General features: G+C 67.5%; 184 protein-coding genes, 1 tRNA gene and 1 CRISPR repeat array. Of the genes, 90 read left to right on the top strand and 95 right to left on the bottom strand.

Annotated elements, in window-relative coordinates:
- Nucleotides 1-210 precede the first annotated feature (210 nt).
- From AC5I49_RS24425 to cysS, 6 genes are all read right to left on the bottom strand, one after another.
- Nucleotides 211-303: transfer RNA gene (locus AC5I49_RS24425), tRNA-Ser, on the bottom strand.
- A gap of 53 nt (nucleotides 304-356) precedes the next feature.
- Entirely contained in the window at nucleotides 357-1,622 is a 1,266-nt protein-coding gene (locus AC5I49_RS24420; RefSeq protein WP_016450530.1) for an aspartate kinase, read from the bottom strand.
- Nucleotides 1,623-1,798: 176 nt separating this feature from the next.
- Nucleotides 1,799-2,830 (bottom strand): tRNA lysidine(34) synthetase TilS, encoded by a 1,032-nt coding sequence (tilS, locus tag AC5I49_RS24415; protein ID WP_133073305.1) that lies wholly within the window; start codon nucleotides 2,828-2,830, stop codon nucleotides 1,799-1,801.
- A 109-nt stretch (nucleotides 2,831-2,939) separates the two neighbouring features.
- Nucleotides 2,940-3,917, bottom strand: a complete 978-nt coding sequence (locus tag AC5I49_RS24410) for an acetyl-CoA carboxylase carboxyltransferase subunit alpha (protein WP_016450532.1) — start codon at nucleotides 3,915-3,917, stop codon at nucleotides 2,940-2,942.
- Nucleotides 3,918-4,000: 83 nt separating this feature from the next.
- The gene (locus tag AC5I49_RS24405) at nucleotides 4,001-4,810 is read right to left on the bottom strand and encodes a DNA-3-methyladenine glycosylase family protein (RefSeq protein WP_016453875.1); all 810 of its coding nucleotides are present in this window, start codon (nucleotides 4,808-4,810) and stop codon (nucleotides 4,001-4,003) included.
- A 49-nt stretch (nucleotides 4,811-4,859) separates the two neighbouring features.
- The gene (gene cysS, locus AC5I49_RS24400; RefSeq protein WP_495790023.1) at nucleotides 4,860-6,245 is read right to left on the bottom strand and encodes a cysteine--tRNA ligase; all 1,386 of its coding nucleotides are present in this window, start codon (nucleotides 6,243-6,245) and stop codon (nucleotides 4,860-4,862) included.
- Between the two features lie 204 nt (nucleotides 6,246-6,449).
- Between cysS and AC5I49_RS24395 the strand changes: the two genes are divergently transcribed.
- The 5 genes from AC5I49_RS24395 to AC5I49_RS24375 all read left to right on the top strand — a co-directional run bounded on the left by AC5I49_RS24395 (nucleotide 6,450) and on the right by AC5I49_RS24375 (nucleotide 10,181).
- Complete coding sequence (locus AC5I49_RS24395) at nucleotides 6,450-6,983, top strand: tetratricopeptide repeat protein (RefSeq protein WP_495790022.1); 534 nt, start codon at nucleotides 6,450-6,452, stop codon at nucleotides 6,981-6,983.
- Nucleotides 6,984-7,130: 147 nt separating this feature from the next.
- The gene (locus tag AC5I49_RS24390) at nucleotides 7,131-7,718 is read left to right on the top strand and encodes a peptidylprolyl isomerase (protein WP_047325718.1); all 588 of its coding nucleotides are present in this window, start codon (nucleotides 7,131-7,133) and stop codon (nucleotides 7,716-7,718) included.
- Nucleotides 7,719-7,775: 57 nt separating this feature from the next.
- Complete coding sequence (locus tag AC5I49_RS24385; protein ID WP_016450537.1) at nucleotides 7,776-8,282, top strand: peptidylprolyl isomerase; 507 nt, start codon at nucleotides 7,776-7,778, stop codon at nucleotides 8,280-8,282.
- 157 nt (nucleotides 8,283-8,439) lie between these two features.
- Nucleotides 8,440-9,315, top strand: coding sequence for a UDP-2,3-diacylglucosamine diphosphatase (locus AC5I49_RS24380; protein WP_016450538.1), 876 nt, complete (start codon nucleotides 8,440-8,442; stop codon nucleotides 9,313-9,315).
- Entirely contained in the window at nucleotides 9,312-10,181 is an 870-nt protein-coding gene (locus AC5I49_RS24375; protein ID WP_495790021.1) for a M90 family metallopeptidase, read from the top strand. Before AC5I49_RS24380 ends, AC5I49_RS24375 begins: the two co-directional genes overlap by 4 nt.
- Here AC5I49_RS24375 and AC5I49_RS24370 read toward each other — a convergent pair.
- Entirely contained in the window at nucleotides 10,172-11,140 is a 969-nt protein-coding gene (locus tag AC5I49_RS24370) for a LysR family transcriptional regulator (protein WP_043791874.1), read from the bottom strand. The two genes, AC5I49_RS24375 and AC5I49_RS24370, sit on opposite strands and share 10 nt — an antisense overlap.
- Nucleotides 11,141-11,266: 126 nt before the next feature.
- Between AC5I49_RS24370 and AC5I49_RS24365 the strand changes: the two genes are divergently transcribed.
- On the top strand, nucleotides 11,267-12,022 hold the full coding sequence (locus AC5I49_RS24365) for a sulfite exporter TauE/SafE family protein (RefSeq protein WP_223275229.1): 756 nt from the start codon (nucleotides 11,267-11,269) through the stop codon (nucleotides 12,020-12,022).
- Between the two features lie 13 nt (nucleotides 12,023-12,035).
- Here AC5I49_RS24365 and AC5I49_RS24360 read toward each other — a convergent pair whose 3' ends face one another.
- The gene (locus tag AC5I49_RS24360; RefSeq protein WP_133073308.1) at nucleotides 12,036-12,722 is read right to left on the bottom strand and encodes an HAD family hydrolase; all 687 of its coding nucleotides are present in this window, start codon (nucleotides 12,720-12,722) and stop codon (nucleotides 12,036-12,038) included.
- 167 nt (nucleotides 12,723-12,889) lie between these two features.
- Between AC5I49_RS24360 and AC5I49_RS24355 the strand changes: the two genes are divergently transcribed.
- Entirely contained in the window at nucleotides 12,890-14,224 is a 1,335-nt protein-coding gene (locus AC5I49_RS24355) for a DUF2325 domain-containing protein (RefSeq protein ID WP_189354178.1), read from the top strand.
- 57 nt (nucleotides 14,225-14,281) lie between these two features.
- Nucleotides 14,282-14,494, top strand: coding sequence for a TOBE domain-containing protein (locus tag AC5I49_RS24350; protein WP_133073310.1), 213 nt, complete (start codon nucleotides 14,282-14,284; stop codon nucleotides 14,492-14,494).
- Between the two features lie 152 nt (nucleotides 14,495-14,646).
- On the opposite strand, the gene AC5I49_RS24345 is transcribed toward AC5I49_RS24350, so the two are convergent.
- Both AC5I49_RS24345 and mdeB read right to left on the bottom strand, forming a co-directional pair.
- Nucleotides 14,647-16,827, bottom strand: a complete 2,181-nt coding sequence (locus tag AC5I49_RS24345; RefSeq protein ID WP_133073311.1) for a c-type cytochrome — start codon at nucleotides 16,825-16,827, stop codon at nucleotides 14,647-14,649.
- A 322-nt stretch (nucleotides 16,828-17,149) separates the two neighbouring features.
- Complete coding sequence (gene mdeB / locus AC5I49_RS24340; RefSeq protein WP_133073312.1) at nucleotides 17,150-19,780, bottom strand: alpha-ketoglutarate dehydrogenase; 2,631 nt, start codon at nucleotides 19,778-19,780, stop codon at nucleotides 17,150-17,152.
- 104 nt (nucleotides 19,781-19,884) lie between these two features.
- Between mdeB and AC5I49_RS24335 the strand changes: the two genes are divergently transcribed.
- The gene (locus tag AC5I49_RS24335; RefSeq protein WP_012204416.1) at nucleotides 19,885-20,355 is read left to right on the top strand and encodes an Lrp/AsnC family transcriptional regulator; all 471 of its coding nucleotides are present in this window, start codon (nucleotides 19,885-19,887) and stop codon (nucleotides 20,353-20,355) included.
- A gap of 18 nt (nucleotides 20,356-20,373) precedes the next feature.
- Here AC5I49_RS24335 and AC5I49_RS24330 read toward each other — a convergent pair whose 3' ends face one another.
- The 7 genes from AC5I49_RS24330 to AC5I49_RS24300 form a co-directional block, all read right to left on the bottom strand.
- Entirely contained in the window at nucleotides 20,374-21,285 is a 912-nt protein-coding gene (locus AC5I49_RS24330; protein WP_133073313.1) for a DUF3014 domain-containing protein, read from the bottom strand.
- A gap of 222 nt (nucleotides 21,286-21,507) precedes the next feature.
- Nucleotides 21,508-22,173: an alpha/beta hydrolase gene (locus tag AC5I49_RS24325; protein ID WP_016450545.1), complete on the bottom strand. Its 666-nt coding sequence runs from the start codon at nucleotides 22,171-22,173 to the stop codon at nucleotides 21,508-21,510.
- 95 nt (nucleotides 22,174-22,268) lie between these two features.
- The gene (locus AC5I49_RS24320; RefSeq protein ID WP_244386525.1) at nucleotides 22,269-23,216 is read right to left on the bottom strand and encodes a dioxygenase family protein; all 948 of its coding nucleotides are present in this window, start codon (nucleotides 23,214-23,216) and stop codon (nucleotides 22,269-22,271) included.
- Between the two features lie 72 nt (nucleotides 23,217-23,288).
- Nucleotides 23,289-23,699, bottom strand: a complete 411-nt coding sequence (gene arfB / locus AC5I49_RS24315) for an alternative ribosome rescue aminoacyl-tRNA hydrolase ArfB (RefSeq protein WP_016450547.1) — start codon at nucleotides 23,697-23,699, stop codon at nucleotides 23,289-23,291.
- Nucleotides 23,692-24,576, bottom strand: a complete 885-nt coding sequence (locus AC5I49_RS24310) for an alpha/beta fold hydrolase (protein ID WP_495790020.1) — start codon at nucleotides 24,574-24,576, stop codon at nucleotides 23,692-23,694. Before AC5I49_RS24310 ends, arfB begins: the two co-directional genes overlap by 8 nt.
- Nucleotides 24,573-25,016: a type II 3-dehydroquinate dehydratase gene (gene aroQ / locus AC5I49_RS24305; protein WP_016450549.1), complete on the bottom strand. Its 444-nt coding sequence runs from the start codon at nucleotides 25,014-25,016 to the stop codon at nucleotides 24,573-24,575. The genes AC5I49_RS24310 and aroQ overlap by 4 nt, the downstream gene beginning before the upstream one ends.
- 125 nt (nucleotides 25,017-25,141) lie before the next feature.
- Nucleotides 25,142-25,495, bottom strand: a complete 354-nt coding sequence (locus tag AC5I49_RS24300; protein WP_016453885.1) for a hypothetical protein — start codon at nucleotides 25,493-25,495, stop codon at nucleotides 25,142-25,144.
- Nucleotides 25,496-25,724: 229 nt separating this feature from the next.
- On the opposite strand from AC5I49_RS24300, the gene AC5I49_RS24295 reads away from it, so the two are divergent.
- From AC5I49_RS24295 to AC5I49_RS24275, 5 genes are all read left to right on the top strand, one after another.
- Nucleotides 25,725-27,533 carry a glutamine--tRNA ligase/YqeY domain fusion protein gene (locus AC5I49_RS24295; RefSeq protein WP_047468446.1) on the top strand — a complete coding sequence of 603 codons (1,809 nt, stop codon included), beginning with the start codon at nucleotides 25,725-25,727 and terminating at the stop codon, nucleotides 27,531-27,533.
- A 127-nt stretch (nucleotides 27,534-27,660) separates the two neighbouring features.
- A complete protein-coding gene (locus AC5I49_RS24290) occupies nucleotides 27,661-28,377 on the top strand; it encodes a class I SAM-dependent methyltransferase (RefSeq protein WP_047325724.1) in 717 nt (238 codons plus the stop codon).
- 56 nt (nucleotides 28,378-28,433) lie between these two features.
- Nucleotides 28,434-28,751 carry a DUF2322 family protein gene (locus AC5I49_RS24285; RefSeq protein ID WP_016453887.1) on the top strand — a complete coding sequence of 106 codons (318 nt, stop codon included), beginning with the start codon at nucleotides 28,434-28,436 and terminating at the stop codon, nucleotides 28,749-28,751.
- Between the two features lie 161 nt (nucleotides 28,752-28,912).
- Nucleotides 28,913-31,039, top strand: a complete 2,127-nt coding sequence (locus tag AC5I49_RS24280; RefSeq protein ID WP_495790019.1) for a DUF3300 domain-containing protein — start codon at nucleotides 28,913-28,915, stop codon at nucleotides 31,037-31,039.
- A 94-nt stretch (nucleotides 31,040-31,133) separates the two neighbouring features.
- Complete coding sequence (locus AC5I49_RS24275) at nucleotides 31,134-32,015, top strand: peptidoglycan DD-metalloendopeptidase family protein (RefSeq protein ID WP_016450475.1); 882 nt, start codon at nucleotides 31,134-31,136, stop codon at nucleotides 32,013-32,015.
- 24 nt (nucleotides 32,016-32,039) lie between these two features.
- Here the strand turns inward: AC5I49_RS24275 and AC5I49_RS24270 are convergent, their stop codons facing one another.
- A complete protein-coding gene (locus AC5I49_RS24270; RefSeq protein WP_016450474.1) occupies nucleotides 32,040-32,618 on the bottom strand; it encodes a DUF2242 domain-containing protein in 579 nt (192 codons plus the stop codon).
- A gap of 330 nt (nucleotides 32,619-32,948) precedes the next feature.
- On the opposite strand from AC5I49_RS24270, the gene AC5I49_RS24265 reads away from it, so the two are divergent.
- A complete protein-coding gene (locus tag AC5I49_RS24265; RefSeq protein ID WP_016450473.1) occupies nucleotides 32,949-33,791 on the top strand; it encodes an META and DUF4377 domain-containing protein in 843 nt (280 codons plus the stop codon).
- A 64-nt stretch (nucleotides 33,792-33,855) separates the two neighbouring features.
- Here AC5I49_RS24265 and cls read toward each other — a convergent pair whose 3' ends face one another.
- Nucleotides 33,856-35,307, bottom strand: a complete 1,452-nt coding sequence (gene cls, locus AC5I49_RS24260) for a cardiolipin synthase (protein ID WP_016450472.1) — start codon at nucleotides 35,305-35,307, stop codon at nucleotides 33,856-33,858.
- Between the two features lie 357 nt (nucleotides 35,308-35,664).
- The gene (locus AC5I49_RS24255; RefSeq protein ID WP_012204400.1) at nucleotides 35,665-36,012 is read right to left on the bottom strand and encodes a MoaF-related domain-containing protein; all 348 of its coding nucleotides are present in this window, start codon (nucleotides 36,010-36,012) and stop codon (nucleotides 35,665-35,667) included.
- A gap of 90 nt (nucleotides 36,013-36,102) precedes the next feature.
- Here AC5I49_RS24255 and AC5I49_RS24250 point away from each other — a divergent pair, with 90 nt between their 5' ends.
- A complete protein-coding gene (locus AC5I49_RS24250; RefSeq protein WP_016450471.1) occupies nucleotides 36,103-37,476 on the top strand; it encodes an MFS transporter in 1,374 nt (457 codons plus the stop codon).
- Here AC5I49_RS24250 and AC5I49_RS24245 read toward each other — a convergent pair.
- Nucleotides 37,473-38,471: a diaminopimelate dehydrogenase gene (locus AC5I49_RS24245; protein WP_495790018.1), complete on the bottom strand. Its 999-nt coding sequence runs from the start codon at nucleotides 38,469-38,471 to the stop codon at nucleotides 37,473-37,475. The two genes, AC5I49_RS24250 and AC5I49_RS24245, sit on opposite strands and share 4 nt — an antisense overlap.
- A 228-nt stretch (nucleotides 38,472-38,699) precedes the next feature.
- Here AC5I49_RS24245 and AC5I49_RS24240 point away from each other — a divergent pair, with 228 nt between their 5' ends.
- A complete protein-coding gene (locus tag AC5I49_RS24240; protein WP_227472521.1) occupies nucleotides 38,700-39,569 on the top strand; it encodes a pseudouridine synthase in 870 nt (289 codons plus the stop codon).
- Here the strand turns inward: AC5I49_RS24240 and AC5I49_RS24235 are convergent.
- The gene (locus AC5I49_RS24235) at nucleotides 39,509-40,501 is read right to left on the bottom strand and encodes a DHH family phosphoesterase (protein ID WP_017405579.1); all 993 of its coding nucleotides are present in this window, start codon (nucleotides 40,499-40,501) and stop codon (nucleotides 39,509-39,511) included. The genes AC5I49_RS24240 and AC5I49_RS24235 overlap by 61 nt on opposite strands.
- A gap of 233 nt (nucleotides 40,502-40,734) precedes the next feature.
- Here AC5I49_RS24235 and AC5I49_RS24230 point away from each other — a divergent pair, with 233 nt between their 5' ends.
- On the top strand, nucleotides 40,735-41,943 hold the full coding sequence (locus tag AC5I49_RS24230) for a M20 aminoacylase family protein (protein WP_034367124.1): 1,209 nt from the start codon (nucleotides 40,735-40,737) through the stop codon (nucleotides 41,941-41,943).
- Between the two features lie 42 nt (nucleotides 41,944-41,985).
- Here AC5I49_RS24230 and AC5I49_RS24225 read toward each other — a convergent pair whose 3' ends face one another.
- Entirely contained in the window at nucleotides 41,986-44,274 is a 2,289-nt protein-coding gene (locus AC5I49_RS24225; RefSeq protein WP_026062425.1) for a putative bifunctional diguanylate cyclase/phosphodiesterase, read from the bottom strand.
- Between the two features lie 126 nt (nucleotides 44,275-44,400).
- Nucleotides 44,401-45,354, bottom strand: coding sequence for a ribosome biogenesis GTPase YlqF (ylqF, locus tag AC5I49_RS24220; protein ID WP_016453899.1), 954 nt, complete (start codon nucleotides 45,352-45,354; stop codon nucleotides 44,401-44,403).
- A gap of 168 nt (nucleotides 45,355-45,522) precedes the next feature.
- Here ylqF and AC5I49_RS24215 point away from each other — a divergent pair, with 168 nt between their 5' ends.
- Nucleotides 45,523-45,765 carry a hypothetical protein gene (locus AC5I49_RS24215; protein WP_013803403.1) on the top strand — a complete coding sequence of 81 codons (243 nt, stop codon included), beginning with the start codon at nucleotides 45,523-45,525 and terminating at the stop codon, nucleotides 45,763-45,765.
- Nucleotides 45,766-45,767: 2 nt separating this feature from the next.
- Nucleotides 45,768-45,980, top strand: a complete 213-nt coding sequence (locus AC5I49_RS24210) for an oxidoreductase-like domain-containing protein (protein WP_016450464.1) — start codon at nucleotides 45,768-45,770, stop codon at nucleotides 45,978-45,980.
- A gap of 7 nt (nucleotides 45,981-45,987) precedes the next feature.
- Here AC5I49_RS24210 and gshA read toward each other — a convergent pair whose 3' ends face one another.
- From gshA to AC5I49_RS24195, 3 genes are all read right to left on the bottom strand, one after another.
- Nucleotides 45,988-47,517, bottom strand: a complete 1,530-nt coding sequence (gshA, locus tag AC5I49_RS24205; protein WP_310037473.1) for a glutamate--cysteine ligase — start codon at nucleotides 47,515-47,517, stop codon at nucleotides 45,988-45,990.
- Between the two features lie 270 nt (nucleotides 47,518-47,787).
- Nucleotides 47,788-48,696, bottom strand: a complete 909-nt coding sequence (locus tag AC5I49_RS24200; RefSeq protein ID WP_016450462.1) for an SDR family NAD(P)-dependent oxidoreductase — start codon at nucleotides 48,694-48,696, stop codon at nucleotides 47,788-47,790.
- A 575-nt stretch (nucleotides 48,697-49,271) separates the two neighbouring features.
- Nucleotides 49,272-49,697 carry a hypothetical protein gene (locus AC5I49_RS24195; protein ID WP_046986599.1) on the bottom strand — a complete coding sequence of 142 codons (426 nt, stop codon included), beginning with the start codon at nucleotides 49,695-49,697 and terminating at the stop codon, nucleotides 49,272-49,274.
- A gap of 160 nt (nucleotides 49,698-49,857) precedes the next feature.
- Between AC5I49_RS24195 and AC5I49_RS24190 the strand changes: the two genes are divergently transcribed.
- The 11 genes from AC5I49_RS24190 (at nucleotide 49,858) to prfH (ending at nucleotide 58,905) form a co-directional block, all read left to right on the top strand.
- Nucleotides 49,858-50,172, top strand: coding sequence for a 2Fe-2S iron-sulfur cluster-binding protein (locus AC5I49_RS24190; protein WP_016450460.1), 315 nt, complete (start codon nucleotides 49,858-49,860; stop codon nucleotides 50,170-50,172).
- A gap of 212 nt (nucleotides 50,173-50,384) precedes the next feature.
- Nucleotides 50,385-51,506 carry a bifunctional 3,4-dihydroxy-2-butanone-4-phosphate synthase/GTP cyclohydrolase II gene (gene ribBA, locus AC5I49_RS24185; RefSeq protein ID WP_016450459.1) on the top strand — a complete coding sequence of 374 codons (1,122 nt, stop codon included), beginning with the start codon at nucleotides 50,385-50,387 and terminating at the stop codon, nucleotides 51,504-51,506.
- Between the two features lie 3 nt (nucleotides 51,507-51,509).
- Nucleotides 51,510-51,980, top strand: coding sequence for a 6,7-dimethyl-8-ribityllumazine synthase (gene ribH / locus AC5I49_RS24180; RefSeq protein ID WP_016450458.1), 471 nt, complete (start codon nucleotides 51,510-51,512; stop codon nucleotides 51,978-51,980).
- On the top strand, nucleotides 51,977-52,567 hold the full coding sequence (nusB, locus tag AC5I49_RS24175) for a transcription antitermination factor NusB (RefSeq protein WP_016453904.1): 591 nt from the start codon (nucleotides 51,977-51,979) through the stop codon (nucleotides 52,565-52,567). The genes ribH and nusB overlap by 4 nt, the downstream gene beginning before the upstream one ends.
- Nucleotides 52,568-52,682: 115 nt before the next feature.
- Nucleotides 52,683-53,867, top strand: a complete 1,185-nt coding sequence (locus tag AC5I49_RS24170) for a pyridoxal phosphate-dependent aminotransferase (RefSeq protein ID WP_495790017.1) — start codon at nucleotides 52,683-52,685, stop codon at nucleotides 53,865-53,867.
- 12 nt (nucleotides 53,868-53,879) lie between these two features.
- Nucleotides 53,880-54,296: a tol-pal system-associated acyl-CoA thioesterase gene (ybgC, locus tag AC5I49_RS24165; RefSeq protein ID WP_016450455.1), complete on the top strand. Its 417-nt coding sequence runs from the start codon at nucleotides 53,880-53,882 to the stop codon at nucleotides 54,294-54,296.
- On the top strand, nucleotides 54,293-54,997 hold the full coding sequence (tolQ, locus tag AC5I49_RS24160; protein ID WP_016450454.1) for a protein TolQ: 705 nt from the start codon (nucleotides 54,293-54,295) through the stop codon (nucleotides 54,995-54,997). Before ybgC ends, tolQ begins: the two co-directional genes overlap by 4 nt.
- A gap of 30 nt (nucleotides 54,998-55,027) precedes the next feature.
- A complete protein-coding gene (locus AC5I49_RS24155) occupies nucleotides 55,028-55,453 on the top strand; it encodes a biopolymer transporter ExbD (RefSeq protein ID WP_016453907.1) in 426 nt (141 codons plus the stop codon).
- Between the two features lie 24 nt (nucleotides 55,454-55,477).
- Nucleotides 55,478-56,629, top strand: coding sequence for a cell envelope integrity protein TolA (tolA, locus tag AC5I49_RS24150; protein WP_495790016.1), 1,152 nt, complete (start codon nucleotides 55,478-55,480; stop codon nucleotides 56,627-56,629).
- A 399-nt stretch (nucleotides 56,630-57,028) separates the two neighbouring features.
- Entirely contained in the window at nucleotides 57,029-58,315 is a 1,287-nt protein-coding gene (locus AC5I49_RS24145) for an RNA ligase RtcB family protein (protein WP_495790015.1), read from the top strand.
- Nucleotides 58,306-58,905 (top strand): peptide chain release factor H, encoded by a 600-nt coding sequence (prfH, locus tag AC5I49_RS24140; protein ID WP_043792355.1) that lies wholly within the window; start codon nucleotides 58,306-58,308, stop codon nucleotides 58,903-58,905. Before AC5I49_RS24145 ends, prfH begins: the two co-directional genes overlap by 10 nt.
- Nucleotides 58,906-58,915: 10 nt before the next feature.
- Here prfH and AC5I49_RS24135 read toward each other — a convergent pair whose 3' ends face one another.
- Nucleotides 58,916-59,686 (bottom strand): sulfite exporter TauE/SafE family protein, encoded by a 771-nt coding sequence (locus AC5I49_RS24135; RefSeq protein WP_495790027.1) that lies wholly within the window; start codon nucleotides 59,684-59,686, stop codon nucleotides 58,916-58,918.
- A 145-nt stretch (nucleotides 59,687-59,831) separates the two neighbouring features.
- Between AC5I49_RS24135 and AC5I49_RS24130 the strand changes: the two genes are divergently transcribed.
- The 5 genes from AC5I49_RS24130 (at nucleotide 59,832) to AC5I49_RS24110 (ending at nucleotide 67,020) form a co-directional block, all read left to right on the top strand.
- Nucleotides 59,832-60,743, top strand: coding sequence for a LysR family transcriptional regulator (locus AC5I49_RS24130; RefSeq protein ID WP_043792357.1), 912 nt, complete (start codon nucleotides 59,832-59,834; stop codon nucleotides 60,741-60,743).
- A 21-nt stretch (nucleotides 60,744-60,764) separates the two neighbouring features.
- Entirely contained in the window at nucleotides 60,765-62,153 is a 1,389-nt protein-coding gene (gene trhP / locus AC5I49_RS24125; protein WP_016453913.1) for a prephenate-dependent tRNA uridine(34) hydroxylase TrhP, read from the top strand.
- A gap of 112 nt (nucleotides 62,154-62,265) precedes the next feature.
- On the top strand, nucleotides 62,266-63,138 hold the full coding sequence (locus tag AC5I49_RS24120; RefSeq protein WP_016450446.1) for a hypothetical protein: 873 nt from the start codon (nucleotides 62,266-62,268) through the stop codon (nucleotides 63,136-63,138).
- 25 nt (nucleotides 63,139-63,163) lie between these two features.
- On the top strand, nucleotides 63,164-64,609 hold the full coding sequence (locus AC5I49_RS24115; protein ID WP_495790014.1) for an aminotransferase-like domain-containing protein: 1,446 nt from the start codon (nucleotides 63,164-63,166) through the stop codon (nucleotides 64,607-64,609).
- A gap of 248 nt (nucleotides 64,610-64,857) precedes the next feature.
- The gene (locus AC5I49_RS24110; RefSeq protein ID WP_495790013.1) at nucleotides 64,858-67,020 is read left to right on the top strand and encodes a TonB-dependent receptor family protein; all 2,163 of its coding nucleotides are present in this window, start codon (nucleotides 64,858-64,860) and stop codon (nucleotides 67,018-67,020) included.
- A gap of 235 nt (nucleotides 67,021-67,255) precedes the next feature.
- On the opposite strand, the gene AC5I49_RS24105 is transcribed toward AC5I49_RS24110, so the two are convergent.
- From AC5I49_RS24105 to AC5I49_RS24080, 6 genes are all read right to left on the bottom strand, one after another.
- A complete protein-coding gene (locus AC5I49_RS24105; RefSeq protein WP_012204371.1) occupies nucleotides 67,256-68,248 on the bottom strand; it encodes a Bug family tripartite tricarboxylate transporter substrate binding protein in 993 nt (330 codons plus the stop codon).
- Between the two features lie 79 nt (nucleotides 68,249-68,327).
- Nucleotides 68,328-70,181, bottom strand: a complete 1,854-nt coding sequence (gene ilvD / locus AC5I49_RS24100; RefSeq protein WP_495790012.1) for a dihydroxy-acid dehydratase — start codon at nucleotides 70,179-70,181, stop codon at nucleotides 68,328-68,330.
- Nucleotides 70,182-70,298: 117 nt separating this feature from the next.
- The gene (locus AC5I49_RS24095) at nucleotides 70,299-70,601 is read right to left on the bottom strand and encodes a helix-turn-helix domain-containing protein (RefSeq protein WP_016450218.1); all 303 of its coding nucleotides are present in this window, start codon (nucleotides 70,599-70,601) and stop codon (nucleotides 70,299-70,301) included.
- Nucleotides 70,585-70,968, bottom strand: a complete 384-nt coding sequence (locus AC5I49_RS24090; RefSeq protein ID WP_495790011.1) for a type II toxin-antitoxin system RelE/ParE family toxin — start codon at nucleotides 70,966-70,968, stop codon at nucleotides 70,585-70,587. Before AC5I49_RS24090 ends, AC5I49_RS24095 begins: the two co-directional genes overlap by 17 nt.
- Before the next feature lie 297 nt (nucleotides 70,969-71,265).
- A complete protein-coding gene (gene ccoG / locus AC5I49_RS24085; RefSeq protein ID WP_495790010.1) occupies nucleotides 71,266-72,735 on the bottom strand; it encodes a cytochrome c oxidase accessory protein CcoG in 1,470 nt (489 codons plus the stop codon).
- A 136-nt stretch (nucleotides 72,736-72,871) separates the two neighbouring features.
- Nucleotides 72,872-73,447: a hypothetical protein gene (locus AC5I49_RS24080; RefSeq protein ID WP_495790009.1), complete on the bottom strand. Its 576-nt coding sequence runs from the start codon at nucleotides 73,445-73,447 to the stop codon at nucleotides 72,872-72,874.
- Between the two features lie 192 nt (nucleotides 73,448-73,639).
- On the opposite strand from AC5I49_RS24080, the gene AC5I49_RS24075 reads away from it, so the two are divergent.
- Together AC5I49_RS24075 and AC5I49_RS24070 are read left to right on the top strand one after the other, a co-directional pair.
- Nucleotides 73,640-74,611 (top strand): DUF2157 domain-containing protein, encoded by a 972-nt coding sequence (locus AC5I49_RS24075; RefSeq protein WP_016453918.1) that lies wholly within the window; start codon nucleotides 73,640-73,642, stop codon nucleotides 74,609-74,611.
- The gene (locus tag AC5I49_RS24070) at nucleotides 74,608-76,263 is read left to right on the top strand and encodes a GDYXXLXY domain-containing protein (RefSeq protein ID WP_495790008.1); all 1,656 of its coding nucleotides are present in this window, start codon (nucleotides 74,608-74,610) and stop codon (nucleotides 76,261-76,263) included. Before AC5I49_RS24075 ends, AC5I49_RS24070 begins: the two co-directional genes overlap by 4 nt.
- Nucleotides 76,264-76,277: 14 nt before the next feature.
- On the opposite strand, the gene AC5I49_RS24065 is transcribed toward AC5I49_RS24070, so the two are convergent.
- The 3 genes from AC5I49_RS24065 to AC5I49_RS24055 form a co-directional block, all read right to left on the bottom strand.
- Nucleotides 76,278-77,399 carry a CaiB/BaiF CoA transferase family protein gene (locus AC5I49_RS24065; RefSeq protein WP_473210622.1) on the bottom strand — a complete coding sequence of 374 codons (1,122 nt, stop codon included), beginning with the start codon at nucleotides 77,397-77,399 and terminating at the stop codon, nucleotides 76,278-76,280.
- Between the two features lie 13 nt (nucleotides 77,400-77,412).
- Nucleotides 77,413-78,417 (bottom strand): Bug family tripartite tricarboxylate transporter substrate binding protein, encoded by a 1,005-nt coding sequence (locus tag AC5I49_RS24060; RefSeq protein ID WP_495790007.1) that lies wholly within the window; start codon nucleotides 78,415-78,417, stop codon nucleotides 77,413-77,415.
- 75 nt (nucleotides 78,418-78,492) lie between these two features.
- Nucleotides 78,493-80,196, bottom strand: coding sequence for an acyl-CoA dehydrogenase family protein (locus AC5I49_RS24055; protein ID WP_445610310.1), 1,704 nt, complete (start codon nucleotides 80,194-80,196; stop codon nucleotides 78,493-78,495).
- Between the two features lie 136 nt (nucleotides 80,197-80,332).
- On the opposite strand from AC5I49_RS24055, the gene AC5I49_RS24050 reads away from it, so the two are divergent.
- Nucleotides 80,333-81,232, top strand: coding sequence for a LysR substrate-binding domain-containing protein (locus AC5I49_RS24050; RefSeq protein WP_495790006.1), 900 nt, complete (start codon nucleotides 80,333-80,335; stop codon nucleotides 81,230-81,232).
- A 140-nt stretch (nucleotides 81,233-81,372) separates the two neighbouring features.
- On the opposite strand, the gene AC5I49_RS24045 is transcribed toward AC5I49_RS24050, so the two are convergent.
- Together AC5I49_RS24045 and AC5I49_RS24040 are read right to left on the bottom strand one after the other, a co-directional pair.
- Nucleotides 81,373-84,258: an aconitate hydratase gene (locus tag AC5I49_RS24045; protein ID WP_495790005.1), complete on the bottom strand. Its 2,886-nt coding sequence runs from the start codon at nucleotides 84,256-84,258 to the stop codon at nucleotides 81,373-81,375.
- A gap of 177 nt (nucleotides 84,259-84,435) precedes the next feature.
- Nucleotides 84,436-84,855, bottom strand: coding sequence for a hypothetical protein (locus tag AC5I49_RS24040; RefSeq protein WP_495790004.1), 420 nt, complete (start codon nucleotides 84,853-84,855; stop codon nucleotides 84,436-84,438).
- Between the two features lie 455 nt (nucleotides 84,856-85,310).
- Here AC5I49_RS24040 and AC5I49_RS24035 point away from each other — a divergent pair, with 455 nt between their 5' ends.
- Nucleotides 85,311-85,583: a hypothetical protein gene (locus tag AC5I49_RS24035; protein WP_495790003.1), complete on the top strand. Its 273-nt coding sequence runs from the start codon at nucleotides 85,311-85,313 to the stop codon at nucleotides 85,581-85,583.
- Nucleotides 85,584-85,763: 180 nt separating this feature from the next.
- Here the strand turns inward: AC5I49_RS24035 and AC5I49_RS24030 are convergent, their stop codons facing one another.
- Nucleotides 85,764-86,186: a hypothetical protein gene (locus tag AC5I49_RS24030; RefSeq protein ID WP_250439135.1), complete on the bottom strand. Its 423-nt coding sequence runs from the start codon at nucleotides 86,184-86,186 to the stop codon at nucleotides 85,764-85,766.
- Between the two features lie 131 nt (nucleotides 86,187-86,317).
- Here AC5I49_RS24030 and AC5I49_RS24025 point away from each other — a divergent pair, with 131 nt between their 5' ends.
- Entirely contained in the window at nucleotides 86,318-87,136 is an 819-nt protein-coding gene (locus tag AC5I49_RS24025; RefSeq protein WP_047218608.1) for a helix-turn-helix domain-containing protein, read from the top strand.
- A 76-nt stretch (nucleotides 87,137-87,212) separates the two neighbouring features.
- Here the strand turns inward: AC5I49_RS24025 and acnB are convergent, their stop codons facing one another.
- From acnB to AC5I49_RS24000, 5 genes are all read right to left on the bottom strand, one after another.
- Nucleotides 87,213-89,804 carry a bifunctional aconitate hydratase 2/2-methylisocitrate dehydratase gene (gene acnB / locus AC5I49_RS24020; RefSeq protein ID WP_016450204.1) on the bottom strand — a complete coding sequence of 864 codons (2,592 nt, stop codon included), beginning with the start codon at nucleotides 89,802-89,804 and terminating at the stop codon, nucleotides 87,213-87,215.
- A 63-nt stretch (nucleotides 89,805-89,867) separates the two neighbouring features.
- Nucleotides 89,868-90,449 carry a hypothetical protein gene (locus tag AC5I49_RS24015; RefSeq protein WP_016450203.1) on the bottom strand — a complete coding sequence of 194 codons (582 nt, stop codon included), beginning with the start codon at nucleotides 90,447-90,449 and terminating at the stop codon, nucleotides 89,868-89,870.
- A gap of 31 nt (nucleotides 90,450-90,480) precedes the next feature.
- A complete protein-coding gene (locus AC5I49_RS24010; protein ID WP_495790002.1) occupies nucleotides 90,481-91,500 on the bottom strand; it encodes an HpcH/HpaI aldolase/citrate lyase family protein in 1,020 nt (339 codons plus the stop codon).
- Nucleotides 91,497-92,303: a trans-aconitate 2-methyltransferase gene (gene tam, locus AC5I49_RS24005; protein WP_013803434.1), complete on the bottom strand. Its 807-nt coding sequence runs from the start codon at nucleotides 92,301-92,303 to the stop codon at nucleotides 91,497-91,499. Before tam ends, AC5I49_RS24010 begins: the two co-directional genes overlap by 4 nt.
- A gap of 14 nt (nucleotides 92,304-92,317) precedes the next feature.
- Complete coding sequence (locus AC5I49_RS24000; protein WP_495790001.1) at nucleotides 92,318-93,304, bottom strand: malate dehydrogenase; 987 nt, start codon at nucleotides 93,302-93,304, stop codon at nucleotides 92,318-92,320.
- A gap of 218 nt (nucleotides 93,305-93,522) precedes the next feature.
- Here AC5I49_RS24000 and AC5I49_RS23995 point away from each other — a divergent pair, with 218 nt between their 5' ends.
- The 10 genes from AC5I49_RS23995 to AC5I49_RS23950 all read left to right on the top strand — a co-directional run bounded on the left by AC5I49_RS23995 (nucleotide 93,523) and on the right by AC5I49_RS23950 (nucleotide 102,446).
- Nucleotides 93,523-94,311 (top strand): GntR family transcriptional regulator, encoded by a 789-nt coding sequence (locus AC5I49_RS23995; RefSeq protein ID WP_016450201.1) that lies wholly within the window; start codon nucleotides 93,523-93,525, stop codon nucleotides 94,309-94,311.
- Between the two features lie 134 nt (nucleotides 94,312-94,445).
- Nucleotides 94,446-94,868, top strand: a complete 423-nt coding sequence (gene sdhC / locus AC5I49_RS23990) for a succinate dehydrogenase, cytochrome b556 subunit (protein ID WP_016450200.1) — start codon at nucleotides 94,446-94,448, stop codon at nucleotides 94,866-94,868.
- A 35-nt stretch (nucleotides 94,869-94,903) separates the two neighbouring features.
- Nucleotides 94,904-95,269, top strand: a complete 366-nt coding sequence (gene sdhD, locus AC5I49_RS23985) for a succinate dehydrogenase, hydrophobic membrane anchor protein (RefSeq protein WP_012204346.1) — start codon at nucleotides 94,904-94,906, stop codon at nucleotides 95,267-95,269.
- 33 nt (nucleotides 95,270-95,302) lie between these two features.
- Nucleotides 95,303-97,108 (top strand): succinate dehydrogenase flavoprotein subunit, encoded by a 1,806-nt coding sequence (gene sdhA, locus AC5I49_RS23980; protein ID WP_016450199.1) that lies wholly within the window; start codon nucleotides 95,303-95,305, stop codon nucleotides 97,106-97,108.
- A 27-nt stretch (nucleotides 97,109-97,135) separates the two neighbouring features.
- Nucleotides 97,136-97,840, top strand: a complete 705-nt coding sequence (locus AC5I49_RS23975) for a succinate dehydrogenase iron-sulfur subunit (RefSeq protein WP_012204344.1) — start codon at nucleotides 97,136-97,138, stop codon at nucleotides 97,838-97,840.
- Nucleotides 97,840-98,139, top strand: a complete 300-nt coding sequence (locus AC5I49_RS23970; protein WP_012204343.1) for an FAD assembly factor SdhE — start codon at nucleotides 97,840-97,842, stop codon at nucleotides 98,137-98,139. The genes AC5I49_RS23975 and AC5I49_RS23970 overlap by 1 nt, the downstream gene beginning before the upstream one ends.
- 25 nt (nucleotides 98,140-98,164) lie before the next feature.
- Nucleotides 98,165-99,475 carry a citrate synthase gene (locus tag AC5I49_RS23965; protein ID WP_016450198.1) on the top strand — a complete coding sequence of 437 codons (1,311 nt, stop codon included), beginning with the start codon at nucleotides 98,165-98,167 and terminating at the stop codon, nucleotides 99,473-99,475.
- Nucleotides 99,476-99,715: 240 nt separating this feature from the next.
- A complete protein-coding gene (locus AC5I49_RS23960) occupies nucleotides 99,716-100,369 on the top strand; it encodes a peptidoglycan recognition protein family protein (protein ID WP_244386556.1) in 654 nt (217 codons plus the stop codon).
- Entirely contained in the window at nucleotides 100,366-100,875 is a 510-nt protein-coding gene (locus tag AC5I49_RS23955; RefSeq protein WP_016450196.1) for a hypothetical protein, read from the top strand. The genes AC5I49_RS23960 and AC5I49_RS23955 overlap by 4 nt, the downstream gene beginning before the upstream one ends.
- A 254-nt stretch (nucleotides 100,876-101,129) precedes the next feature.
- Entirely contained in the window at nucleotides 101,130-102,446 is a 1,317-nt protein-coding gene (locus AC5I49_RS23950; RefSeq protein WP_047325746.1) for a DEAD/DEAH box helicase, read from the top strand.
- A gap of 11 nt (nucleotides 102,447-102,457) precedes the next feature.
- Here AC5I49_RS23950 and AC5I49_RS23945 read toward each other — a convergent pair whose 3' ends face one another.
- Nucleotides 102,458-103,495 (bottom strand): GlxA family transcriptional regulator, encoded by a 1,038-nt coding sequence (locus AC5I49_RS23945; RefSeq protein ID WP_495790000.1) that lies wholly within the window; start codon nucleotides 103,493-103,495, stop codon nucleotides 102,458-102,460.
- Nucleotides 103,496-103,733: 238 nt separating this feature from the next.
- On the opposite strand from AC5I49_RS23945, the gene AC5I49_RS23940 reads away from it, so the two are divergent.
- Nucleotides 103,734-104,843 (top strand): S-(hydroxymethyl)glutathione dehydrogenase/class III alcohol dehydrogenase, encoded by a 1,110-nt coding sequence (locus AC5I49_RS23940; protein ID WP_012204334.1) that lies wholly within the window; start codon nucleotides 103,734-103,736, stop codon nucleotides 104,841-104,843.
- Between the two features lie 248 nt (nucleotides 104,844-105,091).
- Nucleotides 105,092-105,964 (top strand): S-formylglutathione hydrolase, encoded by an 873-nt coding sequence (fghA, locus tag AC5I49_RS23935; protein ID WP_046240405.1) that lies wholly within the window; start codon nucleotides 105,092-105,094, stop codon nucleotides 105,962-105,964.
- Between the two features lie 146 nt (nucleotides 105,965-106,110).
- Here fghA and phnX read toward each other — a convergent pair whose 3' ends face one another.
- The 5 genes from phnX to phnD are packed head-to-tail and all read right to left on the bottom strand — an operon-like array spanning nucleotide 106,111 to nucleotide 110,748.
- Entirely contained in the window at nucleotides 106,111-106,959 is an 849-nt protein-coding gene (gene phnX, locus AC5I49_RS23930) for a phosphonoacetaldehyde hydrolase (RefSeq protein WP_495789999.1), read from the bottom strand.
- A gap of 54 nt (nucleotides 106,960-107,013) precedes the next feature.
- Nucleotides 107,014-108,102: an iron-containing alcohol dehydrogenase PsrA gene (gene psrA / locus AC5I49_RS23925; protein WP_252653243.1), complete on the bottom strand. Its 1,089-nt coding sequence runs from the start codon at nucleotides 108,100-108,102 to the stop codon at nucleotides 107,014-107,016.
- A gap of 47 nt (nucleotides 108,103-108,149) precedes the next feature.
- Nucleotides 108,150-108,995, bottom strand: coding sequence for a phosphonate ABC transporter, permease protein PhnE (gene phnE / locus AC5I49_RS23920; protein ID WP_495789998.1), 846 nt, complete (start codon nucleotides 108,993-108,995; stop codon nucleotides 108,150-108,152).
- Nucleotides 108,995-109,873, bottom strand: a complete 879-nt coding sequence (gene phnC / locus AC5I49_RS23915; protein WP_017406122.1) for a phosphonate ABC transporter ATP-binding protein — start codon at nucleotides 109,871-109,873, stop codon at nucleotides 108,995-108,997. The genes phnE and phnC overlap by 1 nt, the downstream gene beginning before the upstream one ends.
- The gene (phnD, locus tag AC5I49_RS23910; RefSeq protein WP_495789997.1) at nucleotides 109,870-110,748 is read right to left on the bottom strand and encodes a phosphonate ABC transporter substrate-binding protein; all 879 of its coding nucleotides are present in this window, start codon (nucleotides 110,746-110,748) and stop codon (nucleotides 109,870-109,872) included. The genes phnC and phnD overlap by 4 nt, the downstream gene beginning before the upstream one ends.
- Nucleotides 110,749-110,929: 181 nt before the next feature.
- Between phnD and AC5I49_RS23905 the strand changes: the two genes are divergently transcribed.
- Nucleotides 110,930-111,781, top strand: coding sequence for a LysR substrate-binding domain-containing protein (locus AC5I49_RS23905; RefSeq protein WP_016450187.1), 852 nt, complete (start codon nucleotides 110,930-110,932; stop codon nucleotides 111,779-111,781).
- A 16-nt stretch (nucleotides 111,782-111,797) separates the two neighbouring features.
- On the opposite strand, the gene AC5I49_RS23900 is transcribed toward AC5I49_RS23905, so the two are convergent.
- Nucleotides 111,798-112,940: a PA0069 family radical SAM protein gene (locus tag AC5I49_RS23900; RefSeq protein ID WP_495789996.1), complete on the bottom strand. Its 1,143-nt coding sequence runs from the start codon at nucleotides 112,938-112,940 to the stop codon at nucleotides 111,798-111,800.
- Between the two features lie 294 nt (nucleotides 112,941-113,234).
- Here AC5I49_RS23900 and rnk point away from each other — a divergent pair, with 294 nt between their 5' ends.
- Nucleotides 113,235-113,639 carry a nucleoside diphosphate kinase regulator gene (gene rnk / locus AC5I49_RS23895; protein WP_026062607.1) on the top strand — a complete coding sequence of 135 codons (405 nt, stop codon included), beginning with the start codon at nucleotides 113,235-113,237 and terminating at the stop codon, nucleotides 113,637-113,639.
- A 73-nt stretch (nucleotides 113,640-113,712) separates the two neighbouring features.
- Here the strand turns inward: rnk and AC5I49_RS23890 are convergent, their stop codons facing one another.
- On the bottom strand, nucleotides 113,713-114,870 hold the full coding sequence (locus AC5I49_RS23890) for an acyltransferase family protein (RefSeq protein WP_310037586.1): 1,158 nt from the start codon (nucleotides 114,868-114,870) through the stop codon (nucleotides 113,713-113,715).
- Between the two features lie 167 nt (nucleotides 114,871-115,037).
- Between AC5I49_RS23890 and AC5I49_RS23885 the strand changes: the two genes are divergently transcribed.
- Nucleotides 115,038-115,634 carry a GbsR/MarR family transcriptional regulator gene (locus AC5I49_RS23885; RefSeq protein WP_026062606.1) on the top strand — a complete coding sequence of 199 codons (597 nt, stop codon included), beginning with the start codon at nucleotides 115,038-115,040 and terminating at the stop codon, nucleotides 115,632-115,634.
- 198 nt (nucleotides 115,635-115,832) lie between these two features.
- Here AC5I49_RS23885 and cydX read toward each other — a convergent pair whose 3' ends face one another.
- From cydX to AC5I49_RS23820, 13 genes are all read right to left on the bottom strand, one after another.
- Nucleotides 115,833-115,958, bottom strand: a complete 126-nt coding sequence (cydX, locus tag AC5I49_RS23880; protein WP_012204319.1) for a cytochrome bd-I oxidase subunit CydX — start codon at nucleotides 115,956-115,958, stop codon at nucleotides 115,833-115,835.
- A gap of 49 nt (nucleotides 115,959-116,007) precedes the next feature.
- Complete coding sequence (gene cydB, locus AC5I49_RS23875; protein WP_016450182.1) at nucleotides 116,008-117,159, bottom strand: cytochrome d ubiquinol oxidase subunit II; 1,152 nt, start codon at nucleotides 117,157-117,159, stop codon at nucleotides 116,008-116,010.
- 18 nt (nucleotides 117,160-117,177) lie between these two features.
- A complete protein-coding gene (locus AC5I49_RS23870) occupies nucleotides 117,178-118,764 on the bottom strand; it encodes a cytochrome ubiquinol oxidase subunit I (RefSeq protein ID WP_016450181.1) in 1,587 nt (528 codons plus the stop codon).
- A gap of 42 nt (nucleotides 118,765-118,806) precedes the next feature.
- Nucleotides 118,807-120,492 carry an amino acid ABC transporter ATP-binding/permease protein gene (locus AC5I49_RS23865; RefSeq protein WP_017406271.1) on the bottom strand — a complete coding sequence of 562 codons (1,686 nt, stop codon included), beginning with the start codon at nucleotides 120,490-120,492 and terminating at the stop codon, nucleotides 118,807-118,809.
- Nucleotides 120,489-122,141: a thiol reductant ABC exporter subunit CydD gene (gene cydD, locus AC5I49_RS23860; RefSeq protein WP_495790026.1), complete on the bottom strand. Its 1,653-nt coding sequence runs from the start codon at nucleotides 122,139-122,141 to the stop codon at nucleotides 120,489-120,491. The genes AC5I49_RS23865 and cydD overlap by 4 nt, the downstream gene beginning before the upstream one ends.
- A 292-nt stretch (nucleotides 122,142-122,433) precedes the next feature.
- Nucleotides 122,434-123,393 carry an NAD(P)H-dependent flavin oxidoreductase gene (locus AC5I49_RS23855; RefSeq protein ID WP_012204314.1) on the bottom strand — a complete coding sequence of 320 codons (960 nt, stop codon included), beginning with the start codon at nucleotides 123,391-123,393 and terminating at the stop codon, nucleotides 122,434-122,436.
- Between the two features lie 60 nt (nucleotides 123,394-123,453).
- The gene (locus AC5I49_RS23850) at nucleotides 123,454-125,244 is read right to left on the bottom strand and encodes an acyl-CoA dehydrogenase (RefSeq protein ID WP_272207132.1); all 1,791 of its coding nucleotides are present in this window, start codon (nucleotides 125,242-125,244) and stop codon (nucleotides 123,454-123,456) included.
- Between the two features lie 97 nt (nucleotides 125,245-125,341).
- Nucleotides 125,342-126,484: an ABC transporter substrate-binding protein gene (locus tag AC5I49_RS23845; RefSeq protein WP_016450177.1), complete on the bottom strand. Its 1,143-nt coding sequence runs from the start codon at nucleotides 126,482-126,484 to the stop codon at nucleotides 125,342-125,344.
- A gap of 155 nt (nucleotides 126,485-126,639) precedes the next feature.
- Nucleotides 126,640-127,572, bottom strand: a complete 933-nt coding sequence (locus tag AC5I49_RS23840; RefSeq protein WP_313283705.1) for an electron transfer flavoprotein subunit alpha/FixB family protein — start codon at nucleotides 127,570-127,572, stop codon at nucleotides 126,640-126,642.
- Between the two features lie 14 nt (nucleotides 127,573-127,586).
- Nucleotides 127,587-128,336, bottom strand: coding sequence for an electron transfer flavoprotein subunit beta/FixA family protein (locus AC5I49_RS23835; RefSeq protein WP_046239651.1), 750 nt, complete (start codon nucleotides 128,334-128,336; stop codon nucleotides 127,587-127,589).
- A gap of 209 nt (nucleotides 128,337-128,545) precedes the next feature.
- The gene (locus tag AC5I49_RS23830) at nucleotides 128,546-129,835 is read right to left on the bottom strand and encodes a mechanosensitive ion channel family protein (RefSeq protein ID WP_016449703.1); all 1,290 of its coding nucleotides are present in this window, start codon (nucleotides 129,833-129,835) and stop codon (nucleotides 128,546-128,548) included.
- A gap of 92 nt (nucleotides 129,836-129,927) precedes the next feature.
- On the bottom strand, nucleotides 129,928-130,737 hold the full coding sequence (locus AC5I49_RS23825) for an enoyl-CoA hydratase (protein ID WP_016449704.1): 810 nt from the start codon (nucleotides 130,735-130,737) through the stop codon (nucleotides 129,928-129,930).
- Nucleotides 130,738-130,754: 17 nt separating this feature from the next.
- On the bottom strand, nucleotides 130,755-131,660 hold the full coding sequence (locus AC5I49_RS23820; RefSeq protein WP_017406772.1) for a histone deacetylase family protein: 906 nt from the start codon (nucleotides 131,658-131,660) through the stop codon (nucleotides 130,755-130,757).
- A gap of 90 nt (nucleotides 131,661-131,750) precedes the next feature.
- Here AC5I49_RS23820 and AC5I49_RS23815 point away from each other — a divergent pair, with 90 nt between their 5' ends.
- The 4 genes from AC5I49_RS23815 to mltB are packed head-to-tail and all read left to right on the top strand — an operon-like array spanning nucleotide 131,751 to nucleotide 137,048.
- Nucleotides 131,751-132,671 carry an AAA family ATPase gene (locus AC5I49_RS23815; protein ID WP_203399759.1) on the top strand — a complete coding sequence of 307 codons (921 nt, stop codon included), beginning with the start codon at nucleotides 131,751-131,753 and terminating at the stop codon, nucleotides 132,669-132,671.
- The gene (locus tag AC5I49_RS23810; protein WP_016449707.1) at nucleotides 132,671-133,705 is read left to right on the top strand and encodes a DUF58 domain-containing protein; all 1,035 of its coding nucleotides are present in this window, start codon (nucleotides 132,671-132,673) and stop codon (nucleotides 133,703-133,705) included. Before AC5I49_RS23815 ends, AC5I49_RS23810 begins: the two co-directional genes overlap by 1 nt.
- Nucleotides 133,702-135,852, top strand: a complete 2,151-nt coding sequence (locus AC5I49_RS23805) for a transglutaminase TgpA family protein (protein ID WP_495789995.1) — start codon at nucleotides 133,702-133,704, stop codon at nucleotides 135,850-135,852. The genes AC5I49_RS23810 and AC5I49_RS23805 overlap by 4 nt, the downstream gene beginning before the upstream one ends.
- Nucleotides 135,849-137,048, top strand: a complete 1,200-nt coding sequence (mltB, locus tag AC5I49_RS23800) for a lytic murein transglycosylase B (protein ID WP_495789994.1) — start codon at nucleotides 135,849-135,851, stop codon at nucleotides 137,046-137,048. The genes AC5I49_RS23805 and mltB overlap by 4 nt, the downstream gene beginning before the upstream one ends.
- A gap of 27 nt (nucleotides 137,049-137,075) precedes the next feature.
- Here the strand turns inward: mltB and AC5I49_RS23795 are convergent, their stop codons facing one another.
- On the bottom strand, nucleotides 137,076-138,386 hold the full coding sequence (locus AC5I49_RS23795) for a branched-chain amino acid ABC transporter substrate-binding protein (RefSeq protein WP_495789993.1): 1,311 nt from the start codon (nucleotides 138,384-138,386) through the stop codon (nucleotides 137,076-137,078).
- A gap of 97 nt (nucleotides 138,387-138,483) precedes the next feature.
- On the opposite strand from AC5I49_RS23795, the gene AC5I49_RS23790 reads away from it, so the two are divergent.
- Nucleotides 138,484-138,864: an Hsp20/alpha crystallin family protein gene (locus AC5I49_RS23790; protein ID WP_016449711.1), complete on the top strand. Its 381-nt coding sequence runs from the start codon at nucleotides 138,484-138,486 to the stop codon at nucleotides 138,862-138,864.
- A gap of 151 nt (nucleotides 138,865-139,015) precedes the next feature.
- Here the strand turns inward: AC5I49_RS23790 and tsaD are convergent, their stop codons facing one another.
- Entirely contained in the window at nucleotides 139,016-140,056 is a 1,041-nt protein-coding gene (gene tsaD, locus AC5I49_RS23785) for a tRNA (adenosine(37)-N6)-threonylcarbamoyltransferase complex transferase subunit TsaD (RefSeq protein WP_016449712.1), read from the bottom strand.
- 90 nt (nucleotides 140,057-140,146) lie between these two features.
- A complete protein-coding gene (locus AC5I49_RS23780; RefSeq protein WP_016449713.1) occupies nucleotides 140,147-141,841 on the bottom strand; it encodes a putative bifunctional diguanylate cyclase/phosphodiesterase in 1,695 nt (564 codons plus the stop codon).
- 295 nt (nucleotides 141,842-142,136) lie between these two features.
- On the opposite strand from AC5I49_RS23780, the gene AC5I49_RS23775 reads away from it, so the two are divergent.
- From AC5I49_RS23775 to AC5I49_RS23760, 4 genes are all read left to right on the top strand, one after another.
- The gene (locus tag AC5I49_RS23775) at nucleotides 142,137-143,402 is read left to right on the top strand and encodes a nitrate regulatory protein (RefSeq protein WP_017407366.1); all 1,266 of its coding nucleotides are present in this window, start codon (nucleotides 142,137-142,139) and stop codon (nucleotides 143,400-143,402) included.
- Between the two features lie 317 nt (nucleotides 143,403-143,719).
- The gene (locus AC5I49_RS23770; protein ID WP_034367671.1) at nucleotides 143,720-145,000 is read left to right on the top strand and encodes a CmpA/NrtA family ABC transporter substrate-binding protein; all 1,281 of its coding nucleotides are present in this window, start codon (nucleotides 143,720-143,722) and stop codon (nucleotides 144,998-145,000) included.
- A 40-nt stretch (nucleotides 145,001-145,040) separates the two neighbouring features.
- A complete protein-coding gene (gene ntrB, locus AC5I49_RS23765; protein ID WP_250439166.1) occupies nucleotides 145,041-145,976 on the top strand; it encodes a nitrate ABC transporter permease in 936 nt (311 codons plus the stop codon).
- A complete protein-coding gene (locus AC5I49_RS23760) occupies nucleotides 145,973-146,779 on the top strand; it encodes an ABC transporter ATP-binding protein (protein WP_126311720.1) in 807 nt (268 codons plus the stop codon). Before ntrB ends, AC5I49_RS23760 begins: the two co-directional genes overlap by 4 nt.
- 60 nt (nucleotides 146,780-146,839) lie before the next feature.
- Here the strand turns inward: AC5I49_RS23760 and AC5I49_RS23755 are convergent, their stop codons facing one another.
- The 3 genes from AC5I49_RS23755 to AC5I49_RS23745 form a co-directional block, all read right to left on the bottom strand.
- Nucleotides 146,840-147,280, bottom strand: a complete 441-nt coding sequence (locus AC5I49_RS23755) for a CBS domain-containing protein (RefSeq protein WP_016449718.1) — start codon at nucleotides 147,278-147,280, stop codon at nucleotides 146,840-146,842.
- Nucleotides 147,281-147,402: 122 nt separating this feature from the next.
- Nucleotides 147,403-148,053: a DUF937 domain-containing protein gene (locus AC5I49_RS23750; protein WP_016449719.1), complete on the bottom strand. Its 651-nt coding sequence runs from the start codon at nucleotides 148,051-148,053 to the stop codon at nucleotides 147,403-147,405.
- A gap of 122 nt (nucleotides 148,054-148,175) precedes the next feature.
- Nucleotides 148,176-149,864 (bottom strand): methyl-accepting chemotaxis protein, encoded by a 1,689-nt coding sequence (locus AC5I49_RS23745; protein WP_016449720.1) that lies wholly within the window; start codon nucleotides 149,862-149,864, stop codon nucleotides 148,176-148,178.
- A gap of 414 nt (nucleotides 149,865-150,278) precedes the next feature.
- Here AC5I49_RS23745 and AC5I49_RS23740 point away from each other — a divergent pair, with 414 nt between their 5' ends.
- The 5 genes from AC5I49_RS23740 to AC5I49_RS23720 all read left to right on the top strand — a co-directional run bounded on the left by AC5I49_RS23740 (nucleotide 150,279) and on the right by AC5I49_RS23720 (nucleotide 159,498).
- The gene (locus AC5I49_RS23740; protein ID WP_495789992.1) at nucleotides 150,279-151,541 is read left to right on the top strand and encodes an NAD(P)/FAD-dependent oxidoreductase; all 1,263 of its coding nucleotides are present in this window, start codon (nucleotides 150,279-150,281) and stop codon (nucleotides 151,539-151,541) included.
- Nucleotides 151,542-151,591: 50 nt separating this feature from the next.
- Entirely contained in the window at nucleotides 151,592-154,474 is a 2,883-nt protein-coding gene (locus AC5I49_RS23735) for a nitrate reductase (protein WP_495789991.1), read from the top strand.
- 54 nt (nucleotides 154,475-154,528) lie between these two features.
- A complete protein-coding gene (gene ybiB / locus AC5I49_RS23730; RefSeq protein ID WP_495789990.1) occupies nucleotides 154,529-155,443 on the top strand; it encodes a DNA-binding protein YbiB in 915 nt (304 codons plus the stop codon).
- 26 nt (nucleotides 155,444-155,469) lie between these two features.
- Entirely contained in the window at nucleotides 155,470-156,282 is an 813-nt protein-coding gene (gene cobA, locus AC5I49_RS23725; RefSeq protein ID WP_495789989.1) for a uroporphyrinogen-III C-methyltransferase, read from the top strand.
- 252 nt (nucleotides 156,283-156,534) lie between these two features.
- Nucleotides 156,535-159,498 (top strand): ATP-binding protein, encoded by a 2,964-nt coding sequence (locus AC5I49_RS23720; protein ID WP_016453801.1) that lies wholly within the window; start codon nucleotides 156,535-156,537, stop codon nucleotides 159,496-159,498.
- On the opposite strand, the gene AC5I49_RS23715 is transcribed toward AC5I49_RS23720, so the two are convergent.
- On the bottom strand, nucleotides 159,485-159,988 hold the full coding sequence (locus AC5I49_RS23715; protein ID WP_034347993.1) for an acyl-CoA thioesterase: 504 nt from the start codon (nucleotides 159,986-159,988) through the stop codon (nucleotides 159,485-159,487). The genes AC5I49_RS23720 and AC5I49_RS23715 overlap by 14 nt on opposite strands.
- A gap of 69 nt (nucleotides 159,989-160,057) precedes the next feature.
- On the opposite strand from AC5I49_RS23715, the gene AC5I49_RS23710 reads away from it, so the two are divergent.
- From AC5I49_RS23710 to AC5I49_RS23700, 3 genes are all read left to right on the top strand, one after another.
- Nucleotides 160,058-161,359 carry a BaiN/RdsA family NAD(P)/FAD-dependent oxidoreductase gene (locus AC5I49_RS23710; protein WP_495789988.1) on the top strand — a complete coding sequence of 434 codons (1,302 nt, stop codon included), beginning with the start codon at nucleotides 160,058-160,060 and terminating at the stop codon, nucleotides 161,357-161,359.
- Nucleotides 161,360-161,524: 165 nt separating this feature from the next.
- Complete coding sequence (gene rpsU / locus AC5I49_RS23705; RefSeq protein WP_003052999.1) at nucleotides 161,525-161,737, top strand: 30S ribosomal protein S21; 213 nt, start codon at nucleotides 161,525-161,527, stop codon at nucleotides 161,735-161,737.
- A 116-nt stretch (nucleotides 161,738-161,853) separates the two neighbouring features.
- Nucleotides 161,854-162,300, top strand: coding sequence for a GatB/YqeY domain-containing protein (locus AC5I49_RS23700; protein WP_016449728.1), 447 nt, complete (start codon nucleotides 161,854-161,856; stop codon nucleotides 162,298-162,300).
- Nucleotides 162,301-162,333: 33 nt separating this feature from the next.
- On the opposite strand, the gene AC5I49_RS23695 is transcribed toward AC5I49_RS23700, so the two are convergent.
- Nucleotides 162,334-163,248, bottom strand: a complete 915-nt coding sequence (locus AC5I49_RS23695; RefSeq protein WP_017406911.1) for a LysR substrate-binding domain-containing protein — start codon at nucleotides 163,246-163,248, stop codon at nucleotides 162,334-162,336.
- 130 nt (nucleotides 163,249-163,378) lie between these two features.
- On the opposite strand from AC5I49_RS23695, the gene AC5I49_RS23690 reads away from it, so the two are divergent.
- Nucleotides 163,379-164,467: a tartrate dehydrogenase gene (locus tag AC5I49_RS23690; protein ID WP_017406912.1), complete on the top strand. Its 1,089-nt coding sequence runs from the start codon at nucleotides 163,379-163,381 to the stop codon at nucleotides 164,465-164,467.
- A gap of 38 nt (nucleotides 164,468-164,505) precedes the next feature.
- On the opposite strand, the gene AC5I49_RS23685 is transcribed toward AC5I49_RS23690, so the two are convergent.
- On the bottom strand, nucleotides 164,506-166,542 hold the full coding sequence (locus tag AC5I49_RS23685) for an Ig-like domain-containing protein (RefSeq protein ID WP_495789987.1): 2,037 nt from the start codon (nucleotides 166,540-166,542) through the stop codon (nucleotides 164,506-164,508).
- Nucleotides 166,543-166,930: 388 nt separating this feature from the next.
- Between AC5I49_RS23685 and gorA the strand changes: the two genes are divergently transcribed.
- From gorA to AC5I49_RS23665, 4 genes are all read left to right on the top strand, one after another.
- Entirely contained in the window at nucleotides 166,931-168,280 is a 1,350-nt protein-coding gene (gorA, locus tag AC5I49_RS23680; RefSeq protein WP_043791040.1) for a glutathione-disulfide reductase, read from the top strand.
- A gap of 1,022 nt (nucleotides 168,281-169,302) precedes the next feature.
- Nucleotides 169,303-170,355 carry a xylose isomerase gene (locus AC5I49_RS23675; protein WP_495789986.1) on the top strand — a complete coding sequence of 351 codons (1,053 nt, stop codon included), beginning with the start codon at nucleotides 169,303-169,305 and terminating at the stop codon, nucleotides 170,353-170,355.
- Nucleotides 170,352-171,587, top strand: coding sequence for an NAD(P)/FAD-dependent oxidoreductase (locus AC5I49_RS23670; protein WP_133073261.1), 1,236 nt, complete (start codon nucleotides 170,352-170,354; stop codon nucleotides 171,585-171,587). Before AC5I49_RS23675 ends, AC5I49_RS23670 begins: the two co-directional genes overlap by 4 nt.
- Nucleotides 171,584-171,904 carry a 2Fe-2S iron-sulfur cluster-binding protein gene (locus tag AC5I49_RS23665; RefSeq protein ID WP_277849631.1) on the top strand — a complete coding sequence of 107 codons (321 nt, stop codon included), beginning with the start codon at nucleotides 171,584-171,586 and terminating at the stop codon, nucleotides 171,902-171,904. Before AC5I49_RS23670 ends, AC5I49_RS23665 begins: the two co-directional genes overlap by 4 nt.
- A 176-nt stretch (nucleotides 171,905-172,080) precedes the next feature.
- Here the strand turns inward: AC5I49_RS23665 and AC5I49_RS23660 are convergent, their stop codons facing one another.
- From AC5I49_RS23660 to AC5I49_RS23640, 5 genes are read right to left on the bottom strand one after another with little or no spacing between them, the layout of a single operon-like run.
- Entirely contained in the window at nucleotides 172,081-172,548 is a 468-nt protein-coding gene (locus AC5I49_RS23660; RefSeq protein ID WP_277849630.1) for a hypothetical protein, read from the bottom strand.
- A 4-nt stretch (nucleotides 172,549-172,552) separates the two neighbouring features.
- Nucleotides 172,553-172,960 carry a hypothetical protein gene (locus tag AC5I49_RS23655; RefSeq protein WP_277849629.1) on the bottom strand — a complete coding sequence of 136 codons (408 nt, stop codon included), beginning with the start codon at nucleotides 172,958-172,960 and terminating at the stop codon, nucleotides 172,553-172,555.
- Between the two features lie 18 nt (nucleotides 172,961-172,978).
- Complete coding sequence (locus AC5I49_RS23650; protein WP_277849628.1) at nucleotides 172,979-173,377, bottom strand: hypothetical protein; 399 nt, start codon at nucleotides 173,375-173,377, stop codon at nucleotides 172,979-172,981.
- 8 nt (nucleotides 173,378-173,385) lie between these two features.
- Nucleotides 173,386-173,700 carry a hypothetical protein gene (locus AC5I49_RS23645; RefSeq protein WP_277849627.1) on the bottom strand — a complete coding sequence of 105 codons (315 nt, stop codon included), beginning with the start codon at nucleotides 173,698-173,700 and terminating at the stop codon, nucleotides 173,386-173,388.
- A 12-nt stretch (nucleotides 173,701-173,712) separates the two neighbouring features.
- Entirely contained in the window at nucleotides 173,713-174,684 is a 972-nt protein-coding gene (locus tag AC5I49_RS23640; RefSeq protein ID WP_277849626.1) for a LysR substrate-binding domain-containing protein, read from the bottom strand.
- Between the two features lie 137 nt (nucleotides 174,685-174,821).
- On the opposite strand from AC5I49_RS23640, the gene AC5I49_RS23635 reads away from it, so the two are divergent.
- The 4 genes from AC5I49_RS23635 to hpaI are packed head-to-tail and all read left to right on the top strand — an operon-like array spanning nucleotide 174,822 to nucleotide 179,730.
- Nucleotides 174,822-175,817 carry a Bug family tripartite tricarboxylate transporter substrate binding protein gene (locus tag AC5I49_RS23635; protein ID WP_495789985.1) on the top strand — a complete coding sequence of 332 codons (996 nt, stop codon included), beginning with the start codon at nucleotides 174,822-174,824 and terminating at the stop codon, nucleotides 175,815-175,817.
- Between the two features lie 42 nt (nucleotides 175,818-175,859).
- Nucleotides 175,860-177,389 (top strand): UxaA family hydrolase, encoded by a 1,530-nt coding sequence (locus AC5I49_RS23630; protein WP_016453813.1) that lies wholly within the window; start codon nucleotides 175,860-175,862, stop codon nucleotides 177,387-177,389.
- Nucleotides 177,390-177,423: 34 nt separating this feature from the next.
- Nucleotides 177,424-178,893 (top strand): NAD-dependent succinate-semialdehyde dehydrogenase, encoded by a 1,470-nt coding sequence (locus tag AC5I49_RS23625; protein ID WP_495789984.1) that lies wholly within the window; start codon nucleotides 177,424-177,426, stop codon nucleotides 178,891-178,893.
- 30 nt (nucleotides 178,894-178,923) lie between these two features.
- The gene (gene hpaI / locus AC5I49_RS23620) at nucleotides 178,924-179,730 is read left to right on the top strand and encodes a 4-hydroxy-2-oxoheptanedioate aldolase (RefSeq protein WP_495789983.1); all 807 of its coding nucleotides are present in this window, start codon (nucleotides 178,924-178,926) and stop codon (nucleotides 179,728-179,730) included.
- A gap of 25 nt (nucleotides 179,731-179,755) precedes the next feature.
- On the opposite strand, the gene AC5I49_RS23615 is transcribed toward hpaI, so the two are convergent.
- The 10 genes from AC5I49_RS23615 to AC5I49_RS23570 all read right to left on the bottom strand — a co-directional run bounded on the left by AC5I49_RS23615 (nucleotide 179,756) and on the right by AC5I49_RS23570 (nucleotide 188,658).
- On the bottom strand, nucleotides 179,756-180,082 hold the full coding sequence (locus tag AC5I49_RS23615; protein ID WP_495789982.1) for an EF-hand domain-containing protein: 327 nt from the start codon (nucleotides 180,080-180,082) through the stop codon (nucleotides 179,756-179,758).
- Between the two features lie 43 nt (nucleotides 180,083-180,125).
- Nucleotides 180,126-181,256, bottom strand: a complete 1,131-nt coding sequence (locus AC5I49_RS23610) for an HAF repeat-containing protein (protein WP_392458861.1) — start codon at nucleotides 181,254-181,256, stop codon at nucleotides 180,126-180,128.
- 346 nt (nucleotides 181,257-181,602) lie between these two features.
- On the bottom strand, nucleotides 181,603-181,935 hold the full coding sequence (locus tag AC5I49_RS23605) for a DUF3325 family protein (protein ID WP_495789981.1): 333 nt from the start codon (nucleotides 181,933-181,935) through the stop codon (nucleotides 181,603-181,605).
- On the bottom strand, nucleotides 181,932-183,584 hold the full coding sequence (locus tag AC5I49_RS23600; protein ID WP_495789980.1) for a PepSY-associated TM helix domain-containing protein: 1,653 nt from the start codon (nucleotides 183,582-183,584) through the stop codon (nucleotides 181,932-181,934). Before AC5I49_RS23600 ends, AC5I49_RS23605 begins: the two co-directional genes overlap by 4 nt.
- The gene (locus AC5I49_RS23595; protein ID WP_016449744.1) at nucleotides 183,581-183,907 is read right to left on the bottom strand and encodes a DUF3649 domain-containing protein; all 327 of its coding nucleotides are present in this window, start codon (nucleotides 183,905-183,907) and stop codon (nucleotides 183,581-183,583) included. The genes AC5I49_RS23600 and AC5I49_RS23595 overlap by 4 nt, the downstream gene beginning before the upstream one ends.
- Before the next feature lie 255 nt (nucleotides 183,908-184,162).
- Complete coding sequence (locus AC5I49_RS23590; RefSeq protein WP_013803501.1) at nucleotides 184,163-185,074, bottom strand: O-acetylserine/cysteine exporter; 912 nt, start codon at nucleotides 185,072-185,074, stop codon at nucleotides 184,163-184,165.
- 184 nt (nucleotides 185,075-185,258) lie between these two features.
- On the bottom strand, nucleotides 185,259-185,687 hold the full coding sequence (locus tag AC5I49_RS23585; RefSeq protein ID WP_016453818.1) for a helical membrane plugin domain-containing protein: 429 nt from the start codon (nucleotides 185,685-185,687) through the stop codon (nucleotides 185,259-185,261).
- Between the two features lie 51 nt (nucleotides 185,688-185,738).
- Nucleotides 185,739-186,929 (bottom strand): NAD(P)/FAD-dependent oxidoreductase, encoded by a 1,191-nt coding sequence (locus AC5I49_RS23580; protein WP_043791050.1) that lies wholly within the window; start codon nucleotides 186,927-186,929, stop codon nucleotides 185,739-185,741.
- Between the two features lie 78 nt (nucleotides 186,930-187,007).
- Entirely contained in the window at nucleotides 187,008-187,607 is a 600-nt protein-coding gene (locus AC5I49_RS23575) for a TetR/AcrR family transcriptional regulator (RefSeq protein WP_012204257.1), read from the bottom strand.
- A gap of 82 nt (nucleotides 187,608-187,689) precedes the next feature.
- A complete protein-coding gene (locus AC5I49_RS23570) occupies nucleotides 187,690-188,658 on the bottom strand; it encodes a helix-turn-helix transcriptional regulator (protein ID WP_016449747.1) in 969 nt (322 codons plus the stop codon).
- A 176-nt stretch (nucleotides 188,659-188,834) separates the two neighbouring features.
- Between AC5I49_RS23570 and AC5I49_RS23565 the strand changes: the two genes are divergently transcribed.
- The 3 genes from AC5I49_RS23565 (at nucleotide 188,835) to AC5I49_RS23555 (ending at nucleotide 192,283) form a co-directional block, all read left to right on the top strand.
- Entirely contained in the window at nucleotides 188,835-190,499 is a 1,665-nt protein-coding gene (locus tag AC5I49_RS23565; RefSeq protein WP_074923151.1) for a hypothetical protein, read from the top strand.
- 201 nt (nucleotides 190,500-190,700) lie between these two features.
- Nucleotides 190,701-191,504, top strand: a complete 804-nt coding sequence (locus tag AC5I49_RS23560) for a PhzF family phenazine biosynthesis protein (protein ID WP_495789979.1) — start codon at nucleotides 190,701-190,703, stop codon at nucleotides 191,502-191,504.
- 38 nt (nucleotides 191,505-191,542) lie between these two features.
- Nucleotides 191,543-192,283: an SOS response-associated peptidase gene (locus AC5I49_RS23555; protein WP_495789978.1), complete on the top strand. Its 741-nt coding sequence runs from the start codon at nucleotides 191,543-191,545 to the stop codon at nucleotides 192,281-192,283.
- A gap of 30 nt (nucleotides 192,284-192,313) precedes the next feature.
- Here the strand turns inward: AC5I49_RS23555 and blaOXA are convergent, their stop codons facing one another.
- Nucleotides 192,314-193,114: a class D beta-lactamase gene (gene blaOXA, locus AC5I49_RS23550; protein ID WP_343740831.1), complete on the bottom strand. Its 801-nt coding sequence runs from the start codon at nucleotides 193,112-193,114 to the stop codon at nucleotides 192,314-192,316.
- 229 nt (nucleotides 193,115-193,343) lie between these two features.
- Here blaOXA and AC5I49_RS23545 point away from each other — a divergent pair, with 229 nt between their 5' ends.
- Entirely contained in the window at nucleotides 193,344-194,684 is a 1,341-nt protein-coding gene (locus AC5I49_RS23545; RefSeq protein ID WP_277849618.1) for an ammonium transporter, read from the top strand.
- 61 nt (nucleotides 194,685-194,745) lie between these two features.
- Entirely contained in the window at nucleotides 194,746-195,054 is a 309-nt protein-coding gene (locus AC5I49_RS23540; protein ID WP_016449753.1) for a hypothetical protein, read from the top strand.
- A gap of 25 nt (nucleotides 195,055-195,079) precedes the next feature.
- Here AC5I49_RS23540 and AC5I49_RS23535 read toward each other — a convergent pair whose 3' ends face one another.
- The 3 genes from AC5I49_RS23535 to AC5I49_RS23525 are packed head-to-tail and all read right to left on the bottom strand — an operon-like array spanning nucleotide 195,080 to nucleotide 199,942.
- Nucleotides 195,080-196,708, bottom strand: coding sequence for a SpoVR family protein (locus AC5I49_RS23535; RefSeq protein WP_016449754.1), 1,629 nt, complete (start codon nucleotides 196,706-196,708; stop codon nucleotides 195,080-195,082).
- A complete protein-coding gene (locus tag AC5I49_RS23530) occupies nucleotides 196,705-197,973 on the bottom strand; it encodes a YeaH/YhbH family protein (RefSeq protein WP_016449755.1) in 1,269 nt (422 codons plus the stop codon). Before AC5I49_RS23530 ends, AC5I49_RS23535 begins: the two co-directional genes overlap by 4 nt.
- A gap of 46 nt (nucleotides 197,974-198,019) precedes the next feature.
- A complete protein-coding gene (locus AC5I49_RS23525) occupies nucleotides 198,020-199,942 on the bottom strand; it encodes a PrkA family serine protein kinase (protein ID WP_016449756.1) in 1,923 nt (640 codons plus the stop codon).
- A 372-nt stretch (nucleotides 199,943-200,314) separates the two neighbouring features.
- Here AC5I49_RS23525 and AC5I49_RS23520 point away from each other — a divergent pair, with 372 nt between their 5' ends.
- The 3 genes from AC5I49_RS23520 (at nucleotide 200,315) to AC5I49_RS23510 (ending at nucleotide 204,966) form a co-directional block, all read left to right on the top strand.
- Nucleotides 200,315-203,668 (top strand): mechanosensitive ion channel domain-containing protein, encoded by a 3,354-nt coding sequence (locus AC5I49_RS23520; protein ID WP_310037773.1) that lies wholly within the window; start codon nucleotides 200,315-200,317, stop codon nucleotides 203,666-203,668.
- Between the two features lie 208 nt (nucleotides 203,669-203,876).
- Nucleotides 203,877-204,458 (top strand): hypothetical protein, encoded by a 582-nt coding sequence (locus tag AC5I49_RS23515; protein ID WP_154834971.1) that lies wholly within the window; start codon nucleotides 203,877-203,879, stop codon nucleotides 204,456-204,458.
- Nucleotides 204,421-204,966 (top strand): hypothetical protein, encoded by a 546-nt coding sequence (locus tag AC5I49_RS23510; protein ID WP_016453827.1) that lies wholly within the window; start codon nucleotides 204,421-204,423, stop codon nucleotides 204,964-204,966. Before AC5I49_RS23515 ends, AC5I49_RS23510 begins: the two co-directional genes overlap by 38 nt.
- Before the next feature lie 8 nt (nucleotides 204,967-204,974).
- On the opposite strand, the gene AC5I49_RS23505 is transcribed toward AC5I49_RS23510, so the two are convergent.
- Nucleotides 204,975-206,723: a methyl-accepting chemotaxis protein gene (locus AC5I49_RS23505; protein WP_495789977.1), complete on the bottom strand. Its 1,749-nt coding sequence runs from the start codon at nucleotides 206,721-206,723 to the stop codon at nucleotides 204,975-204,977.
- 219 nt (nucleotides 206,724-206,942) lie between these two features.
- Nucleotides 206,943-210,534: a CRISPR direct-repeat array (repeat unit 32 nt; unit sequence GTTTCAATCCACGCGCCCGCACGGGGCGCGAC).
- Between the last annotated feature and the right edge of the window lie 55 nt (nucleotides 210,535-210,589).

Genomic DNA, 210,589 nt, shown 5'->3' with positions numbered 1-210,589 from the left:
GTCGTTGCAATCAAATTTCTTCGATTTTTTCAACACCAGCGATCTGCATCGCTCTTTTCAGCAGAGCCTTGCATTGTAGCACGTTTTTTCAACAAGCCGACAAGAAGAACTTCGCCACCGCAACCAGAGCATCAGCCCCAGCCACTTGATCAGGCCACCGAAGCAACCCTCTCATAAAAAAAGCCACCCTTGCGGGTGGCTTTTTGATTCTGGCGGAAACGGAGGGATTCGAACCCTCGATGAGGCTCTACACCCCATACTCCCTTAGCAGGGGAGCACCTTCGGCCACTCGGTCACGTTTCCGGAATGACGTTATTGTAACGTGCTTTTTTGCCGGTTTCGGCAAAACATCGATTTTATTCCGTCTTGTCGAGGCCGAAGGCGGTGTGCAGCGCGCGCACGGCCAGCTCCAGGTACTTCTCGTCGATGACGACGGAGGTCTTGATCTCGGAGGTGGAGATCATCTGGATGTTCACACCTTCCTGGCTCAGCGCACGGAACATGGTGGAGGCCACGCCCACATGGCTGCGCATGCCGATGCCGACGATGCTGACCTTGGCGATGTTGGGATTGCCGACGACTTCGGAGGCACCCAGGGCAGGCACGACCTTGTCACGCAGCAGTTCCATGGCGCGCTGGTAGTCGCCCTGGCTGACGGTGAAGCTGAAGTCGGTTTTGCCTTCCTTGCTGATGTTCTGGATGATCACATCGACTTCGATGTTGGCGTCGGCCACCGGGCCCAGGATGCCGTAGGCGATGCCGGGGGTGTCGGGCACGCCGAGAACGGAGATCTTGGCTTCGCCGCGGTTGAATGCGATGCCGGATACGACGGCCTTTTCCATTTTTTCGTCTTCCTCAAAAGTAATCAGCGTGCCGGAGGTGGACTCTTCCTCCAGGTCGATGTCCCAGGGCGTGAAGCTGGAGAGCACACGCATGGGCACCTTGTACTTGCCGGCAAATTCCACGGAGCGGATTTGCAGCACCTTGGAGCCGAGGCTGGCCATCTCCAGCATTTCCTCGAAGCTCACGGTGTTCAGGCGCTTGGCGGCCTGCACCACGCGCGGGTCGGTGGTGTAGACGCCGTCCACGTCGGTGTAGATCAGGCATTCGGCCGCCTTCAGCGCCGCAGCCACGGCCACGGCCGAGGTGTCGGAGCCGCCACGGCCGAGCGTGGTGACGTGACCGTTGGGATCAATACCCTGGAAGCCGGTGATGATGACCACGCGGCCAGCGTCGAGTTCGGCGCGAACGCGCTTGTCATCGATGGACTCGATGCGCGCCTTGGTGAAGCTGCTGTCCGTGCGCACGGGAACCTGCCAGCCCGAGAAGCTGATGGCTTCCAGGCCTTCGGCCTGCAGCGCAATGGCCAGCAGTGCCGACGACGCCTGCTCGCCCGTGGAGGCGAGCATGTCGAGTTCACGGTAGTACGCCGTTTTGGCCGAGCTGGGCGCCAGCTCGCTGGCCAGGCCCAGCAGACGGTTGGTTTCGCCACTCATGGCGCTGGGGACGACCACCATCTGGTGACCGGCCCTAGCCCACTTGGCCACGCGCTTGGCAACGTTGCGGATGCGCTCTGTCGAGCCCATCGAGGTGCCGCCGTATTTATGAACGATCAGTGCCATTGGATATCAGGGTGACGAAACTGCTAGGCACGGCGCTGTACGACAGGGGGTGCTTGTGCAAGCCAGGTGCTCAAGAGGACTGCGCATGTAGCGAAATGTCCGCCCAGACCCGTCTTGCGCAAGCCATTTGGTTTTGGCGCGCCGCCGGTTTTCGTGCAAAGTTGGACCAAAACCTGTCAATTGTACCAATCGAGCACTGACCCCAGGCGCCGCACAAAACCCCTGCCCATCTTGAGATGGATGCGGTGGCCTCGCGTACGGCAAACGCCGACCTGCGCGAGCAGTTGATCGAGCTGCGCGGCGCTCGGGGTGGTGGCATGCACGCTGCGCAGCCAGTGGCGCAGCACATTGGCCTGGCGCGCCGGGCTCAGCGCCTGCAATGCGGCGATGCGGGGCGGGTTGCCCACCGCACCCAGGTCGGCCTGGGCCATCTCCTGCAGGAGCTCGGCCGCTTCGGCGCAATGCCGGCTGCTGCGCGCAAAGGTGGCGCGAAACTGGGGGAAGGCCTGGTGCAACGCCGGCAGCAACTGGGCGCGGATGCGATTGCGGGTGTAGCGGGCATCGGCATTGGAAGGGTCTTCCACCCACTCCTGGCCGCGCGCAGCAAGCCAGTCCCGCAATACCTGGCCAGGCAGATCAAGCAGCGGTCGATACCACGCAAGTCCCGCCCTGCTCCACTGCGCCGGCATGGCGGCCAGCCCCGCAACGCCGGCGCCGCGCGACAGCGCCAGCAGCAGCGTCTCGACCTGGTCGTCGGCATGCTGCGCCAGAGCCAGGCTGCGAACGGCAGGCATGGGCACACCGCCCTGCGCAGGCCAGGGCTCGTTGGCCGCCTTGATCAACGTGGCGTAGCGCAACTGACGCGCCGCATCCTCAGGGCTTTGGCCCGGCGCGTGGCGCGCATCCACGCGGCAGATCTTCAAGGGGACGGCATGCTGCGCACAGGTTTTTTCACACTGGAGCACAAAGGCATCGGCGGCCGACTGCAAACCGTGGTGCACATGGATGGCGACGACCTGGCCCGGCCAGCGCTCGGCGCAGGCCAGCAGCAACGCAGTGGAGTCCGCTCCGCCGCTGAAGGCAACGGCCAGCGGCAGCGGTGGCGCAAAGCGCTGGATGGCAGCACCCAAGGCGGCGCCTGACGCGACGTCTGACGCGACGTCTGGCGAGGTGTCCGGCAGGTTCTGCGGCAGGTCGGTGATCGGCATTTCCACAGGCTTGGATCATGTATGCCAGGACTCAGGCCGAGTCCCGGCACAAAAAGAAAACGGCTCCCACAGGGGAGCCGTTCAGTGTGCCAGAGCGTGGCGCCGTCCTTCAGCGATTGTCTGCCTTGGTATCGGCGAAACGGCCGTAGCTTTGCAGGCGCTCGTAGCGGCGGTCCTGCAGTTCCTTGGGCTTGAGGTCGGCCAGCTGGCGGTAGGCATCGCCCAGCGCACGCTTGAGGAAGGCGGCCATTTGCTTGGGGTCGCGGTGGGCGCCGCCCACGGGCTCGTTGACGATCTTGTCCACCAGGCCCAGGGCCTTGAGGCGGTGGGCCGTGATGCCCATGGCATCGGCCGCGTCCTGGGCCTTCTCGCCGGTCTTCCAGAGGATGGAGGCGCAGCCTTCCGGGCTGATCACGGAGTAGACGGCGTATTGCAGCATCAGCACCTGGTCGGCAACGGCAATGGCCAGTGCGCCGCCCGAGCCGCCTTCACCGATGACGGTGGTGATGATGGGGGTCTGCAGCTGTGCCATTTCGTAGATGTTGCGGCCGATGGCTTCGGACTGGCCGCGCTCCTCGGCCTCGATGCCGGGGAAAGCGCCGGGCGTGTCCACGAAGGTGAAGACCGGCAGGCCGAACTTCTCGGCCGTCTTCATGAGACGCAGGGCCTTGCGGTAGCCCTCGGGGCGCGTCATGCCGAAGTTGCGCAGCGTGCGCTCCTTGGTGTCGCGGCCCTTCTGGTGGCCGATGACCATGCAGGACATGCCATTGAAGCGCGCCAGCCCGCCCACGATGGACTGGTCGTCGGCAAAGTGCCGGTCGCCGTGCATCTCGATGAAGTCGGTGAAGCAGTCGCGCACATAGTCCAGCGTGTAGGGGCGCTCGGTATGGCGCGCGATCTTGGTGATCTGCCAGGGCGAGAGGTCGCTGTAGATGTCCTTGGTCAGCTGCAGGCTCTTTTTGCTGAGCTGCTCGATCTCTTCCGAGATGTCGACTGCGCTTTCGGTCTGCACGTAGCGCAGTTCCTCGATTTTGGATTCGAGCTCGGCGATGGGCTGCTCAAAATCCAGAAAGTTCTTTTTCGCCAACTTGTTTCTCCTTGTCCCAGCCAGGCACGGTGCATGCGTTCCGGCCGGAAAACGGGGGTTGATCGGGTGTGATCGGTTTGTCTTCAGGCGGCAGGCTGCGTCTCGAGCGAGCGCCAAATATACCAAGTCGCCACGGTGCACCACGGCTTCCAGGCCTCGGCAACCTCGCGCGCCTCGCTGCGGCTGACGGGGTCGCCCGAAAAATAGTTCTGGCTGATGCCCGAGATCAGACCTGCATCGTCCAGCGGCAGCACATTGGGCCGCTGCAGGTAGAAGATGAGGAACATCTCGGCCGTCCACCGGCCCACGCCGCGGATGGACATGAGCTCGGCCACGATGGCTTCGTCGCTCATGCCCTGCCAGTCGTCCTGGTGCAGGCGGTGCTCGGTGAAATGCATGGCCAGATCCACCAGGTAGTCCACCTTGCGGGCGGACAGGCCCACGGCGCGCATGTCGTCCACCTTGAGCTTGAGCACCAGGTCAGGCGTCATCCGCGCAGGCAGGCGTGCGAACTTGTTCCACAGCGTCTGCGCGGCCTTCATCGAGATCTGCTGGCCCACGATGGAGCGCGCCAGCGTGGCAAAGGCATCGCCACCGGGCTGCAAGGCCAGGTGGGCAAAGCGCGGGATCAGGCGCTTCATCACGCGGTCGCGCCGCACGAGCTGGCGGCAGGCCTCGGCCCAGTAGGCAGGCGCGCCTTCGGGAGGCGCGGGCAGCGATATCTTGGCCTTGGGCGTGGCGGCAGCGGCCGCTGCGGCGGCAGGCGGCGAGCCTGCGCGCGCGCCCAGCGTCACCACCGGCAGCGGGGCCGGTTGCTGTTCGGGCACGGGCAGATCGGCCACCAGCGGCAACTGCTCGAAATCCATGGTGTCCAGGGGTTTGGCGGAGGCCATCAAAGCACCTCCCCGCACCTGGCGCGGCACGTCTGGCAAGGCATACGGATCAGCCCTTGGCGGCTGCCTCCCAGGTCGTGCCTGCAGGGGAGTCCTTGAGCACGATGCCCTGTTCCATCAGGGCCTTGCGGATGCGGTCGGCCTCGGCCCAGTCCTTGGCCGCCTTGGCGGCTGCGCGTGCGGCAATCTGCGCCTCGATGGCGGCGGCATCCACATCTGCCGCTCCTGCCTGCAGGAAGGCCTGGGGGTCGCCCTGCAGCAAGCCCAGGCATCCGGCCAGGGCCTTGAGCAGGCCCGCCGTCTCGGCGCTCTTGCTGCGATTGACTTCTGCAGCCAGCTCGAACAGCACGGCCACGGCCTCGGGCGTGCCGAAGTCCTCGTCCATGGCCGCCTTGAAGCGCGCGGCAGCGGGATGATTCCAGTCGATGGCGACCTCGGCAGGGGCCACCAGGCTCAGCGCCGTGTACAGGCGCTTGAGCGCGCCGCGCGCATCGTTCAGATGCACGTCGCTGTAGTTCAGCGGGCTGCGGTAGTGGCTGCGCACGACGAAGAAGCGAACGGTCTCTGCGTCGTATTCCTTGAGCACGTCGCGGATGGTGAAGAAGTTGCCCAGCGACTTGGACATCTTCTCGTTGTCCACGTTGATGAAGCCGTTGTGCATCCAGACCTGCGAGAAAGGCTTGCCGGTCGCGCCTTCGCTCTGGGCAATCTCGTTTTCGTGGTGCGGGAACTGCAGATCGGCACCGCCACCGTGGATGTCGAAGCTCTCGCCCAGCATCTCGCAGCCCATGGCCGAGCACTCGATGTGCCAGCCCGGCCGGCCCGCGCCCCAGGGGCTGGCCCACTTGACCTCATCGGGCTCGCTGGGCTTGGCGCTTTTCCACAGCACGAAGTCCAGCGGGTCCTGCTTGCCGTCCTGCACGGCCACGCGTTCGCCGGCCTGCAATTCGTCCAGCGACTTGCCCGACAGCTTGCCGTAGCCGGGGAACTTGCGCACGGCAAAGTTCACGTCGCCATCGCTGCCCTGGTAGGCCAGGCCCTTGTCCTGCAGGCGGCCGATCATGGACAGCATCTGCGGCACGTATTCGGTGGCGCGCGGCTCATGCGTGGGGCGTTCGATGCCCAGGGCGTCGGCGTCCTGGTGCAGCGCGTCGATCATGCGGTCGGTCAGCGAGCGAATGGTCTCGCCGTTCTCCACGGCACGACGGATGATCTTGTCGTCGATGTCGGTGATGTTGCGCACATAGGTCACGCGATTTCCGCTGGCCCGAAGCCAGCGCTGCACCACGTCGAAAGCGACCATGGAGCGCGCGTGTCCCAGGTGGCACAGGTCGTACACGGTCATGCCGCACACATACATGCGCACATGGCCCGGTTCGATTGGCGAAAACGCTTCCAATGCACGCGACAGCGTGTTGTAGATACGCAAACTCATGGATGTTCATCAGGGGAGAAAGGGCCGCTGCAGGGGGCGCGTCCCACGCGCCGCCGGACCCTTGGCGCCGATGCAGGCATGCTCAGCAGGGAGCAGGAGCGGCAGGCGCAGAGCCCGTGTGACCCAGCACACCCCTCAGCTACAATTCACAGCAGTATAAGCCCGCGCCGCGGGGCGTTTCCCCGAGGCCCCGAAAGCACCTACATGCCTCTACGCAACTCGTTTCGCTCCGCCCTGCGCCTCGCGGCACTGGCGGCCCTGCTCGCAACAGGCCACGCCCACGCCGACGACTATACGGAAGTGAACCAGTTGCTGCGCAACGGCAAAAGCACCCAGGCCCTGGCACGCGCCGAAGCCTATCTTGCCAAGAACGCACGCGACCCCCAGATGCGCTTTCTCAAGGCCGTGGCCCTGACCGACAGCGGCAAGACCGACGAGGCCATCGCCGCGCTGAACCAGCTCATCGAGGACTACCCCGAGCTGCCCGAGCCCTACAACAACCTGGCCGTCATCTACGCAGGCCAGAACCAGCTCGACAAGGCCCGCTCTGCCCTGGAGTCGGCCGTGCGCAACAACCCCAACTACGGCGTTGCCTACGAGAATCTGGGCGACATCCACGCCCGCCTGGCCTACGAGGCCTACGGCAAGGCACAAGGCCTGGACGGCCGTGCTGCCAGCGTGCGGCCCAAGCTCAAGCTGCTGCGCGAATTGCTGGCTCCAGTCACCGGCACCAGATAGAAGACACGGCCCACACGCGCACCCCGGCGCCCAGGCACGGCGGTCTGCACGCCATTTGGGTCTTGCCACGCCTGCGCGCACGCGCAGGAACCTGCCCCGGTTTTCCCACTCCATCCCCCAGCCCTTTGGCTTTCTCAGGAGATTTGCATGACCACACGCCGCATTGCGTCGCTTTCCCTGGCCGGCATGGCCCTGGCCGCTTCCCTTTGCACCACCCTGCCCGCCATGGCGCAGAACGCCACACCCAAGGTGCAGCTCAAGACCAGCATGGGCGACATCGTGCTGGAGCTGAACGAGGCCAAGGCCCCCAAGACCGTGGCCAACTTCATGCAGTACGTGCGCGACAAGCACTATGACGGCACGGTGTTCCACCGCGTGATGGACGGCTTCATGATCCAGGGCGGCGGCATGGACGCCAGCCTCAAGGAAAAGCCCACGCGCGCGCCGATTCCGCTGGAAGCGGACAACGGTCTCAAGAATGACCGGGGCACCATCGCCATGGCGCGCACGGGCAATCCCAACTCGGCCACCTCGCAGTTCTTCATCAACGTGGTGAACAACGACATGCTCAACGCACCCAAGCCTGACGGACACGGCTACGCCGTCTTCGGCCGCGTGGTCCAAGGCATGGATGTGGTGGACAAAATCCGCACGGTGGCCACGGGCAACCAGGGCATGCACCAGAATGTACCCACCAAGCCGGTGACCATCCTCTCGGCCACCGAAGTCAAGTAAACCGCGCGCCGCGCCCAGCGTGGCACGCCCCTGCCCTCCACCCAACAAGGAATCGCCATGAGCAATCCCCAAGTCGAACTCCACATCGCCGACCACGGCGTCATCACCCTCGAACTCGACGCCGCCAAGGCCCCCAAGAGCACCGAGAACTTCCTGGCCTATGTGAACAAGGGCCACTACGACAACACCATCTTCCATCGCATCATCGATGGCTTCATGATCCAGGGCGGCGGCTTCGAGCCCGGCATGAAGCAAAAGGGCACCGATGCGCCCATCGAGAACGAGGCCAAGAACGGCCTGAAGAACGACAAGTACACCATCGCCATGGCCCGTACCGGCGACCCGCACTCGGCCACCGCCCAGTTCTTCATCAACGTGGCCGACAACGGCTTCCTGAACCACACCTCGCCCAGCGCCCAGGGCTGGGGCTATGCCGTGTTCGGCAAGGTGGTCAAGGGCACCGAGATCGTGGACAAGCTGCGCGGCGTGAAGACCGGCCGCAACGGCGGCCACCAGGACGTGCCCAAGGATGACGTGATCATCGAAAAGGCCGTGGCCCTGTAATCAGGCGCCCTTCCGACAAGGCGGCTGCCCCCTTGGCGTGCAGCCGCCCTGTTGTCCATGCACATGGCCCGCCCCTGGCCGTGCCCATGGACAACAGCCCTGCTCCAGAGCCTTCCCCAGCCTTCATGCAGCGCCCTTGCCGGGCGCGCACCCGCCCATGGCCCAGACTGCCGCACCTCGCCCTCCCTGCGTGCCGCCCATTGCGGCCGAATGGACACTGCCCGCGGCCTGGCGCACGCTGGACTTCATCTCCGACCTGCACCTGCAGGCCTGCGAGCCCGCCACCGTGCAGGCCTTTCGCCGCTACCTGCACGCCACGCAGGCCGATGCCGTCTTTCTGCTCGGTGACCTGTTCGAAGTCTGGGTGGGCGACGACGCCTTGCTGGAGCCCGGCAGTTTCGAGGCCGATTGCGCCGCCACCCTGCGCGAGGCCGCCGCCCGCAGGCCGCTGTTCTTCATGCAGGGCAACCGCGACTTCCTGACCGGAGCGCAGTTCGATGCGCTGTGCGGCACGACCACGCTGGCCGACCCCACCGTGCTCGACTGCGGCGACCAGCGCATCCTGCTCAGCCATGGCGATGCCCTGTGCCTGGACGATACGGACTACCAGCGCTTTCGCGCCATGGCGCGCTCCGCCGCGTGGCAGGCGGCCTTCCTGGCGCAGCCGCTGCCGCTGCGCCGCGAGCAGGCACGCGGCATCCGGCAGGAGAGCGAATCGCGCAAACGTGAATCGGCCGGAGCGGACGCAGCCGCCCCCTCCGCCAGCCACACCGCCGCCATGCCCACCTATGCCGACCTGGATGCCGAGGCCACGCGCAGCTGGCTGCGCGCCGCACGCGCCGCCACCCTGGTCCACGGCCACACGCACCGCCCGGCCGACCATGAACTGGGCGATGGCCTGCGGCGTGTGGTGCTCAGCGACTGGGATTTGGCAGCCGCCGTGCCGCGCGCCGAAGTGCTGCGCTGGGAGCAGGGCCAGGGCCTGCGGCGCCTGCCGCTGTCCGAAGTACTTGAACAGGCGCCCCAACGATGAGCCTCTGGCGACAACTGGGCCACTGGGTCCGGCGGCTGGGCCGCCGCGCACGCTCCGCCGTCTCGCCGGTGCCCGAGATACCAGCGCCGCTGTGGCTGTCCACGCTGGCCGCCTACCCCTTTCTTTCCTCGCTGACGCTGGAGGAGCAATCGAAGCTGCGCGCACTGGCCGCCGTCTTCCTGCAGCGCAAGCGCTTCCACGGCGCGCACGGCCTGCAAGTGAGCGACGCCATGGCGCTGGAGATTGCCGCCCAGGCCTGCCTGCCACTGCTGCATTGGGGCGAGCCGCAGGGCGCGCTGTCCTGGTATGACGACTTTGTCGGCATCGTGGTGCACCCGGGCGATGCCGTGGCACGGCGCCAGAGCATGGACGAGGCCGGCGTCATCCACGACTACGACGAAGTGATCATGGGCGAGGCCATGCATGGCGGCCCCGTCATGCTGAGCTGGCAGGCCATCGGCGCAGGCCGCGGGCCGCATGCCAGCCACCACGGTCACGGCGGCCAGGCCGCCAACGTGGTGATCCATGAATTCGCCCACAAGATCGACATGCGCAACGGCGGCGCCGATGGCTGCCCGCCCCTGCCGCCCGGTTTCATGGGCAGCGGCTCCGCGCGCCAGGCCCGCGAGATATGGCAGGCCGCCTGGGCGCCGGCCTACGACGCCTTCCGTGAGCAGATCACCATCGCCGAACGCTTTGGCGGCGAATGGCCCTGGCTGGACGGCTATGGCGCCACGGCGCCCGCCGAATTTTTCGCCGTGGCCTGCGAAGCCTTCTTCGTGGACCGCGCCCGCTTTGCCCTGGAATTTCCCACGCTGGCGCCGCTGCTGGCTGCGCTCTTCAAGCCGGCCCCCCGTCACCCCTGATCGGAGCAAACCTCCTTCAGGGCCTGGGCGAACAGGCGCTGCTCCTCGTACTGCCCGCCCGCCTTGCGCTCGAACAGGGTGATGGGCGGCAGGGTCCAGCCGAAACGGTGGCGCACGATGCCCACGCCCGCGATGCGCACCAGTTCCTCGGCAATGTCGGCCGGCACGATGGACACGGCCCGCTCATTGGCCGCCACCAGCTCGCCGATCACCTTGGCCGAGAGCGTTTCCACAAACGGCGGCGGCGGCTCCACGCCTGCGCGCAGAAAAAAGTCGGTGATCTGCTCGCGCATGGGCGTGCGGCGCTGGCCCAGCACCCAGTCAAGCCCCGTGAGTTCGGCCCACTGCAGAGGCCGGCGCCCCAGCCGCGTGGCCAGGCTGCGGTGGGCGATCAGGCGAGGCTCCTGCTCATAAAGCACGCTGTGCCGTATGCCGCTCATGTCCAGCACGGCCGAGGCGCGGCCAATCACGCAGTCCAGCTCATGTGCGCGCAACTTTTGCAGCAGGCGGTCGCTGGTGTCCTCATGCAGCGTGACCGTGATGCGCCGGCCTTGCGGCCGCGTCCTGCCGATGGCCTCGGCCAGCATGCGCGCAGGCAGGAAGGGGATGACACCCACCTGCAGGTGCGCCGCACGCTGCTGCCCCACGGCCTCGATGTCGTGGGCCCAATGGTCCAGGTCGGCCAGCATGCCCCGGGCGCGCGCCAGCACCAGCGCGCCCAGCTCCGTAGGCTCCATGCCACGCGCAGAACGCAGGAACAGCGGCGCGCCGAACAACGACTCCAGCTCGGCCAGGGCCTGGGTCACGGCGGGCTGGCTGGTGGCCATGCGCTCGGCCACGCGGGTCAGCGTGCCCAGCTCGCTGATGGAGCGCAGCAGCAGCAAATGCTTCATCTTCAGGCGCGTGGCCATGCGGTGGGCCAGTTGGGCAGCGGTCGATGCAGTGGGGTGTTGCGGCATGGCTTCAGGCGTGGCGCGTCATAAGCAAAACCATATTGAACAATAAAAACAAACGAATTTCTGCTTATGCATGCGTCCCAGAATTCCGGCGTCTTGCACACCCAGTACGAAAGGACCAGGCAGACCATGGATGGCATGTTTTTCATCATCGCGCTGGGCGCAGCGGCGGCCGGATTCGTGCAGGGCCTGTCGGGCTTTGCCTTCGGCATGGTGGCCATGTCGTTCTGGGCCTGGGTGCTGGAACCGCGCGATGCAGCCGTGCTCACCGTCTTCGGCTCGCTGCTGGGCCAGGTGCTGTCGGCCATCACCGTGCGGCGCGGGTTTGCGCTGGCAAAGCTGCTGCCCTTCATCCTGGGCGGTCTTGCCGGCATACCCCTGGGTGTCTTGCTGCTGCCGCACCTGGACATGGCCTGGTTCAAGGCCTTGCTGGGCGGCATGCTGGTGCTGTGGTGCCCGGTGATGCTGCTGTCGGCCCGCCTGCCCAGGCTGGCGCGCGGCGGTCGGGTGGCAGACGGCGCCGTGGGCCTGGCGGGCGGCGTGATGGGCGGACTGGGCGGCTTCACGGGCACGCTGCCCACGCTGTGGTGCACGCTGCGCGGCTACCCCAAGGATGAGCAGCGCTCGGTCATCCAGAACTTCAACCTGTCCATGCTGGCCGTGACCATGGCCACCTACCTGGGCACCGGCATGGTCGCGCGCAGCATGCTGCCGCTGTTCGCCATCGTGGCGCCGGCCATGCTCATTCCATCGCTGCTGGGCTCCAGGCTCTATATCGGTATCAGCGAGGCACGGTTCCGGCAGATCGTGCTGGGCCTGCTGTGTCTGTCCGGCGTGGCCCTGCTGGCGTCTTCCGTGCCCGTACTTTTGCAGCGCGTGGCCTGAGGCCAAGCCCCCTTCAGACCATCAGCGCCCCGACCGTCTCGGGCACGGACAGCATGTGGACCAGGTGGCGGAAGTCCGTGGCGACCACCTCGGCTCCCGCGTTCTTCAGCAGTTCTGCCTTGGCACCCGCGCCCACACCCACGAATTGCAGCCGCAGTTGCCTTGCGGTGTGCAGATCCCAAAGCCCGTCGCCGAAGGACACGACCGATGTGATCTGCGATGCATCTCGGCCAGCGCTGGCGGCAGCGATGGCTGCGCTGACGATTTCCTCGCGCGTGGCGAATTCGCTGGCTGTCACCAGCAAGCGCTCGGGGCAGGCAATGCCCGCCGCCGCCAGCTTGGCTTGCGCCAAATGCCGATAGGAACCCGTGGCAAAGGCAAACCGTATCTGGCCGGACTCGGCCAGCTTGGCCATGAAGTCCGCGGCGCCGGCAATCTCCTGCACCTGGGCAGGAATCTTTTCCCATTCCCTGACCAGGGCGCTGACAAAGCGAGCCTCGTCCTCGACGGACGCTTCGCGGCCGTGGGCGCGCGCGAAGGCTTCGCGGAAGATGCCTGAATCCGTGTGGTGGCGGTAGCCGCCCCAGTTCTCGTCCACCTCCCGCATGCCAATGGCGCGAAAGGCTGCGCCAAAGCAGCGCTGGTGCGCGGCAACGCTGTCCGTGAGGGTTCCGTCTATGTCGAAGATGTAGATATGCATGGCAGGGAAAAATCCTGGATGACCGGCTCCGCGAATGCTGCGGTGCAGCCAGAGCATGCCGCGCACCCGGACCGAAGCCTCGGTCAACTTTGCCGTCTTCATGGACGCTGCGCTATGCTTCATCATATATTACGAACCGCACCAGCCCATCCATGAGAGGCCTTCCGATGTTGACGCCCCCCTTCAAACTCAGCGCAGGCGGCATGGCCGCCCTGGGCGCCGCCGTGTCGGCCGGCGCGTTGCAGTCCGGGGACGGCCAGTGCTGCGGGCACGACCGTGTCCACGAAGAGCATGGCGGCGCAGCGCACGCCCAGGCGCGCACCCGGCTCTATCAGCTGGACACGCATCTGCACTGCTCGGTGATAGGTACTTGCCTGAGCCCGGCCGAGCTGCGCAAGCTGATGGGCCGGCACATGGATATCAAGGGCAAGACCGACCTGGAACTGCACCACCAGGCCGTGGGCCTGGCGCATGAGAACGGCGACCTGTCCAAGGCCATCCACAAGGCGCTGGACCAGCGCCATGCCGCCGTGATCAAGGGCTTTGCCGCCGCCCAGGACGAGGCAGCACTGGAGGCCGCTTGGAAGCAGGCCTGGCAGCAGGGCGAGATTCCGGGCGCCTACTGGGCCCTGCTCACGCACAAGTGCACCAGCTTTGCGCTGCGGCAAATGGCCTTTGGCGAGGTGCACATGCTGTCGCACCTGATGGGATCGGCCAACCGGCATGAACTCAAGCGCTTCGTGGCACTGGAAAAGGAAAACCTGGAACTGCAGGACAAGCTGGAACGCGAACGCCAGCGCCACCACCAATCCCAGCTCGAACGTGATGCGCTGGCCGGCCAGCTGCGCCAGCAGTCCCTGGACTTCGAAGCCCGCCTGTCGCAACTCAGGACAGGGGCAGCCCCTGGAGGCGAGACCCGCCCCGCCGATGCCGGCGCCCTGGTCGGCATGCACACCGAACGGCGCGAGCGTGCAGAACGCGCTGCCGAACAGGCCTGGGCCGAGGCTGGCCGCCTGCAGCAGATGGCCGAGCAATTGCAGCAGCGCGTGCAATGGCTGGCCGAGGAACTGGCCGCCGCCGAAAAGGAACTGCATCGCGCCGCCACCCAGCCCCAGGCCCCCGATGCCGCGCAGCAGCAGGCGCTGCAGGGCCGCAAGCTGCTCTACGTGGGCGGGCGCCCCAGCTCCACACCCGCCATACGCGACCATGTACAGCGCCATGGCGGCGAGTTCCTGCACCACGACGGCGGACTGGAGACGCGCAAGGGCCTGCTGGCCGCACAGCTGCCGCGCGTCGATCTAGTGGTGTTCCCCGTGGACTGCGTGGACCATGATTCCGTGGTCAACCTCAAGCGCCTCAGCGAGCGGCACGGCGTGCCCTTCATCGCGCTGCGCACGGCCAGCCTGGCCAGCTTCGCGGCCACCGTGGCGCGCGAGTTGGCACCGCCCGACGCGGGAACCCGCACCACCAGCGCATCACACTTTTGCCTGCGCCACGGTTGATGGTGCCGCGTGGCGCGGGCTAACATCCGGTCTTTGCACATCCATCAGGAGTCCAGCATGAAGATCAGCGCGCGCAATGTGCTTTCGGGCACGGTCGTTTCCATCGTCCGGGGCCCGGTCAGCACGGAAGTGACGCTGGAGATCGCCCCCGGCATCCAGATCACTTCGAGCATCACCAGCAATTCGGCCGATGCGCTGAGCCTCAAGGAAGGCGCCAAGGCCTATGGCGTGATCAAGGCCTCGTCCGTGATGATCGGCGTGGACGACTGAAGCCCGGGAAACCAGGCGCGACACGTACGCAATAAGCACGCAAGACGTACGCAAGAAGCACAAGGCCCGGCGCGGGGAATCCAGCGCCGGGCCTTGTGTTTTCAGGATTCAATCAGTACCTCAGTACCTCAGTACCTCAGTACCTCTGCATCTCAGTACCGCGCATCGGCCGGCTTCTTGTCCTTGGGCCAGTCCTTGTGCTTGTTGGCAAAGTCCGGGCGCGGCTGGTGGCTGAAGTACTCGGCCACGTCCACGGCCTCCTGGTCGCTGAGGCCGCCCTGGCCCAGCGGGAAATTGCCATGGAAGGCGATGGGCATGTTGCGCTTGACGAAGGCCGCTGCCGTATAGGTGCGCGCCATGCCCGCACCGATGTTGAAGGACTGGTCACCCCACAGCGGCGGATAGACCCACTGTCCCTTGGCATTCTTCACGCCTTCGCCCTCGCCGCCATGGCAGACCGCGCACTGGGCCGCATAGACCTTCTTGCCGTTGTCCACGTTGGGCACGATGGACTGGCTGATCTTGCCCACGCCCCGGCCTTCGACCTTGTCCTCGGGCTTGGTTTCGCGGCGCATCCAGTCGAAGTAGGCGACCATGGCCTTGATCTCGTCGGACTCCAGCGGCAGCGGCTTGCCGTTCATGGAGCGCAGGAAGCAGCCATTGATGCGGTCCTCCAGCGTGATGACGCGGCCCGCGCGCGGCGCATAGCCGGGGAAGAAGGCCGAGACACCGATGTAGGGCGAACCATCGGCCACCGTGCCCGCGTTCAGATGGCAGCTGGCGCAATTCAGCGCATTGCCCACATTCCTGGGCAGCAGGTCACGCGTCTCTATGTTCAGGCGGGCGCCGTAGACCAGTTGCTTCGCGTTGGATTCGTCCAGCATGGCGGCCAGGCGCGGCGTCTCGAAGGGGCGTGCGCTTTCGCCCTTGGCATCGAGCTGCTTGCGCATGGATTGCACCTCCTTGGCATGGATCTCGCGCGCATCGGCACGGCCCCAGCTCCTGCGGGCGAAGTTGAGGATGTCGGCGATCTCCGCATCCTTGAGCTGTGCGAAGGCCGGCATGGTCAGCGGCCGTGCATGGCTTTGCGTGACGGGCGCCTTCCAGCCCGCCAGCATCAGATGGATCAGGGTGGACGGGTCCTGCGACTGCAGCGAGAAATTGCCGGCCAGCGGCGGGAACACATCCTTCACGCCACCGCCATCGGCACGGTGGCAGTCGGCGCAGAACTGCAGATAGCCCAGGCCACCCCGGCTGGCGTAGAGATCGGCAGGCACGTCGGAAGACACTGCCGAGGCGGCGGACGGTGCATGCACGGAGGCCTGCGACGCCGGATGCGGGGCGATGACCGGCCCCGGCCCCTGGGCCACCTGCATGGGCAGGTCGTTCTTGCCTGCGGGCAGCGACTTCAGATAGATGCCGATGGCCAGCAGGTCCTCGTCACTCATGTACTGGGTGCTGTGCTGCACCACATCGACCATGTTGCCGGAGACCGTGCCGTGGCTGTTGCGCCCGGTCTTGAGCAGTTGGGCGGTCTCCTCGGGTGTCCACAGGTCGCGCAGGCTCAGTGCGCGCCAGTTCTCCACGGTCTCGCCGGCCAGGAAGTACTCGCCCTTGCGGCCCTCGCCGGTCATGGTCTTTTCCTGGAAGCCCACGCCGCGCGGCGTATGGCAGGCGCCGCAGTGGCCCAGGCCCTGCACCAGGTAGGCGCCCCGGTTCCACTGGGCAGTTTGCTGCGGTTGGGGCTGGAAGGGCGCGTCATCCAGAAACACCCAGTTCCACAGCGCCAGGCCCCAGCGCTGGTTGAAGGGAAAGCCCAGGTCGGACTCCTTGTTGGCCGCCTTCACGGGCGCCACGCCCTGCATCAGGTAGGCGTACAGGGCCTGCATGTCCTCGGCCGTCATCTTGGCGTAGGAGGGATAGGGCATGGCCGGGTACATGTTGCGGCCATCGGCTGCCACGCCCTTGCGCATGGCGCGGTCGAACTGCTCGAAGCTGTATTTGCCCATGCCCGTATCGGCGTCGGGCGAGATATTGGTGGAATAGATCTTGCCGAATGGCGTCTCCAGCGCCAGGCCACCGCCCATGGGCTGTGTTTTATTTCCGGTATGGCAGGCCACGCAATCACCGAGTCGCGCGATATAACGGCCACGGTCTACCAGGGTTCTTTGCTCGGCGGTCAGGTCCGCCGCATAGTCGGCGGGCAGGTCATCGATGATCTGCGGCATTTGCGCATGATCCACCTCGGGCGCCGGCGCCGAGATGGCGAGCTGCCATGCGGCAGCCGACAGCACGGCCACGCACAGCAGGCCTTGCTTGAGCGAGAGTTTCATCGTCTTCTATCCCGTGAAATAAATTATTATTGAAAGAGAAAATCGGATATTGACGAGATATTCCACCCAACGCATGCAACCATTGCAGCAAATATCAATCTCTTTGCGCAATATCTTCTTATATATACAAATTCTAGTGGAATCACCCTATTTTTTGATGCAAGCCGACGAAAAAGATAAGCCACTTGCGCATTTAACGCGGGCTTAATCCATCCACAGGAAAAGTGGCGGCGCAAATGGGGGCGCAGCCATGCAAAGCGGCCCCGCGAAGGGGCCGCCATGTGTACATCCCGGGGATGCCGGGTGCGTGGACAGGCTCGGCTCAACCCGCGTGGATCATCCGGCGCGCGGCCTGCGCCACGCTGTGTGCATCCACCCCAAAGTAGCCGCGCAGCGCCGCACGCGTGTCGCTGCGGCCGAAGCCGTCCGTGCCCAGCGTGAGGAAACGGCGGCCTGCGGGCAGGAAGGCGCGCACGGTCTCGGGCACCGCGCGCACATAGTCGGTGGCGGCAATCACCGGGCCCTGCGTACCTTGCAGCAGCTGCGCGATCCAGGGCTGGCCAGGTGCCTCGCCCGCCAGCATGCGCTGCTCGCAGGCCACGCCATCGCGCGCCAGCTCGCTCCAGCTGGTCACGCTGACCACGGTGGCGGCCATGCCCTCGCTGGCCAATTGCTCGGCGGCCTTGAGCACTTCGGTGAGGATGGCGCCCGATCCCAGCAAGGTGACATGCTGCGTGGCACGGTCCGCATCGCCAAAGCGGCTGAACACATAGGCGCCGCGCAGCACGCCTTCGGCAGCGCCTGCGGGCAGGTCGGGCTGGGCATAGTTCTCGTTCATCAGCGTGATGTAGTAGAAAACGTCGCGCTGCTCGACCAGCATCTCGTGCATGCCGGCGTCCAGTATCACGGCCAGCTCGCCCGCATGCGCGGGGTCCCAGGCCTTGCAGTTGGGAATGGTGGCCGCCACCAGATGGCTGGAGCCGTCCTGGTGCTGCAGGCCTTCTCCGCCCAGCGTGGTGCGGCCCGAGGTGGCGCCCAGCAAAAAGCCGCGCGCCCGCTGGTCGGCCGCCGCCCAGATGGCGTCGCCCACGCGCTGGAAGCCGAACATGGAGTAGTAGATGTAGAACGGAAGCATGGCCAGGCCGTGCACGCTGTAGCTGGTGGCCGCCGCCGTCCAGCTGGCGACGGCGCCGGCCTCGCTGATGCCCTCCTCCAGGATCTGGCCGTCCAGCGCCTCGCGGTAGGACAGCACCGAGCCGATGTCCTCGGGCGCGTAGCGCTGGCCCAGGCTGCTGTAGATGCCCACCTGCTTGAACAGGTTGGCCATGCCGAAGGTGCGCGCCTCGTCGGCCACGATGGGCACGATGCGCGGACCCAGCTGCGCATCCTTGAGCAGGCTGCCCAGCATGCGCACAAAGGCCATGGTGGTGCTCATTTCCTTGCCGGCAGGCGCCAACGCGAACTGGGCATACTGCTCCAGCGCTGGAACGGGCACGCGGTCGCACACCGTTTCGCGGCGCGGCAGTGCGCCGCCCAGGGCCGTTCGGCGCTCGCGCAGGTACTGCATCTCGGCACTGTCATCGGCAGGCTTGTGGAAGGCCAGGCCCTTGGCCTGCTCGTCACTGAGCGGCAGGTTGAAGCGGTTGCGGAACTCGATCAGGTCGGTCTCGTCCAGCTTCTTCTGGCTGTGCGTGGTCATCTTGCCCTGCCCGGCCGATCCCATGCCGTAGCCCTTCTTGGTATGGGCCAGGATCACCGTGGGCTGGCCGCGATGGGCGGCAGCCGCTGCATAGGCCGCATGGATCTTCACCAGATCATGGCCGCCGCGCTTCAAGCGGTCGATCTGCTCGTCCGTCAGGCCCTGGGCCAGGGCGGCGAGCTCGGGGTTCTGTCCAAAGAAATGCTCGCGGTTGTAGCGGCCGTCCTTGGCGGCGAAGGTCTGCATCTGCCCGTCCACCGTGCCGCCCAGCGTGCGTGCCAGGGTGCCGGTGATGTCGCGAGCCAACAGCCCGTCCCAGTCGCTGCCCCACAGCAGCTTGACCACGTTCCAGCCCGCGCCGGCGAACAGCCGCTCCAGCTCATCGACGATGCGGCCGTTGCCGCGCACCGGGCCGTCCAGGCGCTGCAGATTGCAGTTGACCACCCACACCAGGTTGTCCAGCCCCTCGCGCGCGGCCAGCGTGAGGGCACTCATGCTTTCGGGCTCGTCCATCTCGCCGTCGCCGAACACGCCCCAGACCTTGCGCTCCTGGCAGTCCAGCAGGCGGCGGTGCGTGAGATAGCGCATGAAGCGCGCGTGGTAGATGCTGCTGATGGGGCCTATGCCCATGGAGCCCGTCGGGAACTGCCAGAAATCGGGCATCAGCCAGGGATGGGGATAGCTGGACAGGCCTTGCGCGCCAGCGGCCGGCGCGCTGATCTCCTGCCGATAGTGCTGCAGGTCCTGCTCGCTCAGCCGCCCTTCCAGGAAGGCGCGCGCATACACGCCGGGGGCGCTGTGCGGCTGGAAGAACACCAGGTCGCCCCGGTGCTGGCCCGGCGCCAGCCCCTCCCGGGCATGGAAGAAATGGTTGAACCCGGTCTCGAACAGGTCGGCCGCGCTGGCGTAGCTGGCGATGTGCCCGCCCAGCTCGCCATAGGCCTGGTTGGCGCGCACCACCATGGCCAGCGCATTCCAGCGCATGATGGACGCCAGCCGCTCCTCCATGGCCAGGTCGCCCGGAAACACCGGCTGCTGCTGCGCGGCCACGGTGTTCACATAGGGCGTATTCAGGTCGGGCTGCCAGCCCAGGCGCTGCTCGCGCGCCATGCGCGCCAGCTGTTCGAGCACGAAGCGCGCGCGCTGCGGCCCCTCGGTGGCGACCAGGGCCGCGAAGGCCTCCCGCCATTCAGTGGTTTCCTGGGGATCGGTATCGATATCGGCCAGCGTGGCCAGCGGCGTGGGTGCGTTCATGCCCGCCACTTTAGGACTGGCGGACCGGCATGAGCAGCCGTTCATGGATAAGGGAAACGCCATATTCCAGCATTTCATGCCGGCATCTACATAAAATCCGGCACATGAAACTGGACACCATCGACTTGCGCATTCTGGCCGAGCTGCAAACGGACGGCTCGCTGTCCAACGTGGAGCTGGCGCGGCGTGTGCACCTGTCGCCCTCGCCCTGCTTGGCGCGCGTCAAGGCGCTGGAGAAGGCCGGCGTGATCGCGCGCTATGTGGCGCTGGCCAATGCGTCGGCCCTGGGGCTGGGGCTGAACGTGTTCATCAACATCAGCCTCAAGTCCCAGGCCAAGGAATCGCTGGCCGACTTCGAGCGCCGCATTGCCGAGCACGACGAAGTCATGGAGTGCTACCTGATGAGCGGCGACGCCGACTACCTGATCCGCGTGGCCCTGGCCGACATCGGTGCGCTGGAGCGCTTCATCGTGGAGCAGCTCACGCCGATTCCGGGCATAGAGAAGATCCGCTCCAGCTTCACGCTCAAGCAGGTGCGGTACAAGACCGCCCTGCCCCTGCCGGCCGCAGGCTGAGGCGGATGGAGACTGGCCTCAGCCCGCAGGCTTGGCCATCTCGCCGGTGGCGATGCGGCGGCGCAGCTCGCCCAGCACGGCCTTGAGGCGGCGCTCGTTGTCCAGCCCCACGCGCACCAGCATCTTCTGGCCGCTGGACAGGGCCTGCAGCTCCGGGTCGGCGTATTCGTAGCGCACCCAGGGCTGGACGGAGGGCACCTCGCCCTCGACTTTGGTCAGCCTGACCTGCACCGGGCCCGCGGGCTCGGGCGCGGCGCGCAGATGGTCTATGACGGCAATGAGACGATCGTTGAAATAGCGGCTGGGATAGCCCAGGTCTTCATAGGCGGTCTGGAACAGGGGATACAGCCGGGCATAGAGCTTGACGGCCCCGTCCATGGGAATGGACTCGGCGAAGGCCACGAAGGCCTTGTAGCGTGCGGCGTTGGCGGGGGAGATGGCCTGTGCCTCCCCGGCCTCCGCCACGCCCTCCACCGTGAAACGCTGCGGCGCGGGGTGCACGGGCCAAAGCCGTGCAGGGGCCTGGGAGCGGGTCAGGTTGTCCACGGTGGCCACGGCGCGGCGCACAAAACCGTCCATCTGCAGAAAGCTGCCTGCCTTGTCACGGCCCAGCAGGCCGTTGAGGGCCTGGGCGACATGGGCGTCGGAGTCCTGCAGCGCGGGCAGGCCGGGCGCGGGTGGCTCCAGCGCATCGACAGGGTTCTGGGGCTCGGTCAGTTCGGGCGCGGGGACGGGTTCAGGCTCGGCAGGCTGGGCGGGTGCCTCTGCCACTTCGGGCGGCGCCTCGGGCACGTCGGCGGGACGCCACCAGTACCACCAGGCTGCGCCCCCCACGGCGGCAGCCGCCAGTACCGCTGCGGCGATGCCGAAAGCCGATGGGCCGGAGGATCTGGCGCGGGGGCGGAAGTCTTGGGGGTCGCGTTCTGGCATGGAGGGGTCCTTTGGCTTGGGCAGGGGGCTGGCAGCACAGTTGCCGCAGGACGTGCGACAGCAAAGCACAACCGGGGTTCCCGGGCTTTCCTGACACCAGCCCCTGACTGGTGTTTATAAGCCGCCCCGCTGCCCGCGCAGGCCCTTGTGCGCGCCAGGCAACAAGGCGTTACCCGGCTTACGCGGCCAGCCTGCGCACAAGAAGGGGGCGGTGCAGCAGGCTCAGCCCTGCGTGCCCAGATCCTGGAGCCAGGCCATGGCGGCCTGCAGCTCGTCGGGGCGGATCTCATGCATGCTCGGGTATTCGTGGTAGCTCAGTTGCAGCGGCAGGCGCTGCACGTGGCTGCGAATGGCGTGGGCGCTGGTCAGCGGAATGACGTTGTCGTAGGTGCCGTGGCTGACCCAGAGCGACTTGCCGTCGAAGGCCGCGTCAGGGGCCTGGTGCGGCAAGGCCTCGGGCAGCAGGCGGCTGTGCCAGCACATGGCGGCGCGCAGCAGCGCGGGCTGGGTCAGCAGCAGGCTGAGCGCCATGATGCCGCCCTGGCTGAAGCCGCCCGCCACGGTACGCTGGGCAGGAATGCCCAGCCTCGCGCCGGCCTGCTGCACGGTCTGGGCCACCAGGGCGCGGCTGTGCTCTTCTTGCGATGCGTGGATGTGGCGCGTGCCGTTGGCATCCACCGTGAACTGGAACCAGGCATGGGCACTGGGCCCCATGGAAAACGGGGCACGCAGGCTGAGCACGTGGAACTGCGGCGGCACGAACGATGCGAGGCCGAACAGGTCCTGTTCATTGCTGCCAACGCCATGCATGAGCACCAGCAGCCAGGGCTGCTGCCCCGGTGCGGGTTGTGCGGGGCGCTCCAGCGCCAGCAGGGGCAGGTCGATCATCACGGACTCCTTGGTTTTTAAGCGATTTCCGGGACCGGGGTGGTCCCGGGCAACGCGCCATTGTGGCGCCTCGCCAAGTCCGCGGGGGCAGGAGGTTATGCCGCCTGCGCGTCCTCGAAGGCCATCGCATCCATGGCCAGGATGGAGTACATGACTTCGCGGCTCAGATACCGAGGCCGCGCCGTGGCGCCGGCCGCGCCCAGGGCGAAGTACAGCGGCATGAAGTGCTCTTCGCTGGGATGGGCGCGCCGGGCCGAGGGAGCGCGTGCGCGGTAGTCCAGCAGCGCGGGCAGGTCCTGCGCCTGCAGGCGCGACTCGATCCAGCGGCTGAAATCCTGCACGTAGGGCGAGGAGGCGCTGGAGCCGCCGACGGCATGGTCGTCCTGCAGGCCATCCTGGCTGCGCAGGGCCTGCACGGCGTCGTCCACCCGCACCGTGGCCTCGCCCATACCGCCCCGGAATTCGGCCAGGTTGTGCGTCATGCTGCCGGAGCCGACGATGAGCACCCCTTCATCGCGCAGCGCCGCCAGGGCCGCGCCCAGCGCATGGGTTTCGGCCGGCCCGGCCGAGGCGGGAAGGGACAGCTGCACCACGGGCAGGTCGGCATCCGGCAGCAAATGCATCAGCGGCACCCAGGCGCCGTGGTCAAAGGGCCGCTGCGCGTTGGCGGTGGAGGCAATGCCTGCGGCCTGCAGGCGGTCCATGACTTCATGTGCCAGCTGGGGCGCGCCGGGGGCCGGGTACTGCAGTTCGTAGAGCGCGGGCGGGAAGCCGCCGAAGTCGTGCCAGGTGGAGGGCGTGGCTCCGGTCATGACTTCCACGCCATGCGACATCCAGTGCGGCGACATGACGACCACGCCGCGCAGCGGGCCGTGGGCCTGGCGCAGCGCCCTGCCCCATCGCGCGAGCACGGGGCCGGTTTCGCCCGGCTCCAGCGCGAACATGGGCGAGCCGTGGGAGACATAGAGCACGGGCAGCCGAGTGCCTGCCGAAGCGGCTATGGAGGAGGCGCCGGAATCGAGGGAAGCGTGGAAATCTTGCATTCCCCTAATGTAGGGACGCAAGCGGGCCGCGCCAAGCCGCCAAAGGCGGCACACATTGTTGCGCTGGCCGGCTCAATCGTCGCGCGGGCGGCCCCGCAGGGCCTTGGTGGCGCTGTGCCGGCTCTTGCTGTCCAGGCGCCGCCGCTGCGATCCCAGCGTGGGCCGGGTGGCCCGGCGAAGAATGGGTTCGGGATAGGCGGCGGCCACCAGCGCGTTGAGCCGCTGCAGCGCGGCGCGCAGGTTCTGCTCCTGCGTGCGGTACTGCTGGGCCTTGATGACGACCACGCCCTCGTTGGTGATGCGGCCGTCGCGCAGGGCCAGCAGGCGCTGCTGCACGGCCTCGGGCAGGCGCGAGGCGCGCACGTCGAAGCGCAGGTGTACGGCGCTGGAGACCTTGTTCACGTTCTGACCGCCCGCGCCCTGGGCGCGCATGGCGGTCCACTGCACCTCATGCAGCTCGATGGGGCGCATGCGCTCAGGCATCCAGCGCGGCGGTCAATGCCGCCACAAAGGCATCGGGACGCTCATGCATGACCCAGTGGCCCGCGCCGGGCACCAGGGCCAGCCCCCGGAAGTCGCGCGCATGGCGTGCAAAGGCCTGGGCCAGCTCCTGCATCATCGGTCCCGGGTAGAGCGCGTCGTGCTCGCCATAGATGGCCCATACGGGGCCATCCACGGCCTGCAGGGCGCGGGCCAGCACATCGGTGTGCGAGAGGCGGCGGCGCGGAAGGCGGTCGCGTTCCACATTGAGCACATGCAGGGCCAGCGTGTCCTCGTCGATGAGGCTGGCGTCATGCAGCATCAGCGCCTGCAGGTTGTAGCGGTGGGCCACGGCCTGCGCCTCGGGCGTGGCCAGGTGGCGCCAGCCCTTGAGCCGCACGGCCAGGCCCTTGCCCACGCCCATGCCGGGCGCCCCGGCCAGCACCAGGCGCCGGGCCAGCGTGCCGTCGGCAGCGGCCAGCATGCCGGCCGTCATGCCGCCAAAAGAGAAGCCGACCAGATCGCACAGCGGGGCGGCGGGCGCTCTGCCATCGGCCAGCAGTTGCGGCAGGCCCTGGCGCAGCGGCTCGACCAGGGTGTCGGCATCCTGGCCGCCCGGTACCCCATCGGAATCGCCAAAGCCCGGCAGGTCCGGTATCCACAGCTGGCGGCCCTGGGCCAGCAGAGCGTCCATGCAGCGCAGCCAGTGCGTCCAGCTGCCGCTGCCGCCGTGCAGCATGACCACCGGCAGCACGCCCGCGCGCGCCTCGCCCCAGACATGCCAGACCATGTGGCCGTCGTCGGGCCGCGCGGCAGACAGCGGCGTGGTCAGGCGCCGAGCACGGGCGCGCAGGCGCTCTATGGCGACAGGCGTGTTCACCACTGGGCCACGGCGTCGATGGCCAGGCCGTAGCCGGCCACGCCAAAGCCGCACATCACGGCGCGCGCGGCCGCCGACAGGTAGGAGTGGTGGCGGAAGCTCTCGCGCGCATGCACATTGCTGATGTGCAGCTCCACCAGCGGCACGCCCGTGCCCTTGACGGCATCCAGCAGGGCCACGCTGGTGTGGGTGTAGGCGGCGGCGTTGAAGATCAGGCCGGCCAGGCGGCCTTCGGCGTGCACGCGGCCGGCCTCGTGGATCCAGTCCACCAGCTCGCCTTCATGGTTGCTCTGGCGGAACTCCAGGGCCAGACCGTAGCGCGCACAGGCGGCTTCGCACAGCGCACGCACATCGGCCAAGGTCTGGGAGCCATAGATGGCGGGTTCACGCAGGCCCAGCAGGTTCAGGTTCGGGCCATTGAGGACATAGACGGTTTTCACGGCGGGGACACTCCAGGTTTCCAACGGGCTGGATTATGCGGGCCATCCCCGGCTCGGCCGCAACGCTGGCACCACGGAAAAAGCCGCCCCGGAGGGCGGCACAAGTCAATCCAGCCCGGTCCGGCTCAACGGCGCCAGTGACCGTGACCGTGGCCATGACCATGGCGGTATCCGCCACGGTAGCCGCCGCGATAGCCGTATCCATAGCCGGGAACGACCACGACGGGCGGCGCACGGTAGACGGCGCGCGGCGCGTAGTAGACCGGAGGCGGGGGAGCGTAGTAGATGGGCTGGGGCGGCGCCACATAGACGGGGGCCGGCGCCACATAAACGGGCGGGCCATACATGCCCGGCGAATTCAGGCTGATGGACCAGTGCACATCGCCCCGGGCCTGGGCGGCGCCCGAAGCCACCAGGGCGGCCAATGCGAGGCCGGCTGCTGCTGCTCTTGCAACCCACGGGGAAGCTGTCGTTGTCATGGTGTCTCTCCTCGAAGTTGGACAGGCGTGGCAGGCATTGCCGCTGGTGCCGCCTCCCTGCACTTTGGCACAGGGGACGGCACACGCCCTGCATTCTCAACGCGCGACAGGGGTCAACGGATGGCAGGCTTTCCTACAAGTTTGTTTCCAAATGCCTCAACCCTTGCCCGGCGCGGCTGTCCGAAAGCCGTCCGGAGCGGGTCGGCAGGCGCGCGCCTACAATGCTGCGATGAGCTCTGCTGACGCCTCCCCCATCTCCAAAGATCCGGTCAAACCGAGTAACTTTCTGCGCCAAATCATCGAGGCCGACCTGGCCAACGGTACCTACGCCCAGCGCCGCTGGGGTGGAAGCCCCGGTGATGGCGACCACCACAACCAGGGCCAGGTGGACGTGGCGAAGATCCGCACACGCTTCCCGCCCGAGCCCAACGGCTACCTGCACGTGGGCCACGCCAAGGCCATCTGCCTGAACTTCGGCCTGGCGCGCGACTACCAAGGCGCCTGCCACCTGCGCTTCGACGACACCAATCCCGAGAAGGAAGACCAGGAGTACGTGGACAGCATCATCGATGCCGTCCATTGGCTGGGCTTCGGCTGGAAGGAAGCCGACGGTCACGAGAACCTGTACTTCGCCAGCAACTACTTCGACTTCATGTACCGCGCGGCCGAGTACCTGATCGAGCAGGGCCTGGCCTATGTGGACGAGCAAAGCGCCGACGACATGAAGGCCAACCGCGGCGATTTCTCGCGCCCCGGCGTGGACAGCCCGTTCCGCAGCCGCACGGTGGCCGAGAACCTGGCGCGCTTTCGCGAAATGCGCGACGGCAAGCTGCCCGATGGCGCTGCCGTGCTGCGCGCAAAGATCGACATGGCATCGCCCAACATCAATCTGCGCGATCCCGCCATCTACCGCGTGCGCCATGCCGAGCACCACAACACCGGCAACCAGTGGTGCATCTACCCGATGTACACCTTCGCCCATCCCATCGAGGACGCGCTGGAGCACATCACCCACAGCATCTGCACGCTGGAGTTCGAGGACCAGCGCCCGTTCTACGACTGGCTGCTGGACCACCTGCGCGCAGGCGGCCTGATCGCTGCCCCGCAGCCGCGCCAGTACGAGTTCTCGCGCCTGCACCTGACCTATGTGATCACCAGCAAGCGCAAGCTCAAGCACCTGGTGGACAACGGCATCGTCAGCGGCTGGGACGATCCGCGCATGCCCACCATCGTCGGCCTGCGCCGCCGTGGCTACACGCCGCAGAGCATCCAGGCCTTCTGCGAGCGCATCGGCGTGACCAAGGACTACGCCTGGATCGACTACTCCACGCTGGAAGGCTGCCTGCGCGAAGACCTGGAGAACCAGGCCCATCGCGGCATGGTGGCCCTGGACCCGCTGAAGCTGGAGCTGACCAACTGGGCCGAGGTCTTCGGCAGCGCCGAGCACCTGGAAGCCTGCGAGCTGCCTGCCCTGCCCCACGCCGCCGAAGGCCAGCAGGTGCCGGTGCGCCGCTTCACGCTGGGCCGCGAGGTGTGGATCGAGCGCGAGGACTTCGCCGAAGTGCCGCCCAAGGGCTACAAGCGCCTTTTCCCCGGCAACAAGGTGCGCCTGAAGGGCGGCTACGTGATCGAGTGCACGGGCTGCGAGAAGGATGCCGAGGGCAACGTCACCAAGGTGCTGGCCACCGTGGTGCCCGACACCAAGAGCGGCACGCCGGGCGCCGACAGCGTCAAGGTCAAGGCCGCCATCACCTGGGTGGGCGCGGCCGACGGCGTGCAGGCCGAAGTGCGCCTGTACGACCGCCTGTTCACCGACCCGCAGCCCGATGCGGGCGGCAAGGACTTCCTGGCCCTGCTCAACCCGGACAGCCTCAAGGTCGTGACGGCCTACGTGGAGCCGTCGCTGGCCCAGGCACAGCCTGACGACAAGTTCCAGTTCGAGCGCTTCGGCTACTTCGTGGCCGACCGCAAGGACCACGCACCGGGCAAGCCCGTGTTCAACCGCGCAACGGGTCTCAAGGACTCCTGGGGCAAGTAGGCGCACGGCCCGCTGGCGGGCACCTGCACCGCTCCCCCGAAGATGGCCCACCATCCTGCTTTGCAGGGGTGGGCCATCGCACATCGGCGCTTTTGCAGTGACCATGGCCTCAGCACAATTCCAGGCCATGAACCAAGCCTTGCCACAGGCGGCTTCCGCCGCCAAGTTCGACACCTCCCGCGCGGCCGAGTACGAGACGCAAAGCCGCATCGCCCTGGCCGGCTACGACGCCTGCCACGAGCTGGCGGCCTGCCTGCTGGCAGCCAGCCTGGATGCCGGGCCGAAGTCCGTGCTGATTGGCGGCGCCGGTGGCACGGGCCAGGAAATCCTGGCCACGGCGCGGCTCAGGCCGCAGTGGACATTCACGGCCGCCGACCCTTCGGCCCCCATGCTGGACCAGACCATGGACCGCATCGCAGCCGCCGGCCTGTCGGCCCAGGTGCGTGCAGCACCCTGTGCGGTGGAAGACCTGCCCGCCGGCACGGTGTTCGACGCGGCCACGCTGATCGGCGTGCTGCACCACATTCCTGACGATGCGGACAAGCTCAGGCTGCTGCAGGCCCTGTCGGCCAGGCTGGCGCCGGGTGCGCCCTTCATCCTGGCCTGCAATCGCCATCGCTACGACAGCGAGCCGCTGTTTCTCGAAGCCTGGGCCATGCGCTGGCGCATGGCAGGCGCGGACGAGGCCGCCGTCCATGCGAAACTCGGCAAGATCCGGCAGGGCGCGGTTCCACCCGCCTCGGAAGAGGCAGTGGAGCAGATGCTGGCCCAGGCCGGCTTCGTTCAGGCCAAGCGCTTTTTCTCCAGCCTGTTCTGGTGTGCGTGGATTGCCGCCAAGGCCTGATCGTCCCGAGCCGATCGTTCTTTCTCCGCCTTCCTTTCTTTGATTTGCCTTTCAGCATGAACTTCTCCGCACGCCTTCAGCAACTGCCCACCGTCACCCACCTCGCCGCGCTGCAGCTGGCCGATGCCCAGGGCCAGGTCGTGGCCACCATCGAGAACAAGCCCGGCCAGACCGGCTCCCTGGCCGTGTACCACGCGCTGGCCGCCCTCTACGGCGGCAGCATCACGCCGGCCGCCGCCGAACTGGGCCTGGAGTGGTATGCCGAGCACACGCAGGACGCCATCGCCTTCCCCGGCAAGCACCCCAACATCGACCGCCTGCTGGCCTGGTCCAAGGGCGCCGAGAGCTACCAGGCCCGCCTGCTCGCGGCTTGATCGCAGCCTGATTCCGCCTGGGTAAACACCGCGTCACAGAAGTTGCGCGGACTGGGGGCATCGGCTGACACGCCGGTGTCAACGCAGCGTGCACTTTGGCGTTCAAATGACATGTGCCTTGCCGCTTCGGCGCGCAAGGCGTTCCTGCCCAGGAGAACGCAATGCCGCAATCCGCCGTGCCCAGAGCACGCACCATGGCCCCCTCAGCTTCCCACGCCGGCGCCCTGCGCCTGAGCGTGCTGGGCCTGGCCGCCGCCCTGGCGCTGAGCGCCTGCAACGAATCCCAGGACAAGCCCCCGCAGGCCGCCAGCGCGCCGCTGCCGCCTGCCACCGAAAGCGCCCAGCCCGTCGCCACGCCCGTGGCCTATGTGCCGCCGTCGGCCGAGACGCTCTACCAGATGGTGGCGCCCATTGCGCTGTACCCCGACAAGCTTGTGGCCCAGGTGCTGGCCGCCTCCACCTATCCCGACCAGGTCGGCGCCGCCGAGGTCTGGCTGGGGCAGAACCCGGGCCTCAAGCCCCAGGAGCTGCAGGACGCCGTCAACGGCCAGGACTGGGACCCGTCGGTCAAGTCCCTGGCCCAGTTTCCCAATGTGCTGGCGCAGCTGTCTTCCAACATTCCCTGGACTACGGCCCTGGGCAGGGCCTACTACAACGATCCGGCCGACGTGATGAACGCCATCCAGGTAATGCGCCAGCGCGCCTACAGGGCCGGTACGCTCAAGGACTCCAGCCGGCTCAAGGTGGCCGTGGCCGCGCCCGACGCCCCGCCGCGCGATCCCCAGCCAGCGCCCCAGGACATGGGCGAGCCCCTGTCGTCCATGCTGCCGGTGCCGGTGATCGATGCGCCCTCGCAGTTCATCGAGATCACTCCCGCCCAGCCCGACACCGTCTATGTGCCGCAGTACGACCCGGGTGTGGTGTATGGCGAGCCGCTGCCGGTGTATGGCGGCTACCGCCCCATCGTGGCGCCGCAGCCCGTCTACGTGGGCAGTTCGGCCGCGCCCGTGGTGGCGGGGCTGATCGGCTTTGGCGCAGGCGTGATCCTCGCCGAGTCCGTGGACCGTCGCCCCTGGGGCTGGAACTCCTGGGGCATGCGCTGGGGCGAGCCCGGCTACCGCTGGCACCGCAACGAGCCGCCGCCACCGCCCTCGCGCCGGCCAGCCGTGATCTACAACAACAACACCTATGTGACACGCTCGACCACGGTGGTGCAGAACATCCGCAACACGCAGATCAACAACGGTGGCAACGTCACCCACATCGCGAACAACCCGCACGTCGAGCCCCGCCCTGCCGGCAACCCGCCCAACCCGCCACAGGGCGGCGATCCGCGCCCGGGCGGCATGGCCGCGGCGGCCCTGGCCGGCGCCGCCGGCATGGCAGGCGCGGCCGCCGCCGCGCATGGCGGCATGCCGCAGCGGCTGGGCCTGAGGCCACCGCAGGGCGGCCCGCCGGCGTCTTCCCAAGGCATGCTGCCGCCCGGCGCCACGCAAGGATCTGCCCGGCATGACGGCGCCGATCGCGGCCGCCCGGGCCTGCGGCCCGATGACCGGCCGCAGGCAGCGTTGCAGCCCAGGATGAACCCGGTGCCGGCCTCGCAGCCGGGCCAGTTCGGCAAGTGGCCGCAGGCTCCGCATTCGACCCAGGCTGCAGGGGTGCAGCGCCCGCCAGCCGCCCTGCCCGCTGCCGCCATGCCGGGCGAGCGGGGCCGCGATTCCCGCGTGCCTTCGTGGTCGTCTGCCGCCGCGCAGCAGGGCATGCGGCAGCAGGACCGGCAGGACCGCGACCGTTCCATGGCCGATGCCGCGCGCATGCGCCAGCAGCAGCAACAGCAGATGGAGATGCAGACCGCCCGCCTGCGTGGCGAGGAGCAGTCGCGGCAGCAACAGCAACAGCAACAACGGCAGCAACAACAGGCCCAGCGCCAGGCACAGATGCAGATGCAGGCCAGGGACCAGGCCCGCGAACAGGCGCAGATGCAGGCCCGCCAGCAGCAGTTGCAGCAACAACAGCAACAGCAACAAGCCCGTGCGCAGGAACAGATGCAGGCCAGAATGCAGGCCCAACAACAGGCGCAGCAGCAAGCGCAACGACAGGCCCAGATGCAGGAGCGTCAGGCGCAGCAGCAACGCATGCAGCTCCAGCAGGCACAGCAGGCCCAGGCGCGCGCCCAGCAGCAGCAGGCCCGCGCGCAGCAGGAGCAGCGCCAACAGCAGCAGCGTATGGCCAACGCATCCCGCCCGCAGGAACGGCGCGGCGGACGTGACGAACGCCGGGACCGCTGAACGGCCCGGCAGAGGTTTGGCTTGGCGCACGCTTGGCGGACAATGGGGCGATCGATAACGGCCCCATGCCGGCGCCAAGCCCGCCGCTTCATCCATGCAGATACCGACGACGAATCCCCGCTCCCGCCGACTGTTCGTGCAATCCCTGTGCGCCTCGGGCGCGGGCCTGATCCTTCCCTCCTGGGCCGCCAAGGCCGCAGCGCCCTCCAGCGAATCCCCCTGGCCCCATGACAGCCGCGTGCCCGGCGGCGTGGCCCGCCTGTCGCTGGGGCCCGCATCCCAGCGGCCCCAGGTACTGGCCGGCGACGTGCCCGTGCTGGTGGTGGGCGACATGATCGAATGGACGGCCGTGGTCGGCATTGCGCTGTCGGCCGCACCTGGCACCCACAGCGTGACCGTGAAGGGCGAAGGCGCAGCGCGCTCCCTGGCCTACGAGGTGCGTGACAAGAAGTACACCGAGCAGCGCCTGAAGGTCTCGCCCAAGACCGTGGACCTGTCGCCCGAGGACGATGCGCGCTACCAGCGTGAGCGCGCCCACCAGCAGACCATCATGGCGCTGTTCACCGAGCCGCCCGCACGCCCCGGCGACCTGCGCATGCGCCAGCCCGTGCCGGGCCGGCGCAGCAGCAGCTTCGGCCTGCGCCGCGTGTTCAACGGCCAGCCGCGCAATCCGCACAGCGGCATGGACATCGCGGCAGCCACGGGCACCAACGTCGTCGCGCCGCTGCCGGGCAAGGTGGTGGACGTGGGCGACTATTTCTTCAACGGCGGCACCGTGTGGCTGGACCACGGCGGTGGCCTGCTGAGCATGTACTGCCACCTGAGCAGCGTGCAGTGCAAGCTGGGCGATCAGCTGGACACGGGAGAGGCCTTCTGCAAGGTCGGCGCCACGGGCCGCGTCACCGGCCCGCACCTGCACTGGGGCGTGATGCTCAACCGCAGCATGGTGGATCCGGCGCTGTTCCTGGCGGCGTGAACGGGGCTGTGGCGCCCGCCGGCGTCAGTGGTCGGCCGAGGGAATGGTGTTCTGCGGCGCCACCGGCGTGGGCACGGCGATGGAGTCGCGGTCCTGCGCCAGGTAGCGCGAGACCAGCTCGAAGAAGCTGTCGTAGAAGCCGCTCTTGGCAATCGTCTCGCTGCCCACCTTGACCATGGAGTCGCTGCCCGAGGAGAACGGCAGCGACACGGACCCCAGCGCACCCACGCCCAGGCTGGCCGAGTTGGCGCTCTTCTTCAGGGTATAGCGGTCCTGCAGCGCCGTGACAAAGCCGATGCTGACCTGGCCGTCGGCGGTCTCCGGCACGCAGACCACGCGGATGTTCATCTGCAGGTTCAGCTCCGGGTCGGGCTGGAAGCTCTTGCTGCCTTCTATGAGTTCGGCCGTGCGCGCCATGGCGATGTAGCCCTGGCTCAGCAGCGCGCGGCGCGCGGCCTCGCAGGTCTGGGCCGGCGAGGCATCGAACATGCGCGAGAAGGTCTCGGTGGAGCCGAAGCTCTCCTGCACCGGCACATGCTGGGGAATCGTCGAGCCGCAGCCCGCCAGCACCATGATGACGGCCAAAGCCCCTGCGCAGCGCATGCCACGCCCCCTGTTTGCTGCACTCCAACGTCGATACACGAACCTGCTCCTTGCTCCGGTGCCGCTGCCTGCGGATGGCATGGCGGCTGGCCGCCTATTCTCACCCGAGCGCAATGCAATGGCCGGCAACTTTGCAGCAATCGGTTTTTCCGTCTGCATCAAATAGATGCAAACGAATGTGAATAGCGCCCCGTTCTGACAAGCGCCGCCGCGCATCTGCGTTATGGTGCCCCGGTTCGGCCAGGGCCGGTGCGGCTCATGCCGCACCCGGGCTGCCCAAGCCTGCCGCCGCTGCGCCTGTACCTGTACCCATCAACCAAGGAACTCAACATGAAGCCAAGCTGGACCTGGTGCCTGCCCGTGATCGTCACCATGGGGCTCGGCGCCTGCAGCCATATCGACAAGGGCGGCAACGCCGAAGACGGCGCCAAGCCCCAGGTGTCGGCTCCTGCCGGCCCGCCCGGTGACGCCCAATCGCTGACCGCCTACCACTGGAGTCTTCGCCAGGCCTTCACGCCCCAGGGCACCGAGGACCAGAGCTGGTTCCTGACGGCCGCCTCGCGCAAGCGGCCCCTGCAACTGGAGTTCGCCGACCAGCGCCTGGCCGTCAAGAACCTGTGCAACGTGGTGACCACGGGCTACCGCACCGAAGGCAACCGCATCGCCACCCAGCGCGCCGCCAGCACGCTGATGGCCTGCGATGACGACCAATTGATGGCGCTGGAGCAAAAGGTGGCCCGCATCCTGCCCACGGCCAAGCAATGGTCCGTGCAACTGGGCGAAGGCAAGCAGCCTGCGCGCCTGACGCTCACCTTCATCGACGGCACGCGCTGGCAGCTCGACGGCTCGCCCACGGCCCAGACCCAGTACGGCAGCGCAGGCGAACGCATCTTCCTGGAAGTGGCGCCCCAGCGCACGGCCTGCAACCACCCGCTGATCAAGGACTTCCAGTGCCTGCGCGTGCGCGAGATCCGCTACGGCGACAACGGCGTGAAGACCTCCACCGGCGAGTGGGAGAACTTCTACAGCGAGATCGAGGGCTACAAGCACGAGCCCGGCATCCGCAACGTGCTGCGCATCCAGCGCTACAAGCGCCAGAACGTGCCGGCCGACGCATCGGCCTACGCCTATGTGCTGGACATGGTGGTCGAGAGCGAGCGCGTGGGCCGCTGAGCGCGCCTGCTGCCCCACAGCCCTGAAGGCCTGCACTGCGCAGGCCTTTTTTGTGGGCTGCGCCTCACAGCACCGGACTGAGCATCGCCAGCAGGTTGTTCCAGATGCGCCGGCCCCAGGGCCAGGCGTGGACCTGGGCGGCGGTGATGCGGTCGGACTGGCGGATGTAGTCGGCCTGGCGCCGGCGGATGGCCTGGGTCACGGCCTCGTCCTGCAGCAGCACATTGTTCTCGAAGTTCAGGTCGAAGCTGCGCAGGTCCAGGTTGGTGGAGCCCAGCAAAGCCACCTGCCCGTCCACGCACAGGGTCTTGGCATGCAGCAGGCCGGGGCGGAATTCATGGAGCATGACGCCGGCACGCAGCAGGTAGCGGTAGGTGCTGCGGCTGGCCGCGCCCACGATCCACGAATCGTTGCGCGCGGGCAGGATGAGACTGACCTGCACGCCGCGCCAGGCGGCGGCGCACAGGGCCTCGAGCACCGTGGCGTCGGGAATGAAGTAAGGGGTGGAGATCACGACCTCGCGCCGTGCGCTGGCCAGCAGCGTGGACACGAGCTGCGAGGTGGAGCGGGGCCGCTCGGCCGGGCCTTCGGCAATGACGACGGCGGCAAAGCCGCCTGCAGGCCGGTCGGGCAGACCGTTTGCGGACCGGACAGCCAACGGCATGGGAGGAACCTGGGCGACGCTGCGTGCCTGCGCCCAGTCGCTGGCGAACACCTGCTGCATCTGCGCCACCACCGGACCCTGCATGCGCAGCATGACATCCACCCAGGGCGCATAGCGGGCCTTGACGGCAAAGGCTTCATCCGCGCAGTTCTGGCTGCCGCAGTAGGTGATGCGCTGGTCGATCACGGTGATCTTGCGGTGGTTGCGCAGGTCCAGGCGGCTGGTGAACATCACGCGGATCGGATGGCTGGTGGGCAGGGCCACGGCCAGCTGCACGCCCGCCTGGGCCATCTGCTGCCAGAGGTCGGTGCGCAGCAGCGCGCGCGAGCCCAGGCCGTCCACCATGGCGCGGCAGACCACGCCACGCCGTGCCGCGCGCACCAGCGCCTGGGCCACGGCCGTGCCCGTGTGATCAGCCAGCCAGATGTAGTACAGCACGTTGATTTCATGCTGGGCGGCGTCCATGTCGGCCAGCATGCGGGCGCGGGCCTCGGCGCCATCGGCCATGAGCTGCGCGGTGTGGCCCGGCTGTGCGGCAAAGCGGTTGATGGAGGCCGCATAGCCGAAGGCAGCCTGCCACTGCGGGGCGATGCCCGCTATCGGCACGGCGGCGCCGTGGTCCATGGCAGCGCCTGCCGCGAAGTCCTGCACCTTGCGGTACCGGGCCCGGCCGCGGCGGCGCAGCGTGACTTCGCCAAACAGGTAGTACAGCGCGCAACTGACGTAGGGCAGCAGCACGATGACGGTGAGCCAGCCCATGCGAACGTCGGGGCGCACATCGTCACGCAAAAGGATGCGCAGGCCGAAACCCGCGATGAGCAGCAGATGCAATGCGATAAGCAGCCAGGTCATGCGGCCAGCATAGCGGCGGCATTGCGGACCTGTTTCTCAGGCGCGCAATGTTTCACGGGGGCACGGGCCTTGATCTGCGGCGGGCGGCTACCCCCCCCGGCCATGGATACAGGAACAGAATTCCACGAAAAACCTGAATCATGACGAAAGTACACGCACACATCCCACGGAACTTTTCCGTTGGATGAAGAAAATGACGATGGCGTGACGGTTATGCCCAGCGACTGTGGGCCTGCCTGTGGACAAGCTTCGGGACAACCCGTGTTTGCGGCGCCAGCCTTGGCTTTGCCGGTGGCGCTCAAAAAACAGGCATGTTGCGCCGCCGCCGCAATGTTTCACGCAGCACCGGCAGGGTTCTCAGCGAAAGCGGAAACGGCCTTCGACGAACATGGAGGACCGGTGGCCGCCCTCGCTGGCCGGATCGGCAAAGGACCAGAAGGCCTGCACCGTTCCCTGCGCCGTGTCTATGACCTGGCTGACGGTGAAACCGGTTTTCTCGATCCAGTTGAGGAAGTGCAGGCTGTCGCTGACCTGCAGGTAGCTGAGCCGTTCACAGCCGTCGGACACATGGCCCAGGGAATCGACCACATGCCAGACCATCTGGCCCTGCGGCGTGTACCGCACATCAGCCTTGCTATCGGGGAAATCGATGACCGCTTCGCGCCCGATCAAGGTGCCGGCGTATTGCATGGACAACATGGACATGGTGTGTTGCTCCTCTGATGCGGGGTTCTGGCCTGACCCGTGATGGCATGTTCACGCGCCGCGTCCCCGGTGTTTGTGGGAGCAGGCCGCATGCCTTCGTCGGCAGCATGGCGCAGGCGGTTCGGCCTGCAGGGCGGCGGCATTTCGCAGATACTGCGCGTGCTCTGCCACGGACTTCCGATCTTGCCCTCCTCCCCGCTTCCCCCCACTTCGGCCGACAGCCCCGCTGCCGGCCTGCGCAACAGCGCCTTCGTCCCTTTCGTCATGGCGCGCATGCTGTCCATGTTCGCCCAGCAGATGCAGGCCGTGGTCGTCGCCTGGCAGGTCTACGACCTGACGCGCGACCCCATGTCCCTGGCCTATGTGGGACTGGCCCAGTTCCTGCCCATGCTGGCGCTGCTGATTCCGGCAGGCGACCTCAGCGACCGCATGAGCCGCAAGCGCCTGCTGTCGGGCAGCTGGGCCGTGGCGGCGCTGTGCTCCCTGCTGCTGCTGTGGCTGTCCTGGCACGAGGGCGCTGCCGCGCACGATGTGCACTGGATCTACGCCGTGCTGGTGCTGTTCGGCTGCAGCCGCGCCTTCACGGGGCCGGCCCTGCAAAGCCTGCTGCCGCAAATCGTGCCGCGCGAGCAGCTGGCCCAGGCGCTGGCCACCAACAGCATGCTGATGCGCACGGCCGCCATCGCGGCGCCCGTGCTGGGCGGCCTGCTCTACGCCTGGGGCGGCGCCGTGCTGACCTATGCGGTCTGCGGCGTGTCCCTGGTGCTGGCCGTGCTGCTGCTGGGCACGGTGCCCGTGCGCTATGCCGAAGCCATGGCGCCGGCCGGCGGCTCGCTGTGGCTGCGCTTTGGCGAAGGCATCCACTTCATCCGCACGCGCCCCATCATCCTGGGCACGATTTCGCTGGACCTGTTCGCCGTGCTGCTGGGCGGCGTGGTGGCCCTGCTGCCCGTGTACGCGCACGAGGTGCTCAAGGTCGGGCCCGAAGGCCTGGGCCTGCTGCGCTCGTCCATGACCGTGGGCGAGGTGGCCATGGGCCTGTGGCTGTCGGCCCGCCCCATACAGCGCCATGTGGGCCGCGTGATGTTCGCCGCCGTGGCCATCTTCGGCGTGGCCAATCTGGTGTTTGCGCTGTCGCACTGGTTCTGGCTGTCCATGGCGGCGCTGATGCTGGCGGGTGCGGCCGACATGGTGAGCGTGTACATCCGCTCGGCCCTGGTGCAGTTTTCCACGCCCGACTCCATGCGCGGGCGCGTGAACGCGGTGAACATGCTGTTCATCGGCTCGTCCAACGAACTGGGCGAGTTCCGTGCCGGCACCAGCGCCGCCTGGCTGGGCGCGGTGCCCGCTGCCGTGGTGGGCAGCCTGTGCACACTGGGCGTGGTCGGCAGCTGGATGACCCTGTTCAAGCCGCTGCGCGACGTGGACCGGCTGGAAGACGCGGCCCGCGTGGGCCAGGGCTAAAGCAGCTCGGCCCGCAGCTGCTGCGCAGTTTTGGGCGACAGCAGGCCGGGCGCCACGTCAAAGACGGTCCTGCAGCCCGTCTGCCCCGATTGCTGCAGCCGGTGCACGGCGCGCGCATAGGCCACGAGCACGCTGGCCGTGAACTCCGGGTTGCTGTCCAGCTGCAGCCGGTATTCGATGGAATGGCGCAGCCCATCGGAGCTGCTGCCGCTGCGGATGACGAAGCCGCCATGCGGCATGGCCGCATGGTCACGGGCCAGCTCCTGCGCGCTGATGAAGTGCACCGTGGTGTCGTACTCGTCGAAGTAATGCGGCATGCCGGTGATGGCCTGGCGCACGCCGTCGGCATCGGCCCCATGCTCCAGCACCACAAAGCACTCGCGCCGGTGCCGCTCGCGCGCAGACAGTTCGGGCCGCACGCCGCTGCGCACGCGCTGCACGGCCTCGTCCACGGGAAGGGTGTACTGCACGCCGCCGGCCACGCCGGGAATGCGGCGGATGGCGTCGGAGTGCCCCTGGCTCAGGCCCTTGCCCCAGAAGGTGTAGGTGGCGCCATCGGGCAGCAGGGCCTCGCCCATGAGGCGCTGCAGGGAGAACATGCCCGGGTCCCAGCCGGCCGAGATCAGCGCCGTGGTGCCCGCCGCGCGGGCCGCCGCGTCGACCAGCTCGAAATGCCCGGGAATGCGCGCATGCGTGTCAAAGCTGTCCACCAGGCTGAAATGTGCGGCCAGCGCGGGGGACTGCTGCGGCAGGTCGTCCTTGGAGCCGCCGCACAGCACCAGCACGTCGATGCCTGCGCGATGGGCCAGCAGGCTGTCCATGTCGTGCACGGGCGTGCCGGGCTGCAGCGGACGCAGCTGCGCCGGATCGCGGCGGGTGTAGATGCCGGCCAGCACCATGTCGGGGTTGCGGGCAATGGCCGCCTCCACGCCACGGCCCAGGTTGCCGTGGCCGACGATGGCGATGCGGATGGGAGCGGTGCTGCGATGGTCCATGCGGTGCGGTGCCTTTGCGATGAGGTTCAAAAACTGCGGCTCGAAAATGAGGTTCATGCGCCAGCGCAGAACCAGGCGCGATCTTGCATCGCCACGGAGCCGCCAGTCGTGCACTGCCGGGCAGCACTGCGTTGCCCTGCGCGGGGGTACTGAGCGGCGATGTTGGGCAGGGGCATTGGGAGTGGGTCGAGGGCCGTGGTGGACAGCAGCGCCTACACTCACGCCCTCATGTCCCAGCCCTCATCCCCCATCGCCCAGCCGCTGCCCTCGGAGTGCGGCGACGCACCGCTGCACATCCTCTGGCGCGACGAGCACCTGGTGGCGGTCTACAAGCCCGCAGGCTGGCTGGTGCACCGCACGGGACTGGACGCGCACGAGACGCGCTTCGTGCTGCAGACCCTGCGCGACCAGCTGGGCTGCCATGTGCACCCTGCGCACCGGCTGGACAAGGGCACCTGCGGCGTGCTGGTGATGGCCCTGCATGCCCAGGCCGCGCAGCGGCTGGGCCAGGCGTTTGCCGGGCAGCAAGTGCGCAAGCAATACCTGGCGCTGGTGCGCGGCTGGCTGCCCGATGCGGTGGAGGTGGACCACGCGCTCCGACCCGACGATGCGCCCGAGGACGCGCCAGCCCAGCCCGCACGGACTTCGCTGCGCTGCCTGGCGCGCCTGGAATGGCCCGAGGCCTTTGATCCGCGCCATGCGGCCACGCGGATCTCGCTGGTCCAGGCGCTGCCTGCCACGGGCCGGCGCCACCAGATACGCCGCCATCTCAAGCATGTGGCCCATCCCATCATTGGCGACGCCACGCACGGCAAGGGGCCGCTGAACCGCTGGTGGGCCGAGCGCCTGGGCCTGCAGCGGCTGTGGCTGCATGCCCATGCGCTGGAGCTGGCGCACCCGATGACGGGCGAGCCGCTGCGCTTGGAGGCCGACTGGAGCCGGCTGGGCCATGTGCCCGATGTGCAGCAATGGCGCGCGCTGTGCGCCCTGCCCGGCTGGCAGGCCTGTGCGGGCCTGCCGGCGACGGCCGGGCTGGATCAGGCAGCTTCGGCAGGCGCGCCCGTTTCAGGCTGCTCCATCAGCGGCGCGGCCACGTAGGCGTAGTCGGCCGAGGCATCGGCCTTGAGCACGCCCGACAGCAGCTCCACCAGGCGCTCGTTGCCCATCTTGAAGCCGCAGGCCTGGGCATGGCCGCCTCCGCCGAAGCTTTCGGCCAGCGCAATGCAGTTGAACTCCGAGCGCGATCGCAGCCCGACCTTCACGCCCTTGGTGCTGGCATGCCACATCAGCGCGAAGCTGCCGCTCTGGCGCGCCAGCAGGTCGCCGACCTGGCTGTGGAACATGCCGGGGCAGTTGACCATCAGGCCCTGCATGCCGTTGAAGACCAGGGGCTGGGCGGACTCGGAAATGTCGGCGCACAGCTTCTGGAATTTCTCGTCCATGGCGCCGCCGCGTGCCATGAAGGCAGCTTCCTGCTCGGGCGTGAAGGCCGCGATCTCGGCCCAGCGCTCGAAGCTGCGCGGCTCCATGTCCAGCGCCGCGAGAAAGCCCGCGCTCTCGGCGAATTCCCACTTCCAGATGTCGCGGTCCTCGATGAATCGGATCAGGCCCGGCACGGGCTTGTCGGCCTGGAAGAACTCCCAGGCCAGGCGCGCGCCGGACTTGTTCATGTCGAAGTGCACGACGCCGCAGCGGCACTGGTAGCCGGTGAGCTTTTCGGCAGCGCTCTTGTGGTGGTCCAGCACCACGAGCTTGGACACGCGCGACTCGATCTCGGCCATCAGTTCGGGCTCGAAGGCGAAGTCCAGCACGTAGACCGCGCGGCCGGCCAGCTCGCCCAGGTCGTCGGCCTTCTGGATCTCGCCATGGTCCAGTCCGCGGAATTCGGCCTGCCCGCCGTAGAACAGCCAGGCCGCCAGCGCTGCGCCATAGCCGTCCGGGCAGCGGCGGCCGTGGTACAGGATCAGGGGCTGGGGATCGTCATGCTCGGGGCGCACGAACAATTGCAGGGGCAGGATGGTGTTTTTCATGATGGGGGCGATTGTCGGTCCTGGCGCCATTCCCCTGCATCTGCGCCAACTCCCGGGCCAGGGCATTGCGCGGGCAGCTATCAAAGAACGTAGCGCAAAGCCGCGGCAGCACAAGGCCTATCGGCGCGGCAGACGGCATAGGCAAACCCCAGGACCTATCATGTCCGCCTTGTCATTGAATTGCTGCGACCGCCTGCGGACCCGCTTGGCGTGCAGGCCGTCGCGGCCCCTGTATGCGATCCACACCCGACATCACCCCCCATCTCGGCTCCCTGCTGAAGTTCCGCCACGACCTGCATGCCCACCCCGAGCTGCGCTACGAGGAGCACCGCACCGGCGACAAGGTGGCGGCCTATCTCCAGGCGCTGGGGCTGCAGGTGCATCGCGGGCTGGGCCGGACCGGCGTGGTGGCAAGCATCCACGGCCGGGGGCGCAGCGCCGCCAACCCGGGCCGCAGCCTCGGCATCCGTGCCGACATGGATGCGCTGCCGGTGACGGAACTCAATGCCTTCGGCCACGCCAGCCGGAACCCGGGCTGCATGCATGCCTGCGGCCATGACGGCCATACCACCATGCTGCTGGGTGCGGCCACGCTGCTGGCGCAGCAGCCCGATTTCGATGGCACGGTGCACCTGATCTTCCAGCCCGCCGAGGAAGGCGGCGCAGGCGCCAAGGCCATGATGGACGATGGCCTGTTCGAGCGATTCCCCTGCGAGGCCGTGTTCGCGCTGCACAACTGGCCTGCCCTGCCTGCCGGCGAAATGGCGGTGCGCGTGGGGCCCATCATGGCGTCCACGCTGCGTTTCGAGATCCGCGTGCACGGCAAGGGCGGGCACGCTGCCATGCCCCACACCACGCTGGACCCGATTCCCGTGGCCTGCGCCATCGTCGGCCAGCTGCAGACCCTGGTGTCGCGCAGCACCGATCCGCTGGACAGCGCCGTGCTCACCGTGGGCAAGATCACCAGCGGCACGGTGGAGAACATCATTCCCGACGAGGCCAGCATCTTCGGCACGGTGCGCGCCCTCAGGACCGAGACGCAGCAGATGTTCATCGAAGGCATGCAGCGCATCAGCGAGCATGTGGCGGCGGCCCATCTGTGCCGCGCCGAGTTCATCCTCAAGCCCGGCTACCCCAACACCACCAACCACGCGCACGAGGCCCGCTTCATGGCCGATGTGATGCGCGAGGCGGTGGGCGAGGACCGCACCCACGCCGACATCCTGCCGGCCATGACGGCCGAGGACTTCGGCTTCATGCTCGAGGCCGTGCCCGGCGCCTATGGCTGGATAGGCAACGGTCCCGCCACGGGCCAGCCCGGCGTGGGCCTGCACAATCCCGGCTACGACTTCAACGACGACAACCTGGGACGTGGCGCACGCTTTTGGGATCTGCTGGCGCGCCGCTGGCTGGAGCAGCCCGCCAACCAGGCCAGGGACTGAGACAGGCCGCGCCAGGGCCGCGACCCTGGCGTGCCTACGGCCTCAGACGCCGGCCGCCCCCACTTGAAGATCCACCCACTCGGCGGCAGGCAGCGGCCGGCCGTAGTGGTAGCCCTGGAACAGCACATCCTGGTTCCAGGCGCGCAGGGTGCCGGCCTGCTCCTCGGTCTCCACGCCTTCGGCCACCACGCGCAGGTGCAGGCGACGGGCCATGAGCAAAATGGCTTCGACCATGGCGGCATTGCCGGGCGAGGCATGGCAGTCCTGCACAAAAGACTTGTCGATCTTGAGTTCACGGAACGGCAGCCGCTGCAGATAGGCCAGCGATGAATAGCCGGTGCCGAAGTCGTCCAGCCCCATCTCCACGCCCAGCAGCTGCAGCTCGGTCATGCGCTCGCGCGCCTCGTCCACGTCGCGCATGACCACGCTTTCCGTGACCTCCAGCGTCAGCCGGCGCGGGTCGGCGCCGGTGGTGGCCAGGATGCGCTTGAGCTTGTTCACCACATCGGGCTGGCGGAACTGCCGCCAGCTGACGTTGACCGACAGCCGCCAGCCGTGCTGCACGAATTCGGGCCGCACCAGCATGCGGCAGGCCTGCTCCAGCATCCAGTCTCCCAGCTGCACGATCAGGTCCGACTCCTCTGCCACGGCAATGAAGTCGCCGGGCTCGACCATGCCCAGGCGCGGATGGTTCCAGCGCACCAGCACCTCGGCGCCCACGCAGCGCCCCATGCGGTCCACCTGGGACTGCAGGTAGGGCTGCAGCTCGCCGGCAGGGATGGCGCGGCGCAGGTCTTTTTCGATGCGAAAGCGCTTGCCCACGGCCTCGGCCATGTCGGGCTGGAAGATGACGACCTGGCCCAGACCGGCCTGCTTGGCCTGGTGCAGGGCCACGCCGGCGCGGCGCAGCACGTCATGGCCGCCGCTGTCGGTGCGCGAGGCGGCAAAGCTGGCCGCGCCGATGCTGCAGCTGGCCTGCACTTCCTCGCCGGTTTCCTCCAGCCACAGCGGCCGCTCCAGCGCGTCCTGCAGCACCTGGGCCAGGGCGCGCATGTGCTGGTCGACCTCGGCGGCCTCGTGGCCTGCCTTCTCCAGCAGCACGGCGAATTCGTCGGCGCCCATGCGGGCCAGCAGCACGCCGTCGGGCAGGGCATCGGCCAGGCGCAGCGCCAGCGCGCCCAGCAGCGCGTCGCCGCGCACCGTGCCGCGCACATCGTTGAAGGCCGTGAAGCGGTCCATGTCCAGCAGCAGCAGGCCGTGGCGCGGCTCGCCCCCCTTGCCGCCCTCGCGGAACTCGCGCGCCAGCGCGCGCAGCCGCTGGGTCAGCGACAGGCGGTTGGGCAGGCCGGTGAGCGCATCGAAATGCGCCAGCGCATGGATCTGGCGCTCCGCGCGCATGCGCTCGGACAGGTCCTGCTTGAGTTCCACGTAGTTGACGATGCTGCCGTCCGAGGCCCGTATCGGCGCCACGAGCACGGCCTCGGGCAGGTCCTCGCCCTGGCGCGTGCGGTTGGTCATCTGGCCACGCCACAGCGCGCCCCGGCCCAGCTGGTGCAGCGCCTCTTCCCAGGCCGGAGCATCCAGCCCCATGGTGGAGTAGCGGTGCGTGGGCTGGCCCAGGACTTCGTTGCGCGCAAAGCCCGTGCGCTGCAAAAAGGCCTCGTTCACATAGACGATGTTCTGGTGCACGTCGGTGATGACGATGCTCTCGGGGTTCTGCTCCACGGCGCGGTAGAACTTGCGCAGATCGTCCTGGTGCTGCTCCAGCGCGCCCAGTGTGTCCTGCAGCTCCTGGGCGCGGCGGATCAGGCTGCGCCGCGCCATCAGCGTGACCGTGCCCGTCAGCCCCAGCATGCCCACGAAGTAGAGCATGGAGAACACGGGCGAGGTCTCGCGCTGGCCGATCCAGTCAACGCCTTCCCGGCCCGCCACCCAGAAACCGGCCATGGTCAGCACGGACAGGACCAGCATGACCAGCGTGGTGCGCACGCCCAGCACCCAGGCGCACATGACCAGCAGGGCAGGAAAGGCCAGCACCGAACCGCTTTGCACGCCGCCCGTGGCGGCCACCACGGTCACGGCCGCCGTCCAGGTGCCCCAGACAAGCACATTGGAGGCCAGCCGCCAGTGCCGGCGCCAGCCCAGCAGCACGGCACCGAAGCTCACGCCTGCGGCAACCAGGTTCAGCCGCACGCTGAGCCAGGGAACGGGGTCCTGCATCAGCAGCGCCATGGCCAGCATCACGGTGAGGCTGGTGATCCATATGCTGCCCACCAGGACCACCCTGCGCAGGGACAAATGGGTTTCCGCCTCGACTCGATGACGCCGCATGAAAAAGCCCCAACAGAGAAAGAACACTCAACATGCTAGCGGTCGGCGCCGCCTGCGGCTGTGGTGGTTGTGCCACCGCCCCGGTCGGACGCGCTCTTGCACCAAACAGGGTATGCGGGCGCCGGTTCAGGGCGCGCTTTTGCGCTCGCGCGGCGGCCGCTTGCGCGCCTTGACGGCGTCCTTGCGCGCCTGGCGCTCGGCATCGCGCTGCTGGCCCACGGCCAGCCATTGCGCGTACTCCTCGGGAGTCTCCAGCGTGATGCGGCCCAGGACCGCTGCGCGGAAATCCGTGAGCACCAGCTCGGCCGCCTTTTGCACATTGACACGTCCGCCGCCCATCATGGCGCCGCGGCGCCGGCCGATGGCGTCCAGCAGCTCGTCGTCGTGCAGGGCGGCGATGCGTTCGTTGTCCAGGCCCAGCTTGTAGCGCGCCTCCAGCATGTCCGCGTAGTTCTTCTGCAGATAGCCCAGCAGCTCCAGCGCCACCAGTTCCTCGTCATAGGCGTTGCGGCCGACGGCGCCGCTGGCGGCCAGGTTGTAGCCGCTTTGCTCGACGATGATGCGCGGCCACAGCATGCCGGGCGTGTCCCAGAGGTAGAAGTCGTCGGCCAGCACGATGCGCTGCTCCAGCTTGGTGATGCCGGCCTCGTCCCCCGTCTTGGCCTGCCGCTTGCCGCTCATGGAGTTGATCAGCGTGGACTTGCCCACGTTGGGGATACCGCAGATCAGCACGCGCATGGGCTTGGCCATGCCGCCACGGTTCGGCGCCAGCAGCTTGCAGGCCTCGATCAGCCGGCGCGTGGGCGCGGGCTCGGAGGCGTCCAGCGCAATGGCGCGCGTGTCGCTCTGGGCGTTGTACCAGTCCAGCCACAGCGGCGTGCGCGCGGCATCGGCCAGGTCCTGCTTGTTGAGCACCTGCAGGCGCGGCTTGTGGCCCGTCAGCTCCTGCAGCAGCGGGTTGCTGCTCGACCCCGGCAGGCGCGCATCCAGCACTTCGATGACCACATCGATTTCCTTGACGCGCTCGGTGATCACCTTGCGCGTGAGATTCATGTGACCGGGGAACCACTGTATGGCCATGGGATTACTTTCTGGGAAACGGGGGGACTGGCAGGGGCGCAAGGATAATTCATGGCTTGCGCAGACAGGATGCAACAACGCGCGGCGCCCCGGCGCAACCCGCAGACTTCCATTTTTTCTTGCGCAAGCCGCAATTGTCCCCCGCTTTTACGCCCAGCCTCACTGCCCATGTCCTTGCCCGATACCCCCTCGTCCCGCTCCGCCTCGCGCAAGGCAGACATCGAACTGCTGATCAAGGGCGTGACCTGCGCCGTGATCGGGCTGGTGATTCTGCTGGCGCCACAGTTCATGGCGCCCGGGGGCATCGTGCAGATGATGGCCCAGTCGTACCTGGTCGGCTGGTTCGCCCTGCTGCTGGGCACGGCCTTCATCGTGCTGTTTGCGGTGCGCCGCAGCAAGGCGCGGCGCTGAGCATGGTGCAGGGGCCGCTGGAGCAGGCGCTGTCGCAGATCCAGCTGTGGCAGCAGCGCGCCCAGGCCGCAGGCATTGCACTGCGCCCTGCGCCGCCCCAGCCCACGAGCTGCTGCGGCCGCGGCTGCAACGGCTGCGTCTGGGAGGGCTTCTACGACGCCGTGCTGTTCTGGTGCGAGGACGCAGGCCAGGCGCTGGGCGCCGGGCGGGGTTGAAGCGCGCTCAGCGCAGGTTCTCCGGCGCCATGTAGCGCAGGCGCCATTCCTCGAACGACAGCGTGTCCGCGGCCTCGATGTCGCGCTGCTCCTGCACGGACTGCGCCGACCATTGCTCGAAGCGCTGCTGCTGCGCCTGGCTCCAGGGCAGGGCCAGCAGCGAGTCGCGGGCCTGCTCGGACCGGGCCAGCGTGAAGTTCGCAAAGCTGTTGCCGTATGCGCCCGTCAGCTCGCCCAGCACATGGGCCGACGGCGTGCTCTCGGGGTGCTCCAGGCGCTCCAGCGCCTGGGCCAGGGCGGCGCTGTAGTCCTGCGTGCCGTGGGTGCTGTCCAGCGCCTGGGCGTAGGGTCGGCACTGGGCCAGCACTTCATGGGCCCAGTCGCGCAGCGGCACTTCTCGGCCGGCGCGCACCAGCTGCAGGCCCGGCTCGCGGCCGCGCTCGGCCGTCAGGTGCTGGTTGTGCTTGAGTTCCGCGATCTCGTCCGGCGTATCCGGCGGGCTGTCGGCGTTCAGGCAGTGCAGCAGGAACACGTCCAGCATGCGCATGGTGGGCGCGGCAATGCCCACGTCCTCGAAGGGATCGAGGTCCATCAGGCGCACTTCCACATACTCCACGCCGCGCTCGCGCAGCGCGTGCAGCGGGCGCTCGCCGCGGCTGACGGTGCGCTTGGGGCGGATGGTGCCGTAGAACTCGTTTTCGATCTGCAGCAGGCCCGTGCCCAGCTGGTTGTAGTCGCCGCCCGGGTTGCGCACGCCCAGCATCTCATAGGCGGGATAGGGCTGGGTCAGCGCGTCGTACAGCGAATTCGCATAGCCTTCCAGGCCGTTGTAGCTGACGTTGATGCTGGCCTGCGCATCGCTCTGGTAGCCCAGGCGTCCCATGCGCAGCGAGGTGGCGTGGGGCAGGTACAGCGCCTGGCCCGTATTGCCCAGCGGCTGCAGCCGGTGCTCGCGCCCCTCGACGAAACAGGGACACAGCGCGGGCGACGCGCCATACAGGTACAGCAGCACGAAGGCATGGCGCCGGAAATTGCGGATCAGCGAGAAATACTGGTCGCTGGTCACGCCGGGCAGCGACCAGTTGTAGTGGATGCCCGAAATCGTCTGCATGCGCCGGCCATAGCGGTGGCCCAGCCCCATGCGGTACACGCTCTTGGAGCGGCCCGAGTGCGAGGAGCCGTAGCGCGCCAGCGGAATCGTCTCGTCCGTGGGCAGCTGGCAGGGCATGCTGGACGACCACAGCATCTCGCCACCCGCATCGCGCAGGCTGCGCAGCACGAACTGGTGGATCTGCACCAGTTCGTCCAGGCATTCCTGCACGCCCAGCCGCGCGCCGGTGATCAGCTCGATCTGCGATTCGCTGTAGTCGGTGGTGATGTGCGGATGCGTGAGCGCCGAGCCCAGCGCCAGGGGATGCGGCGTCAGTGCCAGGCTGCCGGAAGGCAGCACGCGCAGGCCCTCCTTTTCTATGCCACGGCGTATGCCCTTGAGCCGCTCAGGACCGGGAACCGCCATGGATGCCTGCGATGTTTTCATTCTTGTTTACCGATTCGTTGATGGGCATCGGCCCACACGGAAACCACCAGGATTCCCGGCGGACCCGACCCGGACGCCGAATGATAGAGAAACGGCAGGAAACGCGATGGCGCCTGTCCGCTTAACCACGCGTTTTGGCCTGTTGCCCCGCATGGGATCGCCGCGAGCGAAAGGAATATGTCAGAGTTTCGCCCTCCCGGCCGGCGCTGCCTTGATACCGGGCAAGGGACGGCCGGCCAGCGGCGAAATCTCTGGCCGGCCCCCGCTTCATCAACGGGCAGCGGCCATGGCCTTGCCCACTTCCAGCGTGCCCTGCGCGGCGCCGCTGGCGGGCACCTGTTCGCCGCTGCGGTCCAGCACCTGGGCCAGTTGCGCGGCCAGTTGTTCCGGCACCTGCTCGCCCTGGCCCAGGTAAACGCCTTCGGTCAGCGTGATGAAGGCGGCCTCGAAGCCGCCCGCGCCTGCGCACAGCGTGGTGCGTGTGGGCGCACTTTCGTGGGCCAGCACCAGCATGGCGGGCACCACGGCCTCGGGCTTGAGGGCGGCCAGCACGGCCTCGGGCATCAGGCCTTCCGTCATGCGGGTGGCCGCCGTGGGTGCCAGCGCATTCACATGGATGCCGTGCTTGGCGCCTTCTATGGCCAGGGTCTGCATGAGGCCGACCTGGGCCAGCTTGGCCGCGCCATAGTTGGCCTGGCCGAAGTTGCCGTACAGGCCCGTGGAAGACGTGGTCATCACGATGCGCCCGTAGTTCTGCGCCTGCATGTGCGGCCACACGGCCTTGCAGCAATGCGCGGCGCCCATCAGGTGCACTTCCACCACCAGGCGGAAGTCGTCCATGCCCATCTTGGCAAAGCTCTTGTCGCGCAGGATGCCGGCGTTGTTGACCAGGATGTCCACGCGGCCCCAGGCATCGACGGCCTGCTGCACCATGGCCTGCACGGCCTCGAAATCGGTGACCGATGCACCGTTGGCCAGCGCCTGGCCGCCCGCCGCGCGGATCTCGTCCACCACGGCCTGGGCCGCCGTGGCCGAACCGCCGCTGCCATCGACCGCGCCGCCCAGATCATTGACCAGCACCTTGGCGCCGCGCGCCGCCAGCGCCAGCGCATGCAGGCGCCCCAGGCCGCCGCCGGCCCCCGTCACGATGGCCACGCGGCCTTCAAACTCAATCGCCATGGAGATGCTCCCTTTGTGTCGTTGGATGCCGGTTGCGCCCTCCGGATGGCAGGGCACCGGCCACCCAGCAATGTAGACGGACGCCGGCCGCATTCCGGTTGCCGAAGCGACTGCGGCAGGCCCGCCGGCCTTGTCCCCATCATTTCGTGACAAGCCTGTGGAAAACCATGTGCAGGCTCGGGACTGGCTGGTTAAGTAATTGTTTTGATTCGATTTTTTCGTTTTGCCTATTTTTTAATCAAATCCACAAGTCGTGTGCCCGACTTATCCCGCCTCACCCTGAACAATCTTGTGAACAACTTTCACAGCGGGCGGGATAAGGCACGCAAGTCATTGATTTAAAAGAAAAACAGGAGGATCGCTTAAAAAATAGGCAGAAGACCCCGGATTTTCGGGCCACGTCCCGCTTATCCACCGCGCAACCTGCATGTACGCATTTACCCCCATTCGTACTGGACAAGCATGTGGACAAGCCGCCAAAAATGCCGAATTCGCAACATAAGTCATTGATTTGACAAACAAGCCAGCCAATTGCTCAAAAAACAGGCAAACCTGTGCGTCGCAGCCGGACGCGTTCAAACGCCTTGCGACCCGCTCCCCTCACAGGCCTCATCACGCGCATGCGCTGCAAGCGCCCCGCAGACGGCACCGGCAACCAGGGGAAAGACATAGACGCCGAGGGATTTGGGAAACGGCGTGCCGGAGGTCGCTGAAAAGCATGCAGCCAGCGCGGCGACACCGCTCACCGCACCCAGCACGGCGCCGAACTCCCTGGTGCTCAGTACCTGGAGCAGGCCCCTGAGAGGCCAGCCGACCACATAGATCATCCCCGCCAAAGCGGCAGGAACAGCACCTATGCCGTAGCCGAACACGACGAGCAGCCAGTTCACCGGCAGGACCGGCGCACCGTCCGCGCCCACAAGCATCACGGTCAGCACGCCCACACCGGGACCGACCAGCAGGAAAACGAGCACAGGCAGGAGGTAGGGCTTGATATGCATGGAGCCAAGCCTAGCGCACCGCTGACCGCTGCCCGGGAGACCCACCTCAACCCGGCCCCTGGTGCCAGACATTGCCTGATATAGGCCCGATACAGAGCCCGATACAGGGTACAAACACCCTTCGCCCCACAGAATTGCAGCCCCCCCCCCCTTGATAACCATGAGCCAGGATTCCCCCGCCTCCTCCCCTTTTTCCCCGCCCTTCTTCACGGCCCGCCTCACGCCCAGCGGTCTGCAGGTCGATGCCTGGGCCGACCAGCCGCTGTTGCACTCGCTGGAGCAGGGCGGCGTGGACTGGCCCAGTTCCTGCCGCAACGGCACCTGCCGCACCTGCATCGGGCAGCTGGTGTCGGGCAGCGTGCGCTACGAGATCGAATGGCCGGGCGTGACGCGCGAGGAGCGGGCCGAGGGCTGCGTGCTGCCCTGCATCGCCTATCCCGAAGGCGATGTGGTGCTGCAGGACCCCGGCCCCTGAATCCGGCCAAAGCCCGCGCCGCCTGCGGCCGATGGCCGCTGGAATAGAATGTGCGCTTTCGCAAGGTCATTCCGGGTCATGCCGATTGCCGACAGCGGCTGCGCCGCGCCACACGTTCTTTGGAAGCCCACTTCTGACGCCTGCCAGGCCGAGGAAGCCGGCGCGTGTGCCGCGCCCCGTCCGCACGACCCGGCTCCTCCAGAAGGCACTCCATGAACAACTCCACGTCCCCCGTGCCCATCTCGCCGGTGGAAGACATCATTGCCGACATGCGCGCGGGCCGCATGGTCATCCTCGTCGATGAGGAAGACCGCGAGAACGAAGGCGACCTGGTGCTGGCCGCCGACCATGTCACCCCCGAGGCGATCAACTTCATGGCGCGCTTCGGCCGCGGCCTGATCTGCCTGACGCTCACGCGCGAGCGCTGCGAATACCTGAAGCTGCCGCCCATGGCCGCGCGCAACGGCACCGTGTACAGCACGGCCTTCACCGTCTCCATCGAAGCGGCCGAGGGCGTGACCACCGGCATCTCCGCCGCCGACCGCGCCCGTACCGTGCAGGCCGCCGTGGCCAAGGACTCCAAGCCCACGGACCTGGTCCAGCCGGGCCACATCTTCCCGCTGCAGGCCGTCGACGGCGGCGTGCTCATGCGCGCCGGTCACACCGAGGCCGGCTGCGACTTCGCCGCCCTGGCCGGCTGCAGCCCCGCCGCCGTGATCTGCGAGATCATGAAGGACGACGGCACCATGGCCCGCCTGCCCGACCTGCAGCTGTTCGCGGCCGAGCACGGCCTGAAGATCGGCACCATTGCCGACCTGATCCAGTACCGCAGCCGCAACGAAACTCTGCTCAGCAAGGTCGGCGAGCGCCCGCTGCAGACGGCGCACGGCGAGTTCATCGCCCATGCCTTCCGCGACCTGCCCAGCCAGTCCGTGCACCTGGCCCTGGTCAAGGGCCAGTGGGATGCCGACACGCCCGTGCCCGTGCGCGTGCATGAGCCGCTGTCCGTGCTGGATGCGCTGGAGACCGGCCGCACCCTGCATTCCTGGAGCCTGGACACCAGCCTCGAATACATCGCCCGCCAGGGCCACGGCGTGGCCGTGCTGCTCAACTGCGGCGAAAGCGGCGACCAGCTGCTGGCCCAGTTCGACGGCAGCGCACGCGCCGCCCAGGCGCCCGAGCGCGGCCGCATGGACCTGCGCACCTATGGCGTGGGCGCGCAGATCCTGCGCGAGTGCGGCGTGCAGCGCATGCAGCTCATGGGCCAGCCGCGCCGCCTGCCCAGCATGGCCGGCTACGGCCTCGAAATCAGCGGCTACATCCCCAAGGAATAAGAAATGTTGAACGCAGAAAAGGGCCAGGCCCTGAATCTTGATGGTGCGCAACTGCGCATTGGCATCGTGCAGGCCCGCTTCAATGAAAGCATCACCAACAGCCTGACCCAGGCCTGCCGCGAAGAGCTGCTGGCCCTGGGCGTGCAGGCCGGAAACATCGACCACGTCACCGTGCCCGGCGCCCTCGAAGTGCCCGTGGCGCTGCAGGCGATGGCCGAGTCCGACCGCTACGACGCCCTGGTGGCGCTGGGCTGCATCATCCGTGGGGAGACATACCACTTCGAGCTGGTGGCCAACGAATCGGGTGCGGGTGTCACGCGCCTGGCCCTGGACTACCAGCTGCCGATCGCCAACGCGATCATCACCACCGAGAACACCGAGCAGGCCATTGCACGCCAGACCGAAAAGGGACGCGACGCGGCCCGGGTCGCCGTGGAAATGGCCAACCTGCTCCAAACCATTGACCGACCATGAGCGACGAACACTCCACACCGGCCTCCGCACGCCCTCCCCGCCAGAGCCGCACCGGCCTGACCAGCACCGGCGCGCGCAAGGCCGCCTCCAAGTCCAACCGCAGCCGCGCGCGTGAATTTGCGCTGCAGGCCCTGTACCAGCACCTGGTGGGCGGCAACGACGTGGAGGCCATCGACCGCTTCACGCGCGACCTGTCGGGCTTTCACAAGGCCGACTCGGTGCACTACGACGCGCTGCTGCGCGGCTGCATCAACTCCCAGGTGGACCTGGACGCACTGATCGCCCCCAAGCTGGACCGCACCATGGCCGAGATCTCGCCCATCGAGCACGCCAGCATGTGGATAGGCGTCTATGAATTCCAGCACTGCATGGACGTGCCCTGGCGCGTGGTGCTCAACGAGTGCATCGAGCTGGCCAAGGAATTCGGCGGCACCGACGGCCACAAGTACGTGAACGCCGTGCTCAACGGCCTGGCGCCCACGCTGCGCGCCGATGAGGTGGCACACGACCGCGCCGCAAAGAGCAGCGCAGCGCCTGCTGCGCCGGCCGCGCCTGCGGCCGACGACGCGGCCGGCCAGGCCGGCTGAAGCGCGTCCTGCCACGCTCCTGCATCCACCGGGGCACAGGCCCCGCCGCATCCGGCCGTCCCTGGCCCGCCCGCGCCTGCCGGGCGCGGGCGCCTCTTTCAGGATTTCACCCGTCATGAAGTTTTCGACCCGCGCCGACCGCATTGAGCCCTTTTACGTGATGGAGATCGCCAAGGCGGCGCAGGAGATGGCGCGCGGCTGCGCGGACAGCGACACGCCGATGATCTTCCTGAACATCGGCGAGCCCGACTTCACCGCGCCCCCGCTGGTGCAGGAGGCTGCGGCCCGTGCCGTGCAGGACGGCGCCACGCAGTACACGCCGGCCCTGGGCCTGCCCCAGCTGCGCGAGCGCATCAGCCACTGGTATGCGCAGCGCTTCGGCGTGGATGTGCCGGCGCGGCGCATCGTGGTCACGGCCGGCGCCTCGGCCGCGCTGCAGCTGGCCTGCCTGGCGACCATCGACGCGGGCGACGAAATCCTCATGCCCGACCCCAGCTATCCCTGCAACCGCCACTTCGTGAGCGCAGCCGAAGGCCGGGCCGTGATGGTGCCGACCACGGCGGCCGAGCGCTACCAGCTGAGCGCCGACAAGGTCGAGGCCGCCTGGAACGAGCACACACGCGGCGTGCTGCTGGCCTCGCCCTCCAACCCCACCGGCACCTCGATTGCGCCGGCCGAGCTGCGCCGCATCCTCGACGTGGTGCGCGCCAGGGACGGGCTGACCATCATCGACGAGATCTACCTGGGCCTTTCGTACGATGCGGCTTTCGGCCAGACCGCGCTGGCGCTGGGCGAGGACGTGATCAGCATCAACAGCTTCAGCAAGTACTTCAACATGACGGGCTGGCGCCTGGGCTGGATGGTGGTGCCCGAGGCCATGGTGCCCGTGGTCGAGCGCGTGGCGCAGAACCTCTTCATCTGCGCCAGCACCGTCTCGCAGCGCGCCGCCCTGGCCTGCTTCGAGCCCGAGTCCATTGCCGAGTACGAACGCCGCCGCGCCGAGTTCAAGGCCCGGCGCGACTTCTTCATCCCCGCGCTCGAGGCCCTGGGCCTGCCCGTGCCCGTGCAGCCCGACGGCGCCTTCTACGCCTGGGCCGACTGCCGTGCCGCTGCCGCCAGGCTCGGCGTCCAGGGCAGCTGGGACTTTGCCTACGCCGTCATGGAGCGCGCCCACCTGGCCATCACGCCGGGCCGCGACTTCGGCACGTTCGAGACCGCCGACTTCGTGCGCTTTTCGACGGCCAACTCCATGGAACAGCTGCAGGAGGCCGTGCGCCGCCTGCAGCGCCTGCTGGCCTGAGGCCCGCCGCACATGGCCTTCGAATTTCCCATCCGCGTCTACTGGGAGGACACCGATGCCGGCGGCATCGTGTTCTACGCCAACTACCTCAAGTTCTTCGAGCGCGCCCGCACCGAGTGGCTGCGCGCCCTGGGCATAGGCCAGCAGCAGCTGCGGGAACAAACGGGCGGCATGTTTGTCGTAACCCAGGCCCAGCTGCAATACCTGCGGGCGGCCCGGCTCGATGACCAACTCCTTGTTACCGCCGAGCTGCAAAGCAGTGGCCGCGCTTCGCTGACAATACGCCAGCAGGCGCTGCTGGCATCCGCCGGCGATGGCAATGCGCCGCCGCCCCTGTTGTGCGAAGGCACGATCCGCATTGGATGGGTGGATGGCTCGACCATGCGCCCCGCAAGAATTCCGAACCGCATCCTGGAGCAACTCTCATGAACTCCCATGACATGTCCATACTCAGCCTCGTGCTGCAGGCCAGCTGGGTCGTGCAGCTGGTCATGCTGATCCTTGTGGGCGCCTCGGTGGCCAGCTGGGCCACCATCTTCCGCAAGTCGCAGACCTTGAAGCGCGTGCGCACGCTCAACGACGGCTTCGAGCAGGACTTCTGGTCGGGCACCAGCCTCAACGACCTCTATGCCTCGGCGGCCCACCACGCCAAGCAGGGCGGCCCCATGGAACGCATCTTCGCCAGCGGCATGCGCGAGTACCAGAAGCTGCGCGAGCGCCGCATCGCCGATGTGAACCAATTGATGGACGGCACCCGCCGCGCCATGCGCGCCAGCTTCCAGCGCGAGATGGACGAGGTCGAATCGGGCCTGTCCTTCCTGGGCACCGTGGGCTCGGTCTCTCCCTACGTGGGCCTGTTCGGCACCGTCTGGGGCGTGATGCACGCCTTCACCGGCTTTGCCAACATGGAGCAGATCACGCTGGCCACCGTGGCCCCCGGCATTGCCGAGGCGCTGGTGGCCACGGCCATGGGCCTGTTCGCCGCCATCCCGGCCGTCACGGCCTACAACCGCTACGCCCACCAGATCGACCGCGTGGCCAGCCAGCAGGAAACCTTCATCGAAGAGTTCTCCAACATCCTGCAGCGCAACGTGGGTGCGACCGGCTCCAGCACCCCGTCCGGCCATTGAAGTCGCGCACAGTTTGCAAGGAGTGAGCACATGCCCGCAGTAGCCTCGCGCGGCGGCCGCAGCCGCCGCACCGTCAACGAGATCAACATGGTGCCCTTCATCGACGTGATGCTGGTGCTGCTCATCATCTTCATGGTGACGGCGCCGATGCTCACGCCGGGCTCCATCAACGTGCCCAGTGCCGGCAAGGCCGCGCGCACGCCCCCGAAGCGCGCCGACGTGATGATCGACAAGGACGGCGGCATCCGCATCAAGGCCGGCAGCACCGACAAGACCGTCACGATCCAGGAACTGGGCGCGGTCGCCAGGAGCTGGCAGGACCAGCAAAGCGACGACAGCGCCGTGCTGATCTCGGCCGACAAGAAGCTGCCCTTCGAGACCGTGATGGCCGCCATGTCGGCCCTGCAATCGGCCGGCGTCAAGCGCGTGGCCTTCGGCGTCAAGTCCTCCCAGTAAGCAGCGCCGCCCGCCTTCGACTCCATGCCCAACCTGCAAGACCACGACCAGTTCGCACCGCCGCGCACGCGCGGCCGCACCCGTTCGTGGGCCATGGCCGTGGCCGCGCACGGGCTGCTCGTAGCCGCCATGCTGTGGACCGTGCGCCCCCCGAAGCAGGCCGACGAGCCCATGGTCGAGGCCGAGTTCTGGTCCACGGCCGCGCCGGCCCCTGCCCTGCCCGTGCCCGCGCCTCCCCCGCCACCTGCGCCCGAGCCCGTTCCCCAGCCGCCACCGCCGCCGCCCGCGCCCGTGATTGCGCCGCCCCCACCTCCCAAGCCGCAGGCCGTGGACGACGACCGCGAGGCCGAGATCGCGCTGGAGAAGAAGCGCAAGATCGAGCAGCAAAAGAAGGAGCGCGCCGAACAGGCCGCCCGCGAGCAGCGCGAAAAGGAACGCCAGGAGCGCCTGGACAAGGAAAAGGCCGAGAAGGCGGCCAAGGACAAGGCCGAGCGCGAGAAGGCGGAAAAAGCCGAGAAGGACCGCCGCGACAAGCTCGAGCAGCAGAAAAAGGACAAGGCCGAGCAGGACCGCAAGGACCGCCTGGAGCAGCAAAAGAAGGACAAGGCCGAAAAGGAAAAGGCGGACAAGGAAAAAGCTGCCAAGGACAAGGCCGAGCGCGAGAAAGCCGAGAAGGCGGAGAAAGAAAAGGCCGAAAAGGCCGCCAAGGCAGAAGCCGAGAAGAAGGCCGCCGAGGACAAGCGCAAGAAGGAACAGGCAGCCAAGGAAGCCCGCGAGGCCAAGGAAGCCGAGGCACGCCGCCAAGCAAATATCCAGCGCATGCAAAACATGGCTGGCAGCGGCGGCTCGGCGAGCCAAGGATCGGGCGGAGGCAAGAGCAATGGCTCGGGCAGTTCGGCAGGAGGCCCGTCCGCAGGCTATGGTCCTAAAGTGGCGGCACGCGTCAGGCCCAACATCGTCTACCCGGACGCCATCAGCGGTAACCCGCGTGCCGAGGTGCGCGTGCGCGCAGCACCCGACGGCACCATTACGAGTGCCACCATCGCCAAATCCAGCGGCAACAAGGCCTGGGACGATGCCGTCATCCGCGCGCTGCAAAAGACCGAGACGCTGCCGCGCGACATCGATGGCCGCGTGCCCTCGGATCTGGTCATCGACTTCCGCCCGCAGGACTGAACGGGCGCAGGCCCTTCATCAAAAAGCCCCGCCGGTACCTGCCGGCGGGGCTTTTTCCATCTTGCGTTGTATGCAATCCGCCACGCGCCTGCGACTTCGCTTGCGGCACCGGCCGCTTGTCCCTAGCATCCCCGTCTTTGCCGCATTCGCGGCACCCGTCCACCATCGCAAAGGAGAGAACCCATGTCCCATTCGACACGTCCCTTTGCAGTCGTGCACGCTTGAAGCCCTAGCGCCTCCAGGCCACGCTGCAGACCTGATTTCCGGCCCCGCAAGAGGCCCGGCTTTCGGCTGCGCGTGCGCTTTTCCTGATGCCTGTCCATCGAGCTTGCGGCGACTGCCCATTGCGCATTCCGCATCTGCCGGAATGTGCCCCAAGCACTCGATCGAAAGCCATTCATGGGCAATTCCATAGTATTCCGTGGCGCAAACGCGGCACCCGCAATCACTCAAGCCAGAGACACCGAGGAAGGGCCGCCCCGCACCGAGGGTGTCGTCTCCCCCCGCGAAGCGAGAGGGGGGAAGGCGCGCAGCGACTCAGGGGGGCCGGACATCCATCTTCAGGTGTTCGCCAACCGCGGCGTCTGGATTGAAGACACCGCCATCCAACAACTTCAAACGACGGCCCGCAACCTGGCCGGCATGCGCGCAGCCGTGGGCCTGCCGGACCTGCACCCGGGCCGGGGCTACCCGGTAGGGGCAGCCTTCTTTTCCGTGGGCCGCTTCTACCCGGCCCTGGTCGGCGGCGACATCGGCTGCGGCATGTCGCTGTACAGCACGAAGCTGGCGGCGCACAAGACCTCGGCCCCCAAGCTGGAAAAGGCGGTGGGCAACATCGACGGCCCCCTGCCCCAGGAACTGCTGGACGCCGTGGACATGCAGCAGCTGGAGCACATCGCCCAGGCCAGCGGCGTGGCCGACCTGGCGTATCTGCAGGACAGCCTGGGCACCATTGGCGGCGGCAACCACTTTGCCGAACTGCAGGTGGTGGACACGCTGTACGAGGACGGCGCGCTCGACAGGAAACGCGTGCACCTCATGGTGCACAGCGGCTCGCGCGGGCTGGGCGGCGCCATCCTGCGCGCCCATGTGGAGGCCTTCAGTCACGACGGCCTGGCCGCCAGCAGCGATGCCGCCACGCAGTACCTGCGCCAGCACGCGGCCGCCATCGCCTTCGCCCAACTGAACCGCGCCAGCATTGCGGCACGCCTGCTGCGCGCCCTGCGCACGCGCGGCCAGGCCCTGCTGGACATCACCCACAACCACGTGATCGCCCACCACTGGCGCGGCGAAGACGGCTTTTTGCACCGCAAGGGCGCCACGCCGGCCGACCAGGGTCTGGTGGTGATCCCGGGTTCGCGCGGCGACTACAGCTACCTTGTGCGGCCCGTGGCCGGGCGTGACGAGGCACTGCACTCGCTGGCGCACGGCGCGGGCCGCAAGTGGGCACGTACCGATTGCATGGGCCGCCTGCGCCCGCGCTTCACGCTGGACGAACTGCTGCGCACAAAATTCGGCAGCGCCGTGGTCTGCGCCGACCGCGAACTGGTCTACGAGGAGGCCCCCCAGGCCTACAAGGACGTGGACTCCGTCGTCGCCAGCCTGCAGGAAGCCGGCCTGGTGCAGCTGGTGGCGCGGCTGCGCCCCCTGCTGACCTACAAGAAGGGAGCCATGCAATGCTGCTGATCCAGCTGACCGCATCCCACGGCCCCGCCGAGTGCGAGCATGCCGTGCGCCTGACCCTGCGCGAGCTGCTGCGCGACTGCGCCGCCAGCGGCATCACCGTGGACGTGCTGGAAGAAACGCCCACGCCGGCCGGCTACAGGTCCGTGCTGCTGCGCTGCGAGGGCGACACCGGCCTGCTCCACGGCACGCTGGGCGCCTGGCTGGGCACCATCCAGTGGGTCTTCGACAGTCCCCTGCGGCCCCACCATCCGCGCAGGAACTGGTTTGTTGCCGTGCAGAAGTGCGAGCCGCCCCGGCAATTGCCGGCAGACGGCGAAATCGTCTTCCAGGCCTGCAAGGCCTCGGGCAAGGGCGGCCAGCATGTCAACACCACGGACTCCGCCGTCCATGCCCTGCATGTGCCCAGCGGGATCTCGGTGAAGGTCATGAGCGAGCGCAGCCAGCACGCCAACAAGCGGCTGGCGCGCGAGCTGCTGGCCCTGAAGCTGGCGCGCCTCAACGCGCAGGGCGAGGGCCAGGCCCGGCGCACGCGCAGCCAGCAGCACTGGGAGGTGGAGCGCGGCAGCCCCGTGAAGGTGTTCCGCGCCTGAACGCCCGGGGCTAGCCCCGGGCGCACATGTAGATGCCCAGGGCCAGCAGGCCCAGCATCAGCACGCGCTTGAAAACCTGGGGCGACAGCGACTGGCGCAGCCGCTCGCCCCAGGCCATGCCGGCCAGGGCGGGCAGCAGCATCAGTGCGGAAACCAGGGCCGTGGCCCCCCAGCCCGTCCAGGACGAAGCGGCATGGCCCTGCCCCTGCGCCAGCGCCATGCCCGCGCCCAGCGCCAGCGTGGACACCGTGAAGCACAGGCCCATGGCCTGCATCAGCGCCTGCCGGCCCAGCGCCAGCGATTGCAAAAAGGCCACGGCCGGCACCACGAACACGCCGGTCAACGCCGTGATCCCGCCCGTCAACAGACCACACAACAGGCCCAGCCAGGCCTGATGCCTCTGCGGCACCTGCAGGCCTGGCCCCCACAGGCCCCACAGGGCATACACAACCAGGGCCACGCCCAGCGCCGTGCGCGCCACGGCGGCCTCGCCCACCGGGCCCCACCACAGCATGCCGCCCACCGTGCCCGCGACAATGCCCAGCTGCATCCAGCCCAGGCGCCGCAGCAGCGGCCGCAGCGATGGCAGGGGCCGCATCTGCACCACATTGGTCACCAGGGACGGCAGCAGCAGCCAGGCCGCCGCCTGCCCGGCCGGCATGAACAGCGCCAGCAGCGCCATGGACACCGTGGGCAGGCCCAGGCCCACCACTCCCTTGACGACACCGGCCAGCCCGAACACGGCCACCGCCGCCGCCAGCACCCACCACGCATCCCACATCACGGCCACCCTGCACTTTCCACCGACTTGGCTCAGGCCCTTCCTGAACCTCATGGCGCCATGCTCGTGCACCAACAAAGGGATCACAATCGGGAATCTTCAAACCAAGGCTCAGGCATGGCCTGATCCTTCAGCACCACAGGCCATGCGATTCGACCTCACCGACCTGCAGCTGTTCGTCCATATCCTCGACTGCGGCACGCTCACGGCGGCGGCCGGGCGCTCGCACATGACGCTGGCCTCGGCCAGCGAGCGCGTGCGCGGCATGGAGGCGCAACTGGGCTGCGCCCTGCTCGCTCGCCAGGCGCGCGGCGTACGGCCCACGGCGGCCGGCCACACGCTGGGCCAGCATGCGCGCAGCGTGCTGGCACAGATGCAGCGCCTGCGCGGCGACATGGCCGAGTACGGCGCGGGGCTGGCCGGCCATGTGCGCGTCTGCGGCAACACCTCGGCCGTGGGCGAGCACCTGCCGCTGGCCGTGGCGGGCTTTCTGCGCAGCCACCCGCGCGTGGCGCTGGAGCTGCAGGAATGCGGCAGCGCCGAAGTGCTGGACCGGCTGCGCCAGGGCCTGTGCGACATCGGCGTGGCCAGCGATGCGCAGGACACCACCGGCCTGCAGGCCACGCCCTGGCGCCCCGACCCGCTGGTGGCCGTGCTGCCGCGCGGCCACCGCCTGGCCCGGCGCACGCGCCTGGCCTTGCAGGAGCTGCTGGCCGAAGACTGGGTGGGCCTGCCGCACGATGCCGCCCTGCAGATGCTGGTGCGCCAGCAGGCCGCCTTGCTGGGGGGGCCGTCGGAAGGGCAGTTGCGCTGGCGCGCCCAGCTGCAGCACCTGGACAGCATCTGCCAGCTGGTGGGCCAGGGCGTGGGCGTGGCCGTCATGCCGGCGGCAGCCGCGCAGCGCCTGGCCCCGGCCAGCGGCGCCCGCGCCGTGCCCTTGAGCGATGCCTGGGCCCGGCGCCAGCTGCTGCTGTGCACGGCCCGGGAAGACCAGTTGCCCGCCCATGCAAGGCAGTTGCTGGTGCATCTGCAAGGGCTTGGCTCGCCTGAGCCTTAGCGAACCATGTTGGAAAGCGCTATGCAGGACAATACGGGGATCATGACCCTCAAAGCCCCCGAACTGCTGCTGCCGGCCGGCTCGCTCGACAAGATGCGCGCGGCCTACGACTTTGGCGCCGACGCCATCTACGCCGGGCAACCCCGCTACAGCCTGCGCGCACGCAACAACGAATTCCGCCTCGAACAGATCGCCCAGGGCATCTCCGAGGCGCATGCGCGGGGCAAGAAATTCTTCGTCACCAGCAACCTGATCGCCCACAACGACAAGGTGCGCACCTATATCCGCGACATCGAGCCCGTGATCGAGTGCAAGCCCGACGCGCTGATCATGGCCGACCCCGGCCTGATCATGATGGTCAAGGAAAAGTGGCCCGAGACCGAGGTCCATCTCTCGGTGCAGGCCAACACCACCAACTGGGCCACGGTGAAGTTCTGGCAGAAGGCCGGCGTCTCGCGCATCATCCTGTCGCGCGAGCTGTCGCTGGACGAGATCGAGAAGATCCGCCAGGAATGCCCGGACATGGAGATCGAGGTCTTCGTGCACGGCGCGCTGTGCATCGCCTACTCGGGCCGCTGCCTGCTGTCGGGCTACTTCAACCGGCGCGATCCCAACCAGGGCACCTGCACCAATGCCTGCCGCTGGGACTACAAGACGCATGACGCGGCCGTGGACCCCAATACCGGCGAGGCCCTGGCCCAGACCATGGAGCAGGACTTCAGCTTCGAGAAGGCCCGCGAGGAAGCCGACAGCCAGTTCACCAGCACCTGCGGCGACGGCGCGCGCCACCCCAAGGCCGAGCAGGTCTACCTGCTGGAGGAAAAGGGCCGCCCCGGCGAGCTGATGCCCATCATGGAAGACGAGCACGGCACCTACATCATGAACTCCAAGGACCTGCGCGCCGTGGAGCATGTGGAGCGCCTGGTGAAGATCGGCGTGGACTCGCTCAAGATCGAGGGCCGCACCAAGAGCCTGTACTACGTGGCCCGCACGGCCCAGGTCTACCGCCGCGCCATCGACGATGCCGTGGCCGGCCGCCCCTTCAACCCCCACCTGATCACCGAACTCGAAGGCCTGGCCAACCGTGGCTACACGGGCGGCCTGCTGGAGCGCCGTCCCTCGCAGGACTACCAGAACTACGAGACCGGCCACTCGGTGCTGCAGCGCAGCCACTTCGTGGGCGAAGTGCGCAGCTATGCCGACGGCATGGCGGAGGTGGAGACCAAGAACCGCTTCTCGGTGGGCGACACGCTGGAGATCATCCACCCCCAGGGCAACCGCCAGGTGCTGCTGGAGAAGATGTTCAACCTCGACGGCGAGCCCGTGCAGGTGGCCCAGGGCAACCCGGTGCGCGTGCGCATCCCCCTGGAAGGCCCGGCTGAAGGCGCGCTGATCTCGCGCCTGCTCTGAGGGCGGGCTTCGCCCCTGCTTCCAGTTTTTCTTCTTGGCGGCCGTCCAGGTCCATTGCCGCAATGGCCTGGAGCGGGCGCCTTTTTCTTTCATTCCTCATTTCTGCACTGCCATGGACATCGTCGTCAACGAAGAACTCAAGGCCTACATCGACCCGCTGACCCCCGATGAACTCGACGCGCTGGAGCGCAGCATCCTGGCCGAGGGCTGCCGCGATGCGCTCGTGCTCTGGAACGACCTGCTCATCGACGGCCACAACCGCTACGCCATCTGCCAAAAGCACGGCCTGCCCTTCAACACCATCCAGGCCACGCAGTTCAAGAACATGGATGACGTGCACCTGTGGATGATCGACCAGCACCTGGGCCGCCGCAGCGTGTCCGACTTCCAGCGCGGCGTGCTGGCGCTGCGCAAGCGCGAGATCATTGCGGCCCGCCGCTCGGCCGCTGCCGCCGCCGTGATGGCGGCCAAGGCCGAGGCGCCGGCCCAGCCCGAAGGCGAAGCGCCCTGGGAAGGTGAGACCGACCCCGTGGTCGCCGCCGCCCTGGCCAGCGTGGCCAAGGTGCCCGATGAGGCCCTGGACACGCGCGAGGCCCTGGCCCGCGTGGCCCGCCTGTCCAGCAGCCAGGTCAAGCTGATCGAGACCATCCAGCAAAAGGCCGCGCCCGAAGTGGTGGCCGCCGTGCGCTCGGGCGACATCTCGCTGAGCACCGCCGCCGTGGTCGCCAGCCTGCCCGTGGATGAGCAGCAGGCCGTGGCCGCCGCCGGCGCCGACGAACTCAAGCAGGCCGCCAAGCGCGTGCGCGATGCCAAGAAAAAGCCCAAGGCCGCCAAGCCCGAAGCCGACGCTGCTGACGGCGAAGGTGCGGCCGTGACCGCCTCGCCCGAGGAACTGCAGCAGCGCGTGAACGAACTTGAAGCCGAGAACGAGCGCCTGCGCCAGCAGATCAAGGCCTTGCAGGAACTGCTGGCCGAACAGGGCTGATCCCCGGGCCGCGACCTCCCCAGGCATGACGCGCTACCAGGAACTGGCCGACGATATCGAGGCCTCCATCGCCGCAGGCGTGCTGCGCGCGGGCGACAAGCTGCCCTCCGTGCGTCACACCAGCGAGCGGCGCGGCGTCAGCGCCTCCACGGTGTTCCAGGCCTACTATCTGCTGGAGGCACGCGGCCTGGTGCGCGCGCGCGAGCGCTCGGGCTACTTCGTCGCGGCGCGGCCGCACAGCGCCCCGCCCGAGCCCACGCAGCTGTCGGCCCCCCCGGGCGAGCGCTTTGCCGTGGTCGATGTGAGCGAGCGGGTGTTCGAGGTTCTGGAATCGTCCATGGACCGCGATGTCGTGCCGCTGGGCTCGGCCTTTCCCTCGCCGCGCCTGTTCCCGCTGCAGCGCCTGGGCCAGGCCCTGGCCCGCGCCGCGCGCCAGGCCGATCCGCGCAGCGCCCTCGACGACCTCACGCCCGGCAGCATGGCATTGCGACGCCAGATCGCGCGGCGCTACCTGGCCGACGGTCTGGCACTGTCACCGTCCGACCTGGTCATCACCAATGGCGCGCTGGAGGCACTGAACCTGTGTCTGGCCGCCGTCACGCGGCCCGGTGGCGCCGTGGTCATCGAATCGCCCTGCTTCTATGGCGCGCTGCAGGCTCTGGAGCGCATGGGGCTGTCCGCCATCGAGGTGCCCACGCATCCCGGCGAAGGCATGGACCTGGCCGCGCTGGAGACCGCCGTGCAGCGCCACCGGCCCCAGGCCATCTGGTTGATGACCAGCTTCCAGAATCCGCTGGGCAGCCTGATGCCCGAGGCGCGCAAGAAGGCCCTGGTGGAACTGGCCACGCGCCACCAGCTGCCGCTGATCGAGGACGATGTCTACGGCGAGCTGTACTTTGGCGAACACCGCCCGCCACCGGCCAAGGCCTTCGACACCGAGGGCTGGGTGCTGCACTGCGCCTCGTTCTCCAAGTGCCTGGCGCCCGGCTGGCGCGTGGGCTGGACCGCTCCGGGCCGCTTCACGCGCGCCGTGGCGCGGCAAAAGCTCACCACCACGCTGGCCACCAATGCCCCCAGCCAGCAGGCGCTGGCCGACTACCTGGAAAGCGGTGGCGTGGACCGCCACCTGCGCCGCCTGCGCCAGAGCCTGGCCCTGCAGCGGGACCACATGGCATCGGCCATTGCCCGCCACTTTCCGCAAGGCACGCGGGCCACGCGGCCCGAGGGCGGCTACTTCATGTGGATAGAGCTGCCGCCGTACTGCGATGCGCTGGCCCTGCACCGCGCAGCGCTGGCGCGCGGCATCAGCGTGGCGCCGGGGCCGATCTTCTCGGCCTCGCAGGCCTTCGGCCATTGCCTGCGGCTGAACTACGGCCATGACTGGAGCGACGAGACCAGGCAGGCCCTGGCCACGCTGGGCGAGCTGGCCCGCGCAATGCAGTCCCTTCCCGCAGCAAAAGCAGCAGGGTAAGCGCCCGCTGCGCTGGAGGCACCTGCTGCGCTGTAGCGCCCGGGCAACGCGACCCCGCGCAGCTGCTGCCAGCCTGGTGCCGGCTGGATGATTCTCATTTAGACTCGCGCACCGAACCGGCATTGCCGCCATACATGCTGACCGGTCCTTGTCTCCTGCTTCCGCCTCGCCCGCCGCCACGCGTCCTGCAGCCTGCCAGCCGACCCTTCAGCGCTGCACCATTCCCAGAGGCACAAAGGAAGTTTTCCATGGTTTCCAGCAATCACTGCGCCACGCTCACACGCTGCGCGGCCGCTGTCGCCGCCGCCCTGCTGTCGCTGCAGGCGTCGGCACAGGCGCCATCCCCCGCGACCACCGCACCCGAGGCCGGCCTGTCCGCCATCACCGTCACGGGCAACTGGCTGGACAACCCCACCGAGGAAAAGGTGCTGGACCATGCCGGCGCGCGCACCATCGTCGAACGGGCGCGCATCGAGGAAACCGGCTCCTCCAGCCTGCGCGACGTGCTGCGCCTGGTGCCCGGCGTGCAGGTGCAGGACAGCAACGGCACGGGCGGCAGCGATGTGTCGCTGAACATCGGCGTGCGCGGCCTGACGGCACGCCTGTCGCCGCGCTCGTATGTGCTGATGGACGGCGTGCCCGTCTCCTACGCGCCCTACGGCCAGCCCCAGCTGTCGCTGGCGCCCGTCTCGCTGGGCAACCTGGAGTCGGTGGACGTGATCCGCGGCGCGGGCTCGGTGCGCTACGGCCCCCAGAACGTGGGCGGCATCATCAACTTCGTCACGCGCGCCATTCCCAAGACCTTCGCGGCCGAGGCCTCGGTGGGCACCGAGTTCTACAGCCACGGCGGCAATGCCAAGACCACGCCCAGCCTCTTCGTGGGCGGCACCAGCGAATCCGGCCTGGGCCTGGCCCTGCTGTACTCGGGCACGCATGGCGACGGCTGGCGCGCAGGCAATGACAAGACCGATATCGACGACATCCTGCTCAAGGGCGCCTACCGCATCTCGGCCCAGGACGACATCGCCGTGTCGCTGCACCACTTCGAGGGCTCGGGCCGCATGCCCGGCGGCCTGACCACGGCGCAGTACGCGGCCGACCCGTTCCAGTCCACGCGCTCCTACGACAGCTTCGACGGCCGCCGCACCGATGCCTCGTTCAAGTACAACCACAAGGACGGGCGCAACAACTTCGAGGTGCTGGGCTACTACGTGGACTCGTTCCGCGGCAGCCACATCGAGCAGGACAACGCCAACCAGCGCCGCCTGACCGCCGCGCCGCGCAGCTACCACTACTTCGGCATCGAGCCGCGCTACTCGCGCCTGTTCGAGACCGGCTCCGTGGTGCAGGAAGTCAGCGTGGGCTACCGCTACCTCAAGGAAAGCAGTTCCGAGGTCGCGCTGCGCACCGCCTACTACAACCCCGCCACCATGGCCAACGCCATGGCCCTGCCGATCACGCCCTACCAGACCAGCCAGGGCGGCACCACGGCCCATGCCTTCTACATCGATGACCGCATCGACATCGGCAACTGGACCATCACCCCCGGCGTGCGCTACGAACGCATCAACTCCTTCAACAACGTCAGCAACCTGGGCGCCGACGGCAGCACCGTCACCAGCCAGCTGTTCCCCAAGGCCGAGGCACGCGAGCTCCTGCCCACGCTGTCCGTGCTCTACCGCATGAATGCGCAGTGGTCGCTGTTCGCCAACGCGGGCAAGTCCTTCGGACCGCAGCAGTATGCGCAGCTGGCCCAGACCGAGCGCGGCCTGCATCCCGAATCGGCCAAGACCTATGAGGTGGGCACGCACTACAACAGCCCGGCGCTGAACGCCGAGCTGACGCTGTTCAACATCGACTTCGACAAGGAACTGCTGCTGACCCGCGTGGGCGTGGACGGCATCTGGACCGACCTGGGCGCCACGCGCCACCGCGGCATCGAGTCCTCGCTGCGCTACGACCTGGGCCAGTGGAATGCCGCGCTCAAGGGGCTGACGGCGGGTGTGTCCTATACCTATACCGAGGCCGTCTCGCGCGCCGGCGATTTCGCGGGGCGCGACCTGCCGCTGTACTCGCGCCACACGGGCCAGCTGTGGGCGCGCTATGCGCTGGGGCAGTGGACGCTGAATGCGGACCTGGCCGCGCAATCGAAGCAGCGCTCTCCGGGGTCGGGCACGCAGTATGTGACGCAGGAAGATGCTGCGGGGCGGCTGGGTGATATTCCCGGGTTTGCGACCGTGGGCCTGCGTGCGGGCTATGACTTTGGCAAGTCGCTGGGCAATCTGCGGGTGGCCGTGGGGGTCAAGAATCTGTTTGATCGCAGGTACTACACGCGGTCTACGGACAACAACGGGGGCAAGTATGTGGGGATGCCTCGGACGTTGTATGTGCAGGGGACGTTGCCGTTCTGAGGCTTTGGTTTACGTGGGTCTGTTTTTGACCCTGCCGGGTGGTATTTTTCTGAGGCCGGGTCTCGGCCCGGCGGCCGACTGCCCTTTCTTGATTCGCCAAGAAAGGTCAGATCAAAGCAGGCGACCCGAATGTCCGCGACCCTCCGCTTTGCTGCGGGTAACCTGCGCTGACATACGGGGAGTGGGGAGTGGGCATGGAGCGGGCCGTCGCTTCGCTCGGCCCATTTTGTTCTTTTTAGCCTTCCGCTGTGAATCCCACGCGCTTGACGATGGGGCCCCATTTGGCGAGTTCGGACTGCAGCAGCGCGGCCAGTTCGGCGGGGGTGGAGGATTGGGCATCCAGGCCGAAGGTGGCCAGGCTGTCCACCACGTCGGGCGTGGCCAGGGCCTTGCGCATGTGGCCGTTCAGGCGCTGCACGGTCTCGGCGGGGGTCTTGGCTGGCACGAAGAAGGCAAACCATTCGCTGTGCGCCATGTCCTTGTAGCCCTGCTCCACCAGCGTGGGCACCTGGGGTGCGAAGCGGCTGCGCTTGGCGCCGCTGACGCCCAGGATGCGCATCTTGCCGCCGGCCAGGTGCTGCAGCATGTCGCCCACGGGGCCGCAGACGGCGGAGACGTTGCCGCCCAGCATGTCCAGCAGCGCCGGCTGGGTGCCGCGGTAGCCGGCGTGCTTGAAGTCCACGCCGGCATGCTGGCCCAGCAGGGCGCCGATGAAGTGCGGCGTGGAGCCGGGCGCAGGCGAGCCGAAGTTGGCGCCTGCGGGGTTGGCCTTGGCCCAGGCGAAGAATTCGGGCACCGTGGTCACGCTGGCGGGCACGGCGGGGCCGACGGCAAAGCCGAAGTCGAAGATGCAGCCCACGGTGACTGGCGCCAGGTCGGCCACCGGGTCATAGGGCAGCTTCTTGTAGATGTGCGGGTAGATGGACAGCATGGACGTGGGCGTCTGCAGCAAGGTGGCGCCGTCTGCGGGCCGGCCCTTGACGTAGCTGATGGCGATCTGCCCGCCCGCGCCGGTGCGGTTTTCCACCACGGCGGTCTTGGCATAGCCCGACAGCTTGGTGCCCACGCGGCGGCAGATGGCGTCCGAGGTGCCTCCGGCCGCGAAGCCGGTGATGATGTTCAGGGTCTCGATGGGGCCCTGGGCCTGCGCCCAGGCCTGCTGGCCCAGGCTGGCCAGCAGCGCACCCGCTCCAGCGGTGCCCAGCCATTGGCGGCGGTCGATGTTCATGCGTATGTCTCCGGTTGAAATTGAAACTCTGAAAAAACAGTGGGGGAACAGCGGGGAAATGCGTGCCAGCCCGGCGGCTTCAACTGTCGTCGCGCAGCCAGACCACCTGGCCCGAATGCGTGACCGCGCCCTGGTGGGCCGGGCGCACGGTGAGCGCGTATTTTTCCAGCACGCCGCCCAGCGGCGGGGCCTGGCGGCGCGCGGCGGCCGATTGTTCCAGGCGTGCGGCCAGTTCGGCCTCGCCGATTTCCACCGTGATGCTGCGCGCATCGGCGCGGGCGTCGATGGCAATGAGGTCGCCGTCGCGCAGCGCGGCAATGGGGCCGTTGTCGGCGGCCTCGGGGCCTGCGTAGCCGATGCACAGGCCGCGCGTGGCACCAGAGAAGCGCCCATCGGTCAGCAGGGCCACCTTGTCGCCCATGCCCTGGCCATACAGCAGCGCCGTGATGCCCAGCATCTCGCGCATGCCGGGGCTGCCGCGCGGGCCTTCGTTGCGGATGACGATGACATCGCCGGCCGCGTACTGCATGGCCTGCACGGCGGCCTGGGCCTGTTCCTCGGACTCGAAGACGCGCGCGGGGCCCCGGTGCACCAGGGTCTTGAGGCCGGCCGTCTTCAGCAACGCGCCATCGGGGCAGAGGTTGCCCTTGAGCACGGTCAGGCCACCGTCGCGCGTGATGGGGTTGCCAGGCGTGCGCACCACCTCGCCATCGGGCGGCGCGGCATCGGCCAGTTCTTCGGCCAGGGTGCGGCCCGTGAAGGTGAGCGCATCGCCGTGGACAAAGCCCTGCTCCATCAGCGTGCGCAGGATCACGCCGGCGCCGCCGATGTAGTACACGTCGCGCGCCAGGAAGCGCCCGCCGGGACGCAGGTCGGCGATCAGCGGCGTGCGCGCGAAGATCTCGGCCACGTCGTCCAGGTGGAAGCGGATGCCGGCCTCGTGCGCGATGGCCGGCAGGTGCAGGGCGGCATTGGTCGATCCGCCCGTGGCGCTGACCACGGCGCAGGCATTCTCCAGCGCCCGGCGCGTGATGATGTCGCGCGGCAGCGGGCCGCCGCCTTCGGCGCTGGCCCACACGGCCTGCATGAGCTGGCGCGCGGCGCGGCGCATCAGCGGTGCGCGCTCGCTGAACACGGCGGGCACCATGCTGGAGCCGATGGGCGCCAGGCCCAGCGCCTCGCTCACCATGCCCATGGTGTTGGCCGTGAACTGGCCTGCGCAGGCGCCGGCCGTGGGCAGGCAGGCGCGGCTCATGGCCTCCAGGTCCTGCGCCGTGGCGGTGCCGGCCAGCACCTGGCCGATGGTCTCGTAGGTATCGACCACATTCAGGTCGCGCCCGTGCACGCCGGGCGCCTGCCCCGGCAGGGCCGAGCCGCCATGCACGAAGACGCTGGGCACATTGCAGCGCACCATGCCCATCATCAGCCCCGGCAGGTTCTTGTCGCAGGCGCCGATGGCGAAGATGCCATCCCACTGGTGGCCGCGCACCGAGGCCTCCACGCTGTCGGCGATCAACTCGCGCGAGACCAGCGAAAACCGCATGCCCGAATGCGCCATGGTCAGCCCGTCGCTGACCGACACCACCGGGCATTCATGCGGCGTACCGCCCCCGGCATAGATGCCGGTCTTGGCATGCTGGGCCTGGTCGCGCAGGTTGAGGTTGCAGGGGCTCATCTCCCCGCCCGTGTGGAACACGCCGATGTGCGGGCGCTCTATGTCTTCGTCGTCCTGGCCCAGGGCATGCAGGAAGCTGCGCGTGGTGGCACGGATGGTGCCGGAGCGGATCAGGGCGGAGCGAAAAGGCGTGGGCGTGGGCGTGGCCGCTGCCGGGCTGCTGCCGGTGGTGCTGGTTGTGGTGGTGGAGGCGGCCAGCGATGCGGAGGCGCTGGATTCGGAAAAGACGTTGTCGGGGGAGGCAGGTTTCTTGTTCATACGCGGGACGGAAAACAGCCGCCCACCATAGCGGGGTCTGCGGATTTCCCTATGAGCATTTACACCAGATCGTGTCGCCCGGGAGTCGCCCGCATACCACCCTTGTGTCGCCCCGGCTCAGAGGATGGCCTGAAGGCCTTTGTCGGCGATGACGTTGAGCAGCTTGAGCGCCGGTCCGGCGGGACGGGTTTCGCCCTGCTCCCATTTGCGCACCGTGGAAGCCGTGGTGTGCAAATGCAGCGCAAACACCGGTTGGCTGAACTTCAAAGTCTCGCGCAGCTGTTTGATGTCGGCCGCCTCGAACTCCCGCACCGGGGGAGGACAGATCGCGTCGAACTCGCGCATCGTCACCTTGTCGATGGCGCCCGCTTCGTACAGCGCAGCCAGATCGCCGCGCAGGGATTCAATGATCTTGCTCACAATGCACCTCCAACAAAACGCCTGACTGCAAGGCCGCCGACAAGGCCTGGGTGGACAGGTCCAGTAACAGCTTGCCTGCAAACCTCAAAGCCCTCTGTTCTTCCTGTGTGATGTTCGCCTTGTCGTTCTTGGTGAAACCATGCAGGAAGATGTATCGGTTGCCGATTCGTGCCGACAACAGCGTTCGATAACCCCCACTCTTGCCCGCGCCTGGACGCGCCACCCGCTTCTTGTAGAGAAAGCCCCCCAGGTCCGCGTCGATCAGCCCTCTTTCCATCTCCCTGACCGCCTTGCACAGCGCGGTATCGGGCAGTTTCTCGCTCGCCTGCCATCGGGAAAAGTCCTTGCGTTTGAGAACGCGCGCCATGCCAGCCTCCCAACTATACCCGTTACGGGTATGCATTTCACCTTCATACATATCACCACAGGGTAGAGCCTGCGAATTTGAAGTGCTGCCTCGTGCCTGCCTCATTCAAGCCCCTGTCGTTTCTCCTTGGCCTGACTGCCAGCCCGCTTGTCCGCCTTGTCGGGAAGACACGATAAAAAAAGGCCCCGGAACAAACTTCCGGGGCCTCAAAACCGATGCCAGCCCGCGCTGCAGCGGACCAGGCATCGTGCACAACAACTGCGCTGTACTCCTGAATCAATCCATCCAACTGGCCCTTCAGCGCGGCACCAGGAACGTGCTGTGCGCCTGCTTGGAAAGCGCCGGGTCCCCTACCGCCGTGGCCGTGATCTCCACGCCGTGCGAGCCAGGGCCGGCCGCGCCATAGGGCGCCTGCAGCCGCACCACGACCCAGCGGTCCTGGGCCGCGCCCACGTCCACCTCGGTCTCCGAAGCCACGCGCAGGCCTTCGATGCCCGAGGCCGACAGCACATAGCGCTGGTCCTGCTCCGTGGCATTGCCGATCTGCACGCGGTAGATGTTCTCGATCTGGCCGCCGGCCACGATGCGCGACAGCGTGCCCCGGTCGCGCACCACGTCCACCTTCAGCGGCGTGCGCAGCGCCAGGCTGGCCACCATGGCCGTGGAGATGGCCACCAGCGCCGTGCCGTAGATGAGCACGCGCGGGCGCAAGATGCGGCGCACCAGCTCGCTCTGGCGCCAGCCCCGGGCCACGCCGTTCTGCGTGGACAGGCGGATCAGCCCGCGCGGGTAGTGCATGCGGTCCATGACGCTGTTGCAGGCGTCGATGCACAGGCCGCAGCCGATGCACTCGTACTGCAGGCCGTCGCGTATGTCGATGCCCACCGGGCAGACCTGCACGCACAGCGTGCAGTCGATGCAGTCGCCCAGGCCCTGGGCCCGGTAGTCCACGCCCTTGTGGCGCGGGCCGCGCGATTCGCCGCGTGCGGCGTCGTAGGTGACGACCAGGGTGTCCTTGTCGAACATGGCGCTCTGGAAGCGCGCATAGGGGCACATGTGCTTGCAGACCTGCTCGCGCAGGAAGCCCGCGTTGCCGTAGGTGGCCAGCGCATAGAACAGCACCCAGAAGATCTGCCATGCGCCGGTCAGCGCCAGCACCTCGGGCAGCAGGCTGCGGATGGGCACGAAGTAGCCCACGAAGGTCAGCCCCGTCCACAGCGCAATCAGCAGCCACAGCGCATGCTTGCCGCCACGCCGCGCGATCTTCTCCGGACCCCAGCCGCTGGCATCCAGGCGCAGGCGTGCGCTGCGGTCGCCCTCCAGCCGGCGCTCCACCCACATGAACAGCTCGGTGTAGACCGTCTGCGGGCAGGAAAATCCGCACCACAGCCTCCCCGCCACCGTGGTGAACAGGAACAGCGCCAGCGCCGAGACGATGAGCAGCACGGCCAGGTAGATGAAATCCTGCGGATACAGCAGCCAGCCGAAGATGTAGAAGCGCCGCTGCTCCAGGTCGAACAGCAGGGCCTGCCGGCCGTGGATCTGCAGCCAGGGTATGCCGTAGAAGAACAGCTGCGTGAGCCAGACCATGGCCCAGCGCCAGTTGGCGAAGCGCCCCGAGATGGAGCGCGGCTGGATCTTGCGGCGTGACTCGAACAGCGGGGAATCCGCGCTGGCGTCGGCGATGGGAATCACCTTGCGCGGCGCGGGCCGCGGCCGGGGGGCTGCGGCGGTTTCATCGGGAAGCGGTTTCGGTCGTTCTGACATGCGGGGCCTTCGCCCCGGCCGGTGCGCCCGTGATGCGGGCTTGTCATGAATTGCCGGGGACTGCCTGGACTATGCCCAGCGCCCTGCTCCGCGGGTAGCAGCAGATGCGGTGAATTCGACCGTATCAGATGGAGCTTCAGGCCTGGGGAGCACGAAGACGCGGCACCGCCAGCCGCAACCCCCACGCCACCAGGCACAGCCCCAGCAGCGACGTCAGCGTGCCGATGCGCACATCGGCCTGGAGCACGCCCCAGCGGCTGAAGATCTCCGTCCAGTCATGGTCGCCGCCGCCCACCAGCGGCAGGACCTGGGCGCGCGCGTCCTTCATGTAGCGGGCCACGTTCATCAGGTTCTCGCCCAACCACATCAGCGAGGCGATCCAGCCCGTGCGCTCGCCCTGCCTGCGGAAATGGCGCATGAACAGGGCGGGGAACAGCAACTGGAACAGCGTGCCGCCGTAGACCGAGAGATGCTGCGAGAACAGGGCCACCAGCGGGTGCCCGGCCTCGTGCAGCGCGAGGTTGGCGTTGTCCAGCAGCATCAGCCAGCGGTCCTCGCTGAAGAAGTGGCCCCAGATGATCCAGGCGCCGAAAGCCGTCAGCGCGATGGCGGCAGGGCGTGTGACCGGCGTCCATTCGACCGGGTCGTCGAAATCGTCGAGGTCGGCGCCGCGCTTCATGGCGCCAGCAACGCCGTTGCGTTCAAAGGGCATGCCAGCGGCTTGGCGGGGTACATGCGAGGTCGGCAAAAAGGGGCAGGCGCAGGATGCATGGCGGCAGTGTTCCGGAGAGTGGGAGGAAGATAGCAGGTTGCACCGGCACCGGGCTGCCGCGTTGCAATCCATCCCGGACAGGTTCTGGCAAAGTCGGGCATCCGCATCTTCAAGCCAAGGAACATCCACACCATGAACCTGCGCCCCTTATTGCATGAGCTTGTCCGCCAGCATGGCCTGGACCGCAAGGCCGCCGTGCAGCTGTTTGCACTGGCGGGATTCGAGCAGGAACCGGCCGCCCTCAGAACCCGCCTGTGGCCCGTGGTGGCCTTGCTGGGCGCGGCGCTGGGCGGGCTGGGCATCGTGCTGTGGATTGCCGCCAATTGGGAGAGCATGGGCCGCATGCAGCGCTTTGCCCTGCTGCAGGGCTTCGTGCTCGTGATGTGTCTTGGCGCGGCATGGCGCGCGGCGGCGCGCGTGCCGCTGTCCGTGCTGGCGCTGCTGGGCACGGGTGCGCTGTTCGCCTTTTTCGGGCAGACCTACCAGACGGGAGCGGACCCCTGGCAGCTGTTTGCGCTGTGGGCAGCGCTGACCCTGCCGCTGGCCCTGGCGGCGCGCAGCGATGGCGTCTGGGTGCCCTGGGTGGTGGTTGCCATGACGGGCATCGCGCTGTGGGCGCAGGCCCATACGCCGCAGTTCTGGGAGGTGGAGTCGCGCGACCTGGGCGTGCATGCCGTGGCCCTGGGCGCCGCCCTTGCCGTCACCGCAGTCATGGCACCGGCCCTGCGGCGCTTCACGGGCGCGGGGCTGTGGGCCTTGCGCGGCGCGGGCGCGCTGGCGCTGGCGATGATCACCTCCACCGCCATCAGCGGGCTGTTCCACAGCACGGTGGCGCCGCAGTACCCGCTGGGGCTGGTGCTGCTGGCAGGCGCGGCGGCGCTGGCGGGCCTGCGCAGGCATTTCGACATCTTCCTGCTCAGCGGTGCGGCGCTGGGCCTGAACGTGCTGCTGGTGTGCGGCCTGGTCTATCTGCTGCTGGAAAAACTGGGGGCGGACTTCACGGGCATGCTGCTGCTCGTCGGCCTGGGCGCTGCGTGCCTGCTGGCGGCCACGGTCAGCCTGGTGCTTCGAATGTCACGCAACGCGGAAGGAGGCCTTCAATGAGCCACGAACACGACACCCTGCTGCGCCAGGCCGTGGACCAGGGCATCCTGCCGCCTGCCGCCTTGCAGGACCGCCGCCCTGCCGCCAACGACCGCCATTGGGCGGTGGTGCTGCTCACGGCGCTGGGCGCCTGGCTGGCCCTTCTTCCCTTGCTGATTCTGTTTGCGTTTGCCCTGTCCGACTGGATAGAGCGCGGCGCCGGCACCTATGTGATCGGCGCCATGATGCTGGCCGCAGCCGTGGCCGTGCTGCGCGCCGAGGAGCTGCCCGTCTTCCTGGAGCAGCTGGCCCTGCCTGCCATGCTGACCGGCGCCGGCCTGCTGGGCTTTGGCCTGGCGCGCGACCTGTCGGGGCAGGCTGCGGCCGCGATAGGCCTGGCCATTGCGCTGGCCTGCACGGCCGCCATTGCAAGGCCCTGGCTGCGCGTGCTGCTGGGCGCCGCCTGCGCGCTGCTGTTTTGCACCATGCTCTGGCCGGACAACGATCCATCCACCCTGTACGCAGGCCTGCCGACCTGGGTCATCGTGCATGCGGCGCTGCTGCTCTGGATGCTGCTGCTGGCAGCCCAGTGGCGCGCGCTGGGGCAGTCTGCGGCACAGACCCGCATGGCGGCGGCGCTGGAGCCCTTTGCCACGGGCTGGCTGCTGGCGGTGCTGGCTGGCCTGGCCTTTCTGTCCGGCAGGAGCTTCATGGTGGCCGGCGTGCTGGGCGGCGGCCTGGCGGGCGAGCTGGCGCAGGAAGCCGCCCCAAACATCTCCATGGGCGTTCTGACGCAGGCCGGCTCGGCCGTGCTGGCCCTGGCAGCCGCCTGGTTCGCCCAGCGCGCATGGCCCACGCTGCGGCAGCCGCGCGCCGCCGTGGCTGCCGTGGTGCTGGCCGTGCTGAGTGCCTTTCTGCCCTGGCTGGGCGCCTGCCTGCTGGCGCTGGCGGTGACCGGCACCAGCGGCCGCTGGCGGCAGGCCGCAGCGGCCGCCCTGGCTGCGGCCTGGATCGTGGGCAGCTTCTACTACCAGCTGGCCTGGCCACTGGCCACCAAGGCCCTGGTGCTGGCCGGCTGCGGCGCCTTGCTGGGCCTGCTGGCCTGGGCAGGGCCGCGCGCCGCAGTCCTGCCGGGCAGCGCGGAGACCGCCGCCGCATCGGGCGCGGCGCCCCTGCTGCGCTGGGCGCCGTGGCTGGTGGTGCTGACGGCGGCCTGCACGCTGGCGGTGGCCAATATCGGCATTGCGCAGAAGGAGCGCACCATCGCCCAGGGCCGCAAGGTTTTCGTGGAACTGGCGCCGGTGGACCCGCGCTCCCTGATGCAGGGCGACTACATGCGCCTGAACTTCCGCCTGCCTTCCGAGGACAGGGACGTGGAGAAAGAGAACCTGCGCAGCGGACGCCTCTACGCCATCGGCAAGCTCGATGAGCAGGGCGTGGTGCAGTGGCTGCGCACCGGCACGGCCAGCGAGCCGCTGGCGCCCGGCGAGCAGCGCTTTGAACTCACCCCGCGCGGCGGCCGGTGGACGCTGGTGACCGATGCCTGGTACTTCCGCGAAGGCGATGGCCAGCGCTGGGAGCAGGCCCGCTACGGCGAGTTCCGCGTGGAGCCCGACGGGCGTGCGCTGCTGGTGGGCATGGCCGATGCGCAACTGCGCCCCATCGTGCCCTGAGCGCACCACGCAAATCACTCGAAACTGTCGCCCTCGGCCAACGGCGCATGCCGGTAGCTGGCCGGCGTGCGGCTGAGCTTGACGGGCGCGCCCAGGCCCCGGTAGCCGCCCTCCATCTCCACCACCATCTCGCGGTGCAGGGTATGCGGGTGGTTGAGCGCCGCGTCCACGCCCAGCACGGGCGCGGCGGGCACGCCGATGGCCATCAGCGCATCGGCCAGGGCGGGGCCGTCGCAGGACTGCAGGGCCTGCTCCAGCAGCGGCTTGAGCGCATCGCGGTGGTGCGAGCGCTGGCCGGCCGTGGCAAAGCGCTCGTCGGCCACCAGTTGCGGGCATCCCAGGTGCTCGCACAGCAGGCGGAACTGGCGGTCGTTGCCCACGGCCAGGAAGACCGGCGTGGTGCCCGTGGCAAAGCTGTCGTAGGGATAGATGTTGGGATGGGCGTTGCCCGAGCGCCCTGGCGTCCTGCCGCTCATGAACCAGTTGCCCGCATGCGGGTGCAGCAGCGAGATGCCGCTGTCGTACAGCGAGACATCGACCAGCTGGCCCAGGCCGCTGCGCTGGCGCTCCTGCAGCGCCAGCAGCACGCCGATGACGCCGTTCATGCCCGTGACCATGTCCACCACGGGCAGGCCCACGCGCAGCGGATCGCCGCCGGCCTCGCCGTTGACGCTCATCAGCCCCGTCATGGCCTGGATGGCCGCGTCATAGCCGGGCCAGGCACCCAGCGGACCATCGGCTCCGAAGCCGCTGACGCGGCACCAGATGAGGCGCGGAAAGCGCTCGCGCACCTGCTCCCAGCCAATGCCCCACTTTTCCATGGTGCCGATCTTGAAGTTCTCCACCACCACGTCGGCCTGCTCCATCAGCGCCAGCACGGCCTGCTGGCCTTCGGGCTGGGACAGGTCCAGGAACTGCAGCCGCTTGTTGCGGTTCAGGCCCCGGTAGTAGGAGGACACTCCGTCCTGGAACGGCGGCCCCCAGGCGCGCGTATCGTCGCCCTGCGGCGGCTCCACCTTGAGCACGTCGGCGCCGTGGTCGCCCAGGATCTGGCCGCACAGCGGGCCGCCAAGAATGCGGGAGAGGTCGAGGACACGGATGCCCTGGAGCGCTCCCGCGCGTCTATTTGTGTTCATGGGGATACTCTCGTCAGTCGAGCTTCGCGCCGGAGGCATCGACCACGGCCTTCCACTTGGTCACTTCCTGCGCGATGAAGGTCGACAGCCCTGCTGGCGACAGATCCGATGCCGGCTCCAGCCCCTGGTCGGCAAAGGTCTTGCGGATGCGCTCGCTGCCCAGGGCCTTGCGGAAGGCCGCGTTCAGCGTCTCGATGCGGTCGGCCGGCATGCCGGCCGGTGCCACCACGCCGAAGAACACGCTCACGTCGTAGCCGGGCAGGCCCTGCTCGGCGATGGTGGGAATATCGGGCATGGCCTGGGAGCGCTTTTCCGTGGCCACGCCAATGGCCTTGAACTTGTTGGCCTTGATGTAGGGCATGGCGGTGAGGATGTCGGTGAAGGTCATGTTCACCTGCCCCGCCAGCAGGTCGTTGAGCGCCGGGCCCGTGCCCTTGTAGGGGATGTGCTGCAGCGAGGTGCCGGCCATCTTGTTGAACAGCACGCCCGCCAGGTGCGAGGAGGCGCCGTTGCCCGAGGACGCATAGTCCAGGCTGCCCGGCTTGGCCTTGTCCTGGGCAATCAGCTCCTGCACGGTGGTGGCCTTGGTCGCCGGGTTGACCACCAGCACATTGGGCAGGTGGCCCACGCGGATGATGGGCGCGAAGCTGGTCTGCGGGTCGTAGTTGATCTTGCGGTACAGGTGCTTGTTGATGGCCAACGGCCCCGAGGTGCCGAACATGATGGTGTAGCCGTCCGGCCTGGCGCGGGCCACGAAGTCGGCGCCGATGTTGCCGCCCGCACCGGCCTTGTTCTCCACGATCACGCTCTGGCCCAGCGTCTCGGTCAGCGATATCGCCAGCGTGCGGGCCATGGCGTCCGTGGGCCCGCCGGGCGGGAAGGGAACGACGAAGCTGATGGGCCGCTCGGGAAAGCGCTCGGCCAGTGCGGCGGCCGGCAGAGCGGCGGTGGCGGCGAGCGCACAGGCGCACAGGAATCGGCGTTTCTGGAAGGACGGCTTCGGGTCAGTGCAAGGCATGGTGTTTGTCTCCGGTACTTGTGTGGTCATCCCTGTGGACGGGATGTGTGTTCTGGGTCGGTGCGGTCGATGGGCTCAGCGTGTCCAGCCTTCGGGCAGGTCGCCTGCCGCCAGCGGGTCGCGCGGCAGCACGCGGTGCAGCAGCACCAGCTGGGCCCAGCGCATGCGCTCGGCGCTGCCGGTGCACGAGGCCTCCCAGGCCATGGCCGTGGCCGTGAAGCAGTGGTACAGGCCCGAGGCGGCGGCGCGCGCCAGGCGGTCACCGCCCTCCTCCGCTGCGCGCAGGGCCAGGGCCGCAGCCTTGTCCATGCTGGCCGACAGCGCGGCCTTGAAGTCCGTGGCCGCCTCGGTCTGGGCCAGCAACTGGGCCGCGTGGTCGCGCAGCACGGGCAGCGAGCCTTCGCGCTTGATGGCGCGGATCACGTCCAGCGCCACGATGTTGCTGGTGCCTTCCCAGATCGATCCCAGGTGGGAGTCGCGCACCAGGCGCGGGTCGCTCCACTCCTCGATGTAGCCGCATCCGCCGCGCACTTCCATGGCATCGCCCGTGACCTTGCGCGCGTCGCGGCAGGCGCGGAACTTGATCATGGGCGTGAGGATGCGCAGCAGCGCGTAGGCGCCGTCTTCGCCTGCGTCCGAACGCTGCAGCGCCTGGGCCGTCTGCAGCACCATGGTGCGGGCCTGCTCGGAGTAGATGCGCAGCTTGTCGAGCTGGCGCTGCATCAGCGGCATGTCCTGCAGGGCCTTGCCGAAGGCGCGGCGCTCGCGCGCCACGTACTCGGCCTCGGCCACGGCGCGGCGCATCAGCCCGGCCGAGCGCACGCCGTTGGACAGGCGCGAGTTGTTCACCATGTCGGCCATTTGCACGAAGCCGCGGCCCTGCTCGCCCACCAGGTAGGCGACGGCGCCGTCGAGCACGATCTCGCCGCTGGCCATGGAGCGCGTGCCCAGCTTGTGCTTGAGGCGCACGATGCGGTAGTGGTTGGCCGAGCCATCGTCCAGCCGGCGCGGCAGCAGGAACAGCGAGATGCCCTTCATGCCCGCCGGCGCGCCTTCCACGCGCGCCAGCACCATGGCGAAGTCGGCATCGGGGTTGGAGCAGAACCACTTGTCGCCCGACAGGCGCCAGCTGCCGTCGGCGGCCGGGCGGGCCAGCGTCTGGGTGTTGGAGATGTCGGAGCCGGCAGCCTGCTCGGTCATGAACATGGCGCCCTGGGCCTGGTCCTCGAAGCGCAGCTGCGTCATGCGCGGCCAGTACTTCTCGACCAGGGCCGGCTCGCCGTACTTGCGCAGCGTGCGCGCCAGCGAGTCCGTCATGGACAGCGGGCAGCACAGGCCGAACTCGGCCTGTACGAACAGATAGGTCAGCGCGTACTTGGCCAGCGGCGGCAGCTTGCCATCCCAGCCCAGCACGCCCGTGCGGTGCGACATGACGGCCAGGCCGAACTCGCCATAGGCCACGCGCTCCATCTCCACATAGGCCGGATGCTTGACGATGCGCTGCGCATCGCGCCCCGTGCGGTCGCGGTGCTCCAGCTCGGGCGGATTGCGGTCGGCGGTCAGCGCCCATTCATCGATCTCGCGGCCGGCCAGCGCGCCCATGCGCTCCAGATAGGGCTGCAGATGCGCGTTCACCTCGGGCGGCAGGTACAGCGCCAGCAGGGGCTGCAACTGCGAATCGGTGGTGTACAGGTTGCTGCCGTGGCGGTCGGGCACGGCCTGGAAAGCCTGGGCGGGGGAAGACTGCATGGCGGCCAGCGCCTGCGGTTCGGGGTTCATGGTCTGTCTCCTGTGCGGGAACCGGGCCCGGGCGCATGGGCTCCGGGTCTTGGGGATGCCCCCATTCTTGGAAACAGTCCTATTCGAGTCAAATATCGATAACGTATTGATCAATAGTCAAACCGGATAGAACGCCATGGAGCTGAGACAACTGAGGTACTTTCTGGTGCTGGCCGAGGAGCTGCACTTCAGCCGCGCAGCCCAGCGCCTGTCCATCTCCCAGCCGCCGCTGAGCGTGGCCATCCGCCAGCTGGAGGAGGAGTTGGGCGCCCAGCTGTTCGAGCGCACCAGCAAGGAGGTGCGGCTCACGACCGCCGGCAAGCATCTGCGCGTGCAGGCCCAGGACATCATGGAACAGGCCCAGCGCGTGCGCCAGGACATGCGCGCCATCGCCGACGGCGTGCAGGGCCGCATCCGGCTGGGCTTTGTGGGTTCGGCCATCTACCGCGGGCTGCCCGAGGCGCTGGAGAGCTTTCGCGCCCGGCACCCGCTGGTGCGCATCGACATGCTGGAGCTCAACAGCGCAGAGCAGATCGCCTCCCTGCAGCAGGAGCGGCTGGACCTGGGCCTGCTGCACGCCACGCGCCCCGCACCAGGCCTGCAATCACACACCCTGGTGAGCGAGCCGTTCATGGCCTGCCTGCCGGACAGCCACGCGCTGGCCGGCCAGCGCAGGCTGCAGGTGCGCCAGCTGGCGGGCGAGCGCATGGTGCTGTTCTCGCGCCAGGTCTCGCCCGACTACCACCAGCAGATCTGGCAGATCTGCCAGAGCGAGGGCTTCACCCCCGAGCTGCACCACGAGGTGCGGCACTGGCTGTCGGTGCTGTCCATGGTGTCGCTGGGCCAGGGCGTGTCCCTGGTGCCGGCCTGCCTGCAGCGCGTGGGCTTCCCGGGGCTGGCCTTCGTGCCCATCCAGGGCCGGCACCCGCAGTCGCAGATGCAGGCCATGTGGCACCCGGGCCATGTGCAGCCCCTGGTCGAATCGCTGCTGGCCCACCTGCGCGACAGCGTGGGCAGGCTGGGACAGCAGCCCTAAACGCCACACCTTTGCTCAGTTCACTCTGTCCAAAACCGGCGTGACCCAGAAGCGAGGGACACCGAGCAAGGGCCGCCCCGCCGCCAGGGTGTCGTCCCCCTTGCAGGGGGAAGCCGCATAGCGGCTCAGGGGGTCCAACTTCATTCCAGGAGCTGCCTGAGAACGTACGGCAGGATGCCGCCGTGCTTGTAATAGTCCACCTCGATGGGCGTGTCGATGCGCAGCTTGACCACCACGGTCTGCTTGCTGCCATCGGCACGCGTGATCACCAGCTGGGCCTCGCTTTGCGGTGCCAGGTCGGCGGCGGGAATCACTTCCACGAACTCCTCGCCCGTCAGGCCCAGGGTCTGCCAGCTGTCCGTGCCCAGGAACTGCAGCGGCAACACGCCCATGCCCACCAGGTTGGAGCGGTGGATGCGCTCGAAGCTGCGCGCCACCACGGCCTTGATGCCCAGCAGCTGCGTGCCCTTGGCGGCCCAGTCGCGGCTCGATCCCGTGCCGTATTCCTCGCCCGCGAAGATCACGGTGGCACGGCCCTCGGCCTGGTACTTCATGGCCGCGTCGTAGATGGGCATCTTGGTGACCTGGCCCGTGCCGTCGCGGTACAGCGTCAGGCCGCCCTCCTCGCGCGAGCCATCGGGCTGCGCGGGAATCATCAGGTTCTTGATGCGCACGTTGGCAAAGGTGCCGCGCATCATCACCTCATGGTTGCCGCGCCGCGAGCCGTAGCTGTTGAAGTCGGCCTTTTGCACGCCGTGGGCCAGCAGCCACTGGCCTGCGGGCGAGCTTTCCTTTATGGAGCCAGCCGGCGAGATGTGGTCGGTGGTGATGGAGTCGCCGAACAGCGCCATCACGCGCGCGCCGTGCACCACGTAGGGGTTGGAGCCTTCGGCGCCGGCAGCACCGGCGGCAGGCGCTTCCAGCTCAAGCCGGAAGCCGTCGAAGAACGGCGGCTCGGCAATGTAGGTGCTCTCGGGCCAGGTATAGGTGGCGCCCGTCACGCCGTGGATCTTTTCCCAGAGCTTGCCGGGCTCGGAGCGCACCTTCTCGTAGTTCTCGCGGAAGGCCTTGCCGTTCATGGCGTACTTCATCAGCGCGTGGATCTCTTCGCTGGTCGGCCAGATGTCTCCCAGGTAGATGTCACGGCCGTTCTTGCCCTGGCCCACGGACTCGGTCATCAGGTCGCGGCGCACCGTGCCGGCAATGGCATAGGCCACGACAAGGGGCGGGCTGGCCAGGAAGTTGGCCTTGATGTTGGGGTGGATGCGCGCCTCGAAGTTGCGGTTGCCCGACAGCACGGCCGCGCAGACCAGGTCGTTGCTGGTGATGGCCTCATTGAGCTCCGGCGTGAGGTCGCCCGCGTTGCCGATGCAGGTGGTGCAGCCGTAGCCGGCCAGCGCAAAGCCCAGCTTTTCCAGGTAGGGCAGCAGGCCGGCCTCGGTCAAATACTCGGTCACCACGCGCGAGCCCGGCGCCAGAGAGGTCTTGATGTGCGGCTGCACCGTGAGCCCGGCCTTCACCGCCTTCTTGGCCAGCAGGCCGGCGGCCAGCATCACGCTGGGGTTGGAGGTGTTGGTGCAGCTGGTGATGGCGGCAATCAGCACGTCGCCGTTGGCGATGCTCAGGCGCTTGGGCGGCGTGGGGGCATCGACCGGCGCCTCGCTGTGGGCGGCCTCCAGCTTGGGCTTGTTGGCCTCCATCTCGGCCAGCGAGCGCTGCGCGCCGGGCGGATGTGCCGGCGTCTCGGGAGCCACCTCGCCCTCGCCGCCACCGCCTACGGGAAAGCTCCGACCCAGCCGTTCGATCGGCTGGTTGAACCCGTTGTGCGCCGCAGGGGCACTGAACAGCTCATCGAACTTGGACGACACATTGCCCAGCTCGATGCGGTCCTGCGGGCGCTTGGGTCCGGCCAGGCTGGGCGCCACCGTACCCAGGTCCAGGCGCACCACATGCGAGTAGTCGATCTCGCCGGCGGCCGGCACGCCAAACAGTTCCTGTGCGCGGAAATAGCCCTCGAAGGCCTCGATCTCGGCCTTGCTGCGGCCCGTGCCCTTGAAGTAGTCGATGGTCTTTTCATCGACGGGGAAAAAGCCCATGGTGGCGCCGTACTCGGGCGCCATGTTGCCGATGGTGGCGCGGTCGGGCAGCGCCAGGGTGCGCGTGCCTTCGCCGAAGAACTCCACGAACTTGCCCACCACCTTCTCGCGGCGCAGGATCTCGGTCACCGACAGCACCAGGTCGGTGGCCGTCACGCCCTCGCGCAGCTGGCCCGACAGCTCGAAGCCCACCACATCGGGCGTGAGGAAGTACACGGGCTGGCCCAGCATGGCCGCCTCGGCCTCGATGCCGCCCACGCCCCAGCCCACCACGCCGATGCCGTTGATCATGGTCGTGTGGCTGTCCGTGCCCACCAGGGTGTCGGGGTAATGCACGCCGTCCTTGGTCTTGTGCACGCCGCGCGCCAGGTACTCCAGGTTCACCTGGTGGACGATGCCGAAGCCCGGCGGCACCACGCCGAAGGTGTCGAAGGCCTGCATGCCCCACTTCATGAACTGGTAGCGCTCCTTGTTGCGCTGGAACTCCAGCTTCATGTTCAGGTCCAGCGCCTTCTTGGTGCCGAAGTAGTCCACCATGATGGAGTGGTCCACCACCAGATCCACGGGCACCAGCGGCTCGATGGACTTGGGCTTCTTGCCCAGCCTGGCGGCCGTGCTGCGCATGGCGGCCAGGTCGGCCAGCAGCGGCACGCCCGTGAAATCCTGCAGCACCACGCGCGATACCACGAAGGGGATCTCGTCCACGCGCTCGGCCTGGGGCTTCCAGTTCGCCAGTTGCTCCACATGCTCGCGCGTCACCTTGTTGCCATCGCAGTTGCGCAGCACGGACTCCAGCACGATGCGCAGCGACACGGGCAATCGCCGGACCTGTGGATATTGCCTTGCCAGCTCAGGCAGGGAGAAGAACTTGCCCTTCTTGCCCCCCGCCGCAGCAAAGGTCTTGAGGGTGTTTTCATATTCGTGGCGCATCGTGAGACTCCTGGATGAAACTCTGGGAAGGCACATGCGCGCCGCCTTTTTCCGGGCTGCTGGGCATGCACCAAGACTCTGATTTCCATTGTGCCCAGAAGTGCCCGCGGATGCTGTGGTCCATTGGCGATAGTCACACGCGGACAACGCTGTCCGCGCGGAAAAAGCGGCAGGCTTTCACAGGGCTGTCATCGAACCGGCCAGCGAAGCCCTGCTGCGCCACAACCCCGCGCACTGCAGATCGCCCAGCGCCACGCCGATGGCCGCCTGGCCCAGCACCCATGCCCAGCCTGCGGGCGCAGGCTCCAGCACGCCGCTGTACAGCACAACCCCGCAGGCCAGGGCCCAGCCGAAGTTGCCGAACACGGCAATGGCCACCAGCCCCCGGCTGCGCGGCATGCGGCACGCGCCCCAGCCAGCCACGCAGGCCCAGGCCAGCAAGAACCACCCCGTGCCCAGCAGCAGCGCCTGCGGCAACCCCGTGACAACGGCCAGCGGCTGCGCGAAGGCCAGTTGCATCGCACCCGCGGCGGCGCAGCAGATGGCGTCGGCCCACAGGGTGCGGGGCAGGAAACGGGCATGGGAAAACATCGGCATCAGCACTCCTTGTGGATTGCCGGGCATGCACCTCGCAAGCCGGCCCTGCCGATGCTCCGCCGCCACAGCCCCCGAGTCCATGACCTGCCAGGTCATGCCAGCCCCGCTGGAGCAACTCCAGTCGCTATGCCACAATCCGCACCAGCCCCCTGTCACGGGGCCGGTGCTTGAAAACACCTTTTCCAAGACTAGCGGTGCAGCCTCCCCGTCAGCGAGGCTTTGTCACGTCTGAATCCTGTATTCGTGGGCGCTTGTCCACGTCTGTGCGATTTCGGGCGGGATGGGGCTCACCGCAAGGCTGCCCGCACGACTAGTCTCGTGTTTTCAACATCCCGCCCACCTGCCTGCGCTTGAAAACGCAACCCGGTGGTCTCAAGCCTCGACTAGGAGCACGGAAGCATGCGCAACGTTTGCCTTTCCACGGCCTCTCTCAACCTTGCATGGAGAGCCGAGCCATGACACCCAGACCCCCGCCCAGCGCCGAGCATTTCACCCAGGTCGTGACCGAGGTGGACCGCCTGGTGCAGCAAGGCTGTGCCGAGATCTCGGCACTCTCCCGCATGGCCCTGCTGTGGCTGGAAACGCCCGAGACCAGCAACCGCCTGGACGTGCTCGCCAGCGCCCTGCGCACCATCCGCAACAGCGCCGACATGCTGGCCAGCGAAACCAGCGGCGAAGTCGTCGCCGTGGGCTGCTCCCACCACGTCAAAAGCAACGCAGCCCCCTGAACCCGGCCGAGCGCAGCAAAGGCCCGCACCAGCCCCCCCCCCCGTATGCCAGCGCCTGCGTCGGGCCGCCTTCTTAGATCTGACCTTTCTTGGCGAATCAAGAAAGGGCAGTCGGCTGCCGGGCCGAGACCCGGCCTCGAAAAACAACGGCCCGGCAGGGTCAAAACAAGCCTGCTGTAGTCATGACATGGCAACACGCGCACCGCCAACCACATCGCGCGTGCGCCGCAACCCAGTCCACTGCAACTCAGCCAACACCACAACCACCAACGCCTGAGCCAACACCCACGCCACCCCCCAGGCAGACAACCCCAACCCACCAAACGCCAACAGCGCAACACAGCCCACAGCCCACCCCAAATTCCCCACAACCACCAGCCCGATCAACCGCCGCGGCACAGGCGAGCGCGCCGCCATCCACGCAGCCAGCAGCGCATAGCCCAGCAAAAACCAGCCTGTGGACTGCAGCAGCGCCAGAGGCAACCCCGTCACATCCGACAGCGGCTGCCCCGCCACCAGTTGCAAGGCGCCCGAGGCGGCGCAGGAAGCAGCATCGGCCCACATCACGCGGGGCAGGAAACGGGGGGAAGCGAACATCGACATGGCGAACTCCTTGAGAGCAACAGGCACACACCGTGCATGCCATGGACTGCATGGTCCGCCGCAGGCTGCACAGGGTCGATAACCTCGCAGGTCATGGCCGCCACGCCAGCCCCGCCGCTACGATGCGGACCATGACCTCCACCGCCCATCCACCGTCCGCGCGCTCGCCCTTCGGCGACCATCTGCGCCACTGGCGCCAGCACCGCCGCCTGAGCCAGCAGGGCCTGGCGCTGGAGGCCGAGATCTCCACGCGCCACCTGAGCTATGTGGAAACCGGCCGCGCCCAGCCCAGCCGCGAGATGGTGCTGCGCCTGGTCGAGCGCCTGGGCGTGCCGCTGCGCGAGCGCAATGCCCTGCTGGTGGCCGCAGGCTACGCCCCCATGTACCAGGCCCGGCCGCTGGACCACCCGGACCTGGCCGCCGCGCGCCAGGCCGTGGACCTGGTGCTCAAGGGCCACGAACCCAATCCGGCCCTGGCCGTGGACCGTCACTGGAACCTGGTGGCCGCCAACGCCATCGTGCCGCTGCTGCTGGCCGGCGTGGCGCCCTGGCTGCTGGAGCCGCCCGTCAATGTGCTGCGCCTGAGCCTGCACCCCGAAGGCCTGGGCCCGCGCCTGGCCAACGCAGCCCATTGGCGCGCGCATCTGCTGCACCGCCTGCAGCAGCAGATTGCCGCCACGTCGGATGCGCAGTTGCAGGCGCTGCACGACGAGATTGCCGCCTACCCGTTCAAGGAAGATGAAGCGGACTCACATGGCGCAGCACCTGCCAGCCACATTGCCGTGCCCTTCGCGCTGGACACCGACCATGGCCGGCTGAACTTCATCAGCACCATCACCATCTTCGGCACGCCGGTGGATGTGACACTGCAGGAGCTGGCCGTGGAGTCGTTCTTTCCGGCGGATGCGCAGACGCAGGAGGTGCTGGGGCGGTTGAGGCAGGCTGCGTAAACCGGAACGTACAGAGCCAGAAAGCAGCAAAGCCCGCCGAAGCGGGCTTTGCTCATGGAGCCGGATCAGGCCGGACTCAGGCGCTCACGCCCTTGGCCACGTCCGCGTACTCTTCGATCTGGTCGAAGTTCATGTAGCGGTAGACGCTGGACTTGTCGGCATCGATCACGCCCATTTCCTTGAGGTATTCCTCCTTGGTGGGCAGCTTGCCCAGGCGCGATGCGATGGCGGCCAGCTCGGCCGAGCCCAGGAACACGTTGGTGTTCTTGCCCAGGCGGTTGGGGAAGTTGCGGGTCGAGGTGGAGATCACCGTCGCGCCTTCGCGGACCTGGGCCTGGTTGCCCATGCACAGCGAGCAGCCCGGCATTTCGGTGCGGGCACCGGCCGTGCCGAAGGCGGCGTAGTGGCCTTCCTTGATCAGCTCGTTCTGGTCCATCTTGGTGGGCGGAGCCACCCACAGCTTGACGGGGATGTCGCGCTGGCCGCCCAGCAGCTTGGCTGCTGCGCGGAAGTGGCCGATGTTGGTCATGCACGAACCGATGAAGGCTTCATCGATCTTGGTGCCGGCCACTTCGGACAGGAACTTGGCGTCATCGGGATCATTGGGGCAGCAGACGATGGGTTCCTTGATGTCGGCCAGGTCGATCTCGAACACGGCAGCGTATTCGGCGTCCTTGTCGGCTTCGAGCAGGTCGGGCTTGGCCAGCCAGGCTTCGACCTTCTCGATGCGGCGCTGCAGCGTCTTGGCGTCGGCGTAGCCGTCGGCGATCATGTTCTTCATCAGAACGATGTTCGAGGTCAGGTACTCCTTGATCGGCTCGGGGTTGAGCTTGATCGTGCAGCCGGCAGCCGAGCGCTCGGCCGAGGCGTCGGACAGCTCGAAGGCCTGTTCCACCTTGAGGTCGGGCAGGCCTTCGATTTCCAGGATGCGGCCCGAGAAGATGTTCTTCTTGCCGGCCTTGGCCACGGTCAGTGCGCCTGCCTTGATGGCGTACAGCGGAATGGCATGCACCAGGTCACGCAGGGTGACGCCGGGCTGCATTTCGCCCTTGAAGCGCACGAGCACGGACTCGGGCATGTCCAGGGGCATCACGCCCGTGGCGGCGCCGAAGGCCACCAGGCCGGAACCTGCAGGGAAGGAGATGCCGATGGGGAAGCGCGTGTGCGAGTCGCCGCCCGTGCCCACGGTGTCGGGCAGCAGCAGGCGGTTGAGCCAGGAGTGGATCACGCCGTCACCGGGACGCAGGGCCACGCCGCCGCGGTTGCTGATGAAGGCAGGCAGCTCGCGGTGGGTCTTGACGTCCACGGGCTTGGGGTAGGCGGCCGTGTGGCAGAAGGACTGCATGACCATGTCGGCCGAGAAGCCCAGGCAGGCCAGGTCCTTGAGCTCGTCGCGGGTCATGGGGCCGGTGGTGTCCTGCGAACCCACGGTGGTCATGCGCGGCTCGCAGTAGGTACCGGGGCGCACGCCCTGGCCTTCCGGCAGGCCGACGGCGCGGCCGACCATCTTCTGGGCCAGCGTGAAGCCGGCGTTCGAAGCAGCGGGCGCCTGAGGCAGGCGGAACACGGTGGAGGCAGACAGGCCCAGGAATTCGCGGGCCTTGGCGGTCAGCGAACGGCCGATGATCAGGTTGATGCGGCCGCCGGCGCGCACTTCGTCGAACAGCACGTCGCTCTTGAGCTGGAACTCGGCGACGGTCTCGCCGTTCTTGACCAGCTTGCCGTCATAGGGCAGCACGTCGATGACGTCGCCCATCTCCAGCTTGGAGACGTCCACTTCGATGGGCAGCGAGCCGGAGTCTTCCTGCGTGTTGAAGAAGATGGGGGCGATCTTGCCGCCCAGGGTCACGCCGCCGAAGCGCTTGTTGGGCACGAAGGGGATGTCCTGGCCCGTGGCCCAGACGATGGAGTTGGTGGCCGACTTGCGCGAGGAGCCGGTGCCGACCACGTCGCCCACGTAGGCGACCAGGTGACCCTTCTTCTTGAGGTCGTCGATGAACTGCATCGGGCCGCGCTTGCCGTCTTCCTCGGGCTTGAAGGCCGCGTCGGGACGGGTGTTCTTGAGCATGGCCAGGTAGTGCAGCGGGATGTCCGGACGGCTCCAGGCATCGGGTGCAGGCGACAGGTCGTCGGTGTTGGTCTCGCCGGGCACCTTGAAGACGGTGACGGTGATCTTCTTGTCCACTTCGGGGCGCGAGGTGAACCACTCGGCGTCGGCCCAGCTCTGCATGACTTCCTGGGCCTTGGCGTTGCCGGCCTTGGCCTTGGTGGCCACGTCGTTGAAGAAGTCGAACATCAGCAGCGTCTTCTTCAGCGCGTCGGCAGCGACGCCGGCGACTTCGGCGTCGTCCAGCAGCTCGATCAGGGGATGCACGTTGTAGCCGCCCACCATGGTGCCCAGCAGCTCGGTGGCCTTGGCCTTGGAGATGAGAGCCACCTGGATGTCACCGTGGGCCACGGCCGCCAGGAAGCTGGCCTTGACCTTGGCGGCATCGTCCACGCCCGGAGGAACGCGGTGCGTGAGCAGGTCGAGCAGGAAGGCGTCCTCGCCAGCGGGCGGGTTCTTGATCAGCTCGATCAGTTCGGCAACCTGCTTGGCATCCAGCGGCAGCGGGGGGATACCGAGCGCGGCGCGTTCGGCCACGTGGTCACGGTAGGCTTTCAACATGATTCTCTCTCCATGGTTTTCTAAAGTGGGGCTGCTTGCGGGACGCTCAGGTCCGGGCCTGGATTACTGGCCGGCGGGCTTGGGTGCTTCCAGCAGGCTGGGAGGCGGGTTCTTCTTGATGGCCTCGGCCACCTGAAGCTGGTCAGGGCTCATGCATTCGTCGGCCAGGCGCTGGCCGACCTTCTGGTTCATGAGCATGGACTTGTTGGCGATCTGCAGCCAGACGGCGCCGGCATGCTTGTCTTCCAGGCGCACGGTGCCGGTCGAGGTCTTGACGGGCGCCATGTGGTACTTGAAGCCCTTGCCGTCGATGTTGAAGTAGCCGGGGTTGGACTGGTCGGCCGTCACATTGACGAAGGCGCCCAGCTCGCAGGGAATGCGGCCGGTGTGCACGCGCTCCGAGATGGCCAGGTCTTCGGCGGACAGCGGCTGCTGGGCAGCAGCTGCCACGGCCGCCGCACCGCCGACTGCGGCAGCGCCGGCAGCGGCCTTGGCCGCGGTGGCCTTCTTGGCGGGAGCCTTCTTGACCGCAGGCTTGGCGGCGGCCTTGGCCGGAGCCTTCTTGGCAGGTTCGGCGGCGCTGGCGCCCAGGCCCATGGCCAGCAAGGGGGCTGCGATCAGGATGGAGGCGATAGCTGTCTTCATACGTTGGGCTCCTGCAAATTCCCGGTGTGGGCTAAGCAAGTGATTCTGATGCAAACCAGGGCTGCACCTGCGGGGGCAGCGCCTGGCCGGTCTGGTGGGCACGTGTGAGCAACTGCCAGAAATAGCGGTAGCTCGCCCGGTCATGTAATACACCATCCACGCTGACGGGCGCCCAGTCGGCGGCCTCGGCGGCGGTAAGTATTTGTGCGGCCTGCGCCACTTCGTCGGCCTGGGGCGCGAACGCGGCGAGGATGGGACGGATCTGGTCCGGGTGGATGCTCCACATGCGGGTATAGCCGAGCCGCCGTGACGCCTGTGTGGCAGCGGCCTGCAGCGCCTGTGGATTCCTGAACTCGGTGACCACGCAGTGCGAAGGCACCTTTCCGTGCGCGTGGCAGGCAGCTGCGATCTCCAGCTTGGCGCGCACGACCAGCGGATGGTCGAACTGGCCGGCCGAGCCCATGGCCGAGGCGGGAATCGCGCCGCCATGGGCCGAGACGAAGTCCATCAGGCCGAAGGAAATGCTCTGCACGCGCGGGTGTGCCGCGATGTCGAAGGCACGGTGCACGGCGGCGGGCGACTCGATGAGCACATGCAGCGGCAGTTCGCGGCAGCCCAGTCGGCCCAGATGCCGCTCGGCCAGCAGCACGTCGTCCACGCTTTCCACCTTGGGCAGCATGAGGTGGCACAGGCGGTCGCCGGCCTCGCCGACGATGATGTCCAGGTCCTGCGCGAAACTGGCGTGGTCCACGGCATGCACGCGCGCAGCCACGCGGGCGCCGGGCGCGGCATCACGCGCCAGCGAGGCCACCAGGCGCGCATGGGCGGCCTCCTTGCCCACGGGGGCGCCGTCCTCGCAGTCCAGCGTGACGTCGAACACGCAGGTGCCGAACTCGGCCATCATCTCGGCCTGCAGCTGCAGGCTCTTGCGCATGCGCACTTCCACGCCGCTGTAGTGGTCGCAGACGGGCAGGTGCAGGGCACCGCCCTGCGCATCGAGCAGCACCTGGGCCGGGTGTGCGCGAGAGGGTGTGGACGTGGCGGCGGTCATGGCTTGCGCTGGGCGACGATGAACAGGCGGGGGAAGGCCAGCAGGCGCCGGCCGTCGGCGCGCACGCCGTAGGCGGCGTCCACGCGGTTTTCGTATTCGGTGAGGAAGTCGGCCTGCAGGGCTTCGGGCAGGCCTTCGACGAAGGGCTTGAGGCCGGTGCCGCGCAGCCACTGGACGATGGCGCCGGCCGAGTCCATGGGATGCTGGTAGACGGTGTGCCAGACATCGACGGCGCCGGCCTCGACGCCGGCCTGCTCCTGCGGTCCGGCCAGCAGGTCGTAGTAGCTGCGGATGGGCAGGATGTCGGCCCGCACCTTGGCGGCATCGCCGATGTAGGCGGCAAACTTGGGCAGGCTGGCGATCTCGCGCATCACGCGGTGCGTGGCTTCCTGCCGGTTGTCGGGCATCTGTATCGCCAGCACGCCCCCTGGCGCCAGTTGGGCGAACAGGCGGGGTATCAGCGTTTCATGCTCCCCCACCCACTGGAGGGAGGCATTGGCATAAATCAGGTCGGGAGCGCTCTCGCCGGGGGCGGGCGTCCAGGAAGCAATGTCGGCCAGCGCGAAGCGGGCCTCAGGCAGATGCTGGCGCGCGGTGGCCAGCATCGCCTGGGAGTTGTCTATGCCGGTGATCGTGGCACCGGCATAGCGCTGTGCAAGCAGCTCGGTGGAATTGCCCGGCCCGCATCCCAGGTCCACCACATGGCGGGCCTGGGCCAAGGGCACACGCGCCAGCAGCTCGGCTGCGGGGCGCGTACGCTCATTGGCGAAACGCAGGTAAAGCGCGGGATTCCAGTCGAGCATGGCTTGCCGGCGGCTTACAGCAGGTGCTTGACGCCGTCCTGTTCGCCTTGCAGCTCGGCCAGGGTCTTGTCGATGCACTCTTGCGAGAAGGCGTCGATTTCCAGGCCTTCGACGATCTTGTACTCGCCGTTCTCGGTGGTGACCGGGAAGCCGAAGACGATGCCGGCGGGGATGCCGTATTCGCCGTTGGAGGGCACGCCCATGGTGACCCATTCGCCACCCGAGCCCAGGGCCCAGTCGCGCATGTGGTCGATGGCGGCGTTGGCAGCCGAGGCAGCCGAGGACAGGCCGCGCGCTGCAATGATGGCGGCGCCACGCTTGCCGACGGTGGGCAGGAACACGTCCTTGTTCCAGGCCTGGTCGTTGATCTTGGCCTTGACGCTTTCACAGTTGACGGTGGCGAAGCGGTAGTCGGCGTACATCGTGGGCGAGTGGTTGCCCCAGACGGTCAGCTTGCGGATGTCGCCGACCTTGAAACCGGCCTTGGCAGCCAGCTGCGATGCAGCGCGGTTGTGGTCCAGGCGCAGCATGGCGGTGAAGTTCTTGGCCGGCAGGTCCGGAGCCGACTTCATGGCGATGTAGGCGTTGGTGTTGGCGGGGTTGCCGACGACCAGCACCTTCACGTTGCGCGAGGCCACGGCGTTCAGCGCCTTGCCCTGGGCCGTGAAGATCTGTGCGTTGGCAGCCAGCAGGTCGGCACGTTCCATGCCGGGGCCGCGGGGACGCGCGCCGACCAGCAGGGCGTAGTCGGTGTCCTTGAAGGCTTGCAGGGGGTCGGAGTGGGCTTCGATGCCGGCCAGCAGGGGGAAGGCGCAGTCTTCGAGTTCCATGATCACGCCCTTGAGCGCGTTCTGGGCCTTCTCGTCGGGAATCTCCAGCAGTTGCAGAATGACGGGCTGGTCCTTACCCAGCATTTCGCCGGAGGCGATGCGAAACAGCAGGGCGTAACCAATTTGACCGGCGGCACCGGTGACGGCGACACGAACGGGCTTCTTGCTCATGATGAAACTCCAGGGATGGGGAAAAAATCAGGTGTTATCGGCGCCAGGTCGCACCAGCGTCAGAAACCAGCAGCCCGTGCTCCGCAAACAACGCGAAAGTGTACTCCCGATTTCGGAGCCCGGTCAATTTGTCTTATGTCTTATATAAGATATGATCGACGTCTGTTTCCAAGTCTTTCATCTGCGTCGCCGGGAGCCTCCCCACCCCGAACTTTCCCATGCCAGCCCTGCCTCCCCTCGCCTCTGAAACCGCCGCTGCCACCATCGGCGCGGGCGCATCGACCCCGGCCTTCAGCCCGCTGTACCAGCAGATCAAGGGACTGATACTGCAAAGCCTTGAAGCAGGCGAATGGCGGCCCGGCGAGCTGATCCCCAGCGAGATGGAGCTGGCGGCGCGCTTTCGCGTGAGCCAGGGCACGGTGCGCAAGGCCATCGACGAGCTGGCCGCGGAGAACCTGGTGATGCGCCGCCAGGGCAAGGGCACCTTCGTGGCCACCCACGCGGCCCAGCATGTGCAGTACCGCTTCCTCAAGCTGCAGCCCGACGCCGGCGACCAGCAGGGCGAGGGCCGTGCCGAGCGCCGCATCATCGACTGCCGGCGCCTGCGCGCATCGGCCGACGTGGCGCGCGGCCTGGCGCTGCGCAGCGGCGATGCCGTGATGCACGTGCGCCGCGTGCTGTCGTTCTCCGCAATCCCGACCATTTTGGAAGACATCTGGCTGCCGGGCCACGCCTTCAAGGGCCTGACCGCCGAGCAGATGTCCGCCTACCAGGGCCCCACCTACGCCATGTTCGAGCTGGACTACGGCGTGCGAATGGTGCGCGCCGACGAAAAGATCCGCGCCGTCCTGCCCGAGGCCGAACAGGCCCTGCTGCTGGACGTGCCCAGCACCACGCCCCTGCTGAGCGTGGAGCGCACCGCTTACACATACAACGATGTTCCCATGGAGTTACGCCGTGGCCTGTACCGCACCGACACCCATCACTACCGCAACGCGTTGAGCTGAACGATCCGTTCCCCAGAGAAGCGGGCGAAAATACGCAATTCCCAGCAAAGCTGTTTTTATTGCATTGCAATAGAATTTTGCATCGCCGCCCCTGAGCGATTACGAAGCAGTTACATCCACGAAAGTACCCTGCCATGACTGAGCAAGCCAAAAAGCGGCCAGAGTTCCGCAACATCAACTTCTTCAAGGACCTCCCCACCTACCGGTTGCCGCCGGCCGGCATCGTGTCCATCCTGCACCGCATCAGCGGCCTGCTGATGTTCATCCTGCTGCCTTTCATCCTGTGGATGATGGACATGTCGCTGACCTCGGAGATCTCCTTCGACGGCTTCACCTCGGTTTTCGCGGGTCCCTTCGGATGGTTCCTCAAGCTCGTGTGCCTGGCATTGATCTGGGCCTACCTGCACCACTTCTGCGCCGGCCTGCGCCACCTGTTCATGGACGTGAACCACCATGCGGTCAACAAGCAGTTCGGCAAGACCTCCGCCCTGGTGGTGCTGGTGCTGAGCGTGGGCCTGACCCTGATCCTGGGCGCCAAGCTGTTCGGCCTGTACTGATAGACGATCTCCCCTCACGATAAGGAAAAAGAACCATGTCCGTGAATTACGGCTCCAAGCGCACCGTGGTCGGTGCGCACTACGGCATCCGCGACTGGATGGTGCAGCGCGTCACCGGCGTGCTGATGGCACTGTTCACCATCGTGCTGCTGGCCAAGCTGATCTTCAGCACCGGCTCCGTCGGCTATGACCTGTGGGCCGGCATCTTTGCCCCGCAGTGGATGAAGTTCCTGACCTTCGCCGTGATCGTCTCGCTGGCCTGGCACGTCTGGGTCGGCGTGCGCGACATCTGGATGGACTACGTCAAGCCCGTGGGCCTGCGCCTGGTGCTGAACGTTTTCACCCTGGTCTGGCTCGTCGGCTGCGCCGGCTGGGGCATCCAGATCCTGTGGCGTATCTGATAGAGACGCGGTCTCCACGATTGAAGGTTAAGAATGAGCTACTCCAAAGCAAACATCACCAAGCGCAAGTTTGACGTCGTCATCGTCGGCGCTGGCGGCTCCGGCCTGCGTGCCGCGCTGGAACTGTCGCGCGCCGGCCTGTCCGTGGCCTCGCTGTCCAAGGTCTTCCCCACGCGCTCGCACACCGTGGCCGCGCAAGGCGGCGTGTCCGCTTCGCTGGGCAACATGAGCGAAGACAACTGGCACTACCACTTCTACGACACCATCAAGGGCTCCGACTGGCTCGGCGACCAGGATGCGATCGAGTTCATGTGCCGCGAAGCGCCCAACGTCGTGATCGAGCTGGAACACTTCGGCATGCCGTTCGACCGCAACCCCGACGGCACCATCTACCAGCGCCCCTTCGGCGGCCACACGGCCAACTACGGTGAAAAGCCCGTGCAGCGCGCCTGCGCCGCGGCCGACCGTACCGGCCACGCCATGCTGCACACGCTGTACCAGCAGAACGTCAAGTCCAAGACCAACTTCTTCGTGGAGTGGATGGCGCTGGACCTGATCCGCAACACCCAGGGCGACGTGGTCGGCGTGACCGCCATCGAACTGGAAACCGGCGACCTGTACGAGCTGCACGCCAAGGCCGTGCTGCTGGCCACGGGTGGCGCTGGCCGCATCTTCCAGGCATCGACCAATGCCTTCATCAACACCGGCGACGGCCTGGGCATGGCTGCACGCGCAGGCATCCCGCTGCAGGACATGGAGTTCTGGCAGTTCCACCCCACCGGCGTGGCCGGCGCGGGCGTGCTGCTGACCGAAGGCTGCCGTGGCGAAGGCGCCATCCTGCTCAACAGCGAAGGCGAACGCTTCATGGAGCGCTACGCTCCCACGCTGAAGGATCTGGCACCGCGTGACTTCGTGTCCCGCTCCATGGACCAGGAAATCAAGGAAGGCCGTGGCTGTGGTCCCAACAAGGACTACATCCTGATGAAGCTGGACCACCTGGGCGCCGACACCATCCGCAAGCGCCTGCCTTCGGTGGAAGAGATCGGCCACAACTTCGCCAACGTGGACATCACCAAGGAACCGATTCCCGTGGTGCCCACCATCCACTACCAGATGGGCGGCATTCCCACCAACATCAACGGCCAGGTCGTGGTGTGGGACGGTCAGCAGAACAACGTGGTCAATGGCCTGTATGCCGTGGGCGAATGCTCGTGCGTGTCGGTGCACGGCGCCAACCGCCTGGGCACGAACTCGCTGCTGGACCTGCTGGTCTTCGGCAAGTCGGCCGGCAAGCACATCGTGCAGTTCGTCAACGGCTTCGGCGACCACAAGCCTGTGCCGGCCGATGGCTCGGAGCGCACGCTCACGCGCCTGAACCAGCTCGACGACTCCAAGGAAGGCACCTACGCCCAGGACCTGGCTGGCGACATCCGCGCCACCATGCAGCAGCATGCCGGCGTGTTCCGCACGCAAAAGAGCATGGACGAAGGCGAAGTCAAGATCAACGCCATCCGCGAACGTGTGGGCTCCGTGACCCTCAAGGACAAGTCCAAGGTCTGGAACACCGCCCGCATGGAAGCGCTGGAAGTGGACAACCTGATCGAAGTGGCCCAGGCCACCATGATCTCGGCCGCTGCCCGCCACGAATGCCGCGGCGCCCACACCGTGTACGACTACGAGCATCCTGCCGACCACGCCGAGTTCCCGCTGGGCCGCAATGACAAGGAATGGCTCAAGCACACCCTGTGGTACAGCGCCACCAACAGCCTGGACTACAAGCCCGTGAACCTGAAGCCCCTCACGGTGGACAGCGTGCCGCCCAAGGTCCGCACGTTCTAATCCAGCAGCCCACGAGAGAACAGACAAATGAAGCGCACTTTCAAGATCTACCGCTACGACCCGGACAAGGATGCCAAGCCCTACATGCAGACCGTCGAGGTCGAGCTGGACGGCCACGAGCGCATGCTGCTGGACGCCCTGGTCAAGCTCAAGGAGATGGACCCCTCCATCTCGTTCCGCCGCTCCTGCCGCGAAGGCGTGTGCGGCTCGGACGCGATGAACATCAATGGCAAGAACGGCCTGGCCTGCCTGACGAACATGAAGACCCTGCAGGGCGACATCGTTCTCAAGCCCCTGCCCGGCCTGCCCGTGATCCGCGACCTGATCGTGGACATGACGCAGTTCTTCAAGCAGTACCACTCGATCAAGCCGTACCTGCAGAACGACAGCTTCGCGTCTCCCACCAAGGAACGCCTGCAGTCGCCTGAAGAGCGCGAAGAGCTCAACGGCCTGTACGAGTGCATTCTGTGCGCCAGCTGCTCCACCAGCTGCCCCAGCTTCTGGTGGAACCCCGACAAGTTCGTGGGCCCGGCCGGCCTGCTGCAGGCCTACCGCTTCATCGCGGACAGCCGCGACGAGGCCACGGGTGACCGCCTTGACAACCTGGAAGATCCGTACCGCCTCTTCCGTTGCCACACCATCATGAACTGCGTGGACGTGTGCCCCAAGCACCTGAACCCCACGCAGGCCATTGGCAAGATCAAGGAACTGATGGTCCGCCGGGCCATCTGATGACCATGACGAATACTCTGCTCGACGAACGCGAGCGAGACCTGCTGCGCTGGCGCTGCCGGCGCGGCCTGGTCGAGAACGACCTGTTCATCGCGCAGTTCTTCGCCACCTACGGAGACCAGCTCACGCGGAGACACGCGAGCGGTCTGTCTGCCTTGATGGACCTGGCAGACAACGACCTGATGGACCTCTTCTTGCGCCGCAAGGAGCCTGAAGGTGAACTCGATACCCAAGAAATCAGGGAAGTTCTGGAACTGGTGCGCAAGCGCAAGCCCGGTTCTCTCCCGCTAGTAGGCTAGGCAATCTAGAGAAGGAAGTTTGGAAATGAAACTCGCAGACAACAAAGCAACGCTGTCTTTCAGCAACGGCGCCCCCAGCGTCGAGCTGCCCGTCTACCAGGGCAACGTCGGTCCCGACGTGGTGGACATCCGCAAGCTGTACGCGCAGACCGGCATGTTCACCTATGACCCGGGCTTCCTCTCTACCGCCTCGTGCCAGTCCGCCATCACCTACATCGATGGCGACAAGGGCGAGCTGCTGTACCGCGGCTACCCCATCGAGCAGCTGGCCAAGAACTGCGACTACCTCGAGACCTGCTACCTGCTGCTGTACGGCGAGCTGCCCAACGAGTCGCAGAAGGCCGACTTCGTCGAGCGCGTGACCAAGCACACCATGGTCAACGAGCAGATGCAGTTCTTCCTGCGTGGTTTCCGCCGTGACGCCCACCCCATGGCCGTCCTGACGGGTCTGGTCGGCGGCATGTCGGCCTTCTACCACGACAACATGGACATCAACAACGCCGAGCACCGCGACATCGCCGCGATCCGCCTGATCGCCAAGATGCCCACGCTGGTCTCCATGGCCTACAAGTACGGCATCGGTGCGCCGTACATGTACCCCAAGAACGACCTGAGCTACGCCGGCAACTTCATGCGCATGATGTTCGGCAACCCCTGCGAGGAGTTCAAGGTGAACCCCGTGGTCGAGCGCGCGCTGGACCGCATCTTCATCCTGCACGCAGACCACGAGCAAAACGCCTCCACCTCCACCGTGCGCCTGTGCGGCTCGTCGGGCACCAACCCCTTCGCCGCCATCTCGGCCGGCGTGGCCTGCCTGTGGGGCCCTGCCCACGGCGGCGCCAACGAAGCCTGCCTGAACATGCTGGAATACCTGCAGGCCAACGGCGGCGTTGCCAAGGTCGGCGAGTTCATGGAACAGGTCAAGGACAAGAACAGCGGCGTCAAGCTGATGGGCTTCGGCCACCGTGTCTACAAGAACTACGACCCCCGCGCCAAGCTCATGCAGGAAACCTGCAATGAAGTGCTGGCCGAACTGGGCCTGGAAAAGGACCCCCTGTTCGCCCTGGCCAAGGAAGTCGAGAAGATCGCCCTGGAAGACGACTACTTCGTGCAGCGCAAGCTCTACCCGAACGTGGACTTCTACTCCGGCATCGTGCAGCGCGCCATCGGCGTGCCCGTGAACCTGTTCACCGGCATCTTCGCCCTGGCCCGCACCGTGGGCTGGATCGCCCAGCTCAACGAGCAGATGGCCGACCCCGAGTACAAGATCGGCCGTCCCCGCCAGCTGTTCACGGGCTCCGTGTCCCGCGACGTCAAGCCGATCGGCCAGCGCTGATCGCAGGTCCGGGCATCAGCGGCCCGGCACCCAAAAGCCCCATGCCTTTGCATGGGGCTTTTTTCATGGGCGAGTCCACCGTTCCAGAAGGCCACGCCACTCCTAGGAACACCATTCTGGCTATCGTGGCATGGACCTCGATTGATCAAATCTACCATAAGGTGACCGTTGACCCTCCCTGAAACGGGATGGAGGCGCAGCGCAATGCCCGCTGCCGTTCAACGCAACCCCGGGACTCACATGCTTGTCGAAATCACCAAGGACGGAATGCTCATCCATGCGCGCGTCAAGAATGCGCGCAGCCCCGCCATCGAGAGAGGAAAGCGGACCGCCGCCATCACCGGCATCGTCGTGCACCAGACCGATGCCAACACGGCCCAGTCTTCGCTCAACAGCTACAAAAACCCGAAGGCCAATGCGGCACACTTTCTCATCGACAAGGACGGCACCATCTACCAGACGGCGGCCATCTACCAGCGCACCAACCATGTGGGGCCGCTGAAGGCAAGATGCCTGCTTGTGGGGAAATGCAAGGCCAGGGACTATGAAGGAGCAGGCGTAAAGGGAATGCACCGCATCGAGATGATGAAAGCCCCTGGCGATCGCTATCCGAGCAACATGGAAGCCATAGGCATCGAGATGGTTGGCAGGGCTGTGCTGCCGAAAGGGTTCAAGCCCCCTCAGCGACGAAAGGAACTGAGTCCGGAAGGGATTCGGGGAGAATTTGGCGTCTACCCCACACCGACTGAGGCACAAAACCGTGCTCTGACATGGCTGGTTGAAGCACTGCAAGATTCCATGCAACTATCGCCCAGTGAAGTCTTCAAGCACCCTGAAGTAAGCCGGAAGAACCTGTCCGAGGCAGAAGGCGCAAACTGGGAAATGGCACCATGAGCTTCATTTTCTTTCGCACTGTGACTGTGATTTCGGCAATGGCCATGGCATCGATGCTCCATGCGGCCGATGCCAGATACCCAGTCAGGCAAGTACAGAAAATCGACATCATCGAGCCCTCAGGCGGCTCTTCTTGGGAAGACAAGAACTGGCTTGATTGCAACGATGTGATATTGACCGAAGAGGATGTGCGATATGCGCTGCAGCACATGCGCAAAATTTCAGAGAAGCACTACTTCGGTGAATATATGGAAAGAACAGGGTGTTCAGGAGGAGCGTCCGTCAAGTTCAAGAGCGGAAAAATCATCGTCATGGGAATCGAACCCACAGGACGTATTAATCTTTTCGAGGCCAACAAAAAGCTGGACCCTATTGGAGTACCTGGAAGCTTCTACGACTGCCAACCCTGCAACAAACGCAAGATGGACCTGCTGCAGGACGCCCTGGACCGCGCAACCGAACGACGGCTCAAGGAGCTGAAGAGGCAGGGACGACTTCCTCCATGAGCCGCCTCCATTCGATCTTCTGGGCACTCATTTCGGCGATGCCCGATCCCTGGACAGGCATGCGCCACCGGCCCGGCTGCAACGGCTGGCGGCCTGGTGAACAGCCTGCTGGTCGGCAGCGCCACCTGGCCTGAGCGCCCGGGCCAAGCCCCCTGCTTCACGCAGCGGCGCGGTTTAGCCGACAATGCCCCCCCGGCCCTCGTGGCCGGGCCTTTCTTGCGCCGGGGTTCCGGCCCCAGCCATTCCTGCACACCATGAACTTTGCCTCCCTCGGCCTGAGCCCGGCGCTGGTCTCCAGCCTCCAAGACCTGGGCCTGGTCGATCCCACGCCCATACAGACCCAGTCCATCGCCCCCGTGCTTGCGGGCCGCGACCTCTGGGCCTGTGCGCCCACGGGCTCGGGCAAGACGGCCGCCTACCTGCTGCCGCTGCTGCAGCGCTGGATGGATGGCGGCAAGGCCCAAGGTGCCCAGGGCGGCTTTGTGCGAACCCTGACCACGCTGATCGTGGTGCCCACGCGCGAGCTGGCCCAGCAGGTGGGCGAGACGCTGTCCGACCTGGGCCGCACGCTCAGGCAGCCGCCGCGCATCGGCGTGGTCTATGGCGGCGTGTCCATCAACCCGCAGATGATGATGCTGCGCGGCAGTGCCGATTTCCTCGTGGCCACGCCGGGCCGCCTGCTGGACCTGGTGGAGCACAACGCCGTGCGCCTGTCCGCCGTGCGCCATCTGGTGCTGGACGAGGCCGACCGCCTGCTGGACCTGGGCTTCCAGGACGAGCTGCAGCGCGTGCTGGCCCTGCTGCCGAAGCAGCGCCAGACCCTGCTGTTCTCGGCCACCTATCCCGATGCCGTGCAATCGCTGGCCACAGGCCTGCTGCACGATCCCGTTCAGGCCCGCGTCGATGCCGCCGAAGGCCAGGATGCCGCCAGCCCCCAGAGCATTGCCCAGCGCGCCATTGCCGTGGACCGTGCGCGCCGCACCCAGCTGCTGCGCACACTGGTACAGGGGGAGACGGCGCCCGGCACAGACCCCGCCACGCTGGAGCGCGCCCTGGTCTTCGTGGCCACGCGCCACACGGCCGAACTGGTGGCGGAAAAGCTCTACAAGGCCGGCATCTTCGCCACGGCCTTCCATGGCGACCTGAGCCAGGGCGCACGCAAGGAAGCGCTGGCCGACTTCAAGGCCAGGCGCTGGCAGGTGATGATCACCACCGACCTGGCGGCGCGCGGCATCGACATCACCCAACTGCCCCTGGTCGTCAACTACGACCTGCCGCGCTCGGCCACCGACTATGTGCACCGCATCGGCCGCACGGGCCGGGCGGGCGAGGATGGCACGGCCATCAGCTTTGTCACGCCGGCCGACCAGGCGCACTGGGCGCTGATCTGCAAGCGCAACCAGCTGGACCTGGCGCTGGAGCAGTTGCCGGGCTTCGAGCCTACCGAGCCCGTGCCGCCGCCCCCGGTGGCGCAGGACGGCAACGGCGGCATCAAGGGCCGCCGCCCCAGCAAGAAGGACAAGCTGCGTGCCGCGGCCGCCGAAGCAGCCGAGACCGCAAAAAAGAACTGAGCGTTTCCGGTTCAGCCCGCGCCGCCTCGCCCGCCAAAGCGATCCCGGTACGCCACCGGGGTAATGCCCAGGTGGCGCACGAACAGGTGGCGCAGCGCCTGCTCCGAGCCCAGGCCCACGCGCGCGGCCACGGTCTTGAGCGGCAGATGGGCCTGGCTTTCCAGCAGTTGCTTGGCCGCCTCCAGCCGCGCGCTCTCCGCAAAGGCCGTGGGGCTTTGCCCGGTTTCCTGCTGGAACACGCGGCGCAGGTGCCGCTCGCTCATGTGCGCCTGCTCGGCCATCTGCGCAAGGGTCAGAGGCTCGGCCAGATGGGTCATCACCCACTGCTGCACGGCCTGCACGCCGCCGTGCTGCGCGGCCTGGGCCGCCAGCGGCACGCTGAACTGCGACTGGCCACCGGGACGCTTGAGGTACATGACCAGGTCACGCGCCACCTCCAGCGCCAGCGCGTGGCCGAAATCCTCTTCGACCACGGCCAGGGCCAGGTCGATGCCGGCCGTCACGCCGGCCGAGGTCCACAGCTGGCGGCTGCCTGCGCCATCGCGGATTTCCTCGCGCAGGTAGATGGCATCGGCATCGACCTGCACGCGCGGATGGCGCTGGGCCAGTTGCGCCGTCACGCTCCAGTGCGTGGCCGCGCGCCGGCCGTCCAGCAAGCCCGCCTCGGCCAGGAAGAAGCTGCCCGAGCACAGCGCAATCAGCCGCTGCACGCGCGGCGCCACGCGGCCCAGCCAGGCGACCAGCTCGGCCGAGCCGCCCAGCACCTGCTCGATATGGCGCGAGCCCACGACGACCACGGTGCAGCCCATGCCTGCAGCCTCCAGCCCGGCCAGCGTGTGGGTGGCCTCCAGCGACATCAGCGTGTCCGAGCGCACGGGCCCTTGCCGCTGCGAGACCACGCGCACCTCGTAGCCGTCGCTCTGGCCGCGCGCGCGTAGGTGCACGTTGGCATAGTCGAACACCGACATGGGTCCTATGGCCTCCAGCGCCTTGAAGCCGGGGTAGACGACAAGATCGATGCGGTGGGCGCTGGCGTGGCGGTGGTCCATGGGAAACGGCGGGCTCGGAGGCGGTCAGGGTGGAAAGAATGGGGCGGACTATACGAAAAGACGCAAGCACCCACGGCCTGCAGGCCCGGCCGACGCCGGCCACACCCCTCAGATTCGGACATATCACCTGAGGCTGCGGCCATGATGCGGCCGGTCCGCGCGGCCATGGCCTACATTCAAGGCTTCGCGGAGCGCGCGCACTGCCGCTCCTGAGCCACCCCGACAGAAAGACACGCCCATGAAATCCAAAGCCGCCGTCGCCTTCAAGGCTGGAGAACCCCTGCAGATCGTCGAGATCGACGTGGCCCCCCCGAAGAAGGGCGAGGTCCTGATCAAGATCACCCACACCGGCGTCTGCCACACCGACGCGTTCACGCTGTCGGGCGACGACCCCGAAGGCATCTTCCCCGCCGTGCTCGGCCATGAAGGCGCGGGCATCGTCGTCGAGGTCGGCGAAGGCGTGACCAGCGTCAAGCCCGGCGACCACGTGATCCCGCTGTACACCGCCGAATGCGGCGAATGCCTGTTCTGCAAGAGCGGCAAGACCAACCTGTGCGTTTCCGTGCGCGCCACCCAGGGCAAGGGCGTGATGCCCGACGGCACCACGCGCTTTTCGTACAACGGCGAGCCCATCTACCACTACATGGGCTGCTCCACCTTCAGCGAATACACCGTGGTCGCCGAAGTCTCGCTGGCCAAGATCCACCCCGATGCCAACCCCGAGCAGGTCTGCCTGCTGGGCTGCGGCGTGACCACGGGCCTGGGTGCCGTCAAGAACACCGCCAAGGTCCAGGAAGGCGACACCGTGGCCGTGTTCGGCCTGGGCGGCATCGGCCTGGCCGTGATCCAGGGCGCCAAGCTGGCCAAGGCCGGCCGCATCATCGCCGTGGACACCAACCCCTCCAAGTTCGACCTGGCCCGCACCTTCGGCGCCACCGACTGCGTGAATCCCAAGGATTTCGACAAGCCCATCCAGCAGGTCATCGTCGAGATGACGGGCTGGGGCGTGGACCACAGCTTCGAGTGCATCGGCAACGTCAACGTGATGCGTGCCGCCCTGGAATGCGCGCACCGCGGCTGGGGCCAGTCGGTCATCATCGGCGTGGCTGGCGCGGGCCAGGAAATCTCCACACGCCCCTTCCAGCTGGTGACGGGCCGCAAGTGGCTGGGCACGGCCTTCGGCGGCGTCAAGGGCCGCAGCGAGCTGCCCGGCATGGTCGAGCAGGCCATGAGCGGCGAGATCCAGCTGGCCCCCTTCGTCACGCACACCATGGGCCTGCCGGAGATCAACGAGGCTTTTGACCTGATGCACGAAGGCAAGTCCATCCGCTCCGTCGTCGTGTACTGAAGCTCCCCCTGAGGCGCTGCGCGCCCTCCCCCGTTGCACGGCGCCTCTCTACTCGCTACGCGAGGGAGGGGGACGACGCCCTCGGCTGGGCGCCCCCGCCGCGAGGCGGCTCTTGCTCGGCGCCTCTCGCCTGGGCAGCGCCAGTTTCATGGGCCGTTGACCGTGTATAGCGTATCAACTCCCATCTTTGAATGCTGCATGCACCGCTTGCCAAGGTGCCCGTAGCATTTTTCTTTTTGAGGAACACCATGTCCGCACTGCCGCCCCTGGAACTCAAGAACGCCCATGCCTGCTTCGGCGGCGCACAGCGTTTCTACGAGCATTTCTCCGCCGAGATCGGCCTGAACATGAAGTTCTCGGTCTTCCTGCCGCCCAAGGCCGTGGCCGGCGAGAAGGTGCCCGCCGTGCTCTATCTGGCCGGGCTGACCTGCACCGAAGAGACCTTCATGACCAAGGCCGGCGCCCAGCGCCTGGCCGCCGAGCTGGGCATCGCCCTGATCGCGCCCGACACCAGCCCGCGCGGCGCAGGCCTGCCCGGCGAGGCCGATGCCTGGGACTTCGGCGTGGGCGCGGGCTTCTACCTGGACGCCACCACCAGGCCCTGGGCGCTGCATTGGCGCATGGAAAGCTATCTGCTGGGCGAGCTGCTGCCGCTGATCGCCGCACGCCTGCCCATCGACGCGCAGCGGCTGGGCATCTTCGGCCACTCCATGGGTGGCCACGGCGCGCTCACGCTGGCGCTGCGCCATCCGGGCCGCTTCAAGAGCCTGTCGGCCTTCGCGCCCATCGCCAACCCCGTCAACTGCCCCTGGGGCCAGAAAGCCTTCTCGGGCTATCTGGGCGATGACCGCAAGGCCTGGGAAGCGCATGACGCCAGCTGCCTGATGGCCGCCCAGACCCAGGCGCCCTACCCGGCCGGCATCCTCGTGGACCAGGGCCTGGCCGACAAGTTCCTGATCGAAAAGCAGCTGCTGCCCGAAGCCTTCGAGGCCGCCTGCGCCCAGGCCGGCCAGCCGCTGACGCTGCGCCGCCACGGCGGCTACGACCACGGCTACTACTTCATCCAGAGCTTCATTGATGACCATCTGCGCCATCATGCAGAGCAGTTGAGTACCCCCTGAGGCGCTTCGCGCCTTCCCCCTCTCTACTTGCTTCGCAAGGGAGGGGGACGACGCCATCGCCGCGAGGCGGCTCTTGCTCGGCGTCCCTGTTTTTTTGGTCGCGCCAGTTTCCAAGATTGGGCACAAGACCATAGAACGGGCGCGTCTCACCCAGGCATGCGCCCCGCGCGCATGTCCTGCGCGATCCGCTCCAGTACCTGCGGCAGGTCCTTCACGCTGGCGATCACGTGGTGGGCGCCGGCTGCGCGCAGCTTGGCCTCGGCGCGGGCCACGCGCTCGCGCACTTCTTCGGCGGGGGCGGCGGCCAGTTCGGCGGGGGAGTAGCCGACTTCGTTGCCGGACAGGGTCAGGCCCACGGTCCACATGCCGGCGTTGCGGCCTTCCTCGATGCCGGGCACGGTGTCGTCCACCTTCACGCAGGCACGCACGTCGCCAATGCCCAGCGCCAGCACATTGGCCAGCGCCATGAAGGGGCCGGGGCGGCCGCCTGCGGCCATTTCATCGCCGGCCACCACATGGTCGGGAGCCAGGCCGTTGGCCGCTGCCTGGGGCAGCAGCTGGTTCAGGACTTCACGCGGATAGCCCGAGCACGAGCCCACCTTCAGGCCCTGCGCGCGCAGCCAGCCCAGCAATTCAGGCGCGCCTTCGATGGGTGCCGAGAACTCGCCCACCTTGGCGATCTGCATGGGCATGAAGCGGGCGTAGATGGCGTCCACGTCGGCGTCGGCGGGCGGCTGGCCGAAGGCCTTGTGCCATTGCGCGCGGATGCCTTCGTCCTGCAGCAACTCGTGGATGTGCTGCCACTTGGACAGTCCCATGGGGCCGCGTGCCTGGGCCAGGGTGATGGTGATGCCGAAGCTGGCAAAGGCCTCGACAAAGATCTGCGTGGGCGCCAGCGAGCCGAAATCGACCAGGGTGCCGGCCCAGTCGAAGATGACGGCCTGCAGCGGCGACAGATCGGCGGCGGCGGCGGTGGAGACGGTGGTGTGGTTCATGGTGCTTTTTGACTAGGAAAGAGGTTCAAACAGAAGAGGGCCGCACGCGCCTGTTCATTCCAGCGTGCGGATGAAATTGCGCCCGCGCGGGCCGGATGCGGCCGACTGCAGCAGCTGCTGCCACTCATCCCCGGGCACGCCGTAGTGGGCGGGATCGGTGGCCACGCCCAGGCCTTCGAGGAAGTTGCGCAGGCGCTGCACGGCCAGCTCGCCCGTGGCGGCATCGAAGATGGACAGCAGGGCCGCATCGGCCTCATCGTCGGCGCCCAGTGCCATCTCCAGCACCAGCGGCAGGCTGAACGAGCAGGCAATGCCGTGGGCCACGCCATGGCGCAGCGTGATGTCGTAGGACAGCGAATGCGCCAGCGCCGTGCGGGTGTTGGAGAAGGCCAGGCCGGCCATCAGGGCGGCCTCGGCCATGCGGCTTCGCAGCGGCAGGCTGCCCAGGTCCTGCATCAGCGCGGGCAGCGTGGCCAGGGTGCGGCGCGCGGCGCCCACGGCCAAGGTGGTGGAGACGGGATTGCGGTGCCGGTTCCAGATGGACTCCAGCGCGTGCGACAGCGCATCCAGCCCCGAGGCCAGCGTGGCGCCGGCCGGCAGGCTTTGCATGAGCTGCGCGTCGATGATGGCGGCCTCGGGCCAGGTCCAGTGCTGGTGCAGCGAGTGCTTGCGGCCAGCGGCCTGGTCCCAGATCGTGGCCCAGGGCGTGACCTCGCTGCCCGTGCCGGCCGTGGTGGGAATGGCGATCAGCGCCTTGTGGCCTGCGGCCGGCAGGGCCAGCCCCTGCTCCAGGGCCTGCAGCAGTTCGCCGAAACGCCGCGTGGGCGTGGCGCACATCAGCGCCTTGGCCGAGTCGATGGCGCTGCCGCCGCCCAGGGCCACGATGCACGGGACCTCGGCGTATTCGCGGTGCACGCGGTCATACAGCGGGGCCAGCCACTGCACATCGGGGTTGGGCGCAATGCCGTCCACCACGCCGCGCAGCTGGCTGCCCAGCCGTTGGCGCAGCTGCTGCACCAGGCCCAGGGATTCGGCCTCGGGAAACGTCACCAGCAGGCAGTCGCGCCCGGCCAGCAGCTCGGGCAGGCGGTCCAGGCGGCCGGGGCCGGTATGGATGGCAACGGGGTTGTGATAGGTCCACACAAATCGGTCCTTTGAATGAAACGGGGGCGCCGAAAAAAGCGCTGCCCTCAATGGCGGGTGCCCTGCTGGATGCGGCGGCGCAGCCAGTGGGAGATGAGATCGGCAGCGATCACCATCACGGTGATGACCACGATGCAGGTGGCCGTCTCCTGGTAGCGGAACAGCTTGAGGCTGCCGACCAGCTCGAACCCCAGCCCGCCCGCGCCCACCATGCCCAGCACCGTGGCCGAGCGCAGGTTGACCTCGAAGCGGTAGAGCACGACCGCGATCCAGGCCGTGATGGCCTGCGGTAGCACGCCGAAGACGATGAGCTGCAATTGCGTGGCGCCTGCGCTGCGCAGGGCCTGCAGCGGGCCGTCGTCGATCTCTTCGATGCTCTCGGCGAAGAACTTGCCCAGCATGCCCATGCCATGCAGGGCCAGGGCCAGCACGCCGGGAAACGGCCCCAGGCCCACGGCCGAGACAAAGACCAGCGCCAGGATCAGCTCGTTGATGCTGCGCACCACGTTCAGGAACTGACGCGTGATGCGCCGCAGCCAGTGCCAGCCTTGCAGGTTGCTGGCCGCGATGAAGGACAGCGGCAGCGCCAGCACCACGGACAGCAGCGTGCCCCAGATGGCGATCTGCACCGTCTCCAGCGCGGGCGCCATCAGGCGCGGCAGCATGCTCCAGTCCGGCGGCACGGAGCGCGCCACGAAATCCGCGATCTGGGGCATGCCTGCCGCCAGTTCGCCCCAGCTCATCTGCGCGCCGCCCGCGCTCCAGTGCAGCACCCAGGCGATGGCCAGGGCCGCAGCCGCATAGCCGGTCCAGCCCAGGGCACCGTGGGGGCGCGGCGCGGTCCATTGCCAGCGGTCGCGCGGCTCAGGGCTCCAGGAATTGGCGCTGGTCATCACAGTCCTCCTGCGGGCGCGCTGGCCCGCATCCACGAGGCAGGCACCGGCGCCTGCGCATGCAGGCCGGCAGGCCCTATGGCCTGCGCGCCCGGTGGTGTGTCCGGCTCTGCGCCCTGCCCTGCGCCTTGCCCTGCAGTGGGCTGCGCATGGTAGATGGCCTGCAGCGCGGCCTCGTCCAGCGCCTGCGGCGATCCGTCATAGACCATGCGGCCCTGGGCCAGGCCCAGCACGCGGTCGCCGAACTCCCGCGCGTAGTCCACCTGGTGCAGGTTGCAGACCACGGCAATGCCCAGCTCGCGCGTGGCATCACGCAGGTACTGCAGCACGCTGCGCGCGGTCTTGGGGTCCAGGCTGGCCACGGGCTCGTCGGCCAGGATGACCTGGGGCTGCTGGGCCAGCGCGCGGGCAATGCCCACGCGCTGCATCTGCCCGCCCGACAGCGCCTCGGTGCGCTCCAGCGCCTTGTGGGCCAGGCCCACGCGCTCCAGGCACTGGTCGGCCAGGCGGATATCGCTTTCGCGGAACAGCTGCAGCACCGAGGCCAGGGTGCCGGTCTGGCCCAGGCGCCCGGTCAGCACGTTCTTGCGCACCGACAGGCGCGGCACCAGGTTGTGGTGCTGGAAGACCATGGCCACGTGGCGAGCCAGCTCGCGCCGGCTGTGCCTGCCGCCGCCCAGCATCAGGTCCATGCCGCCCACCTCCAGCGTGCCGCTGTCGGCGCGGGCCAGGCCGTTCATGCAGCGCAGCAGCGTGGACTTGCCGGCCCCCGACAGGCCCAGCATGACGACGAACTCGCCGGGCTGCACATCCAGGTCGATGCCATGCAGCACGTGGTTGCTGCCATAGCTCTTGCGCAATTGGCGGATGCGGATCATTTCATGCTCCCGAGGTCCAGCTTCAGGGCCTTGGCCGTCTGGCGCACCACGTCGTAGGCCTTGTCATCCGTGGCCGCGAAGCCGTCGAGCACGCCCTGGTCGCCCCAGGGCAGGTCCTTGACCTCGGCCAGGGCCGCAGCCACCTTCTGCTTGGTGCCGGCGTCCAGGTTCTTGCGCCAGGTCATGGGCGACTCGGGAATGGGCTGGGAGCGCCAGACGATCTGGAAGTCCTCGCGCTTGACCAGGCCCTTGTTCACGGCGGAGTCGAAGATGCGGTCGGCCACGGCCGCCGCATCCACCTTGCCGTTGGCCACGGCCATGATGCTGGCGTCGTGCGAGCCCGAGAAGATCACGCGCGAAAAGCCCTTGTCCGCATCGAAGCCCTCGGCCATCAACCCCGCCTTGGGAAACAGGTGGCCCGACGCCGAGGTCGGGTCCACAAAGGCAAAGCTGCGGCCCTTGAGATCGGCCACGCTGGCCGGGCCCTTGTCCTTGCGGGAGATCACCATGCTGTGGTAAGCGCTCTTGCCCGTCTTCTTGGTCACGGCCACGGCAAAGGCCTCGGCGCCTGCCACCTGGTTGGCCAGCACGTACGAGAACGGGCCGAGGAAGGCGATGTCGATCTTGTTGGAGCGCAGCGCCTCGATCACGCCGTTGTAGTCATTGGCCACGAAGGGCCGCACCTTCATGCCGGTGCGGGTGGCCAGCTGGTCCATGACCTGCTGGCTGGCGCGGATCATGGCCTGCGCGTCCTCCGAGGGGATCAGGCCCACGCGCAGCTCGGCGCTCTGGGCAAAGGCGGCAGTGGTAGCGGTGGCGGCCAGGGCCAGCACGGCGCCGGCATGGCGCAGCCAGGTCTTGCGGTTCATCTTCATGGGAGTGTTCCTTTGCATCAGGTCAGGCACATCGGCGGATCGGTGGATCCGTGAATCGCCGGTCAAATCGCCAGGCGGGTGGGTATGGCTGAATGCTAGGAGCGACATATTTCTGCCATGTGAAAGTTTCAGAATCGGTTTTGACAGCATCCATAGACAAAACCTTGAGATACCGACTTTCGTGAGCAACGCCCGCTACCGCGCCTTCATCGCCGTCGCCCACCATGGCAGCCTCAGCGCCGCCGCCCGCGCACTGGGCGTGAGCCAGCCCACCATCTCCACCCAGATCGCCACGCTGGAGCGCCAAAGCCAGATCGAGCTGTTCCACCGCCGCGGCTACCGCATGACGCTCACGGGCGCAGGCGCCAGACTGCTGCCCATGGCGCAGAAAATCATGGCGCTGGAGGCCGAGGCCGAATTCTTCCTCCGCGACTCGGGGCAGCTGCACCAGGGCGAGCTCAAGATCGGCGCCGTGGGGCCCTTCCATGTGATCGAAATGGTGGCCGCCTACCGCGCACGGCACCCGGGCATGCAGCTGTCCATCCGCATGGGCAACTCGCAGCAGGTGCTGGCCGACCTGGAACGCTACGACACCGACGTGGCCGTGCTCGCCGGCCTCTACGACCGCCCGGAGCTGCTGGCGCGCGAGTACGCGCGCCACGCCATCATCCTGTTCGCCCATGTCGCCCATCCCTTCGCGCGGCGCAGCGAAATCGCGCTGTCCGAACTGCAGGGCCAGCCTCTGCTGCTGCGCGAGCACGGCTCGACCACGCGCACCGCGCTGGAATCGGTGCTGCAGGCCGCCGGCGTGCAGCCGCGCACCGAACTGGAGATCGGCAGCCGCGAAGCCATACGCGAAGCCGTGGCGCGCGGCCTGGGACTGGGCGCCGTGTCCGAAGCCGAATTCATCCCCGACCCGCGCTTTCGCCCGCTGCGCATCGCGGGCGACCCGGCCAGCACCACCACCTATGTCTATTGCATGCGCGAGCGCAGCGACAGCCTGCTGGTGAGGTCGTTTCTGGAGGCGGTTTGAGCCTGCCGGTCCGCGCTCAGAACAGACTGCGCTGCGGCAGCAGCAGCGACGGATGGTAGAGGCTGCAATCGAGCCGCAGCGGCTCGCGGTTGAATCCATACCGACGGCAGGCCAGGGCGAAGCGCTGGCGCAGCAGCTCGGCCCAGTGGCCAGTACCTTTCATGCGCTGGCCGAACTCGGCGTTGTACACGCGGCCGGCCTCGCGCTGCTCGCCCTGGATGCCGTGCAGGTCGCGCACGCGCTCCATCACGCGGCGGGCGCGGTCGGGGTAGTGCACCTGCAGCCATTGCTCGAACAGCGGCGCCACTTCCCAGGGCAGGCGCAGCACGGCATAGAAGGCGTGGCGCGCGCCTGCGTCGGCGGCCGCCTCCAGCACCTTCTCCAGGTCTTCGTTGATGAAGGGAATCTGCGGTGCCAGGCTCACGCCCACGGGCACGCCCGCCTCGGTCAACGCGCGGATGCTGCGCAGCCGGCGGTACGGCGCGGCGGCGCGCGGCTCCAGGTGGCGGGCCAGGTCGGCATCCAGCGTGGTCAGCGTGATGTGCACCGAGGCCAGGCCCTGGCGCGCCAGCGGGGCCAGCAGGTCCAGGTCACGCTCCACCCCGCTGCCCTTGGTGACGATGGAAAACGGGTGGCGCGCCTCGGCCAGCACTTCGATCAGGCGGCGCGTCAGCCCCAGCTCGCGCTCTATGGGCTGGTAGCAGTCGGTGACCGAGCCCAGCATCACGGGCGCGGCCACATGGCTGGCGCGCGACAGCTCGGCGCGCAGCAGCTCTGGCAGGTTCTGCTTGGCGATGAGCCGGGTCTCGAAGTCCAGCCCCGGCGACCAGCCCAGGTAGCTGTGCGTGGGCCGGGCATAGCAATAGATGCAGCCATGCTCGCAGCCCCGGTAGGGATTGAGCCCCATGTGAAACGGCAGGTCGGGCGACTGGTGGCGGCTCAGCGCCGAGCGGGCCTGCTCCCAGCGCAGTTCGGTGCGCAGCGCAGCGGCCTCTTCGCCTTCGGCCGGCGCCTCAAGACTGCCCCAGCCGTCGTCAAAGGCCTCGCGCGGATCGGTGGTGAAGCGGTGTGCCAGTTGGCTGGCTGCGCCCCGGCCCTTGATGGGGTGCAGGGGCACCCGGGCCGTGTCGTGATGAGGCGTGGGAGGACTGGAAAGCATGAAGCAACTGTATAAAAATACAGTCATACCAACAAGCACTCCCCGCATGCCTGCGGTTGCGAAGTGGGTTTTGCCGGCTTGGCAAGTGCCCGCGCCAATCCGCACCGCACCGTGCGGGTTCGCTTGGCAGAACGCGCACGGGCCTGCACAATGGCCTTATCGCACCAACTTGGTGCTTTTCTCTTTTCTGAAGATGCCTTGGCCCGGACAACCGCGTTGCCCGGGCTTTTGTCCGTTTGGGCGCCGCTGCCCTTCATTGCAGCCACGGCGCAAGCACACAAGGGAGCCAACACCATGGAGCGCAAGCCCCACATCATTCTTTCGTCCCTGGACCTGGAACGCATCGAGGCCCTGCTGGACAAGCAGCCCGCCTTTCCCGGCCGCGAGGCGCTCGAGGCCGAGCTGGACCGTGCCGACGTGCTCGAGCCCAAGGAAATGCCGCCCAACGTGGTGACCATGAATTCCACGGTGCGCTTCACGCTGCTGGAGTCGGGCAAGACCAATACGCTGACCTTGGTCTATCCCAAGGAGATGGATGGCAGCGCCGACAAGGTGTCGGTGTTCGCGCCCGTGGGCATTGCCCTGCTGGGCCTGAGCGTGGGCGACCAGTCCCGCATGCCCGGCCCCTCGGGCCAGGTCACCGTGCGCGTGGATGCCATCGAGTTCCAGCCGGAAAGCGCAGGCGAGCTGCACCGTTGAACGCCGACCGGCGTGAAGCGAAAAAGGCAGCCCACCGGCTGCCTTTGTTGTTTGTGGACTGACGCACCGCACCTCAGCGCAGGCCCGCCACAAATGCCGCGATCAGGCCGGTGCCCACCAGGCCGGCCTGCCAGCGCAGCGCCATGTGCCAGCTGGGAACGTGGCGCTCCACGCGCTCGTACAGCAGATGACCGGCCGCAATCGACAGCGCAAAGGCCGTGCACATGCCCAGCAGGGCGGCGGGAATGGACTGCGGCCAGAAATGGCTTTCCACGGCGTTGACCAGCAGGCAGACCGAGAAGTGCACGAGAAACACCGAGTACGAAATCTTGCCCAGCCGGCGCAGCGGCGCCCAGCCTTGTGCCTGGGCAAACGCGGGGCTGCGCATGGCCGCGACCAGGGCCAGCGCCGTGGCACCGGCCAGCGCGATGCGGTCGCGCCACTCCAGTGCCAGCGCCGCCACGACCAGGGCCACGATCAGCAGGGACCAGCTCCAGGCCGTCGAGGACTTGTCCGCATGCGCGGCCCAGTACGCCAGCATGCCCAGGCCGTAGGCGCCAAAGAAGTACGGCGCCCACACATCCCATTGCGCATCCAGATTGAAGCCCAGCAGCGAGGCCGCCACGCCGATCACCACCAGCGCCTGCGCCACGCTCAGCGTCCAGGGCCAGCAGCGCGACAGCGCCTGGCCACCGAAGCGGCGGCGCAGCAAGGCGCCGCCCCAGCGCGTGCCGGCCAGCAGCAGCGCCGTCAGCGCAAACAGCTGGAAGTCGATGGACACGTACCAGACGCCGGCGGACAGCGACTCCTCGCCCACGATGTTCTGCAGCAGCAGCGCATGCGCCACCAGCTGCCAGAGATCGGGCTCGCCCGACACCGAGGCATGGTCGAACCAGGGCCGCACTGCCGCCGAGACGACGACGGCCACGACCAGGGCCACGGCATAGGGCACGACCAGGCGCACGAAGCGGCGCCCGATGCGCGACCACGGATCGCTGTGCAGGCCGTGGCCTTGCGGCGCCATGCTGGCTGCCGCCAGGTAGCCGCCCAGCACCAGGAAGATCTGCACGGCCATGCGCGCATATTCATAGAGCCAGTCGATGAGGTCCGGCGCGGCCGGATGGGCGATATCGGACATGGGGCCGTAGAAGGCCAGGTGGTGCCAGACGATGGCGGCACAGGCCAGGCCCTTGGTGCAGTCGATCAGCGCACTGCGGCTAGCGTGGGACATGGGGCAATCTGCAATCTGCGAACGGGTCGGGAAGCGGGAGGCGCTGGGCCGGGCCGCCTGGCCGCAAGCCCGCAAAGGCGCCATTGTGCGCCTTTTGACCGCGTCTTGCAGAAAGCTGACGCACCGCTTTCCAAGCCGCACAGGACATGCCGGCACGCGAGGGCACAATGCATGCCATGACGCAACCCAAACCTCTTCCGGCGTTGAACCGGCAGTTCGTCTCGCACTTCGGCGAGATGGGCAGCCGCTGGGGCATCAACCGCACGGTAGGCCAGATCTACGCTCTGCTGTTTCTTTCGCCCGAGCCGCTCAATGCCGACCAGATCGCCGAGACGCTGGAGTTCTCGCGCTCCAACGTGAGCATGGGGCTCAAGGAATTGCAGGCCTGGCGCCTGGTGCAATTGCGCCACCAGCCCGGCGACCGGCGCGAGTATTTCGAGGCGCCGCAGGATGTCTGGGAAATCTTCCGCCGCCTGGCCGAGGAACGCCGCCGCCGCGAGATCGAGCCCACCCAGTCCATGCTGCGCGCCGCCATGCTGGAGGAAGTCACCACCGAAGAAGAGCGCTACGCCCAGCAGCGCATGCGCGACATGTACGAGCTGATCGACCGGCTCATGAACTGGTTCGACGACGTGCAGCGCCTGTCGCCCGAGACCGCCATGCAGCTCATGGGCATGGGCACGGCCGTGACCCGGCTGCTGGACCTGAAGGACCGCATCACGGGCGGCAAGGGCCGCGCCAAGGCGGACGACACCGACGATTGAACCTGGCAAGCCTGCGTACAAAAATGAGCTCCCGAGGGAGCTCATTGTGTTTACAGCAATGCTTCATTAGCGGTAAGCGCGTGCAAAAACTGGCGTAGCCCAAAGCGAGGGACACCGAGCAAGGGCCGCCCCCGCAGCGAGGGTGTCGTCCCCCTCCCGAAGAGAGAGGGGGAAGGCGCGAAGCGCCTCGGGGGAGCTTTATTTCTCCCGGGCCAGGAGTTCGCGGCGCGTGGCCTCGTCGTCCATAAGTTCGTACCACATCGCGTTGAGCACCGCGAAGGCGGCCGCCAGCGGCAGGCCGAGCAACCAGGCGAAGTACCACATGGTGTTGTGTCCTTTCTTGACGTTGAATGTCGTTGCTTGATTCGGTGGATCAGTACGAGTGGCCGCGGCCCTCGATGATGGCCATCGGGTCGACCTTGCCGCGCAGCACGCTGTAGACCCAGCTGGTGTAGGCCACGATGAGGGGCACGAAGATCAGCGCGCACACCAGCATGATGAACAGCGTCACATGGCTGGACGAAGAGTCCCAGACCGTGAGGCTGTGCTGCGGGTTCAGCGACGAGGGCAGGATGAACGGGAACATGGACGCCCCCACGCTGGCGATGATGCCGGCAATGCCCAGGCCGCTGGACAGCAGGGCCAGCCACTCGCGGCGCAGCCACAGGCCCAGCGCCGCCAGCAGCGGCATCAGCAGGCCGATGGCCGGCACGGCCCAGAGCACGGGCCGGGCCTGGTAGTTGGCGAACCAGGCGCCCGCCTGCAGCGCAGCCGTCTTGAACAGCGGGTTGGACGGTCCGGTGGTGTTGACCTCGCTGGTGATGCGGTAGCCGTTGAGCGCGGCCAGCCACACGCCGGCCGCCGCGAACAGCACCGTGGTGGCGACGGCCGCCACCATGCCGAGGCGGCGCGCGCGCGCGGCCACATCGCCCTCGGTCTTGAACACCAGCCAGGACGCACCATGCATGAGCAGCATGCACAGCGAGACCAGGCCGGCCAGCAGCGCAAACGGGTTGAGCAGGCCGAAGAACGTGCCCTCGTAGTAGATGCGCATGTCGGGCGCCAGGCGGAAGGGCACGCCCTGCAGCACATTGCCCAGGGCCACACCGAAGATCAGCGCGGGCACCACGCCGGCCATGCACAGCACGGCATCCCAGCGCGCGCGCCAGGCCGGCTCCTCGCGCTTGCTGCGGAACTTGAAGGCCACGGGCCGCAGGATCAGCGCCACCAGCGCCGCGAACATGGCCAGGTAAAAGCCCGAGAACGAGACCGCGTACAGCTGCGGCCAGGCCGCAAAGATGGCGCCGCCGCCCAGGATGAGCCAGACCTGGTTGCCTTCCCAGACCGGGCCCAGAGAGTTGATGACGACGCGGCGCTCCACGTCGGTCCTGGCCGCCAGCGGCAGCAGCGCGGCAGCGCCCAGGTCAAAGCCATCGGTGACGGCAAAGGCGATGAGCAGCACGCCCAGCAGGCCCCACCACAGCAGGCGCAGGACGTCGTAGCTGATCAGTTCGTGAAGAATCATGGTGACAATCTCCCTTGGTCATTGCCCGCGGGCGAGTTTTTGCATCAGAGGGAAGTAGGTGGTCAGGTGCGGTGCGCTTTCCTCCTGCGGTCCCTTGCGGATGGCCTTCACCATGAGCTTCATCTCGATGACGAAGAGCACGGAGTAGATGGCGATGAAGCCTGCAATCGTCAGCAGCAGCGTGCCCGCGCCCAGGTTGGAGACGGCCAGCGCCGTGGGCAGCACGCCTTCGATGATCCAGGGCTGGCGGCCCACCTCGGCCACGATCCAGCCGCACTCGGCCGCGATCCAGGGCAGGGGAATGGCGATCACGGCCAGCTTGAGCATCCACGGATGGGCGTCCAGCCTGCGCCGCACCGACAGCCAGAAGAAGGCCGCCGTGAGCGCGATGAAGAACATGCCCAGCCCCACCATGATGCGGAAGGCCCAGAACAGCGGCCCCACGGCCGGCACGGTGTCCCAGGCGGCCTGGGCGATCTGCGCGTCCGTGGCCTGGCGCGGGTCGTCCACGTAGCGCTTGAGCAGCAGCGCGTAGCCCAGTTGCCCGCCCTTGTCCTCGAAGACGGCCTTGGCCTCGGCCGGCACCTGGCCCGTGGGGCCGGCGGCGCGGATGGCCTCCAGCGCGCCATAGGCCTCGATGCCGTTGCGGATGTACTGCTCGGTGCGCTGGACCAGGTCGTTGATGCCGGGGATCTCGGTGGTCAGCGAGCGCGTGCCGATCAGGCCCATGACCCAGGGAATGTGCACGGCGTAGTGCGTCTCGCGTGCGGCCTTGTCGGGGAAACCGAAGGCCGTGAAGGCGGCCGGTGCGGGCTCGGTATCCCACATGGCCTCGATGGCGGCCAGCTTCATCTTCTGGTGCTCCGACGACAGGTAGCCGCTTTCATCGCCCAGCACCACCACCGACAGCGCGGCGGCCAGGCCGAACGAGGTGGCCACCGTCATGGAGCGGCGCGCCAGCTGGATGTGCCGGCCCTTGAGCAGATACCAGGCCGAGACGCCCAGCACGAAGATGGCCGCCGTCACATAGCCTGCCGAGACCGTGTGCACGAACTTGGCCTGGGCCACGGGGTTGGTCAGCACCGCGAAGAAGTCGGTGACCTCCATGCGCATGGTCTGCGGGTTGAACGCCGCGCCCACGGGGTTTTGCATCCAGCCGTTGGCGATCAGGATCCACAGCGCCGAGAAGTTCGAGCCCAGGGCCACGCACCAGGTGGTCACCAGATGGCCGACCTTGCTCAGGCGGTCCCAGCCGAAGAAGAACAGCCCCACGAAGGTGGCTTCCAGGAAGAAGGCCATCAGCCCCTCGATGGCCAGCGGCGCGCCGAAGATGTCGCCCACGTAGTGGCTGTAGTAGCTCCAGTTCATGCCGAACTGGAACTCCATCACGATGCCCGTGGCCACGCCCATGGCGAAGTTGATGCCGAACAACGTGCCCCAGAACTTCGTCATGTCGCGCCAGATGGTGCGGCCCGTCATCACGAAGACGGTCTCCATGATGGCGATGATCACGGCCAGGCCGATGGTCAGCGGCACGAACAGGAAGTGGTAGAGCGCCGTTACCGCGAACTGCAGCCGCGATAGATCGACGATGTCGAGGTCCATGGTGAGATCCTTTCTCTCGGGGGTACTTGGTGAAATCCTTGATCAGCCGTCCTGCCGCAGGCGCGCCAGGGCCGCCTCGAACGGCGGTGTGCCGCGCAGCGCCTCGGACACCACGCGGCCCTGCTCCACCCACAGCAGCCGGTCGGCCAGTTGCGCCTCCCGCAGCTTGTGGGTGGCCAGCACCAGGGTGCGGCCCCGGGCTGCACTGTCCAGCCGCACCAGCAGGTCGGCGGCCGTGCGTGCATCCAGGCCCTCGGTCACTTCGTCCAGCAGCCAGCAGCGCGCGGGGCTCAGCAGCAGCCGTGCCAGCGCCAGGCGCCGTGCCTGGCCGCCGGACAGGCCCAGCCCGCCCTCGCCCAGCCGCGTGTCCAGGCCCTGCGCCATGGCGCGCACATCGCCGGCCAGCCCGGCGACTTCCAGCGCCGCCCACAGCGTGTCCTCGGCGGCCTGGGGGCAGGCCAGCAAAAGGTTGTCGCGCAGGCTGTCCTCGAACAGTTCGGTGCGCTGCGTCATCCAGGTGCAGCGCCGGGCACGCACGGCGCCGGCCAGCGGCTGGAGCTCGCCGGCCATCAGGGACAGCAGCGTGGTCTTGCCCGCGCCGCTGGCGCCCAGCAGGGCGACACGCTCGCCCTCGGCGATACGGATGTCCTGGGCCAGCACGGCGGCACGGGGTGCCACGACCTGCTCCAGCTCAACCGCCAAGCCTTGCCTGGGCGCAGCCGGTTCGCAGGCGCCTTGCGCAGCGCCATCGCGCAGGGCAGGCGCCAGCCGGCGCGCGGCCAGCCAGCTGCGGCCGGCCTCCAGCGCGCCACGGCGCAATGCCGCAAAGGGCTCCATGGCCGTCAGCGCCAGCAACAGGGCCAGCGCGGCCACGGGGGCGCCCAGCAGGCCGGCCTCGGCCAGCCAGCCTACGGCCAGCAGCACACCGGCCAGGGCCAGGGCGCCGCACAGGCCTTGCACGAAGGAAGTTCGGGCCTCCAGGCCGTGGAGTGCGGCGTCGGCCTCGGCCACGCGGGCGTCCAGGGCGGCAATGCGTTCGCAATGCGCGGCCAGGGTGCCAGCCATGGCCAGCTCCGCCTGCCCGGCCACCAGGTCGGCCGTGCGGGCGCGCAGGGACTCCAGCGCCAGCGCGCGGCGCACGGCGGGCCGGCGCGCACTGCGGGCCAGCCACAGGGCGCTGCCCAGGCCCGTGGCCAGCAGCCACGCAGCCAAGGCCAGGCCCAGCCACCAGCGCATCAGGCCCAGCGCCAGGGCGGCCACCAGCGTGGCACCCGTGGCGGCCAGCAAGGGCACGAACAGGCGCAGGTACAGGCTGTCCAGCGCATCCACGTCGGCCGTCAGCCGCTGCAGCAGGCGCGCGGGCCGCAGGCGCAGGCTCAGGGCGGCGGCGGGAGTGGCCCAGCTGCGCAGCAGCCGCTCGCGCAGGGCGGCCAGCACGGCCAGGGTGGCGTCATGGGTGACCAGCCGTTCGGCATAGCGGGTGCCCGTGCGGCCCAGGGCCAGCAGGCGGATACCGGCCGAGGGCATGAAGACGTCGAAGACGATGGCCGTGGCCGGCACCAGCCCGGCCAGCGCCGTGGCCGTGATGAACCAGCCCGACAGGCCCAGCAGCGCCATGCCCATGAGCACCGTGAGCAGGGCCAGCAGCGCGCCGCCCAGCCACAGGCGGCGGGGCGCCATGCGCGCCAGGGCGGCAAGCACGGGCCGGAGGGTGGAGCGGGGCTTCATGCGGCCAGCTCCTGCGGGGCGGCATGGCCCGCCAGCTCCACCACGCGGTGCATGGCGGCGGCCAGCTCGGCATCGTGGGTGGCGACGATCAGCGTGCGCCCGCGCGCCAGTTGCAGCAGGGCATCGGTGACCTGGGCGGCCGTGGCCGGGTCCAGGTGGGCCGTGGGTTCATCGACCAGCAGCAGGCCTGCATCGCGCGACAGGGCCAGGCGCGCCAGGGCCAGGCGCACGATCTCCCCGCCCGACAGGCCGGCTCCGCCCTCGCCCAGCGTGGCGCCGGCACGGGCCTCGGCCAGCTTGCCCAGACCGGCCAGCCGCAAGGCCTGGCGCAGTTCGCCGAAGGTGAATCCCGGGCGGCCCAGCCGGAGGTTTTCGCCCACCGAGCCGGCGAACACATGCGGGCTCTGCCCCATCCAGGCCATGCGCGCGCGCAGCCGTCCGGCCGATTCGCCGTCGAGCAGCTGGCCGTCGATATGGATGCGCCCAGGCTCGGCCACCGGCAGCAGGCCGGCAATCTGCGCCAGCAGCAGCGACTTTCCGCTGCCGCTGGGGCTCCACAGCGCCACATGCTCGCCAGGCCGCACGTCCAGCGTGAGCGCCGGCAGCGTGACCGCGCCGCCTGGCGCCTGGGGCCGCACCTGCTCCAGGTGCAGGGCGCAGGCCTGGCCGGCCGCCCTGCCGGGCGCAGCCAGTGCGCCCGGCAGCGGCTGCGCATCGCGGCCCAGCTCGCCCAGGGCCTGCAGTGCGGCCTCGCCGCTGGCGCGGTCGTGCCAGACGGCAGACAGCTCACGCAGGGGATCGAAGAAGCTGGGCGCCAGCAGCAGCACGAACAGCGCCTGGCCCAGGCTCAGTGTCTGGCCCCAGCTGCCAAAGGGCAGATGGCCCAGCAGGTGAAACCCCACGTAGACGGCCACCATGGCCACGCCCAGGGCCGAGAACAGCTCCAGCACCGCGGAGGACAGAAAGGCGATGCGCAGCACGCGCATGCTGCGTTCGCGCAGGGATTCGGCATTGGCGCGCAGCCGCTGCGCCGTGGCATCCACCGCGCCCAGGGCGCGCAGGGTGGACAGGCCGCGCAGGCGGTCGAGCAGGAAGGCGTTCATGCCGCCCAGCTCCACCATCTGCGCCTGGCTGGCCGCCTTGGCGCGCCAGCCGACGATGGCCATGAACAGCGGGATCAGCGGCGCGGCCACCACCAGGATCAGCGCCACCACCCAGCTCTGGCTGGCCACGGCCAGCGCAATCACCAGCGGCACGGTGCGCACGCGCCACATGGCGGTCTGGTAGCGCGACAGCCAGGGCACGATGGCCTCGGCCTGCTCGGCCATGGCGCTGGCCGCCTGGCCCGAGGCCGCGCGCTGGCGGTCCAGCGGCGAGGTGCCCGCCAGCGTGCGCAGCACCTGCGCGCGCAGCGCACTCACCAGGCTGCGCGCCTGCAGATTGGCGCGGCGCGTGCCGCTGGCATCGCACCAGGCGCGCAACCCGCCCAGCAGTGCCACGCCAGCCGCAAGCTGCCACAGTGGCCACAGCGGCTCCACGCCCGCGCCCGCGCCCGCGCCATCGGCCATGGACTGCACGGCCAGCGCCAGCAGCGCCGCCTGGGGCAGCCACAGCAGCGAGGCCAGCACCAGGCGCCCCGTACCCGCCATCGGACGACGCGCCAGCTGGTGGAACTCAGGCAATGACGGGGTACAAGGTTTGTTCATTTATTCTGTAATTTCAGTATTTACTGAAATTACGCAAAGAATTCTAAACAAACTTGCTCCAGGCAAGTCGCTCGTAGGGGGAAGCCGAGTGAAGCAGTCAAGCGTGCGCAAGGGGTTTTGCGCAAACAACTTCGAGGACCGGACCCGCACAGCGTGGGTAATACCCAAAGAAAACGGCGCCCGAAGGCGCCGTCTGGCAAAGTAGGAGAAGAGCCCGTCCTGGGCTCTGCCGACCTTACGGGGTGGACAGCAGGCGGTCGCGCGCCTGGTTGTATTCACGCTTGAGACGCTCCACCAGCTCGCCCGCACCCGTGACTTCGCGAATGGCGCCAATGCCCTGGCCGCAGCCCCAGATGTCCTTCCAGGCCTTCTTGGCGTCGCCGCCGAAGTTCATCTTGCTGGGGTCCGACTCGGGCAGGTTGTCAGGGTCCAGGCCGGCCGCGCGGATGGACGGCGCCAGGTAGTTGCCGTGCACGCCGGTGAACAGGTTGCTGTAGACGATGTCGTCGGACGTGCCGTCCACGATGGCCTGCTTGTAGGCGTCGTGCGCACGCGCCTCATGCGTGGCGATGAAGGCCGAGCCGATATAGGCGAAGTCCGCACCCATGGCCTGGGCCGCGAGGATGGCACCGCCCGAGGCGATGGAACCCGACAGCGCCACGGGGCCGTCGAACCATTCGCGGATTTCCTGGATCAGCGCGAACGGGCTCTTGACGCCCGCATGGCCTCCCGCGCCCGCCGCCACGGCGATCAGGCCGTCGGCCCCCTTTTCGATGGCCTTGTGCGCGAACTTGTTGTTGATGATGTCGTGCAGCACCACGCCGCCCCAGCTGTGCACGGCCTGGTTCACGTCCTCGCGCGCACCCAGGCTGGTGATGACGATGGGCACCTTGTACTTGGCGCACATCTGCATGTCGTGCTCGAGCCGGTCATTGCTCTTGTGCACGATCTGATTGATGGCGAACGGCGCCGAGGGCCGGTCCGGATGGGCCTTGTCCCAGGCGGCCAGGGTCTCGGTGATCTCGGCCAGCCAGTCTTCGAGCTGCTCGGCCGGGCGCGCGTTGAGCGCGGGCATGGAACCCACGATGCCGGCCTGGCACTGGGCGATCACGAGCTTGGGGTTGCTGATGATGAACAGCGGCGAGCCGATCACTGGCAGGGCCAGTTTCTTCAGCGCCGGGGGAAGCTTGGACATGCGTTGTCTCCGTTGGTTCTCGGTATCTCTGTCTGCGTTGTGCCTTGCGGGAGCGCCGGGTCAGAAGGCGTCCATGGGCAGTGCCATCACGCTGCCTGCGCCGTGCACGATGGCATCGCGCAGGCCCGCCGCCTTGACGAGGATGTGCTCGGCATAAAAGCGCGCCGTCGCAATCTTCGCGCGCATGAAGGCCTCGTCCTGTCCCTTGTGCAACAGCTGCTCGGCCGCCAGCAGGGCGCGGCCCATCTGCCAGCCTGCCACCAGGTTGCCCGCCAGCATCAGGTAGGGAACGCTGCCGGCGTACACGGCATTGGGCTCGGCCTTGGCCTGGCCCGAGACGAAGTGCACCGCCTCCGCGAAAGCCTGGCGCGCGGCGGCCAGCTGGCGGGCCACGGCCAGTGCCTCGGGCGTGCCGCTGGCGGCCAGCTCGGCCTCGGTCTTCTCGATCTGGCCCGCAATGGCCAGCGCGGTCTGGCCGCCATCGCGCGCCGTCTTGCGGCCCACCAGGTCATTGGCCTGGATGGCGGTCGTGCCTTCGTAGATGGTCAGGATCTTGGCGTCGCGGTAGTACTGGGCGGCGCCCGTCTCCTCGATGAAGCCCATGCCGCCGTGCACCTGAACGCCCAGGCTGGTGACTTCCAGGCTCATCTCGGTGCTGTAGCCCTTGACCAGGGGAACCATGAATTCATAGAAGGCCGCATTGGCCTCGCGCACCTGGGCATCGGCATGGTGGTGGGATGCGTCGTAGGCCGCGGCGGCCGTGGCCGCCATGGCGCGGCAGCCCTCGGTGTAGGCGCGCATGGTCATGAGCATGCGGCGCACATCGGGGTGGTGGATGATGGTGGCGCTGGCCTTGACGCTGCCGTCCACGGGGCGGCTTTGCACGCGCTCGCGGGCATAGGCCACGGCATGCTGGTAGGAGCGCTCGGCCACGGCAATGCCCTGCACGCCCACGGCGTAGCGGGCCGCGTTCATCATGATGAACATGTATTCGAGGCCGCGGTTTTCCTCGCCCACCAGGTAACCGATGGCGCCCCCGTTGTCGCCGTACTGCAGCACGGCCGTGGGCGAGGCCTTGATGCCCATCTTGTGCTCGATGCTCACGCAGTGCACATCGTTGCGCGCGCCCAGCGAGCCATCCTTGTTGACCAGGAACTTGGGCACCACGAACAGGCTGATGCCCTTGACGCCCTCGGGCGCCCCGGCCACGCGGGCCAGCACCAGATGGACGATGTTCTCGGCCATGTCGTGCTCGCCATAGGTGATGAAGATCTTGGTGCCGAAGACCTTGTAGCTGCCATCGGGCTGCGGATCGGCCTTGGTGCGCACCAGGGCCAGGTCGGAGCCGGCCTGGGGCTCGGTCAGGTTCATGGTGCCGGTCCACTCGCCGGTCACCAGCTTCTCAAGATAGGTGGCCTTGAGCTCATCGCTGCCGGCCGTCAGCAGGGCCTCGATGGCGCCGTCGGTCAGCAGCGGGCACAGCGCAAAGCTCAGGTTGGCGCTGTTGAGCATTTCCACGCAGGCCGCGCCAATCGTCTTGGGCAGGCCCTGGCCTCCAAAATCCTGCGGATGCTGCAGGCCCTGCCAGCCGCCTTCGGCGTACTGGCGAAAGGCCTGCTTGAAGCCCGCCGTGGTGGTGACCACGCCGTCCTTGAGGCTGGAAGGCGCCACGTCGCCCGGCAGGTTCAGCGGCGCCACCACGCCTTCGCACAGCTTGGCGCATTCCTCCAGCACGGCCTGGGCGGTCTCGAGGCCAGCCTCCTCGAAACCGGGCAACTGCGCCACCTGGTCGATCTGCGCCAGATGCTCCATGGCGAACAGCATGTCTTTGAGGGGAGCCGAGTAAGTCATTGTTGAACCTTCCTGAACAGAGCCTGGACCGCCGGCGCGCAGCGCGCGGCGACCTGGGACAGCGGGCGCGCCGCCACGGCACTACTGCATTGCTGCGTTATTGCGTGACGCGGCCCGATGCGTTGACGATGGACAAATCCACGAATTTCGAGCCCGCCTGCGAGCCCGGACGATAGGTAACCCAGTAGCCGCCCAGATCGAAGGCGTCCAGGCCGCGCAGCGAAGCGGCCAGCTTCTCACGCGTCAGCGGCTGGGTGCGGCGCATGGCCTCCACGATGACGCGGGCGTTCACATAGCCTTCCATCATGGCGTAGCTGACCGGCACGGTCAGCGACTTGCCGGCAGCGGTGGCCGCGTCCCTGAACTCCTTGTTCAGGCGCATGGTCACCTTGTAGGGACTGGGCACGACCTGGGCAATGGACAGGCCGCTCATGAACTCCACGGGCAGGCGCTTGGCCAGTTGCTCGATATCGGCTTCGGACGTGGCGTAGATCTGGGCCGTGCCACCCGCCATGCGGTACGCCTCGACGAAGGCCGAGGTCACGGGGCTGGAGGCCACCACCATCACGGCCTGCGCCGAAGGCTGGGCCTTTTGCAACTGGGACACGGCCTTGTCCATGGCGCCCTTGCCCGTGCTCAGCGAGGCGCTGACCACCAGCTTGGCCTTGGAAGGCGCAATCGCCTTGTCCACAAGTTCAGCCACGGCCTTGGCATCCGGGCGCTCGTCATGCAGCAGGGCCAGGCGCGTGATGCCCACGGTGGCCAGGTGCGAGGCGATCTTGGCCATTTCCTCGGGCAGGTTGGCGCGCGTGCTGAAGATCTGGGGATGGCTCAGCACACGCGTGTCCGTGCTCTGGTAACCGACCAGGGAGATCTGGGACTGGTCGAGCAGCTTGCTGTCCAGCAGCGAAGCCATGTTGCGGTTGCCGAAGTAGCCGGCCAGCACCACGGGCTTGGACTCGTCCAGCAGCTTGCGGGTCTTGTCCACGGTTTCATCGGGGTGGCCCACATCGTCCACCGTGACCAGTTGCACGGGCTGGCCCTGCACGCCGCCGGCCTTGTTGATCTGGTCGAAGTACAGGCGCATGCCCTGGGCATAGGCCCGGCCCTGCGTCGCGCCGGCTCCCGACATGGGTGCCACCTGCCCCACCACCCAGGCATTGGCCTCGGCGGCCAGCGCCATGGCGCCACAGACAAAGGCCACGGCCGTGCGGGCCAGGCGCAAGCGCATCATCTTCATTTCAATCTCCCTCTCGGTTCATGCCATTGCCAGCACCCGCTGGCGGCCAAAGCCGTTGTTGTAGTCGTTGCCGCGAACCATGACCAGCGGGCCATCCCGGCATCCGTGACGGAAAAAGAGGGGCCTTGTGCCCCTCATTTTTCAGCTTTGGTCGCTTACAGCGCCTGCACCAGCTCGGGCACGGCCTGGAACAGGTCGGCCTCCAGGCCGTAGTCGGCCACCGAGAAGATCGGTGCCTCGGGGTCCTTGTTGATCGCCACGATCACCTTGGAGTCCTTCATGCCGGCCAAGTGCTGGATGGCGCCGGAAATACCGGCCGCAATGTACAGCTGGGGCGCCACGATCTTGCCGGTCTGGCCGACCTGCAGGTCATTGGGCGCATAGCCTGCGTCCACCGCTGCGCGGCTGGCGCCGATGGCGGCGCCCAGCTTGTCGGCCAGCGGGGTCATGACCTCGTTGAATTTCTCGCTGCTGCCCAGCGCGCGGCCGCCGGAGACGATGATCTTGGCGGCCGTCAGTTCAGGGCGGTCGCTCTTGGTCACTTCACGGCCCACGAAGCTGCTCTTGCCGCTGTCGCCAGCGGCCGCCAGCTGCTCCACCTGGGCGCTGCCGCCCGTGGTGGCGGCTGCGTCAAAGCCCGTGCCGCGCACGGTGATGACCTTGACCTTGTCGCTGCTTTGCACCGTGGCAATGGCGTTGCCTGCGTAGATGGGGCGCTCGAAGGTGTCGGCGCTGTCCACCTTGGTGATGTCGCTGATCTGGGCCACGTCCAGCTTGGCGGCCACGCGCGGCGCGGCGTTCTTGCCGCTGGCGGTGGCAGGGAACAGGATGTGGCTGTAGTTCGAGGCAATCGCCAGCACTTGCGCTGCGATGTTCTCGGCCAGGCCGTCCTTCAGGCTGGCGCCGTCGGCGTGGATGACCTTGGCAACGCCGGCGATCTGGGCCGCAGCCTGCGCAGCGGCGCCGGCATTCTCGCCTGCCACCAGCACATGCACGTCGCCGCCGCAGGCCAGGGCCGCAGTGACGGTGTTGAGCGTGGCGCTCTTGATGGAAGCGTTGTCGTGTTCTGCAATAACGAGGGATGTCATGTCTGCGAATTCCTTTAGATGACCTTGGCTTCGTTCTTGAGCTTGCTGACCAGGGTCGCCACATCGGGCACCTTCACGCCAGCGCCGCGCTTGGCGGGCTCGGCCACCTTGAGCGTCTTCAGGCGCGGGGCGACATCGACGCCCAGCTCTTCAGGCTTGACGGTGTCCAGCTGCTTTTTCTTGGCCTTCATGATGTTGGGCAGCGTGACGTAGCGCGGCTCGTTCAGGCGCAGGTCGGTGGTGATGACGGCCGGCAGGCTCAGGGCCAGGGTTTCCAGGCCGCCGTCCACTTCACGCGTGACATTCACCTTGTCGCCAGCGACTTCGACCTTGGAGGCGAAGGTGGCCTGGGGCAGGTCGGCCAGGGCCGCCAGCATCTGGCCGGTCTGGTTGGCATCGTCGTCGATGGCCTGCTTGCCCAGGATGATCAGGCCAGGCTGCTCCTTGTCCACCAGGGCCTTGAGCAGCTTGGCGACGGCCAGGGGCTGCAGTTCCTCGGTGGTCTCCACCAGGATGCCGCGGTCGGCACCGATGGCCATGGCCGTGCGCAGGGTTTCCTGGCACTGGGCCACGCCGCAGGAGACGGCGATGACTTCGGTGACCACGCCCTTTTCCTTGAGGCGAACGGCTTCTTCGACGGCGATTTCGTCAAAGGGGTTCATGCTCATCTTGACGTTGGCGATGTCCACGCCCGTGCCGTCCGACTTCACGCGGACCTTCACGTTGTAGTCCACCACGCGCTTGACCGGGACCAAAACCTTCATTGCAGCGGCTCCTGATTGATTGATAGATTGACGTTTACGTAAACCGAAATCATTGTATGCGGCGCTGCAGCAGCTGAGGCAGGTTTCCCTGACGGCCGAGGGCCGCATGCGCGCTCACAAAAAAGAACGATCGTGCCATTTTAAGCACGACCCTTGAGATTTCCTGCAGGGGAACAGCCTGAACTCAGGGTATGCACCTAGGAATAATCCTAGCTGCTTTTCTCTGCTGCCTGGGCCGCCACGCCCACGCGTTCGGTGATCTGTACCACCTGCCTGGGGACCGGCAGGCTCACGCCTGCGGCACGCAGGCCGCGCAGCACGGCGAGGTTGACCTCGGAGCGCACATTTCCCTGGCCATTTTGCGGGTCGTTGATGTAGTAGCTGAGACTGAACTGCAGGCCCTGCTCCACAAAGTCGACCAGAGCCACCGAAGGCGCGGGCGTCTTGAGCACGCGCGGCTGCGCGGCTGCGGCTTCGAGCAGGATGCCGCGCACCTGCTCCACATCGCTGTCCATGCCCACGACGATGTTGGTGGACAGGCCGAACTTGACGTCGAATCCGGTGAGGTTCTCCACACGCTGGGTGATCAGCGTCTCGTTGGGCACGATGGATTCGCGGCCGTTGAGCGCGCGGATGATGGTGTAGCGCGTGCGGATGTCGGTGATGCGGCCCTCGAAGCCGTCCACGCGCACGTTGTCGCCGATGCGCAGCGCACGCTCGATCAGCACCAGAAAGCCGCTGACGTAGTTGGAGGCGATCTTCTGCATGCCGAAACCCAGGCCCACGCCGATGGCGCCGCCCATGACGGACAGCGCCGTCAGGTCCACGCCCACCATGGACAGCGAGACCAGCAGGCCCACCAGGATCAGCACGCTGCGCGTGATGTTCATGGCCACCTTGCGCATGGACAGGTCGCTGACCCACTGGTTGATGACCTTCTGCTCGAACAGCGTGGACAGCCAGAGCACGGCCACCATCATCAGGCCCGCCGACAGCGTGCCCTCGATCAGGTTGAGCAGGCTGACCGGCGTCTTGCCGATGTTGAACTGCAGGGCCTCCAGCTCCTCCATGACCTGCGGCAGCAGGCCGATGCTGTGCAGCACGGCCGCGCCCCAGGCCAGCCAGGAGAAGATGCGCTCGATCAGGCGCACCACGGTGGAGTGGGGGAAGGTCCGGCTGAGCACCCGCGCCACGAAGCGGATCACCGACAGGGACACCAGCAGCGACACGGCCACGCGCAACCAGAACACCGTGGAAAACCGCGCCAGGATCTCCTGGCTGGTGAAGACCAGCACCAGCGCCAGCAGCGGGAACAGTGCGCCATCGAGCGCATGGCGGCCAATCCATACGGAGGGCTTGCCATCGTTGAGATGGCCGTAGCGCGCATGCAGGCCGCGCATGGCGCCATAGGCCAGCAGCAGGCAGCCGATGAGAACGGAGAACTCCAGCCAGGCGCTGGAACTTTGGAAGTCGTTGATGAGCTTGTCGAAGATGTCCATGGATCAGGGCCGTTCCGCCGCAAGGGCGCAGGCCGCCATCATCGCGCAGATCCAGGACAGGCCAACCGGACCGGGGCCTACATGCAGGTCGGTCAGCGGCCCGTCTTCCAGGCCGGTTCGCGCTTGGCGGCGAAGGCCTGGGCGCCCTCCTGGGCATCGGCATCCATCATGTTGGCGGCCATGGTCTGGCCGGCCAGCTGGTAGGCGGCCTCGATGCCCATCTCGCGCTGGCGGTAGACCAGGGCCTTGCCCATGGCCACGGCCGCGCGGGGCTTGCTGACGATGGACTGCACGAAGTGCTCCACCGCATCGTCCAGCGCCTCCTCGGCCACCACGCGGTTGACCAGGCCCTGGTCCAGCGCCTGCTGCGCGTCGATGAAGTCACCCGTGAGCAGCATCTCCATGGCCTGCTTGGCCGGCACATTGCGCACCAAGGGCACGCTGGGCGTGGCACAGAACAGGCCATAGTGGATGCCACTGGTGGCAAAGCGTGCCGCCTGCGCAGCAACGGCCAGATCGCACTGGGCCACGAGCTGGCAGCCCGCCGCCGTGGCAATGCCGTGCACGCGCGCGATCACGGGCACGGGCAGCCGGTGGATGGACAGCATCATGCGGCTGCACTGCGCGAACAGCTTCTGGTAGTAGTCCAGCTGCGGATGGGCCGCCATGTCCTTGAGATTGTGTCCGGCGCAAAAGGCCTTGCCGGCTGCAGCCAGCACGACCACGCGCACCGACTCGTCACGCGCCACATCGTCCAGCGCCTGCTGCAGCTGCGTGAGCATCTGCTCGCCCAGGGCATTGAAGCGCTGCGGATCGTTGAGCGTGAGCCGCACGACGCCGCGCGCGTCGCGCTGCACGTCGAGCAGGGGGCTGGCTTCAGAAGGATGGGTGCTCGCGTTCATGGTGCTCCAGATCGGGTTCAAAGGTCGGCCAGCACGCGCACGTGCGCTTCCACGCTGCGCGCAAGCGGCCCCATCACGTAGCCGCCTTCCAAGCAGGAGACGATGCGCCCCTTGGAAAAGCGCCGCGCAATGTCCTTGATGCGCGAGGTGATCCAGGTGAAGTCCTGCTCGGTCATGCCCAGCTGGCCCATGTCGTCCTCGCGGTGGGCGTCGAAGCCGGCGCTGATGAAGATCAGCTCGGGCTTGAAGGCCTCCAGTCGCGGGATCCACATCATCTCGACGATCTCGCGGATGTCCATGCCCTTGGTATAGGCGGCCACCGGCACGTTGACCATGTTGGCGGCCGGGTGCTGGTCGCCGCTGAAGGGATAGAAGGGGTGCTGGAAGATGCCGCACATGAGCACACGGTCGTCGCCGGAGAGGATGTCCTCCGTGCCATTGCCGTGGTGCACGTCGAAATCGATCACGGCCACGCGCTTGAGGTGGTGGCGGCTGAGCGCGTACTTCACGCCCACGGCCACGTTGTTGAAGAAGCAAAAGCCCATGGCCTGGTGGCGGGTGGCATGGTGGCCGGGAGGGCGCACGGCGCAAAAGGCGTTCTCCAGCTCGCCGGCCATCACCGCATCGGTGGCCGCCAGCGCGGCACCGGCCGCATGCAGCGCGGCCGAGAAGGTGTGGCTGTTGATGGAGGTGTCGGTGTCGATCTGGGAGTACTCGGGGCCGCCGGCCTGCTGCTCCTCGATGAGGCGCTGGGTCAGGCCCTGCAGCGCGGCCACATGCATGCGGTCATGGGCCAGTTCGATGTCGGCCAGCGAGGCCTGGGGGGCCTCGTGCCGCTCCAGCGCATCGGCCACGCCGGTCACCAGCAGCCGGTCCTCGATGGCGTCCAGCCGGGCCGGGCACTCTGGGTGCCCCGGCCCCATCTCATGCCGCCAGCACTCCCTATGGGTGAAATAACCCGTCTTGCCCACAGTGATGTCTCCGCGATGTTTTTTTTAGGATAACGTCGCGCCATGCAAGCTACACACAAGATCAAGGCGCTTCTGGATCAGCTTAACACGGTGGTTGTAGGGAAGCCGGCTCAAGTCCGCGACAGCGTGGCCTGCCTGCTGGCGGGGGGACACCTGCTGCTGGAAGACGTTCCCGGCGTGGGCAAGACCACGCTGGCCCATGCGCTGGCGCACAGCTTCGGGCTGCAGTTCTCGCGCGTGCAGTTCACGGCCGACCTCATGCCCAGCGACCTCACCGGCGTGTCCATCTATGAGCGCAGCAGCGAGTCCTTCGTCTTCCATCCAGGCCCCGTTTTCGCCCAGGTACTGCTGGCCGACGAGATCAACCGCGCCAGCCCCAAGACACAGAGCGCCCTGCTCGAAGCCATGGAAGAGCGCCAGGTCTCGTCCGAAGGCCGCACGCACCGCCTGCCCGAGCCCTTCTTCGTGATCGCCACGCAGAACCCGCAGGAACAGCTGGGCACCTTCCCGCTGCCCGAAAGCCAGCTGGACCGCTTTCTGATGCGCATCAGCCTGGGCTATCCCGACCGCGCGGCCGAGCGCTCCCTGCTGTCCGGCAATGGCCGGCGCGCCCAGGCCGATGCACTGCTCCCGCTGCTGGCCACGGACGAGCTGCAGCAGTTGCAGGCCGCCGTGCTGCAGGTCCATGCCAGCGATGCCTTGCTCGACTATGTGCAGGACCTGCTGGAGGCGACGCGTTCGGGCCAGTGGTTCGTGCAGGGCCTGTCGCCTCGCGCGGGCATTGCGCTGCTGCGCGCGGCCCGGGCCATGGCCCTGATGGAGGGGCGCGACTACGTGGCGCCCGACGATGTGCAGGCCATCCTGCCGCAGACGGCGGCCCACCGCCTGGTGCCCATAGGCTCCAGCGGCCGGGGTGCCGTGGAGCAGGTGCGCGCCATGCTGGACGCCGTGGCGCTGCGCTGATGCCGGCCGCTCCCGCGTCCTCGCCCGGCGCCGCCCAGCCGGGGGCATCGCTGCGCCAGCGCTGGTCTCCTGCGCGGCGCGTGCGCCAGTGGTGGCATGCCCGCCTGCCGCGCACCGACAGCCTCAGGCTGACCCAGCGCAATGTCTACATCATGCCCTCGCGCGCAGGCTGGGCCCTGGCGCTGACGCTGTGCGTGCTGCTGGTGGCGGCCATCAACTACCAGCTCAACCTGGGCTACCTGCTGACCTTTTTGCTGGCCGGAAGCGCGGCTGCGGGCATGGTGGTCGGCCACGGCAACCTGCGCGGCCTGGCAATGCACCTGGTGCCGCCGGCCGGCAGCTTTGCCGGCCAGCCCTGCCGCTTCGACGTGGTGCTGCACAACAGCCGCCGCAGCACGCGCTGGGGCATAGGCCTGGCCGTGCAGGGCGATGTCCCGGCCACCGACTGGACCTGGATCGATGTACCGGCACAGGGCAGCACCACGGCACAGTTGGCCTTCACGCCGCTGCGCCGGGGACGGCAGCCGCTGCCCACGATCACGGCGGCCACCCGCTATCCGCTGGGCACCTTCCGCGTCTGGGCGCTGTGGCGCGCACAGACGCAGGCCTGGATCTACCCGGCGCCCGAGCACAATCCGCCACCCCTGCCACCGGCCAGCGCCGATGCCGGCGGCCGCAGCGCGGCTGCCACGCGGCACGGCGACGAGTTCGACGGTGTGCGGGCCTACCGTCGCGGCGATCCGCTCAAGCTGGTGGTCTGGAAAAAGGCTGCACAGGCCTTTGCCACGGGCAGCAACCAGCTGGTGAGCCGCGACCGCCCGCTGTCCCAGCAGCACCGCCTGTGGCTGGACGCCAAGGCCACCGGCCTGGCCGACCCCGAGGCCCGCCTCAGCCGCCTGACCGCCTGGGTGCTGGCCGCGCGCCAGCAGGACCTGACCTGGGGCCTGCGCCTGCCCGACGGCCGCGAGATCGCCCCCGACCAGGGTCCGGCCCATGCCACGCTCTGCCTGGAAGCCCTGGCGGCCTGCCCATGAATCGCACGTCCATGCCCTCCTCCTTCCAAGCCATTGCGCAGCCTGCGGCCACTTGGCGCCAGCGCCTGGCCGCCCTGCCCCGCGATGCGCGCGACACCCTGTTCCTGCTGGCCGTGGTGGCCTGGGTGCTGATGCCCCAGGCCGCCCACACGCCCTGGTGGACCATGGTCTTCGTGGCCGGCCTGCTGCTGTGGCGCGCCCTGCTGGCCTGGCGCGGCCAGCCCCTGCCCGGCCGCTGGCTGCTGGGCGGACTGCTGCTGCTGGCCCTCGGCGCCACCTGGGTCTCGCACGGCACCTTTGTCGGGCGCGATGCGGGCGTGACGCTGATCGTGCTGCTGCTGGCGCTCAAGACACTGGAGCTGCGCGCCCGGCGCGACGCCATGGTGGTGTTCTTCCTGGGCTTCTTCGCGCTGCTGGCCAACTTCTTCTACTCGCAGTCCCTGCTGCTGGCCCTGGCCATGGTGCTGGGCCTGCTGGGCCTGCTCACGGCCCTGGTCAATGCCCACATGACCGCCGGCCGGCCGCCGCTGACCCAGGCGCTGCGCACGGCAGCCCTGCTGGCGCTGTGGGGCACGCCGGTCATGGTGGCGCTGTTCCTGTTCTTTCCGCGCATGGCCCCGCTGTGGGGCGTGCCGGGCAACGACCTGGCGGGCCGCAGCGGCCTGTCGGAGAACATGCGCGTGGGCTCCATGGCCTCGCTGGTGCTGGACGAGAACATCGCACTGCGCCTGCGCTTCGACACGCCCGACGGCGCCCCGCCACCAGCCAACACCCTGTACTTCCGCGGCCCCGTGCTGTCGCGCTTCGACGGCCAGGAATGGCAGATGGACACGGAGGCCGGGCTGGACAGCGCCCAGCTGCGCGTCTCGGGCGAAGGCGTGCGCTACCAGATGACCATAGAGCCCAGCCGCCGCCCCTGGCTGACCATGCTTGACGCCACGCCCCAGCCCCCCGAACTGCCCCCGGGCATGGGCACCGCCCGCATGACGCCCCAGCTGCAATGGCTGACCTGGCGCCCCATCACCGACGTGGTGCGCATCAGCGCCCAAAGCCATGTGCAGTTCAGCTACGGCCCGCTCAAGCCCACGCGCGGCCTGCGCCGCTACACCCAGCTGCCCGAAGGCAGCAACCCGCGCACGCTGGAGCTGGCCCGGCAGATGCGCGCCGACCCGCAACTGGCCGATGCCGCGCCCCGTGCCTGGGTGCAGGCCGCGCTGGCGCGCCTGCGCACGGGCGGCTACACCTACACACTGGAGCCCGGCGTGGTGGATAGCGTGCACACGGCCGATGACTTCTGGTTCGACAGCAAAGAGGGATTCTGCGAGCACATCGCCTCCGCCTTCGCCGTGCTGATGCGCGGCATGGGCGTGCCTGCCCGCATCGTCACCGGCTACCAGGGTGGCGAGCGCAACCCGGTCGACGGCTACTGGACCGTGCGCAACGCCGACGCCCATGCCTGGACCGAGGTGTGGCTGGAGGATGAGGGCTGGGTTCGCATCGACCCCACCGGCGCCGTGGCCCCGTCGCGCGTGGGCGAGTTCCAGCGCCTGCGCGCGCCGCAGGGCGCCATCGCTGGAGCCATGGGCAACTTCGTGGGCGTGGGCATGCTGCAGCAGATGCGCGCCGTGTGGGAGGCCGTCAACAACGGCTGGAACCAGTGGGTGCTCAACTACACGCAAAGCCGCCAGCTCGACCTGCTCAAGAACCTGGGCGTGCAATCGCCCTCGTGGGTGGACATGCTGCGCCTGCTGGGCGCGCTGGCCGGCGTGGCCGCGCTGGCCTGGCTGGCCTGGATGGCCCGCGCCCAGCGCACCAGCCGCGACGAATGGCTGCGCCTCATGGACAGGACCCGCGCCCGGCTGCGGCGCATCGGCCTGGACGCCGACGCCAGCCTGCCCCCACGTGCGCTGGCAGCCCAGGTCATGGACCGCTGGGGCCAGGACGACGCCAAGGCGGCCCAGGCCCTTCACGACTGGCTCCTGGGAATGGAGCGCCAGCGCTACGCACGGCCCCCCCCATCCTCATCCGCACCCGACACCCCCGGCCTGCCCGCCCTGCGACGCCAATGGCGGGCGCTGGACTGGCCACGCACTCCGCAGCCACGGCCACAAGCCGCCGCTGCCGGCCCCACGACAAGCACACCATGACCAAGCAACGACTGATCCCCTCCGCCCTGCTGCTGCTTGCGGCCGCCGCCCTGCCCTGCGGCGCGCTGGCCAGCAAGCCGGCGCCCGCCCAGACCGGCGCAGCCAAGACTGCCGCCAAGTCCACGGCCAAACCTTCCACGAAAAAACGCACGGCCGCTGCTGCCGCCGCCACGGCGGCAGGCGGCGCCGCCACGGCGGCAGGCGGCGCCGCCGTGGCCAGGACCGTGCAGGGCAGCACGCCCTACGGCGAACGGCCGGATGCCATGCAGATGGCCGCCGACATTGCGATGCGCCACGACCTGCCGGTGGACTGGGTGCGCGACACCATCGCCCAGGCGCGCTTTCTGCCCCAGGTGCCGCGCCTGATGACGCCGGCTGCCCAGGGCACGGCCAAGAACTGGGGCGTCTACCGCAGCCGCTTTGTCGAGCCCGTGCGCATACGCGCCGGAACCCGTTTCTGGCAGGCCAATGCCGCCGCGCTGGCGCGTGCCGAAAAGCAGTACGGCGTGCCGGCCGAAATCATCGTCGGCATCATCGGCGTGGAGACCATCTACGGCCAGCAGATGGGCAACTTCCGCGTGATGGACGCCCTGGCCACGCTGAGCTTCGACTTCCCTGCCGCCCACCCGCGCGCTGCGGCGCGCACCGAGTACTTCCGTGGCGAGCTGGAGCAGTTCCTGCGCTTCACCCACCGTGCGGGCACGGACCCGTTCTCGCTGCGCGGCAGCTACGCAGGCGCCATGGGCATGGGCCAGTTCATGCCCAGCAGCTGGGTGAAGTGGGCCGTGGACTTTGACGGCGACGACCGCATCGACCTGTTCGGCAGCGCGGCCGATGCCATCGGCTCGGTGGCCAACTACTTTGTCGCGCATGGCTGGAAAAGCGGCATGCCCACCCACTACCCGGTGATCATGCAGGCCCAGGGCGCCGACCTGGCCGCCCTGCTGGCGCCCGACATCCTTCCCCAGTTCACGGCCGACGAGATGGCCGCACGCGGCGTGCAGGTGCCAGGCGACGGCGCCGCGCACCCGGGGCCGCTGGCCCTGGTCAAGCTGGAAAACGGCGCGCAGGGCCAGCCGCTGTACATCGCGGGCACGGAGAACTTCTATGCCATCACGCGCTACAACTGGTCCAGCTACTACGCGCTGTCCGTGATAGAGCTGGGCCAGGAAGTCGCGGCAGCCATGGGCCGCTGATCCAGGCCATCCAAACCGTCGAGGCGGTCAGGGCCGGCGCATGCGGCACATCGCGGACTGCTCGGCACGCGCGGCCTCGATCTCTCGCACCACGCGGAAGCCGTAGCCCGAGCCCTCCACATCGAAGGGCACGCCGGGCGCGCCCTGCCTGTCCATGACACCGACCACCAGCGCCTGCTGGAACTGGTGGTCGGCCGCGCGCATGCGGCCCCTGCGCCCGGCCAGCGCCACCTCGGCGCCTTCCAGCGCCTGCGCCACGGCCACCGTGTCGGTGCTGCCCGCGCGCGCCATGGACTGGGCCAGGGCCTCGATCATCAGCTGCATGCGCATGTGCACATAGTCATCGGCTGGCCTGGGAAAGCGCTCGCGGAATGCCTTGTAGAAGGCCTGGCTGTCGGGCCCCGGCACGTTGGGCAGCCAGTCGGCAACGGCCAGCACCTTGCCCACGCCGGCCTCGCCCAGGGCGGCTGGCGCGCCCAGCGCATTGCCGTAGAAGGTGTAGAAGCGGCCGTCAAAACCCGCCTCCCGCGCGGCCTTGACCAGCAGCATCAGATCGTTGCCCCAGTTGCCCGTGATCACGGCCTGGGCGCCGCTGGCCTTGATCTTGGCGGCATAGGGCGCAAAGTCCTTGACGCGGCCCACGGGGTGCAGCTCGTCGCCCACGATGGCCACATCGGGCCGCTGCGCGGCCAGCTGGCGCCTTGCCTCGCGCAGCACGGCCTGGCCAAAGCTGTAGTCCTGCCCGATCAGGTAGGCGCTGCGCACGGCCCCGTCCTCGCGCAGCACCTGCATCAGCGCGGCCATGCGCATGTCGGCATGGGCGTCGAAGCGAAAGTGCCAGAAGCTGCAGCGCTCGTTGGTGAGCGCGGGATCGACGGCCGAGTAGTTCAGGTACAGCACGCGCCGGGCCGGATCGCGCTCGTTGTGCTTGGCAATGGCATCGACCAGCACGGCGGCCACGGCCGAAGAATTGCCCTGCATGACCACGCGCGCACCGCCGTCGATGGCTGCGCGCAGCGCGGACAGCGCCTCCTCGTTCTGGCCCTTGCTGTCATGGCGTTCGATGGCCAGGGGCCGGGCGCCGCCCTGCGCGGCCGGCATCAGCACACCGCCGCGCGCGTTCACGCGCTCGGCGGCCCACAGCAGGTTGCGGAACACGGCCTCGCCCGTGTTGGCAAAGGGGCCGGACAGGCTTTCGATCAGCGCCAGCCGTATCGGCTCGCCGCGCGGCGGCGACACGGGCCGGTCGTGCCCGCTTGACGCCCGGGCCAGCAGCGCGGGCGCCGCAAATAGCGCCATGGCGCCGCTTTTCAAGACCTTGCGGCGCAATTTATTCATGGCTTTTTCCTCTTGAAATGCGTTCAACACCGCTTAACTAGGCTCCATGCGGCGACAACTTCGATGAAGCCGCGCAGTTTATAGGAGCCAACCCACCATGATCTTCACGCCTGTTCTCCGCCGCAACGCCTTCGCTCCCCAAGCCGCCGATCTGGCCCTGCAGCGCTTCTTGCAAGGCACCCTGGGCAACGCGGCCCCTTCGCTCTCGTCGGTGCAGGTTCAGCGCGATGAAAAGGCCACGACCTTGCAGCTGGATGTGCCCGGCCTGTCCCGCGAGCAGCTGCAGCTGAGCATCGAAGGCGCCGTGGTCCGTCTGTCCAGCGTCGAGGGCGCGCCCCGCCAGGTGCAGCGCGCCTGGGAGCTGGACCATGAAATCGACACGGCCGCCAGCAGCGCCAAGCTGGAAAACGGCGTGCTCACGCTGTCCCTGGCCCGCCTGGAACCCCAGAGCAAGGCCACCATGCTGAGCATCCAGTAAGTCCGGTCACGGTCAGCGCGTTTGTGCACCCGGGCTGTCAACCATCCTTTCTTCCATCCTCTTGGCAAGGTGACAGCCCGTTTCCAGAGCCCGGCCCGCGCCGGGCTTTTTTTGCGCCCGCCGTGCAGGCCGGGCACGCGGCCCCGGACCATCAGGCCAGCGAATCGAGCGGCCAGCGCGGCTTGACGTCGAACGCGTAGTGCCTGTTCGCCATTTCGCGGCCTGCCTGCAGGCGCATGGCGGCTGCCATGGCGATCATGGCGCCGTTGTCGGTGCACAGGTGCAGCTCGGGGTAGTGCACGCGCAGCTTGCGCTTGGCGCAGGCCGCATCCAGCTGGGCGCGCAGCAGACGGTTGGCGCCCACGCCGCCGGCCACGACCACGCGCTTCATGCCGGTCTGCTGCAGCGCCGCCAGCGTCTTCTTGACCAGCACCTCGACGATGGCCGCCTGCGTGCTGGCGGCCAGGTCGGCCTTGCGCGCCTCAAGGTCATCGCCCAGCTTCTTCGCCTGGGTCAGCACGGCCGTCTTCAGGCCGGCGAACGAGAAGTCCAGGTCGCCCGAATGCAGCAGCGGCCGGGGCAGCTTGAAGGCCTGCGCGTCCCCGCCCTCGGCCAGGCGCGAGAGCACGGGGCCGCCCGGATAGGGCAGGCCCATGAGCTTGGCCGATTTGTCGAAGGCCTCGCCGGCCGCGTCGTCGATGGTCTCGCCCAGAATGGCGTAGCTGCCCACGCCGTCCACGCGCATCAGCTGCGTGTGGCCGCCCGAGACCAGCAGGGCCACGAAGGGGAATTCGGGGGGATCGGCGCTCAGGAAGGGCGACAGCAGGTGGCCTTCCAGGTGGTGCACGCCCAGCACGGGCTTGTCCAGCGCCGCAGCCATGGCGCAGGCCACGCCCGCGCCCACCAGCAGCGCGCCGGCCAGGCCGGGGCCGCGCGTGAAGGCGATCACATCGACCTGGTCCAGCGTGCGGCCGGACTCGCCCAGCACGCTTTCGGTCAGCGGCAGCACGCGGCGGATGTGGTCGCGGCTGGCCAGCTCCGGCACCACGCCGCCATAGGCGCGGTGCATGTCGATCTGGCTGTGCAGCGCATGGGACAGCAGCCTGGGCACGCCCGTGCCATCGGGGGCCTCGACCAGGGCCACGCCGGTTTCATCGCAGGAGGATTCGATCCCCAGAATCAGCAAACTCATGGGACTGAAGTGTAGAACCTGCGGGCGCGGCGCACGGCCGCCCGCGTCAATGGCCCCTGGCCGGCGGGCAGTTGCGGGGCCGGCGGGCCGCTACAGGTTGTCCAGGTATGACGAGCGCGAGAACTGCACGGGCTCGATGCCGTCGGAGGTCCAGATTTCGCTGGCGATCAGCGCCTGGGCGTTCATGGGGCGAGCGAAGTAAAAGCCCTGCAGCTCGTCGCAGCCCAGCGTCTGAAGCACTTCGCGCTGCTGCTGGTCGGTCACGCCTTCGGCCACCACGCGCAGCTCCAGCGCATGGGCCAGGCGCACGATGGCATCGACCACGGCCCGCGCGTCGCTCTTGATGGCCACGTCCCGCACGAAGCTGCGGTCGATCTTGACCTCGTCGGCGCCCAGCTGGCGCAGCAGGGCCAGGCTGGAGTAGCCGGTGCCGAAGTCGTCGATGGAAATCTGCACGCCCATGCCCGTCAACTCGGCAATCACGGCCATGGTGGTCTTGTCGTCCTCCATGGCCACGGACTCGGTGATCTCGAAGACCAGCTGCTCGGGCCGAATGCGGTGCCGCTCGATCGCTTCGCCGATGTACTGCGCCAGCCGTGTCTGAAAGAGCTGATAGCCCGAGATATTGATGGAGACGCGCATGAAGCGCCGCTGGCGCGTCCACTGGGCAGTCTGGCGGCAGGCCTCGTCGATGACCCAGTCGCCGATCTCGCTGATCAGGCCGAAGCGCTCGGCCAGCGGAATGAACACGCGGGGGCTGATGAGGCCGAATCGGGGATGGTTCCATCGAACCAGCGCCTCCACGCTGCGGATGCGGCCCGTGCGGGCATCGATCTTGGGCTGGTAGAACAGCACCAGCTGCTGGCTTGCCACGGCGCGGCGCAGGGCTTGCTGCAGGTCGAACTGCACGGCCACATCCTTGCGCATGCTTTCCTTGAAGATGGCGCAGGAATTCCCGCCGGCGCGCTTGGCCGTGTACATGGCGAGGTCGGCCGCCGCCATGAGCTTTTCCTTCTGGCCATGATCGGGATAGATGGCCACGCCGACGGAGCTGCCGATGGAGATGGACTTTCCCGGCAGATCGAAGGGCTGGCCCAAAACCTTCTGCACCCGGCCGGCCATGGCCACGGCATCGTCCTCCGATGCCAGGCAGCCCAGCAGCAGCACGAACTCATCGCCCCCCACGCGCGCCAGCGTGTCCGACTTGCGCGTCATACGGTTCAGGCGCACGGCCACCTGGCACAGCAGCGCGTCACCTGCGGCATGGCCCTCCACGTCGTTGATGGGCTTGAATCCGTCCAGATCGATGTACAGCAGGCCCACGCGCACCGGCCCGCCGGGCCCTGGCTGCTCCACCGAGCTGTCGGCGCGCGCAATCGCCCGGCCAAGCCGGTACTCGAGCAGCGCCCGGTTGGCCGTGCCGGTCAGCGGGTCCCTGAAGGCGATGCGCTTGAGCTTCACATTGGCGCGCAGCAGCTTTTCATTGGTCTGCTGCAGCGATTGCGTCAGGCGCTGAGCCTTCTCGCGCAGGCGCACATGGACCACCAGCGAAACCAGCAGGAATATCAGAACGGGAATGGCGCCCCACAGGCCGAAAGCGCTCCACCCCGCGGCCCAGCTTCCCTGGCCATCGGATGGCGCCGACGCGGCCAGGAGCTCGCCCCCCGCCAGTGCCCGGCACTGCGCCAGGCCCAGCAGCAGCGCAGCCAGGGACGGGCCACGCCGGCGCACAGCAGTCCGCCCCAACACCGCCTGGGTCATGAACCGCCAGCGCACGGGGGACATCCGATCTTCTCGTGATATTGCAAGCTCATGCTGATTCAGCCTCGCTGCCGCATTGCGCAGCCCGATCTTGTGGATGGCTATGCCATGGTTGTCGTGTGTGCCGGAAAGCCGGGCTTTTTCCTGCAGGGCGCCCGGCAAATACTCGACACATTCGCGCGTCCAAATTTGTATCGACGATTTCAAAACGTTAGAAAAATTCTATCAAACCCTGCGCCTTGCTTCTACTTCTCCTTTTGCGCCACGGCAGGCCCGGCATGGGAATTGCATCAACGCAGGCAGACAGGACCCGTCCCCCATGAAAACCGCTCTCAACTTTCTTGTGGCCGCGCGCCAGTGCGAAATCGGCGAGCTGGAGCAACTGCAGCGCACCAGCGCACTGGTGGATCTGCTCAGCCGCCTCATCCATGCGCTGCAAAAGGAGCGCGGCCTGTCCAACGTCTTTCTGGCCAGCGCGGGCGCGCATGGCGGCGAGGCACGGCTGGCGCAGATGGCCGAGTGCGACCGGATTGCCGCGGCGGCGCTTGACGGCTTCGACCGGCTGGACATGCAGCCCGGCCAAACAGACTCCACGGGACACCCCGGCCATGGCGCGCGACTGTTCAGCCGCATCGCCCATGTGCTGCAGTGCCTGGACGCCCTGCCTGCGCTGCGCGAGCGCGTCGCCAGCCACGACCTGTCGCCGGAGGCGGCCACCGCCATCTACATCGAGCTGGTGGCAGGCCTGCTGGCCGTGGTGTTCGAGGCGGCCGACAGCGCGCCCGAGCCCGGTATCTCGCGCCTGCTGGTGGCCTTGTTCAACTTCATGCAGGGCAAGGAATTCGCGGGCCAGGAGCGTGCCACGGGCGTGGCCGCCTTTGGCGCGGGCGTCAGCGATGCGCCGCGCCAGCAGCACTGGCTGCACCTGATCGCCTCGCAGGAGCGCTGCTTTCAGGTCTTTGCGGAGTTTGCGCCGCCCCATTCCCTGGCCCTGTGGCAAGAAAGCAGCGCGGCCGATGCCACGCTGGCCGTGATCGAACGCCTGCGCCGCGTGGGCTGCACGGCCGCGCCGGGCACTCCCCTGGCGCCGGAGATGGCCGAGCCCTGGTTCGACAGCTGCTCGCGGCGCATGGATGCGCTGCACACCGTCGAGGCCCGCCTGACGGCCGAGCTGCAGCAGCAGTGCCAGCGCTGCATTGTCGATGCGCGCGCCGCCCTGCAGACGCTGCTGCAGGCGCCGCAGGCAATGGAGATCACTCCCGTCTCCGCCACGCTGGCGCTGGGCGGGCTGCAGCCCCCGGCCGCGCGTCTGGGCCCGCAGCTGGACCGATCCGTGATGGACCTGGTGCAGGACCAGTCCCAGCGGCTGCAGGCCATGCAGGCCGAGCTGGAGACCGTGCGCGCCACGCTCACGGAACGCAAGCTGCTGGAGCGCGCCAAGGGCCTGTTGATGACACGGCGCCAGCTCAGCGAAGGCGAGGCCCACAAGCTGCTGCGCCAGACCGCCATGAACCAGAACCGCCGCCTGGCCGAAGTGGCGCAGGCCGTGCTTTCCATGGCCGATCTGCTGCCGCCCGCCCCATGAACCCGTGCCGCTGCGCGCCATGTTGCAGCGCAGCACCGACTTGGTGCAGTGCTGCGGCAAGTCGCGCACCAGAAGGTGGCCCGGCGCGGACGGCAAGGCCGGTGGAGTGCATGGTCCCCCTTGAACGCCGCCTGGCACGGTTTCTGCATTGACTCTGGCAAATCCCGGCCAAAGGCGGCCGGGAACCCGGTCTTGATTCAGGGCCCCAGGACAACGGCGTCACTCTCCCCGCGCAGCGCGGCCGGAGAGGACGCCGTTTTGCTTGGGACATGCCGGTTTGCAAGTGTTCCATTCCCGACGATCGAAGGAGTTCCGCCATGGCGTCCACGCCCCAGCCCACCACAGGCCCTCTCACCTCCGGCCCGGCACTGCCCCGGCGCGATTTTCTGCGCCAGGCCGGCACGCTGGCAGGCGGCGCGGCGCTCTACACCCAGCTGGGCCACCACGGCGCCTGGGCGGCAGGCTCGGATGCGCCCGAGAAAAAGGAAGTGCGCATCGGCTTCATTCCGCTGACCGATTGCGCCAGCGTGGTCATGGCCTCGGTGCTGGGGATCGACCAGAAGTACGGTGTCAGGATCATTCCCTCCAAGGAAGCGAGCTGGGCCAGCGTGCGCGACAAGCTGGCCAATGGCGAACTGGACTTTGCCCATGTGCTGTACGGCCTGGTCTACGGCATGCACCTGGGCGTGGGCGGCGCCAGGAAGGACATGGCCGTGCTGATGACGCTCAACCACAACGGCCAGGCCATCACGCTGTCCAAGAAGCTGGCCGACAAGGGCGCCGTCAACGGCGCAGGCCTGGCCAAGCTGATGGCCAGCGAAAAGCGCGAATACACCTTTGCCCAGACCTTTCCCACGGGCACGCATGCCATGTGGCTGTACTACTGGCTGGCGGCCAACGGCATCCACCCGCTCAAGGATGCCAAGGTCATCACCGTGCCGCCGCCGCAGATGGTGGCCAACATGCGCGTGGGCAACATGGACGGCTTTTGCGTGGGCGAGCCCTGGAACCACCGCGCCATCATGGACGGCATCGGCGTCACGGCCACCACCTCCCAGGCCATCTGGCAGGACCATCCCGAGAAGGTGCTGGGCACCACGGCCGAATTTGCCCGCCAGAACCCCAACACGGCACGCGCCGTGACGGCCGCCATCATCGAGGCCGGCCGCTGGATCGACGAGAGCCTGGCCAACAAGACCCGCATGGCCGACACCATTGCCGGCAAGGCCTATGTGAACACCGGCGTGGACGCCATCAACCAGCGCATCCTGGGCCGCTACCAGGACGGCATGGGCAAGACCTGGGACGACCCCCACCACATGAAGTTCTACGGCGACGGCAGCGTGGGCTACCCCTACCTGTCCGACGGCATGTGGTTCCTCACCCAGCACAAGCGCTGGGGCCTGCTCAAGGAGCACCCCGACTACCTGGGCGTGGCCCGCTCCATCAACCGCCTGGACATCTACCAGCAGGCCGCCACCGCCGCCAAGGCCCCGCTGCCCAAGGGCGAGATGCGCAGCAGCAAGCTGATGGACGGCACGGTCTGGGACGGCAAGGACCCGCGCAAGTACGCGGACAGCTTCGCCATCAAGGCCTGAGAGATCCCCTTTGAAGACCCATCCCACCGAGGAACACACCATGGTCAGCGCCGTCTTCCACTTCCCGGCAGAGCCCTCCACCGCCGCCGCCCCGCCTGCGCCGGTTTCCCCCACCGCTGCATCCCCGGTCCCGGCCATGCAGGCTGCACCGGCAACGCCCAGGACTCCCGCCCCTGCGCGCGACTGGGCGGCGCTGTCGCGCGCCTTCTGGCTGGCCGTGCTGCCGCCGCTGTGCGGCCTCGGCCTGCTCGTGGGCGTGTGGTCCCTGGTGGCCGCGGGCTCCGGCCAGAGCATTCCGGGGCCCCTGGCGACCTGGCAGCAGGCGGTGGAGATTTTCAGCGACCCGTTCTACCGCAACGGCCCCAATGACCAGGGCGTGGGCTGGAACGTGCTGGCCTCGCTGCAGCGCGTGGCCGTGGGCTTCGGCCTGGCGGCCCTGGTCGGCATTCCGGCCGGCTTCGTGATCGGGCGCTTCAACTTCCTGTCGCGCATGTTCAACCCGCTGATCAGCCTGCTGCGCCCGGTGTCGCCGCTGGCCTGGCTGCCCATCGGCCTGCTGGTCTTCAAGGGCGCCAACCCGGCGGCCATCTGGACCATCTTCATCTGCTCGATCTGGCCCATGCTCATCAACACCGCCGTGGGCGTGCAGCGCGTGCCCCAGGACTACATGAACGTGGCGCGCGTGCTCAACCTCAGCGAGTGGAAGATCGCCACCACCATCCTGTTCCCGGCCGTGCTGCCCTACATGCTGACCGGCGTGCGCCTGGCCGTGGGCACGGCCTGGCTGGTCATCGTCGCGGCCGAGATGCTCACCGGCGGCGTGGGCATCGGCTTCTGGGTCTGGGACGAGTGGAACAACCTCAACGTCAAGAACATCATCATCGCGATCTTCGTGATCGGCATCGTGGGCCTGCTGCTGGAGATGGCCCTGGTCAAGCTGGCAACGGCATTTACGTTCGAAGAGGTGAAGGCATGAATGCATCGTCCAAGTACATCGAGATCCAGGGCGTGGAGCAGAGCTTCAAGACCGCCAAGGGCCTGTTTCCAGCACTGCGCAATATCGACCTGACCATTGCGCGGGGCGAGTTCGTCTCGCTGATCGGCCACTCGGGCTGCGGCAAGTCCACCCTGCTGAACCTGATCGCGGGCCTGACCACGCCCACCACGGGCGTGCTGCTGTGCGCCAACAAGGAGATCAAGGGCCCCGGACCCGAGCGCGCCGTGGTCTTCCAGAACCACTCGCTGCTGCCCTGGCTGACCTGCGAGGGCAACATCCACCTGGCCGTGGAGCGCGTCTATGGCCGCACGGAAAGCCGCGCCCAGCTCAAGGCCCGCACCCTGGCCGCGCTGGAACTGGTGGGCCTGGCCCATGCCGCGCACAAGCGGCCCGGCGAGATATCGGGCGGCATGAAGCAGCGCGTGGGCATTGCGCGCGCGCTGTCGATGGAGCCGCAGGTGCTGCTGATGGACGAGCCCTTCGGCGCGCTCGATGCGCTCACGCGCGCCAAGCTGCAGGACGAGCTGCTGGAGATCGTGGCGCGCACGCAAAGCACCGTGGTCATGGTCACGCACGATGTGGACGAGGCCGTGCTGCTGTCCGACAAGATCGTGATGATGACCAACGGCCCGGCCGCCACCATCGGCGAGGTGCTGCAGGTCGGCCTGGCCCGCCCGCGCAACCGCGTGGCGCTGGCCGAGGACGACCTCTACCGCCAGTGCCGCAAGGCCGTGATCGATTTCCTCTACACACGCCAGGGGCATGTGGAAAAGGCGGCCTGAACCTTCGCAGGTCCTGCCGCCTTCGAGACCCTGCCCATGGCGGGCAGGCCGAGCCCCGGCTCAGTGCCGGCCCGAGATGTAGTGCTCCAGCTGCTCGATGATGAACTTCTGCTCGGAGATGATGTCCTTGACCAGGTCTCCGATGGAGATCAGGCCCAGCAGCTTGCCGCCTTCGTCCACCACGGGCAGGTGGCGCAGCCGGTTCTCGGTCATCACCGCCATGCACTCCTGCGTGGTCTGGGTGGGGCCGACGAACAGCACGTCGCGCGTCATCACGTCGCGCACCAGGGTGGCGCCGGAGGTGCGCCCCAGCAGCGCGATCTTGCGCGCGTAGTCGCGCTCGGTGACGATGCCGGCGATCTCGCTGCCCTCCATCACGAGCAGGGCGCCAATGCCCTTGTCGGCCATGAGCCGCAGCGCATCGAGCACGGAATCGGTAGGCGCGATGCTGTACACCGCGCTGGTGGCCTTGGACTTGAGAATGTCTGCAACTGCTGTCATGGGTGCCTTTCAGTCGTTCGCCAATTCGGTTCTAGTGTCATCCGAACTGCGCCCAAAAAGCAACAGGGCCAGCGCGTGTATGCACACGCACCGGCCCTGCCCGATTCAGTGAATGCGGCCCTTCAGCGGCGGCCGCCCAGCAGGCTGCCACCAATCTTCATCAGATCGCTGAGACCTACCTGGCCGTCGCCATCCTGATCGAGCAGGCTTCCCAGCAAACCACCACCCAGGCCGCCCTGCTGCTGCGCCTGCGCATGCTCGCGGCCCAGCACCTGGCCCAGGCCGCCGGCATCCATGCCGCCTGCGCTCACGCGCTGTGCAAGAAAGGACATGACGATGGGGGCCAGCAGTTGCAGCAGCTGGGCCGCGCCGCCGCTGCCCAGGCCCGTGGCCTGGCCCAGGCCGTCCTGCGCGCGCTGCTGGTTGCCGCCCAGGATATGGCCCAGGATGGCTGCGCCGTCGAGCCCGCCGCCCGCATTGCCGCCTGCGCCTGCGCCGCCGCCCAGCAGCGAGCCCAGCAGGCCTCCCAGATCCAGCCCGCCGGCGCCACCGCTGGCTGCGCCGTGGTCGCGCTGCAGCGCGCCGAAGAGATTGGCCGCGCCCTGCGGATCGGCCGCATTGCGGCCCAGCGAGCCCAGCAGCACGGGAAGGGCCGCGCCCACGGCACTTTCGGTCTGAGCGGGGCTGGCGCCGATCTGGTCTGCCATCTGCTGCATGGGCGCTCCCTGCAGTTGGGCCATCAGTTCGGCGGCCAGGGAAGAGCTGGAGTTCATGGTCGTTCCTTCATCCGGTCGCCCGGTCAACACAAAGTCACATGGTAGCGCCGGCCGGCGCAGCGGGCATGACGGCGCAGCGCCCCAAGTGTCAACGATGTTTTCCAGCGCCCGGATCGCGCTCAGCCCGTGGTCAGCGCCGGCTGCGGCTGGGTGCGCGGCGGCCGCAGCGGCGGCAGCGGCGCCTGCGCCTTCATGGACCGGCGCAGCGCCACTGCGTCGGCCACGGCCGCCGGTGCCCGGGCCGTGGCGTCCAGCCGGAAGACCTGCACGGTCTCCGACACGGTCTGCGCCTGGGCCTGCAAGGCCATGGCCGATGCCGCGTTCTGCTCCACCAGCGCCGCGTTCTGCTGCGTGATGTTGTCCAGATGCGCCACGGCCGCGTTGACCTGCGAGATGCCGCTGAGCTGCTCGTTGGAGGCGCTGTGGATTTCGCCGATCAGCAGGTTCACGCGCCGCACCAGGTCCAGCGATTCGGTCATGGTTTTCTGCGCGACCTCGGTGCGCTGATTGCCATCCAGCACCTTGGCGGCAGAGTCGTCTATGAGTTCGCGGATCTCCTTGGCCGCTGCCTGCGTGCGCTGCGAGAGACTGCGCACTTCGGCCGCCACCACCGCAAATCCCCGGCCCTGGTCGCCCGCGCGCGCGGCCTCCACGGCGGCGTTCAGCGCCAGGATGTTGGTCTGGAAGGCGATGGAGTCGATGAGCTGCGTGATCTCGCCGATGCGCCCCGACGCGGCCTGGATCTGCTTCATGGTGGCCGCCACGCCGTCGACGGCGCCGCTGCTGCGCTCGGCCACCTCGCTGGCCTGGGTGGCCAGGTCCGTGGCCTGGCGCGCCGACTCGGCCGTGTGCTTGACCGTGCCCGTGATCTCCTCCATCGACGCCGCCGTCTGCTGCAGGTTGCCGGCCTGGGTTTCCGTGCGCGCGGACAGGTCCTGGTTGCCCTGCGCGATTTCCCGCGTGGAGATCTGCATCTTGTCGCTTTCCTCGCGCGCATCGCGCACGATGGACAGCAGGTTCACATTGAGCTGGCTCAGCGCCTTCTGCAGATCGCCCACCACGTCCTTGCGCGTGATGCGTATGGTCTGCGTCAGGTCGCCGGCCGCCAGGCGGTTGGCCTGCAGCACCATCTGCGCCAGCGGCGCCACGGTCAGCCGGTACGCCCAGGCCCCGGCCAGCCCCGTGAAGATGCAGACCGCCAGCCAGGCCAGCGCGGACCATGCATCCAGCGTGTGCCCTCCCGCCATCGCCGCGCCAAAGGCCGCCGCCACCACCAGGAAGAAGATCAGCACCAGCTTGCCTGCCAGGCCCAGGCTCAGCGCGCTGGCAAGGCGTCCGCGCAGGTTGTTGCGCACCAGATGGCCGGCGCGCAGCACGTGGACCTTGCGCCCTGCGTCCTTTTCGGCGCGCATGGTGGCGTAGAGGCGCTCGGCCGCATCCGTCTGCTCGCGCGTGGCCTCGGTGCGCACCGACATGTAGCCCGAGGGCCGGTCGCCTTCCATCAGCGGCGTGACATTGGCCATGACCCAGTAGAAGTCGCCGTTCTTGCGCCGGTTCTTCACGGGCGCCGACCAGGGCAGGCCGGCCGAGATGGTGGCCCACATGTCGCGGAAGGCTTCCTCGGGCATGTCGGGGTGGCGGATCATGTTGTGGGGCTGGCCCAGCAGTTCTTCGCGCTCGTAGCCGCTGACCTCGATGAACATCGGGTTGCAGTAGAGGATGCGCCCCTTCAGGTCCGTGGTGGACACCAGGGTCTGGCCCTTGGGAAATGCGTATTCACGCGTGCTGACTGGCAGATTCACTCTCATAGGCGTGGTCCCTTGAAGAAGAAAAATCCTTCACGTCATTGCGGCCCTGGCTTACTGCAGGACCCGGTGGCTTGTTGTACCCCGATTCGTCGCATTTGAAACAAATCGCCACAAAACCTCCATTCGATTCAGACATCTGATTGCGCGCTCTCGATAGCGGGCGCACCGCCTTGAGGCATGCGACGCACCACCATGGCTCGGCCGCCGGGCGGCAGCCCCCAGGACAGCGCCCGCGCAGGGCTGCGCGCCCTGGCATGCCGCTTGCTTCATCCCGTGCGTGGCCATTGCAGGCCATGGGGGCAAGGCGCAACGAGGTGCCGCTGCCCCAGGGACAAAGGCGTCAACCCGCGCGCAGGCAGCAGCCGCGCAGTGGGGATGACGCCTTTTTGCTTTTCGAACCGATGCGGGGGCGCAATGAAGAAATCCAGGCTGGTGATGGTGGGCAACGGCATGGCCGGCGTGCGCACGCTGGAAGAGCTGCTCAGGATCGCGCCCGACCTCTACGAGATCACCGTGTTCGGCGCCGAGCCGCACCCCAACTACAACCGCATCATGCTGTCGCCGGTGCTGGCGGGCGAGCAGCAGCTGGACGAAATCATCCTCAACGACTGGTCCTGGTATGCCCGGCACGGCATCACCTTGCATGCAGGCTGCCGCGTGCATGCGGTGAACCGGGCGCGCCGCGTGGTGCACGCCGTGGACGCGGCCGGACAGCCGGTGAGCGCCGGGTACGACCGCCTGATCCTGGCCACGGGATCGCGCCCCTTCATGCTGCCCGTGCCCGGGCGCGAGCTGGAAGGCGTGCTCGGCTACCGCGACATTGCCGACACCCAGGCCATGATCGCGGCGGCCGCCAGCCACCGCCAGGCAGTGGTCATCGGCGGCGGCCTGCTGGGCCTGGAGGCCGCCAACGGCCTCATGAAGCGCGGCATGGAGGTTACCGTGGTGCATGCGGGCGAGCGCCTGCTGGACCGCCAGCTGGACGAGACCGCCGCCGCCTTGCTGCAGGCCTCGCTGGCCGAGCGCGGCATGCGCTTTCTGATGCAGGCCCAGACCCGCGCGCTGACGGGCGACGGCCAGGGCCGCGTGGCCTGCGTGCACCTGCAGGACGGGCGCGATGCGCCGGCCTCGCTCGTGGTCATGGCTGTGGGCATCCGACCCGAGACCGCGCTGGCCGAGCAGATGCACCTGCATGTGCAGCGCGGCATCGTGGTCAGCGACACGCTGCAGACCGTGACCGACCCGCGCATCTATGCCGTGGGCGAATGCGCGGCGCACCGGGGCGTGGCCTACGGGCTGGTGGCGCCGCTGTTCGAGCAGGGCAAGGTGCTGGCCAACCACCTGGCCGAAATCGGCATCGGCCGCTATCCGGGCTCGCAGACCTCGGCCAAGCTCAAGGTCACGGGCATTCATCTGTTCAGCGCAGGCGACTTCCGCGGCGACGAGGGCACGGAGGAAATCGTGCTCAGCGACCCCGGCGCGGGCGTGTACCGCAAGCTGGTGCTGCGCGGCGACAGACTGGTCGGCGCCTGCCTGTATGGCGACACCGAGGACGGTGGCTGGTACTTCCGCCTGTTGCGCGATGGCGTGGCAGTGCAGGAACTGCGCGACCGCCTCATGTTCGGCGAAAGTCAAGCCAGCCAGGCCAGCCAGGCCGACCCGGCCAGCGGCCCGTGACGGCGCCCGCCCCCGTGCCCTGCCCTTCCCTCATCCACCCCAGGCCCACCATGCAAGAAACCCGATCCACCTGCCCCTACTGCGGCACAGGCTGCGGCGTCCTCATCGAAAGCGATGGTGCGCGCATCACGGGCGTGCGTGGCGATCCGGCGCACCCCGCCAACCACGGCCGCCTGTGCACCAAGGGCAGCACGCTGCATCTGACGGCCTCGCCCGCCCTGGCGCGGCAGACCCGGCTGCTGCAGCCCGCCCTGCGCACCACGCGCGGGGCGGCGCCCCGGGACATCAGCTGGGATGCCGCGCTGGACCTGGCAGCCGGCAGGCTGGCCTCCATCGTGCAGGAGCACGGCCCCGATGCCGTGGGCCTGTATGTGAGCGGCCAGTTGCTGACCGAGGACTACTACGTCTTCAACAAGCTGGCCAAGGGCCTGATCGGCACCAACAACATCGACACCAACTCGCGCCTGTGCATGAGCAGCGCCGTGGCGGGCTACAAGGCCACGCTGGGCGCCGACGCGCCACCGGCCTGCTACGAGGACGTGGACCATGCGGACTGCCTGTTCATCGTGGGCAGCAACGCGGCATGGGCCCATCCCGTGCTCACGCGGCGCATAGAGCAGGCGCGTGCCGCGCGGCCGCAGATGAAGATCATCGTGGCCGACCCACGCCGCACCGACACGGCCGGCATGGCCGACCTCTTCCTGCCGCTGCGCCCCGGCAGCGACACCCTGCTGTTCCACGGCATGCTGCACATCATGGAGCTGGAAGGCTGGCTGGACCGGGCCTACATCGCGCGCCACACCAGCGGCTTTGCCGACCTGCAGGCCCTGGTGCGGGAGGCCACGCCCGAGCGCGTGAGCGAGGTCTGCGGCCTGCCCCGCCACGACCTTTTCCAGGCCGCGCAGTGGTTCGCGCTGGGAGGAGATGCGCGGGACGGCGCCGCCCGTGGCGCAACGCTCAGCCTGTACTGCCAGGGCCTGAACCAGAGCAGCAACGGCACGGCCAAGAACGCCGCGCTGATTGGCCTGCACCTGGCCACGGGCCAGATCGGGCGCGCAGGCGCGGGACCGTTCTCGCTCACGGGCCAGCCCAATGCCATGGGTGGGCGCGAGGTGGGCGGGCTGGCCAATCTGCTGTCGGCCCACCGCGACCTGGCCAACCCCGCCCACCGCGCCGAAGTGGCCGCCCTATGGGGCGTGGACGCCGTGCCATCACGGCCCGGCAAGACCGCCGTGGAGATGTTCGAGGCCGCCGCCGAGGGCGAGATCCGCGCGCTGTGGATAGCCTGCACCAACCCCGCGCAAAGCATGCCCGACCAGGCCCTGGTGCGGCGCGCACTGCAGCGGGCCGAATTCGTCATCGTGCAGGAGGCCTTCGCCACCACCGCCACCTGCGCCTACGCCGACCTGCTGCTGCCCGCCACCACCTGGGGCGAGAAGATCGGCACGGTGACCAACAGCGAAAGGCGCATCTCGCGCGTACGCCCCGCCGTGGCCGCACCGGGCGCCGCGCGCCATGACTGGCACATCGCCGTGGACTGCGCGCGGCGCATGGAAACGCGGCTGCGCCCGGGCCGGCCCAGCCTCTTCCCCTACGACACCGAGGACGCCGCCGCAGGCGCCGAAGCCATCTGGAACGAGCACCGCGAAAGCACGCGCGGGCGTGACCTGGACATCACCGGCCTGTCCTGGGATCTGCTGGACGCGCAAGGCCCCCAGCAATGGCCGCTGCCCGAAGGCGCAGCCCTGGGCCGCGCACGGCTCTACGAAGACGGCCGCTTTCCCACGCCCGATGGACGCGCCCGCTTTGCCCTGCTGCCCTGGCAGCCGCTGGCCGAGTCGCCCGATGCGAGCTACCCCTTCAGCCTGACCACGGGCCGGCTGCGCGACCAGTGGCACGGCATGAGCCGCACGGGCCAGCTGGGACGACTGTTCGGCCAGGCTGCCGAGCCCAGTGTGCAGATGCATCCGCAGGACATGGCCGAGCGCGGCCTGCGCGCGGGCGACCTGGTGCAGGTGAGCAGCCGCCGCGGTGCCCTGCTGGTGCCGGTGCAGCCCGATGCCACGCTCGCGCCCTCCCAGCTCTTCATGGCCATGCACTGGGGCGGCGAGTACCTGGGCGGCACGGCCACGGGGGGCCTCAACGCACTGACCACGCCAGCCTTCTGCCCCGCATCCAAGCAGCCTGAACTCAAGCACACGGCCGTCAAGCTGCAAAAGGCCGCTCTGCCCTGGACCCTGCTGGCCATGGCCTGGCTGCCCGAGGACCGCGTGCTGGCCGTGCGCGAGCAGCTGTCCGCCCTCATGCCGCACTTCGGCTTTGCCAGCTGCGTGCCTTTCGGCAATGCCGTGCCGCTGCAGGACGCTGCCCGCGCCCGCCACGGCGTGCTGCTGCGCGCCGCCGCGCATGAGGCGCCCGACGACGCCCTCATCGCGCAGATCGAGTCCCTGCTGGGCCTGGATGCCGCCGACACCCTGCGCTACAGCGACCGCCGCCGCCAGCACAGCCGTGCGCTGCGGCTGGACCGCACCAGCCTGTCCACCACGGTCGAAGCCTTGCTGCTGGCCGGAGACACGCGCGCCGGCAGCTGGCTGGGCACCCTGCTGAAGGACCAGTTGCCGGCCCAGGACTATGGGCGCCTGCTGCTCATGTCCTCGGCCTCGGCACCGCTGCCCCTGGCGCAGCGCACGCGCCAGGTCTGCGCGTGCTTCGACGTGGACGAGGCCGCCATCGAAGGCGTGCTTGCGCGCTGCGAGGGCAGCGACGATGCCCGCCTGGCCGCTTTGCAAGGCCAATTGCGCTGCGGCACCAACTGCGGCTCCTGCCTGCCTGAACTCAAGCGCCTGGTGCGCCACATCCCCCGTTGCGCCCAGCCCGCAGGCGGCATGAAAGAGGCCATGGAACGACAGGTTTGCATATATAGCGAAAAGTAATGAAACCTGCGGGAAAATATGCGCCCACAGGATTCCACCCACGATCACCACGCCATGGGCATCAGCCAATACATCAAGGAAATAGGCCGCGGCGCACGCGGAGCCAAGGCGCTGGAGCGCGCGCAGGCCGCCGACCTGTTCGGCCAGGTGCTGGACGGCGGCGTCACCGATCTGGAGATCGGCGCCTTCTGCATCGCCATGCGCATCAAGGGCGAGACGGTCGAGGAGATGAGCGGCTTCCTGGATGCCGTGCATGCGCGCGCCGCGCGCTTTCCCGCCTCGGCCCATGGCCGCCCCGTGATCGTGCTGCCCAGCTACAACGGCGCGCGCCGTCTGCCCGTGCTCACTCCCCTGCTGGCCCTGCTGCTGGCGCGCGAAGGCCTGCCCGTGCTGCTGCACGGCATGCGCACCGAGGCGCGGCGCATCCTGGCCAGCGATGTGCTGCAGGCGCTGGGCATTGCGCCGCTGCAGGCACCCCAGGCACTCGATGGCGGCCAGGTGGCCCATCTGCATACCGAACACCTGCATCCGGCGCTGGCCCGGCTGCTGTCCGTGCGCGAGGTCATCGGCCTGCGCAATCCGGGCCACAGCGTGGTCAAGCTGCTGGCGCCCTGCGACGGCCCGTCCTTGCTGGTGACGGCCTACACCCATCCCGAGTACCTGCCCATGCTGCACGGCACCTTCGGGACGCTGGGCATGAATGTGCTGCTCTCGCGCGGGCTGGAAGGCGAGGTCGCGGCCGACCCGCGCCGGCTGCCGCGCTACGACGGATTCGTCGCAGGCGCCCACCAGCTGCTGGCCGAGCAGCAAAGCGGCACGGCCTCCAAAGTCCCGGGCCTGCCCGCCGAGATCGACGTGGACACCACGGCGCGCTACACCGAGGACGTGCTTGCGGGCCGCCTGCCCGTGCCGCCGGCGCTCACGCGCCAGGTGGAACACATCGTCCACCTTGCCGATCAGATTCGCTGAACACCCCAGAAAAACGGAGCCCCGCCATGACGACCCCGTCCCACACCCCCGCAAACACCGCCCGGCGCGGCAGCTGCACCCTGGTCGGCGCCGGCCCCGGCGACCCGGAGCTGCTGACCATCAAGGCCCTCAAGGCCATACAGGCGGCCACCGTGCTGCTGGTCGATGACCTGGTCAGCGATGCCATCGTGGCCCATGCCTCGCCCACGGCGCGCATCGTCTACGTGGGCAAGCGCGGCGGCTGCAAGAGCACGCCCCAGGCCTTCATCGAAAAGCTCATGCTGTCCGCCGTGCAGGATGGCGAGACGGTGGTGCGCCTCAAGGGCGGCGACCCCTTCATCTTCGGGCGCGGCGGCGAAGAGGTGGAGCATCTGCGCGAGGCCGGCATCGAGGTCCAGGTCGTCAACGGCATCACGGCCGGCCTGGCCGGGCTCACCAGCCTGGGCGCGCCGCTCACGCACCGCGACCGGGCGCACGGCATGGTCTTCATCACCGGCCACGCCAAGCCCGGCGACAGCGGCACGGACTGGCGCCAGCTGGCCGCCACCGCGCGCGATGCCCGGCTCACCCTGGTGATCTACATGGGCGTGAGCAGCGTGGAACACATCCGCGCCGAGCTGCTGCACGGCCTGCCCGCCGCCACGCCCGTGGCCGTGATCCAGCACGCCAGCCTGCCGCAGCAGCGCCATGCACTGGCCACGCTGGACACGCTCGTGCAATGCATTGCCGACACCGGCCTGGGCAGCCCCAGCGTCATCGTCGTTGGAGATGTGGTCCATGGCATTCGGGGAATGGCCGAACCCCAGGGGCAGCCCAACCCTGCGGTTGCTGCCGCCTGAGTGCCGAGCTGCAACAAAGAAAAAATCTATCGATAGATAAAATCATTAGTTTTCATTAAAAATCTCCTGTTGGTTGCCGAAAACAGCGTCTAGACCGTTTTCGCAGGCCGTCAGCTGCGCCGGACGGCGGCAGCGCCACCGGGGGATTCAATGAAAACATCAAGCCGTACTCTCACTTCCACAGCGACGCAGGCATGGTGGCCGGCATGCCGACACCTGGCGGCCCAACTGCTGGCCGGCTGCGCACTTGGCATGGCCATGCCCATGCCCGGCCTGGCCAGCGGCGCCGACATGGTGCTGGCCACGCGCGTCACGGCAGGCGCCAAGCCCTGGCTCACGCCTGCGCACCGCCAATGGCTGCAGGCGCGCGGGCCGCTGACGCTGGGCATTTCCACGCCGGACCATCCGCCGCTGGGCATGATCGATGGCGATCGCTTCCAGGGCATCACGGCCGACCACCTGGGCCTGCTTTTTCCCACGCCCGTGCGCTTCAAGTCCTATGGATCGCGTGCGGCCGTGCTCGATGCGCTGCGCCGCGGCGAGATCGACCTGGCCTGCGGCGGCACCGAGCTGGAAGCCGAGCGCGCCGACCTGGCCCTGAGCGTGCCCTACCTGCCCAGCCAGCCCGTGCTGGTCTCCCCGTCGAATGCTCCCTTCGACGCCCGGCGCCGGGGTGCGCGGCTGGCCATGACGCCCGACCAGCTGCTGCGCTCCCAGGTGGCTGCCGCCTACCCCCTCAGCGAGCTGCTGACCTATGAAACACCCCGCCGCGCGCTGGAGGCGCTGAGCCTGGGCGAGATCGACGGCTTCGTCGGCGACACGGTCACGGTGCACTACCTGATCCAGGCCAACTACCTGCTCAACCTGCGCGTGCAGGGCTTTGCGCCCATAGAAAGCCGTGGCTTCGGCATGCTGGTGAGGCATGGCGATGCACAGCTGAAGGCCTACCTGGACCAGGCCCTGCCCAGCATCACCGTGCAGCACGGCGACGACATCCTGCGCAGCTGGAGTGGAAGCCGCCGCCCGCTGCTGGGCGGCGACCGCGTGGCGCTGACGCCCTCGGAAAAGCAGTGGCTGGATGCCCATCCGCGCATTCCCGTGGTCCTCAACGGCTCGCTGGGTCCGCTGGGACAGCTCGATGCCGACCGCCAGGCCCAGGGCATCGGCCCCGACTACCTGGACCTGATCAGCCGCCGCGCCGGCCTGCAGTTCGAGTACATCGCCGCGCGCAACTATTCCGAACTCGAAACCATGCTGGGCTCCGGCAAGGCCCTGCTCACCCCGGCGTACACCTCGCCGCCCACGGCCTCGCCCGATATCAGGCTGCTGCCGCCCTATCTGCGCAGCACGGTCGTGGTGATGGCGCGGCCCGAGGCCAACGCAGGCACCCCGCGCGACAAGCCCATACACCACCTCCAGGGACTGGAGGGCAAGCGCGTGGCCATGGTGGCGGGCTTCTTTCTCGAAAGCACGGTGCGCAGGGAGCATCCGAGCATACGGCTGCAGCTGTATGCCGACCTGACCCAGGCCCTGGCCAGCGTGGCGGCCAATGACAGCGATGCCTTCGTGGGCAACGACTACGCGGCGCGCTATGCCAACGCCCAGCAATTGGGCAGCCGGCTGCAGCTCACCGGCATCCTGGACGACTACACCCGCCCCATCAGCCTGGCCGTGCACGCCGCCGAACCTGAACTGCTGGGCATCCTGGAAAAGGCCCAGCTGTCCATCGCACCCGAAGAGGTGGCCGAAATCGTCCACCACTGGGCGCCGCACCATAACGGCAACGGCGCGAGCTTCTGGCGCGAGCACCGCCAGCGCCTGCTGCTGCTGGCCGGGGCGCTGGCCCTGGTCACGGTCATCTCCCTGGTCTGGGGCTTTTACCTGAGCCGCCAGATGCGCAGGACACGCCGGGCCGAGCGGCGCGCCGAGGCCGCCAACCAGGCCAAGAGCCTGTTTCTGTCCACCACCAGCCACGAGATACGCACGCCGCTGAGCGCCGTCATCGGCCTGCTGGAACTGGCGCAGGACCGGGAAAAGCTCGGCCTGCCCCACCGCGATATGCTGGCCTCCGCCCACAAGGCCGCCCAGGGCATGCTGCTGTTGCTGGGCAATGTGCTGGATCTGCACCGCATCGAGTCGGGCCATATCGACTCCACGCTCCAGCCCGTGGCACTGCGCCCGCTGATCGAAGACATGGCCCCGCTGCTGCAAGGCCTGGCCCACGGCAAGCGGCTGTCGCTGCGCACCGAAGTGGGCAGCGGCGTGGACCACAGCGTGACGGCCGACCCGCTGCATCTCAAGCAGGTGCTGTTCAACCTGCTCAGCAATGCCATCAAGTTCACCGAGCGCGGCAGCGTCACCCTGCGCGCGCATGGCGCCAGCCGGCATGACCGTCTGCTGCTGCAGATGGAGGTCGAGGACACGGGCATCGGCATTGCGCCGCAGGACCAGGCCCGGCTGTTCCAGCCCTTCTCGCAGGTGGAAGGCGCCCACCAGGACAGGGCCTTTGGCAGCGGCCTGGGCCTGAGCATCACGCGGCGCCTGCTGGAGCACATGGGGGGAACCATCACGGTGGACAGCGCACCGGGCCGAGGCTCGCGCTTCACGGTCAGGCTGAGCCTGCCACTGGTGGAGCCGGACCACCGCATGCAGGCCGACGTCACGCCCGCGTCAGAGGGAATATTGCCCCTGGTCCTGCCCGCCTCGGTGGCGCTGCAAGGAAAGCCCCAGGCCAGTGCCGAGCCCCTGCCCGCATCACAGCCCGGGTCCGGGTCCGACCTCAGAATCCTGGCCGTGGAAGACTATCTGTTCAACCGCGAGCTGCTCAAGAGCCAGCTGGCCGCGCTGGGCCACGGCATCTGCCTGGCCGGCGATGGACAGGAAGCCTGGGCACGCTGCCTGGTCGAGTCCTTCGATCTCATCATCACCGATGGACGCATGCCGCTCATGGACGGCTTCGAGTTCATCCGGCGCCTGCGCCAGCGCGAGGCCGAAAACCAGCTGCGCCACTGCCGCGTGATCGCGCTGACCGCCAGCCCCGAAGCCTCCGAAGCGCTGCGCTACCTGCAGGCCGGCGCCGACGAGGTGCTGTCCAAGCCGGCTGCCATGGAAGACCTCAGGCGCGTCATCGAACAGGTGCGGAACGAGCTGCAGGGCGGCACGCCCGGCACCTGGCATCCGCCGCCCGCCGCGCCCTCCACGCTCAGCCCGGCCTGACCGTGCTGCTGGCCGTCACGCGGCTTTGCTCGAAGCGCTGGGCCAGCTCGCGGCGCAGGTCCTTGCGGATCAGCGCAGCGTGCCAGCGGCGCCTTTCCTCGTCGTTGGACGGCACCAGCGTCGGCACGGCGGCCGGCTGCTTGTTCTCGTCCACGGCCACCATGGTGAAAAAGCAGCTGTTCACATGGCGCACCACCTGGGTGCGGATGTCCTCGGCCACCACCTTGATGCCGATCTCCATCGACGACTTGCCCGTGTGGTTGACGCTGGCCAGGAACGTCACCAGCTCGCCCACGTGGATGGGCTGCAGGAACATCACCTGGTCCACGCTCAGCGTGACCACATAGCGGCCCGCGTAGCGGCTGGCGCAGGCATAGGCCACCTGGTCGAGCTGCTTGAGAACGGCGCCGCCATGGACGTTGCCCGAAAAGTTCGCCATGTCGGGCGACATGAGCACAGTCATGCTCAGCTGGTGCGATGGGAAATTCATCACGGGATTCTAGGAAAAAGCGCCATTGCGCGAGAATGGGCGCCCTTTTGCCCCCCGAGTGACGTTTTTGTGACCTCTTCCCTCTCTTTCGACGCCATCGTCATCGGCGCCGGCGCGGCCGGTCTGTTCTGCGCGGCCCAGGCCGGACAGCGTGGCCTGTCGGTGCTGCTCCTGGACCACGCGGAGAAGGTGGCAGAGAAGATCCGCATCTCGGGCGGTGGCCGCTGCAACTTCACCAACCGCGACCTGGACGTGCGCGCACCCCACAAGCACTTCGTGGGCGGCAACCCGCAGTTCTGCCGCTCGGCCCTGTCGCGCTACACGCCGGCCGACTTCATTGCGCTCATGGACAGGCACGGCATCGCCCACCATGAAAAGCACAAGGGCCAGCTGTTTGCCGACCGCTCGGCCGAAGACATCATCGCCATGCTGCTGGCCGAATGCCAGGCCGGCGGCGTGCAGCGCTGGCAGCCCTGCAAGGTCGATTCCGTGGCGCACTCGGACGGCCAATACCGCCTGCAGACCAGCCGGGGCGCCGTGCAGGCGCCCAGCCTGGTCATCGCCACGGGCGGGCTGTCCATCCCCAAGATCGGCGCCACCGACTTCGGCTACCGCCTGGCCCAGCAATTCGGCCTGCCCCTGGTCGAACGCACGCCGGGCCTGGTGCCGCTGACCTTCGATGGCGACGCCTGGGCCCCCTACGCCCAGCTCGCGGGCCTGGCCCTGCCCGTGGAGATCAGCACCAGGATCAGTGCCCCCCACGCTCCGCCGCTCCGCGGGTCGCTGCCCCCCGAGGGGGCCGCTTCTGCCTTGGGGCGGCCCGGCGGCAAAAGGAAGGAACGCATGGCCTTCATGGAAGACCTGCTGTTCACGCACCGGGGCCTTTCGGGCCCGGCCGTGCTGCAGATATCGAGCTACTGGAAGCCCGGCACGCCCCTGAGCATCAACCTCGCGCCCGAGGTGGACCTGCAGGGCGAGCTGCTCAGGGCCAAGTCGCGCTCGCGCAAGCTCATCGCCAATGAACTGGCGCAGTGGCTGCCCTCGCGACTGGCCGATGCCTGGGTGCAGCAGGATGCTGCCTGGCAGCGCCCCATCGCCGAAGCCTCCGACAAGGCCCTGAACCAGCTGGCCGAGCGCCTGTCACGCTGGGAGATCGTGCCCACGGGCACGGAAGGCTACAAGAAGGCGGAAGTGACGCTGGGCGGCGTGGACACGCGGGCGCTCTCGCAGCAGACCATGGAATGCAAGACCCAGCCGGGCCTGTACTGCATTGGCGAAGTGGTGGATATCACCGGCTGGCTCGGCGGATACAACTTCCAATGGGCCTGGGCCAGTGGGTACGCCTGTGCGCAGGCCTTGCCTTCTGCCTGATTTGTCAGACCGCTTTCGTCTCGCGTATAATCGCCCGCTTTGCTGGCAATCGCCCCGTCGGCCAATACTAGTTAACTTTGGACGGGGACCAACCGCTGAACATGGCTCTCAGGCCCGATCTTCCCGGGAACCCGCTGTCAGCACAGATATCTGGAAATCTAGCTAATGACCACCATCCGCGTAAAAGAAAACGAGCCCTATGAAGTTGCCCTGCGCCGCTTCAAGCGCACCATCGAAAAGCTCGGCCTGCTGACCGACCTGCGCGCTCGCGAGTTCTACGAGAAGCCCACTGCCGAACGCAAGCGCAAGAAGGCTGCCGCCGTCAAGCGTCACTACAAGCGCGTTCGCAGCATGCAGCTGCCCAAGAAGCTGTACTGATCAGCCCTTGACCAGCCGGCTCTCGTCAGCCGCAAAACCCGCGCTCGGGACGCCAGGCGCGGGTTTTTTGTTTTTTGTTCCGTGTTTTCCGACGCCATCACCTCAGGAGAAAAGCCATGAGCCTCAAGGCCCAGATCACCGAAGACATGAAGACCGCCATGCGCGCCAAGGACAGCGAGCGCCTGGGCACCATCCGCCTGCTGCAGGCAGCGATGAAGCAAAAGGAAGTCGATGAGCGCATCGAGCTGGACGACGCCGCCGTCATCGCCATCGTGGACAAGCTGATCAAGCAGCGCAAGGACAGCATCGCCGCCTTCGAGGGCGCGGGCCGCCAGGACCTGGCCGACAAGGAAAAGGCCGAGATGGCCGTGCTGACCGCCTACCTGCCCGAGCGCATGTCGGCCGAGGAAGTGGCCACCGCCGTCAAGGCCATCGTGGCCGAACTGGGCGCATCCGGCCCCGGCGACATGGGCAAGGTCATGGGCGCGGTCAAGGCGCAACTGGCAGGCAAGGCCGACATGGGCCAGGTCTCCGCCGCAGTGAAGGCCGCCCTGGCAGGCTGATCCCCGGCCAGTCCGCTGCAGCAGCCGCCCCGCTCAGGGAGCGGCTGCCATCCACTCCTTCTTGAAGTGTTCCTGCAGGAACTCCACGCACACCCGCACCTTGGCCGACAGCTGCAGCCGCGTCGGATACACAGCCCAGACATTGGCCTCCTGCCGCCATTCGGGCAACACCTGCACCAGGCGCCCGGCCTGCAGATGGGCGCCCACATCCCATAGCGAGCGCAGCGCAATGCCGCGACCGTCCACGGCCCACTGCACCACCATCTCGCCGTTGTTGGCCGACAGCGGCCCCGTGACCTTCACCGCCTGCTCGGCCGCGCCAGCGCGCAGCCGCCACACGCCAAAGGCCTGGTCGCGCTCCTTGATGGCCAGGCAGTCATGGGCCGACAGCTCGGCCGGCGTGCGCGGCGTGCCACGGCGCGCCAGGTAGGCAGGCGCGGCGCACAGCACGCGGTGGTTGTCGGCCAGGCGCCGCGCAATCAGGTGGGGCGCGATCTCGTCGCCCACGCGCACATCCAGATCGAAGCCCTCGCCCGCCACATCCACCAGCCGGTCGAACACGTCCAGCCGCACCTGCAGCCCCGGATGGCGCTCCACCAGCCTGGAAAGCGCGGGCGCGATCACATGCCGCCCGAAACCGAAGCTGCTGCTCACGCGCAGCAGGCCGCGCGGCTCGCTGCGCGTGATGGCCACCTCCTGCATCAGCTGGTCCATGTCGTCGAGGATGCGCTGCGCCCAGTGGAAGACGCGCTCGCCCTCCTCGGTCACGGCCACGCGGCGCGTGGTGCGGTGCAGCAGCTTCACGCCCAGCTCTTCCTCCAGCAGGCGGATGCGCTTGCTCACATAGGCGGGCGAAGCCCCCAATTCCTCGGCCGCAGCGGCAAAGCCGGATTTGCGGGCCACCACGGTGAAGACGCGCAGGTCTTCGGGAGACGGCTGTTTATTCACGATCTGTAAATAATGGAACCACAGTTGGCCGATTGTATTTAGCCCTGGCGCAGCCAACAATGCCATGCATGCGGCCTGGCTGTCAGCGGCGCCGCTTCATATCCATCCATTCGATCCAAGGACAGACACCATGCAAGACACATTCAAGATCGCCGTCATCGCCGGTGACGGCATTGGCAAGGAAGTCATGCCCGAAGGCCTGCGCGCCCTGGAAGCTGCCGCCAGCCGCTTTGCGATCAAGCTCGAATTCCACCATTTCGACTGGGCCCACTGCGACTACTACCTGGCCCACGGAAAAATGATGCCCGACGACTGGAAGGCGCAGCTCTCCGGCATGGATGCCATCTTCTTCGGCGCCGTGGGCTGGCCCGCCACCGTGCCCGACCATGTCTCGCTGTGGGGCTCGCTGCTCAAGTTCCGCCGCGAGTTCGACCAGTACATCAACCTGCGCCCCGTTCGCCTGTTCGAAGGCGTGCCCTGCCCGCTGGCCGGCCGCAAGCCCGGCGACATCGACTACTACGTGGTGCGCGAGAACACCGAGGGCGAGTACACCTCGCTGGGCGGCATCATGTACGAGGGCACGGACCGCGAGATCGTGATCCAGGAATCGGTCTACTCGCGCAAGGGCGCCGAGCGCCTGCTCAAGTACGCCTTCGACCTGGCCCAAAGCCGCGAGCGCAAGCACGTCACCCTGGCCACCAAGAGCAACGGCATCGCCATCAGCATGCCCTGGTGGGACCAGCGCGCCGAGGACGTGGCCAAGGCCTACCCGGAAGTCACGCTGGACAAGCAGCACATCGACATCCTGACCGCGCGCTTCGTGCTGCAGCCGGGCCGCTTCGACGTGGTCGCCGCCACCAACCTGTTCGGCGACATCCTCAGCGACCTGGGCCCGGCCACCACGGGCACCATCGGCCTGGCCCCCTCGGCCAACCTCAACCCCGACCGCAGCTTCCCCAGCCTGTTCGAGCCCGTGCACGGCTCGGCGCCCGACATCTACGGCAAGAACATCGCCAACCCCATCGCCATGGTCTGGTCGGCGGCGCTGATGCTGGACTTCCTGACCCACGGCCAGGGCGCAGGCCGCGCGGCGCACGACGCCATCGTCTCGGCCATCGAGGAAGTCATCAGGAGCGGCCCGCGCACGCCCGACCTGGGCGGCACGGCCAGCACCACCGAGGTGGGCCAGGCCATCGCCCGGCGCATCGCTGCCGCCTGAGGCGCCGCGCCGGGGTTCATGCCGCCCGGCAGCCTGGCCTACCCGCCCATGCGGCCCCTGCGCAGCCTGCCGGCCCCCATCCCGGCCGCCAGCAGGCTCAGCATGACCAGCGCCACGGTGTGCAGGGCCGGCACAGGCGTGGGCACCGGCGCCGCCACCACGGCCTGTGTGAAGCCCTGGCTCATCGGGGCGTGGACTGCATCCCCGCTGTAGTCGACCACAAGGCCGTGGGATCCGGCCGCCACGGGCAGCCGGACCGTGATGCTGGCGGCGCCGCCAACCAGGGGCGCCGACCCCAGCTGCGCCCCGTTGTACGAGACCGTGATGTTGCCCGAGGGGAGCGCCGCCGCCATCGCCCGCAGCGCCCCCCGTCGGTCCTGCGCCCCGGTCACGGCCGACACGCTGATGGTCACATCGTCGCCGGGCCGGGAAGGGTTGGGGGTCGAGGTGATCGCCAGGGTGGTTGTGGCCTGGGCGATCTGCACGCTTTGCTGCTGCCTTGCCGCCGCCTCGTAGTTCGCATCGCCGGCCTGGTCTGCCAGGATGCGGCAGGGTCCCGGCGCAATGAAGGAGACAGAACCGCCCGCGATGGTGCAATGGGCAGCCGTCGCCGCATCCACGGAGAACACCACCGCCTTGCCGGAAGCCCCGCCCGTTGCTGCCACGGCATAGGTATCGCCCACCTTGGCGGCCGCTGGCGCCACGGAAGTGAAGGCAATGGCCTGCGGGCCCTTGCCGATGCTCAGGGACAGGACTTGCCGGGCCGCAGGCAGATGGTTGGCATCCCCCTGCTGATCGGCGGCCAGCAGGCAGTTGTCCGTACCCGCCAGCCTGCCGGACACCTCGGCACCGCTGACGGAGCACGCCGCCGGCGTCAGGGAGCTGAACTGCACGGCCTGGGACGAGCCACCGCCGGCGGCGCTCAGAGCCACCCGTGCATCCACGACCAGGGGCGCCGGCATGCTCCAGACGATGTTCTGCGCAGCAGGCTGCACCGTCACCGGGTAAGCCACCTCGGGGGCGGGAGCATAGGTCGCGTCGCCGCCCTGCCGGGCCGTCATCGTGCAAGTGCCTGCGGAATGGAAGCTGAACACCCCTGCGGCATCGACGGTGCAAACCTCTGGCGCAGATGCGGAAAACGTCACGGCCAGGCCGGAGGTAGCCGTTGCAACGGGCGTGAATGTCGTGCCGAAGGTTTGCGCCGACGGCTGCGCAAAGTCGATGCTCTGCTCCCGCCTGAGCGTGGTGAAGGGCACGCTGGCCACGTCCGGCTGCACGCGGCCTGCGCCATCCCTGGCGATGAAGTGCAGCCTGTAGGCTGTATTCACCGCCAGCCCCCCGATATCGATATCGTGGACCACGCCTGCCGTCATGCCGACCGGGGAGCCGCCGGCCTGCAGCGTGGCGGCATCCGGCGCCGCGGCGGCCGCAGCAAGCACCTGCCAGTAGCCCGTGCCGTCCCGGTCCAGCGCCACGCGGGCCTTGGCCGTCACACCGCCCGCCTGCGGGTCGACGACGGGAGCCAGACTGAAGACCGGGCGGCCCAGCACATAGCCGGCAAACCCAGGGTTTTGCGCTGCATGCCACCCATCGGACAGGGATGACAGACCCGCCCAGACCGCATTGGCGGGGATGGACGATGCGTCCATGGCGAGCAGGGTCTGGATGCCATCGAGCGAATAGTGGAAAACAGTGCTGTCGATGGGGCGCGGGAGGGAGGACCCCTCGATCTGAAAGGAGCTGATCGTGGCCCAGGCTGCCGCTGCGGGAATTCCCATGGGATCGCTCGTCCGCAGGACCTGGCCCTGGTAGCTGTATGTGTAGTCCTCGTTCCAACTGTTGAGACCCCAGCCGTCATCCCAGTAGTTGGAAGGGGTGACCCAATCCGCAGTGGAGGGCGGCGAGCCGCCTTGCTGCACCACGCCGCCCACGCTGAACGTGTATTCGGTCACCATGGACGTATACCAAGCGTTGGACTGCGTCTGGTAGCCCGTCATGACCAGCCCCTGCGCCGGCGCGGCCACGGCCGCGACGCAATGCAGGCCGGCTCCGAATACCACCACCCACGGCATCATGGCCCTGGAAAATTCCGCCTGAAGGCGACTGCCTCGTTCTCTCACATGCACTCCCGTTTCAACTTGCTGTTCTTCTGGTCCGTGCCGGGGGTACCGGCAATGCAGGAGCCTAGCGGCCGCACCTGCCCGCGCCTTGACTGCGCGTTGCGCTTTTCTTGACAGTGCGTCCCGCCCCCTGCGCAACGCGGGCTGCCGCACCACCGTCCGTTCATTCGCCACCAAACGCCTGCTGCCCCCGGCCCTGCAAAGCGGCGATATGCCGGCCAACCGGGCCGTCGTCTGGGCGCGGAGATGGCGGCATTGCCCCCGCCGCAGGCCCCTGGCCGGCGAACAGGGCAAGATGGCCGGCTGCGGCATTCGGGCCGCTCAGACACAGCACGGAATCTCCATGAAGCACTACGACTACATCGTCATCGGCGGCGGCAGCGGCGGCATTGCATCGGCCAACCGCGCCGCCATGCACGGGCGCCACTGCGCGCTGATCGAAGCCGGCGAGATCGGCGGCACCTGCGTCAACGTGGGCTGCGTGCCCAAGAAGGTCATGTGGCATGCGGCCCAGATCGGCGAGGCCATGCACCGCTACGGCCCCGACTACGGCTGGGATGCCACCGTCAACCGCCTGGACTGGCAGCGCCTGCTGGACAGCCGCAGCGCCTACATCGACCGCATCCATGCCTCGTATGAAAGCGGCCTGGCACGCAACAAGGTCGAGCTGATCCAGGGCTTTGGCCGCTTCGTGGATGCGCGCACCGTGGAGGTGGGCGGCCAGCGGCTCAGTGCCGACCACATCCTCATCGCCACGGGCACGCGCCCGGCACGGCCCGACATACCTGGCGCCGAGCTGGGCATCGACTCCGACGGCTTCTTCGCCCTCAAGGCCCTGCCTGCGCGCACGGCCGTGGTGGGTGCCGGCTATATCGCCGTGGAGATTGCTGGCGTGCTGCACGCGCTGGGCTCGCAGACCCATCTGTTCCTGCGCCAGAACTCGGCACTGCGCGGATTCGATCCGCTGCTGAGCCAGACCCTGATGGAGATCATGGAGGCCGAAGGCCCCGCCGTGCACCGCCAGGCCACCCCGAAGGCCGTGGTCCGCAACGCAGACGGCAGCCTGGACCTGCAACTGCAGGACGGCAGCAGCCACACCGTGGACTGCGTGGTCTGGGCCGTGGGCCGCAGGCCCGACACCTCGGGCCTGAACCTGGAGGCCGCAGGCGTGGCGCTGCAGGACAGCGGCCACATCGCGGTGGACAAGTTCCAGGACACCAATGTGCCCGGCATCCACGCCGTGGGCGACATCACGGGCCGCATCGAACTCACGCCCGTGGCCGTGGCTGCAGGCCGGCGCCTGTCCGAGCGCCTGTTCAACGGCAAGACCGGCGAGCACCTGGACTACGACAACGTGCCCACCGTGGTCTTCAGCCACCCGCCCATCGGCACCGTGGGCCTGACCGAGCCGCAGGCGCGCGAGCGATTTGGCGACGATCAGGTCAAGATCTACCAGTCGGCCTTCACCGCCATGTACACGGCGGTCACGCGCCACCGCCAGCCCGCGCGCATGAAGCTGGTCTGCGTGGGCCCCGAGGAACGCATCGTGGGCATACACGGCATCGGCCTGGGGATGGACGAGATGCTGCAGGGCTTTGCCGTGGCGCTCAAGATGGGCGCCACCAAGCGCGACTTCGACGACACCGTGGCCATCCACCCCACGGCGGCAGAAGAGTTCGTGACCATGCGCTGAACGGCGCGCACCACCTGCCTTCGGCGGTTGACCACCGCCCTGGGCAGGGCACGCGCCGGGCGAGCGCGTGAGCTCCTTGAGCCAGCCCGGCAAATAGGGGGGCCACCAGGCCGCCCAGGTGGGCGAAGGCATCGGGAATGGCCGTGAGCCGGCCGATCTGCGCCGTGCTCCTGACGCCAGCCTCGCGGACGCTGGTGGGCAGCCGCAAGCTGCACGCGATCCGCAGCCGGCTCCGCTCCTCCTCCTTCTCCTTTTCCTTCCCCCGACATGGACCTCCTGCCCCTGCATGCCGCCGCTGCCTGCATGGCTATGGGCTGACATTTCAGCTGCCTGCGGTGCATTGCCACCGTCCAGGGTCCTGCGTCGCCACGCTGGCCCCGGTGGAAACATCCGTCCACCGTGGGAATTTCAAGCGCCTACGCTCAAACACCCAAATCAATAGTCAAAAACAAATAAAGTATTTTCCCGATAGTCAAGTCAAATCGAAAAATTCACAATCCTTGTACGCGGGGAAAAAGAGGCATTGCTCCATGGAAAGCCTTGGTGTTTCTTTGTAGGCAATCCGACTTAATTCGAGTGCATACACCTTGATCTTCCGCATCGACCCAGCAGCCATGGGTCGAGAGCCGCGATCGGAGCCCAGGAGACATCCCATGCCCAGACTGCATTCGAAGACAGGGCATGGCGAGCCCGCGCCAGGCGGCATGCAGGCCAGCTTCTGGCCCCTGCGGCAAACGCAGGCGCCGGGCAGCAGGCTGAAAGCAGTGTTCGCGCTGGAGGCCTTCCACCGTGCGGGCAGCGGCGCCGGGAGCCGCTTGGCCGATGAAGCCTTCTTGGCCCGCAGCGCCTATGGGGCTGAGCAGCGGCCGGGGCGCAACACCACACTCAACAAGGAGACAGATCCATGACAACCGATGTACTCGATGCCCGGTCCCCGTTGACCGGGTCGCGCAACGCGGGCCACCCTCTGCCGGCGGACCGCATGATCGTGGGCGCGCCCACTGGCGGCTGAGGAGCAGGTCATGCACGAAGCCCCCCGCCCCACCCTCCCGCCCATCGGCTGCAACGGCCGTGGCGTGCAGCGCTCCTCGCGCCACCAGCCCATCGGCCTGCAGGAGCTGCCCATACGCGAGCAGTTCCGCCTCGTCAGCGAGACCGGCGTGTTCGACTGCTTCGACCGCCTGCCGCTGCGCCACCAGCTGGCCGACTACGAGTCGGCCATCGCCGAATTCAAGCTGCCCGTGCACACCGCCAGCTGGTTCTACCGCCTGGGCGAGGACGAGGTCCTGCTGGCCGGCAACCTGCGCATCTGCCGCGAGATCGGCGTGCGCTGCCACAACATCATGACCTTCAAGCACCACCGCGACGGCCATGTGCTGTCCGATGTGGAAATCGCCGAACACTATCTGCGGGTCTATGACGACGCCATGGGCCTGGGCGTGGAGCCCAGCTTCGCGCTGCATGTGAACACGTGGACCGAAGACTTCCTGCGCGTGCGCAGCGTGGCCGGGCACGTGCAGGCACGCGGCGTGCCCTTTCACTTCACGCTGGACTACAGCCATGTGAACTTCAAGATCGGCAACCCGGCCGAGCTGGACCGGTCTGGCGTGCGCGGGCTGCTCGAGCGCGGCGAACTGGTGCTGGACCCGTTCGAGCCCGGCTCGCTGTGCGAACAATGGCTGGACATGGGCATCGTGCGCTGGGCCCAGCTGCGAGCGGCCGGCCCCAACCAGCCCCTGAACCTGTGGCACCGCGACGAGGACGGCAGCCCGGGCCGGGGCATCCAGTACCCCATGCTGCGGCCCGGACCCGGCGAATGGCATTCGCCCTGGCATGCCTACCTGCTGGAGCCCTCCAAAGAGGCCATCCGCAAGGTGCTGGCCTGCCACCATGCGCAGCCGCACAGCCCGCTGCGCTACCTCACCACCGAATTCATCAATCTCCCCGACTACGGCCTGGGCGCAGGCTATGACCTGCTGGAGCAGAACGTGGCGGCCGCGCGCTTCATGCGGCAAGCCTGGGACGAGATCTGCGCCCGCCCCGTACTCCGGGCCTCCTGCGAAGGTGCAGCATGAACCCCGCACAACACCCCCAAGGCCATGCCGTCATCATCGGCGCCGGACACGCCGGTGGCACCCTGGCCGCCCTGCTGCGCCAGTACGGCCACCCGGGCCCGATCACTGTGGTCGGCGGCGAGGACCTGCCGCCCTACCTGCGCCCGCCGCTGTCCAGGGCCTGGCTGCAGCAGGCCATGGGCCCGGACGAGCTGTTGCCGCGGCCCGCCGGCGCCTCCGCGGACCAGGCCATCGCCCTGCGCCCGGGCATGCGCGCCATGGCCATAGAGCCGGGCTCGCGGCAGGTGGCGCTGAACGACGGATCGGTGCTGCACTACGAACACCTGGTCATTGCCACAGGCTCCGCGCCGCGCTGGCTGGTCCTGCCCGGGGATGAGCGGCCTGGCATCACCTACCTGCGCACCATGGAAGACGCGCAGGCGCTGCGGGGCCATCTGCAGACCGCGCGCTGCCTGGCCATCATCGGCGGCGGCTATGCGGGCCTCGAAATCGCTTCCACGGCCCGCAAGCTGGGCGTGCAGGTCCGGATCATCGAGCGCGAAGGCAGGCTGCTGACGCGCAGCGCCTCGCCGCAGATGGCTGCGCATCTGCTGCAGCTGCATGCAGGCCAGGGCGTGGAGGTGCATTTCAATGCAGCGGTCGCCGCCATCCAGGGAGACAGCCCCACCCGCATCACGGCCCTGTGGATGGCCGATGGCTCCCGACTGGAGTGCGATGCCGTGCTCATCGGCGTGGGCGCGGCGCCCTGCATGGAACTGGCGCAATCCCTCGGCCTGGACTGCGCTGACGGCATTGCCGTGGATGGCGAAGGCCGCACCGCCATGAACGGCATCTACGCCATAGGCGATGCCACGCGCCGCCCGCTGGCCGGCTACCCCGGGCTGCACCGGCTCGAAAGCGTGCCCAGCGCGCTCGAACAGGCCCGGCGCGCGGCCTGCGCCATCACGGGCAGCGAACTGCCCGCCCATGAAACGCCCTGGTTCTGGTCCGATCAGTACGACACCAGGCTGCAGATCGCCGGCCTGCCCGGCCAGGGCGACCAGACCGTGCTGCGCGGCAACCCGGCCAGCGGCAGGTTCGCCGTCCTGCACCTGCGCGGTGGCCAGCTGTGCGCCGCCGAATGCGTGAATTCGCCGGGCGAATTCATGGCTGCGCGCAAGGCCATCGCCGCCACGCACTGCGCCGGCCCCGGTTTCCCAACGCTCCCCTCCAAAGCCCCACTCACGCCATGATCTCCATTGCCTTCATGGAGCACGGCTGCAGCGAGCATGCGGTGCAGGCCGCGGAGGGACAGAGCCTCATGCGCGCCGCTGTCTCCAACGGCGTGCCGGGCATCGATGCCGAATGCGGCGGCGCCTGTGCCTGCGCCACCTGCCATGTCTACATACAACCGGAGTGGCTGGACCGCGTGGGCCCGGCCCAGGGCGGCGAAAGGGAGATGCTGGACTTCGCCCTCGACGTGCGCGGAGACTCGCGGCTGGCCTGCCAGATCACGGTATCGCCACAGCTGAATGGGCTGGTGGTGGGCATGCCGGTGGCGCAGAGCTGAGGGTTGTGCAGATGGGGATGCAACCCCGGACAGCACGCCCTGCAATCGCGCACCGCCCATGTCACCTAACGCAAGGCCGTGGGTTCCGGAACGCGTCAAGCGGCACCGCAAGCCATTGCCTGGAATCGAGAGGGCGAAGGGCTATCTCAGCCCACTACATTGGGCAATCAAATACCTCAAGAGAACCTGAGATCGTGGTCGGTAAATAGTACCTTGTATACCGGAGAAAAATCATCGTCTGAATTTATCAGCGTGAAATCCATATTCATCAAAAGAACACTTTTTTCCAGAATGACAAATCCAGCCGATACTATCTTTTCAATTATTTGATTCAACAAATGATCGCACCCTGCCCCTGAAATCACCTGCCTGCCTGATTTATCAGAATTTTCCAGGATGGCCACATAATTTCCGACCCAGGAAATAAAAATCTCATAACAACCAATACTGCCGTTAATGTCAAGGCGATAGCACACATCATCGTTCACATCTGAATAGTCTTGTGCCTCAGCGATATGCTCAATCGATTCTTTCAGCGCACTGGCATCACAAGATGGAGCAGATAATTTAAAGTAATTGGGTTCACGCAATGAACCATATTTCAGCAGAACCTGTTCCGTAATATCCTGGATAATTATACTCATTGAGTCAACTCCCCTGAAGGGTGACTCTCTTCATTCCACCCGTTTTATCCAGCAAAACAAGATCACGATAATATCCGGAATCTTCGTCAGGCAAATAAATATCAATCTTGAAATTCCTTTCCATAAAAGCAAAGATTGAATTCTCGACCACAACATCCTCTTCAAGATATACAGTGACCATTTTCATCCCTTGGAATTCATGAGAATCTTCAATCAGCAAAACAATTTTTACCTTTTGCTCCACGAGCTGCTCGACTGAATCTATTGCACAAACATCACCAGGAGAAAGTTCCAAGGAACTCGCAAGATAACCGAGCAGTGCTGCAGCCTCATGAACGCCGTCTACAAGAAAATTATTCCAGATCATGAATTGAATCTCATCCAGATGGATTCTTAAATCATCTTCAGCCAACAGAAACCCAAGACACTCCTACAGATTCAACTCCTTTTCAAACAGAGATATCGCTTTCAACATCAGACTCTCTGGTGCATCTTGGCAAATCAACAATACAAATCTCACGCAATTAAGCCCGGGAAATGCGCCATGAGCGAAGAATTCAACGGCATCCTCCAAGCTCTCGTTCAGGGAGATAGTGACAGAATCCATATCGCCGGCGTCCAGAATCAAGTCATCAATGATCTCTTCCGCGCCAGAGTAGTCTCCCCACGTCGCAAAGAATTCACACCCGATCTCCAGCAACCTCGTTATTGCAAGATTGAATCCAGGGTCCTTACCCTTCCCCGTCACAACGAAACAGCCAACCGGAAGCGGACTGGATTGAATTTTGCCCGCATCGCAGGTTTTCGATACTAAGAGCATGTTCTTCATTGGCGCATTTACATGTCCAACTGAACCCATTTCACCTCAGATGGGTAAATGGAAAAATTCGCCATCAGCTTGTTGATGGCAAAAACCGTCTCAACACTTCTGTCCACATAGATCGCTGTGCCTTTGGCTGGCGAATTCACGTAGAAATGAAAGAGGATGGTACCAACATCCTGATCCAAGGCATAGCAATAATGGCAGACATCCAGATCGTCGACATCTCTCACAAAATGCAGTCCGTGCTTTCTGGACAGCTCCGAAGGCCCATCAGACAACAGGATGACCGGCTTTGATTCGCCGCTGGGCCATGGATTATCTTCAGACATTGCCGCGTTTCCTTATCTGCCATGTTGCAATTGCTTGCCGTGGCGTGCTGTAGCCAACGACTTGCCCGCCACCGCCCGCAAACACTCCACCAGCAACCGCGTCGTCGCCGTCATCGGCTGGCCGCGCAGGGTGATCAGGCCCACGGGCGGCAGGTCGATGGGCACGGGCAGATCCAGCACGGCGACCAGCCCCTGCTGCGCGAAATGCTCGGCCACGCCGCGCGCCATGAAGGCCACGGCGCCGCGCTGGTGCAGGAAGCTGATCTGCGACAGGAATGAGGCGGACTCGACCAGATCGGCCGGAGGATGCAGGCCGTGGGCGAAGAACTGCTGCTCCAGCTTCACGCGCAGCGATGCCCAGGGCGGGGGCATGACGCAGGGCATGTCGGCCAGCGCCTGCCAGCTGGCGTGCTGCGCCAGCAGCGCATGGCCGGGGCGCACGACGGCGACCATGGGCTCGTCGTACAGGGCTTCGGTCTCCAGGTCGGGCGAGGCATAGCCGGGTTCGAGCCGGCCCACGAACAGGTCCAGCTCGCCCATGCGCAGCTTGGGCAGCAGCCGCGTGAGATCGCCCTCCTCGACCAGCACCGTGGTCTGGGCCGATCGCGCCTTCAACTGCTCGACGGCCCGGGCCAGCAGCACGGGCGTGGCCACGACCATGGCGCCCACGCTGGTGCGCCCGCGTGTGCCGCTGGCCTCGGCCGCCATTTCATCGCGCGTGCGTTCGAAGCCCGCCAGCACCGAGCGCGCAAAGCGCACCATGCTGACCCCGGCCGCCGTGGGCTCGGTGCCGCGCGTGGAGCGCTCGAACAGCGTCATGTCCAGCATGCGCTCTATCTCGGCCAGGGTCTTGGAGACGGCGGGCTGGGTGACGGCCAGGAACTCGGCGGCGCGGCCCAGGTGGCGGAACTGGTCCAGCGCCACCAGCAGCTGCAGATGGCGCAGCTTGAGGTTGGAGCGCAGCACGCGGTCTATCTTGCTCATGGGGTCTTCATAGCTTTGAGGTTATGAAGCCAGTCTATCTTTTCATTGGATTGTCATGATCAGGCGCTGAACAATCGCGCCAGTCAGCCCAAGGCCCGGATCACAGGGCTGCAAAAAGCCAATACAGGAGACAAGCGATGAACACCCCACGCACACGCCATGCAAGCCGGCGCGAATTCGTGCTCGCCACGCTCGGCGCCAGCGCACTGGCCGCCACCGGACCTCTTTTCGCCCAGAACTGGCCCGAACGCCCCATCACCTTCATCTGCCCCTGGCCGGCGGGCGGCACGGCCGACCAGTCCATGCGCGCGCTGTGCACCGTGGCCGGCAAGCTGCTGGGCCAGCCGATCGCGGTGGAGAACCGCGCGGGCGCATCGGGAATGATCGGCGCCAAGGCGCTGGCCTCGGCCAGGGCGGACGGCTACACCATCGGCCAGATTCCCATCTCGGTCACGCGCTTTTCGCAACTGGGCAGCCTGCAGGCCGATCCGCGCAAGGACTACACCTACATCGCGCGCACCTCGGGCCAGACCTTCGGCATTGCCGTGCCCGCCCATTCGCCGTTCAAGACGCTCAAGGACTTCGTGGCCGCCGCCAAGGCGAGGCCCGGCCAGGTGACCTATGCCCATGCAGGCGTGGGCGGTGCCACGCATGTGGGCATGGAGGAGTTTGCGGGCGTGGCCGGCATACAGCTCAACCATGTGCCCTACAAGGGCGGCGCCGAGGCACTGCAGGGTGTGCTGGGCGGCCATGTGGATGCGCTGGCCGACTCCAGCTCCTGGGCCCCCCATGTGGAAGCCGGCAAGCTGCGCCTGCTGGCCACCTGGGGCGAGCAGCGCACGGCGCGCTTCAAGGACGTGCCCACGCTGCGCGAATGCGGCTACGACGTGGTGGTCGATGCGCCCAACGGCATCGGCGCGCCGCGTAGCCTGGAGCCGGCCGTGGCGGCCAGGCTGCGCGAGGCCTTCCGCGCCGCCGTGGCCAGCCCAGAGTTCAAGTCCGTGGCCGAGAAGCTGGACGCGCCGCTGCTGTACCTGGATGGCCCGGACTACGAGAAATACGTCAACACGGTCTATCAAAAAGAGACCGTTTTGATCGACAAGCTCAAGCTGCGCGAATTGATGAAGGGCTGACAGCCCGCGAACCCACACCGATGAAAGCCACGCATGTCCCGCATGTCCCGCACCGATAGCCCCCTGCTGCACCTGCATCCCAACGACAACGTGCTGGTCGCCAGGACCGCTCTGTCGCTGGGCCAGGAGATTCCCGAACTGGGCGTGCGCGCCCGCGCCCAGGTGCCTGCGGGCCACAAGATCGCCGCGCGCCGCATCGCAGAGGGCGAGCAGGTGAAGAAGTACGACACCGTGATCGGCGTGGCCACGCGTGAGCTGGAGGCCGGCGACTATGTGCACAGCCACAACCTGCGCATCGTGGACTACTACCGCGACCCGGCCTTCGGCGCCGATGTGCGGCCCGTGGACTATGTGCCCGAGGCGCAGCGCGCCAGCTTCCAGGGCTTTGTGCGCGCCGGCGGCGGCGTGGGCACGCGCAATTTCATCGGCATCCTGTCGTCGGTGAACTGCTCGGCCACGGTGATCAAGCGCATTGCCGCGCATTTCACGGCCGAGCGCATGGCGGCATTTCCCAACGTGGACGGCGTGGTGGCCTTCGCCCAGACCAGCGGCTGCGGCATGTCTTCGCCCAGCGAGCATTTCGATGTGCTGCGCCGCACGCTGGCCGGCTATGCGCGCCACCCGAACCTGGCCGGCGTGCTCATCGTGGGCCTGGGCTGCGAGCGTAACCAGGTCGATGCCCTCGTGGAGTCGCAGGGCCTGTGCGAAGGCCGGCTCATGCGCACCCTGGTGATGCAGGAGGTCGGCGGCACGCGCGTGACCATAGAGGCAGGCATCCGCGCCATCGAAGAGATGCTGCCCGAAGCCGATGCCGCGCGGCGCAGCACGGTCAGTGCCAGCCACCTGAAGATCGGGCTGGAGTGCGGCGGCTCGGACGGCTTTTCGGGCATCACGGCCAACCCGGCACTGGGCGCGGCCATGGACATCCTGGTGCGCCACGGCGGCACGGCCATCCTGTCGGAAACGCCCGAGATCCATGGCGTGGAATTCATGCTCACGCGCCGCGCCATCACGCCTGCCGTCGGGCAGAAGCTGCTGGACCGCCTGGCCTGGTGGGAGCGCTACGCGGCCGGCCAGAACGCGCAGTTCAACGGCGTGGTCGGCCACGGCAACCAGGCCGGCGGCCTGGCCAACATCTTCGAGAAATCGCTGGGCTCGGCCATGAAGGGCGGCACCACGCCGCTGCGCGCCGTCTACGAATATGCCGAGCCCATCACCGAGCCGGGCTTCGTCTTCATGGATTCGCCGGGCTACGACCCCGTGGCCTCCACGGGCCAGATTGCCAGCGGTGCGCACCTGATCTGCTTCACCACGGGGCGCGGCTCCATGTTCGGCAGCAAGCCCGCGCCCACCATCAAGCTGGCCAGCAACACGCCCATGTACCGCCGCCTGGAGGAAGACATGGACATCAACTGCGGCCTGATCGTGGACGGCGAATGCGGCGTGCCCGAGATGGGGCAGCGCATCTTCGCGCAGATCCTGCGCCACGCCAGCGGCGAGCCCACCAAGAGCGAGGCCCTGGGCCTGGGCGACCATGAGTTCGTGCCCTGGCACCTGGGCATCGTGAGCTGATCCGCCCCTTGCAAACCTCGTATCCACCGATTCCATGCCACTGACCCTGACCCGCCCCGAGCTGCTGCGCAGCGCCAACTTCATCGCCGGCCAATGGACGACCGCGCCCGCCCCGCGCCTGGCCGTGACCGACCCCGCCACGGGCGCACTGATCACCGAGGTGCCCGACTCCGGCGCCGCCGAGGCCCGCGCCGCGCTGGACGCCGCGCATGCCGCCTTTCCCGCCTGGCGCAAGACGCCCGCCAAACAGCGCGCCGCCATCATCAAGCGCTGGAACGACCTGGTGCTGGCCCACCAGGACGACCTCGGCCGCCTCATCAGCCGCGAGCAGGGCAAGCCCCTGGCCGAGGGCAAGGGCGAGGTCGCCTACGCGGCCAGCTACATCGAATGGTTTGCCGAAGAGGCCACGCGCATGAACGGCGAGATCATTCCCGCGCCCGTGCCGGGCCGGCGCATGTTCGCGCTGCGCGAGCCCGTGGGCGTGGTGGCCGCCATCACGCCCTGGAACTTTCCTGCCGCCATGATCGCCCGCAAGATCGCGCCCGCACTGGCCGCCGGCTGCACCGTGGTCTGCAAGCCCGCGGAAGACACGCCGCTGACCTCGCTGGCCCTGGTGCTGCTGGCCCAGGAGGCGGGCGTCCCGGCCGGCGTGCTCAACATCGTCACGGCCTCGCGCGAGAAGACGCCCAAGGTGGTGGATGTCTGGCTGGACGACGCGCGCGTGCGCAAGATCACCTTCACGGGCTCCACGCCCGTGGGCAAGCACCTGGCGCGGCGCAGCGCCGACACGCTCAAGAAGCTCTCGCTGGAGCTGGGCGGCAATGCGCCCTTCATCGTCTTCGAGGATGCCGACATCGATGCCGCCGTCGACGGCTTCATGGCCGCCAAGTTCCGCAATGGCGGCCAGACCTGCGTGTGCCCCAACCGCGTCTTCGTGCACCGCAGCGTGCACGACACGTTCGCACAGAAGCTGGCCGCGCGTGTGGCCGCGCTGCACGTGGGCCCGGCCAGCGACCCGGCCTCGCAGATCGGCCCCATGATCAATGCGCGCGCCGTGGAAAAGATCGAGCGCCATGTGCAGGACGCCGTGGCGCGCGGCGCCAGGGTGCTCACGGGCGGCAGGCGCCTGGATGCCCTGGGCGCCAACTACTACGCGCCCACCGTGCTCACGGGCGCCGATGCCTCCATGGCCTGCGCCTGCGAGGAAACCTTCGGCCCCGTGGCGCCGCTCACCGTCTTCGACAGCGAGGACGAGGTCATCGCCGCCGCCAACGACACGCCCTTCGGCCTGGCCGCCTACTTCTACAGCAATGACGCGCGCCGCATCTGGCGCATGGCCGATGCGTTGGAGACCGGCATCGTCGGCATCAACGAAGGCGCACTGGCCGCCGAGGCAGCGCCCTTCGGCGGCGTCAAGGAGTCGGGCTACGGCCGCGAGGGCTCCACCCACGGCCTGGACGACTACCTGCACACCAAGTACGTCTGCCAGGGCCTGCTGGACTGAATCTTTCCCTCCACGAAATCACCGGACACCATGCCAGCCCATAACCCCTTCAAGACCGCCCTGGCCGCAGGCCAGCCCCGCATCGGCCTGTGGCTGTCCATGGCCGACCCCTACCTGGCCGAGGCTGCCGCCACCTGCGGCTATGACTGGCTGCTGATCGACGGCGAGCACGCGCCCAACGACGTGCGCAGCACCCTGGCCGCGCTGCAGGCCGTGGCCCCGCACCCGGCCCAGGCCGTGGTGCGCGTGGTCGAAGGCAGCACGGCCCTGATCAAGCAGATGCTGGACATAGGCGCCACCACCTTGCTCGTGCCCATGGTGGACACGGCCGAACAGGCGCGCGCCGTGGTGGCCGCCACGCGCTACCCGCCGCTGGGCGTGCGCGGCGTGGGCAGCGCCGTGGGCCGCGCATCGCAGTGGAGCGCACGCGCCGACTACCTGCAGGTGGCCGACGACGAGGTCTGCCTGCTGGTACAGGCAGAGACCGTGGCCGCGCTGCACAACCTTGAAGCCATCTGCGCGGTGGACGGCGTGCACGGCGTCTTCATCGGCCCCGCCGACCTGGCCGCCTCCATGGGCCACCGCGGCAACCCCGGCCACCCCGAAGTGCAGGCCGCCATCGAGGGCGCGATGAAGACCATCATCGCCAGCGGCAAGGCGGCCGGCACCCTGACCTCGGACCCCGCCCTGGCCCGCAGTTACCTGGACTTGGGCTGCAGCTTCGTGGCCGTGGGCGTGGATGTGCTGCTGTTTGCGAATGCGGCGCGCAGGCTGCGGGGGCAGTTCGAGAACTCGCCATTGGCCCAGGCTGTGCCGCACCCCGGGGCCGCGTATTGAGAAGATGGGGCGGCACATGCGCGGGTCACTCGTCTATCATGATTTTCATGAATCCATCGTGATCCACGGGGCCTGAGCCATCCGAGTCAATCTCCGCAATCAGCTCGTCAAGCTCCTCCTCCGTGAGTTGGTCCCCTAAAACTTTCCTCAAGTCTGTAATAGGAGTGAAGGCAACGCCATTTTTGTCATAAAGACGGTACGCTTCCCGAAGATCTTTGGCGTCACCAGGAACGGGCAGCACCATCATTGCACAAGCAAAAGGCAGAAATACCGTATATCTGACCTGTGAAACAATGCTTATTTCCCGCATCAAGGCAGCCCAGCCACCCATTGCTTTATTAAATTGATTCATGAAACACTCCATTCATTGAAAATATGAAAAGAGGCATATTCATTCAAGGCGCACACAGGTTCTGCACAAACGCATGCGTATCCTGCCCCGAGCCCGTCTCGCTGCCGCCCGTCAGATAGCAGCCATCCTGGCTGAGCGCAATGGCGCCGCTGTTCTTGCCACCCGGCAGCGTACCCAGGTCCACCGATCCTCCGGCCAGGGTCCACTTGAACGCATGGCGCGTACCGTCGCCCATCTCGCTGCTGCCCACCACATTGCCGTTGTCGCCTATGTCAGACACCGAGGCATGCATGCCACCGGTTGGCGCGGGGATGTCGGTGCGCACATTGGTCGTGGTGTCCCAGTGGAAGGGAACGGGATCGCCGTTGGTGTTGCTGTACTTGCCGATGACCCGGCCATTGGCGTTCAGCGTCTTGGCACTGCTGCGCTGCGCGCCCGTGGACAACACCAGCGGCGCCGAAGCCGGATTGCTCCACAGCACGGCATGACCGCCCTGTGCACCAAAATCACAATGGCCCAGAATGCGCGAGTTCACCACCTGGGAAGCGCGGCAGTGCAGCGCATCGGCAGGCAGCGGCAGCGCGGCGGAGGCGTAGGTTCCCAGCAGCCCCGGGGACCACAGCACGGGCTGGGGCCGGCCGCTGGAGCCGGGACAGTTGCCGACGATATTGGGCATCGTCGGATTCACGGAATGGTCGTCCACATCGGCGGGCACGCAGTTCGTGGCAACCAGGCCCAGCAGGCCCGCCGGCAGCGTGCGTGCCGTGGTTTCGTTGTTGCGCCACATCACCGGCAAGGCCGTGTTGTCGGCATTGAGGCTGACACCCGCGACCGCGCCACTCTGGCTGAGCGCGGTCACCTTGGTGCGCACGCCGCCCACAAGGGCCTGCAGGGCCTGGACGGTGGTGGGCGCCGTGGCATTCCAGACCACGCCAGTGGGCAGCGAATTGCTGTTCATGCACCACCCGACCAGACGGCCCACGTTGGTGATGGCGCCTGCCACGCAATTGCGACCATCGACCAGATGTGCCAGATCCACCGCGCTGCCGGGCGCCAGGGCAACAAAGCCCGAGGCAGATCCATTGGCCTCTGCACAGGCGCCCACCACATATCCGGAATTATTGACATCCAGGCCTGCGCACTGCGGACCCGAGGCAGTCCCTATATCCTGCATGGGTCCTGCCTGAGCCATACTGGAGGCAAGCATCAAGCCGCCAGTCAAAACCAGAGGGAAATAAAATGCCGGAACAGTCATACGCATTCTCCTGCCAAAGAACCACAGTTTGACAACACGAATCGAACTTGTTTCTGACTGATGGATTGAAATCAGATGCTGAATATTGATATTCAATCACGCAGCGATCTTTGCGCACAAATATGTGATTGTTATTGATAAATCACAATTAATAGAAGGTCCGCACCATTTGCATGCTCAGCAATGGGGCGGGGCCCGCAAGGGGCCCCGCCGTGTGATTCACTCAAAGGAAAACAGGAAAAAGCGAAGCGAAAGACCTGCCCGCTCAGCCCAGCAGCAGCCAAGTCCCCAATCCTGCGGCAGCAGCCACAATCGCCACACGCCGCGCGAACTGCGGCGCATAGGTCAGCAGCAGGCCCAGGGCCAGGGCCGCAAAGGTCAGCAGGCCCAGCCAGGCGGCCACGGCCACCGAGGCATTCCAGCGCAGCAGGCAGGGCGCCAGCGATAGGGCCAGCAGCGCGTGGCCGGCCAGCCGCCAGGCCTTCAGGCGCGCGGGCGCCAGGCCTTCGGTGCCCAGCTGGTCCTGGTGCCGGTCCATGGAAGCGGCGACGACGGCAAAGCCTGCAAAGGCCAGGCAAAGGGTGGCAAGAATCATCATGACGCGCGCTCCAGCGTGGAGGCATGGCTGGCGGCGCGGGCTTGCGTGCGGGGGGCTGCAGGCACTGCAGCCGCTGCCGGCTTGCCGCGCAGCAGCCACCAGGCCACCACGCCGTGGATGGCGGCCAGGCCCAGCATCAGCAGATCGAAGCTGGCGATGCTCCACTGCCCATTGGCCAGGGTCTGCACCAGCGATGCGCCGCCCGTCAGCAGGTTGAGCAGGGGCAGCAGCGCGTACAGCACGGCGGCCAGCGCCATCTGCTGCAGCCAGGCATTGCGGTGCGAGACCCGCAGCGGATGCAGCAGGCACAGCAGCCAGATGATGAAGAAGCCGTTGATCTCCCAATCACTGCGCGCCTGCATGGGCACGGGCAGCAGGCGGTTGAGCCAGAAGAAGCCGGCCACGGCCACCGACAGGCCCGCGATGGAGCCCACGTTGAGCACCTCCACCAGACGGTGGCCGAATGGCGTGCGGCCCAGCTTGCGGCGCTCGGGCATGCGCTTGACCACCCACAGCACCATGCCGGACGCGGCCATGAAGGTGCCGACCACGCCGCTGAGCAGCAGCAGCCAGCGCGTGGCCGGCTCTGCAAAGCGGCCCAGGTGCACGCCGGTGATCACGTTGCTGGTGGCGCGCACCCATGAGATGGCGGGCGCCTCGGGGCTGGCCTGCAACTGGCCGGTCACGCCGTCGAAGCGCAGGGTCTCGGACTGGCCGCGGTTGATGAGGCTCATGCCGCCGCCTTCGCGCAGTTCGACCACCGCGCGCGAGGTGCCGGGCGCGTTGACGGTGATGCTGCCCACGCCGTGCTCGGGCCAGCGGCGCGCGCCCTCGGCCATCATGGGCGCGATATCGGCCAGCGCGGCAGCCTGGCGCTCCTGTTTGCCACCGCGCGCGCCCGGGCCCTGGTTGGCCGCCTGACCGCGCGCACCCCGCACATCGGCGAAGTAGGCATTGGTGTCGCCGTTGTAGGCCGCCTGTATGCCCCAGGGCATGAGCATGAACATCAGCAGCACCAGGCCGCTGAAGGTGATGACGATGTGAAACGGCAATGCCAGCACGGCCGTGGCGTTGTGCGCATCCAGCCAGGAGCGCTGGCCCTTGCGCGGGCGGAAGGTGAAGAAGTCCGTGAAGATCTTCTTGTGCGTGATCACGCCCGTGATGATGGCCACGAACATCAGCATGGTGGCGAAGCCCACGATCCAGCGGCCCCAGATGCGCGGCATGGCGTGCAGCTCGAAGTGGAAGCGGTAGAAGAAGTTGCCGGCGCGTGTCTCGCGCGGCTCCAGCTTCTCGCCCGTGGCGGCGTCGATCTCGGCGCGCTTGGTGCCTGCGCGGCCCGTGGCGGCGCCGGGCTCGCGCCAGGATGCGGCCACGGCCACCTGGCGCGGGCCGGGCAGGCCCAGCGTCCAGGTCGTGGCCTCCGGTGCGATGCGCTGCATGGCCTCCAGTGCGCGCTGCGCGGTATCGGCATCCTGCACCGAGCCGTGCAGCTCGGGCCGCATCCAGTCGTTGATCTCGTCGCGGAAGTAGCTCAGGGTGCCCGTGAAGAACACCGCGTAGAGCAGCCAGCCCAGCAGCAGGCCGCTCCAGGTGTGCAGCCAGGACATGGACTGGCGCAGTCCCTCGGGTTTGCCGTCTGCCCTCATGCGGCGGCTCCGTTCGACAGCACCCAGGCCAGAAGCCCCAGGCCCGCGCCAGGCAGGCCGATCACGGCCCAGGCGCGCCAGGCGCTGGCGCAGCCAAAGGCCCACATGGCCGCCACGGCGTAGATGATGAAGGCCAGCAGGGTCGAGCCCAGCGCCGCATCGGCCCGTTCCACGCCCAGCCAGACCATGGCGCGCGCGCCCGTGGCGGCGCAGGCGGCCGACAGCAGATAGCCGCCGCCGATCGCCGCCAAGGCGCGCGAGGCCACGGCCACGCGGTAGCGCAGCAAGGATGGAGAGGACCCTCCCGGGGTCGAGGCTTGCATGGGGATGACCTTTCTTGCGGATCGTTGCCCGTCATGGACGCCGCGGCCGCTGCAGACACCGCGCGCAGGCCCGGACGGACAAAGGCGCCACAACAGTTCAAGGTCTGTGCGGCGCCGGGCGTTGGCCGCGCGCCTGAAGCACGCCGCCTTTCAAAGAGCGGGAATGATAATGATTTTTATTACCTGAGTCATTTAAAGAAATGCAAAGCCGGCCTCCTGCCACAGGCCCCGACCATCCCCCTGGCGCCTGTTCCCCTATCGCGCCCGCCCCGCCAGCCAGCGCCCGCCGAACTGGTTGATCACCATGCCCGCCAGCACGGCCAGCGTGCCCATCCACTGCATGAAGGTAGGCCGCTCGCCCAGCAGCAGCATGGCCGAGACCAGGCCCACCACGGGCACCATCAGCGACAGCGGCGCCACCGTGCCGGCCGCATAGCGCTGCAGCAGGCGCGTCCACAGGCCGTAGCCCAGCAGCGTGGCCAGCAGCGCCAGGTACAGGATGGAGGCCACGGCGGTGAGGTCAATCCCCGCAAGTTGCTGCACGACCGTATCCGCGCCATCGGTCCAGACGGCCAGGGCCATCAGCGGCGCAATGGGGAAGATGCTGCTCCAGACGATGAAGGGGAAAGGCTCGTAGGGGCCGCTGCGCGCCGCATAGCGCGTGATCATGTTGGACACGGCCCACATGCAGGCTGCGCCCACGGTCAGCAAAAAGCCGGCCAGCGTCATGGCGTTGTCGCCCTCGCCATGGGCGCTGCCAATGGCAACCAGCCCGCCCAGCGACACCACCAGGCCCAGCCAATGCCACAGGCGCGCGGGCTCGCCCAGCAGGAAGGCGGCCAGCAGCAGCGTGACGAAGGCCTGCGTCTGCAGCACCACCGAGGCCATGCCCGCCGGCATGCCCAGCTTCAGGCCCAGGAACAGCATGCCGAACTGGCCCACGCCCTGCACCAGCCCATAGGCGGCCAGATAGCGCCAGCCCACCGACTTGGGCGGGCGCACGAACAGCAAAAAGGGCAGCGACGCCACCACGAAGCGCAGCGCGCTCAGCAGCATGGGCGACAGCGTCAGCAGACCGAACTTCATGGCCACGAAGTTGGTGCCCCAGATCAGGATGACCAGCAGCGCACGCGCCCAGTCGCCACGGCTCAGGTGCTGCGCGGTCATGCCCCGCCCTCGGTGCAGCGGGGCCTGCAATGGTCAGGGACAGCGGCCGGCAGCACCGGCAAGGAACAGGAAGAAGGCATGGCGGGCAATGGGCAAAAAGAAAAGGGGCGGATCACATCCGCCCCCGGCGTTTGTACCACCGCAGCCCGTGCGCTGCCGGGCGGCCGTGGCTCGGCCCTGGGTTTCAGTCCGCCGCGTAGTCGATGGGATCGTGGGCATGCTGGCGCCCCAGCGCGCCGGCCATGGCCAGCATGAAGGCCAGGCCGCGCCGCACATCGGGCTCGCGTGCCATGCGCATCAGGCCGATCAGGGTGGGCGTTTCCTCCATGGCCTGCACCTGGGCCGCCGCCATGCGCGCGGCATTGCCCGCGGCCCAGGCCCCGCCCACGCCATCCTCGAAGGCCTTGGCGACCTTCTCGACCATGTAGTCGTCTGCCATGTCCACCAGGTCCGCCGTGGCCGACAGCAGATCGACCACGCGGTTCAGGCGCCGGCCCACCAGCAGCGGCTCCAGCTTGCCCATCAGTTCGGCCAGCCCCTGCAGCGCGGCGTCGTCCTGCAGCAGGCCGCCGGCGGCGGGCTGCGCCACGGGAATGTCGGAAGCGATGTTCATCTCGGTGCTCCTTGTCTTCGTGCTTGGAATGACAATGCAAAGGCCCTGGCCTCAGACCAGGGCGCGGGCCACGGCCCAGTACATGCCGCGGTTGAAGCCCTTGCGCATCATCGAGCCGACCTTGGTCGGCGGCGTGGGCTTGACGTCGACCTGGTAGTCGTACCAAAGCGGCATGCCGCCGTCCAGGCCCATCTGGGCGATGGCCACCACGCGCCCGTCGTAGGCATCGCTGGTGCGGCCGAAGCGGATCTGCGAGGCGATGTTGTTCACCACCACGGGCGACTGGTTGTGGCAGGCGCCGCCGGCCTTGCTCACCGGCAGGTCCACCGTATCGCCCAGCACATAGACATGGCTCTGGCCCAGCACCTGCATGGTCTCGTGGTCGGTGGGCAGCCAGCCTTCGCCATCCTGCGCCTGCGACAGGCCGCAGTCGCGCACGGCCTGCACGGCGCGTATCGGCGGCGTGGCCATGAGGATGTCGAAGTCCTCGGCCTGGCCCTCCTCCGAGTGGGCCACCTTGGCCTCGGGGTCCACGCGCGCCAGCGTGAATCCGCGCTGGTGGCGAATGCCGCGCTGCTCGAACACCGTGGGCAGGATCTCGCAGGTGTCCTTCTGCAGGAACAGGCAGTTGCGCAGCAACTGCGAGACCGTGGGATAGGTGTAGACGATCTCCACCTTGTCGCGCACGCCGCGCCGGCGCAGCAGGTCGTCCAGCATCAGCGTGGTCTCTATGGGCGCGATGCCGCACTGGTGCGGCACATTGGGCGTCTTGGGAAAGGTGACGGTGACGAAGATGCGGCCCTTTTCTATGCGCGACAGCTTGTCGGCCAGCTGCCGCGCGGGCGCGTGCTGGTAGAAGTGGTCGCCGGCCTCGGCCAGGCCTTCGATGCGCTCGGGCGAGGGCACGCAGCCCGTGGAGATCACCAGATGGTCGTAGCCGAAGCGCTTGCCGCTCCTGCAGTGCACGGCCTGCAGCGCAAAGTCGAAACGCTCCACCTCTTCCACCTGGAAGTCGATCTCGGGCCGCAGCAGGCCGCGCTGCCTGCGCCGCAACTCGTCGCGGAAGAAGGCATTGAAGGCCACGTACATGAAGGCAGGCTTGTAGTAGTGCCAGGGCGAGTTCGACAGCATGGTGATGCGCACCTTGCCCGTGACCACCTCCGGATACAGCTTGCTGACCAGGTGGTTGGCGGTCATGGTGCCGCCAATGCCCCCTCCGATGATCAAGATGTGATGCGCCATCCCTGCTACTCCTTGTGCTTTCGCCTCAGTGGAACAACCGCTGGCGCCGCACGGCGCCAGCGCCGGAAAATGCGCCGCTCAGTCAGGCTTGAGCGATCGCCACACCCCGTCCCAGAGCGCGTCGAACAGGGGCTCTATGGGCGTGTCGATGATGCCGTCCAGCCGCAGGCAGATCATGCGGATCGCGCTGCCGTACATCAGGCTGGCCGCCACCATGGGCTCCATCTGGCGGATCTCGCCATCTGTCATGCCGGCGAACACGAAGCCGCGCATGCGCACGAAGGCCGAGGCCGAGCAGATGGCCTGCTCGTCGGGCAGAAACTCACGGTGGCGCGCATTGACCACGAAGCCCATGGCCTCGGGCTCGGCCTCGGCCAGCCCGAACAGCATGCGCAGCACCTCGCGGCAGCGCTGGGCGCTGCCCGCGTGCCGCTCCTCGATATCGTCGAGCAGCACATTCATGCGCGCCAGCAAATGCCGGTACAGCTCGCGCGCAATGCCTTCCTTGTCGGCAAAGTGGTTGTAGAAGAAACCGATGGACACGCCGGCCTCGGCGCACAGGTCCTGTATCGAGGTATTGAAGAAGCCCCGCTCCACGAACAGCCTGAGCGCCACGCGCAGCGTCTGTACATGGCGCGAACCCGCATGCGGAAAGAAGGTCCAGGCCTCGTCTTGCATGGGAAATGATCGTAGAACGAATCTTCATTCTATTTTTCACAAGCACTTGCAAACTACACCAGGGTTTTCCTGGACCTTGGCCTCAATCCATCAGCCGGAGTGCCTCGGCAAGCGATGCCACGTTGGCAATGCCCAGCTTTTCGTAGATGGAGCGGATCTGATTGCGCACCGTGGCAGGAGCACGCTGGAGTTGGACTGCAATCTGCTTGTGGGTCAGGCCCCGGACCACAAGCCGGGCAACCGTGGCTTCGCGGGGGGACAGCCCGTCGGCTGCGCACCGGGGGCGCGCTCGCAACCACAGCAGACCGTGCTGCGTGAACAGCGTGATGACCAGGGTGTGGGCCACCAGACGATGGGCGCCGCCCTGTGCCGCAGTCTGCACGGCCGCAGGCAGGCGAGGACCTTGCCAGCCCGGCCATTCGGCGCGCAAGGCGTGCTCGAAGACGACGTCCATGTGGTGGATGATGCCGCGCGGGTCTGCCAGTGCCGAGCCCAACCGATCACGGGCCAGGCCCTGCCGAAGCTGCCCCAGATGCGTGAGGCGGTTGAGTTCCAGCGCCTGCTGCACATGGGGCAGCAGAGCGGCCAGCAGTTGGCGCTCGCCCTCGGTGCAATGCGCATCCGTGCGGGCGCGAAACAGCGTGAGCCAGCGCGTGTAAAGAGTGCTCGGGTTCAGCATCCCGCCGATGAAGAAGTGCGACTGCTCGAAGCGCCTGCCGTAGTCGCGCAGCGCCCCCTGATGCCGGCCACTGAACCAGGTCCTCGCTTCGAAGGCCAGCGTCTCGCTGGGATGCATGGTGACGGCCTGCGCCGCCGTGTCCAGGTGCTTGACCTCTTCATAGGCCTGCAGCATTTCGGGCGGCTGCCGGTGAAGGTGGATGGTGTGGATATCGATGCCGGCCGCCGTCATGGTGGCCGAGCCCCACATGGCCGAGTCGAAGGGCAGCACGGGTTTGAGCAGGTCCAGCGCCTGGTCCTGGAAATGTTCGACAGGCTGCTCGTGCGATAGCCGGTAGAGGTTCAGCAGCAGGTGGTTGTATGCAGCGTCCATGGCGGCTTGCCTGCCTCTCTTCGATACGTTGAGATCGACTGCACGGGCGGGTGTTGCGCGAGCCGTGCCCTCTTGCCCCACCCCGGCAGCGCTTCAGGATAGTGCAATTGCATCATTTTGTTTGTTGCGTGTCACACATAGAGTTGGCTTGCCACCCACATTCCTGTACCGACACCATGCAAATCCACCCCAGTGCATCCACTTCCTTTCCCGCCGTGCGCCCTTTGCTGCTGTGCGGCCTTGTTGCAAGCCTCTATGCCTGTGGAGGAGGCAGCGGCGGCACCGACAGCGGCGGGGGCACCGGCGGCGGCACCGTGACACAGCCGGCCATCACGCTGTCAGGCACCGTCGCCATCGACCAGGCCGTGCGCAACGCTGCAGTCTGCGTGGATCTGAACGCCAATGCAGCCTGCGACACGGGCGAGCCCAGCGCAGCGGCCACCGGCAGCGACGGCACGTTCAGCCTGACCTATCAACCCGGCGATGCGGCAGCCACCGCTGCCTTCAACCAGGCTCCCGTGCTGGCTCGCATCACACCCGAATCCGTGGACGCTGCGGACCCCACCAGCACCGCCACAGCCAAGGCGTTCGTGCTGTCTGCACCGGCTGGCAAATCCGCGCAGATCAATCCACTGACCAGCCTGGTGCAAAAGGCCATCGCGGCCGGCACGGCCAGGGAAGTGGCCGAGGCTGCAGTGGCCCGCCAGCTCGGCATCGACGCCGCCAGGATCTACGACTACCAGAGCGACGCGGCCTCCAGTGCCGCCGTGCTTGCGGATACCGCGCGCACAGCCGCCAAGGTCACCGCCTACGCGCTTGAGATGGGCGTGCCTATTCAGGTGACGGCACCTGGCGCAGCGGCCGTGGCATCGAACCAACTGGCGTTCCTGAACTATGGCAACGCGCAGAACTACTCCGTGCGTGAACGCAGGTCCGACGGCGTCGTCCAGGCAGACGGCTTTGCCCACCAGTTCGAGACACGCAGCGGAAAAACCAACGGTGCACCCAGTACGCAGGAAGCGCTGTTCCCGTCCGTCACGCTCACCAGCACCGGATGGACGCGCTGCGACAGCTCCGTTGCGCGCCTGACGACACAGGGGGTTCCCTCGCGCACACTGCTGTGCAACCAGTCCACCGCCTACCTGGGCTTTACCACCGCTTCGCAGGACGTCAGCGGCAAGCCCATGGCCGAAGTCATCACGCAATTGCGTGCCGGAGACACAACGCTCCAGGCCGAGGGCATCCGCCATGACCGCTCCATCGAAATGGACCCTGCCACGCTGGGCTCGGCCGTCTTCCCGCAGGGCGCACAGATGCGCACTGCACTGTCGGTGCAGTTGAACCGGTCGCCGGCCTTCATCAACAACACGGCCACGGACCGCTTCGGCTTCGCCACGCTGGAAGCCATGATTGCCGGCCGCCCGGCCAGCGCGGTGAACCTGTCGACTCCAGCCACCGTGCGCGCCTCGACAGTCGGGGCGGCGGGGCCGGTCGATGCCAACCATGTGTTGCGCGTGGCCTTCATCGATGCGGCCAACGCCCAGTTCTACAGCTGTGAGTCCACCCCTCCGGCCTACAGCGATCTGGGCGCCTGCACCGTGCATTCGCAAAGCGCGTACACCCTCTCCACCTCCCAGGGCGTGCGCCTGCTGAGCTTTGCCGACTTCCCTGGCAAGACCTTCATGCAAGGCGTGACGCGGGGCTATACGGAATTCGACGGCAGCGTATTCGGCTATCGCCTGCCTGCCGCCATTGCCAGCGAAGACCAGGCGCTCAGCTATTCCACCCGGCTGAACGGCGTGGCCTGGGCTGCCATGAAAACGGTTCTGGGCATTGAGTGAGCCTTGCAGCCGGGAGCGGGCATTTCAAGCAAGGGATGGGGCGAGGCATCCCACGCGGCGCCCCGCAGCCGCGTGGGCCGGCATGCCGGGCATGCATGCCTCAGCTCCATCCTGCCGGACCGTAGAATCCGCGCGCAGCCATTGGAGACAGAGACAACAATGACGGGCTGCACACGAATCCGACCCAAAGGCCTTTTGCAAATGCAACTCCCCATCCACGTCATCGACGCATTCACATCGGAACGATTCAAGGGCAATCAGGCCGCCGTCATTCCCCTGGATGCATGGCTTGCCGATTCCACGCTGCAGGCCATTGCCGCCGAGAACAATCTTTCGGAGACCTCTTTCCTGGTCTGGAGTGGCGAGCGCGCCGCCTTCGAGATCCGCTGGTTCTCCCCCCTGACCGAGATCGCGTTCTGCGGCCACGCCACGCTGGCGAGCGCCTTCGTGCTTTTCGAGGCCGACCCGGCGCTGCGCAGCATCACGTTCTGGGCCGCTGCCGTGGGCAAGGTCACCGCCACGCAGGAGGATGGCGGACGCATCGTCATGACCTTCCCGCGCCGCGATGCCAAGCCGCTGGATGAGGTGCCCGCCGCACTGCGCGAAGGCCTGACGCCCGCACCCACGGCCTATCTCGTGAACCAGCAGGCCTACGTGGCCGTCTACGCAACCGAAGACCAGGTGCGAGCCGTCAAGCCGGACCTGGAGCGCCTCAAATCGCTGGGCCCGCTGGACGTGGTGGTGACGGCGCCTGCGGATGCGGGCGCCTCCCATGACTTCGTCAGCCGCTACTTCTGGCCCGCCAATGGCGGCGAGGAAGATCCCGTCACGGGCTCCATCCATGCGGCGCTTGCGCCCTACTGGGCGGGCAGGCTGGGCAAGAACCGTCTGATCGGCCACCAGGCCTCTCGCCGCACGGGCACGCTGTTTTGCGAGGTGACCGATGCCAGCGTCGAGGTGGCCGGCCATTGCGCGCGTTATCTGACCGGGACCATTACCGTCTGACGCCCGACTTTGCGCTGGCACGCAGGTACCATCCGCGCATGAGTACCCACTACGAATCCCTGTCGCAAGCCGACGCCTACCGCGACGCCTTCGGCGTGGAGGCGCCTGCCGCCAGCGAGCGCAACATGACACCGCGCAAGTCCGGCTTTTTCATCCGCAGCGCCGCCGTGGCCGCGGATGCCGCCACCGAACAGCACGAACCCTCCGCTTCCGACACACCGCCCGCGCCTGCGGCACCGCCCGCACGCGAGCTGGTTGCCGCCCAATGGGGCCTGGTGCCGCACTGGGTGAAGTCGGCCTCCGATGGACGGCTGCGCGCGCTCAAGCTGGTGAATGCGCGTTCGGAGACCGTCTCCACGGCCCAGGCCTTCCGCGATGCCTGGCTCAATGGCCAGCGCTGCATCGTGCCCATGGCCGCCTTTTTCGAGGATGACTACCGCAACGGCAAGGCCCTGCCCACGCGCATCTCGCGCATCGACGGCAAGCCCATGGGCGTGGCCGGCGTGTGGGCGCAGTGGACGGGCCCGGATGGCGAGGTGCTGCTGAGCTACGCCCTGCTCACGGTCAACGCCAACAGCCATGCGCTGCTGCACCGCTACCAGCAGCCCGGCGCGGAAAAGCGCATGCCGGCGATTCTCAACGAAGGCGCCTACGACGCCTGGCTCAACGCGCGCGTGGAAAAGGCCCGCGAGTTCATGCGCCAGTACCCCTCCAACTGGCTCACCGCCAACCCCGTGGAGCGCAAGGCCGACAAGCGGCCTCCAGGCCTGATGGGCTGATGGGCTGACGCATGGGCCTTGTCCCGCGCGCTACGGCGCCTTGGGCAACGCGTTGATGGAGCGCAGGATGTCGCGCGTGATGGCCTGGCGCTTGGGCAGGTCGGCCAGCCTGTGGGGCGTGTCCATGTTCATGGCGAAGAACACGGGGCCGGCAGGCCATTCCACCCAGCCCACCCACCAGCCGATACGGCCCGTCCAGCCGGTTTTGGCGCGCAGTATCCAGTCGGTGCCGGCCTCGTTGATCATCACGTCCTTCACCAGCCGCTGGTGTTCCACCGGCAATGGCAGCCGATTGCGGTACAGCTGCTGCAGGAAGGCCACCTGCTCCAGCGCCGAGATGGCCAGGTCGCCCTCCACCCAGAAAGGCGCCTCGCCCGTGGCCAGCGCATTGCCGTAGTCGATCTTGCGCATGTAGGCAGCCTCGCGCGCGCTGCCCAGTTCCCCGGCAAAGCGTTCGTACACCCAGACGGTGGAGTTGCGCATGGCCGAGCGCAGGTCCTGATCGGCATTCCAGGCCGGCAACTGGCGCTTCACGCCATCCCAGGCAATGCGCTGGAATTCATCCCGCACCAGCCCGGCGTCCAGCGCGAACAGGCTGTGCGGGATCTTGAAGGTGGAAGCGGGCGAGTAGCGCCTCACCGCGCGTTCACGGTTGTGGACGTAGACGGCTTCGGCCGGGCCTCTGGCATCGACCACGACGATGCTGCCATCAACCTTGGCATCGGCAAAGAAGCGGGCCCATTCGGGCCTGTCCTGCAGTTCGGCAGCCGCCAGCGCCGCCTGTGACAGACAGGCGAGCAGCGCGGCGCACATCAGATTTCTTCGATTCATGCCGGCAGTTTAAGAGCTGCACCACCGCACGGCGATGGTGCACCGCCCGCCCGGCTGCCCTGTTTTGACTCGCGGTTTTCCCGTTTTGGTGTTCCGGCTGCATCGCACGGCCCCCAAGGGCCCCGTCTGCGCTGGCACGACTTGTGCAAGGCCGCTGCAGGCCGGCCAATGCAGCCATGGCGGCAACGGCAGACGGCCCCATGACCACAACAAACAAGGGAGTCATTGCATGCACAGGTGCGCACGGGCATTGAGAACATTGGTGGCGGGAGGATGGGTCGCCGTCCTGGGTGCGGCGCAGACGGCGCAGGCGGCCGAGCAGGCGATCACGCGGCCGTCGCTGGTGGCGGCGGACTCCATCAGCGCCGTGGACACGGTCTGGCTGATGACGGCCACGGTGCTGGTGCTGCTGATGACGCTGCCCGGCATTGCGCTGTTCTATGCGGGCATGGTGCGCCGCAAGAACGTGCTCAACACCATGGCCAGCGTGGTGGCGATTGCCTGCCTGGTGAGCATTCTGTGGTTCGCACTGGGCTATTCGCTGGCCTTCACGCCCGGCAATGCGTGGATAGGCGGTGATTCGCGCGCCTGGTTCGCGGGCCTGGATTTCAACGCCGCCAAGGGCCTGGTGGCCGTGAGCCACCTGGCGCCGCATGTGCCCGAAGCAGCCTATGCGATGTTCCAGCTGGCCTTTGCCGTGATCACCGCCGCCTTGCTGGTGGGCGCCTGGGTGGAGCGCATGCGCTTCGGTGCCATGCTGATCTTCGTGGGCTTGTGGAGCCTGCTGGTTTATGCCCCGGTGGCGCACTGGGTGTGGGAGCCGGGCGGCTGGCTGGCGCGCATGGGCGCGCTGGACTTTGCCGGGGGCACCGTGGTGCATGTGAACGCGGGCGTGGCCGGGCTGGTCTGCGCCTGGTTCCTGCGGCCGCGCCGCGGCTACGGGCACGAGCCCTTCGAGCCCTACAACCTGGCCCTGACCATGATGGGCGCGGCCCTGCTGTGGATGGGCTGGTTCGGCTTCAACGCCGGCTCATCGCTGGCCGGGGACAGCCGCGCGGCGCTGGCGCTGGCCGTCACCCACATTGCCGCCAGCGCGGGCGCCCTGGCCTGGTCGCTGGCCGAGTATGTGGTGCGCGGCAAGGCCACGCTGCTGGGCCTGTGCTCGGGGCTGGTCGGCGGCCTGGTGGCGATCACGCCGGCAGCCGGTTTCGTGACGCCGCTGTCGGCGCTGTGTATCGGCCTGATCGCCGGTGTCGCCTGCTACTGGGGTGCCACGGGCCTCAAGCGGCTGCTGGGTGCGGACGATTCGCTGGATGTGTTTGGCGTGCATGGCGTGGGCGGCATCGTGGGATCGCTGCTGACCGGCGTGTTTGCCAGCCCGCAGATCGGCGGCGTGCAGGCCAGCGTGCTCACCCAGGCGGTGAGCGTGCTGGCCGTGGCCTTGTTCACGCTGGTGGCCACGGCGGCGCTGCTGTGGCTGCTGGACATGCTGATCGGCCTGCGCGTGGATGAGGAAAGCGAACTGCAGGGCCTGGACCTGGCGCTGCACCGCGAACGCCTGAGTGGATGAACGGCCGAGCCGCAAAGCGGCCCGGCGCCCGATGATCGTCAAACCGAAGGAGTGCCACTACATGCCCGAAAGCGAACTCCTGGCCATCGCCGCGCACCTGCATGTGCTGCTGCGCAGAAGCTGCGGCCGCGTGACCGATACCGAATGGCTGGCGGCCAATGCCGAGTACGCCGCCGAAATCATCCGCTTCGCACGGGAGCAGGAAGGGGCGCGCAGCACGCCCGAACTGGTGGAATGGACCCATCGCTTCGAAGCGGCCTGGAATGCCGCGCTGGCCGGGCCCGCCGAGCGCTCGCCGCTCATGCAGCGCGCCGGCGAGCTGATGCGCCAGCGTGCGGAAAACCGCAAGTACGTGGGCACGCTGCGCTAGGGCCTGGCTGGCTCAGGCAGGAGGATCAGGCCGGTGGAGCGGGCACCGAGTGCAGCAGCACGGGCGCGTCGCCATCGCCGTTGACGCTTTCCAGTTGCACGCCAAAGCCCCACAGGCGCGCTGCGTGCTTGAGCACTTCCAGCGCATCGTCGGACAGCGGCCGGCCCTGGTAGCGGGTGTGGCGCAGGGTGAGGCAGCGGTCGCCGCGCAGATTGACGTTCCAGACCTGGATATTGGGCTCGCGCGCACCCAGGTCGTATTGCTGCGACAGCGTCTGGCGCAGGGTGCGGTAGCCGTCGTCGTCATGGATGGCGCTGACCAGCAGCTCGCGTTCGCTGGCGTCGTCATGGATGGCGAACAGGCGCATGTCGCGCATCAGCTGTGGGCTCAGGTACTGGCCGACAAAGCTCTCGTCCTTGAAGTTCTGCATGGCATGGTGCAGCGCCGGCAGCCAGGGCGTGCCGGCCAGGTCGGGGAACCAGCGGCGGTCTTCCTCGGTGGGGTCCTGGCAGATGCGGCGGATGTCGCGGTACATGGCAAAGCCCAGCGCATAGGGGTTGATGCCGCTGTAGGCGCGGTGACCGGCCGGGGGCTGGTAGATGACGTTGGTGTGGGAGGACAGCCATTCGATCATCACGCCGTCGGTCAGCCAGCCTTCGTCGTACAGGGTGTTGAGCAGGGTGTAGTGCCAGAACGTGGCCCAGCCCTCGTTCATCACCTGGGTCTGGCGCTGCGGGTAGAAGTACTGGGCGATCTTGCGCACGATGCGCACGATCTCGCGCTGCCAGGGCTCCAGCAGCGGGGCGTTCTTCTCGATGAAGTACAGCAGGTTTTCCTCGGGCTCCTTGGGAAAGCGCTCGCTGTGCTGCGCCGCGCTGTCCTTGCCCGGGCGGGCCGGCAGGGTGCGCCACAGCTCGTTGACCTGCTGCTGGGCATAGGCCTCGCGCTGCTCGCGCTCGGCCCGCTCGCGCGCCAGGCTTTTCTTGGAGGGGCGGCGGTAACGGTCCACGCCCAGGTTGGACAGCGCGTGGCAGGAGTCCAGCCATTGCTCCACCGTCGTCAGGCCGTGGCGCTCCTCGCACTGGGTGATGAAGTCGCGCGCATAGACCAGGTAGTCGATGATGCTGCCGGCGTCCGTCCACATGCCGAACAGGTAGTTGTTCTTGAAGAAGCTGTTGTGGCCGTACGCCGCATGGGCGATCACCAGGGCCTGCATGGCCGTGGTGTTCTCCTCCATCAGATAGCTGATGCAGGGATTGGAGTTGATGACGATTTCGTAGGCCAGGCCCATGTGGCCGCGCCGGTAGCGCCGCTCGGTCGCCATGTATTCCTTGCCATAGCTCCAGTGGCGGTAGCCCACGGGCATGCCCACGCTGGCGTAGGCGTCCATCATCTGCTCGGCCGAGATCACTTCCAGCTGGTTGGGATAGGTGTCCAGGCCGTAGCGTTCGGCGGCGGCCGCAATCGCTGCGTGATAGCGTTCGATCAGCTCGAAGGTCCAGTCGCTGGGATCGGGCAGAGGCTCGGCCGGCCGCTCCCCCGCCGGCAGCGGCGCGGAGGGCACGATGCGCTGGGCCCGTTCGCTGGCCAGATGGGATTTCCACTGCGGCGTGGCATGGCGGGGCGCCAGCACGGGATAGTGAGAGAGGTTCATACCGATACCCCCTCTTTCTTGAACAGGTCGCGGAACACGGGGTAGATCTCGCTGGCGTCCGACACCTTGCGCATGGCGAAATGCGAGAACAGCGGCAGCACCTGGCTGTACTCCTGCCACAGGCTCTGCTCTTCCTGCACCACCTGCACATAGGCGAAGTAGCGCACCAGCGGCAGGATCTTGTCGACCAGCAGGTTGCGGCAGTTGGAGCCGTCGTCGCCGAAGTTGTCGCCATCGCTGGCCTGGGCCACGTAGATGTTCCAGTCCCCGGACGGGTAGCGCGCGCGGATGATCTGGTCCAGCAGCACCAGCGCACTGCTGACCACCGTGCCGCCGCTTTCCTGGGAGTGGAAGAACTCGTCCTCGCTGACCTCGGCCGCCTGCGTGTGGTGGCGGATGAAGACGATGTCGATCTTCTCGTAGTGCCGCGTCAGGAACAGGTACAGCAGGATGAAGAAGCGCTTGGCCAGGTCCTTGCGGTCCTGGTCCATGGAGCCGGACACATCCATCACGCAGAACATCACGGCCTGGCTGATGGGCGCAGGCACGCGCGTGCGGTTGCGAAACCGCAGGTCGATGGGGTCGAGAAAGGCCACCGTGCCCATGCGCAGCTTCAGCGCATCGATGCGCTGCTGCAGCTCGGCCGCCGCCTCGCTGGTGCCATCGTCCTGCGCCAGCAGCGCTTGCAGCTGCTCCTCCAGTGCCTTGAGTTCACGGTGCGGCGCCTTGGTCAGCGCAATGCGCCGGCCCAGGGCGCCGCGCATGGTGCGCAGCAGCGCCAGGTTGTGCGGCGTGCCGTCGTGGCTGTAGCCGGCGCGGCGCGTCTTGTACTGCATGGTGTTGCCGATGTGGGTGCGCAGCAGGCGCGGCAGGGCCAGGTCTTCAAAGAACAGTTCCATGAACTCTTCCTTGGTCAGGGTGAAGGTGAAGTCGTCCTCGCCCTCGCCGCTGTCGCTGGCCTGGGAGCCGCCGCCGCCTGCGCCGCCCTGCGGCCGGGCAATGCGGTCGCCGCGCACATGCTCGGTGTTGCCCGGGTGCACCGTGTCATGGACGCCGCCCTGCCCGTGGTGGAACACGGGCTCGCGGATGTCCTTGCGCGGGATGGAGACGCTCTCGGACTCCTCCATGTGGCGGATGCCGCGCTTGTCCACCGCGCGGCGCACCGCCTCGGCGATCTGCGCCTTGTAGCGGCGCACGAAGCGCTCGCGGTTGCCCACCGACTTGTTCTTGCCGGCCAGCCTGCGATCGATGATTTGCAATGCCATCTGTTCCCCCCAGCCCGGGCGCGCCGAAGGGCGGCGCACCCACCCGTCAGTTGCTCTTGCGAACGCGCAGATACCACTCGCACAGCAGGCGCACCTGCTTGGACGTATAGCCCTTGGCCTCCATGCGGGTGACAAAGTCCTCGTGCTTGCGGGCATCCTCGGCACTGGCCTTGGCGTTGAAGCTGATCACGGGCAGCAGCTCCTCGGTATTGGAGAACATCTTCTTCTCGATCACCACGCGCAGCTTCTCGTAGCTGGTCCAGCTGGGGTTCTTGCCCTGGTTGTTGGCCCGCGCGCGCAGCACGAAGTTGACGATCTCGTTGCGGAAGTCCTTGGCATTGGCGATGCCCGCGGGCTTCTCGACCTTCTCCATCTCGGCGTTGAGCGCGTTGCGGTCGAAGGCCTCGCCGGTATCGTTGTCGCGGTACTCGCTGTCCTGTATCCAGTAGTCGGCGTAGGTGACGTAGCGGTCGAAGATGTTCTGGCCGTACTCGCTGTAGCTCTCCAGATAGGCGGTCTGGATTTCCTTGCCGATGAACTCGGCATAGTGCGGCGACAGGTATTCCTTGATGTAGCTGGTGTACTTGGTCTCCAGCTCGGCAGGGAACTGCTCGCGCTCGATCTGCTGCTCCAGCACATACATGAGGTGCACCGGGTTGGCCGCCACCTCGGTACTGTCGTAGTTGAAGACCTTGGACAGGATCTTGAACGCGAAGCGCGTGGAGATGCCCGACATGCCCTCGTCAACGCCCGCATAGTCGCGGTACTCCTGGAAGCTCTTGGCGCGCGGGTCCGTGTCCTTGAGGCTCTCGCCGTCATAGACCTGCATCTTGCTGAAGATGCTGGAGTTCTCGGGCTCCTTCAGCCGCGTGAGCACGGCGAACTGGGCCATCATCTTGAGCGTGCCGGGCGCGCACACGGCGCTGGCCAGGGAGGACTCGCGGATCAGCTTCTCGTAGATGCGCACCTCCTCCGACACACGCAGGCAGTACGGCACCTTGACGATGTAGACGCGGTCCAGGAAGGCCTCGTTGTTGCGGTTGTTGCGGAAGGCCTTCCACTCGCTCTCGTTGCTGTGGGCCAGCACCATGCCGTCGAAGGGAATGGCGCCAAAGCCTTCCGTGCCCTTGTAGTTGCTCTCCTGCGTGGCCGTCAACAGCGGGTGCAGCACCTTGATGGGCGCCTTGAACATCTCCACGAACTCCAGCAGGCCCTGGTTGGCCAGGCACAGGCCGCCCGAGTAGCTGTAGGCGTCGGTGTCGTCCTGGGCAAAGTTTTCCAGCTTGCGGATGTCCACCTTGCCCACCAGGCTGGAGATGTCCTGGTTGTTCTCGTCGCCCGGCTCGGTCTTGGCAATGCCCACCTGCCTGGAGATGCTGGGATAGCGCTTGACCACGCGGAACTGGCGGATATCACCCCCCAACTCCTCCAGGCGCTTGACGGCCCAGGGCGACAGCACATGGTTGAGGCAGCGCCGGGGAATGCCGAACTGCTCCTCCAGCAGCGGCCCGTCCTCCACGGGGTCGAACAGGCCCAGCGGCGACTCGTTCACGGGCGAGCCCTTGAGCGCGTAGAACGGCACCTTCTGCATCAGGTATTTGAGGCGCTCGGCGATGGAGCTCTTGCCACCGCCCACGGGGCCCAGCAGATAGAGGATCTGCTTGCGCTCTTCCAGGCCCTGGGCCGCATGGCGGAAGAAGCTCACCACCTGCTCGATGGAGTCTTCCATGCCGTAGAACTCGGCGAAGGCCGGATAGCGCCGGATGACCTTGTTGGCAAACAGCCGCGACAGGCGCGGATCATTGCGCGTGTCCACCATTTCGGGTTCGCCTATGGCCGCCAGCATGCGCTGGGCGGCGCCCTCGTAGGCCATGGGATCGCGCTGGCACAGGGCGAGAAATTCGTCCAGCGACATCTCTTCTTCGCGAAGGCGAACGTAACGTGCAGCCGAGTTGCTGATGACATCCATACGACCTCTCCCAGCGGCACCCGAGGGCGAACAGTGCCGCGAAGTTGCAAGGCATTCGCTACCGTGTGGAACTGTTGTAGCACCTTGCATCCGCTTTGAATAGCTCATACGTCCCACATGTCTGCATTGCGCGCGAGGTCACAATGTCAGGTTCCTGGACTACCCCGCTTTTTGCGGTGCCGGGACAGGGGCTTGAGCCAGCCGGGCCTGCAGCAAGGCCCGTGAATACAGCGCCTCACGCTCCCACTTTTGACAAATGATAGTCCGCACTCACACAGCGGCACAGGCCCGAATTCAGAACCGATGTCTCCTGCCGACAACCCCCTACTTGCCGCCGGTCGCCCATCGCGCAAACTGGCTGCCGTCACGCCGATGCACCTGCTGTGGGCCATGTGCCTGGTGCTCGGCCTTCTGCTCGCCCTGCTGGCACCGGGCCTGGCCAAGGCCGCACCGGCAGCAGGCCCTTTGGGTGCCTTGCAGGGCACCTTGGGCGGTGGCTCCGCGTCCGACAAGGAACGAAGCAACGCCATTCAGACCCAGCTCGATGCCGCCGCCTCGGCCACAAAGGAAGCCGATGCGCTGGCCCAGGAACTGGACCGCATGCGCGCCAGGGCACGCACGCCCGTGCCGGCCCTGCCCGCGCCGCTGAGCGACGAGCAGCTGGGCAGCCTGTTCGATCGCTGGAAGGAACGCGTTCCCGCCAACGCCAGCCAGGAAGTGCTGGAACGCCTGCTGGCCGATGAGCGCGATGCCATTGCCGCCCTCAAGGCCGGCATCGAGAAATCCGCGGCCGACCAGGCCAATCTGGTGTCCCAGCCCGGCCCGGGGCGGATCGATCTGTCCATCCTCCAGCAACGCGCGCAGGAAAACGCCGAGCCCGTGACCGCCGAGCCCGGCGAAGCCCCCGACCTCACCCAGGCCCGCCAGGCACGGCGCAGCGCAGAGCACCGCCGCGCCCTGCTGGAGCTGGCGCTGCGACAGGAAGAGCAGTCCACCATCGAAGCCCGCCAGCGCCTGCTGGCCGCCCAGCTGCAGGCCCAGCGCCGCGAGCTGCTGGAGCGCATGCCGCGCGCCGCCTGGCTGACCCAGCGCATTGCCGAGCGCAGCCGCCAGCAACTGGAGCAGCAGGTGCAGGAGATGGAGCTGGCCGCCCAGCACGCTTCCGCCGCCGATCCCGCCATACGCGACCTGGCCCAGCGCAATGCGGCGCTGGCCGCGCAGATCCTCAAGAACTCCAATGAACTGGCGCAGGAGCGCAAGACCCTGGCCAATGACGAATATGTCCGCGACCAATTGAGCGCCACGCTGCGCGACACCCAGGCACGCCTGCGGCTGGGCGGTGGCAGTGCGGCCGTGGGCCAGTGGCTGTGGCAGCAGCGCGTGGAGCTGTCCTCCGGCAGCACCCTGCAGGCCAGGCACCGGGCCGTGCAGCGCCAGCTGGCCGAGCTGCGCCTGACACTGTTCAACTCCAGCAAATGGCGCCAGAACCCTGGCGCGGACACGGCGGCACAGGCCCCGGCCGACGCTGCGGATGCAGGCGGCGTGGCGGCACCGGAGCCGGCCGCCAACGCCACGGTATCTGCCCAGCAGACCGCTTTGCTGGCCCGGCAGGTGGCACTCACCGACCAACTGCAGCCGGTGTTGCTGCGCCGCATCGCCGTGCTGGAGCAGACCGACGACGCACTGCGCGCGGCCCTGCGCAGCGGCAATGAGTTGCGCCAGGTGCTGGACAAGGAGCTGCTGTGGTTCCCCAGCCACCGCCCCATGGACCGTACCTGGCTCAGCGAGTGGCAGGCGCTGGAGCAGGACATCGAAGGCAGCAGCTCGCCCTGGAAAACCGCGCGCGCCCTGGCCGCCAGCATCTGGAACGATCCCTGGGCCTTTGGCGCCGTCGGCCTGATCGTGGCCCTGCTGCTGGGCCTGCGCCGCTACGCGCTGCGCCAGCTGCAGTCCATCGCCGTGCGCGTGGGCGACTTCATGCGCGACCACTTCGGGCTGAGCCTGCTGGCGCTGGGCTGGAGCCTGCTCTACACCCTGCCCTGGAGCTTTGCGGCCGCGGCGCTGGGCAGCCTGCTGCAAGGCCCCGAAACCGTGGGCACGGCGTTGGAGCCGCTGGGCGCCACCCTGGTCCAGCTCAGCGATTTCATCTTCGTGGCCACCTTGCTCAACGCCCTGTTCTGCCCGGGCGGGCTGGCACTGGCCCACTTCGGCTGGCCGGCTGCTCGCGTGCAGATGCTGCGCCAGATGGTGCGCCGCGCCGCCTGGCTGATCGTGCCTGCCGAACTGCTGGGCGGCCTGGCCTTCTACAGCCATGACAACCACGCCATCAGCACCTGGGGGCGCATCTCCATCCTCATGCTGTCGCTGGGCCTGGCCTGGATGGCCTGGCTGTACTTTCGCCGTGTCATGCAGCAAAAGCGGCCCGGCATCCACTGGGGCCAGATCGTCAGCGTGGTGCTGATGCTCATGCTCAGCGCGCTGGCCGTGGGCATCGTGCTCGGCTATGTCTACACGGCCACCGAAGTCATCCAGGCCCTGATGGCCAGCTTCGTGTTCCTGGGCGCGGTCGAGGTCGTGGTCAACCTGCTGCGGCGCTGGCTGCTGCTGGGCGAGCGGCGCCTGGCGCTGAACCGGCTGCGCGAAGCCGCCAGGCTGGCCCAGAGCGGCTCGGGCGTGGACACCGGCAAGGCCCCCACCGACGAAGCCACCCAGATGGCCCTGGTCACCGTGGGCGCCCAGGCGCACCGGCTGCTGGGCCTGCTGCAGCAGGTGCTGGTCGTGCTGACCCTGGTCTACGCCTGGCTGCCCGTGCTGCCTGCGCTGCTGCGCTCCGAAGGCGTGGTGCTCTGGTACACCACCAACACCGGCGCCGACGGCATCGCGCATGCCGCCCCCGTGAGCCTGATGGATGCGCTGCTGGGCGTGATGATCCTGCTGCTCACCTTCAGCTTTGCACGCAACCTGCCGGGCCTGCTGGAAGTGACGCTGTCGGCCTCCAACCGCATCAGCAGCTCCGCGCGCTACACCCTGGCCACGCTGGCGCGCTACGCCATCACCATCGCGGGCACGGTCAGCGCCTTCACGCTGCTGGGCCTGCGCTGGGGCCAGCTGCAGTGGATGGTGGCGGCGCTCACCGTGGGCCTGGGCTTCGGCCTGCAGGAGATCTTCGCCAACTTCGTCTCGGGCCTGATCCTGCTGGTGGAGCGGCCCTTCCGCGTGGGCGATGTCATCACCATCGACACCCTCACCGGCACCGTCACGCGCATCCGCACGCGGGCCACCACGGTGCTGGACTTCGACAACAAGGAAATCGTCATCCCCAACAAGACCTTCATCACCGGCCAAGTGACGAACTGGACCTTGAGCGACGACGTGACCCGCCTGGTGATCGACGTGCCCGTGGCCCACGGCAACGACCCCGAGCAGGTGCGCAACATGCTGCTGGACATTGCCAGGGAGCACCCCCAGGTGCTGCGCGAACCCGAGCCCAACTGCTGGTTCATGGCGCTGGAAGGCAACGGCCAGCGCTTCGAGCTGCGCGCCTACGTGGGCAAGGTCGAAGACCGCCTGCCCGTGCGCCACGACCTCAACCGCCGCGTCAACGACCGGCTCAAGGACGCTGGCATTGCCGTGGCCTTCCCGCAGCTGGACCTGCATGTGCGCAACATGCCGGCAAATCCTGCGGGGCAGCCGGCGCAGCAGACACCGCCCCAGCCGGCTGCATGAGACATTGAAACCCGCCACTCTCGACCCATGGAGTGGCGGGCCATGGGCACCACGGCATTCCACCCTCAAATCACCGTGACTCATATATCCTAGGATCATTCTGAAAACTTTCCTCCCCCTTCATTTCCTCCTCCAACTGAATGCCAATCCGCACACAATCGGCATCTCACAACGATGTCTGCGGACGCTTCAAATCCTGGGAGGGGCAATGGCGGAAAGAAGATATACCAGTGCAGGAACGGATGGCTGGCTCAATGTCAGGCGCGAGCCTTCGGGCGCTATTGTTGCGCTGCCGGAGCATATTGCCACCGAGATCGAATCCAGCTCGAATGGGCGCGACCATTTCATCGTCAAGGAGGGCGTCGAAAGTGGCAACAGGTTTTCTGTGAAACAGGGATACCTCCGAAAACAGGCTCCCGCATATCGACCTGCTGCAATCATTCAATTCATTTTGAGCCGCAAGACCCTGATCTATCCAGGGGGTCGTGTCCGAGCTTTTACAGACGACGAAAATCCTATTAAAACAGGAACGCACCCTGTTCAAATCCCAGATTTCCCACACTCAATAGGGTCTGCATATTTACATAAAACACCCTATGCCAAAAATTGGTTTTTCCTCAACAATGGAAGTGCAACTCCTTTTCGCAACGATAGATACCTGCACCCAGGGCACGAGAGTGCCGGATGCATCACCGTGGATCCGGCGCAATGGAATTCACTTTATCAATATCTAATTCTCTGCAGGAGTGGTGATGGCAAAACTGTTGGCATGGTTTCCGTGGTTCGCTAGCGCCCTGCTTCTCGCTGGATGCTATGCACAAGAAAAAAGTCCAGAAGATCTCCTGGCATCGGAAGAGGTGGGCGATGCTGACTTTGTACGCAACTGGCTTCAAACAAATCGGCATGCAGACCAAACCGCGGCGCAGAACTTCTACCAGCACGGCATGAAAGACTTTCAACGTAAAGCATGGTCTCCCGCCGCCAAATCCTTTGGAACGAGTATGCGACTCTATCCTTCCCCCGAAGCCTTGTATAGATATGTGGACGTCAAACTGCAAATGCTCGCCATGGTCAGAAAGCGAGAGGGCGATATTCAGGAAAAGCTTCCACTGGACATGAACTACGCGCTCAAGCTCTACCGTTCTGCGCTTTCGGCCAACATGGTATTGGGAACATTGTCCGAAGAGGAAAAGACGCGCATTGAAAACCATGTGAGTTGCCTGCAGGCCTATGCAGCGGCTGGCCGTCCCGACATGGACTGCGAGCCGCTGCACTGGTACTACAACGCGGCCCGATGAACACAGGGTCAGAACACTTCCCAGTTCTCACCAGCGCGCTCGGCTGCAGTGCGGGGGCCAGGCACCCGCATTGCCGTGGATGTGGATCTGCTATCGCCCCGGATGGCGGCCTGCGCCCCGGACTGGCGAGGCAAGCTGTCGGCACCTGAAGGCAGACCACGCATGCCGGAGGCCACGGCGGGCTTCGCGACAGGAGCCTGATCGGCAGGTGAGGACAGCCCATCCAGCTTGAACAGACTGACCAGATCGACCAACCTGGCAGCCTGCGCGTTCAGGCTGGCAGCAGCCGCCGCCGACTCTTCGACCAGGGCGGCGTTCTGCTGCGTGACCTGGTCCAGCTGTACGACGGCGTCGCCCACCTGCGCCACACCATCGGCCTGCTCGGCCGTGGCCGCGCCTATTTCGCCGATCAGGTCGGCAACGCGCTGCGCCTGCTGGACGATGTCCTTCATCGCGGAACCCGCCTCGCTCACCAGGCCCGAGCCCTCGTCCACCTTGGACACGCTCTCGCCTATCAGGGCCTTGATCTCCTTGGCTGCCCCAGCGCTGCGCTGGGCCAGGCTGCGCACTTCGGATGCCACCACGGCAAAGCCGCGCCCCTGCTCGCCCGCCCGTGCTGCCTCCACGGCGGCATTGAGCGCCAGGATGTTGGTCTGGAAGGCAATGGAGTCGATCACGCCGATGATGTCCTCGATCTTCCGGGAACTCGCGGTGATCTGCTCCATGGTGGCCACCACGCGGTCCACGATCTTGCCGCCGCCAGTGGCGGCCTGGCTCGACGAAGCGGCCAGCTGGGTGGCGGTACGCACCGTATCGGCATTGAGCTTGACGGTGGCGTTCATCTCCTCCATGGAGGCGGCGGTCTGCTCCAGATTGCTGGCCTGCTCTTCCGTGCGCTGGCTCAGGTCGGCATTGCCCGATGCGATCTGGCTGGCGCCGGTCGCGATGGATTCGCTGCTTTGCCGCACATCGGCGACCACGCGCGCCAGGCCGGCACGCATGTCCTCCATGGCGTGCAGCAGGCTGGAGGTGTCTCCGGGCGCCAGTTGCACCCGCACGGACAAATCGCCCTGCGCGATCTGGCGCGCCACCCCGGTGGCATAGGAGGGCTCTCCGCCCAGCTGCTGCTTGACCGTCCTGGTGATCATCCAGGCCACCAGAGAGCCCAGCGCGGCGGCCAGCAGCGTCAGCACCAGCATGGCCACGCCGTCTTCGGCCACGCTGCGCAGGGAGCCGTCCACCGTGGCCTGCGTCTGTGCCTTCTGGTAATCGACCAGCGCCTCGACCGCATCGAAATAGGTCGTCTGCAAGGAGCGCAGGCGCCCCATGATCAGATCCCTGGCGGCATCGCCCTGGTTGGCCAGGCCCAGGTCACCGGCCTGGCGCATGGTCTCCACGAAAGGCTGGCGCGCCTGCCGTATGTCGGCAAAGAGCCGGCGCGCCTGCTCGGTCTGCAGGCGCTGGTCCAACTCCTTCATGACCAGGCCGTTCCTGGCAACCACCTCATCCAGCCGGCGGCTCTCCTCGGCCATCTGCGCCGGATCGGTGATCAGCGCCAGATTGCGCACCACCCGCGCCGACACATTGGCGTTGTCCTTGAGCGATTGCAGCCGGGCCAGATTGCCCATGCGGTCCTCGGCCAAAACACGCAACTGCTCCCCCTGATCGTGCAGCTTCATCCAGCCGAAGCCGGCCACGCACACGCAGACCACGATCACCGCAAGGAAACCCATGCCCAGCATGGTTCCCAACTTCATACGCCTCAGAAAACCCACGTCGCTCTCCCTCGAACCACCTACGCAAACCGGCCAGACTGCTGGCACGGAAGAAACACATCCGGGAACAAATTTGACAATTTGAATCACTCGCATTGCCTTCCCAAACCCTGCACATCCAGTAGGACAGCGCCTTGCCGACATGCAGGCATGGGGCTGTCAGCGATTGCCAGAACCCGTCATTTCGCGCTTGATGGCCATGCTTCAATCCACGCGCCCGCACGGGGCGCGACAGCCCAGGCGCGCGCGGCTGCCACGGGGTTGGAGTTTCAATCCACGCGCCCGCACGGGGCGCGACCCCCGCTTCAGGTTCTCGATCTCTTCCGGCTGGTTTCAATCCACGCGCCCGCACGGGGCGCGACGGGGAACGTGGTCTTGAGCACGGTCTTTGTGAGGCGTTTCAATCCACGCGCCCGCACGGGGCGCGACGGGGAACGTGGTCTTGAGCACGGTCTTTGTGAGGCGTTTCAATCCACGCGCCCGCACGGGGCGCGACTTTCGTGTTCCGGGGTGTGCGCTTCCTCTGGCGGGTTTCAATCCACGCGCCCGCACGGGGCGCGACATTCACAGGCCCCAGCAGCGGCTCCAAGCTCAGGTTTCAATCCACGCGCCCGCACGGGGCGCGACGCGCGTGTGCTGGACGTAGAGCTGGGCAGCCGGCTGGTTTCAATCCACGCGCCCGCACGGGGCGCGACGGCCACTTCCAGCGCGGTCTGCGTATCTGCCGCAGTTTCAATCCACGCGCCCGCACGGGGCGCGACATGTCCACGCCTGGATAGGCGCGCTTGCTGATCCCGTTTCAATCCACGCGCCCGCACGGGGCGCGACCTCGCTCGCCGTGTACTTGCGAAACCCCTGGGGCTGTTTCAATCCACGCGCCCGCACGGGGCGCGACATGTCTGCTACGGCTGCGGATCGTTTTTTGAAACCGTTTCAATCCACGCGCCCGCACGGGGCGCGACCTGGCTGCCAGCATGGCCGTGCGCGTGGAGGATGCTGTTTCAATCCACGCGCCCGCACGGGGCGCGACGCCATCGGTGTGGAAATCACTCGCTCGGATGTCGTGTTTCAATCCACGCGCCCGCACGGGGCGCGACGCCTTGGCCTTTATCATTGCGCCAAGTGCTGTAGTTTCAATCCACGCGCCCGCACGGGGCGCGACACCGCAGCGGTCCCCAGACTTGAACGGGTCGCGCTCGTTTCAATCCACGCGCCCGCACGGGGCGCGACAGCGGGTGCGCTGCACGCATCCGAACGAGGCAACGTTTCAATCCACGCGCCCGCACGGGGCGCGACTCGCTCCATGTGTCGTCGCTGTCCACCAGCTCATTGTTTCAATCCACGCGCCCGCACGGGGCGCGACACCTGCTCATAGGCATCCTTACCCCGGCTCAGATCGTTTCAATCCACGCGCCCGCACGGGGCGCGACGATCGAGGTGATATAGCTCCTCGGGCGGGAGGCGGTTTCAATCCACGCGCCCGCACGGGGCGCGACGATGCGGGCGCGCGTGCCTGGCGCTGGGATGAAGTTTCAATCCACGCGCCCGCACGGGGCGCGACAGACCAACTGGCCGTCCTGCCACAGCGAGAAGATGTTTCAATCCACGCGCCCGCACGGGGCGCGACCCTACCCGGAAAAGACCGAAATCATCCTTGAGAAGTTTCAATCCACGCGCCCGCACGGGGCGCGACATGTGCAGTCAACGCCATAGTCCAGCCCTGTGACTGTTTCAATCCACGCGCCCGCACGGGGCGCGACAGCATGGCGCGAGTCGATAGCAGGCCTTGGATTACCGTTTCAATCCACGCGCCCGCACGGGGCGCGACCACATAGCCCTGGAGACCTACCTGGAGCGCGTCATTGTTTCAATCCACGCGCCCGCACGGGGCGCGACGGCGACATCGGTGCAGCGGCTGTCGCGGTATGCGTTTCAATCCACGCGCCCGCACGGGGCGCGACGCTTGTCGGGGCGTGCAGCTGCGGCAGTTTGCTTGTTTCAATCCACGCGCCCGCACGGGGCGCGACCTGGAGGCGACTCAGGAGGAGGCACCGGGGGTGGTTTCAATCCACGCGCCCGCACGGGGCGCGACGATGGCGTCTGACATCTTCGCGCGCTGCTCTGGTGGTTTCAATCCACGCGCCCGCACGGGGCGCGACGAAATTTGTTGGCAAGCACCGTATTACTCCTAAGCGTTTCAATCCACGCGCCCGCACGGGGCGCGACGGCCCAGAGCTACCACGGCAATCTGTACTTCGATGTTTCAATCCACGCGCCCGCACGGGGCGCGACGCTCAAGAACGGCAAGACGCTGTGCGTCTACGAGTTTCAATCCACGCGCCCGCACGGGGCGCGACGACAGCGACGGCCAGGTCGAATCGATCACGCTCAAGTTTCAATCCACGCGCCCGCACGGGGCGCGACGATGATCCCGATGCCGGTGCCGCCACCGCCGAGCAGGTTTCAATCCACGCGCCCGCACGGGGCGCGACGTCAAGCAGGGCAAGACCACAGCGGTAGACCAGTTTCAATCCACGCGCCCGCACGGGGCGCGACGTCGTGCATAACGAAGCTTGTAATACCACGATAGTTTCAATCCACGCGCCCGCACGGGGCGCGACGCATTTGCTCGCGCGTGGACGGCAGCAGGCTTATGTTTCAATCCACGCGCCCGCACGGGGCGCGACGTGTGTGTGTGTGTGTGTGTGTGTGTGGTTTCAATCCACGCGCCCGCACGGGGCGCGACCACGTCCGTAGCGCTGATCGCACCGGCCACGTTGGGGTTTCAATCCACGCGCCCGCACGGGGCGCGACTGAGAAGGAATACTGGCCGCTGGGCCTGGTCAAGTTTCAATCCACGCGCCCGCACGGGGCGCGACGGCCATGATCGTCCAGGATCTGGGCGCTAAGGAGTTTCAATCCACGCGCCCGCACGGGGCGCGACGCAGGCCCAGCAGTCCCTGCGCGCTATCAATGGGGTTTCAATCCACGCGCCCGCACGGGGCGCGACACATCGAGGACAGCCCGGCCATCAAGGATTACCTCGTTTCAATCCACGCGCCCGCACGGGGCGCGACTGTGACGCATTGCTGAATTAGTTGCACAAGTAATGTTTCAATCCACGCGCCCGCACGGGGCGCGACGTGTGTGTGTGTGTGTGTGTGTGCGTTTCAATCCACGCGCCCGCACGGGGCGCGACCCGAAGGCCGTGCCGGGTTTTGGCGACTACATGTTTCAATCCACGCGCCCGCACGGGGCGCGACCTCAAGGGCAACTCCATGGAGCCTGACTTCAAGGTTTCAATCCACGCGCCCGCACGGGGCGCGACACAGCGCAACGATGTCGGCGGCGCGCTGGCCGTCGTTTCAATCCACGCGCCCGCACGGGGCGCGACGCCGATATGGGTGGCTCGCTCATCGACCAGATCAAGTTTCAATCCACGCGCCCGCACGGGGCGCGACTTTACCGGGCTCCAACTGCCAGCCTCGAAGTCCAGGTTTCAATCCACGCGCCCGCACGGGGCGCGACCTGAGTTGGTCTACAGCAGTTGGGATCGCGCTGAGGTTTCAATCCACGCGCCCGCACGGGGCGCGACAGATGGCGCGCGAGGTGGTCGAGGGGCTGGGCCAGTTTCAATCCACGCGCCCGCACGGGGCGCGACCGATCTGGTGGCCCAGATGGAGGGGCAGGGGCAGTTTCAATCCACGCGCCCGCACGGGGCGCGACTGCTTGCGGCGGCGGTGCGCGATGTTGTAGCAGACGTTTCAATCCACGCGCCCGCACGGGGCGCGACCTGCTTGCGGCGGCGGTGCGCGATGTTGTAGCAGACGTTTCAATCCACGCGCCCG

It is taken from the genome of Delftia sp. (assembly GCF_059499305.1).
Note: the sequence above shows the minus strand (reverse complement) of the source record. Positions and strands in the feature narration are given on the sequence as shown.

Excerpts from the sequence above, each read along its gene's own strand:
- cobA (WP_495789989.1), top strand. The coding sequence starts at position 155,470 with ATGACGACCCCGTCCCACACCCCCGCAAACACCGCCCGGCGCGGCAGC.
- AC5I49_RS24250 (WP_016450471.1), top strand. The coding sequence starts at position 36,103 with ATGCCTTCGTCGGCAGCATGGCGCAGGCGGTTCGGCCTGCAGGGCGGC.
- AC5I49_RS23970 (WP_012204343.1), top strand. The coding sequence starts at position 97,840 with ATGACCATGACGAATACTCTGCTCGACGAACGCGAGCGAGACCTGCTG.
- phnE (WP_495789998.1), bottom strand. The coding sequence starts at position 108,995 with ATGACCAGCGCCAATTCCTGGAGCCCTGAGCCGCGCGACCGCTGGCAA.
- AC5I49_RS23505 (WP_495789977.1), bottom strand. The coding sequence starts at position 206,723 with ATGAAGTTGGGAACCATGCTGGGCATGGGTTTCCTTGCGGTGATCGTG.
- cls (WP_016450472.1), bottom strand. The coding sequence starts at position 35,307 with ATGACCTGGCTGCTTATCGCATTGCATCTGCTGCTCATCGCGGGTTTC.
- AC5I49_RS24115 (WP_495790014.1), top strand. The coding sequence starts at position 63,164 with ATGACGCGCTACCAGGAACTGGCCGACGATATCGAGGCCTCCATCGCC.
- AC5I49_RS23960 (WP_244386556.1), top strand. The coding sequence starts at position 99,716 with ATGCTTGTCGAAATCACCAAGGACGGAATGCTCATCCATGCGCGCGTC.
- prfH (WP_043792355.1), top strand. The coding sequence starts at position 58,306 with ATGCTGCTGATCCAGCTGACCGCATCCCACGGCCCCGCCGAGTGCGAG.
- mltB (WP_495789994.1), top strand. The coding sequence starts at position 135,849 with ATGACCAAGCAACGACTGATCCCCTCCGCCCTGCTGCTGCTTGCGGCC.
- AC5I49_RS23650 (WP_277849628.1), bottom strand. The coding sequence starts at position 173,377 with ATGAAGAACATGCTCTTAGTATCGAAAACCTGCGATGCGGGCAAAATT.
- AC5I49_RS23630 (WP_016453813.1), top strand. The coding sequence starts at position 175,860 with ATGTCCCGCACCGATAGCCCCCTGCTGCACCTGCATCCCAACGACAAC.
- AC5I49_RS23840 (WP_313283705.1), bottom strand. The coding sequence starts at position 127,572 with ATGACATCCCTCGTTATTGCAGAACACGACAACGCTTCCATCAAGAGC.
- AC5I49_RS23750 (WP_016449719.1), bottom strand. The coding sequence starts at position 148,053 with ATGAACTCCAGCTCTTCCCTGGCCGCCGAACTGATGGCCCAACTGCAG.
- AC5I49_RS24420 (WP_016450530.1), bottom strand. The coding sequence starts at position 1,622 with ATGGCACTGATCGTTCATAAATACGGCGGCACCTCGATGGGCTCGACA.
- AC5I49_RS24330 (WP_133073313.1), bottom strand. The coding sequence starts at position 21,285 with ATGCCAGAACGCGACCCCCAAGACTTCCGCCCCCGCGCCAGATCCTCC.
- AC5I49_RS24405 (WP_016453875.1), bottom strand. The coding sequence starts at position 4,810 with ATGGCCTCCGCCAAACCCCTGGACACCATGGATTTCGAGCAGTTGCCG.
- AC5I49_RS23525 (WP_016449756.1), bottom strand. The coding sequence starts at position 199,942 with ATGGATGTCATCAGCAACTCGGCTGCACGTTACGTTCGCCTTCGCGAA.
- AC5I49_RS23585 (WP_016453818.1), bottom strand. The coding sequence starts at position 185,687 with ATGAACATCGCTTCCGACATTCCCGTGGCGCAGCCCGCCGCCGGCGGC.
- AC5I49_RS23615 (WP_495789982.1), bottom strand. The coding sequence starts at position 180,082 with ATGAATCAATTTAATAAAGCAATGGGTGGCTGGGCTGCCTTGATGCGG.
- tsaD (WP_016449712.1), bottom strand. The coding sequence starts at position 140,056 with ATGAGTTTGCTGATTCTGGGGATCGAATCCTCCTGCGATGAAACCGGC.
- AC5I49_RS24120 (WP_016450446.1), top strand. The coding sequence starts at position 62,266 with ATGGACATCGTCGTCAACGAAGAACTCAAGGCCTACATCGACCCGCTG.
- AC5I49_RS23715 (WP_034347993.1), bottom strand. The coding sequence starts at position 159,988 with ATGAATTTCCCATCGCACCAGCTGAGCATGACTGTGCTCATGTCGCCC.
- AC5I49_RS24200 (WP_016450462.1), bottom strand. The coding sequence starts at position 48,696 with ATGGCGATTGAGTTTGAAGGCCGCGTGGCCATCGTGACGGGGGCCGGC.
- AC5I49_RS23575 (WP_012204257.1), bottom strand. The coding sequence starts at position 187,607 with ATGCAAGACGAGGCCTGGACCTTCTTTCCGCATGCGGGTTCGCGCCAT.
- AC5I49_RS24235 (WP_017405579.1), bottom strand. The coding sequence starts at position 40,501 with ATGAAAAACACCATCCTGCCCCTGCAATTGTTCGTGCGCCCCGAGCAT.
- nusB (WP_016453904.1), top strand. The coding sequence starts at position 51,977 with ATGAGCGACGAACACTCCACACCGGCCTCCGCACGCCCTCCCCGCCAG.
- acnB (WP_016450204.1), bottom strand. The coding sequence starts at position 89,804 with ATGTTGAAAGCCTACCGTGACCACGTGGCCGAACGCGCCGCGCTCGGT.
- AC5I49_RS23755 (WP_016449718.1), bottom strand. The coding sequence starts at position 147,280 with ATGACAGCAGTTGCAGACATTCTCAAGTCCAAGGCCACCAGCGCGGTG.
- AC5I49_RS24210 (WP_016450464.1), top strand. The coding sequence starts at position 45,768 with ATGGTGCAGGGGCCGCTGGAGCAGGCGCTGTCGCAGATCCAGCTGTGG.
- AC5I49_RS24395 (WP_495790022.1), top strand. The coding sequence starts at position 6,450 with ATGCCTCTACGCAACTCGTTTCGCTCCGCCCTGCGCCTCGCGGCACTG.
- fghA (WP_046240405.1), top strand. The coding sequence starts at position 105,092 with ATGTCCGCACTGCCGCCCCTGGAACTCAAGAACGCCCATGCCTGCTTC.
- AC5I49_RS23790 (WP_016449711.1), top strand. The coding sequence starts at position 138,484 with ATGATCTTCACGCCTGTTCTCCGCCGCAACGCCTTCGCTCCCCAAGCC.
- AC5I49_RS23645 (WP_277849627.1), bottom strand. The coding sequence starts at position 173,700 with ATGTCTGAAGATAATCCATGGCCCAGCGGCGAATCAAAGCCGGTCATC.
- gshA (WP_310037473.1), bottom strand. The coding sequence starts at position 47,517 with ATGAAAACATCGCAGGCATCCATGGCGGTTCCCGGTCCTGAGCGGCTC.
- AC5I49_RS23865 (WP_017406271.1), bottom strand. The coding sequence starts at position 120,492 with ATGAAGCCCCGCTCCACCCTCCGGCCCGTGCTTGCCGCCCTGGCGCGC.
- ylqF (WP_016453899.1), bottom strand. The coding sequence starts at position 45,354 with ATGGCCATACAGTGGTTCCCCGGTCACATGAATCTCACGCGCAAGGTG.
- AC5I49_RS23775 (WP_017407366.1), top strand. The coding sequence starts at position 142,137 with ATGAAAACCGCTCTCAACTTTCTTGTGGCCGCGCGCCAGTGCGAAATC.
- AC5I49_RS23690 (WP_017406912.1), top strand. The coding sequence starts at position 163,379 with ATGCAAGACACATTCAAGATCGCCGTCATCGCCGGTGACGGCATTGGC.
- AC5I49_RS24195 (WP_046986599.1), bottom strand. The coding sequence starts at position 49,697 with ATGCATATCAAGCCCTACCTCCTGCCTGTGCTCGTTTTCCTGCTGGTC.
- ribH (WP_016450458.1), top strand. The coding sequence starts at position 51,510 with ATGTTGAACGCAGAAAAGGGCCAGGCCCTGAATCTTGATGGTGCGCAA.
- AC5I49_RS24135 (WP_495790027.1), bottom strand. The coding sequence starts at position 59,686 with ATGTGGGATGCGTGGTGGGTGCTGGCGGCGGCGGTGGCCGTGTTCGGG.
- AC5I49_RS23570 (WP_016449747.1), bottom strand. The coding sequence starts at position 188,658 with ATGGACGCTGCATACAACCACCTGCTGCTGAACCTCTACCGGCTATCG.
- AC5I49_RS23610 (WP_392458861.1), bottom strand. The coding sequence starts at position 181,256 with ATGCAGGATATAGGGACTGCCTCGGGTCCGCAGTGCGCAGGCCTGGAT.
- tolQ (WP_016450454.1), top strand. The coding sequence starts at position 54,293 with ATGAACTCCCATGACATGTCCATACTCAGCCTCGTGCTGCAGGCCAGC.
- AC5I49_RS23515 (WP_154834971.1), top strand. The coding sequence starts at position 203,877 with ATGGCGGAAAGAAGATATACCAGTGCAGGAACGGATGGCTGGCTCAAT.
- phnX (WP_495789999.1), bottom strand. The coding sequence starts at position 106,959 with ATGAACCACACCACCGTCTCCACCGCCGCCGCCGCCGATCTGTCGCCG.
- AC5I49_RS23685 (WP_495789987.1), bottom strand. The coding sequence starts at position 166,542 with ATGATGCCGTGGGTGGTGGTATTCGGAGCCGGCCTGCATTGCGTCGCG.
- AC5I49_RS23625 (WP_495789984.1), top strand. The coding sequence starts at position 177,424 with ATGCCACTGACCCTGACCCGCCCCGAGCTGCTGCGCAGCGCCAACTTC.
- AC5I49_RS23560 (WP_495789979.1), top strand. The coding sequence starts at position 190,701 with ATGCAACTCCCCATCCACGTCATCGACGCATTCACATCGGAACGATTC.
- AC5I49_RS24040 (WP_495790004.1), bottom strand. The coding sequence starts at position 84,855 with ATGCCGATGTTTTCCCATGCCCGTTTCCTGCCCCGCACCCTGTGGGCC.
- AC5I49_RS23580 (WP_043791050.1), bottom strand. The coding sequence starts at position 186,929 with ATGGCGCATCACATCTTGATCATCGGAGGGGGCATTGGCGGCACCATG.
- AC5I49_RS24170 (WP_495790017.1), top strand. The coding sequence starts at position 52,683 with ATGAAGTTTTCGACCCGCGCCGACCGCATTGAGCCCTTTTACGTGATG.
- AC5I49_RS23565 (WP_074923151.1), top strand. The coding sequence starts at position 188,835 with ATGCAAATCCACCCCAGTGCATCCACTTCCTTTCCCGCCGTGCGCCCT.
- gorA (WP_043791040.1), top strand. The coding sequence starts at position 166,931 with ATGAAGCACTACGACTACATCGTCATCGGCGGCGGCAGCGGCGGCATT.
- AC5I49_RS23995 (WP_016450201.1), top strand. The coding sequence starts at position 93,523 with ATGCCAGCCCTGCCTCCCCTCGCCTCTGAAACCGCCGCTGCCACCATC.
- AC5I49_RS23780 (WP_016449713.1), bottom strand. The coding sequence starts at position 141,841 with ATGTCCCCCGTGCGCTGGCGGTTCATGACCCAGGCGGTGTTGGGGCGG.
- AC5I49_RS24325 (WP_016450545.1), bottom strand. The coding sequence starts at position 22,173 with ATGATCGACCTGCCCCTGCTGGCGCTGGAGCGCCCCGCACAACCCGCA.
- AC5I49_RS23795 (WP_495789993.1), bottom strand. The coding sequence starts at position 138,386 with ATGAATAAATTGCGCCGCAAGGTCTTGAAAAGCGGCGCCATGGCGCTA.
- ybgC (WP_016450455.1), top strand. The coding sequence starts at position 53,880 with ATGGCCTTCGAATTTCCCATCCGCGTCTACTGGGAGGACACCGATGCC.
- AC5I49_RS23735 (WP_495789991.1), top strand. The coding sequence starts at position 151,592 with ATGCAAGAAACCCGATCCACCTGCCCCTACTGCGGCACAGGCTGCGGC.
- AC5I49_RS24155 (WP_016453907.1), top strand. The coding sequence starts at position 55,028 with ATGCCCGCAGTAGCCTCGCGCGGCGGCCGCAGCCGCCGCACCGTCAAC.
- AC5I49_RS24335 (WP_012204416.1), top strand. The coding sequence starts at position 19,885 with ATGAAACTGGACACCATCGACTTGCGCATTCTGGCCGAGCTGCAAACG.
- AC5I49_RS23745 (WP_016449720.1), bottom strand. The coding sequence starts at position 149,864 with ATGAGAGTGAATCTGCCAGTCAGCACGCGTGAATACGCATTTCCCAAG.
- AC5I49_RS24390 (WP_047325718.1), top strand. The coding sequence starts at position 7,131 with ATGACCACACGCCGCATTGCGTCGCTTTCCCTGGCCGGCATGGCCCTG.
- AC5I49_RS23510 (WP_016453827.1), top strand. The coding sequence starts at position 204,421 with ATGGCAAAACTGTTGGCATGGTTTCCGTGGTTCGCTAGCGCCCTGCTT.
- AC5I49_RS23605 (WP_495789981.1), bottom strand. The coding sequence starts at position 181,935 with ATGATGATTCTTGCCACCCTTTGCCTGGCCTTTGCAGGCTTTGCCGTC.
- AC5I49_RS24275 (WP_016450475.1), top strand. The coding sequence starts at position 31,134 with ATGCAGATACCGACGACGAATCCCCGCTCCCGCCGACTGTTCGTGCAA.
- AC5I49_RS23760 (WP_126311720.1), top strand. The coding sequence starts at position 145,973 with ATGAATGCATCGTCCAAGTACATCGAGATCCAGGGCGTGGAGCAGAGC.
- AC5I49_RS24350 (WP_133073310.1), top strand. The coding sequence starts at position 14,282 with ATGAAGATCAGCGCGCGCAATGTGCTTTCGGGCACGGTCGTTTCCATC.
- blaOXA (WP_343740831.1), bottom strand. The coding sequence starts at position 193,114 with ATGAATCGAAGAAATCTGATGTGCGCCGCGCTGCTCGCCTGTCTGTCA.
- AC5I49_RS23835 (WP_046239651.1), bottom strand. The coding sequence starts at position 128,336 with ATGAAGGTTTTGGTCCCGGTCAAGCGCGTGGTGGACTACAACGTGAAG.
- AC5I49_RS24215 (WP_013803403.1), top strand. The coding sequence starts at position 45,523 with ATGTCCTTGCCCGATACCCCCTCGTCCCGCTCCGCCTCGCGCAAGGCA.
- AC5I49_RS24240 (WP_227472521.1), top strand. The coding sequence starts at position 38,700 with ATGTCCCAGCCCTCATCCCCCATCGCCCAGCCGCTGCCCTCGGAGTGC.
- AC5I49_RS23635 (WP_495789985.1), top strand. The coding sequence starts at position 174,822 with ATGAACACCCCACGCACACGCCATGCAAGCCGGCGCGAATTCGTGCTC.
- phnD (WP_495789997.1), bottom strand. The coding sequence starts at position 110,748 with ATGAAGATGAACCGCAAGACCTGGCTGCGCCATGCCGGCGCCGTGCTG.
- AC5I49_RS23890 (WP_310037586.1), bottom strand. The coding sequence starts at position 114,870 with ATGTCCCACGCTAGCCGCAGTGCGCTGATCGACTGCACCAAGGGCCTG.
- sdhD (WP_012204346.1), top strand. The coding sequence starts at position 94,904 with ATGTCCGTGAATTACGGCTCCAAGCGCACCGTGGTCGGTGCGCACTAC.
- AC5I49_RS24345 (WP_133073311.1), bottom strand. The coding sequence starts at position 16,827 with ATGAAACTCTCGCTCAAGCAAGGCCTGCTGTGCGTGGCCGTGCTGTCG.
- ccoG (WP_495790010.1), bottom strand. The coding sequence starts at position 72,735 with ATGTCAGAACGACCGAAACCGCTTCCCGATGAAACCGCCGCAGCCCCC.
- AC5I49_RS24065 (WP_473210622.1), bottom strand. The coding sequence starts at position 77,399 with ATGAACACAAATAGACGCGCGGGAGCGCTCCAGGGCATCCGTGTCCTC.
- AC5I49_RS23940 (WP_012204334.1), top strand. The coding sequence starts at position 103,734 with ATGAAATCCAAAGCCGCCGTCGCCTTCAAGGCTGGAGAACCCCTGCAG.
- AC5I49_RS24190 (WP_016450460.1), top strand. The coding sequence starts at position 49,858 with ATGAGCCAGGATTCCCCCGCCTCCTCCCCTTTTTCCCCGCCCTTCTTC.
- AC5I49_RS23965 (WP_016450198.1), top strand. The coding sequence starts at position 98,165 with ATGAAACTCGCAGACAACAAAGCAACGCTGTCTTTCAGCAACGGCGCC.
- AC5I49_RS23870 (WP_016450181.1), bottom strand. The coding sequence starts at position 118,764 with ATGGACCTCGACATCGTCGATCTATCGCGGCTGCAGTTCGCGGTAACG.
- AC5I49_RS23975 (WP_012204344.1), top strand. The coding sequence starts at position 97,136 with ATGAAGCGCACTTTCAAGATCTACCGCTACGACCCGGACAAGGATGCC.
- AC5I49_RS23850 (WP_272207132.1), bottom strand. The coding sequence starts at position 125,244 with ATGACTTACTCGGCTCCCCTCAAAGACATGCTGTTCGCCATGGAGCAT.
- AC5I49_RS24285 (WP_016453887.1), top strand. The coding sequence starts at position 28,434 with ATGAACTTCTCCGCACGCCTTCAGCAACTGCCCACCGTCACCCACCTC.
- tilS (WP_133073305.1), bottom strand. The coding sequence starts at position 2,830 with ATGCCGATCACCGACCTGCCGCAGAACCTGCCGGACACCTCGCCAGAC.
- sdhA (WP_016450199.1), top strand. The coding sequence starts at position 95,303 with ATGAGCTACTCCAAAGCAAACATCACCAAGCGCAAGTTTGACGTCGTC.
- AC5I49_RS24075 (WP_016453918.1), top strand. The coding sequence starts at position 73,640 with ATGAACCTGCGCCCCTTATTGCATGAGCTTGTCCGCCAGCATGGCCTG.
- AC5I49_RS24290 (WP_047325724.1), top strand. The coding sequence starts at position 27,661 with ATGAACCAAGCCTTGCCACAGGCGGCTTCCGCCGCCAAGTTCGACACC.
- AC5I49_RS23810 (WP_016449707.1), top strand. The coding sequence starts at position 132,671 with ATGCCGGCCGCTCCCGCGTCCTCGCCCGGCGCCGCCCAGCCGGGGGCA.
- AC5I49_RS24245 (WP_495790018.1), bottom strand. The coding sequence starts at position 38,471 with ATGGACCATCGCAGCACCGCTCCCATCCGCATCGCCATCGTCGGCCAC.
- AC5I49_RS23665 (WP_277849631.1), top strand. The coding sequence starts at position 171,584 with ATGATCTCCATTGCCTTCATGGAGCACGGCTGCAGCGAGCATGCGGTG.
- ntrB (WP_250439166.1), top strand. The coding sequence starts at position 145,041 with ATGGTCAGCGCCGTCTTCCACTTCCCGGCAGAGCCCTCCACCGCCGCC.
- AC5I49_RS23670 (WP_133073261.1), top strand. The coding sequence starts at position 170,352 with ATGAACCCCGCACAACACCCCCAAGGCCATGCCGTCATCATCGGCGCC.
- AC5I49_RS24270 (WP_016450474.1), bottom strand. The coding sequence starts at position 32,618 with ATGCGCTGCGCAGGGGCTTTGGCCGTCATCATGGTGCTGGCGGGCTGC.
- AC5I49_RS24055 (WP_445610310.1), bottom strand. The coding sequence starts at position 80,196 with ATGAACCCCGAACCGCAGGCGCTGGCCGCCATGCAGTCTTCCCCCGCC.
- AC5I49_RS23770 (WP_034367671.1), top strand. The coding sequence starts at position 143,720 with ATGGCGTCCACGCCCCAGCCCACCACAGGCCCTCTCACCTCCGGCCCG.
- AC5I49_RS23955 (WP_016450196.1), top strand. The coding sequence starts at position 100,366 with ATGAGCTTCATTTTCTTTCGCACTGTGACTGTGATTTCGGCAATGGCC.
- cydD (WP_495790026.1), bottom strand. The coding sequence starts at position 122,141 with ATGGCGGGTACGGGGCGCCTGGTGCTGGCCTCGCTGCTGTGGCTGCCC.
- ribBA (WP_016450459.1), top strand. The coding sequence starts at position 50,385 with ATGAACAACTCCACGTCCCCCGTGCCCATCTCGCCGGTGGAAGACATC.
- AC5I49_RS23740 (WP_495789992.1), top strand. The coding sequence starts at position 150,279 with ATGAAGAAATCCAGGCTGGTGATGGTGGGCAACGGCATGGCCGGCGTG.
- tam (WP_013803434.1), bottom strand. The coding sequence starts at position 92,303 with ATGCTCGACTGGAATCCCGCGCTTTACCTGCGTTTCGCCAATGAGCGT.
- AC5I49_RS24265 (WP_016450473.1), top strand. The coding sequence starts at position 32,949 with ATGAAGCCAAGCTGGACCTGGTGCCTGCCCGTGATCGTCACCATGGGG.
- AC5I49_RS24000 (WP_495790001.1), bottom strand. The coding sequence starts at position 93,304 with ATGAGCAAGAAGCCCGTTCGTGTCGCCGTCACCGGTGCCGCCGGTCAA.
- AC5I49_RS24010 (WP_495790002.1), bottom strand. The coding sequence starts at position 91,500 with ATGACCGCCGCCACGTCCACACCCTCTCGCGCACACCCGGCCCAGGTG.
- AC5I49_RS23830 (WP_016449703.1), bottom strand. The coding sequence starts at position 129,835 with ATGGACATCTTCGACAAGCTCATCAACGACTTCCAAAGTTCCAGCGCC.
- AC5I49_RS23535 (WP_016449754.1), bottom strand. The coding sequence starts at position 196,708 with ATGAACCTCTCTCACTATCCCGTGCTGGCGCCCCGCCATGCCACGCCG.
- ybiB (WP_495789990.1), top strand. The coding sequence starts at position 154,529 with ATGGGCATCAGCCAATACATCAAGGAAATAGGCCGCGGCGCACGCGGA.
- AC5I49_RS24255 (WP_012204400.1), bottom strand. The coding sequence starts at position 36,012 with ATGTCCATGTTGTCCATGCAATACGCCGGCACCTTGATCGGGCGCGAA.
- AC5I49_RS24130 (WP_043792357.1), top strand. The coding sequence starts at position 59,832 with ATGCGATTCGACCTCACCGACCTGCAGCTGTTCGTCCATATCCTCGAC.
- AC5I49_RS24380 (WP_016450538.1), top strand. The coding sequence starts at position 8,440 with ATGGCCCAGACTGCCGCACCTCGCCCTCCCTGCGTGCCGCCCATTGCG.
- AC5I49_RS23900 (WP_495789996.1), bottom strand. The coding sequence starts at position 112,940 with ATGCTTTCCAGTCCTCCCACGCCTCATCACGACACGGCCCGGGTGCCC.
- AC5I49_RS23815 (WP_203399759.1), top strand. The coding sequence starts at position 131,751 with ATGCAAGCTACACACAAGATCAAGGCGCTTCTGGATCAGCTTAACACG.
- AC5I49_RS24070 (WP_495790008.1), top strand. The coding sequence starts at position 74,608 with ATGAGCCACGAACACGACACCCTGCTGCGCCAGGCCGTGGACCAGGGC.
- cysS (WP_495790023.1), bottom strand. The coding sequence starts at position 6,245 with ATGAGTTTGCGTATCTACAACACGCTGTCGCGTGCATTGGAAGCGTTT.
- AC5I49_RS24060 (WP_495790007.1), bottom strand. The coding sequence starts at position 78,417 with ATGCCTTGCACTGACCCGAAGCCGTCCTTCCAGAAACGCCGATTCCTG.
- AC5I49_RS24295 (WP_047468446.1), top strand. The coding sequence starts at position 25,725 with ATGAGCTCTGCTGACGCCTCCCCCATCTCCAAAGATCCGGTCAAACCG.
- AC5I49_RS23700 (WP_016449728.1), top strand. The coding sequence starts at position 161,854 with ATGAGCCTCAAGGCCCAGATCACCGAAGACATGAAGACCGCCATGCGC.
- rpsU (WP_003052999.1), top strand. The coding sequence starts at position 161,525 with ATGACCACCATCCGCGTAAAAGAAAACGAGCCCTATGAAGTTGCCCTG.
- AC5I49_RS23545 (WP_277849618.1), top strand. The coding sequence starts at position 193,344 with ATGCACAGGTGCGCACGGGCATTGAGAACATTGGTGGCGGGAGGATGG.
- phnC (WP_017406122.1), bottom strand. The coding sequence starts at position 109,873 with ATGATCCGCATCCGCCAATTGCGCAAGAGCTATGGCAGCAACCACGTG.
- AC5I49_RS23950 (WP_047325746.1), top strand. The coding sequence starts at position 101,130 with ATGAACTTTGCCTCCCTCGGCCTGAGCCCGGCGCTGGTCTCCAGCCTC.
- AC5I49_RS24365 (WP_223275229.1), top strand. The coding sequence starts at position 11,267 with ATGGATGGCATGTTTTTCATCATCGCGCTGGGCGCAGCGGCGGCCGGA.
- AC5I49_RS23595 (WP_016449744.1), bottom strand. The coding sequence starts at position 183,907 with ATGCAAGCCTCGACCCCGGGAGGGTCCTCTCCATCCTTGCTGCGCTAC.
- AC5I49_RS24320 (WP_244386525.1), bottom strand. The coding sequence starts at position 23,216 with ATGCAAGATTTCCACGCTTCCCTCGATTCCGGCGCCTCCTCCATAGCC.
- AC5I49_RS23945 (WP_495790000.1), bottom strand. The coding sequence starts at position 103,495 with ATGGACCACCGCCACGCCAGCGCCCACCGCATCGATCTTGTCGTCTAC.
- arfB (WP_016450547.1), bottom strand. The coding sequence starts at position 23,699 with ATGCCTGAGCGCATGCGCCCCATCGAGCTGCATGAGGTGCAGTGGACC.
- AC5I49_RS24045 (WP_495790005.1), bottom strand. The coding sequence starts at position 84,258 with ATGCGCCACGAATATGAAAACACCCTCAAGACCTTTGCTGCGGCGGGG.
- AC5I49_RS23675 (WP_495789986.1), top strand. The coding sequence starts at position 169,303 with ATGCACGAAGCCCCCCGCCCCACCCTCCCGCCCATCGGCTGCAACGGC.
- AC5I49_RS23555 (WP_495789978.1), top strand. The coding sequence starts at position 191,543 with ATGAGTACCCACTACGAATCCCTGTCGCAAGCCGACGCCTACCGCGAC.
- AC5I49_RS24050 (WP_495790006.1), top strand. The coding sequence starts at position 80,333 with ATGGAGCTGAGACAACTGAGGTACTTTCTGGTGCTGGCCGAGGAGCTG.
- AC5I49_RS24090 (WP_495790011.1), bottom strand. The coding sequence starts at position 70,968 with ATGGCGCGCGTTCTCAAACGCAAGGACTTTTCCCGATGGCAGGCGAGC.
- AC5I49_RS24280 (WP_495790019.1), top strand. The coding sequence starts at position 28,913 with ATGCCGCAATCCGCCGTGCCCAGAGCACGCACCATGGCCCCCTCAGCT.
- AC5I49_RS24300 (WP_016453885.1), bottom strand. The coding sequence starts at position 25,495 with ATGACAACGACAGCTTCCCCGTGGGTTGCAAGAGCAGCAGCAGCCGGC.
- AC5I49_RS24145 (WP_495790015.1), top strand. The coding sequence starts at position 57,029 with ATGGGCAATTCCATAGTATTCCGTGGCGCAAACGCGGCACCCGCAATC.
- ilvD (WP_495790012.1), bottom strand. The coding sequence starts at position 70,181 with ATGAACAAGAAACCTGCCTCCCCCGACAACGTCTTTTCCGAATCCAGC.
- rnk (WP_026062607.1), top strand. The coding sequence starts at position 113,235 with ATGGAGCGCAAGCCCCACATCATTCTTTCGTCCCTGGACCTGGAACGC.
- AC5I49_RS23820 (WP_017406772.1), bottom strand. The coding sequence starts at position 131,660 with ATGGGGCCGGGGCACCCAGAGTGCCCGGCCCGGCTGGACGCCATCGAG.
- AC5I49_RS24375 (WP_495790021.1), top strand. The coding sequence starts at position 9,312 with ATGAGCCTCTGGCGACAACTGGGCCACTGGGTCCGGCGGCTGGGCCGC.
- AC5I49_RS24035 (WP_495790003.1), top strand. The coding sequence starts at position 85,311 with ATGACACCCAGACCCCCGCCCAGCGCCGAGCATTTCACCCAGGTCGTG.
- AC5I49_RS24385 (WP_016450537.1), top strand. The coding sequence starts at position 7,776 with ATGAGCAATCCCCAAGTCGAACTCCACATCGCCGACCACGGCGTCATC.
- cydB (WP_016450182.1), bottom strand. The coding sequence starts at position 117,159 with ATGATTCTTCACGAACTGATCAGCTACGACGTCCTGCGCCTGCTGTGG.
- AC5I49_RS23805 (WP_495789995.1), top strand. The coding sequence starts at position 133,702 with ATGAATCGCACGTCCATGCCCTCCTCCTTCCAAGCCATTGCGCAGCCT.
- hpaI (WP_495789983.1), top strand. The coding sequence starts at position 178,924 with ATGCCAGCCCATAACCCCTTCAAGACCGCCCTGGCCGCAGGCCAGCCC.
- sdhC (WP_016450200.1), top strand. The coding sequence starts at position 94,446 with ATGACTGAGCAAGCCAAAAAGCGGCCAGAGTTCCGCAACATCAACTTC.
- AC5I49_RS24030 (WP_250439135.1), bottom strand. The coding sequence starts at position 86,186 with ATGTCGATGTTCGCTTCCCCCCGTTTCCTGCCCCGCGTGATGTGGGCC.
- AC5I49_RS23855 (WP_012204314.1), bottom strand. The coding sequence starts at position 123,393 with ATGTCCAAGCTTCCCCCGGCGCTGAAGAAACTGGCCCTGCCAGTGATC.
- cydX (WP_012204319.1), bottom strand. The coding sequence starts at position 115,958 with ATGTGGTACTTCGCCTGGTTGCTCGGCCTGCCGCTGGCGGCCGCCTTC.
- AC5I49_RS24015 (WP_016450203.1), bottom strand. The coding sequence starts at position 90,449 with ATGAAGACAGCTATCGCCTCCATCCTGATCGCAGCCCCCTTGCTGGCC.
- AC5I49_RS24225 (WP_026062425.1), bottom strand. The coding sequence starts at position 44,274 with ATGCGGCGTCATCGAGTCGAGGCGGAAACCCATTTGTCCCTGCGCAGG.
- AC5I49_RS23885 (WP_026062606.1), top strand. The coding sequence starts at position 115,038 with ATGCATGCCATGACGCAACCCAAACCTCTTCCGGCGTTGAACCGGCAG.
- AC5I49_RS23640 (WP_277849626.1), bottom strand. The coding sequence starts at position 174,684 with ATGAGCAAGATAGACCGCGTGCTGCGCTCCAACCTCAAGCTGCGCCAT.
- AC5I49_RS23520 (WP_310037773.1), top strand. The coding sequence starts at position 200,315 with ATGCACCTGCTGTGGGCCATGTGCCTGGTGCTCGGCCTTCTGCTCGCC.
- tolA (WP_495790016.1), top strand. The coding sequence starts at position 55,478 with ATGCCCAACCTGCAAGACCACGACCAGTTCGCACCGCCGCGCACGCGC.
- trhP (WP_016453913.1), top strand. The coding sequence starts at position 60,765 with ATGCAGGACAATACGGGGATCATGACCCTCAAAGCCCCCGAACTGCTG.
- AC5I49_RS23590 (WP_013803501.1), bottom strand. The coding sequence starts at position 185,074 with ATGACCGCGCAGCACCTGAGCCGTGGCGACTGGGCGCGTGCGCTGCTG.
- AC5I49_RS23825 (WP_016449704.1), bottom strand. The coding sequence starts at position 130,737 with ATGAACGCGAGCACCCATCCTTCTGAAGCCAGCCCCCTGCTCGACGTG.
- AC5I49_RS24110 (WP_495790013.1), top strand. The coding sequence starts at position 64,858 with ATGGTTTCCAGCAATCACTGCGCCACGCTCACACGCTGCGCGGCCGCT.
- AC5I49_RS24370 (WP_043791874.1), bottom strand. The coding sequence starts at position 11,140 with ATGCCGCAACACCCCACTGCATCGACCGCTGCCCAACTGGCCCACCGC.
- AC5I49_RS23720 (WP_016453801.1), top strand. The coding sequence starts at position 156,535 with ATGGCCATGCCCATGCCCGGCCTGGCCAGCGGCGCCGACATGGTGCTG.
- AC5I49_RS24105 (WP_012204371.1), bottom strand. The coding sequence starts at position 68,248 with ATGAACATCGACCGCCGCCAATGGCTGGGCACCGCTGGAGCGGGTGCG.
- mdeB (WP_133073312.1), bottom strand. The coding sequence starts at position 19,780 with ATGAACGCACCCACGCCGCTGGCCACGCTGGCCGATATCGATACCGAT.
- AC5I49_RS24355 (WP_189354178.1), top strand. The coding sequence starts at position 12,890 with ATGTTGACGCCCCCCTTCAAACTCAGCGCAGGCGGCATGGCCGCCCTG.
- AC5I49_RS24080 (WP_495790009.1), bottom strand. The coding sequence starts at position 73,447 with ATGCCCTTTGAACGCAACGGCGTTGCTGGCGCCATGAAGCGCGGCGCC.
- AC5I49_RS23660 (WP_277849630.1), bottom strand. The coding sequence starts at position 172,548 with ATGAGTATAATTATCCAGGATATTACGGAACAGGTTCTGCTGAAATAT.
- AC5I49_RS23540 (WP_016449753.1), top strand. The coding sequence starts at position 194,746 with ATGCCCGAAAGCGAACTCCTGGCCATCGCCGCGCACCTGCATGTGCTG.
- AC5I49_RS24025 (WP_047218608.1), top strand. The coding sequence starts at position 86,318 with ATGACCTCCACCGCCCATCCACCGTCCGCGCGCTCGCCCTTCGGCGAC.
- AC5I49_RS23600 (WP_495789980.1), bottom strand. The coding sequence starts at position 183,584 with ATGAGGGCAGACGGCAAACCCGAGGGACTGCGCCAGTCCATGTCCTGG.
- AC5I49_RS24360 (WP_133073308.1), bottom strand. The coding sequence starts at position 12,722 with ATGCATATCTACATCTTCGACATAGACGGAACCCTCACGGACAGCGTT.
- AC5I49_RS23845 (WP_016450177.1), bottom strand. The coding sequence starts at position 126,484 with ATGAAGATGATGCGCTTGCGCCTGGCCCGCACGGCCGTGGCCTTTGTC.
- AC5I49_RS23530 (WP_016449755.1), bottom strand. The coding sequence starts at position 197,973 with ATGGCATTGCAAATCATCGATCGCAGGCTGGCCGGCAAGAACAAGTCG.
- AC5I49_RS24230 (WP_034367124.1), top strand. The coding sequence starts at position 40,735 with ATGCGATCCACACCCGACATCACCCCCCATCTCGGCTCCCTGCTGAAG.